Annotated in this window: 221 protein-coding genes, 12 tRNA genes, 1 pseudogene and 1 riboswitch (2 of these 235 only partly in view); of the genes and pseudogenes, 105 read left to right on the forward strand and 129 right to left on the reverse strand. The window is 41.5% G+C overall.

The window, feature by feature from the left end:
• From serS to QUD85_RS07510, 10 genes are all read left to right on the forward strand, one after another.
• Positions 1-760, forward strand: the 3' portion of a protein-coding gene (serS, locus tag QUD85_RS07465; RefSeq protein WP_093328809.1) for a serine--tRNA ligase. 527 nt of this gene lie to the left of the window's left edge; 760 of the gene's 1,287 nt are visible here — the last part of the coding sequence; the start codon falls outside the window, past its left edge; its stop codon occupies positions 758-760.
• Positions 761-865: 105 nt separating this feature from the next.
• Positions 866-1,360 carry a TlpA family protein disulfide reductase gene (locus QUD85_RS07470; RefSeq protein ID WP_093328808.1) on the forward strand — a complete coding sequence of 165 codons (495 nt, stop codon included), beginning with the start codon at positions 866-868 and terminating at the stop codon, positions 1,358-1,360.
• 75 nt (positions 1,361-1,435) lie between these two features.
• Positions 1,436-2,578 carry a M14 family metallopeptidase gene (locus QUD85_RS07475; RefSeq protein ID WP_093328806.1) on the forward strand — a complete coding sequence of 381 codons (1,143 nt, stop codon included), beginning with the start codon at positions 1,436-1,438 and terminating at the stop codon, positions 2,576-2,578.
• Positions 2,579-2,669: 91 nt separating this feature from the next.
• On the forward strand, positions 2,670-4,151 hold the full coding sequence (locus QUD85_RS07480) for an alanine/glycine:cation symporter family protein (RefSeq protein ID WP_093328805.1): 1,482 nt from the start codon (positions 2,670-2,672) through the stop codon (positions 4,149-4,151).
• Positions 4,152-4,251: 100 nt separating this feature from the next.
• Positions 4,252-4,581 (forward strand): zinc-ribbon domain-containing protein, encoded by a 330-nt coding sequence (locus tag QUD85_RS07485; protein WP_093328803.1) that lies wholly within the window; start codon positions 4,252-4,254, stop codon positions 4,579-4,581.
• 3 nt (positions 4,582-4,584) lie between these two features.
• Positions 4,585-4,875 carry a YeaC family protein gene (locus QUD85_RS07490; RefSeq protein WP_093328801.1) on the forward strand — a complete coding sequence of 97 codons (291 nt, stop codon included), beginning with the start codon at positions 4,585-4,587 and terminating at the stop codon, positions 4,873-4,875.
• Between the two features lie 482 nt (positions 4,876-5,357).
• Positions 5,358-5,762 (forward strand): hypothetical protein, encoded by a 405-nt coding sequence (locus tag QUD85_RS07495; protein WP_143047939.1) that lies wholly within the window; start codon positions 5,358-5,360, stop codon positions 5,760-5,762.
• Between the two features lie 105 nt (positions 5,763-5,867).
• Positions 5,868-6,401 (forward strand): Rieske (2Fe-2S) protein, encoded by a 534-nt coding sequence (locus tag QUD85_RS07500; RefSeq protein ID WP_093328798.1) that lies wholly within the window; start codon positions 5,868-5,870, stop codon positions 6,399-6,401.
• Between the two features lie 62 nt (positions 6,402-6,463).
• Positions 6,464-7,093, forward strand: a complete 630-nt coding sequence (locus QUD85_RS07505) for a hypothetical protein (protein ID WP_093328796.1) — start codon at positions 6,464-6,466, stop codon at positions 7,091-7,093.
• A gap of 2 nt (positions 7,094-7,095) precedes the next feature.
• Entirely contained in the window at positions 7,096-7,392 is a 297-nt protein-coding gene (locus QUD85_RS07510; RefSeq protein WP_093328795.1) for a hypothetical protein, read from the forward strand.
• A 51-nt stretch (positions 7,393-7,443) separates the two neighbouring features.
• Here the strand turns inward: QUD85_RS07510 and QUD85_RS07515 are convergent, their stop codons facing one another.
• On the reverse strand, positions 7,444-8,634 hold the full coding sequence (locus QUD85_RS07515) for a class I SAM-dependent methyltransferase (protein ID WP_093328793.1): 1,191 nt from the start codon (positions 8,632-8,634) through the stop codon (positions 7,444-7,446).
• 93 nt (positions 8,635-8,727) lie between these two features.
• On the opposite strand from QUD85_RS07515, the gene QUD85_RS07520 reads away from it, so the two are divergent.
• Positions 8,728-8,997: an acylphosphatase gene (locus tag QUD85_RS07520; protein ID WP_093328791.1), complete on the forward strand. Its 270-nt coding sequence runs from the start codon at positions 8,728-8,730 to the stop codon at positions 8,995-8,997.
• A gap of 26 nt (positions 8,998-9,023) precedes the next feature.
• Positions 9,024-9,989: an NAD(P)H-quinone oxidoreductase gene (locus tag QUD85_RS07525; protein WP_093328789.1), complete on the forward strand. Its 966-nt coding sequence runs from the start codon at positions 9,024-9,026 to the stop codon at positions 9,987-9,989.
• An 8-nt stretch (positions 9,990-9,997) separates the two neighbouring features.
• Here the strand turns inward: QUD85_RS07525 and QUD85_RS07530 are convergent, their stop codons facing one another.
• Positions 9,998-10,216 carry a DUF1653 domain-containing protein gene (locus QUD85_RS07530; RefSeq protein ID WP_093328788.1) on the reverse strand — a complete coding sequence of 73 codons (219 nt, stop codon included), beginning with the start codon at positions 10,214-10,216 and terminating at the stop codon, positions 9,998-10,000.
• Between the two features lie 122 nt (positions 10,217-10,338).
• Between QUD85_RS07530 and QUD85_RS07535 the strand changes: the two genes are divergently transcribed.
• Positions 10,339-11,274, forward strand: coding sequence for a carbon-nitrogen hydrolase family protein (locus QUD85_RS07535; protein WP_093328786.1), 936 nt, complete (start codon positions 10,339-10,341; stop codon positions 11,272-11,274).
• Positions 11,275-11,574: 300 nt separating this feature from the next.
• On the opposite strand, the gene QUD85_RS07540 is transcribed toward QUD85_RS07535, so the two are convergent.
• Positions 11,575-11,651, reverse strand: a tRNA-Met gene (locus tag QUD85_RS07540).
• A gap of 210 nt (positions 11,652-11,861) precedes the next feature.
• Positions 11,862-11,938: transfer RNA gene (locus QUD85_RS07545), tRNA-Met, on the reverse strand.
• A gap of 340 nt (positions 11,939-12,278) precedes the next feature.
• Between QUD85_RS07545 and rlmKL the strand changes: the two genes are divergently transcribed.
• From rlmKL to QUD85_RS07570, 5 genes are all read left to right on the forward strand, one after another.
• Positions 12,279-14,405, forward strand: coding sequence for a bifunctional 23S rRNA (guanine(2069)-N(7))-methyltransferase RlmK/23S rRNA (guanine(2445)-N(2))-methyltransferase RlmL (gene rlmKL, locus QUD85_RS07550; protein ID WP_093328785.1), 2,127 nt, complete (start codon positions 12,279-12,281; stop codon positions 14,403-14,405).
• A gap of 2 nt (positions 14,406-14,407) precedes the next feature.
• A complete protein-coding gene (locus tag QUD85_RS07555) occupies positions 14,408-14,635 on the forward strand; it encodes a glutaredoxin family protein (RefSeq protein WP_093328783.1) in 228 nt (75 codons plus the stop codon).
• A gap of 2 nt (positions 14,636-14,637) precedes the next feature.
• Positions 14,638-16,557, forward strand: coding sequence for an ATP-binding cassette ATPase Uup (uup, locus tag QUD85_RS07560; RefSeq protein WP_093328782.1), 1,920 nt, complete (start codon positions 14,638-14,640; stop codon positions 16,555-16,557).
• 16 nt (positions 16,558-16,573) lie between these two features.
• Positions 16,574-18,397: a DUF3466 family protein gene (locus QUD85_RS07565; protein ID WP_093328780.1), complete on the forward strand. Its 1,824-nt coding sequence runs from the start codon at positions 16,574-16,576 to the stop codon at positions 18,395-18,397.
• Positions 18,398-18,554: 157 nt separating this feature from the next.
• Positions 18,555-19,847: a ferredoxin reductase family protein gene (locus tag QUD85_RS07570; RefSeq protein ID WP_218139587.1), complete on the forward strand. Its 1,293-nt coding sequence runs from the start codon at positions 18,555-18,557 to the stop codon at positions 19,845-19,847.
• A 30-nt stretch (positions 19,848-19,877) separates the two neighbouring features.
• On the opposite strand, the gene QUD85_RS07575 is transcribed toward QUD85_RS07570, so the two are convergent.
• Positions 19,878-21,464 carry an AbgT family transporter gene (locus QUD85_RS07575; RefSeq protein ID WP_093328777.1) on the reverse strand — a complete coding sequence of 529 codons (1,587 nt, stop codon included), beginning with the start codon at positions 21,462-21,464 and terminating at the stop codon, positions 19,878-19,880.
• Positions 21,465-21,698: 234 nt separating this feature from the next.
• The gene (gene fabA, locus QUD85_RS07580) at positions 21,699-22,214 is read right to left on the reverse strand and encodes a bifunctional 3-hydroxydecanoyl-ACP dehydratase/trans-2-decenoyl-ACP isomerase (RefSeq protein WP_093328776.1); all 516 of its coding nucleotides are present in this window, start codon (positions 22,212-22,214) and stop codon (positions 21,699-21,701) included.
• A 170-nt stretch (positions 22,215-22,384) separates the two neighbouring features.
• Between fabA and QUD85_RS07585 the strand changes: the two genes are divergently transcribed.
• The 17 genes and pseudogenes from QUD85_RS07585 (at position 22,385) to QUD85_RS07665 (ending at position 36,233) form a co-directional block, all read left to right on the forward strand.
• Complete coding sequence (locus QUD85_RS07585) at positions 22,385-22,645, forward strand: hypothetical protein (RefSeq protein ID WP_093328774.1); 261 nt, start codon at positions 22,385-22,387, stop codon at positions 22,643-22,645.
• 52 nt (positions 22,646-22,697) lie between these two features.
• Positions 22,698-23,332: pseudogene (gene uvrY, locus QUD85_RS07590) on the forward strand (UvrY/SirA/GacA family response regulator transcription factor).
• 3 nt (positions 23,333-23,335) lie between these two features.
• A complete protein-coding gene (gene uvrC / locus QUD85_RS07595; protein WP_093328773.1) occupies positions 23,336-25,192 on the forward strand; it encodes an excinuclease ABC subunit UvrC in 1,857 nt (618 codons plus the stop codon).
• 96 nt (positions 25,193-25,288) lie between these two features.
• Complete coding sequence (gene pgsA, locus QUD85_RS07600; protein WP_093329094.1) at positions 25,289-25,873, forward strand: CDP-diacylglycerol--glycerol-3-phosphate 3-phosphatidyltransferase; 585 nt, start codon at positions 25,289-25,291, stop codon at positions 25,871-25,873.
• A gap of 154 nt (positions 25,874-26,027) precedes the next feature.
• A tRNA-Gly gene (locus QUD85_RS07605) sits at positions 26,028-26,103 on the forward strand.
• Between the two features lie 40 nt (positions 26,104-26,143).
• A tRNA-Cys gene (locus QUD85_RS07610) sits at positions 26,144-26,217 on the forward strand.
• Between the two features lie 4 nt (positions 26,218-26,221).
• A tRNA-Leu gene (locus QUD85_RS07615) sits at positions 26,222-26,308 on the forward strand.
• Between the two features lie 72 nt (positions 26,309-26,380).
• A tRNA-Gly gene (locus QUD85_RS07620) sits at positions 26,381-26,456 on the forward strand.
• A 21-nt stretch (positions 26,457-26,477) separates the two neighbouring features.
• Positions 26,478-26,553: transfer RNA gene (locus tag QUD85_RS07625), tRNA-Gly, on the forward strand.
• A gap of 53 nt (positions 26,554-26,606) precedes the next feature.
• A tRNA-Leu gene (locus QUD85_RS07630) sits at positions 26,607-26,693 on the forward strand.
• A gap of 691 nt (positions 26,694-27,384) precedes the next feature.
• Positions 27,385-27,852, forward strand: a complete 468-nt coding sequence (locus QUD85_RS07635; RefSeq protein WP_093329802.1) for a DUF4124 domain-containing protein — start codon at positions 27,385-27,387, stop codon at positions 27,850-27,852.
• Positions 27,853-28,032: 180 nt separating this feature from the next.
• Complete coding sequence (locus tag QUD85_RS07640; RefSeq protein WP_093329797.1) at positions 28,033-29,490, forward strand: efflux transporter outer membrane subunit; 1,458 nt, start codon at positions 28,033-28,035, stop codon at positions 29,488-29,490.
• Positions 29,483-30,739: an efflux RND transporter periplasmic adaptor subunit gene (locus QUD85_RS07645; protein WP_093329793.1), complete on the forward strand. Its 1,257-nt coding sequence runs from the start codon at positions 29,483-29,485 to the stop codon at positions 30,737-30,739. The genes QUD85_RS07640 and QUD85_RS07645 overlap by 8 nt, the downstream gene beginning before the upstream one ends.
• Positions 30,736-33,858: an efflux RND transporter permease subunit gene (locus QUD85_RS07650; RefSeq protein ID WP_093329790.1), complete on the forward strand. Its 3,123-nt coding sequence runs from the start codon at positions 30,736-30,738 to the stop codon at positions 33,856-33,858. Before QUD85_RS07645 ends, QUD85_RS07650 begins: the two co-directional genes overlap by 4 nt.
• A gap of 30 nt (positions 33,859-33,888) precedes the next feature.
• On the forward strand, positions 33,889-34,239 hold the full coding sequence (gene hinT, locus QUD85_RS07655; protein WP_093329788.1) for a purine nucleoside phosphoramidase: 351 nt from the start codon (positions 33,889-33,891) through the stop codon (positions 34,237-34,239).
• A gap of 96 nt (positions 34,240-34,335) precedes the next feature.
• Entirely contained in the window at positions 34,336-35,409 is a 1,074-nt protein-coding gene (locus QUD85_RS07660; protein WP_093329785.1) for a sensor histidine kinase, read from the forward strand.
• Positions 35,410-35,414: 5 nt separating this feature from the next.
• Positions 35,415-36,233 carry a LytR/AlgR family response regulator transcription factor gene (locus tag QUD85_RS07665; RefSeq protein ID WP_093329830.1) on the forward strand — a complete coding sequence of 273 codons (819 nt, stop codon included), beginning with the start codon at positions 35,415-35,417 and terminating at the stop codon, positions 36,231-36,233.
• Positions 36,234-36,236: 3 nt separating this feature from the next.
• On the opposite strand, the gene QUD85_RS07670 is transcribed toward QUD85_RS07665, so the two are convergent.
• From QUD85_RS07670 to bioA, 3 genes are all read right to left on the reverse strand, one after another.
• Positions 36,237-37,235 carry a 6-phosphofructokinase gene (locus tag QUD85_RS07670; RefSeq protein WP_093329782.1) on the reverse strand — a complete coding sequence of 333 codons (999 nt, stop codon included), beginning with the start codon at positions 37,233-37,235 and terminating at the stop codon, positions 36,237-36,239.
• Between the two features lie 126 nt (positions 37,236-37,361).
• Positions 37,362-38,762, reverse strand: coding sequence for an asparagine--tRNA ligase (gene asnS, locus QUD85_RS07675; protein WP_093329779.1), 1,401 nt, complete (start codon positions 38,760-38,762; stop codon positions 37,362-37,364).
• Positions 38,763-38,905: 143 nt separating this feature from the next.
• Positions 38,906-40,210, reverse strand: a complete 1,305-nt coding sequence (gene bioA / locus QUD85_RS07680; RefSeq protein ID WP_093329777.1) for an adenosylmethionine--8-amino-7-oxononanoate transaminase — start codon at positions 40,208-40,210, stop codon at positions 38,906-38,908.
• 96 nt (positions 40,211-40,306) lie between these two features.
• Between bioA and bioB the strand changes: the two genes are divergently transcribed.
• From bioB to bioD, 4 genes are read left to right on the forward strand one after another with little or no spacing between them, the layout of a single operon-like run.
• The gene (gene bioB, locus QUD85_RS07685) at positions 40,307-41,365 is read left to right on the forward strand and encodes a biotin synthase BioB (RefSeq protein ID WP_093329775.1); all 1,059 of its coding nucleotides are present in this window, start codon (positions 40,307-40,309) and stop codon (positions 41,363-41,365) included.
• Between the two features lies 1 nt (position 41,366).
• Positions 41,367-42,503, forward strand: a complete 1,137-nt coding sequence (gene bioF / locus QUD85_RS07690; RefSeq protein WP_093329773.1) for an 8-amino-7-oxononanoate synthase — start codon at positions 41,367-41,369, stop codon at positions 42,501-42,503.
• Positions 42,503-43,288, forward strand: a complete 786-nt coding sequence (bioC, locus tag QUD85_RS07695; RefSeq protein WP_093329771.1) for a malonyl-ACP O-methyltransferase BioC — start codon at positions 42,503-42,505, stop codon at positions 43,286-43,288. The genes bioF and bioC overlap by 1 nt, the downstream gene beginning before the upstream one ends.
• Positions 43,289-43,309: 21 nt before the next feature.
• Entirely contained in the window at positions 43,310-43,978 is a 669-nt protein-coding gene (gene bioD / locus QUD85_RS07700; RefSeq protein WP_093329769.1) for a dethiobiotin synthase, read from the forward strand.
• Between the two features lie 45 nt (positions 43,979-44,023).
• Here the strand turns inward: bioD and QUD85_RS07705 are convergent, their stop codons facing one another.
• The 5 genes from QUD85_RS07705 to QUD85_RS07725 all read right to left on the reverse strand — a co-directional run bounded on the left by QUD85_RS07705 (position 44,024) and on the right by QUD85_RS07725 (position 47,347).
• Entirely contained in the window at positions 44,024-44,434 is a 411-nt protein-coding gene (locus QUD85_RS07705) for a type II toxin-antitoxin system HicB family antitoxin (protein WP_093329767.1), read from the reverse strand.
• Between the two features lie 333 nt (positions 44,435-44,767).
• Positions 44,768-45,049, reverse strand: a complete 282-nt coding sequence (locus QUD85_RS07710; protein ID WP_093329766.1) for a hypothetical protein — start codon at positions 45,047-45,049, stop codon at positions 44,768-44,770.
• A gap of 170 nt (positions 45,050-45,219) precedes the next feature.
• Positions 45,220-45,296: transfer RNA gene (locus tag QUD85_RS07715), tRNA-Pro, on the reverse strand.
• A gap of 89 nt (positions 45,297-45,385) precedes the next feature.
• Positions 45,386-47,071: a DUF3413 domain-containing protein gene (locus tag QUD85_RS07720; RefSeq protein WP_093329764.1), complete on the reverse strand. Its 1,686-nt coding sequence runs from the start codon at positions 47,069-47,071 to the stop codon at positions 45,386-45,388.
• A 57-nt stretch (positions 47,072-47,128) separates the two neighbouring features.
• Positions 47,129-47,347, reverse strand: a complete 219-nt coding sequence (locus tag QUD85_RS07725; RefSeq protein WP_093329763.1) for a YejL family protein — start codon at positions 47,345-47,347, stop codon at positions 47,129-47,131.
• Between the two features lie 70 nt (positions 47,348-47,417).
• Between QUD85_RS07725 and yejK the strand changes: the two genes are divergently transcribed.
• From yejK to QUD85_RS07750, 5 genes are all read left to right on the forward strand, one after another.
• Positions 47,418-48,458, forward strand: coding sequence for a nucleoid-associated protein YejK (gene yejK, locus QUD85_RS07730; RefSeq protein WP_093329761.1), 1,041 nt, complete (start codon positions 47,418-47,420; stop codon positions 48,456-48,458).
• A gap of 62 nt (positions 48,459-48,520) precedes the next feature.
• Positions 48,521-49,555 carry a dihydroorotase gene (pyrC, locus tag QUD85_RS07735; RefSeq protein ID WP_093329759.1) on the forward strand — a complete coding sequence of 345 codons (1,035 nt, stop codon included), beginning with the start codon at positions 48,521-48,523 and terminating at the stop codon, positions 49,553-49,555.
• Between the two features lie 8 nt (positions 49,556-49,563).
• Positions 49,564-50,442: a 6-carboxytetrahydropterin synthase gene (locus QUD85_RS07740; protein WP_093329758.1), complete on the forward strand. Its 879-nt coding sequence runs from the start codon at positions 49,564-49,566 to the stop codon at positions 50,440-50,442.
• A complete protein-coding gene (locus tag QUD85_RS07745; RefSeq protein WP_093329756.1) occupies positions 50,405-51,253 on the forward strand; it encodes a M23 family metallopeptidase in 849 nt (282 codons plus the stop codon). The genes QUD85_RS07740 and QUD85_RS07745 overlap by 38 nt, the downstream gene beginning before the upstream one ends.
• 68 nt (positions 51,254-51,321) lie before the next feature.
• Entirely contained in the window at positions 51,322-51,960 is a 639-nt protein-coding gene (locus tag QUD85_RS07750) for a tetratricopeptide repeat protein (protein WP_093329755.1), read from the forward strand.
• On the opposite strand, the gene QUD85_RS07755 is transcribed toward QUD85_RS07750, so the two are convergent.
• The 9 genes from QUD85_RS07755 to QUD85_RS07795 all read right to left on the reverse strand — a co-directional run bounded on the left by QUD85_RS07755 (position 51,957) and on the right by QUD85_RS07795 (position 60,375).
• Positions 51,957-52,850, reverse strand: coding sequence for a tyrosine-type recombinase/integrase (locus QUD85_RS07755; protein ID WP_093329753.1), 894 nt, complete (start codon positions 52,848-52,850; stop codon positions 51,957-51,959). The two genes, QUD85_RS07750 and QUD85_RS07755, sit on opposite strands and share 4 nt — an antisense overlap.
• A gap of 547 nt (positions 52,851-53,397) precedes the next feature.
• Entirely contained in the window at positions 53,398-53,565 is a 168-nt protein-coding gene (locus tag QUD85_RS07760) for a hypothetical protein (protein ID WP_177168898.1), read from the reverse strand.
• 12 nt (positions 53,566-53,577) lie between these two features.
• Positions 53,578-54,120, reverse strand: coding sequence for a hypothetical protein (locus QUD85_RS07765; RefSeq protein WP_093329750.1), 543 nt, complete (start codon positions 54,118-54,120; stop codon positions 53,578-53,580).
• A gap of 60 nt (positions 54,121-54,180) precedes the next feature.
• Entirely contained in the window at positions 54,181-55,422 is a 1,242-nt protein-coding gene (locus QUD85_RS07770) for an alkaline phosphatase family protein (RefSeq protein ID WP_093329748.1), read from the reverse strand.
• A gap of 49 nt (positions 55,423-55,471) precedes the next feature.
• Positions 55,472-56,032: a phosphoribosyltransferase gene (locus QUD85_RS07775; protein WP_093329746.1), complete on the reverse strand. Its 561-nt coding sequence runs from the start codon at positions 56,030-56,032 to the stop codon at positions 55,472-55,474.
• 87 nt (positions 56,033-56,119) lie between these two features.
• Positions 56,120-57,301: a tetratricopeptide repeat protein gene (locus QUD85_RS07780; RefSeq protein WP_177168897.1), complete on the reverse strand. Its 1,182-nt coding sequence runs from the start codon at positions 57,299-57,301 to the stop codon at positions 56,120-56,122.
• Between the two features lie 402 nt (positions 57,302-57,703).
• Positions 57,704-57,794, reverse strand: a tRNA-Ser gene (locus QUD85_RS07785).
• A 99-nt stretch (positions 57,795-57,893) separates the two neighbouring features.
• The gene (locus QUD85_RS07790; RefSeq protein ID WP_093329743.1) at positions 57,894-59,045 is read right to left on the reverse strand and encodes a DUF1501 domain-containing protein; all 1,152 of its coding nucleotides are present in this window, start codon (positions 59,043-59,045) and stop codon (positions 57,894-57,896) included.
• A 4-nt stretch (positions 59,046-59,049) separates the two neighbouring features.
• Entirely contained in the window at positions 59,050-60,375 is a 1,326-nt protein-coding gene (locus tag QUD85_RS07795; protein ID WP_093329741.1) for a DUF1800 domain-containing protein, read from the reverse strand.
• A gap of 136 nt (positions 60,376-60,511) precedes the next feature.
• On the opposite strand from QUD85_RS07795, the gene QUD85_RS07800 reads away from it, so the two are divergent.
• Entirely contained in the window at positions 60,512-61,693 is a 1,182-nt protein-coding gene (locus QUD85_RS07800) for a DUF6786 family protein (RefSeq protein ID WP_093329740.1), read from the forward strand.
• Between the two features lie 47 nt (positions 61,694-61,740).
• Here the strand turns inward: QUD85_RS07800 and QUD85_RS07805 are convergent, their stop codons facing one another.
• Positions 61,741-62,169 carry a hypothetical protein gene (locus QUD85_RS07805; protein WP_093329738.1) on the reverse strand — a complete coding sequence of 143 codons (429 nt, stop codon included), beginning with the start codon at positions 62,167-62,169 and terminating at the stop codon, positions 61,741-61,743.
• Positions 62,170-62,367: 198 nt separating this feature from the next.
• Here QUD85_RS07805 and QUD85_RS07810 point away from each other — a divergent pair, with 198 nt between their 5' ends.
• From QUD85_RS07810 to QUD85_RS07855, 10 genes are all read left to right on the forward strand, one after another.
• Positions 62,368-63,231 (forward strand): universal stress protein, encoded by an 864-nt coding sequence (locus QUD85_RS07810; protein ID WP_093329736.1) that lies wholly within the window; start codon positions 62,368-62,370, stop codon positions 63,229-63,231.
• A 183-nt stretch (positions 63,232-63,414) separates the two neighbouring features.
• A complete protein-coding gene (locus tag QUD85_RS07815; RefSeq protein ID WP_093329735.1) occupies positions 63,415-63,906 on the forward strand; it encodes a Na+/H+ antiporter subunit E in 492 nt (163 codons plus the stop codon).
• Positions 63,906-64,181, forward strand: coding sequence for a monovalent cation/H+ antiporter complex subunit F (locus tag QUD85_RS07820; protein ID WP_093329733.1), 276 nt, complete (start codon positions 63,906-63,908; stop codon positions 64,179-64,181). The genes QUD85_RS07815 and QUD85_RS07820 overlap by 1 nt, the downstream gene beginning before the upstream one ends.
• Positions 64,178-64,504 carry a monovalent cation/H(+) antiporter subunit G gene (gene mnhG, locus QUD85_RS07825; RefSeq protein ID WP_093329731.1) on the forward strand — a complete coding sequence of 109 codons (327 nt, stop codon included), beginning with the start codon at positions 64,178-64,180 and terminating at the stop codon, positions 64,502-64,504. Before QUD85_RS07820 ends, mnhG begins: the two co-directional genes overlap by 4 nt.
• Positions 64,504-65,481: a DUF4040 domain-containing protein gene (locus tag QUD85_RS07830; protein ID WP_093329729.1), complete on the forward strand. Its 978-nt coding sequence runs from the start codon at positions 64,504-64,506 to the stop codon at positions 65,479-65,481. The genes mnhG and QUD85_RS07830 overlap by 1 nt, the downstream gene beginning before the upstream one ends.
• A complete protein-coding gene (locus tag QUD85_RS07835; protein ID WP_093329728.1) occupies positions 65,478-65,834 on the forward strand; it encodes a cation:proton antiporter subunit C in 357 nt (118 codons plus the stop codon). The genes QUD85_RS07830 and QUD85_RS07835 overlap by 4 nt, the downstream gene beginning before the upstream one ends.
• Complete coding sequence (locus QUD85_RS07840; RefSeq protein ID WP_093329726.1) at positions 65,834-67,330, forward strand: monovalent cation/H+ antiporter subunit D family protein; 1,497 nt, start codon at positions 65,834-65,836, stop codon at positions 67,328-67,330. The genes QUD85_RS07835 and QUD85_RS07840 overlap by 1 nt, the downstream gene beginning before the upstream one ends.
• Entirely contained in the window at positions 67,327-68,841 is a 1,515-nt protein-coding gene (locus tag QUD85_RS07845) for a monovalent cation/H+ antiporter subunit D family protein (RefSeq protein ID WP_093329725.1), read from the forward strand. The genes QUD85_RS07840 and QUD85_RS07845 overlap by 4 nt, the downstream gene beginning before the upstream one ends.
• Positions 68,842-69,096, forward strand: coding sequence for a hypothetical protein (locus tag QUD85_RS07850; RefSeq protein WP_093329723.1), 255 nt, complete (start codon positions 68,842-68,844; stop codon positions 69,094-69,096).
• Positions 69,086-70,810 carry a Na(+)/H(+) antiporter subunit D gene (locus QUD85_RS07855; protein WP_093329722.1) on the forward strand — a complete coding sequence of 575 codons (1,725 nt, stop codon included), beginning with the start codon at positions 69,086-69,088 and terminating at the stop codon, positions 70,808-70,810. Before QUD85_RS07850 ends, QUD85_RS07855 begins: the two co-directional genes overlap by 11 nt.
• Positions 70,811-71,427: 617 nt before the next feature.
• Here the strand turns inward: QUD85_RS07855 and QUD85_RS07860 are convergent.
• Positions 71,428-71,518: transfer RNA gene (locus tag QUD85_RS07860), tRNA-Ser, on the reverse strand.
• 505 nt (positions 71,519-72,023) lie between these two features.
• Here QUD85_RS07860 and QUD85_RS07865 point away from each other — a divergent pair.
• From QUD85_RS07865 to QUD85_RS07890, 6 genes are all read left to right on the forward strand, one after another.
• Complete coding sequence (locus tag QUD85_RS07865) at positions 72,024-72,623, forward strand: DNA-3-methyladenine glycosylase I (protein WP_093329720.1); 600 nt, start codon at positions 72,024-72,026, stop codon at positions 72,621-72,623.
• Positions 72,624-72,731: 108 nt separating this feature from the next.
• Positions 72,732-73,403 carry a Bax inhibitor-1/YccA family protein gene (locus QUD85_RS07870; RefSeq protein WP_093329718.1) on the forward strand — a complete coding sequence of 224 codons (672 nt, stop codon included), beginning with the start codon at positions 72,732-72,734 and terminating at the stop codon, positions 73,401-73,403.
• 69 nt (positions 73,404-73,472) lie between these two features.
• Positions 73,473-73,838, forward strand: a complete 366-nt coding sequence (gene tusD / locus QUD85_RS07875) for a sulfurtransferase complex subunit TusD (protein ID WP_093329716.1) — start codon at positions 73,473-73,475, stop codon at positions 73,836-73,838.
• Positions 73,839-73,846: 8 nt separating this feature from the next.
• Positions 73,847-74,212, forward strand: a complete 366-nt coding sequence (tusC, locus tag QUD85_RS07880; protein WP_093329715.1) for a sulfurtransferase complex subunit TusC — start codon at positions 73,847-73,849, stop codon at positions 74,210-74,212.
• A 3-nt stretch (positions 74,213-74,215) separates the two neighbouring features.
• Positions 74,216-74,488 carry a sulfurtransferase complex subunit TusB gene (gene tusB / locus QUD85_RS07885; RefSeq protein WP_093329714.1) on the forward strand — a complete coding sequence of 91 codons (273 nt, stop codon included), beginning with the start codon at positions 74,216-74,218 and terminating at the stop codon, positions 74,486-74,488.
• Positions 74,488-74,820, forward strand: coding sequence for a TusE/DsrC/DsvC family sulfur relay protein (locus tag QUD85_RS07890; RefSeq protein ID WP_093329713.1), 333 nt, complete (start codon positions 74,488-74,490; stop codon positions 74,818-74,820). Before tusB ends, QUD85_RS07890 begins: the two co-directional genes overlap by 1 nt.
• Before the next feature lie 32 nt (positions 74,821-74,852).
• Here QUD85_RS07890 and QUD85_RS07895 read toward each other — a convergent pair whose 3' ends face one another.
• From QUD85_RS07895 to gndA, 3 genes are all read right to left on the reverse strand, one after another.
• Positions 74,853-76,301, reverse strand: coding sequence for a glyceraldehyde-3-phosphate dehydrogenase (locus QUD85_RS07895; protein ID WP_093329712.1), 1,449 nt, complete (start codon positions 76,299-76,301; stop codon positions 74,853-74,855).
• Positions 76,302-76,561: 260 nt separating this feature from the next.
• Positions 76,562-76,930, reverse strand: a complete 369-nt coding sequence (msrB, locus tag QUD85_RS07900; protein ID WP_093329709.1) for a peptide-methionine (R)-S-oxide reductase MsrB — start codon at positions 76,928-76,930, stop codon at positions 76,562-76,564.
• Between the two features lie 8 nt (positions 76,931-76,938).
• On the reverse strand, positions 76,939-78,465 hold the full coding sequence (gene gndA, locus QUD85_RS07905; protein ID WP_093329828.1) for an NADP-dependent phosphogluconate dehydrogenase: 1,527 nt from the start codon (positions 78,463-78,465) through the stop codon (positions 76,939-76,941).
• 241 nt (positions 78,466-78,706) lie between these two features.
• On the opposite strand from gndA, the gene gap reads away from it, so the two are divergent.
• Positions 78,707-79,702 carry a type I glyceraldehyde-3-phosphate dehydrogenase gene (gene gap / locus QUD85_RS07910; protein ID WP_093329708.1) on the forward strand — a complete coding sequence of 332 codons (996 nt, stop codon included), beginning with the start codon at positions 78,707-78,709 and terminating at the stop codon, positions 79,700-79,702.
• 74 nt (positions 79,703-79,776) lie between these two features.
• On the opposite strand, the gene QUD85_RS07915 is transcribed toward gap, so the two are convergent.
• Genes QUD85_RS07915 through zwf form a run of 5 tightly spaced genes read right to left on the reverse strand, consistent with a single transcriptional unit; the run spans position 79,777 to position 85,374 of the window.
• Positions 79,777-80,421, reverse strand: coding sequence for a bifunctional 4-hydroxy-2-oxoglutarate aldolase/2-dehydro-3-deoxy-phosphogluconate aldolase (locus QUD85_RS07915; RefSeq protein ID WP_093329706.1), 645 nt, complete (start codon positions 80,419-80,421; stop codon positions 79,777-79,779).
• A gap of 2 nt (positions 80,422-80,423) precedes the next feature.
• Entirely contained in the window at positions 80,424-81,380 is a 957-nt protein-coding gene (locus QUD85_RS07920; RefSeq protein ID WP_093329705.1) for a glucokinase, read from the reverse strand.
• Complete coding sequence (edd, locus tag QUD85_RS07925) at positions 81,380-83,206, reverse strand: phosphogluconate dehydratase (RefSeq protein WP_093329703.1); 1,827 nt, start codon at positions 83,204-83,206, stop codon at positions 81,380-81,382. The genes QUD85_RS07920 and edd overlap by 1 nt, the downstream gene beginning before the upstream one ends.
• A 2-nt stretch (positions 83,207-83,208) precedes the next feature.
• Positions 83,209-83,901 (reverse strand): 6-phosphogluconolactonase, encoded by a 693-nt coding sequence (pgl, locus tag QUD85_RS07930; protein WP_093329701.1) that lies wholly within the window; start codon positions 83,899-83,901, stop codon positions 83,209-83,211.
• Between the two features lie 3 nt (positions 83,902-83,904).
• Positions 83,905-85,374 (reverse strand): glucose-6-phosphate dehydrogenase, encoded by a 1,470-nt coding sequence (zwf, locus tag QUD85_RS07935; RefSeq protein WP_093329700.1) that lies wholly within the window; start codon positions 85,372-85,374, stop codon positions 83,905-83,907.
• A gap of 296 nt (positions 85,375-85,670) precedes the next feature.
• Between zwf and QUD85_RS07940 the strand changes: the two genes are divergently transcribed.
• Together QUD85_RS07940 and pyk are read left to right on the forward strand one after the other, a co-directional pair.
• Positions 85,671-86,519, forward strand: coding sequence for a MurR/RpiR family transcriptional regulator (locus QUD85_RS07940; RefSeq protein WP_093329698.1), 849 nt, complete (start codon positions 85,671-85,673; stop codon positions 86,517-86,519).
• Positions 86,520-86,598: 79 nt separating this feature from the next.
• Positions 86,599-88,053, forward strand: coding sequence for a pyruvate kinase (gene pyk / locus QUD85_RS07945; protein WP_093329697.1), 1,455 nt, complete (start codon positions 86,599-86,601; stop codon positions 88,051-88,053).
• 68 nt (positions 88,054-88,121) lie between these two features.
• Here pyk and QUD85_RS07950 read toward each other — a convergent pair whose 3' ends face one another.
• Positions 88,122-88,670 (reverse strand): NAD(P)H nitroreductase, encoded by a 549-nt coding sequence (locus tag QUD85_RS07950; protein WP_093329695.1) that lies wholly within the window; start codon positions 88,668-88,670, stop codon positions 88,122-88,124.
• Between the two features lie 58 nt (positions 88,671-88,728).
• Positions 88,729-89,427, reverse strand: coding sequence for an HvfX family Cu-binding RiPP maturation protein (locus tag QUD85_RS07955; protein ID WP_093329694.1), 699 nt, complete (start codon positions 89,425-89,427; stop codon positions 88,729-88,731).
• Positions 89,428-89,550: 123 nt separating this feature from the next.
• On the opposite strand from QUD85_RS07955, the gene sppA reads away from it, so the two are divergent.
• A complete protein-coding gene (sppA, locus tag QUD85_RS07960) occupies positions 89,551-91,398 on the forward strand; it encodes a signal peptide peptidase SppA (RefSeq protein WP_177168896.1) in 1,848 nt (615 codons plus the stop codon).
• Positions 91,399-91,436: 38 nt separating this feature from the next.
• The gene (ansA, locus tag QUD85_RS07965) at positions 91,437-92,450 is read left to right on the forward strand and encodes an asparaginase (RefSeq protein WP_093329692.1); all 1,014 of its coding nucleotides are present in this window, start codon (positions 91,437-91,439) and stop codon (positions 92,448-92,450) included.
• Between the two features lie 18 nt (positions 92,451-92,468).
• Here the strand turns inward: ansA and QUD85_RS07970 are convergent, their stop codons facing one another.
• The 6 genes from QUD85_RS07970 to QUD85_RS07995 form a co-directional block, all read right to left on the reverse strand.
• Positions 92,469-92,786 carry an outer membrane protein assembly factor BamB family protein gene (locus tag QUD85_RS07970; protein WP_093329690.1) on the reverse strand — a complete coding sequence of 106 codons (318 nt, stop codon included), beginning with the start codon at positions 92,784-92,786 and terminating at the stop codon, positions 92,469-92,471.
• Positions 92,783-93,826, reverse strand: coding sequence for a M28 family metallopeptidase (locus tag QUD85_RS07975; RefSeq protein WP_093329689.1), 1,044 nt, complete (start codon positions 93,824-93,826; stop codon positions 92,783-92,785). Before QUD85_RS07975 ends, QUD85_RS07970 begins: the two co-directional genes overlap by 4 nt.
• A gap of 3 nt (positions 93,827-93,829) precedes the next feature.
• A complete protein-coding gene (locus QUD85_RS07980; protein WP_177168895.1) occupies positions 93,830-94,138 on the reverse strand; it encodes a PilZ domain-containing protein in 309 nt (102 codons plus the stop codon).
• 62 nt (positions 94,139-94,200) lie between these two features.
• Positions 94,201-98,076, reverse strand: coding sequence for an ATP-dependent RNA helicase HrpA (gene hrpA, locus QUD85_RS07985; RefSeq protein ID WP_093329822.1), 3,876 nt, complete (start codon positions 98,074-98,076; stop codon positions 94,201-94,203).
• 157 nt (positions 98,077-98,233) lie between these two features.
• Complete coding sequence (locus tag QUD85_RS07990; RefSeq protein ID WP_093329685.1) at positions 98,234-98,650, reverse strand: CBS domain-containing protein; 417 nt, start codon at positions 98,648-98,650, stop codon at positions 98,234-98,236.
• A gap of 90 nt (positions 98,651-98,740) precedes the next feature.
• Positions 98,741-99,754: an isoaspartyl peptidase/L-asparaginase family protein gene (locus QUD85_RS07995; RefSeq protein WP_093329683.1), complete on the reverse strand. Its 1,014-nt coding sequence runs from the start codon at positions 99,752-99,754 to the stop codon at positions 98,741-98,743.
• Positions 99,755-99,837: 83 nt separating this feature from the next.
• Between QUD85_RS07995 and QUD85_RS08000 the strand changes: the two genes are divergently transcribed.
• Complete coding sequence (locus QUD85_RS08000) at positions 99,838-100,638, forward strand: crotonase/enoyl-CoA hydratase family protein (protein ID WP_093329820.1); 801 nt, start codon at positions 99,838-99,840, stop codon at positions 100,636-100,638.
• A gap of 6 nt (positions 100,639-100,644) precedes the next feature.
• Here QUD85_RS08000 and QUD85_RS08005 read toward each other — a convergent pair whose 3' ends face one another.
• From QUD85_RS08005 to yceD, 40 genes are all read right to left on the reverse strand, one after another.
• Positions 100,645-101,064: a GFA family protein gene (locus QUD85_RS08005; protein ID WP_093329682.1), complete on the reverse strand. Its 420-nt coding sequence runs from the start codon at positions 101,062-101,064 to the stop codon at positions 100,645-100,647.
• A gap of 95 nt (positions 101,065-101,159) precedes the next feature.
• Positions 101,160-101,552, reverse strand: a complete 393-nt coding sequence (locus QUD85_RS08010) for a hypothetical protein (RefSeq protein ID WP_093329680.1) — start codon at positions 101,550-101,552, stop codon at positions 101,160-101,162.
• A gap of 63 nt (positions 101,553-101,615) precedes the next feature.
• A complete protein-coding gene (locus QUD85_RS08015; RefSeq protein ID WP_093329679.1) occupies positions 101,616-102,107 on the reverse strand; it encodes a hypothetical protein in 492 nt (163 codons plus the stop codon).
• A gap of 357 nt (positions 102,108-102,464) precedes the next feature.
• A complete protein-coding gene (locus QUD85_RS08020; protein ID WP_093329677.1) occupies positions 102,465-103,436 on the reverse strand; it encodes a transposase in 972 nt (323 codons plus the stop codon).
• Positions 103,437-103,552: 116 nt separating this feature from the next.
• The gene (locus QUD85_RS08025; protein WP_177168894.1) at positions 103,553-103,696 is read right to left on the reverse strand and encodes a hypothetical protein; all 144 of its coding nucleotides are present in this window, start codon (positions 103,694-103,696) and stop codon (positions 103,553-103,555) included.
• 88 nt (positions 103,697-103,784) lie between these two features.
• Positions 103,785-104,099: a hypothetical protein gene (locus QUD85_RS08030; protein WP_093329676.1), complete on the reverse strand. Its 315-nt coding sequence runs from the start codon at positions 104,097-104,099 to the stop codon at positions 103,785-103,787.
• Positions 104,100-105,039: 940 nt separating this feature from the next.
• Complete coding sequence (locus QUD85_RS08035; RefSeq protein ID WP_093329673.1) at positions 105,040-105,564, reverse strand: DUF3087 family protein; 525 nt, start codon at positions 105,562-105,564, stop codon at positions 105,040-105,042.
• A gap of 11 nt (positions 105,565-105,575) precedes the next feature.
• Positions 105,576-107,441 carry an exodeoxyribonuclease V subunit alpha gene (gene recD, locus QUD85_RS08040; RefSeq protein ID WP_093329672.1) on the reverse strand — a complete coding sequence of 622 codons (1,866 nt, stop codon included), beginning with the start codon at positions 107,439-107,441 and terminating at the stop codon, positions 105,576-105,578.
• Entirely contained in the window at positions 107,434-110,916 is a 3,483-nt protein-coding gene (gene recB / locus QUD85_RS08045) for an exodeoxyribonuclease V subunit beta (RefSeq protein WP_093329670.1), read from the reverse strand. Before recB ends, recD begins: the two co-directional genes overlap by 8 nt.
• A 2-nt stretch (positions 110,917-110,918) precedes the next feature.
• Positions 110,919-114,260 (reverse strand): exodeoxyribonuclease V subunit gamma, encoded by a 3,342-nt coding sequence (gene recC, locus QUD85_RS08050; protein ID WP_281241762.1) that lies wholly within the window; start codon positions 114,258-114,260, stop codon positions 110,919-110,921.
• Positions 114,261-114,333: 73 nt separating this feature from the next.
• A complete protein-coding gene (locus tag QUD85_RS08055; protein WP_093329667.1) occupies positions 114,334-114,663 on the reverse strand; it encodes a hypothetical protein in 330 nt (109 codons plus the stop codon).
• 62 nt (positions 114,664-114,725) lie between these two features.
• Entirely contained in the window at positions 114,726-116,750 is a 2,025-nt protein-coding gene (locus QUD85_RS08060; RefSeq protein WP_093329666.1) for a transglutaminase TgpA family protein, read from the reverse strand.
• Complete coding sequence (locus QUD85_RS08065) at positions 116,750-117,706, reverse strand: DUF58 domain-containing protein (RefSeq protein WP_093329665.1); 957 nt, start codon at positions 117,704-117,706, stop codon at positions 116,750-116,752. Before QUD85_RS08065 ends, QUD85_RS08060 begins: the two co-directional genes overlap by 1 nt.
• A 2-nt stretch (positions 117,707-117,708) precedes the next feature.
• Positions 117,709-118,623, reverse strand: coding sequence for an AAA family ATPase (locus QUD85_RS08070; protein ID WP_093329663.1), 915 nt, complete (start codon positions 118,621-118,623; stop codon positions 117,709-117,711).
• A 23-nt stretch (positions 118,624-118,646) separates the two neighbouring features.
• Entirely contained in the window at positions 118,647-119,186 is a 540-nt protein-coding gene (locus QUD85_RS08075) for a DUF924 family protein (RefSeq protein WP_093329662.1), read from the reverse strand.
• A gap of 8 nt (positions 119,187-119,194) precedes the next feature.
• Positions 119,195-119,608 (reverse strand): GFA family protein, encoded by a 414-nt coding sequence (locus tag QUD85_RS08080; RefSeq protein ID WP_286218275.1) that lies wholly within the window; start codon positions 119,606-119,608, stop codon positions 119,195-119,197.
• Positions 119,592-119,978 (reverse strand): hypothetical protein, encoded by a 387-nt coding sequence (locus QUD85_RS08085; RefSeq protein WP_286218277.1) that lies wholly within the window; start codon positions 119,976-119,978, stop codon positions 119,592-119,594. The genes QUD85_RS08080 and QUD85_RS08085 overlap by 17 nt, the downstream gene beginning before the upstream one ends.
• A gap of 33 nt (positions 119,979-120,011) precedes the next feature.
• Positions 120,012-120,671: a DsbA family oxidoreductase gene (locus QUD85_RS08090; protein ID WP_093329658.1), complete on the reverse strand. Its 660-nt coding sequence runs from the start codon at positions 120,669-120,671 to the stop codon at positions 120,012-120,014.
• Between the two features lie 15 nt (positions 120,672-120,686).
• Positions 120,687-121,283: a glutathione S-transferase family protein gene (locus QUD85_RS08095; protein WP_093329817.1), complete on the reverse strand. Its 597-nt coding sequence runs from the start codon at positions 121,281-121,283 to the stop codon at positions 120,687-120,689.
• The gene (locus QUD85_RS08100) at positions 121,283-122,473 is read right to left on the reverse strand and encodes a hypothetical protein (protein WP_093329657.1); all 1,191 of its coding nucleotides are present in this window, start codon (positions 122,471-122,473) and stop codon (positions 121,283-121,285) included. The genes QUD85_RS08095 and QUD85_RS08100 overlap by 1 nt, the downstream gene beginning before the upstream one ends.
• 13 nt (positions 122,474-122,486) lie before the next feature.
• Positions 122,487-123,059 (reverse strand): tRNA-(ms[2]io[6]A)-hydroxylase, encoded by a 573-nt coding sequence (miaE, locus tag QUD85_RS08105; protein WP_093329655.1) that lies wholly within the window; start codon positions 123,057-123,059, stop codon positions 122,487-122,489.
• Positions 123,060-123,171: 112 nt separating this feature from the next.
• Positions 123,172-124,026: a DMT family transporter gene (locus tag QUD85_RS08110; RefSeq protein WP_093329654.1), complete on the reverse strand. Its 855-nt coding sequence runs from the start codon at positions 124,024-124,026 to the stop codon at positions 123,172-123,174.
• A 149-nt stretch (positions 124,027-124,175) separates the two neighbouring features.
• Positions 124,176-125,351: a 2-methylaconitate cis-trans isomerase PrpF gene (prpF, locus tag QUD85_RS08115; protein WP_093329652.1), complete on the reverse strand. Its 1,176-nt coding sequence runs from the start codon at positions 125,349-125,351 to the stop codon at positions 124,176-124,178.
• 20 nt (positions 125,352-125,371) lie between these two features.
• On the reverse strand, positions 125,372-127,975 hold the full coding sequence (acnD, locus tag QUD85_RS08120; RefSeq protein WP_093329651.1) for a Fe/S-dependent 2-methylisocitrate dehydratase AcnD: 2,604 nt from the start codon (positions 127,973-127,975) through the stop codon (positions 125,372-125,374).
• Positions 127,976-128,025: 50 nt separating this feature from the next.
• Positions 128,026-129,150 carry a bifunctional 2-methylcitrate synthase/citrate synthase gene (gene prpC, locus QUD85_RS08125; protein WP_093329649.1) on the reverse strand — a complete coding sequence of 375 codons (1,125 nt, stop codon included), beginning with the start codon at positions 129,148-129,150 and terminating at the stop codon, positions 128,026-128,028.
• 22 nt (positions 129,151-129,172) lie between these two features.
• On the reverse strand, positions 129,173-130,069 hold the full coding sequence (gene prpB / locus QUD85_RS08130; RefSeq protein ID WP_093329647.1) for a methylisocitrate lyase: 897 nt from the start codon (positions 130,067-130,069) through the stop codon (positions 129,173-129,175).
• Between the two features lie 14 nt (positions 130,070-130,083).
• Positions 130,084-130,767, reverse strand: coding sequence for a GntR family transcriptional regulator (locus QUD85_RS08135; RefSeq protein WP_093329646.1), 684 nt, complete (start codon positions 130,765-130,767; stop codon positions 130,084-130,086).
• A 449-nt stretch (positions 130,768-131,216) separates the two neighbouring features.
• On the reverse strand, positions 131,217-131,987 hold the full coding sequence (locus tag QUD85_RS08140; RefSeq protein ID WP_093329644.1) for a TatD family hydrolase: 771 nt from the start codon (positions 131,985-131,987) through the stop codon (positions 131,217-131,219).
• A 12-nt stretch (positions 131,988-131,999) separates the two neighbouring features.
• Positions 132,000-132,326, reverse strand: a complete 327-nt coding sequence (locus QUD85_RS08145; protein ID WP_245732114.1) for a PilZ domain-containing protein — start codon at positions 132,324-132,326, stop codon at positions 132,000-132,002.
• A gap of 3 nt (positions 132,327-132,329) precedes the next feature.
• A complete protein-coding gene (locus QUD85_RS08150; RefSeq protein ID WP_093329642.1) occupies positions 132,330-133,259 on the reverse strand; it encodes a DNA polymerase III subunit in 930 nt (309 codons plus the stop codon).
• A complete protein-coding gene (gene tmk / locus QUD85_RS08155; RefSeq protein WP_093329641.1) occupies positions 133,252-133,884 on the reverse strand; it encodes a dTMP kinase in 633 nt (210 codons plus the stop codon). The genes QUD85_RS08150 and tmk overlap by 8 nt, the downstream gene beginning before the upstream one ends.
• A gap of 2 nt (positions 133,885-133,886) precedes the next feature.
• Positions 133,887-134,882, reverse strand: a complete 996-nt coding sequence (gene mltG, locus QUD85_RS08160; RefSeq protein ID WP_093329639.1) for an endolytic transglycosylase MltG — start codon at positions 134,880-134,882, stop codon at positions 133,887-133,889.
• The gene (gene pabC, locus QUD85_RS08165) at positions 134,875-135,687 is read right to left on the reverse strand and encodes an aminodeoxychorismate lyase (RefSeq protein ID WP_093329638.1); all 813 of its coding nucleotides are present in this window, start codon (positions 135,685-135,687) and stop codon (positions 134,875-134,877) included. The genes mltG and pabC overlap by 8 nt, the downstream gene beginning before the upstream one ends.
• Positions 135,688-135,782: 95 nt before the next feature.
• Positions 135,783-137,024, reverse strand: coding sequence for a beta-ketoacyl-ACP synthase II (gene fabF, locus QUD85_RS08170; RefSeq protein WP_093329636.1), 1,242 nt, complete (start codon positions 137,022-137,024; stop codon positions 135,783-135,785).
• A gap of 115 nt (positions 137,025-137,139) precedes the next feature.
• Positions 137,140-137,373: an acyl carrier protein gene (gene acpP, locus QUD85_RS08175; protein ID WP_093329635.1), complete on the reverse strand. Its 234-nt coding sequence runs from the start codon at positions 137,371-137,373 to the stop codon at positions 137,140-137,142.
• Positions 137,374-137,549: 176 nt separating this feature from the next.
• Positions 137,550-138,284 carry a 3-oxoacyl-ACP reductase FabG gene (gene fabG / locus QUD85_RS08180; RefSeq protein WP_093329633.1) on the reverse strand — a complete coding sequence of 245 codons (735 nt, stop codon included), beginning with the start codon at positions 138,282-138,284 and terminating at the stop codon, positions 137,550-137,552.
• An 8-nt stretch (positions 138,285-138,292) separates the two neighbouring features.
• Positions 138,293-139,228 (reverse strand): ACP S-malonyltransferase, encoded by a 936-nt coding sequence (gene fabD, locus QUD85_RS08185; protein ID WP_093329631.1) that lies wholly within the window; start codon positions 139,226-139,228, stop codon positions 138,293-138,295.
• Between the two features lie 62 nt (positions 139,229-139,290).
• Positions 139,291-140,307: a phosphate acyltransferase PlsX gene (gene plsX / locus QUD85_RS08190; protein WP_093329630.1), complete on the reverse strand. Its 1,017-nt coding sequence runs from the start codon at positions 140,305-140,307 to the stop codon at positions 139,291-139,293.
• 11 nt (positions 140,308-140,318) lie between these two features.
• On the reverse strand, positions 140,319-140,489 hold the full coding sequence (gene rpmF / locus QUD85_RS08195) for a 50S ribosomal protein L32 (protein ID WP_093329629.1): 171 nt from the start codon (positions 140,487-140,489) through the stop codon (positions 140,319-140,321).
• Positions 140,490-140,516: 27 nt separating this feature from the next.
• Positions 140,517-141,029, reverse strand: a complete 513-nt coding sequence (yceD, locus tag QUD85_RS08200; RefSeq protein WP_093329627.1) for a 23S rRNA accumulation protein YceD — start codon at positions 141,027-141,029, stop codon at positions 140,517-140,519.
• Positions 141,030-141,155: 126 nt separating this feature from the next.
• Here yceD and QUD85_RS08205 point away from each other — a divergent pair, with 126 nt between their 5' ends.
• A complete protein-coding gene (locus QUD85_RS08205; protein ID WP_093329626.1) occupies positions 141,156-141,749 on the forward strand; it encodes a Maf family protein in 594 nt (197 codons plus the stop codon).
• A 30-nt stretch (positions 141,750-141,779) separates the two neighbouring features.
• On the opposite strand, the gene rluC is transcribed toward QUD85_RS08205, so the two are convergent.
• A complete protein-coding gene (rluC, locus tag QUD85_RS08210) occupies positions 141,780-142,763 on the reverse strand; it encodes a 23S rRNA pseudouridine(955/2504/2580) synthase RluC (RefSeq protein WP_093329624.1) in 984 nt (327 codons plus the stop codon).
• Positions 142,764-143,308: 545 nt separating this feature from the next.
• Here rluC and rne point away from each other — a divergent pair.
• Positions 143,309-146,230 (forward strand): ribonuclease E, encoded by a 2,922-nt coding sequence (gene rne / locus QUD85_RS08215; protein ID WP_093329622.1) that lies wholly within the window; start codon positions 143,309-143,311, stop codon positions 146,228-146,230.
• A gap of 592 nt (positions 146,231-146,822) precedes the next feature.
• Here the strand turns inward: rne and QUD85_RS08220 are convergent.
• From QUD85_RS08220 to gltS, 7 genes are all read right to left on the reverse strand, one after another.
• Entirely contained in the window at positions 146,823-147,221 is a 399-nt protein-coding gene (locus tag QUD85_RS08220; protein ID WP_093329619.1) for a hypothetical protein, read from the reverse strand.
• A 148-nt stretch (positions 147,222-147,369) separates the two neighbouring features.
• Entirely contained in the window at positions 147,370-147,624 is a 255-nt protein-coding gene (locus QUD85_RS08225; protein ID WP_093329618.1) for a hypothetical protein, read from the reverse strand.
• A gap of 81 nt (positions 147,625-147,705) precedes the next feature.
• Positions 147,706-148,590: a glucosaminidase domain-containing protein gene (locus QUD85_RS08230; protein ID WP_093329616.1), complete on the reverse strand. Its 885-nt coding sequence runs from the start codon at positions 148,588-148,590 to the stop codon at positions 147,706-147,708.
• Between the two features lie 5 nt (positions 148,591-148,595).
• The gene (locus tag QUD85_RS08235) at positions 148,596-149,384 is read right to left on the reverse strand and encodes a DUF2189 domain-containing protein (RefSeq protein WP_093329615.1); all 789 of its coding nucleotides are present in this window, start codon (positions 149,382-149,384) and stop codon (positions 148,596-148,598) included.
• Positions 149,385-149,466: 82 nt separating this feature from the next.
• Positions 149,467-150,102 (reverse strand): LysE family translocator, encoded by a 636-nt coding sequence (locus QUD85_RS08240; protein ID WP_093329613.1) that lies wholly within the window; start codon positions 150,100-150,102, stop codon positions 149,467-149,469.
• Between the two features lies 1 nt (position 150,103).
• On the reverse strand, positions 150,104-150,628 hold the full coding sequence (locus tag QUD85_RS08245) for a DUF1415 domain-containing protein (RefSeq protein ID WP_093329612.1): 525 nt from the start codon (positions 150,626-150,628) through the stop codon (positions 150,104-150,106).
• 74 nt (positions 150,629-150,702) lie between these two features.
• Entirely contained in the window at positions 150,703-151,914 is a 1,212-nt protein-coding gene (gene gltS / locus QUD85_RS08250) for a sodium/glutamate symporter (protein WP_093329610.1), read from the reverse strand.
• 115 nt (positions 151,915-152,029) lie between these two features.
• Here gltS and QUD85_RS08255 point away from each other — a divergent pair, with 115 nt between their 5' ends.
• From QUD85_RS08255 to QUD85_RS08315, 13 genes are all read left to right on the forward strand, one after another.
• The gene (locus tag QUD85_RS08255) at positions 152,030-153,250 is read left to right on the forward strand and encodes a cation:proton antiporter (RefSeq protein ID WP_093329608.1); all 1,221 of its coding nucleotides are present in this window, start codon (positions 152,030-152,032) and stop codon (positions 153,248-153,250) included.
• A 161-nt stretch (positions 153,251-153,411) separates the two neighbouring features.
• Positions 153,412-154,953, forward strand: a complete 1,542-nt coding sequence (locus QUD85_RS08260; RefSeq protein ID WP_093329607.1) for an arylsulfatase — start codon at positions 153,412-153,414, stop codon at positions 154,951-154,953.
• Positions 154,954-155,045: 92 nt separating this feature from the next.
• The gene (locus tag QUD85_RS08265) at positions 155,046-157,277 is read left to right on the forward strand and encodes a tetratricopeptide repeat protein (RefSeq protein ID WP_093329605.1); all 2,232 of its coding nucleotides are present in this window, start codon (positions 155,046-155,048) and stop codon (positions 157,275-157,277) included.
• Between the two features lie 62 nt (positions 157,278-157,339).
• Positions 157,340-158,317 carry an AAA family ATPase gene (locus QUD85_RS08270; RefSeq protein ID WP_286218329.1) on the forward strand — a complete coding sequence of 326 codons (978 nt, stop codon included), beginning with the start codon at positions 157,340-157,342 and terminating at the stop codon, positions 158,315-158,317.
• Between the two features lie 8 nt (positions 158,318-158,325).
• Positions 158,326-159,249 carry a DUF58 domain-containing protein gene (locus QUD85_RS08275; protein ID WP_093329602.1) on the forward strand — a complete coding sequence of 308 codons (924 nt, stop codon included), beginning with the start codon at positions 158,326-158,328 and terminating at the stop codon, positions 159,247-159,249.
• Complete coding sequence (locus tag QUD85_RS08280) at positions 159,249-159,752, forward strand: DUF4381 domain-containing protein (protein ID WP_093329600.1); 504 nt, start codon at positions 159,249-159,251, stop codon at positions 159,750-159,752. Before QUD85_RS08275 ends, QUD85_RS08280 begins: the two co-directional genes overlap by 1 nt.
• Positions 159,749-160,741 (forward strand): vWA domain-containing protein, encoded by a 993-nt coding sequence (locus QUD85_RS08285; RefSeq protein WP_093329599.1) that lies wholly within the window; start codon positions 159,749-159,751, stop codon positions 160,739-160,741. The genes QUD85_RS08280 and QUD85_RS08285 overlap by 4 nt, the downstream gene beginning before the upstream one ends.
• Positions 160,741-161,688 (forward strand): vWA domain-containing protein, encoded by a 948-nt coding sequence (locus QUD85_RS08290; RefSeq protein WP_093329597.1) that lies wholly within the window; start codon positions 160,741-160,743, stop codon positions 161,686-161,688. The genes QUD85_RS08285 and QUD85_RS08290 overlap by 1 nt, the downstream gene beginning before the upstream one ends.
• Positions 161,682-162,395, forward strand: coding sequence for a hypothetical protein (locus QUD85_RS08295; RefSeq protein ID WP_093329595.1), 714 nt, complete (start codon positions 161,682-161,684; stop codon positions 162,393-162,395). The genes QUD85_RS08290 and QUD85_RS08295 overlap by 7 nt, the downstream gene beginning before the upstream one ends.
• Entirely contained in the window at positions 162,388-163,680 is a 1,293-nt protein-coding gene (locus QUD85_RS08300; RefSeq protein WP_093329594.1) for a BatD family protein, read from the forward strand. Before QUD85_RS08295 ends, QUD85_RS08300 begins: the two co-directional genes overlap by 8 nt.
• A 68-nt stretch (positions 163,681-163,748) precedes the next feature.
• Entirely contained in the window at positions 163,749-164,090 is a 342-nt protein-coding gene (locus QUD85_RS08305) for a DUF3302 domain-containing protein (RefSeq protein WP_093329592.1), read from the forward strand.
• A gap of 6 nt (positions 164,091-164,096) precedes the next feature.
• The gene (locus QUD85_RS08310) at positions 164,097-165,245 is read left to right on the forward strand and encodes an HlyD family secretion protein (protein ID WP_093329590.1); all 1,149 of its coding nucleotides are present in this window, start codon (positions 164,097-164,099) and stop codon (positions 165,243-165,245) included.
• 76 nt (positions 165,246-165,321) lie between these two features.
• Entirely contained in the window at positions 165,322-165,858 is a 537-nt protein-coding gene (locus tag QUD85_RS08315; RefSeq protein WP_093329589.1) for a DUF2937 family protein, read from the forward strand.
• Between the two features lie 33 nt (positions 165,859-165,891).
• Here the strand turns inward: QUD85_RS08315 and QUD85_RS08320 are convergent, their stop codons facing one another.
• The 10 genes from QUD85_RS08320 to thrS form a co-directional block, all read right to left on the reverse strand.
• A complete protein-coding gene (locus tag QUD85_RS08320) occupies positions 165,892-166,182 on the reverse strand; it encodes an integration host factor subunit alpha (RefSeq protein ID WP_093329587.1) in 291 nt (96 codons plus the stop codon).
• Between the two features lie 2 nt (positions 166,183-166,184).
• Positions 166,185-168,569: a phenylalanine--tRNA ligase subunit beta gene (pheT, locus tag QUD85_RS08325; protein ID WP_093329586.1), complete on the reverse strand. Its 2,385-nt coding sequence runs from the start codon at positions 168,567-168,569 to the stop codon at positions 166,185-166,187.
• Between the two features lie 12 nt (positions 168,570-168,581).
• The gene (gene pheS / locus QUD85_RS08330) at positions 168,582-169,562 is read right to left on the reverse strand and encodes a phenylalanine--tRNA ligase subunit alpha (protein ID WP_093329584.1); all 981 of its coding nucleotides are present in this window, start codon (positions 169,560-169,562) and stop codon (positions 168,582-168,584) included.
• Between the two features lie 183 nt (positions 169,563-169,745).
• The gene (locus tag QUD85_RS08335) at positions 169,746-170,132 is read right to left on the reverse strand and encodes a DUF6746 family protein (RefSeq protein WP_093329582.1); all 387 of its coding nucleotides are present in this window, start codon (positions 170,130-170,132) and stop codon (positions 169,746-169,748) included.
• Positions 170,133-170,155: 23 nt separating this feature from the next.
• Positions 170,156-170,410 carry a hypothetical protein gene (locus QUD85_RS08340; protein ID WP_093329580.1) on the reverse strand — a complete coding sequence of 85 codons (255 nt, stop codon included), beginning with the start codon at positions 170,408-170,410 and terminating at the stop codon, positions 170,156-170,158.
• A 197-nt stretch (positions 170,411-170,607) separates the two neighbouring features.
• Positions 170,608-171,714 (reverse strand): phosphoribosylaminoimidazolesuccinocarboxamide synthase, encoded by a 1,107-nt coding sequence (locus QUD85_RS08345; protein ID WP_093329578.1) that lies wholly within the window; start codon positions 171,712-171,714, stop codon positions 170,608-170,610.
• 122 nt (positions 171,715-171,836) lie between these two features.
• A complete protein-coding gene (gene rplT / locus QUD85_RS08350; RefSeq protein ID WP_093329577.1) occupies positions 171,837-172,190 on the reverse strand; it encodes a 50S ribosomal protein L20 in 354 nt (117 codons plus the stop codon).
• Positions 172,191-172,208: 18 nt separating this feature from the next.
• Positions 172,209-172,406: a 50S ribosomal protein L35 gene (gene rpmI, locus QUD85_RS08355; RefSeq protein ID WP_093329575.1), complete on the reverse strand. Its 198-nt coding sequence runs from the start codon at positions 172,404-172,406 to the stop codon at positions 172,209-172,211.
• A 167-nt stretch (positions 172,407-172,573) separates the two neighbouring features.
• On the reverse strand, positions 172,574-173,128 hold the full coding sequence (gene infC, locus QUD85_RS08360; protein ID WP_093329573.1) for a translation initiation factor IF-3: 555 nt from the start codon (positions 173,126-173,128) through the stop codon (positions 172,574-172,576).
• A 29-nt stretch (positions 173,129-173,157) separates the two neighbouring features.
• Positions 173,158-175,068 carry a threonine--tRNA ligase gene (thrS, locus tag QUD85_RS08365; protein WP_093329571.1) on the reverse strand — a complete coding sequence of 637 codons (1,911 nt, stop codon included), beginning with the start codon at positions 175,066-175,068 and terminating at the stop codon, positions 173,158-173,160.
• Positions 175,069-175,237: 169 nt separating this feature from the next.
• Between thrS and QUD85_RS08370 the strand changes: the two genes are divergently transcribed.
• The 3 genes from QUD85_RS08370 to QUD85_RS08380 all read left to right on the forward strand — a co-directional run bounded on the left by QUD85_RS08370 (position 175,238) and on the right by QUD85_RS08380 (position 177,154).
• Positions 175,238-175,921 carry an SRPBCC family protein gene (locus tag QUD85_RS08370; RefSeq protein ID WP_143047952.1) on the forward strand — a complete coding sequence of 228 codons (684 nt, stop codon included), beginning with the start codon at positions 175,238-175,240 and terminating at the stop codon, positions 175,919-175,921.
• 46 nt (positions 175,922-175,967) lie between these two features.
• Positions 175,968-176,834 (forward strand): fructosamine kinase family protein, encoded by an 867-nt coding sequence (locus tag QUD85_RS08375; protein WP_093329567.1) that lies wholly within the window; start codon positions 175,968-175,970, stop codon positions 176,832-176,834.
• Positions 176,835-176,944: 110 nt separating this feature from the next.
• A complete protein-coding gene (locus QUD85_RS08380; protein WP_093329566.1) occupies positions 176,945-177,154 on the forward strand; it encodes a CPXCG motif-containing cysteine-rich protein in 210 nt (69 codons plus the stop codon).
• Here the strand turns inward: QUD85_RS08380 and QUD85_RS08385 are convergent.
• On the reverse strand, positions 177,145-177,765 hold the full coding sequence (locus QUD85_RS08385; RefSeq protein ID WP_093329564.1) for a riboflavin synthase subunit alpha: 621 nt from the start codon (positions 177,763-177,765) through the stop codon (positions 177,145-177,147). The genes QUD85_RS08380 and QUD85_RS08385 overlap by 10 nt on opposite strands.
• Before the next feature lie 136 nt (positions 177,766-177,901).
• Between QUD85_RS08385 and QUD85_RS08390 the strand changes: the two genes are divergently transcribed.
• Together QUD85_RS08390 and QUD85_RS08395 are read left to right on the forward strand one after the other, a co-directional pair.
• Positions 177,902-179,281: an MATE family efflux transporter gene (locus QUD85_RS08390; RefSeq protein ID WP_093329563.1), complete on the forward strand. Its 1,380-nt coding sequence runs from the start codon at positions 177,902-177,904 to the stop codon at positions 179,279-179,281.
• 109 nt (positions 179,282-179,390) lie between these two features.
• Positions 179,391-179,467 (forward strand) — tRNA-Val (locus QUD85_RS08395).
• A 719-nt stretch (positions 179,468-180,186) separates the two neighbouring features.
• Here QUD85_RS08395 and QUD85_RS08400 read toward each other — a convergent pair.
• The gene (locus tag QUD85_RS08400) at positions 180,187-181,290 is read right to left on the reverse strand and encodes a DUF1214 domain-containing protein (protein WP_093329561.1); all 1,104 of its coding nucleotides are present in this window, start codon (positions 181,288-181,290) and stop codon (positions 180,187-180,189) included.
• A 106-nt stretch (positions 181,291-181,396) separates the two neighbouring features.
• The gene (locus tag QUD85_RS08405) at positions 181,397-182,581 is read right to left on the reverse strand and encodes a DUF1214 domain-containing protein (protein ID WP_245732113.1); all 1,185 of its coding nucleotides are present in this window, start codon (positions 182,579-182,581) and stop codon (positions 181,397-181,399) included.
• Positions 182,582-182,972: 391 nt separating this feature from the next.
• Here QUD85_RS08405 and QUD85_RS08410 point away from each other — a divergent pair, with 391 nt between their 5' ends.
• Positions 182,973-183,602, forward strand: a complete 630-nt coding sequence (locus QUD85_RS08410) for a PEP-CTERM sorting domain-containing protein (protein ID WP_093329559.1) — start codon at positions 182,973-182,975, stop codon at positions 183,600-183,602.
• Positions 183,603-183,676: 74 nt separating this feature from the next.
• Here QUD85_RS08410 and QUD85_RS08415 read toward each other — a convergent pair whose 3' ends face one another.
• The 4 genes from QUD85_RS08415 to QUD85_RS08430 are packed head-to-tail and all read right to left on the reverse strand — an operon-like array spanning position 183,677 to position 187,487.
• The gene (locus tag QUD85_RS08415; RefSeq protein WP_093329558.1) at positions 183,677-184,489 is read right to left on the reverse strand and encodes a phosphotransferase; all 813 of its coding nucleotides are present in this window, start codon (positions 184,487-184,489) and stop codon (positions 183,677-183,679) included.
• Positions 184,490-184,496: 7 nt separating this feature from the next.
• The gene (gene pnuC, locus QUD85_RS08420; RefSeq protein WP_093329556.1) at positions 184,497-185,114 is read right to left on the reverse strand and encodes a nicotinamide riboside transporter PnuC; all 618 of its coding nucleotides are present in this window, start codon (positions 185,112-185,114) and stop codon (positions 184,497-184,499) included.
• Positions 185,111-185,377: a hypothetical protein gene (locus QUD85_RS08425; protein WP_093329555.1), complete on the reverse strand. Its 267-nt coding sequence runs from the start codon at positions 185,375-185,377 to the stop codon at positions 185,111-185,113. Before QUD85_RS08425 ends, pnuC begins: the two co-directional genes overlap by 4 nt.
• 13 nt (positions 185,378-185,390) lie before the next feature.
• Positions 185,391-187,487 (reverse strand): TonB-dependent receptor, encoded by a 2,097-nt coding sequence (locus QUD85_RS08430; RefSeq protein ID WP_093329553.1) that lies wholly within the window; start codon positions 187,485-187,487, stop codon positions 185,391-185,393.
• Positions 187,488-187,552: 65 nt separating this feature from the next.
• Positions 187,553-187,645, reverse strand: a riboswitch (TPP riboswitch).
• Between the two features lie 263 nt (positions 187,646-187,908).
• Here QUD85_RS08430 and QUD85_RS08435 point away from each other — a divergent pair.
• Positions 187,909-189,951, forward strand: a complete 2,043-nt coding sequence (locus QUD85_RS08435; protein ID WP_093329552.1) for a TonB-dependent receptor plug domain-containing protein — start codon at positions 187,909-187,911, stop codon at positions 189,949-189,951.
• Positions 189,952-189,988: 37 nt separating this feature from the next.
• On the opposite strand, the gene QUD85_RS08440 is transcribed toward QUD85_RS08435, so the two are convergent.
• On the reverse strand, positions 189,989-190,408 hold the full coding sequence (locus QUD85_RS08440) for a hypothetical protein (protein ID WP_093329550.1): 420 nt from the start codon (positions 190,406-190,408) through the stop codon (positions 189,989-189,991).
• Between the two features lie 83 nt (positions 190,409-190,491).
• On the opposite strand from QUD85_RS08440, the gene QUD85_RS08445 reads away from it, so the two are divergent.
• A complete protein-coding gene (locus tag QUD85_RS08445) occupies positions 190,492-191,478 on the forward strand; it encodes a Solitary outer membrane autotransporter beta-barrel domain (protein ID WP_093329549.1) in 987 nt (328 codons plus the stop codon).
• On the opposite strand, the gene QUD85_RS08450 is transcribed toward QUD85_RS08445, so the two are convergent.
• Genes QUD85_RS08450 through QUD85_RS08465 form a run of 4 tightly spaced genes read right to left on the reverse strand, consistent with a single transcriptional unit; the run spans position 191,479 to position 197,988 of the window.
• Positions 191,479-193,344 (reverse strand): tetratricopeptide repeat-containing diguanylate cyclase, encoded by a 1,866-nt coding sequence (locus tag QUD85_RS08450; RefSeq protein ID WP_093329547.1) that lies wholly within the window; start codon positions 193,342-193,344, stop codon positions 191,479-191,481.
• A gap of 59 nt (positions 193,345-193,403) precedes the next feature.
• Positions 193,404-195,320, reverse strand: a complete 1,917-nt coding sequence (locus tag QUD85_RS08455) for an NERD domain-containing protein kinase family protein (RefSeq protein WP_093329546.1) — start codon at positions 195,318-195,320, stop codon at positions 193,404-193,406.
• Positions 195,321-195,325: 5 nt separating this feature from the next.
• Positions 195,326-195,760 carry a thermonuclease family protein gene (locus tag QUD85_RS08460; protein ID WP_093329544.1) on the reverse strand — a complete coding sequence of 145 codons (435 nt, stop codon included), beginning with the start codon at positions 195,758-195,760 and terminating at the stop codon, positions 195,326-195,328.
• Complete coding sequence (locus QUD85_RS08465) at positions 195,760-197,988, reverse strand: patatin-like phospholipase family protein (protein ID WP_093329543.1); 2,229 nt, start codon at positions 197,986-197,988, stop codon at positions 195,760-195,762. Before QUD85_RS08465 ends, QUD85_RS08460 begins: the two co-directional genes overlap by 1 nt.
• Positions 197,989-198,164: 176 nt before the next feature.
• Between QUD85_RS08465 and QUD85_RS08470 the strand changes: the two genes are divergently transcribed.
• The 7 genes from QUD85_RS08470 to QUD85_RS08500 all read left to right on the forward strand — a co-directional run bounded on the left by QUD85_RS08470 (position 198,165) and on the right by QUD85_RS08500 (position 203,208).
• Positions 198,165-198,992: a hypothetical protein gene (locus QUD85_RS08470; protein ID WP_286218372.1), complete on the forward strand. Its 828-nt coding sequence runs from the start codon at positions 198,165-198,167 to the stop codon at positions 198,990-198,992.
• Between the two features lie 393 nt (positions 198,993-199,385).
• The gene (locus QUD85_RS08475) at positions 199,386-199,787 is read left to right on the forward strand and encodes a hypothetical protein (protein ID WP_093329539.1); all 402 of its coding nucleotides are present in this window, start codon (positions 199,386-199,388) and stop codon (positions 199,785-199,787) included.
• 62 nt (positions 199,788-199,849) lie between these two features.
• Complete coding sequence (locus tag QUD85_RS08480; RefSeq protein ID WP_093329538.1) at positions 199,850-200,320, forward strand: YchJ family protein; 471 nt, start codon at positions 199,850-199,852, stop codon at positions 200,318-200,320.
• A gap of 134 nt (positions 200,321-200,454) precedes the next feature.
• Positions 200,455-201,204 (forward strand): hypothetical protein, encoded by a 750-nt coding sequence (locus QUD85_RS08485; protein WP_093329536.1) that lies wholly within the window; start codon positions 200,455-200,457, stop codon positions 201,202-201,204.
• A 129-nt stretch (positions 201,205-201,333) separates the two neighbouring features.
• Positions 201,334-202,134 carry a DUF4437 domain-containing protein gene (locus tag QUD85_RS08490; RefSeq protein ID WP_093329534.1) on the forward strand — a complete coding sequence of 267 codons (801 nt, stop codon included), beginning with the start codon at positions 201,334-201,336 and terminating at the stop codon, positions 202,132-202,134.
• Positions 202,135-202,204: 70 nt separating this feature from the next.
• Positions 202,205-202,570 (forward strand): DUF4345 family protein, encoded by a 366-nt coding sequence (locus QUD85_RS08495; protein WP_093329533.1) that lies wholly within the window; start codon positions 202,205-202,207, stop codon positions 202,568-202,570.
• Between the two features lie 17 nt (positions 202,571-202,587).
• On the forward strand, positions 202,588-203,208 hold the full coding sequence (locus QUD85_RS08500; protein WP_093329531.1) for a DsbA family protein: 621 nt from the start codon (positions 202,588-202,590) through the stop codon (positions 203,206-203,208).
• A 21-nt stretch (positions 203,209-203,229) separates the two neighbouring features.
• Here QUD85_RS08500 and QUD85_RS08505 read toward each other — a convergent pair whose 3' ends face one another.
• The 9 genes from QUD85_RS08505 to QUD85_RS08545 form a co-directional block, all read right to left on the reverse strand.
• The gene (locus QUD85_RS08505) at positions 203,230-204,210 is read right to left on the reverse strand and encodes a zinc-binding dehydrogenase (protein ID WP_093329530.1); all 981 of its coding nucleotides are present in this window, start codon (positions 204,208-204,210) and stop codon (positions 203,230-203,232) included.
• Between the two features lie 20 nt (positions 204,211-204,230).
• A complete protein-coding gene (locus tag QUD85_RS08510; RefSeq protein WP_177168892.1) occupies positions 204,231-204,401 on the reverse strand; it encodes a hypothetical protein in 171 nt (56 codons plus the stop codon).
• Positions 204,402-204,535: 134 nt separating this feature from the next.
• Positions 204,536-206,206, reverse strand: coding sequence for a glutamine--tRNA ligase (glnS, locus tag QUD85_RS08515; protein ID WP_093329528.1), 1,671 nt, complete (start codon positions 206,204-206,206; stop codon positions 204,536-204,538).
• A gap of 101 nt (positions 206,207-206,307) precedes the next feature.
• Positions 206,308-207,450 carry a ribonuclease D gene (gene rnd, locus QUD85_RS08520; protein WP_093329527.1) on the reverse strand — a complete coding sequence of 381 codons (1,143 nt, stop codon included), beginning with the start codon at positions 207,448-207,450 and terminating at the stop codon, positions 206,308-206,310.
• Between the two features lie 15 nt (positions 207,451-207,465).
• Complete coding sequence (gene rluB / locus QUD85_RS08525; RefSeq protein ID WP_093329525.1) at positions 207,466-208,326, reverse strand: 23S rRNA pseudouridine(2605) synthase RluB; 861 nt, start codon at positions 208,324-208,326, stop codon at positions 207,466-207,468.
• 97 nt (positions 208,327-208,423) lie between these two features.
• Complete coding sequence (gene scpB, locus QUD85_RS08530; protein ID WP_093329524.1) at positions 208,424-209,005, reverse strand: SMC-Scp complex subunit ScpB; 582 nt, start codon at positions 209,003-209,005, stop codon at positions 208,424-208,426.
• Entirely contained in the window at positions 208,986-209,846 is an 861-nt protein-coding gene (locus tag QUD85_RS08535) for a segregation and condensation protein A (RefSeq protein ID WP_093329522.1), read from the reverse strand. Before QUD85_RS08535 ends, scpB begins: the two co-directional genes overlap by 20 nt.
• A 29-nt stretch (positions 209,847-209,875) precedes the next feature.
• On the reverse strand, positions 209,876-210,496 hold the full coding sequence (locus tag QUD85_RS08540) for an L-threonylcarbamoyladenylate synthase (RefSeq protein ID WP_093329521.1): 621 nt from the start codon (positions 210,494-210,496) through the stop codon (positions 209,876-209,878).
• Between the two features lie 12 nt (positions 210,497-210,508).
• Complete coding sequence (locus QUD85_RS08545) at positions 210,509-211,339, reverse strand: PHP domain-containing protein (RefSeq protein WP_093329519.1); 831 nt, start codon at positions 211,337-211,339, stop codon at positions 210,509-210,511.
• Positions 211,340-211,723: 384 nt separating this feature from the next.
• On the opposite strand from QUD85_RS08545, the gene QUD85_RS08550 reads away from it, so the two are divergent.
• From QUD85_RS08550 to trpA, 6 genes are read left to right on the forward strand one after another with little or no spacing between them, the layout of a single operon-like run.
• Entirely contained in the window at positions 211,724-213,301 is a 1,578-nt protein-coding gene (locus tag QUD85_RS08550) for an anthranilate synthase component 1 (protein ID WP_093329518.1), read from the forward strand.
• Positions 213,301-213,912, forward strand: a complete 612-nt coding sequence (locus QUD85_RS08555; RefSeq protein WP_093329516.1) for an aminodeoxychorismate/anthranilate synthase component II — start codon at positions 213,301-213,303, stop codon at positions 213,910-213,912. Before QUD85_RS08550 ends, QUD85_RS08555 begins: the two co-directional genes overlap by 1 nt.
• Entirely contained in the window at positions 213,905-214,927 is a 1,023-nt protein-coding gene (gene trpD, locus QUD85_RS08560) for an anthranilate phosphoribosyltransferase (RefSeq protein WP_093329515.1), read from the forward strand. Before QUD85_RS08555 ends, trpD begins: the two co-directional genes overlap by 8 nt.
• Positions 214,920-216,308: a bifunctional indole-3-glycerol-phosphate synthase TrpC/phosphoribosylanthranilate isomerase TrpF gene (gene trpCF / locus QUD85_RS08565; protein ID WP_093329513.1), complete on the forward strand. Its 1,389-nt coding sequence runs from the start codon at positions 214,920-214,922 to the stop codon at positions 216,306-216,308. The genes trpD and trpCF overlap by 8 nt, the downstream gene beginning before the upstream one ends.
• 2 nt (positions 216,309-216,310) lie before the next feature.
• Positions 216,311-217,522: a tryptophan synthase subunit beta gene (trpB, locus tag QUD85_RS08570; protein WP_093329512.1), complete on the forward strand. Its 1,212-nt coding sequence runs from the start codon at positions 216,311-216,313 to the stop codon at positions 217,520-217,522.
• Positions 217,522-218,340 (forward strand): tryptophan synthase subunit alpha, encoded by an 819-nt coding sequence (gene trpA, locus QUD85_RS08575; protein ID WP_093329510.1) that lies wholly within the window; start codon positions 217,522-217,524, stop codon positions 218,338-218,340. Before trpB ends, trpA begins: the two co-directional genes overlap by 1 nt.
• Before the next feature lie 69 nt (positions 218,341-218,409).
• Here trpA and blaOXA read toward each other — a convergent pair whose 3' ends face one another.
• The 9 genes from blaOXA to QUD85_RS08620 form a co-directional block, all read right to left on the reverse strand.
• Complete coding sequence (gene blaOXA / locus QUD85_RS08580; protein ID WP_093329508.1) at positions 218,410-219,207, reverse strand: class D beta-lactamase; 798 nt, start codon at positions 219,205-219,207, stop codon at positions 218,410-218,412.
• Between the two features lie 44 nt (positions 219,208-219,251).
• On the reverse strand, positions 219,252-219,617 hold the full coding sequence (locus tag QUD85_RS08585) for a hypothetical protein (RefSeq protein ID WP_093329507.1): 366 nt from the start codon (positions 219,615-219,617) through the stop codon (positions 219,252-219,254).
• A gap of 520 nt (positions 219,618-220,137) precedes the next feature.
• Positions 220,138-220,416: a hypothetical protein gene (locus QUD85_RS08590; protein ID WP_286218399.1), complete on the reverse strand. Its 279-nt coding sequence runs from the start codon at positions 220,414-220,416 to the stop codon at positions 220,138-220,140.
• Between the two features lie 415 nt (positions 220,417-220,831).
• On the reverse strand, positions 220,832-221,803 hold the full coding sequence (locus QUD85_RS08595) for a transposase (protein WP_093329505.1): 972 nt from the start codon (positions 221,801-221,803) through the stop codon (positions 220,832-220,834).
• Positions 221,804-221,918: 115 nt separating this feature from the next.
• Positions 221,919-222,170, reverse strand: a complete 252-nt coding sequence (locus QUD85_RS08600) for a hypothetical protein (protein ID WP_093329504.1) — start codon at positions 222,168-222,170, stop codon at positions 221,919-221,921.
• A 120-nt stretch (positions 222,171-222,290) separates the two neighbouring features.
• Positions 222,291-222,620 carry a hypothetical protein gene (locus QUD85_RS08605; RefSeq protein WP_093329502.1) on the reverse strand — a complete coding sequence of 110 codons (330 nt, stop codon included), beginning with the start codon at positions 222,618-222,620 and terminating at the stop codon, positions 222,291-222,293.
• A gap of 65 nt (positions 222,621-222,685) precedes the next feature.
• Positions 222,686-222,985: a hypothetical protein gene (locus tag QUD85_RS08610; RefSeq protein WP_093329501.1), complete on the reverse strand. Its 300-nt coding sequence runs from the start codon at positions 222,983-222,985 to the stop codon at positions 222,686-222,688.
• A gap of 432 nt (positions 222,986-223,417) precedes the next feature.
• The gene (locus tag QUD85_RS08615; RefSeq protein ID WP_093329499.1) at positions 223,418-225,256 is read right to left on the reverse strand and encodes a DUF885 domain-containing protein; all 1,839 of its coding nucleotides are present in this window, start codon (positions 225,254-225,256) and stop codon (positions 223,418-223,420) included.
• Between the two features lie 179 nt (positions 225,257-225,435).
• On the reverse strand, positions 225,436-225,861 hold the full coding sequence (locus tag QUD85_RS08620) for a hypothetical protein (RefSeq protein WP_093329498.1): 426 nt from the start codon (positions 225,859-225,861) through the stop codon (positions 225,436-225,438).
• A 108-nt stretch (positions 225,862-225,969) separates the two neighbouring features.
• Between QUD85_RS08620 and mfd the strand changes: the two genes are divergently transcribed.
• Together mfd and QUD85_RS08630 are read left to right on the forward strand one after the other, a co-directional pair.
• Positions 225,970-229,488 (forward strand): transcription-repair coupling factor, encoded by a 3,519-nt coding sequence (gene mfd, locus QUD85_RS08625; protein WP_093329496.1) that lies wholly within the window; start codon positions 225,970-225,972, stop codon positions 229,486-229,488.
• 82 nt (positions 229,489-229,570) lie between these two features.
• Positions 229,571-230,686: the 5' portion of a CsiV family protein gene (locus QUD85_RS08630; RefSeq protein WP_143047949.1), read on the forward strand. The gene runs 396 nt beyond the window's last position; only the first 1,116 of its 1,512 coding nucleotides appear in the window; the start codon lies at positions 229,571-229,573; its stop codon lies beyond the right edge, outside the window.

Consider the following 230,686-nt stretch of genomic DNA (forward strand, 5'->3'; position numbering starts at 1 on the left):
ATTAGCGCAATTCATGCTTGATGTGCATTCACAAGAGCACGGCTACGAAGAAATGTACGTACCTTATCTTGTTAATCACGACTCTTTATACGGTACAGGTCAATTGCCTAAGTTTGGCGAAGATCTTTTCCATACCGATTTAGCGAATCGTAAATTTTCACTGATCCCAACAGCGGAAGTACCGTTAACCAACTTAGTACGTGATGAGATTGTTGAAGACAAAGCCCTTCCGATTAAAATGTGTGCGCACACGCCATGTTTTCGTAGCGAGGCAGGCTCTTCAGGCCGTGACATTAGAGGCTTGATTCGTCAGCACCAATTCGACAAGGTCGAAATGGTACAGTTAGTAAAACCAGAAGATTCATTTACAGCACTAGATGAACTAACGCGTCATGCCGAAGTGATTTTAGAAAAGCTGGAATTGCCATACAGAACCGTAGTGCTTTGTACTGGTGACATTGGTTTTAGTGCAACAAAAACCTTTGATATTGAAGTGTGGTTGCCAGCGCAAAACACCTATAGAGAAATTTCTTCTTGTTCAAACATGGGTGATTTCCAAGCGCGTCGTATGCAAGCACGTTTTAGAAATAGTGAAACAGGCAAACCTGAATTAATGCACACGCTAAATGGTTCTGGCCTTGCGGTAGGGCGCACACTTGTTGCTGTGCTAGAAAACTACCAACAAGCCGATGGTAGCATTCAGGTACCAGAAGTATTAGTGCCGTATATGCATGGCCTAACTGTGCTTAGCGCAAAGTAAGGTTAAACGGATAAAGAAAAAACCGGTGTTTTCACCGGTTTTTTTTTGAAAGTATTTAGTCAAAACATCTTTCTTAAATCCTAACGCTGTTTATTAAATGTCATCATGATCAAAAATCTTCTTATTCAAGCATTGTTTTTTGTCGGACTTTTCCTGCTTTTTAGCTGGTTTAAAGAGCTCGACATGCTTGAAATTAATCAAGACGTCAGTCAATCTGCCGAAACTATGACGTCACTTTCTGGCGAACAAATTAGCATTGCAACACCAGGTAAAGCAAAGCTCGTGTACTTCTTCGCGCCTTGGTGTCAGGTATGCAACTTTAGTATTGATAACTTAGAGAGCTTTCATCAGCAGGGCTTAGATATCGAAGTGTATGCAATCGCCTTAGACTACGAAAACGAGGATGCGGTAAAACAATTTGTTTCGCGCCATGAATTATCTTTTCCTATTTTGCTAGGCGACAATCAAATGAAGCATCGTTTCAAAATTAAGGGCTATCCAAGCTATTATTTAGTGGATAAACACAACAAGGTTGTTGCTAAGTCGATGGGTTATTCTACAGAAGTCGGTATGCTTGCTAGAACCTTACTAATTAAATAGTAAAAGCCACTGTCATCCTTTCTCAGTTTTGTATACACTTAGGTGCACTTTCATCAGCACATACGGAAACAGGTTATGTCTGTCACCTTGCCATATATTACCGACAATTTTGATAGTGGTAATATCCGCGTTTTAGACGCGTCTGATCCAGAAAATATTGCTCTGGAAATTAAACAAGATAAAGATTCTGATTTTTACCAGTGGTTTCATTTTAAACTGCATAATACCGCCCATATCAAACACGTTATGCATATTAAAAATGCAGGCCAAGCGGCTTATGTAGAAGGTTGGGACGATTATCAAGCGGTTGCCTCTTATGATCGTGAACATTGGTTCAGAGTACCCACTAGCTATGACGGTCAAACACTGACCATTACCTTTATTCCAGAGCATGACAGCGTATATTTCGCTTATTTTGCGCCATATAGCTATGAGCGTCACCAAGATCTTATTCATAGCGCACAACACCATTTAGATTGCCAAATGCAAGTCCTTGGCCAAACCATCGATGGTCGTGACATTACCTTGCTGCAAGTAGGCGAAGTAGCTGAAGGCAAAAAGTCTATTTGGCTAACGGCACGTCAACATCCAGGTGAAACCATGGCAGAGTGGTTTATGGAAGGTTTTATCGATAGATTGCTTGATGAAGACGACGGTGCAGCGCGTGCTTTACTGAACAAAGCAGTGTTTTATTTGGTGCCTAACATGAACCCAGACGGGAGCTACAGAGGGCACTTAAGAACCAATGCAAATGGTGTAAACCTCAACAGAGAATGGCAACAGCCTTCAATAGAGAACAGCCCTGAGGTCTATTACGTTAGGCAAAAAATGGTTGAGACTGGCGTTGATATGCACCTTGATATCCACGGAGATGAAGCGCTGCCGTACAACTTTGTTAGCGGTTGTGAAGGCGTGCCAGCGTGGGACGACAAGATGCATCAGTTGCAAGAACAATTCAAAGCAACCTTGTTGGCGATAACACCAGAGTTTCAAGATGACAAAGGTTATGACATTGACGAACCAGGTCAAGCAAACCTTACTGTGGCCTCTAACTGGGTAGGCAACAACTTTAACTGCCTAGCTTATACAGTAGAGATGCCATTTAAAGACAATATTCTTCTGCCCGATGAAATCGTCGGTTGGAATGACGGTCGCAGTGCTTTATTAGGTAGAGACACATTGTCTGCTATCTATCAAATCGTAGATGATTTACGATAAAACAATAACAGGTATGCCCGAAAGTGACCCTTTCGGGCTTTTATTTACCCGATCATAATAATAATGCTTAAACGCAGTTCAGGAGTTAAATGTGCAAGAGTTTGTCGATGCGCTAAATAGTGTAATTTGGAGCCCAGCGCTAATTTATTTGTGCTTAGGGGCAGGTTTATTTTTTACCATTGTGACGCGTTGCGTTCAGTTTCGCCATTTCGGTGAAATGTGGCGCTTGTTGTTAAACAATAAGAGTTCAGAGCAGGGGATTTCATCATTCCAAGCGCTCGCCGTATCGTTATCGGGCCGTGTTGGTACCGGTAATATCGCGGGTGTAGCAGCGGCTATCGGTTTTGGTGGCCCTGGTGCGGTATTTTGGATGTGGGTTGTAGCATTTTTCGGTGCAGCGACGGCTTACATTGAATCAACCAATGCTCAAATTTATAAAGAGCAGGAAGATGGCGTATACCGTGGTGGTCCAGCGTATTACATTGAAAAAGCCTTAGGTCAAAAATGGTACGCGTGGATGTTTGCATTAGCGACAATCCTTGCTTGTGGTTTGTTACTGCCAGCGGTTCAATCAAATGGTATCGGTGATTCATTAGTTAACGTATTTGGTACGGGTGGATCAATTGATTCTGTGTTTGGTGAACTTGCACTAACTAAAGTGTATGCCGCGGTATTTATCGTTTTACTACTTGGATTCATTATCTTTGGTGGTGTTAAACGTATCGCAAGCTTCACACAAATCGTAGTGCCATTTATGGCATTAGCTTACATCATTATTGCATGTTCAATGATTGCGCTTCACATCGATATGCTTCCAGGCATTATCGGTATGATTTTCGCCGATGCATTCACGCCAATGGCAGGCTTTGGTGCAGCAATTGGTTGGGGTGTAAAACGTGGTGTTTATTCTAACGAAGCAGGTCAAGGTACAGGCCCACATGCGGCAGCAGCAGCTGAAGTCTCGCACCCTGCGCAGCAAGGTTTAGTACAAGCGTTTTCTGTTTACATTGATACCTTGTTCGTATGTTCTGCAACAGCGTTTATGATTTTGATCACACAGTCTTATAACGTAATGCCAGACGGTGCGACAGAATTTGTTGTTCAAAACCTTAGTGCAGATACGGTAATTAACGGCCCAGCGTTTACCCAAATAGCGGTAGATAGTGTGTTATCAGGTTTTGGTAAACCATTTATTGCGGTAGCCTTGTTCTTCTTTGCGTTTACAACCGTATTGGCTTACTACTTTATTGCAGAAAACAATGTGTCATACATTAACCGTACCATTAAAATACCAGCGTTACGCTTCGTGTTAAAAGTTGTGCTTATGTCTGCTGTATTTTACGGCACAATAGCGCAACCTGGCGCTGCTTGGGGCATGGGCGATGTTGGTGTTGGTTTAATGGCATGGTTAAACATTATTGGTATTATCGCAATCTTCTTCGTTGCTAAACCAGCATTAAAAGCGCTGAAAGACTATGAAGCACAGCAAAAAGCGGGTGTTGAAGAGTTTAGTTTTGATCCAGAAAAACTCGGCATTAAAAATGCGGACCACTGGGTTAACAAAGATAAATAACCACTCTCTTTAAAAATATGAAAAAAGCGCCAGAACAGGGCGCTTTTTTTTTGGATTCTCGTTAAAATAGCAGGGTAATAACCTAGGAGTATTAAATTTTATGGCTGTTATTAACTGCCCAGCGTGCAACAAAAAGATTTCAGATAAAGCTAAAACCTGCTCTCATTGCGGTATCGACTTAGTTAATCTTGATAGTGAAAAATTAAAAGCGATAGAAAGCATTAATAAAGCTAGACGCGCAGCGCGTGTAACTAATTTATCCTTTATTGCGTTATTGCTGTTTTGTGGTGGTTTCCTTACGCTTTACTGGCAAAACTTTCAGCCAGGCTCTTGGCAGTACTTAGCGACGATTATTACCAGTGCGGCAGGTTTTTGTTTGTACATTTTAACGCGCGCATGGAACATCGTGCTTAAGAAGAAAAGAAAGTAACGTATGAACATTGAAACACTCGTCAATAATATGACACCAGAGCTTTATGAGCGCTTAAGTTTTTGTGCTGAAACAGGTAAATGGCCTGATGGTTCAGTTGCTAGTGAGGCGCAACGTGGTCATGCGGTGCAATTAGTAATGGCTTATCAAGCCAAGCATTTAGATTCCGATCAAATGATGACCGTTGGCTCTAACGGCGAACTTGTGACTAAGTCTAAATCTGAGATTAAGGCGCAATTTGTCTCGTCTGATAGTAACGATAGTATCGCTACTTTTAAGAATGACGAACTTTAGTTTTGAGCAAAAATTTTTTGCCTTAACAACTATGAAATTTCACCGAATATAGCGGTGTAGTTTCAAACTTTCTTGGGTTATTACTCCTAAAGGAGCAATAGCCCAGGGGTGTTGCGTGACACCCCTAGGGCATACCCCCACGCCCCAACTCGGTTTGACGACCCCGCTATTGTTTTTTAATGATGTCGACGCATCGTCTCAATAGCACATCCATGTCCTATTTCACCTTGTTCTTCGTCCATGAAGAACTCATGCGTGATCATCAAAAACCACTATCGGCAACCCTCAATGGGGATTAGGTTATGTTGCACTGCTCGTTGTGTTTGCTCTATTGATAAGTAGAATTCAAGTTAGTATTTTACTGTTTTAATTAATGATTTAGTGTGTGAATTTAAAGAATAACTAAGACACCCACCGTAACTGGTAAGGCGTTAAATGCTATGAGAGTATTCTACTTAACAATCTTAATTTTGCTTACGACGATGAAAGCTAAATCAGAGTCATTAGACTATTTGGTTTGGGGAAAATATTGCGGTGAATGTGTGGATAATTGCGCTACCATGCATAGAATAGATGCAGACACCTATAAGGTGGATACCACCGATAGCTTTTTTGCAGGTAAGCCATTTGATTATGTATTTAAAGGACAAAAGGCTACTAAAGAAGAGTGGACGAAACACTCTTGGGTTTTCTCAATAGTTTTTCCTAGCTTGAAGGAAAATGAGGTGGTTTATGGAGAACCTGATGCGTATGACCAATGTGGTGTTTATCTTAGTTATTCTTTAAATGGTAACCCATTCAAAGTTTTAATAGACCTAAACAATAAACCTGAAGAATTCAAAGAAATAATTAGTGCTCTATTCGAAGGTAGGCAACAGAGTAAATAAGACACCCTGAGAAACCAAATATAAAAAACAAAGATTGTTGTGCTGAATTGTCTTACATCAAAATCGAAAAAACATAATCTATTGTTTTAGGAACATACAGAAACCATGAATAAATTTTCTCTATTGATTGTCATTATCGGGTTTTGCTTTAAAAGTGTTGCTGTTGAATCTGACAAGATCAAAATAGAACTGTCCAACATAAAAGCAGGGGAACATGTATCCGTAGAATGGCGCGGGTATCCAGTTTTAGTCTTTAAACTAAACAAAACTCAACTAATATCCATTGCGAATAATAGAACTAGCGATTCAGTTAAAAGTTATAAGGCTCAAATTGCCAAATTTGAAGAGATATATGGGCAGCCGATAACAACTATTTTAGACGAGGCTACTTCATTATCCGATAGAGTTTCAAAAGAAGGTATAGTTGTTCTTTTTGCTGTCAGGAATGAAAGTGGTTGTATGATAATTGAAAATAAAAACGCAGGAACACTAGAGGACCCATGCTCGTTTCGCCAGTTTACATATGATGGCAGGCCTGTATCCGGTCAAACGGAAAAAAGTTGGAGTTTATTAATGCCTCCCTATGAGATAGTAAACGGAAATGTATTCATTTTAGATAATGATTCGTTTGGCAGTTAATGTCCGTATTGTTAAACGACGATTCTAAATGAACTCCTAAATTTATTTTAAAGATGTAGCTAATGCCCTTGAAAATGATTTTAACTTTAATGCTTTTTACATTATTTAGTCCTGAGAAGGAAGACGTGAATCATTATCCGTTTTTTACTAATTTAGAGCCATTTTTTAAAACAAACCTTTCTTCCGATATTTATCCAGGGGATAAATATTCAGATACTTGCCCAGATGGATCTGATTTTATGGCTTTAGCAAAACATTTTGAAGAAGGGAGTATTGTTTATACGGCTACATGTTTCTATGAAGACGAAAAGGTAATGATAGAACACGTATGGATTGACGAAGAAAAGCATGCGGAATATCTTGTAGATATAAATTTGGATAAAATAGGGTTATATAGAACAAGGCTTTCTGCTCAGCATATGGCCGTAGCTTATTTCTGTGATAATAAAACTTCTTATGTTGAAATATATAAAAACTCCGGTGAATTGTACGCAGTATTTTATGACTCTAAGAGGCGTTTTTCTGATATATCTTATTTAATTGAGAAAGCTGAGTTTTGGTTTTTTGCGAATAATAGTGAAAATGTTGTAAACAAAAACTATCCCATCGTACTAGATAAATGCACGAGTAATTTGTCAGACAAACGTTTAATTGAATATAACTCTTGGACTTGGAAGTATAAGGGTTCTTAACCATGGCAATCTTTTCAATAATGCTTGGCAGTATCTTCTTTGTAATCGCTATAGTTTGGTTTACCTTTGTCGCTTTGTTTTCAGATCCCAACAATGCAGGGGTTGGTTTTGGTTTTATCTTAGGCATTTTACCAGCGATTCTAAGTTTGCTACTTACCATACCCAGTACAGTGATTAGATCAATTCACGTTATTAAACATAAACCCCAGCAAACAGTAAAAGAGAAAGCTATTTTGTGTATAGGGTTGTTAATTTCCGTGGCTTATTGTTGCGCCTTTATTAAATTAAGTTTTGCTTAGCTGTTTAGTAAACAAAACCAGACACAAAAAAGGAGGCAAACGCCTCCTTTTTTAATTTACCTGTAGCACAAGGCCTTTTAGGTAATAGCCTTCTGGATAATTACTGGCAATAGGGTGGTCAGGTGCCTGTTGCAAGCGCTCAACGATAAAAGCTTCTCTTTTGGCATCCAACGCAGCATCAGCAACCACTTTTTGGAATAGATTCGCATCCATTAAACCTGAGCAAGAAAACGTCAGTAGTAAGCCGTTAGGTACCAACAGCTGCATGGCTAGCATGTTAATGTCTTTGTACCCGCGACAAGCGCGTGTTAGCTCTGCCTTTGAATGCACAAACTTTGGCGGATCTAATACGATCATGTCAAAGGTTACGTTGTCTTTTTTATATTTGCGCAGAAGGGCGAACACGTCGTCTTTAACAAAGTCTATTTTCGACAAATCGAGCGTATTTAATTCGGCATTTTGCTTAGCTAGATCAAGCGCTGTTTGCGATACGTCGACATTGGTTACTTTTGCTGCACCTTGTTTAACGCAATGCAGTGCGAAGGTGCCTGTGTAAGAAAAGCAGTTCAACACGTTTTTACCTTTGGCGTAGGTTCCAGCAACGCGTCTCGATTCGCGTTGGTCAAGATAGAAACCAGTTTTATGACCTTGTTCAACATCAACCAGAATGTTAACGCCGTATTCGCTAATTTGTGTTTGCGTAGTTTCTAGTGGCTTATGCAGCCAACCTGTGGTTAGTTCCAAACTTTCTTTCTTGCGCACATCGACGTCAGAACGTTCATAGATGCTGTGCTCAGGATAAAGCTCGGTTAAACAATTAACGACCGTATGTTTATGAAATTCAGCGCCTGCACTTAACATTTGGCAGACAATAATATTGTCATAAACATCAATGGTAATGCCAGGTAGGCCGTCCGACTCTGCTGCGATTAGTCGATATCCGGTTAAATTACCTTGTTCAATAAAAAATGTGCGTCGATTTTTCGCGTTTTCTAGTTTTCGATAGAAGAAGGAGCGATCTATTTCTTCTTGCATATCGAATGTCCAAACCCTGACTCGGATTTGAGATTGTGGTGAAAAAGCGCCTTTTGCTAACCAATTTCCCTTATTATCAAAAACATCTACAGTTTCGCCAAGTGACGGATTTCCTTTGATTTTTGAGATAGCTTTCGAAAAAATCCAAGGGTGTTTTCGCAATAAAGATTTTTCTCTACCAACATTTAAATAAATTCTTGCTGACATGTGCCTATACTTAGATAAGGATGTATGGCGCAAATTTTAAGTAATGCCGAATTAGGGTGCAAATTTATATTTAATAATAAGCGAGGTTAATCGATGAAAGTAAGCTACTTAGCAAACGTTTCCGGTCGCGTTCAAGGAGTTTATTTTAGAATGTCTGCCCAACAACAGGCAATAGATCATCAGTTAAGCGGCTATGCAAAAAATCTTGACGATGGAAGCGTGGAAGTTCTTATGTGCGGCGAAGAACAGCAAGTAAAAGACATGATTGAATGGTTACAGCATGGATCAGAGGAATCTGAAGTTTCTAATGTTGACGCTAAACAAGTAGAGTGGCAATCTGTTCCCTTCTTTTCAATAGGTTAGAGACTAGCTTAACTGCTGTTTATGTTGTGAAAGCATTAGAAGTAAGAAACAAACAACTTTCATTTACTCAAAGGCCAATGCCACTCGTTGGTGCAGGTCAACTGTTGGTAAAAATAAACGCGATTGGTATAAATAGAGCCGATTTGCTGCAAGTTGCAGGAAAATACCCACCGCCAAAAGGTGAATCTGATATTCCAGGCCTCGAAGTATCTGGAGAAGTAGTTGAACTTGGCGAAGGCGTGACTGATTTTTCCGTAGGCGAAAGTGTATTTGGTTTAGTCGCTGGAGGCGGCTATGCGGAGTATGTTGTTATTCATGCAGGACATGCCATCAAAAAGCCAAATCGTTTAAGTGATGAAGAGGCAGCCAGTATTGCAGAAACTTTTCTTACCGTATGCCAAGCCTTTTTTATTGTTGGTAATTTACAACAAGGCGGCAATGTATTTATACATGCTGGTGCCAGTGGCATTGGTAGCGCTGCCATTCAACTAGCCAAAGCGTTTAATTGCCAGGTAACTGTCTCCGTCTCAAGCCAAGCAAAAGCAGACTATTGCGCGCAATTGGGAGCAGATAATACCATTGTTTACACAAAGCAAGATGTGTTGGCGACCGCTTCAAGTTTTAGCAACACTGGCTATGATTTTGTATTAGATGTTGTGGCGGGGAATATGCTGAACACCAATGTCGAGCTGTTAGCTCGCGATGGAGAGATAGTCGTGCTTGCTATGCTGTCAGGGCGCTATTGTGAGCAATTCGATATCGCTAAGCTGTTGTTAAAGCGGGGCAGTGTTAAGGCGTCTACTTTGAGAAACCGTAGCGATCAATACAAAACTGAGTTAGTTAGTTTGTTTAAACAGCGCTGTTTACCTTTGTTTGAGCAACAAGTTCTTAAGCCAACAGTGCACCAAGTGGCTGCTTGGCAGGATATGAAACAGTTGCATGAGGTTATGGCGCATAACCAAAACCTCGGCAAATTAGTTGCTCACATTTAAATTCCTCGTCAATCCGATACGCGTATAAAGCGTTGCTGAACTTTGCCATCGCGCTCTACCGTGTCCATAAACATGGAAAGAGGGCGCGCCCAAATGCCTCGTTCACCATACTCTGGCTGATATATCACTAATTCTTCCTCTGTTTCACTGTGTGTTGCTAAATACAAAACACGGTAAAAGTTGCCCTTAAAATGTTGATATCTGCCAGGTGTGATGGGTTGTTGCACGAATAATCTCCGATTGCATAACTGATTGAGTTGTATTTTAAGGGAAGTTAGCTAGATTTATAAGGGTAATTTCAGCTAAGAGGACGGGCGTTATTATCTTGGCATACCAAGGAGACGTCACTATGACCAAGATAGCTGTTGTTCAACACACACCTACGTTTCTAAATAGCGTCGCAACCGTGAATTCAATGTGCGAAACGCTGATACAGTTAAGTGAAGAAAAAACAAAGCTCGCTATATTTCCCGAAGCCCACATTTGTGGCTATCCCGCTTGGATATGGCGACTAAGGCCAGGCGGCGATTGGGGCACATATACTAGTTTACATAAACAGTTACTTGAACAAGCAATTCATGCTCAGTCACCACTGTTGGAGCAGCTAAAACAATGCTGTTTACATCACAATATTGGCGTACTGTTTGGTTGTCATGATAAGGACAATGCATCAAGCGGCACCTTGTACAATACAACTTACCTTATTGACGATTCAGGCGTGGTAATCAATCGACACAGAAAACTTATGCCAACAAACCCAGAGCGAATGGTCTGGGGGTTTGGTGATGCAAGTGGCCTTAACGTGGTAAGTATGGCCAATGTTAACCTTGGTAGTTTAATTTGTTGGGAAAACTATATGCCGTTAGCGCGTTATGCATTGTACGCTCAGGACATTCAGCTTTATATTGCACCAACATATGATAGTGGCGAGGATTGGTTGAAATCAATGTCCCATATTGCCAGAGAGGGCAAGTGTTACGTGGTGACCTGCGGTGTTGCTATTAAAAAAGACGATATCTGCCATGACATTCCAGATATTGCGGGTCTTTACACAGAAGATAATGAGTGGATAAATGCGGGTGATTCTGCCGTGTTTTCACCGTCTGGTGAATGTATTGCGGGCCCAATATCAAATGAACATGGCATTCTGCCTTTTGAGCTTGATATAGATAGCATTGCAATAGCGAAAAGGGCACTAGATGTATGTGGCCATTATGCTCGCCCCGATATATTCAAGCTTACAGTAAATACTGCTAAGCAAGACCCCGTAGACTTTAAACGCTAATGCCTCGGTACAGGGGACGCGCAGCAGTGCTGCTAGGGACAAGGAACGTTGGCGAATTTTAAACACTTTGTTTGCAACATTTGCCATGCCTATATTTCAAATTTAATAGACTATTGGATACAAGAGCCCATATTTTGGGTATGAGTGAACTGACGACAGGTCGTCTTTATATCAATGTGCAAGGTATTGTGATGCTTGAAAAAAGAATTGGTTGCGGGAGCCCATGTTTTGGGTGTGAGCGAACTGACGATCGGTCGTCTGTAAATCAAAGTAAAAGTATTGGATTGATATAAAAAGAATTGGTTGCGGGAGCCAGATTTGAACTGACGACCTTCGGGTTATGAGCCCGACGAGCTACCAGGCTGCTCCATCCCGCGTCCGAATGGTGATTGATGTTGAATACATCGCTCACGAGCCGCTATTGTTGTTTTGATTCCCATAACTAGGAACAACGTTATTCTTATTTTGTTTCCTATAACTAGGAAATTGGTTGCGGGAGCCCCTAATTTTGAAAAGAGGGAACTGACGACCAAGGTCGTGCACTCCAAACCTGGCTATTCTTATTTTATTTCCCATAACTAGGAAAGTGGTTGCGGGAGCCAGATTTGAACTGACGACCTTCGGGTTATGAGCCCGACGAGCTACCAGGCTGCTCCATCCCGCGCCTGTATGTGCAATATTTATAGTCGCTACACTGACGACCTTCGGCATCTTCGTGGTATTTGCAGTCCGACTAACGATTTATCGTTCTGCTCCATCCCGCGCCTGTATGTTTGTTTAAAGGGTTATCCCTGAAAACGAGGCGTATCTTAATGACACCCGATTCAATTTGCAAGCGATTTTCTGAAAAAAAGTGTTAACTGCTCACTTGCTAGGCAGTTAGGTCTAATTGTAACCAAAATCTGTCAAATCTTCATTAATTTTGCACCAGAAACAGCAAACTTAGTAACGTTAAATCAATAAATAAGATATAATCGCGCGGTTATTCATAGTGAGGTAATTATATGTATCAGTTTTTGGCGCTAACATCCCCAGGTATCGAAATCTTGATGGCTCAAGAGTTAAAAGATTTAGGTGCTGAGCAGGTTGTTCAAAAGCCAGAAGGTGTTTATTTTGAGGCTAGCTTAGAACAGGCATACCATATTGTATTGTGGACACGCCTAGCTACACGTGTTTTAGCCAAAATAGGTGAGGGCCCAGCTCAAGATAAACAAGCATTATTTACCTCAGCGTTAGCGATTGATTGGCAATCGCATTTTGGCGCCCACAATACCTTTGCAATTGACTTTGTAGGTACCAACAGGGAATTACGCAACAGCCAGTTTGGCGCACTTACGGTTAAAGATGCGATCGTCGATTACTTTGTTGACCGTGGCGACAGTCGCCCGAATGTAGACAAGCATGAGCCAGAAATACGAATTCAAGCTCGTTTGCTCAAACAACAAGTTACTTTCTTTGTTGATTTCTCAGGCAGAAGCTTGTTTCAACGTGGCTATCGCTTTAAAACGGGTGCGGCACCGCTGAAAGAAAACTTGGCAGCCGCTATCATACTGCGCAGTGGTTGGTTGGAAGACACATCGTTACCATTGCTTGATCCAATGTGTGGTTCGGGCACTATTATTATCGAAGCTGCCTCAATGGCGTTAAGACAAGCACCAGGCTTAAACCGCATGTTCTGGGGGTTTGATAGTTGGAAGCACCATCAAGAAGATACTTGGGAAGCGGTACGTAACCAAGTTAAGCAACAAAGCCAAGATAATGGCGAAGAAAAGTCTTTCGCTGTTTATGGCAGTGATTCAGACTCGCGCGTTTTAAAAGAGGCAGAGCGCAATATTGCTAACGCAGGCTTAGCGCAATTCATCAAAGTGACTACCAGCGACGCTAGTAAACTTGTGAATAAGTATGGCGAGCGCGGCTTCATGGTGTTTAATCCGCCATATGGTGAACGTATTGGTGATTTACCTGAATTAGTAGATACCTTTTCATCACTAGGTACATTGTTTAAATCTCGATTTAAAGATTGGAATATCGCTATCTTTACCGCCAACGTCGAACTTTTAAATCTATTAAAATTAGCGAGTCATAAACGATACAAGTTTAAAAATGGCCCTCTTGATTGCCAACTTGCCACCTACAAACTAGACGAAAAGCAATTTGCTAAAGAAGCTGCTGCCCAAGAGCAAAACACCTCATTTGCAGAGTCCGCGTTTTCTAATCGTTTAAAGAAAAACTTAAAACAACTTAAAAGCTGGCTCAAGAAAGAACAAATTACTTGTTATCGAGCTTATGACGCCGATATTCCAGAATATAATGTTGCTGTCGATATATACAATGAATATGCGGTTGTATCAGAGTATCAAGCGCCAAGTAAAATAGCGCCAGAGAAAGTCGCGAAGCGTTTACAAGAAGTGTTGTTCTGGGTACCTAAAATACTAGATATACCCCCGAGCGATGTCGTTTTAAAAACGCGCGCCAAGCAAAAGGGACGCAACCAGTATCAACGTGTTGAGAAGAAAGAACGATTTATTACGGTTAATGAATACGGCGCAAAACTTAAAGTTAACCTTTGGGATTATTTAGACACAGGCCTGTTTTTAGATCACAGAAAAACGCGTCAAATAGTGGCCAGTATGGTGAAAGGTAAATCGGTGTTAAATCTGTTTTCATATACGGGCTCTGTCTCTGTACAAGCGGCATTACATGGCGCAGAAAGCGTTACAACAGTAGATATGTCTAATACCTACCTGTCATGGGCGCAGGACAACTTTGAACTGAATAAGTTAAGCGGTAGTCAGTATAGCTTTATACAAGCGGACTGTCTGACTTGGTTAAAAGAAAGCAAATATACCTTTGATTTTATTTTTATCGATCCACCCACGTTTTCAAATTCAAAACGCATGGACAACACCTTTGATGTGCAAAGAGACCACGTAGAACTACTAAAAGATGCGGTAACATGCCTCAATGACGGTGGCACGATCATGTTTACCAATAACAAACGTAATTTCAAAATGGATAGCGAAGCAGTAGAGCAGTTAGGCCTTAAAGTTAAAGCTATGTCTGAATTAACACGAGATAAAGACTTTGCGCGAAACAAACATATTCACAACAGCTGGCTATTAACCAAATAAAAATGAAAAAGTATCAATTGTATAGCAGCGATGGCTGCCATTTATGTGAACAAGCCCACGCACTTATCAGTGAATTGATTAGTGAAAATACACTCAACGTAATCGATATCGTTGAATCAGAACAGCTAGTCGCTCGTTTTGGCGTTCATATTCCCGTGTTTGAGAATACAGAGACACAAGAACTTGTGTATTGGCCGTTTGATAAAAGCATGATTGCCAAGGTGTTATAAGCGTGGAAATTATAAGAATTACGCAAGGTGAATTAGCCTACGGTGACGCTAAGATACTCGATAATGCTGACTTTCGAGTAAATACTAATGAGCGCTTGTGTTTAGTGGGTCGAAACGGTGCAGGTAAATCATCTTTACTAAAAATATTAAATAAAAATCAGGATCTTGATGACGGCGAACTTGTCTTTAGCAATGACGTAACTGTTGCTATGTTAGAGCAAGATCCGCCGCGTCATGTTGATATCACGGTATTTGATTTTGTTGCTCAAGGCGTCGCCGAAAACGCCGAACTCATTCAGCAATACCATAAATTAGTCACCTTGGTTGCCGAAAGTCCTGACGAAACAAACTTAAACAAACTTGCAACGCTGCAAGGAAAGCTTGAGCAAGCCAATGGTTGGCAAGATGAACAACGCGTTGAACAAGTGCTATCAAGGTTGTCTTTGCAGGCGGATGTTAAAGTATCGTCACTATCGGGTGGTTGGCTAAGAAAAGTTGCATTAGCAAAAGCATTGGTGACCAATCCAGACGTTTTATTACTTGATGAACCGACTAACCATCTTGATATAGACAGTGTGCTCTGGCTTGAGCAGTTTCTTAAAGAATTCAATGGCACTATCGTATTTATTAGCCACGATAGGGCATTTATTCGCAGTATGGCAACACGTATCGTCGATTTAGATCGCGGTATCTTGAAGAGTTACCCTGGTAACTACGACGATTACCTTGCTCAAAAAGAACACGACCTAAACGTTGAAGTAGAGCAAAACAAGCTGTTTGACAAACGTTTAGCAGAAGAAGAGGCGTGGATTAGGCAGGGCATAAAGGCTAGAAGAACGCGTAACGAAGGGCGTGTACGTGCGCTCGAAAAGTTACGTGTTGAGCGAAAGCAACGCCGCGATTTACAGCATCAAGGCGATATACAAGTCGCGCAAGGCGAGCGCTCAGGAAAGTTGGTATTCGAAGCGCAGGACTTATCGCTTAATTTTGGTGAAAAACACATATTAAAACATTTAAACCTTCTGATTAGTCGCGGCGATCGCATTGCGTTTATTGGTGGCAACGGTACAGGCAAATCAACGCTTATAAAATTAATGACCGAACAGGTTCAACCGTCAAGCGGTAAAATGCGTGTTGGTGTTAATTTAGATATAGCCTATTTTGATCAACACAGAGCGCAGCTCGATCCTGATAAAACGGTTCAAGATACAGTAGCCGACGGCAAACAAGATGTTAGCTTTAATGGTCGTACACGCCATGTACTAGGTTATTTACAGGATTTTCTGTTTAGCCCTAAACGTGCTCGCACACCTGTTAGAGCGCTTTCTGGTGGTGAAAAAAATCGATTATTACTGGCTAAATTGTTCTTAAAACCGTCTAATTTATTGATTTTAGATGAACCAACCAATGATCTAGACATAGAAACTTTAGAATTATTGGAAGAAGTCGTTGCAAATTATGCAGGAACCGTTATTTTAGTCAGCCATGATAGAGACTTTGTTAATAACAGTGTAAATTCTTGTCTTTATTTTGACGGCAGTGGCAACTTAGTCCAAGTGGTTGGTGGATATGATGATTTGTCGGCTTATCTGCAAGATAAAGCGGCAAAAGAAGCCGCGTTAAAATCTGTCGGTCAGACAAAAGAAAAGGCTGCTAAGAAAAACGATAAGGAACAAAGTCGTAACAGCAACCTTGTTAAGAAAAAGTTATCTTATAAAGATTCTCGAGAATTAGCGGCACTGCCGGAACTAATAGAAACGTTAGAATCTGAACTAGAACAGTTGCAGGAAGAGGTAAATACGCCAGAGTTTTTTGCTCAAAGTGCTGATATTACCAACGAAAAATTGAACCAGCTCGCCGAAACAGAGTCAAAGCTGGAAGCTGCCTATGAAAGATGGCAGGAATTAGACGAATTAAAGTAGTGAGAGTTAGTTGTAAATGAAGAAGTTTACCAAGTCAGTATTAGCCGCAAGTATTCTAAGTACCTTGTGTTTCTCAGCAGCTAATGCCGCAAAATATACGGTTGTCGATAAAGGCGAAGTTAATGGCGTTAAATTTACCTATGGTCAAGCGTCCAACAATGCGGGCGAAATGGCGATATCCGGAACCAACATTTTAAACTTTCCAGTGCAGTTCGAATATATCTCTGATGCCACGTTTGATTTGATATTTCTGTATGCGCAAAGCAACGCTATTTTAAGTCGCGATTTAGAGCCGATAGAAGACTTTGAAGCGTTAAAAGCAGGCAACCCAACAGCGAATGATTTAGCGTGGACTGTGCTATATCTAAACGCGAATGCTAGTAATCCACTTTTTCAAAAAGTCGGTGCCGTTGTAGCTATGTACAATGCAGGCGCGGGCAGTACAACAGAAGAAATAGCGGTTTTTGACAAAGTATTTGAAGGTACTGGTGATTTAACTCGCTCTACGACTGATTATGTCAATGGTATTTCAAATGGCAGCTGGTTATATGGCACAGCATCTTCTCCATATGTACCGATTGACCACACGACTGAAGTTTATGATGAAAATGGTGATGTTGTAGAATCTGTCACGCGTACCATGTTTGTTAAGGAATTCGCACTCGATGGTGAAGACGGTTTCATTACGCGTGGTTATTTATACTCACCATCAGGTGATTTAATTCCAGTAAGACCTTTTGATCAAACCTATGGTGGTATATCTGCAGTATCAGATTATAACGATGACGCTCAGATTGCGGTAGGTTACGCAAGTACTGAAATTAATGAAACCGTATTAGAAGTAATAGAATCTGACGATTTTGTTGAGATTAACGGTCAGTCGCAGATTGGCTGTAAAAACCCAGATAGCCTTAACCTGATCCCGTTTGAAGTTTGTGTTGAAACGATATTGCTAAGCACCGCTTATTCAACAGAAGCTACAAAGTGGACTATAGACCCTGTTAGTGGCACCACCGAAGTAGAGTTATTAGGTAAGCTTATTACCGAACAAGACGAAGATGACTTACGTTCGTTTGTTAGCTACGCACAAAAGGTAAACTCGTCGGGTGTAGCGGTAGGTTATGCTGAAGGTTGGTTTAACGACAACAGAACGGGCCCGCGTGATATTACGCAATTGTATGCTGTTGTGTATCGTGATGGTAAAGTGCTAGATTTTAACGAAAATAAGGCAGAGTACTTTAACTCGCGCGCGTATGACATTAACGACAATGGCATTGCTGTAGGGCATACGTCACATTGGGTTAATGGTTCAATTCGTACCAGCTTTTATTATGTTGATACCAACGAAGAACAACCAACACTTGTTATGCCAAAAGACTTTTTCGTCGGCTCTGCTAGTACAGCACGTGCTATTAACATTCACGGCCAAGTTGTCGGTGAAGGTGAAGTAGAATTTCATAATGACAGTGGTGGACAAAAACAACGTCGACGCAATGCGTTTTTATACGATATTGAGTCAGACACCTTTACTAATGTGAATGATTTATTGTCTTGTGAGCAGCGTTTAGACTACACCATAGTTGAAGCTCGAGATATCGACGATAACGGCGGTATTTCAGCAACAGCACTGATTAAAGCACCACGTTTAGATGCCAAAGGTGAGCCAGTTGAAGGTGTCTTTGATGACGTTTTACGCGCGGTATACCTGCAAACAACCGATGGTGAAATTGAAGACTGTGCCCAAGATGATGAAAAATATGAACGTCAAGGTGCCGGTATGGGCATTCTAGCAACGTTTATGTTGTCTTTATTTGCTATTAGACGCAGACTGTTCAAGTAACAACACGCTTAATTTCTTAAATAAAAGCCTTTCTTTTTAGAAAGGCTTTTTTGTTTGTTCGCAATTTTATTCGCTTCAACTAGGCTAATAGTATCAGGGGCAAACGTGAGCGAAACAAATGGGCAAGGTGTGGCTGATATGCGGGCTGTTTTTATTGTTGTCGATCCCACTTTTTTTATCGATTGATACCTTAGCGCCGCAGCCTTTTACTTTTTTTAGTTTTCGTAAAGTCTTTATTCAGTTCACAGGTATAGTCGCCATCTTAGCGATGAGCATCGCGATATTATTGTCGATTAGATTAGCCATTGCGGAAAAAGCACTCGGCGGACTCGATAAATCGTACAGATTGCATAAATGGATGGGAATAATTGCGCTTTCATTTTCAGTATTACACTGGTTAGCAGTTGAAGGTGCCAAATGGCTTGTTAAAGCAGGGGTTTTAGTAAAGCCTGCTCATCATCATTCGGAAGAGGCAATTTCTAGTGTAGAAGCTACGTTAAAGTCGTATAAGCATCTAGCCAAAGATCTAGGCGAATGGGGCTTTTACTTATCGGTAGCATTGATTGTGTTGGCGCTGGTTAAATGGTTTCCTTACCATCTGTTTAGAAAAAGCCACAAATGGTTAGCCATTCTTTTTCTTCCGCTGGTCTTTCACAGTATTGTGTTGTTTAAATTTGACTATTGGTCAACCTTTTTTGGCTGGCTTTGCTTGTTGGTTATGTTGTTAGCCACGCTTGGCTGCATTTTAGTCTTGTTCAACAAAGTAGGTAAGGCGCGCAAAGTTGAAGGAAAAATAATTAGTTTAACTGCGTATCCTGGTGTTAAGGCTATTCAAGGAACTGTATTGCTAGACACTGGATGGGCAGGGCACAAAGCAGGACAATTTGCATTTGTTACCTCTAATCAAAAAGAAGGCGCACATCCTTATACCATTGCGTCTGCCTGGAATGAGCAAGAACAAGAGTTATCCTTTGTAGTAAAAACGTTAGGTGATTGGACTAAGAAACTGCCTGATTATTTGACCGTAGGTATGCCCGTTACTATCGAAGGGCCGTATGGCTATTTTGACTTTGTAAGCCCCGCACCAAAGCAAATTTGGATAGCAGGTGGCATAGGTATAACCCCCTTTATAGCCAAAATGAAAGAGCGAGCGTTAAAACCCAGTGATTTACCCGTTACTTTGTTTTACGTGACTAAACAATATGATCAGCAAGCGGTAGAAAAACTAAAAGAAGACGCACTACAGGGGAACATTCGTTTAATTGTTTACGATAGCAGCGAAAAAGGGCGTTTTACTGCCGACTTTGTCACAGAGCACGTGGAAGACTGGCAGCAGGCTAGTGTTTGGTTTTGCGGCCCAGCATTGTTTGGTAAACAGATAAAAGATGCATTATCAAAACAAAGCGAGCGTAAGATAGAGTTTCATCAAGAACTATTTGATATGAGATAAAAAAGCCACCTAGCGGTGGCTTTATTGATATTAAGGCGTGTAGTAAGTGGCAGAGCCCGGTCCTACAGGTAATCCAAGAGCAAATACCCAGACGTAAAACAGAATCACCCAGCCAACAAAGAAGATCATACTATATGGCAACATGGTGGCAACAAGGGTACCTATGCCCATATCTTTTTTGTACTTACTTGCTACAGCTAGGATCAGGCCAAAATAACTCATCATCGGGGTTATCAGGTTGGTGACCGAGTCTCCAATACGATAAGCCGCTTGAATGGTTTCAGGTGCGTAGCCTACAAGCATTAACATAGGGACAAAAATAGGTGCAGTCGCTGCCCATTGAGCAGAGCTCGAGCCTAAGCTTAGGTTAATCACAGCACACATAAAGATAAAGAAGACAAATATTTCTGGCCCCGTTAGGCTCAGTGCTTGCAACAAATCCGCACCATTAACCGCTAAAATCGTGCCTAAGTTTGTCCACTTAAAAAAGGCAACAAATTGAGCAGCAAAAAACACTAAGACAATGTACATGCCCATAGAGCTCATGCTTTTAGACATTGCGTCAATCACATCTTTATCGTTTTTCATGGTGCCTACAACACGGCCATAGACAAATCCAGGAATAGAAAAGGTGATAAAGATAATAACAACAATACCTTTCAAGAAAGGAGAGCCAGTCACTTTGCCGGTTTCTGGGTGCCTTAAAATACCGTTTTCAGGCACAATCGTTAATGCAAGCACGGCGCAGGTAAGTAAAAATGCAATGCCGGCCCATTTTAAGCCCTTTTTCTCTAGTGCGGTTAAGTGTTCTACTTTGTTTCCTGACAAATCTTCAGACGCTTCACTGTCGTTGTATTTGCCTAAACGCGGCTCGACAATTTTTTCTGTAATTAGTGTGCCTAATATCGCGATCATAAACACAGAGGCAAACATGAAGTAATAGTTAGCCTCAGGGCCTACTTCATAGCTCGGATCTATCATTTGAGCCGCAGGCGTGGTGATACCAGCAAGGAGTGGGTCAATGGTGCCAAGTAATAGGTTGGCGCTATAACCCCCAGAAACACCGGCAAATGCAGCTGCAAGACCTGCTAACGGGTGTCTGCCTAAACTGTGGAATATCATGGCAGCTAGCGGGATTAACACCACATAACCTAATTCTGACGCTGTATTAGATAAAATCGCGGCAAAGACAACCGCAAAGGTAACTAAACGCTTAGAAGCGCCCATCACCATGCCTCGCATCGCAGCAGAAAGTAAACCAGAATGCTCAGCAACACTTACACCTAGCAAAGCTACTAACACAGTGCCCAATGGCGCGAAACCAGTGAAGTTAGTAACTAGCCCCGTCATAATGCGTTGAAGGCCTTCAGCACTAAGTAAGCTGACTACTTCGATTATGCCATCTTCTTCTCTACCTTTGGCGCCAACAGGTCTAGGATCTATAGCGGTTAAGCCAAAGTAATCTGCAATACCTGAAAATACAATGATAGCGACACAAAAAATGGCGAATAGTGTGATGGGGTGCGGAAGTAGGTTTCCAAAAAATTCTACCGTAGATAAGAAACGGTTAAACAAGCCTTTATTATTATTGGTATTGGGCATAGCCGTATTTGTCATAGCCAAATTCCTTCGTTTGGACTGCGATATGCAATAATGATGTTTTAATAAGGAAAGCAAGATACCATAGCAGCGCTTTTGGCACTAGGTTTACTCGCTGTTTTAGGTGATTCCTTTGCAAAAGGTTTGTAAAGATTTGCGAGCGAATATAAGCGCTCAATGACAATACGTTATTCATAAAAAAAGCCTCAAAAGTTGAGGCTTTTATAAAAATATTGAGCGTATTCAGCTGAGTTAGAAGCTGCTTGTATCAGTGAACAAGCCTACTTTTAAGTCAGTCGCTGCATATATCTCTTTGCCATCGACTGAAACCGTACCGTCAGCAATACCCATGAATAGCTTGCGTTTGATTACACGTTTCAAGTCGATTTTATAGGTAACTTTTTTAGCGGTAGGTAATATTTGGCCAGTGAACTTCACTTCGCCCACACCTAATGCACGACCTAAACCAGGTCCACCTGACCAAGCAAGGTAAAAACCAACAAGTTGCCACATAGCGTCTAAGCCAAGGCAGCCTGGCATTACAGGATCATCTGTAAAGTGGCATTCAAAGAACCAAAGGTCAGGGTTGATATCAAGTTCAGCGATAATTTCGCCTTTACCGTATTTACCACCTTCTTCCGTAATCGATATAATGCGATCCATCATAAGCATATTGCCTGAAGGCAAATGGCTATTGCCAGGTCCAAACATTTCACCTGTGCCAGCTTTAATGAGATCTTCTTTCGTAAATGACGATGCTTTAGTCATATTTATAGTCTTTATAGATGATTATTTTCGGGTCGCCATTTTAGTGTACACTTGTACGCTAAACAAGTCGGATGAGTGTGTTAAAGCGCATAAATATTGTGCAAACACGATTATATTTGCTTTAATTTTGGTTATGCGTAACCATATGCATGGCAGAAATGGAGGGATATATGACAGAAGAGAGCAAAAAACACGCATTAACTAACGCCGAAAAACAGCAACGCTACCGAGAGCGTCAAAAAGCTAAAGGCAAGAAGGAAATGCGAGGCTATTTAACTAAAGAAGCCTTAACCTGCTACGAACTCATTCAAGAGCAAACTGGCTGGTCCGATAGTATTATTCTGAGTAATGCTATTCGGCTAACCTATGCAGCTTATAAGAATGGTCAAATAGGGCTATTGAATAATTGGCTCAATGAAAACGACTTGTAGTAAGATAAACGAAAAAGCGATGTGGACAAATAAGAAGTAATAAGGAATTCGCGTGATTAAAGTATTGTTAGTGGATGACCATGAATTAGTCAGAACGGGCATTAGACGTATTTTACAAGATGTAAAAGGCTTTTCTGTCATAGGCGAAGTGTGTTCAGGTGAAGAAGCTGTGCAGTTTTGCCGTAAGGAAGAACCTGATGTAGTGCTTATGGACATTCAAATGCCTGGTATTGGCGGCTTAGAAGCAACAAAACGTATCATACGTTATTCACCAGATGTAAAAATTATTGTGTTAACCGTGCACAGCGAAGATCCAATTCCTACAAAAGTTATGCAAATTGGCGCAGCCGGCTATCTAACAAAAAGCGCGGGACCTGAAGAAATGATTAATGCGGTAAGAGCGGTAAACGCTACATAACGCCAGACGTAGCTCAGCAAATGGCGCTAAATCAATTCAAATCACCTGAAGAAAACCCATTTAATGCGCTGTCTGAACGTGAACTACAGATTATGTTTATGATCACGCGTGGTGAAAAGGTGCCTGATATTTCTGAGCAGCTGATGCTTAGTACTAAAACAATCAACAGTTACCGCTATAGAATGTTTGAAAAGCTTAATGTCAGTAACGATGTTGAGCTAACCCATCTAGCAATTAGACACGGCATGTTAAATACGGAAAAACTATAACTTGTGTCTAGTTTAACCCCTCAATTTGACGCCAAAGCCTTTCTAAAATCTGTGTCTGATCAGAGTGGTGTTTATCGTATGTACGATGAGCACCAACAAGTTATTTATGTAGGTAAAGCGAAGCAGTTAAAAAAACGCTTAGCCAGCTACTTTCGTAAAGATGTTGGCAGTGTAAAAACTCAGGCGCTTGTTGCTCAAATTCGGGCAATTGACGTGACGGTTACCCATACAGAAGGTGAAGCGTTGATACTCGAAAACAACTATATCAAGCGCTATAAACCTAAATATAACATCTTACTCCGCGATGATAAATCGTACCCTTATTTACTGATTACCGATCATCGCCACCCCAAATTGGGTCTGCACCGCGGTGGTAGAAAGATTAAAGGCGAGTATTTCGGGCCTTACCCAACGGTAGGCGCCGTCTGGGAAAGCTTACGCTTAATGCAAAAACTCTTTCCCATTCGCCAGTGTGAAGACAGTTACTATCGTGCTCGCAGCAGGCCATGTCTGCAGTACCAACTAGGGCGATGTAGTGCTCCATGTGTCAGTAAAATATCGGATAATGATTACACTGAGCAAGTAAAGCTAGCCAAGCTGTTCTTGAGAGGGAAAGATTCAGAGGTTATTGATCGACTCGTAGAAAAGATGGAAGTTGCTAGTACAGAATTACAGTTTGAACAGGCAGCAAAATATCGTGATCAAATCGCCACATTACGAAAAGTACAACAGCAGCAGTTTGTTAGTGGCATCGCCTCTGAACTCGATATTGTTGGTTTTTATCGCGAGAAATCTCAAATATGTATCCATTTATTGTTTATCCGCGACCAAAAAATCTTAGGTTCAAAAAGTTATTTTCCGAGCATTCCTGCTGAAACAAGCGATAGCCAAGTATTGCTTGCCTTTATCGGACAGCATTATTTAACAGGGGACTTAATTCAATCGAGTATTCCCAAGGAAATAGTGATTGGCGAAATAGATAGCAATGAAGCCGAAGATCTAGACACAATTAAAGGCTTGTTAGATAAAGCAGCAGGTAGAAAAGTAAAACTGTCACAGTCAGTAAAAACTGAGCGAGCGCAATATCTAAAACTTGCTAATACTAATGCCCAGCAAGCGTTAAAGAGCAAAAACAGCCACAAAGAATCGATGTTGGCACGCTTTGACGCATTAAATGAAGTCTTTGAGCTACCTCAAGGTATCAATCGCCTTGAATGTTTTGATATTAGCCATACCATGGGGCAACAAACGATTGCGTCATGTGTAGTATTCAATAAAGAAGGACCTCTCAAAAGTGACTATCGGCGATACAATGTCGTTGGCATTACTCCTGGCGATGATTACGCTGCTATGGCTTTTGCATTAAACAAACGTTACGGCAAAGCTAGCAAAACAAATGATGTAAATTTACCCGACATCGTGTTTATTGACGGCGGTAAAGGGCAGTTGGCTAAAGCAGAACAATTTTTTGCGCAGTTACCCATAGACGAAATACCATTGTTAATAGGTGTTGCCAAAGGTGAGTCCAGAAAGCCTGGGCTTGAAACCTTAATAATGGCAGGAAGCCATCAGCTGATTAATTTGCCTTCTACATCGCCGGCACTTCATCTTGTACAACATATAAGAGACGAGTCACATCGATTCGCTATAGCAGGGCATAGAGCTAAACGACAAAAGCAAGCAAACAAATCGTCACTTGAGAACATTCCAGGTATTGGCGCAAAGAAACGCCAAGCATTGCTTAAATACCTAGGTGGGCTTCAAGAAGTAAAACAAGCGGATATCATTACCTTGGAGAAGGTGCCTGGTATCAGTAAGCAACTTGCGCAAACGATTTACGACGCTTTACATGACAATTAGTGTCAAAAGCGTATAGAATATTTTCGCAATAATAAGTAGTACTTGCATTAAGCAAGTCACGCCTAACAGTCATTAATAATGAGCGTGTATAAAAATATGTGGACTATCCCAAATCAAATAACAGTTTTTAGAATAATTTTAATTCCCGTTTTCGTGGTTATATTTTATTTACCAATCAGTTGGAACCAATTTGGCGCATTCGCCGTGTTCTGGCTTGCTTCAGTTTCTGATGGCCTTGATGGCTATTTAGCTCGTCGACTTAATCAATCTTCACCTTTTGGTGCATTTATTGATCCAGTAGCAGATAAATTGATGGTGGTGTGCTCGCTGGTAATGATTTCAGAGCATTATGGGCAGTGGTATGTCACAGTGCCTGCCGCCATTATTATCTCTAGAGAAATTTTAGTGAGTGCATTGCGAGAATTTATGTCTTCACGTGGTGTACGTGACGTTATTGCTGTATCTAATATGGGTAAGTGGAAAACAGCGTGTCAGATGCTAGGTATTATGGGCCTAATTTGGTATCCAGATTACGACGTACCCTTAGTTCTATTTGATTTTCCTCATATTATTTTAAATGTTGCGGCATGGATTTTTTATGCAGTGGCAACCGTTTTAACTATTTGGTCATTAATCAGCTATTTAAAAGCAGCGTGGCCAGAATTAATGTCTAAAAAATAGGGGTTAAAAAAGCGACAAATTTAACGAAAAGCTGTTAAATTTTCAGCATATTTGTTACTTTTTAACCGAACAGAAAAAAATTAAACTTTTATTGTTGACTCAGAACTAATTCAATGTAGAATGCACCTCCGTTGACAGGGAGTCATCAATTAAAGCGGCTGTAGCTCAGTTGGTAGAGCACGACCTTGCCAAGGTCGATGTCACGAGTTCGAGCCTCGTCAGCCGCTCCAATTTTTCTAAGGAAACACCCTCAACTCGAGTTGATGAAACGGCGGGTTGGCAGAGTGGCTATGCAGCGGATTGCAAATCCGTGGACCTCGGTTCGACTCCGGGACCCGCCTCCATTTTGCCCGGGTGGTGGAATTGGTAGACACAAGGGATTTAAAATCCCTCGCTGGTAACAGCGTGCCGGTTCAAGTCCGGCCCCGGGTACCATTTCATCCGCTGATGTTGAACGGTGTTGAAATAGAAAATAGGATGCGCTAGAATGCGCGCCGGAAATATAAAGCGGCTGTAGCTCAGTTGGTAGAGCACGACCTTGCCAAGGTCGATGTCACGAGTTCGAGCCTCGTCAGCCGCTCCAATTTCCACAAGCCTTTACCAAGCGGCTGTAGCTCAGTTGGTAGAGCACGACCTTGCCAAGGTCGATGTCACGAGTTCGAGCCTCGTCAGCCGCTCCAACTTCTTTTAGAAGCACTAGATCACCAATTATCTAGTATAAAAATCTTCCCGTGCCCGGGTGGTGGAATTGGTAGACACAAGGGATTTAAAATCCCTCGCTGGTAACAGCGTGCCGGTTCAAGTCCGGCCCCGGGTACCATTTAATAATCTCTTATTAAATCCTTTGTTCCGAACTTTCACCGGTCCCCTTATCAAGTACAAAATACGTCCTATATTTTGCCTGTTAGGCCACAACTTGTGTTGGTAAATGTTCCATACATTTACATTCCGGCCCCGGGTACCATTTAATAATCTCTTATTAAATCCTTTGTCCAGACTTTCACCGGTCCCCTTATCAAGTACAAAATACATCCTATATTTAGCCTGTTAGGCCACAACTTGTGTTGGTAAATGTTCCATACATTTACATTCCGGCCCCGGGTACCATTTAATAATCTCTTATTAAATCCTTTGTCCAGACTTTCACCGGTCCCCTTATCAAGTACAAAATACATCCTATATTTAGCCTGTTAGGCCACAACTTGTGTTGGTAAATGTTCCATACATTTACATTCCGGCCCCGGGTACCATTTAATAATCTCTTATTAAATCCTTTGTCCGAACTTTCACCGGTTCCCTAATCAAGTACAAAATACATCCTATATTTTGCCTGTTAGGCCAAAACTTACTTTTCGCTTTAACTTAGCAGCGCATATCATTGATTTTAAACCAATAGCTACTAAAGTTTTCGTGCTTTAGGTTGACCGCAGATCTCGCATTCTTTATCCTTTAACAATCAATGAGCTATTATTAGCATGTTGACTAAAAATGATGTTTATTTGGAGTAGGCAATGGATATATACAAAGTGGTTGGCATGGTAGCTATATTGGTGAGCTCAGGTGCTTATGCGGAAAATGAACAAACGACCGTATATAAATGTGTAAAGCAGGGTGTTACAGCCTATAGTGATATTCCTTGTGCTAAGGACGCACAGCAGATTGTCTATAGCACAAAGTCGAGCGCAGTCAGTTCAGTAAGCACATCAGAAGACAATCAACAAACACTTGCTGACACTCAGGCTAAAGTAGCCGAACGCAAGAAAGCGCGTGAAACAGACAAAATAAACAAAAAGATTGTACGTCTACAGCAACAAATGCAGCAAGAGCTCGCTGATTTGGATAATACCACTAATTTTGCAATTGAGCGTCGCAATGGCAAGAGCTATGACGACATCATTGCCAAGCGTCAAAAAGAAGTTAGAAAGAAATACGAACGTTTAATTCAACAACAACGAAAGCAGTTAGAAAACATCCAATAAATGTCGAATTTTTGTCTACGCTTACATGTCATCTCAAAAAAGTGGTGAATCATCGCCACTTAATTCAATAATTTAACTAAATGTATACAATGTAAAACTATGTAAACCTTATTGTTGTGGCCTACGTACAACGGTACCATCACAAGGTTATTTGTATTTATTATTAGAAAATTTAGTTAAATGTCTAAAAACACATTGTTAACCATGAGCTTGTCGTTGTCGGCATTACTCGTTGCGTGTTCCTCCCCAAGCGGCATTACGACGCAGAGTAGGGACTTTAAATCGCCAACGCAGTGGTCCAACGTACATTTGAATGCCAAGGAAACAGAACAACTAGACAACAGCATTGTTGCTGTTGATGATTGGCTACGTAATTTCGAAGATATAAAACTCATTCGTTTAACAGAGAAGTCTTTAAGCAAAAACTTCCAACTTAAAGCGAGCGCGATTGATGTTGCAATCGCAGAGCAACGATTAAATATCTCTGAAAGCACTGATTGGCCAGCACTTGATCTTGCCTTTAGCGGTCAAAGACGAAAATCCATTGTATCCGGCAATGAGCTGTATACAACAGACTATGACCTTTCTTTAAATTTATCTTATGAGCTAGATTTGTGGGGCAAGCTTTCCGACCAACAGCAACAAGATCAACTTGATTATCTAGCGGCAAACCTGCGTTATGAAGACGACAAGAACAACTTGGTAGCGTCTGTTGCTAGTGCTTGGTTTAATTTGCAAGAAGCACAACAACTCGCGTTGTTGTTTGAAGAACGAGCACGTAATCTAGAGCATAATTTAGAGTTGATCCAAGCCAGTTATCGATTGGGCTTAAATCAAGCATTAGATATTTATTTATCGCAAAATGATGTGTCGCGTGAACTAGCGCGCGTTGAAGAGCAGCGTCAAAAAGTGCTAGAGAATAAACGGTCTTTAGAAATACTGCTTGGCGACTTTCCATCTTCAGCGATTACTGCGCCATCTGAGCTTCCTCGTATAAACAGTAAAATTGCCACTGGCTTACCGTCTGATTTACTGACCAGAAGAAAAGATATCCAAGCGCTTTGGTATGAGCTTTTAGCGCTAGACGCTGGCCTTGCTGTTGCACATAAGCAACGCTTTCCTAGAATAGCATTATCTGCTTCAACGGGTACAAGCGCGCCAGATTTATCTGATTTGCTTGATGCAGATGCACTAGCCTGGTCGTTGTTAGGTAATGTGACAACACCACTGTTTGATGCTGGTCGTCTTTCATCTTTGGAAGAAACCGCTAGACTTCAAGTGGTGAAGCAAGAACAAAACTATTTGTTGGCAGTACATAACGCCTTTGCAGAGGTCGAAAATGCTATCAGCAACAGAGCAGCGTTATTAAGCCGATACCATTATTTTGTGGATGCGCGAGAAAACGCATTAGAAGCTGAATCGCTGTCTTTCAACCAATATATGAAAGGGATTGTTAGCTATAGTGCAGTGTTAGAGTCTCAGCGTCGTGCCTTTGATGCTCAAACCAACGTTATACAGCTAACAAATCAATTACTTCAAAACAGAATTCAATTGCATATCGCACTAGGCGGCAGCTTCGAAGAAGTTGCAGAGCAATCAAATACCGCTGCGATTAATCAGAGTGATACCGATGCCTAAACAAAAAACGCTTTTTACCAAAATAATTTTACCTATTCTTATTTTGATTGGTTTTATCTTTGCAGCGCGAATTGTTATTAGTAATCCGCCGCAAACACCACGTTTTAAGCCTAGTGGCGCGCCACAGCTTAATGTGGAAGCTCGAACGCTTTCCAGTGAAAATATTGCAATTACCATCGATAGCTACGGTACTGTTAAGCCAAGAACACAATCGATATTGTTTCCTCAAGTATCAGGGCAAATAACAGATATTAGCCCTAAATTTAGAGAAGGTGGCTTCTTTGAAAAGGGTGAAATGTTGGTACAACTTGATGACAGAGATCATGTTTCTGAAGTTAAGATAGCTCAATCAACTTTATTCAACGCTAAACAATCATTAAGTGAAGAAGAAGCTCGAGTAGAACAAGCAAAACAGGACTGGGACCGTATCGGCAATGGCGGCGAAGCACCCGATCTTGTATTAAGAAAGCCGCAGTTAACCGCAGCACAAGCCAAAGTAAGCAGTGCAGAGGCAACATTAGCTAAAGCACAGCTAGCGCTTGAGCGCACACAAATTAAAGCGCCTTATGATGGTCGCATCTTGTTTAAATATGTTGATGTAGGTCAAGTTGTATCGTCAGGTACGCAGCTAGCACAAATTTACGCGACCGATTACGTCGAAATTAGGCTACCAATCAAAAACAAAGATCTACCTTACATGGTATTACCTGAGAGCAATCGCTTTAGAGAAGAGTCGGTTAATCAACAACCATTAGTTGCCGTACATTCAGATTTAATCGGTAAACAAACTTGGTACGGCAAAATCGTTCGTACAGAGGGTGCGTTTGATGCAAATTCGCAGCAGCTTTTTGTTGTCGCTCAAATAGACGATCCCTATGGTTACAATGACAACAATGCCTTACCGATTAAAATTGGTCAGTACGTGTCGGCGGAAATCAATGGGCGAGTGGTAAATGGCGCGATTACAGTGCCTAACAAAGCGATTTACCAAGGCAGTTATGTTTATATCGTTAAAGACGGAAAATTACTGCGTAAAGAAATCGATATCGCGTGGCAAAATGCTAACTTTGCCATCCTAGCTCAAGGTGTTAATGCCGGTGAAAAACTGGTTATTACACCGCTAGGGCAAGTTAACTCTGGTACACCCGTAGCAATAACTAAGTTAGATGACGTTGAAGTGAAAGCGGAAGTCGCCGCTAAAAAGAAAGGCCCTAAGGCGCCAGCTACAAGCCAAGGAGAAACTAAATGATCGCTTGGTTTGCGCGCAATCATGTAGCCGCTAATTTGTTAATGATCACCATAGTTATGCTAGGTGTCGTAACATTGCGTGGCAATATACCTATTGAAGTCTTTCCAAGCTTTGAATCTGAAACGATTCGTGTCAGTGTCTCGCTTCGTGGTGCTACGCCTGAAGATGTAGAGCAGGGCGTTTCTATTCGCATTGAAGAAGCGGTGCAGGATTTACAAGGCATAAAAAAGATCACGTCTCGTTCAAGTGAAGGCTCTTCGCGCGTCACTTTAGAAGTAGACAAAGGCTATGATCCAAGAGAATTACTTGCGGATGTAAAAAGTCGTGTCGATGCGATAAACACCTTTCCAGCAGAGGCAGAAAAACCTGTCGTTTCAAACAACCCATGGCTTAGAGACGTTATTACCGTCACTATAGCGTCAGAATATGGTGAAAAAGAAATTCGTGAATTTGCAGAGCAGGTGCGCGATGACTTGTTGCGTCTACCTAATGTTACACAGCTGCAACTTGACGCCGTTCGAAATTATGAAATTAGCATTGATGTTAAGCAGGCCAAATTAAGAGAGCACAATGTTTCGCTAGAAGATATCGCGCAAGCGGTTCGAAATAGCTCATTAGACATGTCGGCAGGTAACGTTAAAACCGATGGTGGTGATGTATTGGTGCGCTCAAAAGGGCAAGCCTATCGTAAAGATGAATTTGAAAGAATCGTTGTTAAAACTAATCCAGACGGCACCATGTTGCGTCTACGCGATGTAGCACAAGTAAACGATGGGTTTGAAGAAACACCGCTTAGAGCCCGTTTTAATGGTCAACAAGGCGCCATGATTGAGGTTCAGCGTATCGGCAATCAAAGTGCTATCGACGTTGCCGATGAGGTAAAAGCGTATATAGACAAGCGCCAAGCTACCTTGCCTGATGGCTTTACACTAAGCTATTGGGATGACGATTCACAAGTCGTTAAGAATCGTTTAAACACATTGATTAGTAATGCCTTACAAGGTGGTTTCTTAGTCCTATTGTTACTTACGCTATTCCTGAGACCTTCAATCGCATTTTGGGTATTTATAGGCATACCTGTGTGTTTCTTAGGCGCGTTTATGGCTATGCCGTTACTTGGCGTGACGATAAACATAATGAGCTTGTTCGGGTTTATCGTGGTGCTTGGTATTGTTGTAGATGACGCCATCGTTACCGGCGAAAACATATACAGGCACAGCCAAATGCCTGGATACAAAACAGGCCTAGAAGCTGCAATTAAAGGCACGCAAGAAGTTGCGACACCAGTAACCTTTGGTGTGTTAACAACAGTCGCTGCATTTATGCCACTGCTGTTTATTGAAGGGCGCAGAGGCGATTTCTTTTCTCAAATTGCGTTAATTGTAATTCCAGTACTTCTTTTCTCATTGATAGAGTCAAAGTTTGTATTACCAGCCCATTTAAAGAACTTAAAGTTACGCCATGAAAAAACGAAAGTGTCAAAACTCAGTGAGTGGCAACAGAAGTTTGCTGATGGTTTTGAAGCGGCGATTCTAAAATACTATAAACCCGCGCTTGGTTTTGCTACGCGCAACCGATTTGCCACGCTAATGACCTTTATCGGTGTTTTTGTGCTGATTTTGTCCTTTATCATGTCGGGTTGGACAAGGTTTACCTTTTTCCCTCGTATTCCATCTGAGACCGTTAGAGCAACTATAACGATGCCAGTGGGTACAAGTTTTGAAGTGGTTGATGGTTATGTGGCTAAAATTTCTGACGCGGCGAAACAACTGCAAGAAAAGTATCGCGACGTAAATGGTCAAAGTGTTATTTTAAACACGTTAGCGACCACTGGTGGTTGGCGTGGCGATAATCAGGGACAGGTTCGTTTTGAAATCTTACCTGCTGAGAAAAACTACTTTGGTATCGGCTCAAGAGAGCTGGTCAATGAATGGCGAGATTTAATTGGCCCGCTGCCTGGCGCTGAAAGCGTTACCTTTAGAGCTGAGTTTGGCCGAGGTGGCGACCCTATTGATGTGCAATTGTCAGCAACTAGTATGTCTTTGCTCGAAACAGTAGCAGAAGAGGTTAAAGCCTATATTGCCACCTATCCAACAGCGTTTGATATTGCCGATTCAATGTCTGATGGTAAAGAAGAAATTCAAATTGAACTGACTGACCAAGGTTATGCGATGGGTATGTCGATTTCATCGATTACCAGCCAAGTTAGAAATGCTTTTTTTGGTTCTCAAATTCAACGTATTCAACGTGGTAGGGACGATGTCCGTGTAATGCTTAGATTCCCGCGTGAAGAGCGTGGTTCGATATCTAGCTTGAAAGACATGTTAATCAACACGCCTAACGGCGGCAAAGTGCCGCTATCCCATGTTGCGAAACTTAAGCCTGGTAAGAGCCCGTCGAGCATTATTCGTATCGATCGTTACCGTACGTTAAATATCACGGCAGACGTAGATAAAAAGTCGACTAACATGACGGCGCTTAACGCTGATCTTAATCAGTACTTGCAGCAGTTGATGCAGAAATATCCGGGCGTAAGCTACGAATTAGAGGGCGAGGCGAAGGAACAACAAGAGTCGTTTGGCAGTTTATCTGTAGGCTTAGTACTCGTGTTCTTTGTGATTTATTGTTTATTGGCAATACCGTTCAAGTCATATATCCAGCCGTTGATTGTTATGTCTGTAATACCTTTTGGCGCAATTGGCGCCGTGGTTGGCCATTGGATAATGGGAATGGATCTAACGATATTCAGTATCTTAGGTATTATGGCGTTGATTGGTGTTGTTGTTAACGACAGTCTAGTCTTAGTTGATTTCGTTAATAAAATGCGAGAAAAGGGCCATAACGTGATGGACGCTGTATTGTCAGCAGGTCAAGCGAGATTCAGGCCGGTTATGTTAACTTCATTAACAACCTTTATCGGTTTAATGCCGCTCTTGTTTGAAAAATCAACACAGGCTCAGTTCTTGATCCCTATGGCGGTATCACTTGGTTTTGGTATTATTTTTGCCACACTAATTACCTTAGTATTAGTTCCTGTGAATTATTTACTTGTTGAAGATGGTAAAAACGGATTAAATAAGCTTAAACAACACTTATTTTCTGACAAAGCACACGTTTAACGTGTGTTTTGTCATAACAAGGACACTGTGATGGCTGAAGAAACCATATTTTCTAAGATAATCCGACAAGAGATCCCAACTCCCTTATTGTATCAAGATGAACTAGTAACAGCGTTTAGAGACATTTCTCCGCGCAAGAGTACTCATATCCTGATTATTCCGAACAAACTAATCCCAACTGTTAATGACGTTGAACAAGAAGACGAATTAACTCTGGGGCGTATGATTACCGTTGCCAAGCAATTGGCAAAAGAAGAGGGTATTGCAGAAGATGGTTATCGTTTGATCATGAACTGCAACGACCACGGAGGGCAAGAGGTGTACCACATTCATATGCACTTGCTCGGTGGGGAACCTGTAGGTCCAATGGTTGCGGGCTAAAATCGATAAGTCGCTGTAAACGTGGGATTAGTTGCCATGACGGTACAAAAGTTATGGCACATACTAGTATATAGATAAAACTTTCGAGACAACTCGTTGAATTGGAATTCTTTAATAGAAGATAGAAATCGATTTTTCTGGATTCTACACACCGCCGGTTGGTTGGGCTTTGCCTTTATCCATTTCCTTGGGTCATTATTACATGATCTGCGGGATATCTTTGTCATCATCATTTTCTTAAACGCCTACGCTGGATGGCTGCTAACCATTCCTCTACGTTACGTTTACCGCAAAGCCTGGAATCTAACTCCAGGTAAAATTGTCATTGTTATTATCGTCTGTTCTTATGTTGTTGGTGTTTTATGGCGTGTGGTCGCTAATATAAACTATTGGGAAATATACAAACATGGCTTTAGGCCAGACTTTTGGCTGATGTATACCCAAAATAGTATTTGGTTTTTCTATATCATCCTTAGTTGGAGTGTGTTGTATTTTGGTATTAAGTACTACCAGATGCTGCAAAAAGAAAAGCAAAATGTATTACAGGCCAATACTGTTGCGCATCAGGCGCAGCTGAAAATGCTTAGATATCAACTTAACCCGCACTTTTTGTTTAATACCTTAAACGCCATTTCGACGTTAATCATGGTTAAAGACAACAAAACAGCCAATGGTATGGTCACCAAGCTAAGTGAGTTTTTGCGCTACACGCTAGACAAAGATCCGATGAAAAAGGTTAATCTAGCGACCGAATTTAAAGCGTTGCAGTTGTATCTAGATATCGAAAAAGTCAGGTTTGAAGAGCGTTTACAAGTGAATTTCGTGCTTGATGATGATTGTAAAGAAGCCTTGGTACCTAGCATGATTTTACAGCCTATTGTAGAAAACGCGATCAAGTATGCTATTGCCGTACAAGAGGATGGCGGTACCATTGATATACACTGTAAGCACTTTGGCAACGATCTACTTTTAGAGGTTGCAGATAATGGTCCCGGCGCCGAAATAAAAAATGGTAATCTACATCGTGAGAATGGTGTTGGATTAGCAAATACCCGTGAACGTCTTCAGGCATTATATGGTGAAAACTTTGCTTTAGTTGTGTCGAATAATCGACCGCAAGGTGTTAAGGTAAATATGCGCATGCCATACGAAGTATCTGAGGAATCCTAAACGTGATGTTAAAAACACTGATTGTTGATGACGAACCACTTGCAAGAAAAGGGCTTAGAATACGCTTATATGAGCTCAACAATATCGACATTGTTGGTGAAGCGAATAATGGTCAGGCAGCAATAGATTTTGTGTTAGAAAATGATGTTGATTTGGTCTTTATAGATATCCAAATGCCAGGCATCACCGGTATTGAAGCAGTAGAACAGTTACTAAACAAAGCCGAAAACTTGCCACATTTTATTTTTGTGACTGCGTTTGACGAATATGCGTTGAAAGCATTTGAAATGCACGCGATAGATTATTTGTTAAAGCCTGTTGATGAAGACAGACTAGCAGAAGCCGTAGAGAAGGTTACTCAACGCATAGCCGAACAACAAAAAGCGCAACAAACCAACAAATTAGTTGCTTTAGTCAGCCAATTAAGTGGCCAAGAAGCAGAGGTGATATACGAATCTCTCGCCAATCAAGAAGACATTAGCTTAAAAACATATTCAGATATTTTACCAATCAAGGATTCGGGTGAAGTAAGTCGCGTACCGGTGAATTCAATTTTATGGATTGATGCGGCGGGCGATTATATGTGCGTTCACACCGAAAATGACGGTACACACATACTGCGCAAAACGATGAAACAGTTAGAAGAAATTCTAGATCCTAAGATATTTGTGCGTAGTCACCGTTCTTCTATTGTTAATATTAATTTTATTCAAAAGTTTTGTAGTCAGCTAAACGGCGAATACTACTTAGTGATGAAAAACGGTAAAGAATTAAAGGTGAGCAGAAGCTATAAAGATAAAGTTAAGCAGCTCGTTACTGTTTAATGATCATCCTTTTAAAATAGTCGATTGCATTTCAACTAAGTGGCTATTTACCGCTTTTGTTTGTTGTATAGCCGTTTTTAATGGCACAAGTACCATTTCCTGATTTACTTCTCCAACCATTTTGTCTGTTTCACCCAATAAAACAGCTTGTACCGCTGCAACTCCCATCCTAGTTGCCATTACGCGATCTTTCGCATCAGGATTGCCACCGCGTTGAATATGGCCAAGCACACAAACAGTGCAATCAATGTTATGTGATTGTTTTAGTTGCGTAGCTAATGTTTGAACGCCGCCAGGCCAGAGGTTTTCTGCAACTACAATTACGTAGCTACGATTTCGCTTTTGTTTTATTACGTTTATCTCTTGAGCTAACTCAGAGAGCGTTTTGTCAGTATCAGAAACATTAGTGTTTTCAAATGACATAATATGTTCAGCGCCACTGGCGATACCGGTGTTAAAAGTAAGGTGTCCGCTGTGTCTACCCATGAGCTCGATTGCAAAAACGCGATCGAAAGCTTGTGCCGTGTCACGTATTTTGTCTATCGCATCAAGCGCCGTATTTATGGCCGTTGAGAAGCCAATTGTATAGTCAGTGTTATCTAAATCATTGTCTATAGTGCCAGGCAACCCAAGCATTTGCCCAGGCCAAAAGCGCTTTAACGCAAGTAGGCCATTAAAAGAGCCATCGCCACCGATCACAATTAATGCATCTATTTTTGATTTCATTAAGTTTGTGGCTGCTTGTTTTAAACCGTCGTCATCACACATTTGCGGACAACGGGCGCTTTTTAAAATGGTGCCACCTAAATGGACGATTTGAGCAACATCGTCACTGGTAAGTAAACAATAGTTGTCGTCTATGAGGCCATTGTAACCTTGCAAGTAACCATAGACCTGCACGTCATGTTTCTCACAGGCGAGCACTACGCCGCGAATTGCAGCATTCATGCCCGGTGCATCACCACCACTTGTCAATAAAGCTATTCGTTTTGATTTTGTCATCTATGCTCAGAGATAAAGTAAAACCTGTGTTAAGCATAGAGGATAATGGAAATGAGTTAATCAGTTTTTTTGATTTAAATGATGTAGGTCAAATAAAAAAGCCTCCAGATGGAGGCTTTTAGAATCTTAGTAAGCAGCTGTTTTAGGTGCTCTTGGGAATGGAATGACATCCCTTACATTGCCAACGCCTGTTGCGTAGGCAACTAAGCGTTCAAAACCTAAACCAAAACCAGCATGTGGCACTGTGCCGTAGCGACGTAAGTCTCTGTACCAACTGTAGTCAGCTGGATCTAAATCCATCTCGGCAAGGCGAGCATCTAATACATCTAGACGTTCCTCACGTTGTGAACCACCGATGATTTCACCGATGCCTGGCGCTAATACGTCCATCGCTGCTACTGTTTTACCGTCATCATTCAAACGCATGTAAAATGCTTTGATATCTTTCGGGTAGTTTTGTAAAACGACAGGGCCGCCTACATGTTCTTCGGCTAGATATCTTTCGTGCTCTGAGTTTAAATCAATGCCCCAAGACACTGGGTTTTCAAACTTCTTGCCACAGTTAAGTAGGATATCTATTGCGTCAGTGTAATCCATACGTGTAAATTCGCTGTCGATAACACTGTTTAAGCGGTCGATAACCGTTTTGTCTACACGTTGTTGGAAAAACGCCATGTCATCTGCGCGCTCTTCAAGTACTGCTTTAAACACGTACTTAAGCATATCTTCTGCTAGATCTGCGGCAATAGATAGATCGGCAAACGCAATTTCAGGTTCTACCATCCAAAACTCGGCCAAATGTCTTGACGTATTTGAGTTTTCAGCACGGAACGTAGGGCCAAAGGTGTATACCTTAGACAATGCACTCGCGTAAGTTTCAACGTTTAACTGACCCGAAACCGTTAGGAACGTTTCTTTACCAAAGAAATCTTCGCTGTAATCGATATCGCCTTGCTCTGTACGAGGCAAGTTTTCCATATCAAGCGTTGATACTCTAAACATTTCGCCAGCACCTTCACAGTCGCTGCCTGTTACAATTGGTGTTGCAATCCACATATAACCACGTTCGTGGAAAAAACGATGGATAGCTTGAGCCAACGTGTTACGTACGCGCGTTACGGCACCACCAATATTAGTGCGAGGGCGCAAATGCGCATGCTCACGTAAAAATTCAATACTATGACGCTTGGCTGCCATAGGGTAGGTGTCAGGATCTTCAACTAGACCGTATATTTCAACGCCTGTTGCTTGAATTTCAAATGCTTGTCCTGAACCTTGCGACTCAACCAGCTTACCAGTCACTTTTACAGAGCTACCTGTTGTTAGCTTTAATACTTCAGACTCGTAATTTTCGAGGTCATTGGGAACTACCGCCTGAATCGGATCAAAACATGAACCATCATGAATCGCTAAAAATGAAATACCGGCTTTAGAATCGCGACGTGTGCGAATCCAGCCATGAACTGTGATTTCTTGATCTACTGGATATTTTCCAGATAGTACATCGGTAATCGCTATTACTGACATTGATTGACCTCTTTTCTCTCTGTCATTGTTCGCTTTGAATTAAGGGATGCTATGTTACCTTGCTTGGCAAGAGAAACAAGAAAAACTTGTTCTTTTTACAAGGAAATAACGCTTTTATTGATATATGGCTTAGTCGTTAAAATTCAACTCGCACTAAAACAATTATCCTGATCTAGTGCGCTAGCAATGGCAGAGGTTAGTGCATTTAGATCTGCGCTCGTAGCCACGTAGGGCGGCATAATATAAATCAACTTACCAAAAGGTCTAATCCATACGCCTTGGCTAACGAAATGTGCTTGAATATTTGCCATATTGACCGGCTGATGTGTTTCGACAACGCCGATTGCACCTAACACGCGAGTATCAGCAACTCTAGGGTGCGATTTAAGTGGCAGAATGTTGTTCTTTAGTTGTGACTCTATTGCTGCAATTTTGCTTAGGTAGTCGTCTTGTTCAAACAAAGATAAACTGGCATTGGCAACCGCACATGCTAAAGGGTTGCCCATAAACGTCGGCCCATGCATAAAACAACCCGCTTCACTTTCACTAATCGTATCAGCTACTTGTTGCGTTGTAATTGTTGCTGCCAATGTCATATAACCACCGGTTAATGCTTTACCTAAACACATGATATCGGGTGTAATGTCAGCCCATTGGCAAGCAAACATTTTACCTGTGCGTCCAAATCCGGTAGCTATTTCATCGCAAATCAACAACACATCATATTTGTCGCACAGTGCTCTACAGGCTTTTAAATAGTCTTTGTGGTAAATACGCATACCACCGGCACCTTGCACAATCGGCTCAATAATAAGGGCGGCCATTGATTGATGGTGCTGTTCAAACAGGGCGGTAAGTGATGTTAGTTCTGATTCGTCAAAATCTTGTTCGAAACGTGTTTGCGGCGCAGGGGCAAATAAATGTTGCTGCATTACGTTTTCAAACATGTGATGCATACCGTTAACGGGATCGCAAACGCTCATCGCGGCAAAAGTATCGCCATGGTAACCATTTTTTACCGTCAATAAGCGCGTTTTTTTGTGCTGACCTTTTGCTTGCCAGAATTGATATGCCATCTTTATGGCGACTTCAACCGAAACAGAGCCACTGTCGGCAAGAAACACTTTATCTAGTCCAGCAGGCGTTAGATTTACTAAACGCTGTGCTAAATCCACCGCAGGCTTATGGGTTAAACCGCCAAACATGACATGCGCCATCTTTTTTGTTTGTTCAACAACGGCGTTGTTTAAAGTAGGGTGGTTATAGCCGTGAATAACTGACCACCAAGAAGACATACCATCTATCAAGGATTCACCGCTGGCTAAATTAATATGCACACCAGACGCACTCTCTACACAATAAACAGGTAAAGGATTGGTCATAGACGTGTACGGATGCCAAAGATGTTTTTTATCAAAAGAGAGAATATCTGTATAATTATTAATCATTAGTTAATTTTGGTGGTTTAAATTCGTTGACAGCAAGTTAATGCAGGCTAGACTACCTATATTTTTATACTTTCGCAATCAATCACAGGTTTAAACATGAGTGCAACGCAACATTTAGGCGAAGTCCGTCACAATTGGACAGTAAAAGAAGTAAACGCCTTATTCGAATTACCTTTTAACGATTTAATGTTTTATGCGCAATCTGTGCACAGACAACATTTCAATGCCAATGAAGTCCAGGTAAGCACCTTGTTATCAATTAAAACGGGCGCGTGTCCAGAAGACTGTAAGTATTGCTCACAAAGCGCGCGTTACAAAACCGATATTGAAAAGGAAAAATTGCTTGAAGTAGAAAAAGTGTTGGAAGCAGCAAAAGCCGCTAAAGCACAAGGTTCTACGCGTTTTTGTATGGGCGCGGCTTGGCGTAATCCAAAAGAGCGTGATATGCCGTATGTCACAAAAATGGTGAAAGAAGTTAAAGCACTAGGCCTAGAAACTTGTATGACTCTTGGTATGTTAGACAACGATCAGGCGCACCAGTTAAAAGAAGCGGGCTTAGATTACTACAACCATAATTTAGATACGTCACCTGAACATTATAACCAGATTATAACTACGCGAAGCTATCAAGATAGATTAGATACGTTAACTAACGTGCGCGATGCCGGTATGAAAGTATGTAGCGGTGGTATTTTAGGTTTAGGTGAAAAAGCGACTGATCGTTCATCATTATTGGCGCAGCTAGCTAACTTGTCGCCACAACCAGAAAGTGTACCAATTAACATGTTGGTTAAAATTGAAGGTACGCCATTGTCTAACGTTGATGATTTAGACAACTTTGATTTTATTCGTAGCATTGCTGTAGCACGTATTATGATGCCTAAGTCGCACGTAAGATTGTCTGCAGGACGCGATGCCATGAACGAACAAATGCAGTCGCTTTGTTTCCTAGCAGGTGCCAACTCGATTTTCTTCGGTTGCAAACTATTAACTGCAGGCAACCCTGAAACCAACCAAGATGTTATTTTGTTCAAAAAGCTGGGCATAAATACCGAAACGGTTGACAGTATTGAAGACGAAGCTACGCAAGCTAAGTTAAAAACAGCTATCGTCGACCAAGAAAACAAAGATTTATTCTACAACGCAGCGCAGTAGTATGCCGTTCAGCTTTATAGAAGAAGCGCTTAAACAGCAAAAAGATAAACATCGTTACCGTACACGTATTGTCACTTCGACCGATGCGCTTAGCGTAATGTGGCAAGGTAGCGATGATTTTATCAATTTTTCTTCTAATGATTATCTAGGACTCAGCCACGACAGCCGTGTTATCAATGCGCTGCAAACAGCAGCCGAAAAGTACGGCGTTGGATCTGCATCGTCAAGTTTGGTCACTGGTTATCATGATTCTCATAAACAGTTGGAAGACAAGCTATGTGAGTGGCTAGGGTATCCATCGGCACTATTGTTTAATAGCGGATTTACTGCCAATTGTGCTGTGCTCGATGCGATCGGTAAAAAGGGTAGCTGTTTGTTTTTAGATAAATTAAGCCATGCCTCTATTATCGATGGTGCGCGCAGTAGCGAAGCGGACTTTAAACGGTTTGCTCACAATAATATCGAACATGCTGAATCACTATTAACCGCCTCTGAGCACAAACATAAACTTATAGTGTCTGAAGGGGTGTTTAGCATGGATGGCGACTGTGCGCCGCTAAATGAATTAGCGCGTTTATCAAAGCAATTCGATGCGCCGTTATACATTGATGATGCGCATGCAGTAGGGGTGATAGGTGAGCAAGGCACAGGAAGCAGTGTAGTTAAACCCGATATACTAATGGTTACTTTCGGTAAAGCCTTAGGTACAAGTGGCGCTGCAATTCTGTGTAGCGAAGCTATTAAAGAGTATTTAGTTAATGTCAGTCGCCATTACATATATTCCACGGCAATAAGCCCTGCAATCGCTACAGCAACTTGTGCTGCAATTGATATTGCTCAAACTGAAGAATGGCGCCGTGAACGTATTGTAGAAAACGTTCAATTGCTAAAACAGGGATTACGTGACGATATTAAAACAACGGATAGTAACTCTTCTATACTAGGTATTATGTTAGGAGATGAACAGTCCACGATTGAGGCTTCTCAATCGCTTAAATCAAAAGGTATTTGGCTGTCTGCAATAAGGCCACCTACTGTACCTGTTGGTCAAAGTAGGTTACGCGTTACCATAAACTCCAATCATAATACTAATCAAATCAATAAGTTAGTCAGTTGTTTAAACGAGGTTATAGTTTAATGTCTAATTTCCAAGAACGAGTAAAAATTGCTAAGTCTTTTGGTGGCGCTAGCGATAGTTACGACGTAAGTGCGAGGCTGCAAAGGTTTAGTGGCAAACATTTAATGCCATGGTTACCGAATCGCCATGATCTCACCGTACTTGATTTAGGCTGTGGCACCGGCTTTTTTACCGATATTTTAGCTAGCCAATATGAGCAAGTGATTGGTTTAGATATTTCCACCAAAATGCTTAATTTTGCAAAGCAAAAACGAAACAAAGCAATCACCTGGGTAGAAGCGGACGCATTTAAATTGCCTTTTGCAGACAATAGTCTTGATTTTATCTATACCAATTTAGTGATCCAATGGTGTGAACCGTTGCAAGATAGCCTCAATGAAATGATGCGCGTGCTTAAACCTGGTGGTTTAGTTGCCTTTAGCACATTGATTGATGGCACCTTGTTTGAATTGAAATCTGCTTGGAAACAAGTAGATGACGATCAACACGTCATCGATTTTAGAACACTTGAATCACTAGAAAGCGCTGTAAACCAAGGCGCGTTTAGGTTACTGGAAAGCAAACAACAAGACGTAATTTTAGAGTATGAAAACGTTATTCATCTCGCTAGAGAATTGAAAGGCCTGGGTGCTAACCATGTGCCGAAGAAAAGAAATAAAGGTCTAGCCGGTAAAGATAAGTGGCAAAAAATGGAAACCAGTTATTCAGATTTCCAAGAGCCCGGTGGCGTATATCCAGCGACTTATAAAGTATATTCTGGGCTATTAGTAAAACTTTCTGATTAATCTATAAGAACACACAATATTATGACGAGACGGTTATTTGTCACTGCAACTGATACCGATGCAGGAAAAACACATTTTACTGAAGCATTAATTTACGCTTTGGTAAAAAAACAATATAACGTAGCAGCATTTAAACCCATTTCTGCGGGTTGTGAAAATGTAGACGGGCAGTTGCTAAATGAAGATGCTCAGCGCTTACATGGTAGAGCGAATCTAGGCCAAACGATTGAAAATGTAAATCCATTTGCATTTGAACCACCGATAGCACCGCATATCGCTGCCAAAGAAGCCAATCAAACATTATCGTTGCCATTGCTTACGTCAGCTTATCAGCGCCTGCCATTAGCGATGTCGGATTATGTCATTACTGAAGGTGCAGGGGGCTGGCAACTACCAATTAATGAAACAGAATACCTATCTGAATTCGCGATTAGTGAATCAATGGATATTATTCTTGTCGTTAATATGAAACTAGGCTGCCTTAACCACGCGCTACTCACATTAGCGGCAATTAAAGCAACAGGACTAAACCTTGTTGGTTGGGTTGCTAATTGTTACCAAGGCATGTCACGTTTAGAAGATAATATAGCGACGCTAACTGCCAAAGTAGATGCGCCGCTACTTGCTGTATTACCTTATGAATCAAATATAGAGTCGTTATCAGCGAAGATAGATCTCAGTCATTTATAAAACGCTAATCAACCATCATCCATCCAACACTTAAACAGCTTACGTTTAATCGTATGTTTTCTTCGTTAACTCATTTATGCACGCTTGGGCAATAAAGCCTGAGCGCGTAGTGTAGTTCGAGTTGCGACTCACGCAGTCATCAATCTTTTTAATCAATAATTCTGGTAGCGTCACATTAATCTTATGGCTCTTGCCTAAAAATGGTGTGATATCAATGTCGATAACCGCCCAAACAATAGCGGGAGAAGGGTGGTTTACCCTTTGCGTATCGATATTGCTTGCACGTGGAATAGACTCTCCGTACTCCGCCAATATTTGAAGATGTTCTTCTACGGCAATTTCTAACTTATCAAGACCAGATTCAATCCCAGATGCTAGCACCATGCATCCAACGATATCAGGGGCAGAGCATTCGTAACCGTCGCTTACTGTTTTGATCATTACCGGGTATTTCATCGCGTTCTCCGTACATTTTAAGTAAAAATACAATAACCCTTATAACTCCGCATGTAAATAACTAAATAACCCTGATACCTCCAATGTAATTTACTATGATAACCCTAGTAACTCTATACATAGCCAATATGATAACCCTAATAACTCTACAGGAGTAAAATGTAAACACTTACTGTGGTCAGAGTACCCTTTATAGATGGAGTGGTAGTATTTGAGTAGATCGACAAAGGATCGCTATTGATCCTCTACTTTATTAGGGGTTGTAAGGGTTATTTGTCAGAAAAAGAAAACGCCGTGTAATACGGCGTTTGAAAGGCAAGTACTATGGATGTTTTACTTGCTATGTCTTGATTCACACATCGACAGGTGTGGGTCACTCGCGGTTGAATCGCAATTTAATGCACATTCAAACTCGCCAACATAATCGACATTCATATTGTGTAAGGTGAATTTTGCAGCTGTTTTGCAATTTTCTAAAGAATCGTATGTACCCACAGGAACGAAAGTTTCTGGGTTGTCTCGCTCTAAATAGATAAAGCCCGTCCAGGTATCTTCCTTAACTGGCATGGCATAAGCAAAATAAGCGACCGCTGCAACAATAAATAGGTATCTCATAGTGTTTAAGCTTTGTTAAAAAATAGTATTAATCGGAGTATAAAAAAATACAAAGTACGAAACTGTTATTAGATTGTAACACCCTTTGATGTAATACGAAAGCTTTAGTAGTTAATAAGCGATAATAGCGGGTTGTTTGTTAAAAGTAAGAATGGGGAGGGGATAAGAATTGGTCGGGATAGCAGGACTTGAACCTGCGACCTCACGTCCCCCAGACGCACGCGCTACCAGACTGCGCTATATCCCGAATCAATGTAAAGCGAGGCTAGTTTAACCTGTTAGCCTCGCAATGCAATCAAATTTAAAGGTGTGTACGTTTGATTGATTGAAAATTAATCACTTCTTTGGTTGTTCAATCGTATTAGCAACCGCAAAACGTTTAATGTAGTTAACGCCGTCAATCATTAACGGAAAATCTTCTTTTAGCGTAATAGGGGCTTGTTGCTGCCTTGAATAGCTATTGAAATTACCCGATTGATCAATAAATACGGATTTATCTTTATTAAAGACCAATATGCCTTGTTCATTGGTGTTAGCAATGACGCGATTTTCTTTAAGGGTAAATATGTCTTGGCCTACGCTATATCGTGTCGTTGCAAGTCCACAATTTAACCAGTTCTTCATTAATGTCGGCGCAATATCCATATGACTGGTTAATGTTCTTACTTTTTGAAAATTATCGCTGTTAAATGCTAACAAACTCGGTTTTTCAATCAGCTCTGTTTGGGTAAGCTCATTGCCTAGTGTTGAAACATAGACGTTGTCTTTAATTGCTTTGTTTTGCTGCGCTAACATAAGCGCATCTAAAAACAGGGTAAGTTGATAATCATCTTGTTGATCAAAAAAGACGATATGAAGGCCAGGTTTAACTTTCTTAAACTCATCTTCTAACACTAAGCCCGAAATATCGGGTTCGTTTCTAAACACGTCAAAGGCGTCTATTAACCATGTTGGTAATGCCGCTTTGTTCTCATCGCCAACTAAGGTAAATGTGGATACCAGCTGTTGATTAGCAATTGCATCTAACAATACTGGTTTGGCATTTTGTGCAAGCACGTCATCCTGATAGATGTTTGGCAGGCTATAAAGCAGGTTAAACCATGCTTGCGCACTATCCGAAGTATCTATATGTCGTTTAAGCATCAAGCTTTGAAGTGCAGACCTGTCGAGAAGTCGTTCAATTTGAGACTGTTCAAATATCTTTTTAGACAACACAATAAAGGTAGAATGATCAATCGCTTCGCTCGCGTGGCACTGCGCAGAGTCTATTGAATAGGCTGGAATAGTACCAACCAAACTAAGCGGCGCATTCTTACGCTCTAAATAGTCTTCTTTATTAAACAAATCATATTTTGTCAGCAAGGTTTTTGCAGTTGCAGGGTAAGAAAGTGGTAAAACGGTATCTTGTCTTAGTATATCGTACTCTAAGTTTGCATCAGCCCAAATATGCAGAATATGGCTGAAGAAGAACGAAACCACCAGGCCAGCAACGATGAAACGTGCAAACACCGTTTTTTGTAACTGTCTTAAATGACGCCAAGCATAGTTACTGACCAGCAATTGAAACACTAAGATAACAATGGCTAACACAATGGTAGTAAACCAAAATTCGCGAGGGCGTATTTCTATTTGCGCGGCAATAACATCAAGTATTTGCGAGCTAGCAGAGGCATTAATGTGGTAACCCAATCGAGAATAGATAAAAGCATCAAGTGCCAACAACATTAACACCACGGTAAATACAAGCGAGGCTACGCCTCTAATGACGCGAGTTTTAGGATAAACCAAAATTAGTGGGAAAATGAGCAGTACAAAGCTACCAAAAATCAAAAACGCTATATGGCTAAGCCAGTTGGTAATTAAATATGTGGTACCTAATGTGGTGTCTGGCATACCTTCAATAACAATATATGCGCTTGAAAGCACAATGGCTGCGATGATATTGAAAAACGTAAACCAATGGCTCCAACTAACTAGATGGAGCAACCGTTTACTATAGGATGCGGATTCATTACTAACCATTCAAATATAGTCTCTTATAGATAGTTATTATTATAAGTGTAAGGTTAAATTACTAAGTTACTGTTTTATGATAGATTGTTGCAAGGCTTGCGTAAAATTATTTACGATGCTTTCTTGCAATTCAGCCGGTACTTGCTGAGATATAACTTCTGTAATGGTGTTTCCAAGGCACATTAAGCTTAAATCAGCTTCTGCTTTTTCGTCGATTAAGACATCCATCAATTGTTTGATAATTTTTTCTACACGTTCTGTAGGATATTTAGATACAATAGGCATAATAAATTAGTTGTTAAATTAGCATTCGCTAAGTTTATCAAATGCCCACTCGAATAAACATACACAATATATGAGCATTATTATTTCAAACATAGCTATCCACTATGTACAACGCAATATTGAATCCAATGAAGTTGAACTAACATTCGGCCCACAAGACATTGATATTAATAGCAAGATCGAAACATTCGTAGATGCATTACACCATATCTATAATGGTAAAGGCGCGAAGGCTTATGGCAGCTTTAGCCTGCATCCAAGTGAATCAGAACATGTGCCTTTTAAACATTTAATGCAGGATTACCTTGATTCCAACGAGTCGTTTAACGAGTTTAGCGTAAAAGCAGCTAATGCGCTGTCAGCTGAAATTGCAAAATATGACATTGAAGAACAAGGTTATTTAGTGCTTTGCCATTATGAATATATGGGTGGTCGATTCTTGTTAGTGTGCGTATTGCCGCAATCTGAACACTACAGTGTAGATGGCGAACTTAATTTATCAGCAAACAAGCATCTAGATACAGCAAAGCTGCAGTTAGCTGCCAGAATCGATTTATTTGACTATGAAAGCAATCAAGATAGTCAAAAATACATTTCTTTTATTAAAGGACGCGCAGGGCGCAAAGTATCAGACTTCTTTCTAGAGTTTTTAGGTTGTGAAGAAGGCTTAGATGCTAAGTCTCAAACACAAACCTTAGTGCAAGCAGTGGAAGACTTTGTTTCGGTAAACCAATTAGAAGCGCAAGAAAAGCAATCAGCACGTAAGGAATTACTCGATTACTGTAAGGAAAAGAAAGCTAGCGCACAAGAGGTGAATGTAAAAGAAGTGGGCGAAATGCTTGCGCAAGAGGGCGGGAAAGACTTTTATGAGTTTGTCCAAGAGCAATCTTATCCAATGGAAGAGTCATTTCCACACGAACAGGCTGTCGTCAATAAGGTCACTAAGTACTCTGGCTATGGAGCAGGTATAAGTATTAGTTTTGAAAGAAGCCATTTTGGTGAAGAAGTGGTGTATAATGCAGCTAATGACAGTTTAACAATTTATAAAGTACCGCCTAACTTAAAGGCACAGTTACAAGCATTGCTTCAAGAGAGCAATGAAAGCGAATAAATACTGTAACGCGTAACCAATAAATGCTTTATATATCAATACATTATCAATTTGAGGTAAATATGACAGAATTAACGATTAAGCGCCCAGACGATTGGCATGTTCACTTAAGAGATGGCGAATCACTTGCCACTACAGTGCCTGACATCAGTCGATATTTTGGTCGCGCAATTGTTATGCCTAATCTTGTTCCGCCTGTGATGAACGCAGAGCAAGCAGCTGAATATCATAGCCGCATTATGGCTGCCAATCCTGCAGCACATTTTACGCCATTGATGGTGCTTTACCTTACAGACAACACCACAGCACAAGATATTAGAGATGCAAAAGCGAGCGGCATTGTTTATGCCTGCAAGCTTTATCCGGCAGGTGCTACGACTAATAGCTCTTCGGGTGTTACTGATATCAACAACATCGAACAAGTGGTTGCGGCGATGCAAGAAGTTGGAATGCCGCTGCTTATTCATGGTGAAGTAACACATAGTGATATCGATATTTTCGACAGAGAAGCAGTGTTTATTGACACCATATTAAAACCGCTCGTTGCAAAATACCCTGATTTAAAAGTTGTGTTAGAGCACATTACCACCAAAAATGCTGTTGATTTTGTCAAAAGTGCTTCGGATAACATTGCAGCTACAATAACTGCGCATCATTTGTTGTACAACAGAAATCACATGTTAGTTGGTGGTATACGCCCACATTACTTCTGTTTACCGGTGTTAAAACGTAACACACACCAAGCCGCACTTGTTGCTGCGGCCACAAGTGGCAGCAAAAAGTTCTTCTTAGGTACTGACTCAGCGCCACATCCAAAACATGCTAAAGAATCAGCCTGTGGCTGCGCAGGTTCATATACAGCGCATGCTGCCATTGAATTGTATGCTGAAGTATTTGAAGCTGAAGATGCACTTGATAAGTTAGAAGCGTTTGCTAGCTTAAATGGTCCGGCATTCTATGGCTTACCTGTAAACAATGACGAAATAACATTAGAAAAATCAACTTGGGATGTACCAGAAACGATGGCATTCGGCTCTGACGTTGTGGTACCGATTCGCGCAGGTGAACAAATTGCCTGGAAAGTAAAAGGCGAGTAAGTTAAATCATGCAATTATTTGTAGATGACCTAACGGTAATAGACTTTTCATACCTATGCCAACAACGTGGTGTTGTTGGCGAAAGCTGGATTGTTGACGTAGTGTTGGACGGTGATTTAAATGATCAAAGTATGATTTTAGATTTTGGTGTTGTTAAGAAGCAGATCAAGGCTATTATCGATGACGCAGTTGACCATAAGTTATTGTTACCAATCCATTCTTCAGCGTTGAAAGTATCTGATTCAACGCATCAGGTTGATCACGAATATGTCGATTTCATGGCAACTCGTGGTAGTTTGTTTTTACAGTCACCAAAACAAGCCTTTGCCAAAATAGAAAGCAAATCTATTGATATTGATTCCGTTACTTCTCATTTAACGCAGGTGATTGCCGAACAATTACCGAATAATGTGCAAGGTTTAACCTTAACCTTGCGTCCAGAAGTCATTAACAGTGATTACTACCACTATACGCATGGTTTGAAACTCCATGACGGTAACTGTCAGCGAATTGCCCATGGCCATCGGTCAAAAATTGGCATTTACTTGAATGGTCAGCGCAGCATTGACGCTGAGCATGCTTGGTGTGAGCGTTGGCGCGATATCTATATTGCGAGTGAAGAAGATCAGGTTGATATCGACCAAATAGAATTGTCCAGTTATGCCATGGATAATGTGTCCGATCAGCATAAATACTTTTCATACAGAGCACCGCAAGGACGTTTTGATATAGCGGTAATGAAAAACCAACTCGAGATTGTTGATTGTGATTCAACCGTTGAACTTTTAGCTGACTTCATTGCCAGAACACTTAACAAGCAATATAAACAAGAAGTAAAGGTTGTTGCCTATGAAGGTGTTGCCAAAGGTGCTATCGCCACTGTTTAAATCATTTCTTACATTACTTGCCTGTTTACCTTTGTTGTCGAGCGGCAATGAAGCCAACATGTTTACCTTATCTGGTGAAATAAAGCAGGGCGGTTACGTGCTTGGCAAAGTGCAGCCTGGTGCTCGTGTAATGCTTGATGGAAAGCCGCTGCAGGTGAGTCCTACAGGCGACTTTGCTTTTGGTATAGGTCGAGATGAGACAGAGGCAAAACAGCTAACTATCGAGGAAAATGGTAAAAAAATAGACCGTTTTTTGCCTGTTCAAACCAGAGAATACAAGCTGCAGAAAATAAACGGTATCTCGCCACGCTTAATGAACCCGTCTGAGCAAGATCTTGAACGTATTGCGCTAGACAGCAAACAAGTAAAAGCGGCACGTTCAGGATTGTCAGATTATTCATACTTCGCTAGAGGGTTTATAAAGCCAACAAAAGGGCGCATCACTGGCGTTTACGGCAGTCAGCGTATCTACAACGATAAACCTGGGAATCCACATTTTGGCATTGATTATGCGAACAAAACAGGTACGCCTGTGCTCGCTCCAGCTGCCGGTAAAGTCGTTTTGTGGGTGCCTGACATGTTCTTTTCTGGCGGTACCATGATTATTGATCACGGACACGGCATCTTTAGCACTTTTATCCATTTAAGTGACGCATATGTAAGCGTTGGAACGGACGTTAAACAAGGAGAAAAAGTGGCGGCAATTGGTTCGACAGGGCGTTCAACTGGCCCACATTTGGATTGGCGCGTAAATTGGTTTGACGTGCGTATCGACCCACAATTGGTTTTAGATACACCCGCAATCCCTTAAAATGTAGAAGCTCATATCTAATCTGACCCTAATAATTGACAGGATTAGATGCGATCTGACAGACTGCAATGAGCGAACAGCAGTCAGTCATAATAAGAACAATGCGTACAATATTTTTCTTCACATTATTCATCTTTTCTTGTCATTTATTAGCAAATGATAAGCTACCATCAACGATTCCTGAGCTAGAAAAAGCGGCTCTAGATGGGGATTCTAAAGCGCTCGTACAACTTGGCTATAAATACTTCACAGGCGATGGGGTCGATAAAGATGTTGTGAAAGCCAGAGAGTATTACTTAGAAGCTACAAAATACGGTGAAAGTTATGCGTTTAACAATCTTTGTAATATATATCTTTATGGTGAAGGCGTTGAAGTTGATTATGTAGTAGCATTCCAATATTGCAGAGAGGGTGCAAAGCTCGGCAACCCAAGTTCTATGGTGATGCTTGGGGAAATGACTGCAAACGAAAATGGACTATTCAAAGATAAGCGTGATATAGGCATGGATTTATCCTATCAGTTCTATGAAATGGCTGCCAAACGAGAACATCCTCATGGGCAATACATGCTTGGTTACTATTATGAGAATGGTATCGTTACAGAGAAAGATTTAAAAGTAGCTAAAGACTGGTATACGAAAGCGGCAGAGCAAAACCACATATCAGCGAAGCAAGCAATAAACAGACTTAAACAGCTTAATCACTAGAAAGGTAGCGCTCTTGCTGCCTTTTTCTTCGCTTTATCGGCACGTCTGTCGTAATTTTTAGTCGTTTCTACCGAAGAATGGCCCATTAAATCTTGTACAACAAATACGTCTTCACCACCTTCTAGTAGCTTAGTAGCAAAGGTTCTGCGCAAATCATGCGGCGTAAGTCGTTTTAAACCAGCTTCTTTATATCGCCTAATAATGATGTCATAAATGGTTTGCCCAGAGATAGGCTGGTCAATTAATTTGTTGCCTTTACGGGCACGCAAAAACAGTGGACCAGGCTCTAATCCGCGCTCATCTAGCCATACATCGAGTATTTCCATAATACGTTGATGCAGTGCATTGATTCTTTCTTTATTACCTTTACCAATCACACGCAAAGTGCCTTCGGCTGCGTCAAAATCCGATAACATTAGGTTTGCCGCTTCAAGACGTCGCAGACCTGCGCCATATACAAGCGCAATTACAGCAGCATCTCTCATCGCAATAACGCCTTCGAGCGTCATGCAGTGATCAATCAATGCATTGAGCTCTTCAAGATCTAGCGCGCGTCCTTTAATAGAGCGAGAACCTCTAACACGTTTTATTTCTTTAATATGTTGATAGGTTTCAACATCGATGTCGCCATTGCGCCATGCTTCTTTAGCAACGCCTTTTAACGCAGACAGATAAACATTTTGAGTGGCAGGTGATTTGCCTGCTTGTGATAAATCAGACATAACCGAAAGAACTGTACGATAATTTAATGTCGACCAGTCCACTTGTTGATGATGCTTTTTCTTTGCCATCAATCTTGCAAGCACATTTAGCATTGATGTCATGGTGACACGACTTTGTGCTGACTGAAGTGATAAAAGGTAAATATCCGAAGCTGATTGCACACTCATAGATTAATCATCATTTTTTATGGTGACGCTACGTAAAAAATAGACAAGTTTTGGCTATCATGGGACTCAGATTTTACGTACGTGCACGCTATTGTTATTTAATAATCGCCAAATAGCATTGTAAAACACTGATATTTATACGATTTAATGAAAGCCCCGTATAATAAGGGCTACAAAACGCGTCAATTATTACTTATTAAAATACAGATTTTAAACGATAATGCAAATGATTTAGCTAAAAAAGGTTTAACTAGCGTTATTTTGTTTTAAAGCCTTTTTGTTTACATGCGAATTTGTTTTTATGCAGCTTGTGTAGCTTTTCTTTTATCTTTTCACTTTTCTTATTGCTAACGCCTGCTTTTAGTTTGCTGTTTTGCTTTTCAATTTTTTGATCTAACTTTTCGCAGGATTTTTTAGTTACGTCGTTGTTAGCTTGCGCAAAGAAACTAGTTAAGCTAATCGTCAACACACTGAGAAGAAAAAAACGTTTAAACATAGTTTTTACTATTCTTTTTATTACTGTGTTTTCACTATATCAAAAACAAACTTATTCAACAGCCTCTATTAGTGGCACGATTAAACAAGCACTAAAGTTACTGTCAAAAATGATCACGACATCCTCATCTGCTGTTTGCGGATCAAAATTATCAGTAATCACGTTACATGTATCACCGTCTAGTGTTATTGAAACAACTTGAGTGTTTGCCTTTTCCAACGCTATTTCACTCTATAATGTTTTATTCATTAGCGTTTGGTCTACAACATTTCCATCTACTGATAGCACGGCTTGCGTGCCTGTTGTAATGACACGTGTATCAACCACCCAAGCAGATATTTCATTGCCCGATGTAGTACTTTTAGGTAAATCAGCTACAACTAATTCAAAATAATTGTCACTATTACTGCCTAAAGCAAAAATAAGTTGGTTTGGCGTGATATCGAGCTCTTTTTCTAACATAGCTAAGCTCGTTTGGCTGTTGTCGTCTATTAGGTTGAATGTGGTATCAAAGTCATCGTCATCATCGCTAATAAAGGTGATTAGATTTGATGAAGAACCGCCTAAAATTGACAAGTCATATATAGTACTTGTTTGGTCTTCTACTTCGGCTGTTACTGTTATATCAGACGTTGCACCTGTATCAAGGTTAACTAAATTGAACGTTTGAACCTTAATCGCATAAGGTTGCGGCACCTCTACATCAGTATCAGAATCTGAACCACAGCCAATTAAAGCGACAAATAACCCAAGATATATCAGTGATTTATACATACTTAACTCCTCGAACAGATGATTAACTTAACTATGGTACAAATTGTGATTTAATCAAATTTATTGCGCCAGGATAACATCAACTATTTCGCTTTGTTCTGTGTTCATTTTTAAGTCTAACAAATGCCCTACTAACTCAAAAATTGTCGTAACTTCAAATTTGTCGACTTTATGACGCGCTTTGAAATCTGGGCCATAGCCAATAAAGATAGCGTCCAAACCTATATACTGATTACCATCATATCCGTGTGTCGCTAATTGCACATAACCATTTGTGTTGATAAAGGTATAAGGTGGTCTGGCATCAACAATTAAATCTGGCCGTTGCGGGGTCTCTTTTTCCATGTGCCAATGCTTTGGAAATTCACGCGCAAGATAAACGTCATATAAGGTTTTGTTTTCTCTTTCGCTCGCTCTTAATAATTGTGATCGGGCGTCTAAAATAGTTTTTGAATCGCCATATAACAAGAGTTGTGTTTGACCATTTGTTACATTGGTAAGACGCTCGAGCGTCTCCGCAGAAATGATATCTTGCCAATAAACAGCGCTTGGTTCCCCAGCACTGACCATTCCGTGATCAGATACAATAATCAAGTTAACTTCATTATTAAACTCTTGGTCTAAAGCATCAACAAAGTCGCCTAACAGATTATCTAGTTTTTCTATTTCTAGTTTAACCTCTTCACTTTCAGGGCCATATAAGTGCCCCGCTGTATCTACTGACGAAAAATATGTCGCCATAAATCCTGGCTTTTGATCTGCAGGCATTCTCAACCAAAATAGTATTTGATCTAGCCTCTTTTTGTTGTCGACACCACTGTCGTAATAGAAATTATAGCTGGGTACAGCGACACGTGTTGCAAACGACTCAGGCCAAAAGTAAACACCTGTTTTTATGTTTTGCTTTTCTGCTATAGACCAAATAGGTTCTGCGGTTAACCATGCAGGTTCTTTTTCCGCGGCGCCTTTGTAGTATTGTGCATTAAGTTCACGATGGTAAAACGTATTATGGACGATGCCATGCTCGTTTGGATATTTACCGGTTATCATCGAAATGTGATTAGGAAATGTTTTGCTAGGATAAACTGGTTGCAGGCCACTATTGGTAGTGCCTCTATCGATTAGTTTTAGTAGCGTTTTAGGTTTGAATTTTTGAAGATAATAAAAAGCAAAGCCATCTATAGATATCAATACAACAGGCGTTTGTTGTTCGACAATGTCTACTTGCACTTCTTCTTGCTGCGCCGAGGCGGCAATAGAAACAGAGACTAATATGGCAATTATTATTGTTTTAAACGTCATTACTTACACAAGAAAAAGCGGTTACTTAATAGTAACCGCTATTATTTGATTAGTCTAAAAGCAAATCCGTAATATTTTTAAGGTCCTGTTTACCGCTTTTAAGCTCTTCATCCGTTAATCCCGACAACTCATGCGGAAATACCAGCCATTCTTCTGAAGAATGAACGTAGTAATCAGGTTTAATATCTACCTTTGAATTCTTTGGTTTATACCAAGGACACGCTATACGTACATCTTTTGGCATGTTGTTACGCATTAGTTTCTTTAACTGTTTGATTAGTGCATCGATACTACGACCAGAATCAAACACGTCATCAACAATAAGCAAACCATCTTCTGCGTTGGCGTTTTCGATGATGTAGTGTAATCCGTGTACTTTGATTTCCTTACTTTGTTGGTTGATACCATAGTATGAGGACGTACGTACGGCGATATGGTCAGTTTCTACTTTTTTGTAATCAAAAAACTCTTGCACGGCAATACCAATAGGTGCACCTCCGCGCCAAATACCCACGATGAATTCTGGGCGGAATCCATCTTTATACACTTGGTGCGCTACGCGAAAAGAGTCCTCAAGTAATTCTTGAGCAGTAATATATTTTTTGTCCATGAATGAACCATAGTAAGCGAGTAATGGCTACAATTATAAACGCTCACAATACAAATGGTTAGTCCATAATTGTTATTTTTGTTTTAACTATTGGGTGTAACTGTTTAAAAGATCTAACTTAGCAGTATATTTTTGGTCAATGTCAGATACTTTGTTGTAACGAAGCGCTTTTTTCATTGCAGATTCTGCTTTTTCATACTCACCCATTTGGCTATAAACTTGAGCTAATTTGTAGTGACTAGAGTGGATTTTATCATCTAATTTAAGTGACTTTTTAAGGTAAGAAATCGCAAGTTTATAGTTACCTTTGTAGAAATGCTCGTCTCCAATCATGGCATAGTAGTATGGGTTGTCTTTTCTTTTGCGATGCAGGATTTGGTTGATCTCATGAGCGTCGTCGTATTTACCTTGCTTAAACAGTAGCATCGCTTTGTTATTGAGCGTGTTAAGGTTGTTGTCATTTATTGCTAACACAACGTCATACACCTGCATAGCCTCGTTTTCATAGTCGTTTAAGCGATATAACACACCTAAATTGCCCCAACTTGAGTCGAAACTAGGTTTCACATCAATAGCAGCTTTAAGATAACTATATGCTACGCGATACTTGCCTTTAACCATGGCTTCCGCACCTTTGTTGTTATAAAACATAGCTACAATGGTATCTTGGTCAACCGCTTTTCTATGGAAATTTTGTTTGCCCACATAAGGATCGAAGTCTACTTCGTAACCTATTTTTCCTTCAAAATAGACAGTTGATATATTACGTTTTGCGGTAGGATACAGCTTAACGTTTACATGCCCTACTAGCGCTGAATAGTCGCCATGGCGTTCCCAATATTCAGGCACTCGCACATCCTGAAACACAACATCAAAGCCCGCATATTTAGATAAGCTATAGGCTAATATCGTTAAGGACATGCAATTTGCTGTATTTGAATTGTAGGTTTCAATAGCGGTTAAGGTGCTATTATTTTGATATTTAAGGTTTAGTTCTTTTTCTTGGAAAAGGTGGTCGATTAACCGGTTGGTTTTGTTTCTAAACTTCTCACTACGTCTTAACTGGCTATCGACAAACTGTTTCATTTCATCATTTAAGGCGAATATTTGTTCAGGTGTTTCAATCTTAAGTGGTTCTCGCAGGATAAATTCATCATCTAGAAACAATTCTGGTTGGTTTACCATTGCCTGTTCAGCTTGTTTATCTGCAATTGATACGCTGCAAGCACTAGTAAACAGCATTAGAAAAAAGATAGTTAAAAAACGCATTAGCACCTCCAATCTACCATTCTGCGAGGTTTCTAATAGATGCGCTTTCATTTGTACTTTTTATTTATCGCGCGATCGTACAACCACACAAAAAGTTGAGTTACTTTAAGTTTAGTACAAATAGAAGGATTCGCTTTGTTAGACAATCCTAACGCAGATAAGGATATCTAGTTAGATGAGATGGACTATCGAACACAGCCCATAAAAAAAGCCTGCTAAAAAGCAGGCTTTCTATGTATGGCGGTGAGATAGGGATTTAATGAAATACGTCCTTGTATTTCACCCTCACGGGCGAACAAGTTCGTTCAAATTTATTCCCGATAAATTTGTGAACCCTTTTACGGGTCCCATCCCTACTCTGCAGATACAAAAAAGCCCGCAAAAAGCGGGCTCTTCTTTATATGGCGGTGAGATAGGGATTTGAACCCTAGAGGGGCTACAAACCCCTGCCGGTTTTCAAGACCGGTGCTTTCGACCACTCAGCCATCTCACCAATTTACGGAGCGCATATTAATGAGTGTCGTATCATTTGTAAAGCACAAATTTTAATAAATCCGTAATTTTGTGTTTGTTTGTCCAATAAGTGTTCAATTTAGCCGAATAAGTTTGGAATTGCACGATCAAGCAGTGGAAAAACTTGCTTTGTTTGCCCAGCTGATAACTGCCAATGGCTAGCGATGGCATTACCTATCCAATCGAACTGGTTAGACGTTGGCATTAAATCTCTACCTTGAAACAAATCGGGTTCTTTAAGGCCTGGCCAAGTACCTAATACTCGTCCCCCCTTTAAACGCCCTCCAGCTAAAAACATACAACTCGCTGTGCCATGGTCGGTACCAGCTGTACCATTTTCTTTTACTGTTCTGCCAAATTCAGTGCTGACAATCACCAATGTATCATTCCAATGCTGATCTAAGCCTGCTTTTAACGCGGCAATACCATTATCTAGTTGTTCAAATTGAGTCGCTAACCTTTGCTTTTGGCGGTTATGAGTATCCCATCCATTCATTTCGAGCATAGCAACATCAGGACCATTATCAGCTAGCATTAATTTCGCTGTGTTTTTTGCCAAATTTACAAAGCTACCTGCTCGTTTTTTCTGTTCACTTTTATCAACTAAGTTATTCGCAGCAACACCCTCTTTCAAGCTAGATAAAAGTCTTTCGTCATTTTGATACATTTTTTGTAATGCACTATATAAGTCGTCACTTGCTGATTTTAATGAACTTGGATACCAGGTTGCCGCTTTCTCTTTTCCTCTCAGTGCAATGGGCATAGTTTTACTCACGCCAAGAGCAGATTTGTGGCTAGATTCAATTAAACGATTAATCCAACCGCTATCATAAGCAAACTTGACTTGCCCTGATTCTAGGTAGTCTTGCCCGTCAAAATGTGAACGCCCCTTATAGCCAGAACTAACCGCGACAACCGGTGCCAATTGTCCTTGCTGATACAACTGCGATAGCGATGTTAATTTAGGGTGTAGTGCAAATTGTTTATCTAATTTGTGTGCGTGCGCTAGCAATTCTTTATCAACAATCGTTGGACGATACTTGGACAAACAAGAATCTGAATATGGTATTACGGTATGCAGTGAATCCTGTGCGCCTCGCAGTACAACCCAAACAATACGTTTTTTCTGTTTGTTTGCGCCCTTAGCTATCGCAGGAAGCGAAAGATAAGTAGCACTTGCAAGTGAGGCTTGTAAAAAATGTCTGCGAGTAATTTTTGGATGAGTATTCATGGGGTTACCTCCTTTGAAACGTTGGGCTCATTAACAGCAAAGCCAGCGCTTCTTCCCTGCTACCTGCTCTCACTACTTGATCGTACTCTTGCATTGGGTATTGTTTAGCGTAAAGTCTATCAATCAGCTGTTCCGGTTTAGCCTTACGACTAAATCGTTTACTTACTTGTGTAGACCATTCAATCCTTCTTACCAAAGCATTACCATTGTTCCAAAAGGCCTCTTCGTCTTCATAGCCAGCGGGAGAACCAGCATTAAATGGTGTTTGCCCTAATTGACTCAAACTGCCAATTAATTTTCGTCCGTCAATTTTTTTAAGCCCCATAGCCCGCATGGAAGAGAAAACAAAATCTCTGGGTGTTTTAAATTTTTGCGCCGTTAACTGCCAACTTTGTTCATGCATAAGCATGACTTTTACCACTTCTCGCATGTTTCCTTTTGAGTTTAACCATGCTTTTTCCATTGATAACACCAACTGTTCATTTGGTTTATCACTGACAAAATGTTTCGCTAACTTGTAGCTTACGTAATGCGCAGTGCTGGGGTGATTAGCAAGCATTTTGATCATTTGTTCGCCCTGCTCTATACCTGGCTGAGCGAAGGTATATCCTAGAAGAACTTGTTTTCCGGGTTGATGGCCAAATTCGCGATACTTAAACGGTGAACCATTTTCTTTAGGGTTAGATACGCTCCACCCTGAAATGCCGTTAGCCAAAGCTATAACGTCTTGCTGACTATACGGTCCATTAACGCCTAATGTATGTAGTTCTAGAATCTCTCGCGCTAAGTTTTCATTGAGCCCCATTTTCCTGCGCATACCAATCTTTGAATCTTTACCAAATGACTTCTCATTATTAAGGTAGATAAGCATTGCAGGATGCTTATAAACCGCCAATAACATATCTTCAAAGTTACCAAAATAGTTTGGTGCTATAGCTTCCCGTTCAAGCAGAGGCGCTAGAGCCTGCATGACTCTGCCATTAGTTGATACGCTAAAATGATTGGAAAAGAAGTCTAGTAAACGCCATTGAAACGTAAAGTCATCGTTAAGCACTGCTCGAGCAACCTCTTCTGAATGCTTAACCTTAATGGCACGAATTTCCTTCTGTAATGCCTTAAGTTCGGTGTCTTTTTGCTGTTTGTTTGCTTTGCGAGACTTTTTTAACAACAGCTGCACGTTTGCTACATTTAACGAAGAAGAATTAAACGTAATTTGTTGTGAGGCTAGTTGTTGTTCTACCCACTGTTTATGGCTTTGCTCTGCGTAATCTATACCCGCATTAATGCCGTATCCAAATCGATTCTCAGCTAGAGAGATACTAAAGTTCATATACTGCGTCCTACTAATAACTTCCTTCACTATACCCTAACTAATGACATCTGTGCTCGCTAGGTGATTTACGTTTCTTTACTCTTTCAATCTAAACATATATAAACGTTATAAAAAAAATAACGGCTCGTTTCAGATGAAAATCATATCTATAGCAACCTTATTTGCCTTAACATTATTCAATAATAATAGTGCGCTGGCAGTAGAATCAGATACAACTTTTACACAACAACTGAACACTCTAAAACATCACTATCGGCCGATAGTTTTACAAAAAGGGACGACTAAACTTGTAGCACTTGCTGAACTACAAGGCCGAGTTATGGTTGCTAGTGCAGGTGAGCCAAACAGTATGCCAATAGGTTGGATAAACGAAAGTTATCTAGCCGGACAACATACAAATAAAGAAGCCATCATGGGCGGTGCGTCAAGACTTTGGTTTGGTCCAGACGCAGGCCCTTACTCGTTGTTTACAGAGAAAGGCAAGGAAGGTTTTTTTGTACCAGCGGCTGTTTCATTGCAGCCATTTAACGTTACCTCAACAACAACTAGATCAGTGCGTTTTCAGCAGACGGTAGAGTTTACAAACCATCTAGGTACCAAGTTTAAAGCTGCTGTAGATAGAAATGTAGTAATAAACGACGCGTCAGATATTGAAAAAGCACTAAACATCGCTATTCCTCAAAATATTAAAAGTGTTGGCTATCAAGTTGAAACTAAAGTAACCAACGCAAGCAACAGCCCTTGGGAAAAAAAGACTGGGTTATTTTCGATTTGGGAATTAGGCTCGTTTAATCCATCAGCAGATACAACAATTGTGCTACCTCTTTCAGCGCCTATTAATTCCGCAACGACCTATTTTAATGAAAACAAAACTTCCCATATACAACTTACAGATAGTCATATGTACTATCGCGCAGACGCGCAATATATGAATAAGACAGGCATTCCAGTAGCACACTCCGCACCAGTATTTGGCAGCTACAATGCTAAACGACAATTGCTCACGATAATTAAATACAAACTTAATAAAAACCAAAAAGAAGACTATGTTAACGCCTCACAAAGTCAGCAATCCCCCTACGGTGGCGAAGCAATTAATATTTTTAATGATGGACCAGACGCAGAAGGTAAGTATTTTGGGCCATTTTTTGAACTAGAAACAAGTTCACCAGGATTGGCATTAAATCCCAATGAGAGTTACCAACATTTCCATAATACCTATCACTTCATAGGCAATGAAGCAGTATTAAATGAAATCGCTGAAAAGATGCTTGGTGTGTCGATATTGGATATAAAAGACGTTTTCAAAAAATAAAAAAGGTAGCCTTGTAGCTACCTTTCCAATACTTATTCTATAAACGGCTAATGGCCGCTCAAATCATTTGTATAGTACGCTGCATATGCAAGCGTTGCTAATACATAGTAGATTGCGATTAACATCAATATGGCGATGAACACGATATGAATAGACTGTTGTATCGCAAATACGGTCAAGCCGGTAAAAAGCAGTGCGAAAGGCGCTGAAAATAAGGCTTTAGACAAGTTAATATTTTTAAACAAACGCTGTGCTTTACCGCTAAGCCTTTCGTCCGTGTAATAAGCAGCGTAGGCTAACGTATACAAGGCAAAATACATTGCAATTAAAACAAATAAAACCTGAAAAATGACAATACCTGATGTGGCAATACTATCAACAGCAAGCGCAACAAATAGCAGTGCTACAGGCGCGCATACAAGTGCTCGAAATAGATTTTCATTCTCTACAACTAGCGAACTACTAGCCTTCCCCATGTGTTAATCCTCTTCTTTTTATTAATTTTTTTAGTTATCCATACTAGGAATATCACATTGTTTAATAATTAGCCACTGTTGTTTTATTGAACAGTAAAACGAGTAATTGATCATTGTTTGTATAAGAAATAGCCATGGCTTGACGCGCTTATTTTTTGTCGATAAGTTAATTTTCTACGCAACATTAAAAGGAAAAAAATGGTTAGATCTATCTTAGTGATTACAAATGCACACGAAACGGATAACTGCTCGCTAAATAAAGCACGTGAACTTGCAACCCCTTTTGGGGCAAACATAGAAGCGGTGAGTTTTATAAAAGCCAATGAATCAGCTCAGGTTAGCCCAGAGCAAATAAAGCAAAAAGCGGACGCATTAGACCAAGATATATCCACCATATTTGGTAATGAATTACCAAAGCAAACGATAAAAAGCCAAGTGATCGTAACTGACAACATTGTTGATTGGGTAGACGATTATTGTAAATCAAACGCGTTTGATTTGATTATTAAGGCAGGCAATAGAACTGAATCGTTGTTCCATACTCCTTGTGACTGGGAACTTATTAGACGACTACAAGTACCGGTGTTAATAGCAAGTCAGCAGCAGTGGCGCCAAAAACCCGCTATTTTAGCTGCAGTCGATCCTGCGACAACCGACGATGTGCAGATAGCGATAAACAATGAAATTTTGAATTGGACTAAACTTTGGGGACAAACGTTTGATTGTGATATCCACATTGTTTATTGCCTACCTGTTTCAAACATATTAAAAGAACTCGATATTATCGATGTAGAAGAATACGCCCAAACGCATCGAGTAGAAGCAGAAGAAAAACTTAATCATTTAATGTCAGGACATGATCTACCAAACGTTACTACCCATGTGACAGCAGGTACTCCAGAGCGTGCTATCCCCCATTGTGCCAATCAGTTAAAGGCGGAACTAGTGGTGATGGGCAGCACGGGCAAAACGGGTATAAAAGGCATGTTGTTTGGCAATATTGCTGAAAAAGTGATGCATAATTTGCGCACAAACTCGCTTATTATAGAAAGCGTTAAATAACTTTCGCCAATAATCTGAATTCGACAAATATTAAATTAATTTAATTAATTTTTCCTAATAAAAAACAGTATTTATCGGCTTGAACATAGGGCTAATTAAAGCCACAGTGGGCTACGATAATGATTGATATTTAGTTGAATTCTCGCTATAAATTTAACTAACAAATGTCTCGTATCTCCGACAATGAATATAAAAACAGTACGTTATTTGCTTACTTGGTCGCTCGTTCTCGCCGCATTCTGGCTGTTGTTATCAGGCTTCTTAAAAACGCTTTTACTCGCTTTAGGGCTAGTTTCCGTTGCTATTGTTGTATTTTTACTGCATCGCATGGACAAAACAGACAATCAAGTACACCGACTCGGCATAAACCTTCCTTTTCTTCGTTACGTGTTCTGGTTATTAGGACAAATTGTTATTTCAAGTGTAGAAGTAGCCAAATTAGTGTGGTTTAAGCAATCTTCAATCTCCCCTGCTATGGGTAAATTACCTGTTGAGGGCATGACTGATAAAGCAAAAGTCCTCTACGCCAATTCTATTACCTTAACGCCTGGCACGTTAAGTGTTGATATTGATGACAACTTCATTACTGTTCACGCGTTGGATAAAACCTCAATTTCAGCGTTAGCATCAGGTGATATGGCTGAGCGCGCTAAAAAAGCGGTAGGAGTTAAATAATGGTAGTTTTAGCAGCCGCCAGTATTGCGATATTGTTTGTTATGGCTATGGCGTTAGCACGAGCACTCAAAGCCGATACCGTTTACGACAGAATACTTGGTGTCAATATGTTTGGCACTAAAACCGTACTATTTATCGCGGTAATTGGTTTTCTCAGTGGACGCCCCGATTTTCTTGATATTGCCATCGTTTATGCACTCATAAACTTCCTCGGCATGATTGCGGTACTACGCTTCTTTGAATACACCTCAACAGAAGAGGATGCAAACAAGTGATTATTGACATTCTAAGTGCAATTCTTTTGGCTTTAGGCGCATTTTTTAGTCTTACCGGTGCTATTGGGTTGTTTAAATTTCCAGATTTTTTCACGCGTGTGCACGCTGCCAGTGTAACCGACTCAGTGGCATCGATATTAATTATTAGCGGCTTAATGCTGCGCACAGAAACCGGGCTTGTCGCCGTCAAACTACTGTTTATTTTGATCTTTTTACTGTTAACAAGCCCTACAGCATCGCATGCTTTAGCTAAATCAGCACGCCATGGCGGTTTATTATCGCTGGCGGAATCTCACAACAGCGATAAAAAGGACAAAAGCTAATGGCATTGTTTATTGATTTAGTGCTACTTGGCATGTTGGCTATCGTTGCTCTACGAGTTATTTTTCTAAAAGATCTGTTCGCAGTGGTCATGCTTTTTGGTATCTACAGCTTTTTATCTGCACTGATTTTTGTCAACTTAGACGCAGTGGACGTAGCATTTACAGAGGCTGCCGTAGGCGCAGGTATTTCTACGGTGTTAATGTTAGGCACCCTAGCGCTTACTGGACGCGAAGAAAAGAAAAACAATCATAAGAAGCTTTTACCACTAATTGTTGTTATTGTGACCGGCGCCGCCCTTATATACGGCACGCTCGATATGCCGCCGTTTGGCCATGCAGATAATCCTGCTCATCAGCATGTTGCACCGCGTTACATTGAAGAATCGCCAAAAGAAATAGGCTTACCCAACATGGTAACGTCTGTATTAGCGAGTTATCGAGGCTTTGATACGCTTGGAGAAACCGTTGTTGTCTTTGCAGCTGCAATTGGTGTTTTAAGTTTGTTAGGTGGCCCTAGACGCAGAAAAGATTCAGTAGAGTCTGGTTTAACTTCTCACCTCGTTCTTAGAGTTGTAGCAAAAATGCTGATCCCACTGACCATTCTATTTGCACTCTATGTTCAGTTTCACGGTGACTATGGACCTGGTGGTGGTTTCCAAGCGGGCGTAATAGCGGCAGCGGCCATTATTCTCTATGCCTTAGTGTTTGGACTACCTTTAGCGACACATGTCATTTCACCAGTCGTGCTTAAAATATTGGCAGCCCTTGGCGTGCTTATTTATGCTGGTACTGGCGTAGCTAGTTTATTCTTGGGTGGCAACTTCCTTGATTACAATGTGTTAGCCAGTGATCCTATTGCAGGTCAGCATATTGGCATTATCCTTATTGAGTTAGGGGTTGGTATCACCGTATTTGCCGTAATGTTGTCTATTTTTTATGCCTTTGCTGAACAATCTGAAAGGACCAATATTCAATGAGTTTTATCATAGATTACTACAACTACTGGATTGTTGTGTTTTTGATGATGGCCGGTTTTTACATCGTTATTTCAGCAAACAATTTAGTTAAGAAAATTGTTGGTTTAAATATCTTTCAAACCTCGGTCTTCATGATGTATATATCGATAGGTAAAGTATCTGACGGCAGCGCCCCTATTGTCGCTGACGGCATAACCACCTACTCTAACCCTTTACCACATGTACTGATACTAACAGCGATTGTTGTAGGTGTGGCCACAACATCTGTTGGCCTTGCGCTTATTGTAAGAATTAAAAAAGCTTACGGTACGGTTGAAGAAAACGAATTTAAAGACAAGGAAGATCTCATCTAATGTTTGAGTTGCACGCTCCTGTTTTACCTATTATTTTGCCGTTAATGGCGGCGCCACTATGTATTATTTTGGCAAAAAGACAGCTTGCTTGGTTGTTTGCCACCCTTGTTAGTGCGTTAAGTTTTTGTGTATCGGTATCGTTATTACTAACTACATTAGATCAAGGTGTGGTGAGTTATGCTTTAGGGGGCTGGCAGCCACCTTGGGGTATTGAAATAAGAATTGATGTAGCAAGCGCACTGGTACTTACAGTCGTTACTGCTATTTCATCTCTTGTTTTAGTGTACGCCAAAGAAAGCATAGAAAAAGAAATTAGCCAAGACAGACACACCCTATTCTATACCGCTCATTTGTTATGTTTAGCAGGACTTTCTGGCATTTTGAGTACTGGTGATGCCTTTAATTTGTTTGTCTTCTTAGAAATTTCTTCGTTAGCAACATATACACTAATCAGCCTTGCTTCAGATAAACGAGCCCTTATTGCTGCATTTCGTTATCTGATCATGGGTACAATTGGGGCAACCTTTATCCTCATTGGTGTTGGCATGATGTACATGAAAACCGGCACCTTGAATATGATGGACTTAGCGGCTCGAATTGCTGAATTTGACGGCAATAGAACGCTAAACACTGGACTTGCCTTTATTATGGTTGGTGTAAGCATTAAGCTTGCACTGTTTCCACTACATATGTGGTTACCACCTGCCTATACTCATGCACCGAGCGCTGTTACCGCATTTTTGGCCAGTACAGCGACCAAAGTGGCGGTTTATGTCATGGTTCGCTTTATCTTTACCATTTATGGCGCAGACTATGTATTTAACACCATGAGTATGGACATTATTTTGCTGGTGCTTGCGGTTGTTGCCATTTTTAAATGTTCTTACGTCGCCATTGTACAAAATAACGTTAAAACCGTGCTTGCCTACAGTAGTGTTGCACAGATTGGCTATATGGTGCTTGGTATTAGTTTAGTGAGCGCCGCAGGCTTAATGGCTGGCCTCCTCCACATCTTTAACCATGCATTAATGAAAGGCGCCTTGTTTATGGCTGTTGGTGCCGTCCTACTTAGAACAGGTTCAGTTGATATCAGAGCATTTAAAGGCTTAGGCAGGCAAATGCCATTTACCATGGCAGCATTTACTATTGCTGGGTTAAGTATTATTGGTGTACCGCTAACGGCTGGCTTTATTAGCAAATGGTTTTTGGTGTCAGCTGCATTAGAGCAACAGCAATGGCTCGTGGCATTCTTTGTATTGGTTGGTTCGCTATTTGCCATTGTCTATATCGGGCGAATTATTGAAGCCGCCTATTTTAAAAAGGCAGAGCAAGGTGTCGATATAAAAGAAGCGCCAATGCTTATGCTGATCCCTATGTGGATACTGGTTATAGCAAACATCTATTTCGGCATTGATACGTCATTAAGTGTAGGCGCAGCTGAAGCAGCCGCTCAGTGGCTTACAAATAGCGCAGCAGTTGTGGAGGCGACACCATGAATATATGGACTTCATTAGCGCCAGAGAATTTAATCAACTTAGCCATCGCGTTGCCGTTAATCGGTGCATGCCTCGTTGTTGCTTTAAGACGCTTTCCTAACATACGTGAAGGAGCATCTATTACGACAGGGATAGTGTTATTTACGGTAGTATTGGCTATTACCGACAACACCTTCAATCAAGTCAACATGTCGACCCAATGGGCAACGATATTACCTGGTTTAGATATTGCCTTCGATGTTGAACCGCTTGGTGTCGTGTTTGCTTTGGTCGCTAGCTTTTTATGGGTAATAACCACCATATATGCTATTGGCTATATGAGAGGTCACAACGAAAGCAATCAAACGCGATTTTTCTGCTGTTTTGCTTTAGCAATAAGCACGGTAATGGCAATTTGTTTCTCATCTAACTTGCTGACTTTATTCATATTTTATGAACTACTCACCTTATCTACTTATCCGCTGGTTACTCACGCAGGAACCGAAGAGGCTAAACGAGGCGGCCGAGTTTATTTAGGTATATTGTTAACCACCTCTATTGCCTTTTTGTTGTTTGCTATTTTGGGCACCTGGATGGCAACAGGCAATTTAGATTTTACGCCAGGTGGAATCTTTACCGCAGAGCAACCGAAAGAGTTAGTAGCGATTCTTCTAGTACTGTTTTGTTATGGTATATGTAAAGCAGCGTTAATGCCTTTTCACCGCTGGTTGCCAGCGGCAATGGTTGCCCCTACCCCTGTCAGTGCGCTATTGCACGCAGTGGCGGTAGTAAAAGCTGGTGTATTTAGCATCTTAAAAATAGCGATTTATATATTCGGCATCGACAATTTGAAAGATATTGCGACAACCGACATCATGCTATATATCGCCGCAGCCACAGTGCTATTGTCGTCACTCGTTGCCATGACCAAAGACAATCTTAAAGCACGTTTGGCTTATTCTACTGTAAGCCAATTAAGCTATATCATAGTGGGTGCTTTGCTCGCATCATCTATTGCAGCAGCAGGCGCGACCTTGCATATTGTGACTCATGCGGTGGGTAAAATAACCTTGTTCTTTTGTGCTGGCGCAATCATGGTTGCAGCCCATAAGAAGAATGTCAGCGAATTAGTCGGTATTGGTAGAAAAATGCCAATCACTATGATTGCTTTTGCTATTGGCGCAATGAGCATCATTGGGTTACCACCAATGGCAGGAACATGGAGCAAATGGTACCTGATAATTGGCGCGCTAGAATCTGAAAAGATGATTATTATGATTGTACTTACCATTAGTACTTTGCTTAATGTCGCCTATTTGTTGCCTATTCCTATTAAAGCTTTCTTTTACCCAACGGAAGATAAACCTGAGCCTTGGCGGTGGGATCAAGTTAAAGAAGCACCTTTATCTAGCTTAATTGCCATGATTGTTACTGCCTCACTGTGCATAGTGTTGTTCTTCTTTGGGCAAGGCATTATAGATTTAATTAATTTGATACCTGACGTGTCTACGCAAATAAAAGGACAGTCATAAATGAATAACGAACAAGAAAAGCCGGACTTTTTTGATAAGCCCGACAATATAAAAAAGATACTACGAGTTTTCTACGCCATTTGTATCTTGTTGGTTGTCGCTGATTTTATCGTTCACCGACATATTTACCATAGTTGGGAAAATATCCCTGCGTTCTACGCTATATACGGTTTTGTTGGCTGCGTACTATTAGTATTGTTAGCAAAGGTCATGCGTAAGCTACTGATGCGAGAGGAAGACTACTATGATAAGTAGCCTACCCCTACTTCCACCATTTGTACCTCTGCTTATTGGTGCACTTGCCGCTATTTTCCTGCGTGGCCACTTGCGCAGTGCCATAATGCTACTGGCGCCAATTTGGGGTGCCTTGCAGTTAGCTGGATTTAATGACGGTGTATTTTTAGCTATTGAATTTATGGGCTACGAGCTAGAACCCGTGCGCGTAGATAAGCTAAGCATTATGTTTGGTTATCTTTTCCATTTGGCAGCCTTTATTGCTGTGGTATATGCCCTGCATGTAAAAGATACGTTGCAGCATGTCATGGGGCTTAGCTATGCAGCTGCCGCCGTTGGCGCTGTATTTGCAGGTGACCTACTAACCTTATTCGTGTTTTGGGAATTGCTTGCGCTAACGTCTGTATTTCTTATTTGGGCTAGACGTACCAAACGTGCCTATAGCGCGGGTATGCGTTACCTCATCTTAAAAGTGCTTTCTGGTGTGCTTTTATTAGCAGGTGCAATAATCTTTATCTATCACACAGGTAGCGCTAAGTTTAGTGAAATTGGTTTAGAACATGACGGAATGTTGCAACTTGGTGCTTGGTTAATTTTCATTGCCTTTGGTATTAAATGTGCGTTCCCTTTCGTTCACAATTGGTTGACAGATGCTTACCCCGAAGCAACGCCAACAGGAACAATATTTTTGGCGTCTTTCACAACAAAAGTCGCTGTGTACGCCCTTGCTCGAGGCTACCCTGGTACGGAACTTCTAGTTTGGATTGGCGTAACCATGGCTTGTTTTCCAATATTCTACGCCGTAATAGAAAACGATTTACGCCGCGTTCTAGCGTACAGCATGATCAACCAAGTAGGCTTTATGGTTGTAGGTATTGGTATTGGCACATCTTTAGCGTTAAATGGCGCTGTTGCACATGCGTTTAATGATGTTGTTTTTAAAGGCTTATTGATGATGAGTATGGGCGCTGTGCTTCACATGACCGGTAAAATCAATGGCTCAGAACTCGGCGGTTTATACAAGAGCATGCCAAAGACAACCATTTTGTGTATTGTCGGTGCCGCGTCAATTTCAGCATTCCCATTGTTTAGCGGTTTTGTCTCAAAGTCGATGATTATGAGCGCGGCTATCGCAGAAAGTTATGATGTCGTGTGGTTATTGTTGTTATTCGCTGCCGCGGGTGTATTCCATCATGCCGGTATCAAAATCCCTTACTTCGCGTTTTTCGCACATGATTCGGGTATCCGCACCACTGAACCACCTAAAAACATGCTGCTAGCCATGGCTATAGCCGCTACCTTGTGTATCTTGATTGGTAGCTTCCCTGCCCATACAGTTTATGCATTGCTGCCGTGGGAAGCAGATTATCAGCCATACGATATAACGCATGTGCTAACACAGCTTCAACTTTTGTTTTTCTCGGCGCTAGCGTTTGTTTGGTTGAACTTAAGACATATGTATCCGCCAGAATTGCCGTCGACTAACTTAGATTCTGATTGGCTCTATCGTAAGCTCATGCCAAATATCGCAGTACCTGTGTTTAATCGCATCTCTGCTGCATTGACTTCAGTGGAAGAAAAGGCAAAAGGCAGTATCGACAAGCTGATCAATAGTTCTTACGACAAAGAAAAAGATCAGCCTAAAGGTTTTCTGGCACAGCTTTGGCCAACAGAAACCATGGTACTTTGGGTAGCCGTATTGCTTGCCGGTATGTTGCTGTTTAATTACTTGTAGTTTAGGAAGCTCAGTGATAAAGCCCACGTTATGCGGGCTTTTTTGTGCATGGCGGGTATATACATGGATGTATGGTGTGTCGAATGTTCACAAGGATGTGTTGTTCGACGATGCACATGGATGTGCGGTATGCCTAACACAGATAGGGAAATCATGTTAGGCGAGATAGTTTATCGAACAAAGCCCATAAAAAAAGCCTGCTAACTTAGCGGGCTTCTCTTATGTGGCGGTTATGTACATGGATGTACTGTATGTCTAACGCAGATAAGGATATCTTGTTAGATGAGATAGGGATTTAATGAAATACGTCCTTGTAATTCACCCTACTGGGCGAACAAGTTCGTTCAAATTTACTCGACGTGAAGGGATTCACTAATGTCGCTTTGATACATGGATGTATTGCTGCGACGCGATAAATTTGTGAACCCTTTTACGGGTTCCATCCCTACTCTGCAGATACAAAAAAGCCTGCTAAAAAGCAGGCTTTCTATGTATGGCGGTTATGCACATGGATGTGCGGTATGCCTAACACAGATAAGGAGATCACGTTAGGCGAGATAGACTATCGAACAAAGCCCATAAAAAAAGCCCGCTAAGCTTAGCGGGCTTCTCTTATATGGCGGTGAGATAGGGATTTGAACCCTAGAGGGGCTACAAACCCCTGCCGGTTTTCAAGACCGGTGCTTTCGACCACTCAGCCATCTCACCATAAAAATTGTCGTATCATCGATCGGTATAAACACATCCCTGATGATCGGCACCCAATCCTTTCGTCCATGAAAGTCTGCCATAATCTGAAAAAGCAGTGCTTTTTCCGAGCGATTCTGGCCCACTCAGCCATCTCACCATACAAATTGTCGTATCAAAGATCGGTTTAAACACATCCCTGATGATCGGCACCCAATCCTTTCGTCCATGAAAGTCTGCCATAATCTGAAAAAGCAGTGCTTTTTCCGGGCGATTCTGGCCCACTCAGCCATCTCACCATAAAAATTGTTGTATCAACGATTGGTATAAACTCAAATCATACAGCTGATAGCATAAAGCCTTAAGCTAATGACTATTCTTCGCTTTCAATCGTTGAAAGCACGCGCATATTAAAACGCTATAATTGCCTTGTAAAGTCCTAATATGTAAAACTAAAACTGTTTGCACTAAAAGTAAGCAAATTGGTTAAAGTTTATTAACTTAGCAATGTAACACAAGGAATAACATGTCCGATCAACAAAAATGTCGTTGTCCGTGGGCTGACCCATCGAAACTTGATTATGTGGCTTATCACGATGAAGAATGGGGCGTGCCAGTATATGATGATAAAAAGTTATTTGAGTTTTTAATCCTTGAATCTGCGCAAGCAGGATTAAGTTGGTACACCATATTAAAACGTCGCGATGGCTACAGACAGGCATTTGCAGACTTTGATGTTGAAGAGGTTGCTAGCTATACCGCAGCGGATGTTGAGCGCTTGGTACAAGATACGCGTATTATTCGTAATCGTGCAAAAATAGAGGCGGCAATAAATAACGCTAAGTGTTTCATCGCCATTCAAAAAGAATTTGGCTCTTTTAGCCACTACATGTGGTCTTTTGTTGATCATAAGCCTATCGTTAATCGTATAGAAGGTATGGGCGACTACCCTGCTACTAGTGAAATTTCAGACAAGTGGTCTAAAGATTTAAAGAAACGTGGTTTTAAATTTGTCGGTTCGACGATTTGTTACGCTCACATGCAAGCTTGCGGCATGGTAAATGACCATATTTTGACCTGTTATCGCAGACAACAGATAATTGACAGTTATTCACTTGTAAATTAGAAATTTAGCGTGCAATAATAACGTTACTTTTTATTTAAAAAGGTTGAACTTTTTAAGTTTGGCCCCATCTATAATTACAAGCAAACAAATATATTTTAAGGAATATGTATGCAACCTAATATGAGTTATCAATCAGCGAGTCAAAGTACTACGCTAGAAATCAATAAAGTGTTGAAGAACACTTATATGATGCTAGCTATGACACTAGCATTTAGTGCCTTAACGGCGTTTATCTCTATGGCTGTTGGCGTTGGATTTGGTGCTTCTCAACTAATGGGCCTTGGCGCTATCGCTATGGTTTGGTTTGTTATCCCACGTGTTGTAAACAAACCATCAGGCATTATTTGGGTGTTCGCATTTACAGGCCTTCTAGGTGCCTCATTAGGCCCACTTATCGCTTACTACACAGCATCAACGGCAGGGACTGAAATCTTAATCCAAGCACTTGGTGGCACAGCGTTAATCTTCTTCGCACTATCTGGTTATGCATTAACGTCTAAGAAAGACTTCTCTTTCATGGGAGGCATGCTAGCAGTAGGTGCAGTTGTATTAATCATCGGTGTTATTGCGAATATCTTCTTAGCTATTCCTGCTTTAAGCCTAGCAATTAGCGCATTATTCATGTTCTTCAGCTCAGCAATCATCTTGTACCAAACAAGTGAGATTATCCACGGTGGTGAGCGCAACTACTTGAATGCAACTGTGACGCTTTACTTAAGTATCTACAACATTTTTGTTAGCTTGTTACACTTGTTATCTGCTTTTGGTGGCGATGAGTAATTTGTATTAAATTCATGTTATTATAAAGCCTCGCATAGTCGAGGCTTTTTTATTTCTGACGGAGACACAATGGCAAACTTTGTTGTTATGGTGACAACGCCCCCCTATTCTCATTTAACTGCTACGGCATTGGAATTTTGTCGTTCGCTTGTCGCATCTGAACATACCTTAACCGGCGTGTTTTTTTATCAAGACGGTGTGCTTAATGCTGCGCAAAATCAATTGGTCGCTAGTGACGAATTTAATGCATTGTCTCAATGGCAAACATTGCATCAACAGCATCAAATACCACTGCATCTATGCATCACAGCTGCAGAGAAAAGAGGTTTAAGTGACGAAAACGCGTTGTCATTGGCTAACAGCGATTTTGTTATTTCTGGTCTTGGGCAGTTTGCGGAAATGAGTATTGACGCAGATCGTGTGATTCAACTATAGGCGCCACTATGCACAAAGTTAAACAAGTAGCCATTTTAAACGCCGTCGCCCCATTGGCATTACATGACAGCAAAGACGCGTTAGACTTAGCCTTAATTTTTGGTACCTATGAGCAGCAAACCGCCATGTTTTTTCAAGGTGATGGCGTTTATCAGGTAATGGCCAATCAGCAACCAGAAACCTTAGGTATAAAAAATCATTTAAAAACGTACGCTGCACTGCCATTTTATGATGTTGAGACCTTCTATGTTTGCGAAGAGTCGTTAAATAAACGTCAGCTAGAACCTAACTTCACCGTACCAGGAGCAAAGGTATTAAACAAAACAGACTTTGCTCAGGCGTTAACGCAGTATGATTTACTTTTTAGGTTTTAACTCATGATTCATTTACTTAGAACCTCACCATTTAGCGGCGACAATATTGGTCAATTGAATGCAAACATTAGTAATGGCGACATAATCGTACTCGTCGACGACGGTGTCTACCTTTTGCAACATGAAAGCATAAATAACTTAGCTGGCATAACAGACATATACGCGCTAGCACCCCACAGAGTGGCAAGATCTGTTGAAACGCATGCGCAGGTAAAAGATATTGACTATGCCGCCTGGGTGGCATTGGCAGCGCAACACACTTCGGTAACCTATTAATGGCAATTACATTAAACAATCAAACCTTTGAAACCGACAAAGAAGGTTATTTAACAGATTACACTCAATGGAGCGAAGAACTCGCACCGGCGTTAGCTGCGCAAGACGACTTGCAGCTAGAAGAAGGTCATTGGGAAGTTATTCGCTTCGTGCGCGAATTTTATTTAACTTACAATACCTCACCTGCTATTAGGGCGTTAACCAAAGCGTTAAAAGCAGAGTTTGGCGAAGAAAAAGCAAACTCAAGGTATTTGTATCGTCTCTTTCCTGAAGGTCCAGCAAAGCAAGCAACAAAATGTGCGGGACTGCCAAAACCCAAACGCTGCATATAAAAAAGCCCACATAATGTGGGCTCTTTTAACTTCTATGCCTTAACAGGCAAGGTTGGGATATCGATACCGGCCATCTTGTACATTACGCTAACTACCTGGCAGCTATAGCCAAATTCGTTGTCGTACCATACGTACAGAACAGCTCTGTCTTCATCAACGATTGTCGCTTGTGAATCAACAACACCGGCGTAACGAGAGCCGACTAAGTCTGTCGAAACAATTTCAGTAGACGCTGTGTAATCTACTTGATTTTGTAGCGGCGAATTAAGCGAAATTTGGCGAAGGTAGTCGTTTAAGCCCTCAGTCGTTGTCGCTTGCTTAAGGTTTAAGTTCATAATCGCCATAGAAACGTTTGGCGTAGGAACGCGAATCGCGTTACCTGTTAGTAAACCTTTTAACTCTGGTAAGGCTTTAGCAACTGCCTTTGCAGCGCCTGTAGAGGTAATAACCATGTTTAGTGGCGCGCTACGTCCACGACGTGGCGACTTGTGATAGTTATCAATTAGGTTTTGGTCGTTGGTGTAACTATGTACTGTTTCAACATGACCATTTTTAATACCAAACTGATCATTAATCGCTTTTAACACTGGTGTAATTGCATTCGTTGTACAGCTTGCAGCAGAAATGATGTTATCTTCAGCAAGGATCATGTCATCGTTTACACCATAGACGATATTTTTGATGTCGCCTTTAGCAGGTGCTGTAAGCAACACTTTATCTACACCTTTAGATTGAAGATGTTGGCCTAAACCTTCCTCATCACTCCAAATACCTGTGTTGTCTACAACTAACGCGTTCTCTATGCCGTATTGCGTGTAATCAATATCGCTCGGCGACTTGGCGTAAATCACTTTGATGAATGCGCCATTGGCTTTGATTACATTGTTCTCTTCATCAATAGTAATGCTGCCGTTAAAGGCACCATGCACTGAATCACGGCGCAGTAAACTTGCACGTTTAGCTAAATCACCTGCTTTACCCGGGCGAATAACGATAGCGCGTAAGTTTAGTTTTGAAGAAGGACCTGCTTTTTCAATGAGTAAACGAGCTAAAATTCGACCGATACGGCCAAAACCGTATAAAACAACGTCTTTTGCGTCGCTACCGTTGTGGTGTTGAATAGAAGCTAGTTCTTTCGCTAAATATTCTTTTTCGGTTAACCCTTCACCCTTACCTTTAAATAAAAAGTCATAGGCCAGCATACCAATATCGATTTTGCTTGGCTCAATGTCCATTTCGTTCAGCGCTTCAATAAATGGATAGCTCTCGCGTAGACGAAGTTTTGATTCTTCGTGCAAAGCAACCGATTTATGGGCTTTGATCACATCAATAGCAGATGCGTTTACTAGTGGGCGACCATAAACGGTAATTTCTATACCTTTGTTACGATACAACTGACCAATAATAGGTAGCATGTTTTCTGCATAAGTTTGGCGTTCCTGCCAACTCTTTTGATATTCGTGTTCTGATTGAACTGTCATGTGTTTACCTTTTAAGGAAAAGAGTGGTTTACGTGCTTGTTGTGAGGGTTTACCCCTTCAAATTTGCGCGCATTGTAATGCATTATGAAAGTTTTAACCAGCACTTTCACATATAATTACAATAATACAAAATAATGGTAAAAACACGAGGAATTTATGATAGTTAGCCGATAGTCGCTAACCATGATAACAAAGGCTAATGCATCAAAAAACGCACCATTAGGAGAGTTATGTTGCTAGATTATGAAAGTATTAGTCTATTAAGCATCAAAGACTAAGCTAAGTGAGTTAACACAGTAGCGTTTGCCTGTTGGCTTAGGTCCGTCATCAAACACATGCCCTAAATGGCTATTGCATTGCTTGCATTGGATTTCAATGCGATTCATATTGTGGGAATGATCAGGTAAATAAACGATAGCATCATCAAGCCCTTGGTAGAAACTAGGCCAACCGCATCCTGATTCAAATTTATGTTCAGAGCTGAACAGAGGAGTGTCGCAGCAGGCACATAGATATGTCCCCTGCTGCCAATGATCATTATATTTACCAGAAAATGGCATTTCTGTTGCGCCTAATCGGCAAACGCGATAGGCGTCCTCAGACAATTTATCTTTATAATGATCGGTCATTAATATCCTTACAATTTAATAAGCGGCCTTCCAGGCTCAGCCCACTCTACGTGATATTTTTCGCCAGCTGGCTTATCAACACGTTCAAATGTGTGAGCGCCAAAGAAGTCTCGTTGCCCTTGTAATAGATTAGCAGGCAATGTACCTAAACGCATAGAGTCAAAGTAGGATAATGACGACGCTATTGCACCAGCGGGTATACCCATCATAGTGACATCTGCCACAGCTTTACGCCAATTTGCTTGGTTATTATTAAGCTGCTCAACAAAAAACTCATCCATCATTAGATTGTCTAGGTCTGGATCACGGGTAAACGCATCAGTAATCGATTGTAGAAATACTGCACGAATAATACAGCCAGCGCGCCAAATCTTAGCAATACTTGCAAAATCAAGCGTCCAACCGTGCTCTTTTGCTGCAAGTTTCATTAACTGAAACCCTTGTGCATAAGCACAAATTTTTGCGCAGTAAATGGCGTCATGTAAGTTTTCAATAAAACTTTCTTTGTCGCTTTCAGCAATGTCGTATGGCGCAGGACCATTTAACAACGCTTGTGACGCTACACGATTTTCTTTGAATGACGAAATAGAACGAGCAAACACTGCTTGTGCAATGGTTGGTGCTGGGCACCCTACTTCTAAACTTGAAATAGCAGTCCAAAGCCCGGTACCTTTTTGGCCGGCCTTATCTAAAATAACATCAACGAGTGGTTTCTGTGTTTCTTGATCTTGCTGTCTTAGTACTTCAACCGATATCTCTGTTAAGTATGAGTCTAACGGCCCTTTGTTCCACTGCTCAAATATGTCAGCGATTTCATTTGGTGATAACCCTAGACCTTCACGTAAGATGTGGTAAGCCTCACAGATAATTTGCATATCTGCGTATTCAATACCATTGTGCACCATCTTAACAAAGTGACCTGCGCCCGCTGGACCGATATAAGCAGCACACGGTTCGCCATGGTTTACTACTTGACCAGGCTTTGTACGTTCAATTGGTTTGCCTGTTTGCTCATCTACTTTAGCAGAAATGGCTTCCCAGATTGGTTTTACGCGTGTCCACGCATAAGGCGAACCACTAGGCATAAGTGAAGGACCAAATCTTGCGCCAACTTCGCCACCAGAAACAGCTGAAGAGAATAGGATAAATTTATTCTTATACTTTTGTTCACGTTCAACCGTATCAACCCACAAGCTATTACCTGTGTCGATTACAATATCATCTGGTTGAATACCGGCGCCTACTAAGCTTTCACATACTTGATCAACAGGTTCTCCTGCAGGTACAGAAAGTACAATAAGATGAGGCGGCTTTAATTTTGATAACAACTCAGTATATGAGAAGCATCCGTGTACTCTTGCTTGCTCAGAGCCTGATTCAGCCTTGTCTTGCGCTACTGCATCACTCACTTTTTCATTACTTAAATCAAAAGCTGCAATACTGTAGCCATTATCTGCTAAATTAAGTACTAGGTTTTTACCCATTACTCCTAAACCGATAAAGCCAATATCGCAAAGTACGTTGTCTTGGGACATATAAAATTCCGATGGTTTGACGTAAAAACGTCGACTAGCAAAAATTGCGCGCATTTTATCACGGAGGCCGCGATGGCGACTAGCGTTAAACACAAAATATTAACGTTAAATGTGTTGTTTTACTTACATGTGTAATAAAACAACTTAAACTCAAGTAAATCGACTAGTTGAACCAGTTTTTACTTGTTTTTTTCTCAAAATGATGTAATTTTACTACAAAATAAATCTTTGAGGTTTGATTATGACAATTAAAGTAGGTATTAACGGTTTTGGCCGTATTGGACGCTTCGTATTTCGCGCGTCAATTGAACGAAATGACATTGAAGTTGTAGGTATTAACGATCTAATTGATGTTGATTACATGGCTTACATGCTTAAGTATGATTCAACACATGGTCGTTTTAACGGCACAGTGAACGTTGTAGACGGTAACCTAGTCGTTAATGGCAAAACTGTTCGTATCACGGCAGAGCGTAACCCTGCTGACTTAAAATGGTCAGATATTGGCGCAGAAGTTGTCGTTGAATCTACAGGTTTATTCCTAACTGACGAAACTGCACGTAAGCACATTGAAGCTGGCGCTAAGAAAGTTGTTATGTCTGCTCCTTCTAAAGATGCTACACCTATGTTTGTAATGGGTGTTAACCACGACACTTATGCAGGACAAGATGTTGTTTCTAACGCGTCATGTACAACAAACTGTTTAGCGCCAATTGCTAAGGTATTAAACGACAACTGGGGTATTGCTGACGGTCTTATGACAACAGTTCACGCTACAACAGCAACGCAAAAGACTGTTGACGGCCCATCGGTTAAAGATTGGCGCGGTGGTCGTGGCGCAGGTCAAAACATCATTCCTTCGTCTACAGGCGCTGCAAAAGCTGTAGGTAAAGTTATTCCTGAATTAAACGGTAAGTTAACAGGTATGGCATTCCGCGTACCTACTCCAGACGTATCTGTTGTTGATTTAACCGTGAACTTAAAAACAGCCGCTTCATATGAAGAAATTTGTTCAGCAATGAAGGCAGCAAGTGAAGGCGCTTTAAAAGGTGTGCTTGGTTACACTGAAGACGCTGTTGTATCAAATGATTTTGTAGGTGAAGTATGTACTTCTGTGTTTGATGCAGGCGCTGGTATTGCTTTAACTGACACTTTTGTAAAAGTTGTTTCTTGGTACGACAACGAAATCGGTTATTCAAACAAAGTGCTTGATTTAGTTGCTCATATTAGCGAGTAATAAAATTATCCACTTTTACACGAATATAAAAAAACCCGCTTAATGCGGGTTTTTTATTGGATAACTTATTTTGATTAACCTTTAGCAGCAGCTACCGCTTCTTTTGCTAATGTTTCAATTGCCTTCCAATCTTTATTTTGTACAGCTGATTCTGGTACTAACCAAGAACCACCACAACAAGACACATTAGGCAGTGCTAGATAGTTTTTAATGTTATCTAAGTTAATGCCGCCTGTAGGACAAAAACGAATGTCTGGGAATGGACCACTAATTGATTTTATCGCCTTAACGCCACCTGCTGCTTCTGCAGGGAAGAATTTAAAGTGATCATAACCATAGTCAATACCATCCATTAGTTCAGAAATAGATGATAGTCCAGGCACTAATGCAATATTGCCCTCGTTACCTGCTTGTAATAAATCTTTAGTTAAGCCTGGGCTCAACGCAAATTTAGCACCTACATCTTCACATTGTTTAAGCATTTCACGGTTTGTTACCGTACCAGCACCTACAACCGCTTCTGGTAGTTCTTTAGCGATTTTTTCAATCACTTGTAAAGCAGAAGGCGTACGCAATGTGATTTCTAACACTTTAACATCAGCATTAAGTAATGATTCAGCGATAGGTAAAGCATCTTCAACTTTATTAATCACAAGTACAGGAACAACAGGTCCCATTCCAAATAATTCTTTCGGCGTAATTTGCCAATTTTTAACCACAGTTACATTCCTTCTGAGATTTGTTGATTGATATAAGACGACGCACCAATAAGCCCTGGTTGTGATTCAGTGATCACGTAAGTAGGAATGTTTTGGTTAAAACTAGATAAACGTCCTTTTGCTTCAAAGCGTTGTCTAAAATCACTTGATTCTATGTATTCGACAAAACGAGGGGCAATACCGCCAGCGATATATACGCCACCAAAACTGCCAACAGTTAACGCTAAATTGCCGGCAAAGCTGCCGAGCGTACGACAAAACTGTGCTAGTGTTTCTTCAGCAACTTCATCGTCTTTTGCAAGTGCACTAGCGGTTATTTCACTAGCACTTCTTTGCGCATTATCTGGATGAATAGCTTGGTAAATTTGCTCCAAACCTAAACCAGACAATAGTTGTTCATATGACACATGTTCATATTTTTTTAGTAAAAATGACAAAATATTGATTTCGGTTTCATCAACTGGTGCGAAATCAGTATGACCACCTTCACATGCTATGTGATGCCAATGACCAAATTGTGGCTGTATGTGTGCCACACCTAAACCGGTACCAGGACCACAAATAGAAATCGGTTTGTTCGGCACAGAAGTGCCTTCGCCAATTTGTACTTTTTGTTTTGAATTGAGTAGCGGTACAGAAAAAGCTATCGCTGTATAGTCATTAATAACAAATAGCTTGCGTAGATTAAGCTCTTGCTTTAATTCTGTTTTTGAAAACTGCCAAGGTAGATTTGTCATCACGACTAAATCATTTTCAACGGGGCAAGCTATCGCTAAACACATGTTAATGCGCTTTTCAGTTAACCCTTTTTCCTCAATATACTCAGCTAAAACAGCTTGCAAAGAGGGATATTCTGCGCATTTTTTCTTTTCGATACGCGTGACAATGCCCGAACCGGTAGAAATACCGATTCGAATATTTGTGCCGCCAATGTCTGCTACAACATTCGCTAAACTCATTAGACAATGTCCTCATCATCAAACAAAGAACAAGCACCTGTATTTGCAGTACTTAAGTTACGACGCATAAATCCGAAGATTTCGCGGCCCATACCTTGATGATGGCCATTCACTTGGAACTTAGCTGCTTCACGTTGATTTAACTCTTCTTCGCTAACTTCTAATGTAAGTTCGCCGGTTAAACCATCTACGGTAATCATGTCACCTGTTTGTACTTTAGCGATCAAACCACCATCTAACGCTTCTGGACATAAGTGAATTGCACCAGGTACTTTACCTGAAGCACCAGACATACGACCGTCTGTTACCAATGCCACTTTGAAGCCTTTATCTTGCAGAACAGCAAGTGGTGGCGTTAATTTGTGTAATTCAGGCATACCGCGCGCTTTAGGCCCTTGGAAACGAACAACAGCAACCATGTCTTTTTCTAGCTCGCCCGCTTGGAACGCATCTTGAAGTTCAGACTGATCTTCAAATACTACCGCTGGCGCTCTCACAACTTCACTACCTTCACGCAAAGAGGATGTTTTAAGTACTGACGTACCCAAGTTACCTTTAAGCACTTTTAAACCGCCGTCTGGTTTAAACGGCGTGCTAGTCGTTGCAATAACGTCTGCATCGCCTGATTCTGTTGGACCATCAACCCAAACCACTTCACCGTCTTTTAATACAGGTGTTTGTGTGTATTTTTCTAAACCAGTACCACAAATCGTTTCAACATCATCGTGCAACAAGCCTGCTGCTAATAATTCTTTGAACAACAGCGCCATACCACCAGCATGTTGGAAGTGGTTGATATCAGCTGAACCATTCGGATAAATGCGAGTAAGCAATGGTACGTTGTCTGATAAGTCATTGAAGTCTTGGAAGTCAATGATAATACCGGCAGCACGCGCAAACGCGATGATGTGCATGGTTAAGTTAGTTGAACCACCCGTTGCCAATAACGCTACGATCGCATTAACGATAGAACGCTCGTCTATCATTTTACCCACTGGCATATAGTTGCCCGATTGTTGCGTAAGGCGAGTCGCTTGTTTTGCTGCTGCACGCGTTAATGCTTCTCTTAGCGGCGTGTTTGGCGGAACAAATGAAGCGCCAGGTAAATGTAAACCCATCACCTCAACAACTAGTTGGTTCGAGTTAGCTGTACCATAAAACGTACAAGTACCAGCAGAGTGATACGAAGCTGATTCTGCTTCTAGTAGCTCTTCATCCCCTACTTCACCCTTAGCATGCTGTTGACGTACACGGGCTTTTTCTTTGTTTGGAATACCTGAAGGCATTGGGCCTGCAGGAACAAATACCGTTGGTAGGTGACCAAAAGTCATGCTTGCAATTAATAAACCTGGGACGATTTTATCGCAAATACCTAGCATTAACGCGCCGTCAAACATGTTATGAGATAAACCAATAGCCGTTGACATAGCAATAACGTCACGACTCATTAAGCTTAAGTCCATGCCTGGTTGGCCTTGTGTAACACCGTCACACATTGCAGGTACACCACCAGCAAACTGCGCTACACCGCCAGTTTCTTTGATAGCATCTTTGATAATCGCAGGATACTTTTCGTATGGCTGATGCGCTGAAAGCATATCGTTATATGCTGACACAATGGCAATGTCAGAGTGGTTAATACCACGTAAAATTTGTTTTTCGCTACTGCCACATGCAGCAAAGCCGTGTGCAAGGTTGCCACAAGAAAGGCCTGCACGATGTACAGTGTCTGATTTCGCGGCTTCAATTTTTGCTAAGTACGCTTCTCGCGTTGCTTTACTGCGCGTTTTAATACGTTCAGTAATTGCTAATATTTTTTCATTCATCTTTATTTTGCCCAGTAAATTTGCGTATCGATGTTGTCATCAAACAAAAACGCTCTGATCGGCATTTCTAGTACGTCTTGATTAGACAAAGCTTTGTCTAATACTGTTTTTTTGTTGTCGCCACAGATATGTAAAATTGTATTTTTTGATTGTGCTAGATAGGCAAAACTAAAGGAGATTCTCAAATGAGGTGCTGTCGTAGGTTGCACTTTCAATAGAGGCCCTGTCGTTTTAGCTAAGCCTTCATGTATTTCTTGACTGCACGGGAACAAAGACGCCGTATGACCGTCTTCGCCCATACCTAAAATTAGTACATCAAAAGGTAATAATGTAGCTTTCGCGGCTAAATTTAGATCTGATAAGGTTTCTGCAGACAGCGTTTCACCTTGCTTAAGATGAAAAAACTTAGCTTTAGCTGCTTTACCAACAAGTAAATTTTCATGAACAAGCTTGGTATTACTTGCGTCATCCGTCATTGGCACCCAACGCTCGTCTGCAAGCGTGACATGGATTTTATCCCACGCTAGATCTTTCTCTGATAGCGCTTTAAAAAAGCCTTTTGGTGTTGAACCACCTGATACTGCAATACTTGCACTGCCGTTTTGCGCAATAGCATCACTTAGTGCACTAGCTACTTTATCAGCCAATTGCACATCAAGTGCTTCTCTTGATTCAAATTCATTTAAATTATACATAGGTTATTCTACCCACTGTCTGTCATCACGAGCGATTAATGAAATAGAAGCAACTGGTCCCCAAGAGCCCGCAGCATATGGCTTCGGCTTATCGTTTGTAGACGCCCATGCATCAATAATACTATCAGCCCAAACCCAAGCGGCTTCTACTTCGTCTCGGCGTACGAATAAAGACTGATTACCATTTAAAATTTCTAGGAACAAACGCTCGTAGGCATCAGCAACACGCTCATCTTTATACGTTTCAGAGAAACTCAAATCTAACGCGTTTTCTTGAACGTCCATTTGGCTTAGCAAACCTGGAATTTTATTCATTACTTGCAGCTCAACGCCTTCGTCTGGTTGCAATCTGATAGTTAATTTATTGGCAGGCAAATCAGAATAACTATCTTTAAAAATGTTATGTGGCTGCTTCTTAAAGTGAATAACGATTTCACTATGCTTAGCTGGCATACGCTTACCCGTTCTTAAATAGAACGGCACACCACTCCAACGCCAGTTATCGATTTCAGCTTTTATCGCTACAAACGTTTCAGTTGTTGATTCTTGGTTAGCGCCTTCTTCGTTTAAATAGCCAGGTACTGGACTACCATCTAAGAATCCGTCGCTATATTGGCCACGTACTGTTTTTTCATGAATGTTTTGACGAGTAATTGGCACAAGTGCTTTTATTACTTTTAGTTTTTCATCACGAATGCTATCAGCACTTAAATCAGCTGGTGGTTCCATTGCTAATAAAGACAAGACTTGTAACAAGTGGTTTTGCACCATGTCACGCATTTGTCCTGCTTCATCGTAAAACCCCCAACGACCTTCAATACCGACACTTTCTGCTACCGTAATTTGCACATGGTCGATACAGTTTCGGTCCCAGTTAGTAGTAAATAGAGAGTTTGCGAAACGTAGCGCTAATAAGTTAAGTACTGTTTCTTTACCTAAATAGTGGTCAATACGATAGATTTGATTTTCTTTGAAGTACTTAGAAACATGATCATTGATCACTTTTGAAGACTCTAAGCAATGCCCGATTGGTTTTTCCATAACGACGCGGTCGCCCGCATGGATAAGTTTGGCTTGATGCAACCCTTCGCCGATATCACCGTAGATAGCAGGCGGCGTGGAGAAGTAATAAACGCGTGTTTTGTTACCGCCTTTTAACGTAGCAGCTAGGTTTTTGTAGCTGTCTGTTTCCTTAAAGTCGAGCTTTTGATAAATCACACGGTCTAGAAATGACGCGAGCTTTTCATCATCAATAGCTTCTTTAACAAAATTTCTAATATTCTCTTCTACAAACGCTTTGAAATCTTTTTCTGACATATCTTGGCGGGCTACGCCAACAATACGGCTGTCTTTATTAACTAACCCTACAAGGTCTAATTGATATAGCGCTGGTAATAGTTTGCGACGAGATAAGTCGCCTACAGCACCAAATATTACGATTTCACTAGCTGATTGACTCTCGATATTATTCATTTGAATTCTCTAGCATTGGCCAAGTGTAAAATAACTACATTATGACATAATTTATCGTTACTTGCTTAACTCGTAAAGCATTTTTTGTAATTTAATTACAGTTTTTGCTCGCTGTACAAAAAGTTAGCAAAATCATCACTATTGACTCTAAAGCCTATGTATATTGATTTATTTAACATTTGCATAAAAAGTAGGTTTTGTTTTATATTAGAGCAATATGAAATTTTATTTCAGTTTTTGTTGTAGTATCGAAAGAAATTTTATTACATCAATAAAGAGCTTTGGGAAGCAAACCTATGAACATATTAGAAAAAATAGCAAACGAGCTAGACACGTTTAGCAAATCAGAGCGTAAAGTAGCTGAAGTTATTTTGGCAAACCCTGCCACAGTGATTCATGCATCTATAGCCGCGTTGGCAAAACAAGCAAACATCAGTGAGCCAACAGTAAACCGTTTTTGTCGCCGTTTAGATACAAAGGGCTACCCTGACTTTAAATTGCATTTGGCGCAAAGCCTAGCGAACGGTACACCATATGTTAACCGTCATGTTGATGAAGATGACAGTGCAGATGAATACACGCAGAAAATCTTTGAATCTACAATGGCTAACCTTGAAATGGCGCGTAAAAGTTTAGACCCAAGTCTGATCAATCGTGCTGTTGATATCTTGACACAAGCCAGACAAATTTCATTTTTCGGCTTGGGTGCTTCTGCGGTTGTTGCGCATGACGCACAAAACAAGTTTTTCCGTTTTAACGTACCGGTTGTTTATTTTGATGACATTCTAATGCAGCGAATGAGCGCGATTAATAGTCAACAAGGCGATGTTGTGGTTGTTATTTCACACACGGGACGTACTAAATCTTTGGTTGATATAGCCTCAGTTGCTAGAGAAAACGATGCAACAGTTATCGGCATAACAACAGCAGGAACACCGTTAGCAAAAGAATGTAACATCGTGCTTTCAGTGGATGTGGCCGAAGATACAGATCTTTATATGCCAATGTCTTCGCGTATCGCACAGCTAGCGCTAGTCGATATTTTAGCAACAGGCTTTACCCTGCGCCGCGGAAGCAAGTTTAGAGATAACTTGAAGAAAGTGAAAGACAGCTTACGTAGCTCTCGATTCGAACGTAAAGATTAAATTTTATTTATATTTGTACAAATAGGAGCCTAGCTCCTATTTTTAGTTTATTAAGACACCTTAAAAGGTAATAGAAAGCATGCCAAGACGCACCAAGATCGTTGCTACCCTAGGGCCAGCAACAGACAATAGAGATACCCTTAAAGAAGTATTAGCCGCAGGCGTAAACGTAGTTCGCCTTAACTTTTCACACGGAACACCGGAAGATCATATCAATCGCGCTAACTTAGTGCGTGAAGTATCAAAAGAGTTAGGCACTTACGTAGCTATTTTAGGCGACCTTCAAGGCCCTAAAATTCGTGTTTCTACCTTCAAAGATGGCCCAATTACGTTAAACGTTGGCGACAAGTTTGAATTAGACGCTACCCTGCCTAAAGGTGAAGGTAATCAAGATAAAGTCGGTATCGACTATAAAGAGTTACCACAAGATGTAACAGCTGGCGATATTCTATTGTTAGATGACGGTCGTGTGCAGTTAGAAGTAGAAAGCACGTCGGCAACTTCAGTATTCACTGAGGTAACGATTGGTGGTCCATTATCAAACAATAAAGGTATCAACCGTAAAGGTGGCGGTTTATCTGCCGCGGCGCTTACCGATAAAGATAAAGAAGACATTAAGCTTGCTGCAAAACTAGAAGCTGACTTCTTAGCCGTTTCATTCCCTCGTGACGCAGAAGACATGAAACTTGCGCGCTCTTTAGCTGAAGCTGCTGGTTGTCATGCTCGCCTTGTATCTAAAATTGAACGTGCAGAAGCAGTTAATGACGATCAAGTGTTAGACGATATTATTAAAGCGTCAGACGTAGTTATGGTAGCGCGTGGTGATTTAGGTGTTGAAATTGGCGATCCTGAGTTAGTTGGTAAGCAAAAACACATCATTGCTCGTTCTCGTCAATTAAACCGTGTTGTTATTACAGCTACACAAATGATGGAAACGATGATCAGCCAACCAATGCCTACACGTGCAGAAGTTATGGATGTGTCTAATGCAGTATTAGATGGTACGGACGCAGTAATGCTATCTGCAGAAACAGCCGCTGGTAAATACCCTGTTGAAACAGTAACAGCCATGGCGAATGTTTGTATCGGCGCGGAGCGTCACCGCAGCGTTAACATTTCTAAGCACCGTATTGACCTAATGTTTGAAGACGTTTACGAAGCGCTACCACTAGCAGCTATGTATGCGGCAAACCATTTAGAAGGTGTAAAAGCCATTGTTGCGTTAACTGAGTCTGGCTTCACAGCTAAGATCATGTCACGTATTACTTCTGGTTTACCGATTTTCTCGCTTTCTCCGCATGACAGAACCCTAAACAACGCAGCGATTTATCGTGGTGTTTATCCAGTTCATTTTGATACAGCTGGCACTGATATTAATGCTTGTGTTAAAAAAGCGATTGCTGCGGTTAAAGATCAAGCCGGTTTAGTTGAAGGCGACCGCGTTATTCTTACCCATGGTGACCTTATGGAAACCGTTGGTTCGACTAACACCATGAAGATTTTAACTGTTACTGCTGACCACTTAGCTAGCTAAGTTTGACTCAATACTAAAAAAGCACCTTTTAAGGTGCTTTTTTTATGCCTAGATTTTTGTAATGAAACTTATCTAAAGTAAGTGACCTTCCCTGCTAACGATTTTTCCGGCTTTTGGGGTAAGGTTTTGCTTGGGGTGCCGATATAAAGAAAGCCAACAATTTCTTCGTTGGTATCAATAGACAGCTTTTGTTTGACGATATCAGAAAAAGCAAAATCACCAGTACGCCACATAGCGCCGTACCCTAACGCGGTTGCCATCATTTGCATGGCATGAACGGCACAACCAGCCGATATAACTTGCTCGACATTAGGTACTTTCGGATGTGGTGTCGTTTTACTTGATACCGCAATAATCATCGGCGCCCTAAAAGGCATCTTTTCAGTCTTGTCTCGTTTGGCTTGTTCAGTATCTGCAGGTAATGCCGACAAAAACACCTCAGAAAGCTTATTAAGCCCTTGCCCAGTAAATACGTGGAAATGCCAAGGCAAGAGCGCCGCATGGTCTGGTACGCGGTTTCCTGCCTTTAATATGTTAAGTAAATCGTCATTAGACGGTGCTGGAGCGCCAAGGTGTGGGTTAGATTGGCGAGTGAGTAAAAAGTCTACAACATCCATAATATATGCTTGCTATCATGCTAATACTCGCCAGTTTAATTAATCCCTGTAAAAATTGCTATGCTGATGTGTCGGCAAAGCGTCTACGAGCATAATTTAGCGCATAGTGATCTACACTAGTAAACCGTCCTGCGCCAATAAAAAACAGCGCTAGCAGCATAATGAAATACGTTGCGGCAAACTCGATACCATTATTAAGCACAACGATATTACCTGTTTCATAAATCCAATCGGTATTCGCATTGTCTTCAATAATGTCTCGCATACGGCTCAGTCGTTTTGAGGCTTCCATACTATTTTCCAACGATGCTTCTGCGCTATCAAAGCCAACCCATGCAGGCACATTGGCAGGGCTTATGTCAGCATTCGTCGGCGTTATTGCAAACCAACCATTTTCTGCATGCACAGACGTGGCAGCCACTATCATGGTAAACATTAAAGGAATACTGATCAGGCGGGTGAACGCGCCAAACAGGAGCAGGAAGCCGCCAAAGAATTCCGTCCAAGCGGCCAAATTTGCCATTAAGGTTGGCAACGGCAAACCAAGGCCCCATTCTTCATTGCCAAACCAATTTACAATATTTTCGTTAGCAAATATTACAGAAAAACCGGTAATACTAGGGTCAACAAACCCCATTTTAGAGTAGCCAGCCATAATGAAAATTGGCGCCAAGTACAATCGTAATAGCAGTGCTGGCAGGCCATCCAGGCAAGATAAGCTTGATTTAAACTGTTCATATTTTGCTAAATAATTCATTGTTTCACTTCCCCTATCTCTTTTTGTTATAAGAACGTTTATTACAGAAAAACTTTCAAAAACATTGATTAACTGCCTTAATTAAGTAGCATAGTTTTAATTTCATAAAAAAGGTAACTAACGTTGAAACAACTATTAAAAGGATTCTTAATTACCCTTTGGCGGGTTATTAACAACACAAGAAAATTAATTTTAAATGTCTTAGTGTTTGGTCTTCTATTTGCGCTATTAACCATGGGTGGCGAAGAAGAAATTATCATTGAAGATTCAACAGCGCTTATTCTCAATATTCGCGGAAATGTTGTAGAACAAAAACAATATGTGTCCCCTATTGACCAAATGCTGTCTGATTCATTAGGTCAACAGCAACAACCACCTGAAGTGTTACTTTCAGACATCGTTAAAGTGATCAAAGCCGCTGCTAAAGACAACAAGATCTTAACGCTAGTGCTTGATTTACAATCTACCGGTAGTTTGAGCTTAACTAAAGCACAGGAAATTACTACAGCGCTAGAATACTTCAAAGCGCAAGGTAAAGAAGTTATCGCTTATGGCGCCAACTATTCACAAGACCAGTATTACCTTGCTTCACATGCTGACAAGGTGTGGTTAGATCCTGACGGTTACTTCATGATCGAAGGTTATGGTCGTTATCAATTGTATTTCAAATCAGCGTTAGAAAAGCTAGGCATCAAGCAGCATATCTTCCGCGTTGGTACGTTTAAATCAGCCGTTGAGCCATTTATGCTTGATAACATGTCAGAGGAAGCGAAAAAAGCTAACGAAGCGTGGTTAGGCGACTTATGGGCTGATTACAAAGAAGGTGTAGCAACGGCACGTAATTTTGAAACCAGCAATTTTGATGAGTCAGCAGACGTTTTTGCAAGCAAATTAAAAGCCGCTAATGGTAGCTTTGCTGAATATGCGCTTAACAACCAATGGGTTGACGAGTTAAAGACGCGTGAACAAATGGTGAACGCTATGATAGAGCGTGTTGGTGAAAACAAAAAAGGCACTTACTACAAAAACATTGGTTTCGATAGCTATTTAAAAAGCATCACTAAGCCATATGACGTAGAAAACCCACTTGCAGATAAAATCGCTGTTATTGTCGCAAAAGGCACCATTTTAGATGGCACCCAAAAGCCAGGCACTATTGGTGGCGTAAGTACAGCTGCCCTACTTCGTAAAGCTCGCCAAGACGAAAATGTTAAAGCGGTTGTGTTACGTGTTGATAGCCCTGGTGGCAGTAAATATGCATCTGAACTAATTCAACGTGAAGTAGACCTACTGCGCGCTGAAGGTAAACCTGTTGTTGCCTCGATGGGTACATATGCAGCGTCAGGCGGTTACTGGATATCAGCTGCTGCTAACAAAATATACGCAGCGCCTACAACCATTACGGGCTCTATCGGTATTTTTGGCATGTTCATGACCTTTGAAGATACCTTAGCGACAGTTGGCGTATATGCAGATGGTGTAGGTACTACCGAATTTGCTGGCTTTGGCCCTTATCGCCCGCTGCCAGAAGGCATTGGTAATGTTATCCAGCAAAATATTGAAAGAGGTTATCAAGACTTCCTATCACTAGTTGCTGAAAATCGTGAAATGACACTAGAAGATGTTGATGCAATTGCGCAAGGCCGTGTGTGGTCGGGTAAACAAGCACACGCATTAGGCTTAGTTGACGAGCTGGGTTCTATTAACGATGCAATTGAAGCCGCAGCACAACTAGCGGGCGTTGAACAATATGACACCAAGCTAATCGAGCAAGAACTATCACCAACAGATAAGTTCTTACAAGACATGTTTGGTCAAGCGTTCGTTTACTTAGCGGGTGAACAAACTGTTGCTAATACAAGCGATATTGACTTTATGTTGAACGCCTTGATGCAACAAGCAAATGAGCTTAAACAACTCAATGATCCGCAAGGCGCATATACAATATGTTTGACTTGTAAAATTAATTAGTTACATTAGCCCCGATTTCGGGGCTTTTTTTTTAAACTATGACTAAAAAACGCATCTACATTGCCTACACTGGCGGTACCATAGGTATGAAAACCAGTGAGCACGGCTATATTCCAGTTAAAGGCCATTTAACTGAAGCTATCAACAGCATGCCTGAGTTTTTCAGAGATGAAATGCCAGACTTTGAGATTAATGAATACTTTCCATTAATTGACTCGTCAAATATGAGTCCTACTGATTGGCAATGCATTGCTGATGATATTGCTAGCCACTATGACGATTATGACGGTTTTGTCGTGCTTCATGGCACGGATACCATGGCTTATACCAGTTCTGCGCTGTCATTCATGTTTGAGGGCTTATCTAAGCCGATTATAGTAACTGGATCGCAAATCCCTTTTAGCCAATTACGTTCGGACGGTAAAGATAATTTACTTAATGCGCTTTATATAGCTGCCAACCACCCTATAAACGAAGTGACGCTGTTCTTTAACAATCGTCTATTTCGTGGAAACCGTGCAATTAAAGCCTATGCAGATGGTTTTAACGCATTCGATTCACCTAATTTATCGCCGCTACTTGAAGCGGGTATTTCAATTAAAACAAGAAAAGAGCTGTTGTTAACGTCAAAAGGCGATTCTCTGAAGTTAAATGCGATCACGCCACAGCCAATTGGCGTCGTGCACTTGTATCCCGGTATTGATGCTACAGTGGTTGCCAATGTTATTCAGCAGCCCGTTAAGGCGTTAATATTAAGAAGCTACGGCGTTGGTAATGCGCCTCAGGACGAAGCGCTTTTGAGCATTATTAAAGCAGCGACAGAGAATAACATTGTGGTGGTTAATTGCAGTCAGTGCATTAAAGGCATGGTTAATATGGAAGGCTATGCTACCGGCAATGCGCTTAGCCAGTGTGGCGTAGTAAGTGGCGGCGACATGACGTTAGAAGCAACGTTAACAAAGCTTCACTTTTTGCTAAGTCAACAATTTGACTACAACACCATATGCGCGTTGATGGAAACTAACATTAGCGGTGAACTTACCGTGTTGTAAAGACTGTGCTGCAGCGGTTTACGTTGCAGCATTAGCACCTGAAGAAGCGTTGGCGGCATTAGCTTGTTGCGTTGCATAAACCGCCTGCCCTTGTCCTGGCACAGCAAACAAACAACTGCCATAGCCCAAACCCGATAATTTATTGGTCCACAATATACTGCCTAGTGCGGCGTCTAAACAAAATAAATGACCACCAGCATGAGCAAAGATTTTATCTTGCTCTATGCACACATTAGTAATGGACGAGGTTTTAAGCTTCGTTTGCCATACAATTTGGCCAGTGCTTTTATTAATTGCTACAACTTGCCCTTTGATACCTAAATATAGATGATTCATTGCGCCTCCTTGACTAAAAATTGAGTTAACAATTGATAGTGCTGTTGTAATTGTGCAGTTATCCTGCCTGGTAATTGCTGCTCAAGCGTTTTTACATTGTCATTTTCTGTATGCCAAATTTCGCCCCATTTGCTCTCGCTTTCTTTATCGCAAGGCCCTACAGCCTTGTCGTCAAAGCATTGCCAAAAGTGTTGGTGCGTGGTTTGAGAATAGCCATCTTGGCCTTGACGGCCATGAATATTAAAGTTAGTTGCTTCAATGTATGCTATTGGGATGCCGGCACACGCAAATGGGCGATGATCTGACCAACCACCGGTTCTGCCCGCACCAAAACCTTTTTCAATGGGATGCTTTTGATGGGATAGCTTATTTGCCTCAGCTGTCGACAATAACTGATCTCTTAATGTGCTGTCGTTGCTATAGCTCGGGTTAGCTAGAAATTCACAGTTGTATGCGGTGTTACTTGCACTATGCACGTACAAAGTATCTCCACCTGCCACCGTATCAAGATTGATCATGCCAGAAAAGCGCTTGAGTTGGTTGTCTGTCAAAGATTGCACATAGGCTTTTGACCCTTGTAATCCTACTTCCTCAGCGCCAAATGCTATAAAAACCACGTTATATTTGAGTTTCTGCTTATGCTGATGGGCAAATTCAGCGACTGACAGCAGCAAAGCACTACCTGACGCATTGTCGGTTGCTCCATTTGCATTGGGCACAGTGTCGTAATGCGCCCCTATAACAATCGTTGGTAGCGCTTCATCTACATTAATTTGAGCAACAATGTTTTGCGACTCAAAACGTTTGTCTTTCAGAGAATAGGTAAAAGGTTGCACCTGTGCGTTAAAATCAAAGCCATCGAAGATTTTTGCAATAACGCCTGCGGCCTCAGCTTCTTGCTTTGTGCTAGCGGGACGTTTGCCGAAGTTTAAGTTAGCTGAAGTCAGCTCTTTGAAGTAACGCGTAACCGAAGAGTCTTGCGCAAACGTAGGAAAAACAAATGCTGCAGCAATTAAGCTGCCTATGAATAATTTAAACACGAATTAATCCTCGGCGGTATCGTCGCTAAGTACAATACCAATGAGAAAAGCATCAGAAGCTTCCTCAATGACTCTTACTACACTACCCTGACAGTCGATTGCGCTTAAACCAGCATCAAAATGTCGATTGGTTATGTTTACCTGTGTACCTAGAGCTAACGGATGGTTTAACTCGATTGAGATCCCGGTAGCACTGTAGTCTCGGCAAACAGCGTCGATTTGTGTATTTCCTTCTTGGTCGATTATCGTAACGCTCACTTCCGTATTAATTAGATTACGATAATCACATCTTTGATCACTAAAATTGGGCATGGCCATGTCTTTTTAACTTCCGCATACTACATAGTTATATAAACCATACCTAAATACGTCAATTAAGAAAATGATTTTAAATGATTTAAAATACGTTTCGTTGAAATTGGGTAGGCTGTTTTTAGATTTTGGGCAAACAATGAAACGCGTAGCTCTTGTATCATCCAAAACGTATCAGCAAGTGCATTGTCCAACGGTAAATCTTTACGTTGCTTACCCACTACATCGTTAAATTGTTCGGTTACTTTGTCTATTTCCAATAGTTTCAAGCGATCTTGGTTTGGATCTATCGGCAGTTTTTCAAATCTTCTTAACGTAGCATTTAAGTAGCGAATAATGTCGTCTAAGCGCTTGTAACCCGCTTTTGTAACAAATCCCTTGTATACCAGTGACTCAACATTCTGCTTGATATCGCCTTGTGATTGTATCATGTTCAACTGTGCTTTGCCTTTTAACTTTTTGCGAATGTCATGGCTTAACGACAATATTTGTTCAACCTTAATCGCGCCATCAAGCACAATATCGGCGATTTCACCGCGTACATGTTCTTTTAACGCAACAAAGTTTTGTTCGTCTCTGGGCAATTCTGGTGCCTGTTCAACCAAATACAAGCAAGCGGCTTCAATGCAGTCGCTAATTAGCTCCTGTATCGATCCAAACGGGTTAAAATACATGCCGAGTTTGGTTCTATTAGGCAGTTTTTCATGCAAATACTTAACCGGTGACGGAATATTTAGCAAAATAAGTCGCGCCACGCCAAGCTTCATCGCATTGTCGGCAATAGCTTGCTGTTCAAAAAGCTCAATAGCAACAGTCGTCTTTTTATCGACAAGCGCTGGAAATGCTTGCATTTCAATGTTGGCTATTTTCTTACTGTATTGCTCGGGTATTGCATCAAAATCCCATTGGGTTATCTCGGTTTTTTCAATGCCTTTTTCTGCTACTTGCTTAATGGTGTGTTTAACCGCGCCTTTTAGCTCTGTTTTTAACGCGATTAAATCTCGCCCTTGCTTTAGTAACTTATTGCGCTCATTAAATACCTTAAAATTCATGTTTAGGTGATCGGGCAGCGCTATTGCATCAAACAAACTGCGTTCGATACGCATGCCAGACATACGCAGTAGCTGTTTTGCCAAGGCATCCTTAATATCGCCCTGATCTGGCGACATATTAGCGAGCGCCGCACTTGCGTAGTTAGGTGCTGGAACAAAGTTCTTTCTTACATGTTTAGGCAAGCCTTTTATTAAACTAACCGTAAGCTCTTCATACAGGGCTGGCACTAGCCAATCAAAACCTTCTGGCTGTATTTGATTAAGCAAAGCGATGGGAATATGAACGCTAACGCCATCGTCAGGTTCGCCTGGTTCAAACTTGTAACTTAGCGGCAATGCCATAGCGCCTTGCTGCCATGTTGTTGGATAAGCATTGGCAGATAGTGCTTTAGCGTCATCTTTAAGCAGCAGTTCTCGCGTAAACGATAACAAATTAGGTGTTTTGTGCTTGGCTTTTTTCCACCAGGCAAGAAAGCTCTTTAAGCAAACCACTGAAGTAGGAATATGTTGGTCGTAGAAATCAAATTGCACATCTTCTTCTGCTAAAAAGTCTTTTCTACGCGCTTTTTGTTCGTTTTCTTCTATATCTTTAACCAACGCTTGGTTTTTCTGATAAAACGACTCTTGCAAATTAACCTGTGCACGTACCAAACCATCCATAATGAACAAGTGGCGACTCGCCTCTGGATCTATTTGTTTATAAATGACTGGTCGTTTAGCCACAATAACTAAGCCATATAACGTGATTTGTTCATAGGCTACGGCAACGCCTTTTTTCTTGCTCCAATGGGGTTCGCTATAACTGTACTTTAATAAATGCTTTGCATAGGGTTCTATCCAATTTGCATCTATTTTAGCAACCATACGGGCGAACAAACGGCTTGTCTCAACAAGCTCAGCGGCCATTAACCATTTTGGCGATTTTTTTGCTAATGATGAGCCTGGGAAAATCACGAACTTGCTGTTACGTGCCCCTTTGTATTCGCGTTTATCATCGAGTTGGCCAAGGTGGCTTAGTAGGCCCGACAAAATAGATTGATGGACAAGGTCAGCTCCTGATTGTTGTTCTACATCCACAGAATCAAGCGATGCTTTTACCTCGCGTAGCGTTAACCGCAATTGGCTGAAGATATCTTGCCACTCCCTAATACGTAAATACGACAAGAACTCTTTTTGGCAAAGCTTTCTAAATTGGTTGTTGGACAGTGCTTTTTGCTGCTCCTGAATGTACATCCAAAGTTTAATTAAACTTAAGAAATCAGACGTTTCATCTTTAAATCGAGCATGATGCTGATCGGCATTAGTACGCTTTTCATGTGGACGTTCACGCGGGTCTTGAATGCTTAACGCACTAACAACAATGGCCACCTGTTCACTACAACCCAATTTAATGGCGGTTAGCATCATCTTTGCAAGCCGAGGGTCTATTGGAAACTTGGCTAAGGTTTGGCCATCTTTAGTCAAAGAGACTTTTTGCCCACCTTTTTTAACTGCGTCGAGTTCTTCCAACAAACGTACGCCGTCAGAAATATTGCGATTTTCTGGCGGTTGTACAAAGGGGAATTTTTCGATCTCACCTAAGCCCAAGGTGAGCATTTGCAATATAACTGTCGCGAGATTTGTACGCAAAATTTCGGGATCAGTAAACTCACTGCGGCTGTTAAAGTCGTCTTCATCGTATAGACGAATACACACACCCGCAGACACACGCCCACAGCGCCCTGCACGCTGATTTGCGCTTGCTTGCGACACTTTCTCTATCGGCAGGCGTTGTACCTTAGTACGGCTGCTATAGCGCGATATACGAGCAGTACCTGGGTCAATAACGTATTTGATACCTGGCACAGTCAAACTGGTTTCAGCAACATTGGTTGCAAGCACAATATTACGACCTGCATGAGGTTTAAAGATGCGATTTTGTTCTTCTACCGATAAACGCGCATACAAGGGTAAAATTGTAGTCGACTTAAATTGCTCGCGCTCAAGTGCGTGAGCGGTATCGCGAATCTCGCGTTCACCATTTAAGAAAATCAGTATGTCGCCTAAACCAAGTTCGCTTAGCTCTTCTACCGCGCCAATAATGCCTTCTATAACATCGACATCGCTTTCTTCAGATGACAACGGGCGATAGCGCACTTCAACCGGATAAGTACGCCCGGATACTTCAACAATTGGTGCATCGTTAAAATGTTTTGAAAAACGTTCAGGGTCTATTGTTGCCGAGGTAATGATTACCTTTAAATCTGGACGCTTAGGCAGAATTTGTTTGATATAGCCAAGGATAAAATCAATGTTTAGGCTGCGCTCATGCGCTTCATCAATAATAATAGTGTCATATTGGCGCAATAGACGATCGGTTTGCATTTCAGCCAGCAAAATACCATCAGTCATCAACTTCACGTAGCTATTGTCACTAACGTGGTCTGAAAAGCGCACCTTATAACCAACGATATCGCCTAAGGTTGACTGTAATTCTTCTGCAATGCGGTTAGCTACAGTACGCGCTGCAATTCTTCGTGGTTGAGTATGCCCTATTAAGCCATCTACACCACGGCCAAGTTCCATACAAATTTTAGGGATTTGTGTGGTTTTACCTGAGCCTGTTTCACCGGCAATAATCGTCACTTGATGCGACTCTATCGCCTTTTTAATATCTTCTACACGCTCACTAACAGGCAATCCATCTGGATAAATAATGCGAGGCGGGTTCGATAGTTTGGCTTGTTTTTGTGCAATAGACTCCTCTATCGCTTGCTCAATAGTTGCGCGTGCTTTTTGCTGTTTATGCTCGTCCTTTATTTTTGCTAACCCCTTTAAACGAGCAATAAAGCGACCTTTATCACTAAGTTTTACCTGTTGAAGGCGCTCGTTTAAGGCGTCAGGAATGCGAGATGACGATGATTTTTGATTAGACAAAGCATTTTAAGATGAACGAATATTTGACGCTTATTTTAATACACTTTTACCGCTAAATTCACCAAAGATTGTATGCTCAACATAAAAAAAGGCGCTTGCGCGCCTTTCGTTCATACAAAACGCACCTTTATGGCTGAAAATTGTTTTGTCTCATATGTTTATCTATTGCCATTAACACGTCATTTCGCGATATCGTGCCGACCAACAAACCAGCATCATCCACAACAGGATAAACTTTTGGTTTGTTTTCCAACATAGATTGCGCCAGTTCAACAATCGAGTCATAGGGTTTCACAGACAGCGCTTCGCTAAACATTACATCGGCTACAGTTGCCGTATGTTCATTGTGATATATCGTGGCTAACATTGCCTTTAACACATCACTTTCAGATAAAAAGCCAACGAGTTTGTTGTCACTGTCGATAACAGGACCACCAATTTGTTTTGTTTTTAAAAATCGCAACGATGCCTCCGCTACACCCATTTCTGGTGTAAAGGTTACAGGGTATTGATTTAAATAGTCTTTTACCTGAATTGATTCCATATAATGTTCCCTAACTTACCTTTTCTTTAAATGTAGACGGTTTTAGCCTAAATGGAAAAATAACCGCATAAAAAATTGTTTGTTAACGCATTATTCTTTAAAAATAGCAACGTAGCGCGGTTGCACATTGCTTTTACTGGCGCGATACATGCCTGATGTATTAAATGGCATCGCTATATTGCCCTTAGCATCTACAATGATCACACCACCGGTGCCACCCGCTTTAAACATTGGTCCAAATATTACTTCGCTACCTGCTTGCTCCACGCTTTTTTGTTGGTATTGCACACGTGCACAGATATCTGCGGCGACATGGTAACGGATAAAATATTCACCGTGACCGGTGGCTGAAACCGCGCAGCTTTCATTGTTAGCATAAGTGCCGGCACCAATAATTGGGGCATCGCCTATGCGGCCATAGCGCTTAGCCGTCATACCGCCGGTTGAGGTGCCAGCGTAGAGGTTACCATCGCTATCTAAAGCTACCGCGCCCACTGTACCCATTTTAAAAGCTGGTGCTAATTGTTCGTGGGCAACAATATAATCTTCCTGAGTTGATACCTTACCTAACTTTTGTTTCGCGCGTTTTAAAGAATCCAAACGGCGCTGAGTATTAAAATGACTGTTATCCACCATCTCAAGCCCCTGCTCTTTTGCAAACTGCGCTGCGCCATCGCCACTTAACATGACATGAACAGAGTTATGCATAATTTCACTTGCTAGCGCTATAGGGCTTTTTACGGTTTTTACACCAGCAACCGCGCCTGCATTAAGTGTTTTACCGTCCATAACGGACGCGTCTAGCTCGTGGGTTTCATCGTAGGTATATACCGAACCTACACCGGCATTAAACAGTGGAGAATCTTCAAGAATTTGGATAGTAGCAATCACTGCCTCTTCACTTGATTTTCCCTCGGCTAACAAGGCATAGCCTCTATCAACGGCCTGTGCGAGCTTTGCTTCATATTGCGCCTGAACTTCTGGTGTCATCTTTGCCTTAGATATCGTGCCAGCACCGCCATGAATGGCAATGGCAATAGGTTTATCGTTGGCGGCTGAAACAAAGCTCAGCGTTAATGCAATTGCGGCTAACGTTTTTATCATCTACAACTCTTTTTGTTTTTACGCTTTAAACTATGGGTTTGGTTTGTTATCTTACTGGTCAAACCACTAAAAATTATGACCTTATGCAAGATAGAATAAAACTTACCATAAAAGATGACATTGCGTTTGTCACACTTAATCGTCCAGAAAAACTCAATGCACTTGATATGGCGATGTTTAATGCCCTTGATAAGTGTCAAAAGTCATTAAGAAAAAACCGCACCATTCGCGCCGTTATATTGCAAGGTGCTGAACATAATTTTTGTTCTGGTCTTGATGTAAAATCAGTAGCATTAAATCCGCTTAATGCTTTTAAACTTTTGTTTAAATGGCTCCCTGGCAATGCAAATCTGGCGCAACGTGTCAGTGTTGGCTGGCAAAAGCTACCTGTGCCGGTATTCGCCGTTGTTGAAGGTGTTTGCTATGGCGGCGGCACACAAATAGCCATAGGGGCAGATTTTGTTATTGCCCATCCTGATAGTGAATTTAGCATCATGGAAGGCAAATGGGGCATCATTCCTGATATGGGTGGCAGCTTAGTGTTTAAGCATTTAAATCAAGCGCAGGCTAAATGGCATATCTTCAGTGCAGATATCATCCCTGCACCAAAAGCTCATGATATGGGATTGATTTATGAGGTTTCTGAACAGCCAGAGCAAACTGCCCTTGCCCTTATTGAGCAGCTGAAAGAAATGAACCCAGATGCTATCGCTGCTAACAAAAAGCTAATCCGCAAAGGTTGGACAGGCTCTTCAAGAAAATCGTTATGGCTAGAAAGCTATTATCAAACCTTTGTCCTGTTTGGTAAGAACCAAACTGTTAAAAGCCACAATCAACGAAAACCCGATCAGAAAAAGCCGTATAAACCAAGACAAAACTGGTAATTAACCTTAGCCGCCCATGCTAGGCGGTATCGTATCGAATATGGGCACATCCTTAGGAAACGTTGCCCATTTCGCTGCAGAACGCGCATAAATAGACATTTGCGGCGAAAACCTTTCACTGTCTTCTAGCGTTGAAACAGATACCGTGTAAAAATTTCCAGCTTCTGAGAAGACCGCTACGGTATTTCCACATTTGCCACAAAAATAATGCACCATGTTCTTTCCTGAACTTCCTTTACGAGCAAATGTAAGGGGCTTTCCCTGAGTAAATGAAAATGCTGGCTCACGTACCCAAATACCAAACCACTTGTCTGAATTGGTTCTTTGCTGACAGGACGTACAATAACAAAACACTGAATTGATCGGTTCTTCACTGCATTCATAGGTGATTTCACCGCAATCACATTTACCTGTATAAGTGTTCAAGTAACTACCCCTTCAACTAAAGTCATCAACTATTTGGCTTGCTTAAATGTTGGAACAAGCCAGTTACGCTAATCCTAGTTCAGGCTAATGAATTTTCAATTTTTGTTAGTTTCGGTGAGTGTCTTATTTTTTGAATCAAGATACTTAGAAAATGTGTAGCGATGCTTTTCTAACCACAACGTTTCCACCTGATTTAACTCAACCTTTGCGTCTTTTTTAATCGGTTGGTTTGTAGGTAGTTTTACCTTTACTAGAGAGGTTCTGTTGGGAATTTTAACCATGATATAAAGGGTATGGCCCTCATCATGCATTCTGGTATGGGTTGAGATGACTTCTCCAACTACCTTTTGGGAATCTGTTCCTATTGAACCAAGTGAAACGTAGCCAATAACCAACAAAATTAGACCAACGAAGATCCAACCCGGTACATTTCGATATTTTTCGTCAAGCATTAGATCATCTAATGCTCTTTTTGTATCTTTATTCATAGATAGGTAATCATGATTTGAAGCAACTAGTATCACCTGGGTTACAATGGGTGGCTAATTTAGTTATTCTAGTTGTTTGTATTTTTGTTTTAATTCGGATAGACATTGAAGACCTAACGATTCAACAATCACTTTAGGGCTTCCTGAAATTTCATAAAAATTATTTTCTACTATTACAAATACTGTTACATGCATTCTGTCGTATGTTGGCAATTCGACATCAACTCCCTTATCTATTATGGTAACGTCGATAAAGCACGTATGCGTGTTTCTTACAATTGATTCAAGCTTTTCACGTTTCTTCATACTTTTTAGCTTATCTTCAAACAATGTAACTTCTAAAAATTGTCTGATACCAATAACATTTTCAACCCGTCCTTTTAATGGACCATCTGTATGTCTAGAAACTAATGCGAAATATACAACATTGTCTTCTATTGAGCCGCCTTGTACTAATTTATATTTCGCCGGAACTAATATATTTAAAGGGAAGTCATTATTAATCGTTTCGTTTCCGTCAAAGTTTAGTAGAAACAGTAAAAGCAAAAACCTCATTTTCAATCTCCTTTGACCTGCCTATACACTGTATTCATCTGTTTTTATGAGGAAAATCTTTGCAATATTCATCATATCTTAACTGATATGCATGGTTTAATGTTTCCTGAATACTTTGTTTATACTCATCGCTAACTTCTTGCTTATTCATAGAACTAACTTAGCCACCCATAGTTTTAATGATTTAAAGATTGCCACAAATGTTGGTTTAGCTCCACAAGAAAAAATGAAACTTTCAAGGTCATTTTGATGATGTTTGGTTACTTTGCGATGAATTTGACGTGTTTGGGTTTAATTAAGGTATAACAATGCCTTAGCTAGCGCTAATAATGCTTTGTGTCACTGTAAATTGCTTATCTAGCCAAAAAAGCGCTTACTGTTACCTATATTCTGTCGTCGCCTTTGTTGAAGTTCACTAAACTGCTCTATTGATGCTTCTTGACCGACTGCGCCTTTAAATTGTTTTTCAAACTCGGTGGTTAGGCGAATCCAACTATTGGTAGATATGTTTAACCTGTTGATGATAGTCGGTAAGGTGTTTTCTATATGACCTGCTTTGTCATCTCGAATCACTCTACCGGTTAAATCAACAAGCTGTATGTACTCATCTAGTTTAAATGGAAGACCATTAGGCATGTCTTTTCTGGGGTTACCCACAAAAGGCATAAGTGCTTTAGGTTGCTCTCCTTTAATCGCGGCTTTAACGCGAAGCTTTATACTGGTGTGCGCTGATTTTTCGGGAGTTTTAGCGATACCCGCTCTAACGGGATTTAAATCAACATAGGCCATACAAGCAGCTAGTGCTGCTTCATCAAGTAACGCCTGGCTAGTAAAGCGACCTTCCCAAAACCTGCCTGTGCAGTTATCTTCTGCATTGGCTTGTCTTGCTATAGGTTCGTTTAACAGACGCATAAACCAGCTAATATCGAACAGGCGTTGTCTGTAGATTTCTATAGTGGATGTTAGCGTTGGTAGTAGGCTTTGATGAATATCATCGCCTTTAGCAAATTGCTGGGTAAGCAAGGTACCTTTACACACCTTATGCCAGCGATTGATAACCTCACTATCGGTTAGACTTTTTACTTTGTCATGGTTTATATGCAATACCACATGCACATGATTGCTCATTACCGCATAGGCACAAATATCAATACAAAAGATGTTGGCTAGAAACAGCAAACGCTGCTCTATCCAGCCTCGTCTGTGCTCATAACAGGTATTAGTTACTTTATCTTTACCACATAAAAACGCGCGTCTTACGCAACGACTGACACAGTGATAATACGGCGTGGCTTGCAAACAGATTTGTTTGCTTCTAGGTGTCGGCATCATTCCCTCCTTGGAATTTACTTGCTCAACTTAAGCCTAGATTAGCTTTTTGATTTTTCCAGTTACTGTGGGTGTCTTAATTATTGTAATTATTTCTGTTACGCTGGGTGTCTTAATTATTCAATGTAAAAGTCAGAACCGTAAACATCGACGATCGTGCCAACGTCACCAACTAATGGTGCTCTCGTACCTAAATCGCTTTCAGAGAGAGTAAACTCTTTGTTAAGTTCTATGATTTTAACAACTGAGAATTGCTTCATTCGGGATTATGTACATATAACAGGCGAGAGATAGCGAGTCTGAGCCAGCGTTTTTTTACTGGGGTTTTTGTTAAGCGGCTTGTTAGCATTACTTTGTCACCGCAACTATTTTTTTGTTTTTACAAAAGTAGAGATGAACCCCAAACCCTACTGGAAGAAAAATAAAAGCTGGCAATAACATGCCTAACCAACTCCCAGTAAACTTTATGCCCAACCACCCAATTGCGAGAAAAACTAAAAACGCTAATAGATTTAGCCACAATGGAGCTTTGCCACCTTTAAACTCGGAAAAGCTACCACAATTTCCACATTGAAAGCGGTTGAGACGAACTTGCTTGGCCCACATAAAAAAAGGATTAAACGGCTGATTGCAGTTTGGGCAATTAACTTTACTTGATTCCATTCTCTAGCCTCCCTGCGGTGCTTACGCTTAATATCGGGAATTCCTGTTAAAACCCCACGATGAAATTGTGGTTGTGTAAAGCGATTCCCAATAACTTACTAATTTACATATATTCTCTGTTTTCTTATTTTCTAAACAAAAGAGATCAAATATAGAAAATGAGAATCTATATAACGAGTTTCCTATTAAAACCTATCATCAAACATAAATCTACTATAAAACAACAGGTTAAAAAGTTGTTAACCGAGTGAACACTTATTTGTTCGGCTACTTTCAAAGCGAGAGGTGCAACATAACCAATTCCCCATTGAGGGTTGCCGATAGTGTTTTTTGATGATCACGTATAAGTTCTTAACGGACTAAGAACAAGGTTAAATAGCACAGGGACGTGCTATTGAGATGGTACGTCGACATCATCAAAAAACAATAGCGGGGTTGTCAAACCGAATTGGGGCGTGGGGGTATGCCCTAGGGGTGTCACGTTACACCCCTGGGCTATTACTCCTTTAGGAGCGATATATTTAACATAGATCATTAAGTTTTAAGCATTTCTACGATTCGCTTTCTCATAGCTGAATCTCAAAAAGTTACTGAGGGTATATTTAATTACTTCCTAATACTTCGCTATTCTGAATTCTTTTTTACATCTACTAAATCGAAATAAAAGACTAAAAACAAGAAGATAAACGAAGCAGGTACTACGATCAAAATAGATATAGTTACCCTTTTAAGCAACACGATTAACTCAATTTCTTCTGGCGATAAAGCAACTTTAAAAAAAACAATGATAGCTATTGCTGATAGGAACCAAGGAATATAGTACTTTGTAGACTTTAAAGATTCTTTCACTTTGGTATTCATAAGGTATAACTTCGATTTTATTGCGTTTTAATTAAGAATTATTAGGTTAAAAGCCACAAGGCTTTTGTACACTAACAACTTAAAACTTATCCACCATCCCCACATCAAAATCATCCACACTGATCTCAACATTCAACTGCTCAATATCACCCTTAACCTTAGCCAAATCCTTACTAACAGACGACATAGTCAAGGTATTATCATCAAGGTTATAAACCAGCGACAAACTCTCGTAATAAAACAGTAAGATGGTTAGCGCATCAAGATTGCTCTCTTTCTGCGCTTTTTGCAGCTTCTTAAGTCGGCGATAAATACGATTTTGTAACTGCTTCAACTGCCACACGTATAACAAATCGCTAAACAGCGGTTTGTTTTTAATGCTACTGACTATGGCAGCGCAACATAACAGCGCCAAAATCACGCCAAGTAAGTTAAATCGAAAGTTGTTAGGCGTTTCACTGCCAGTGATGGGGGTATCTACAAAGATATTGATGAGAATCGTGCCAAATGTTATCGATAAAACGGCAAACAAAATAACAAAGCCGATGACAGCCTTATTCAACGTTTTTTTATAGTTATCTTTATTAATTTGAATAAGTTTCATTGTGTATTTTTTCACTCATTTAAAGGTAAAGTTGCCAGTCGTTTATCTAAATTAGAATAACGCACTACCCTGTTACCTACTGCATGCTGCCAAGTGGTTTGGTCGGCATAAACGCTGATTTGCTGCTTGGCGCGAGTAATTGCTGTATACAATAACTCTCTTGACAATAATTTACTATCATTATTATTGGGCAACACCATCACCACATGATTAAATTCACTGCCTTGTGATTTGTGTATGGTCATCGCATAAACGGGTTTGTTCTGCGGTAATTTTGCCGTTACATACCATTTTATGGTGTTGGTTAGGCTGTCTTCAAAACCACAATACAATTTGCCATTCTCTCGCTGCCAAATAATACCGATATCACCATTAAACAACCCAAGTGCTTGATTATTCTCTTGGATCATAACCGGCATACCATGAAAATATGGCTGTTGATTATCTATCGATGCAGGCGAAAGTGCTTGTATTACAAGTTGATTGATGGCGTTAACGCCAGTTTCACCTTCATTAGTGGCACTTAAAATAGAGAACTGTTTCAGCGCTTCAAACGCTGCTTCTATCGTGTCGCTTTGAGCTAACGGCTTATAATAACGATTGATGAGTTTAGGTAACCAGCTTGTAATCTCACCAGATAGCAAGGAGACGTCTTGTTGCTGACCTTGCAAACATTGCCAGCTTTGCTCTGTATCACTACTAATGACAGCTTTTGCTAGCACGCCAATACCGCCCTCGCCGTCAAAACGTCGGCTTTTTTGTAAAAAGGTTAAATGGTTTTGATTGCCTGTTTTGATAAGCGCAGAAACATCGTCAAACACCTTGCATTGGTCAAGGTATGCAAGGTTGTCTTGGCTATAGCCACTAAATGGCCGCTGCGCAATATCCGCTAATACATTACCTACCGCAACTGACGGCAATTGATCTGCATCTCCTAGCAAAATCACCTGGCAATGCTCTGGTAATGCTCTGAAAAGGCGGGTCATTAGCGGTAAATCAACCATAGAGACTTCGTCTACAAGCAATACATCTAGCGCCAACTTGTTTTCACTATCGTTCTTAAAGTGATGTTTTCCGGGGATTACGCCTAGTAAGCGATGAATAGTGTTGGCGGTTTCAGGTATTGTTTGTAACACCGTCCGTGTGACTTGTTTGCTTAACGATTTTTTAGCGCCAGCAATAGACTCACTGAGCCGCTGTGCGGCCTTTCCTGTTGGTGCCACCAGCGATATGGTAGTGCTAAGGTTCGCATTCTCACGCAAAGCAGCAATAACAGCTAGCAGCCTTGCCACTGTGTAGGTTTTTCCGGTTCCAGGCCCGCCAGCGATAACAGATAACCCTTTGTTTAAGGTATTGGCGACTGCTGCAACCTGCCAATCAATATGTTGGTTATCGTAGTCAAACAAGCTGGCAATTAATGGCCCTGCAGCGCTAACATCGACGGGTAAGCGCGAATACATACGCTGACTAAAGTATTCACTTAATTCAACTTCAAACTGTCTATTTTTGCGTAAATACAAGGCATCATAATCGTGTACGATTAAACTATCTTCGCCTTGGCATACCAAAGAAACAAGCTTATCTAATCCGCCACATTTAGACATATCGTAAACTAAGGTGTATGTATCGTCCTGCACGCGCCCAAAGGTTAAGGTTTTTAATATGTTTATGGGTAAACAGCTATGTCCCTGCTCAAAATGCTGCACTGTGGCTAATGTGACGTAAAACAGTGTAGTTGCTTCATTTTGTTGCAACTGATACTTAAGTGCATACTTAGCCACAACTTCTTTTGCTAAAAAATAGGCAATGGCAGAAACATCGTCTAGCGCATCTTTACAATGACGATATTGAGAGAATGGTAGACTGACATTAGACATATTTCTCTCCTTGTCGCTCTTCTGTGTACTCACCTTCAAATAACCGATCTAACGCCTCGATATGACGATAGGCAATGTCGCGATAAAACACGCCGGAATCTGTAGGTGCTTGTGTACTCATGCCGCGAAGATAAAAGTAGAATGCGCCGCCAAAATGTTGTTCATAACGATAATTAGGCAAAGTCGTTTTCAAATAACGATGTAGCGCAACGCTATAAATCAAATATTGCAGGTCGTAGTTATGTAGCGCGATATCGTCGGCTAATGCTTGTGGCGCATAATGCGTAAAATCATTACCTAAATGGGTCGACTTATAGTCACACACATAATACTTACCCTGATGTTCAAAAATAAGGTCGATAAAGCCATGCATCATCCCTTTTAATGAATGAAAGCTAGGCAAGCTCGCTAATACCGACTGGGTTCTATGTTCGTTTAATACATTGGTTAAGGTATGCCCTTTAGCGCGATGCATCGGGAAGTAAAACTCACTTTCTCGTAGTGTTTGATGCCAAGGCAGCTCGGCCAAAGACAAGCTCTCACCGCCAGGTAAGGTAAATTTGGTCGCGATAACATCGTCAAACCATTTTGTTAAATCAACTTCGCTAAAAGCGCTAGGTAATTTGCCGTAACGTGCTAGTGGCTTTTCTATCGCTTGAGGCCATTGTGGTTGGGTAAAATCAACATGTTCAAATACATCATGCAGTAAGTTACCGGTATGAGCGCCCTTGGCAATATCAAACCGAAGCTTTGGCGCGATGTTGGTTGTATCTTCAAGCGTTAATAGCGCGTCTCTGTCTGGCAATGAAACACCATGGTTACGTACATTGCGAGATAACGCGGAAAATGAACTAAGCCACCAATCACGTTCTATCTTAGCGTTAAAACTTGGTAATTTAATTACGGTAGCTGTATTTTCTTCGTCGGTGCTACGCGGCGCGGGTATAGCCACAGCAGGCGCCTGCATAAAACTGATGTCCTGCGGCATCTCTTCAGCCAAAGCTTTCACACTGGCGATTAATGCCTCTGGTGTTGACGCTCCTAGGGTTTTACCCAGCGGAGATAAATGCGCATCTTTGAGCTCAGCCACCGGGATATAACAACACTGTTCGGCGCGCGTTATCGCAACATAAAGTAAACGGATTGCTTCTGCGTAACCTTCTTGTGCCACCCACTCTTTAATCTGCTCATTAGCGCCTAAGGTTAAATGTGGCGCTAACTTGTCATCGTGATAGGCATAAGTGGTAATGTCTTGTGTGCCAAATTTTATTGGGCTTTTATGTCGGCAACTAAACGGAATAAAAACAATAGGATACTCTAGCCCTTTTGAGCCATGTTGCGTGATGATTTTAACTAAATTGTCTTCGCTCTCTAGACGTAGTTCATTTTCTTGGCTCGTTTGTGGCGCATGCACCGACCTATGTAAAAACTGCACTAGAGCTTGCGGCGTATTGTGCTCGTTACTTGCATGCTGCAATACTTCTATTAAATGTAAGATATTGGTGAGCGCCCTATCTTGTTCAAACTGTTTCACTCGAATCAGTTGATGCAAAAGGTTAAACGCCATCGCAATAAACCCTTGCTCAAGCCAAAGGTTTCTCAAATCAGCAAATTGTAATTTAATTTCCTGCCATGCAAGCTCATCATGTTGCACATGGGAAAGCTTAGCGGCGTCATAGTTAATAAACTCACAGGCTAAGGCTGCATTAAAATAGCGATCGTTTTCGACAAATAATACGCCTTTTAACACGGTCAACAGCGCCTTAGCATGGGAAGATTGAAACAAGTCTTGGCGGTTACTTAAATACACCGCGCCAATATTAAAACGCTTTAAGCTTTCGCTAATAAGATCAGCTTCTTTACCATCACGCACTAACACAGCAATATGCTTTGCTTTAACCTTGCCATTGCTAAGAATGTCAGACGCTAGTTGGCCGCACCACAACGCAATTTGCTCAAGTTTTTGCCCTTCGGTGCTTTCTTCTTCAAGTTCACAAGCGACAAACTTTAATGCCCCTTGCGATAGCCCTAGTTCCGATAATTCACTTGTTGAAGTATCTGGCGATTTAATCTGAGGATATGGGATATCATAACCAAACACATCTCGTGCTTGTTCATTTAAAGGCGCTCCCCAAAACAAACGGTTGTAGCCGTTGATCATATGACGACTTGAACGATAGTTTGTATCCATCACCCATTGATGATCACATACCGTACGCGCTTTTAGATAAGTAAATATGTCGCCACCCCTAAAACCATATATGGCTTGCTTTGGGTCGCCAATCAAATACATCGCAGTATTTTGTTGCCCTAAATACAACGCTTTTAGAATCTGAAATTGCAAAGGATCCGTGTCTTGAAACTCATCTACTAAAGCAACAGGAAACTGTGAGCGCAAGGTGCTAGCAAGCACATGATTAAAGTCTTTGTCATCAAATTGCTTCGCAAGCGAACGAATAAGATCGTCAAAGCTCAACTGGTTAAGCTTAAGCTTTTGCTCAACCATGTTTAGTCTTATCTCTTCAATCAGTGTTTTAGCCGTTGTGAACGACGTGATTTTACTCAACCAGGTTGGCAATTTGTCTTGTAGCTTAGCTAAGTCTTTTAAAGGCTCAAAAACCGCTTTAAACGTATCTTTATGCTGCGAACGGCTAAATCGAGTTCCACTGCCAAATTTTGAAGTAACTTTTAACGCATCCTCGGGTGTTTGAACAATAGCGTTTAGCTCTGTTTTCAACTGCGCTAGCTCTTCAATTCGTTTTTCTTTGTCTTTGCCTGACTTTTTATCAATTAATTCTCTGGTGATCAGATCAAGCTCTGAATCAATTGCCTGAAGTACGCCATTTGCTTTATGGCTTATGGCATCAACAAAGGCTTGTTTATCAACAACAGACAATGCTTTATCGCTATAAATCGCGTTAGCAAATTGCGCTAAGAATTTATCTGGCGTCGGCCAAAATTCACTAAGCGCGACAAAACCTTGCTTGTCTTGTTTAGCAAACAAGCGATAACGGTCTTCAACCGCTTGTATGGCTACGTCGCGATCATCACTTTCCATGTTGGCATCAAACAATAACCCACTTGCAAATGCATGCTCTGTTAACACCCGTTTGCAGAAACCATGAATGGTGTAGATACTGGCTTGATCTAAATTAACTAGCGCCTTTTGCAATAACAATTTTGCTGAGTTGGCATCTATTCGCTGGGCCAACAACACTTTATATTTATCATCGCTCTCTATCCAAGTGTCCCATTGTTCGATGCTTTCTCGCAAGAAGCCATCAATACGGCCTTTAATTTCTTCGGTGGCGTCTTTAGTGAAGGTCATCACCAATATTTGCTCAACATCAAGCTGCTTTTCTAACAACAGACGTAAGTAAATGCGCGTAATATTGTACGTTTTGCCAGTACCTGCACTGGCTTCGATAAGATGTATTTTTTCTAACGGTATACTTGCTGCATTTAACAATTCCATGTTTAAGCCCCCGCCTTAGCATCAAGGCTTACCGCCTTTTCTTTTTTGACTAAGTGATACATGCATTCAAAATGTTTTATTACGTCTAATTCTAATGCTTGCCAATCGATATCCTGCCCTTTAAAAAAGTATTGCCAGTACGGATCGTGCTCTGGCGAACCTATGGCATCTTTATGCCAAAATTTTGACAAGTTTTCTGCATCTCTCGTCCGCCTCGTAAAATAATCATCCACAAGCGGTAAACTGGTCATTTGAAGCCTTGTTAAACCTGCTAGGTACAAAGCAACAAAGTGCTGCAGCATGGCAATAGCATCGGTAATTTCATCAGATATGGTTAGGGTGTCGATTTTCTTGTTTTGGCTGTTGAAGTAATGCCCTATTGCAGAGGTTACGTCTTTAATGGTGCTAGATACACCTTCCGTTTGTTGCGGGTTTTGCTGCGCCGCTTTTACACACAGTAGCGCCATTAACAACAGAAACTTATCCTTTCCTTTAGGTGATGAAGTGCGAAAATGATACACACGCTGTTCAGCTAGCATAATGTTAGCCTGCAAGGTTACGGTTATACTTGCGCCATTAAACGGCACCTTAACAGGCACAGACAGCGCAATATGCTCAATATTGTCGGTATATTGTTTAATAAAGTCTGCAAACTCACAGCTTTGCTCTTTGTATTGCGCAATAAGCACCTCGGTGGTTGGCAAATCAGGTAAGTCACCTTCTAATTTCATTTGCTCAGATAATGTGTCTAACAGCACCTGCCTGTCGTCAACCTGTTGCTGCGTTAGCGCTGAAACAAATGCCTCTCGAAGTTGATAGCCTGCTAAAAAATCAACCGCAAAGGGTTCGTTATCCTCAAGCATGACACTTGTTTGCTCTAATGACAGCCCTAAGTTTTGTTTAGCAAAAGACTTCGCTGGATGCTGAAAGAAAGCGGCAAGTTGCTCCAACGTTAGTGATATTTCATTCGCTTCTACGCTCGGTGTTACATGCAGCGCATTATCGGTTTGCTGATGGCTGCGGCCTAGCATGTCATGCCATTTACCATCAAAGGAAGGATAACGCCCTTGATAATTACTCTCTCTGTATGGCTGCATTGGCATCTGCCTAACATCAGCTCCTTGGCCATCTTTAAACTCATAACCAAACGCTTTTTCTAAGTAATGGACAAACTCGGTTAACACTAAGGAAGGCTGTTTTACTTTATTGTTTTTAATGTTTCTGCCTTGATAACTTAAATACAGGTTTTTACGCGCAGAAATAATCGCTTCTAGAAACAGGTATCTATCATCTCCGCGCCTGCTTCTATCGCCCATTTTCGCTGTTGTTTGCGCCATTAAGTCGAAACTACTAGCGATCGTTTGCCGGGGAAACTCACCATCATTTAAGCCCAAAATAGCTATCACCTTAAATGGAATACTGCGCATTGGGATCATCGAACAAAAGGTGACTTGCCCAACCATGAACTGCCTGCCGGGATCCGGTTGATTAAACGACAAGTCTAGATACGCTTTGACAACATTCAGTATCACAGGCATATCCGCTTGTGACTGTGTGGCATGCTCGCCTAAGTTTTCCAATACTGTTTGTAAAACAAGCGTTTGTTCGTCATCTTGCGCAAAAAACGCGTCAATTAAGGTGGTAAAATAAGCTTTCCATTCTAGCAAGGTTCGAGGCGTCGATAGCGTGTATTGAAATTGCTGTAATTCTTCAATAAACCAGCATAGCTTACCAAGGAGCAACGCGTCGGTACCCTCGACGGCAGCGGATAAAAACAAATCATCTACTATTGCTTCGCTGTCACTGTATGCAAAACCTTGTAATAGCCTTGATAAACCTTGTTGCCAACTGTATTGGTTACTTGCTTCTTTTGCAGATAGCACGGTCGCTTTATGCTGCTGATCTAAGCCCCAATGTACGTTCACTTGTTCAAGCCACAGGCTTAACTTATCTATTTCCTCTTCATTTAGGCCAAACTTTTGTTGGATTGGTTGCAGCCTTAATAGCGCTATGATGTCGTTAACCTTAAATCGGTTATCAGGCAAGGATATTAATTGATTAAAGCCAATAACCACTGCATCAGAGGCTTTTGACGTTCTATCGGCAATAGAACATGGCAGTGGCGGCAGCGCCGCGTCTAAATCTTGCCAACCACGTGCAAACACGGCATTAATGTATGGCGCATAGGCTTCTATTTGCGGACACATCACTAACACGTCTTTTGGCGTCAATGAACTGTCTTGATTAAACTGATGCAATAACCAATCATGTAGCCCTTGTATTTCGCGCAGAGCGTTATGGGCTGAGGTTATGATAATAGAGTCATCGACCAAACTTTGTGGTGACAATCGCCCGTCTTGTAAACTCAAAATATCTTGGTTCACCTGTTGTAACGCATTAAGAGGTGATCTTTCGCCTTCTTCTATTTGTTCGTAAGCACTGATATCTAACGTTGAATATTGTTGCAACAACGCTAAGAATTCTTTGCCTTGTTGTCCTAAGTTAGCAAGTAAAGGATTACCTATATCTAACGCTAATGCTGATTCATCGGTCCACGCAGAGAGCTTACTGAGCGCTTGTTTCTCACTTTGAATATCGCCCCAATAGTCAAAACATGGGTTTAAGTGAAAGAAATGTACTTGAGTATAATCGCTGACAGCATTAACCAGCTCTAGCCACATGGGTGCCATCGCATTAATACCAAAAAAAGCAATCCGCTTAGGGAGTTTATGCTGATATTGTTCTAAATTTTCTATTGCCAGTTTAATTAAGGCGATCGGGTCATAGTTTTGATCTTTAGTTAACAGATACCAAAGTTTTCCTTGCCAGGTAAAGGCATCTTGTATTTGAGGAGGTTGTGCTTCATCAAAAGTAAAATTTTGTGCTTGCCACTGATGTATCCACTGTGGCCTGAACACCAGATACTGCTCAAATAAATCGGCAAGTTGACGCGCTAGTTGAAAACGCTTTAGCGGATCTTCTACAGCGCCGATATAAGAGAAAATAGGTGCAAACGCAGGATCAGATTTAACGCTTTTTTCGCCAAAAAGTTGATAAATACGCCAGCCAAGCACATCTCGAGAGAATAACACTGGGTCAGCCATGTTTTCTTCGCCAACCATTGTTCTTACTAGCTTCCAGAGGAATTGCGCCGGTAACGCGTAACCAGTATTCATCGCAATACCACGGCTATTGGCAATAGACATACTCAACCAATGCTGCATGCCTTGGTTTTGTACAATTATGGTTTCTTTATCAAAGACACTCAGTGGAGAAACTTGGTGTATCTTGTTGTACAGTGCTAACAAGTTTTCCATTTTGTTAGCCGGATATAAGTGAATCAAAGAAACGCTCGTCCTTTATTATTTTTTAATAATTTATCCTAAACGTTTCTCAGACTCTATCGAAAAATAACCTTTAGCGAATAAAATCTAGATGTTCTTGAAAAAACTCGCCCAATAGCGGTGTTAGCACTTGTTGGCCATTTAAGGTGTGAAAGATAGCCACTAACCACATGACAAACACAGGGATCATTAAAATCCAGCCGACAAGCGGTATAAAGCAACAGATTAAAGAGGTAAGAATGAGCCCTAGCGATTGGCGTAAATGAAAACGAGCGAACTCGCTTCGGTTGTTACCATGCACAAGCACGGCGATTAACCAACCAAATATCGTTAAATAACCTACCACCGCTACAAACTTTTCCATGTCATAGTGGTGTTTTGACTCAATGGGATACGGCGACATAAACATTGCTCCTTGCAATACAACTTCGTCTACCCTTAAGGCTAGCAAATTTTAAGTTAAATTCAACTACTAACAGCGCCAATACTTTGTTTTAATTTGTTAAAATTAGCCTCTAGTTCACGCTCTACATCCTTTTGCCGACTTTCTGATAAATCTCTATATTTCAATTGGTTATAATGAGATGCAAAGGTAGTAACAGATTCTGCCAACGGCGGATACCGCTGCGCAATATGAGCGCAAAACGCACTTACTGTTTGTGATGTTTCTTTGCTATCGCCATGTTTAGCGAGCAGATCTTGCAGTTGTTCAAACCTAACATCTTCCTTGGATTTCGCTACAAATCGCGTACGTTTGTCGTACAATCGCCACAAAAAGACAGACAATATCACGAACAACACTACCACCAAGACATATAAATAGGTTTGCCAACTAGACAAAGCATTCATAAATCCCTGCAATAGGTTGTTTTGTCGTTTATTGTCAAAACTCACCACCCATTTAGACCATTGATAATCAAGCGATTCAAAAAAGTGCTTCAGTTTTAAAAACACCAAGGCATCAGAAACACCCCACTGTGCAAGAAAATCATTGTTTAAGTTGTTTTGCTCTGAGGTAAGTTGCTCACTAAAACCGGATAATACGCGCTCTGGCGCTACGAAACCTGTAGGGTCGACGCGCTGCCAACCTTGCCCTTCTATCCATATTTCTGACCAAGCGTGTGCATCACGTTGCAGTACGCGATAAAACTGACCTTGTTCATTGAGCTCTGCGCCTAAGTAACCAGTAACAAGGCGGGCTGGCACACCGGCAGCGCGCATAATAAAGGTAAACGTAGACGCGTAATGTTCACAAAAACCTTCTTTTGTCTCAAAGTAGAATTGATCTAAGCTGTTATTGGCAAGAGTTTGCGGCGTTAGCGTGTAAAAGTAATCATTGCTAGAAAAATGCTGTTGTAGCCATTCAACTTTAGCCATCGGTTGAGTATAGCGCTGCGATAATTCTTGTCCTAGTTGACGTAATCTCGGGTTAATGTCACTAGCTTGTGGCAGTGCCAAATACTTGGCACGTGCTCGCTCTGAAAGGTTAACATCGAGCTTAGCACCAATATCACTTGCCACACCATAACTTACCCGCTGCACAATTGGCTTTGTTGCTCTCACACTAGCGTCGCTAAGTACCTTAACTTGTGCAGATTGGGTAAAAATATTTGGGTAATCAAGTGAAAATAACCACGTTTGAAAGCTAGGCTGTGCGATAACCTGATATTCAACTGGCGGTAGCTGTGACCAAGTAATTGAAGGTTGCCGTACCGTTTGCATTTTTCGCCTAGCACTTTCCTTGCGCCAACTGCTACCATCAAATTGATCAAGCGTCATCGCGCGCCAATAAAGTGGCTGTTGTGACGCTGGCGGCGTTTTAAACTCAACCCTAAAAGCTAGTTCATTCGACAAAGCTAAATTTGCTATATCACCTACTTTTACCGAGTCAGACAAGCCTGTTTTTGCGGATTTTGCTAGTGGCACCTGCCAAAACGGAGATAACTTGGGAAATAGAAAGAATAAAGCAAACGCGAGCGGTAAACTGTAGGCAAATAAACGTCCATGCTTTTTCAACACGGTAATAAAGGATTCGGTGCGATACAGCGCCACCGTAACTATGGTTGTGTTTAACACAAACAACAGTAGTGTTAATCCAAAGATCCAAAGTGATTGATAAAAAATAAAGCAGGCAGCAAGCACAAAAAAACCAAGCAGTAAAAACTGATATAAATCTTTGTTTTTGTTGAGCTCCCCTAATTTTAAACAGTAAGCACAGGTTAACAATTGCACCATGGATATCAGAATGCCCTGCTGATAGCCCGTAGCAATAATAAGTATGATGGCCAACCAGGAAAACAGTTTATTAACGCGCGCTTGCTTCGAAAATGCATGTAATGTGCCGTAAAACTGATAGCTTACAATAGTGATGGTAAGTAGCAATATAGACCAATGGATTTGCGGCAAAACCAACAAAATATTGGCTAGCGCTACCAACACTAACCATTGCTTTTGTTTTACATTAACGAGTAATAGTCGATCGGCCATCATTAATACCTCGCAATAGCCGTTAAGCACGCCTGTAGGTGCTGCTCGCCTGATTGCACCGCCAAGATTGTTTCGCCTAAACGAAAGCCAAAAGCGTGTCCCTTCCGCGTTTTATCAATCACTAAATAGGTCATTTTGGCCAGCTTAGCTTCAATGTGCCCTGCTTCGACACTATCCAACGTAATCCAATCGTCATTACCAGATAATGATTGGTTTTCTCTTACTTGCCAATCTCCGCCTTTAGCCACTTGCTTCCAAGCAACATGTGTAAGCGGCATGCCTTGTTCATAGGCTTTAAACTGATAAAACTCATCACTTTGTTTTACTTGCCGGCCTTTACCCTGCTCGGCTTCTTCCAAACTATTGGAAAAATTTGCCATGCTCGGCTCTATTGGCTCTGGAAAAACAATGAGTTGAATGGGGTAAGCTAAATAGCTCCAACAGTTAAACAAGCCTAAAGGATACCGGGAGTACAACTTTACCCGCTGTGCAATATGTTCCCCGCGCTCATTTACTTCTACTGGGATCTCTATTGTCGTGTGTTCTTGGTCATGCAAATCAAAGGCAATACTTTGAGATTGTTCTCTAAAACTTGCGCGAATGCCCTGTTTAGCGTTTGCTGACAACGCCTTAAAGGTAACATTACCTTTTTTATTTGCTTCTAATAGCGGCGCATTAACAAATTCAAGTGACAATTTTGCCATATTGTTAAACGTTGCAAACATGCAGGTTAAAAAAAGACTCAACATTAGGTAAGAAAACAACACAATAATATTGTTTTGGTAATTGGTGCCGAGTAAAAAAATCAAGATCACTAATGCTAAGTAACTAAAACCAAAGCCACTTGGGAAAATAAAAATGTTCTTACTCGACAATTGATGACGACTGGACTGCGGTACCCTGCGCTTTAACCAGGATTCGAAACGACCATCAATTGTTTTCTTTAATGAGGTCAGCATAATTAGCTCGCCGACGGGTCAACACTTTTTAATACCTGCAGCGCATAGGACTGTTCATGCTCGCCTAATGACTGGCTGTCCATGCGATGCTGACATACAGGTACAAATACCGCTTGTACGTCTTCTGGAAGTGCGTAATCACGCCCATGAATAAATGCCCACGCTTTGCTCGATGCTACAAGTGCTTGCAAGGCACGAGGCGACAATGCATTAAATTTAGACTGCTCACGCGTTGCACTGCCTAGTGCAATAACATAATCAAGCAAGCTGTCAGAAACCGTTACCTCACGCACTAAAGCTTGTAGCGACAATAATTGCTCCGCATCTATTTGTGGCGGCAAAGCTTGGTGTTGAACGCGTTTATTTTGACCATTAAGGATCATCTTTTCGGCATCTTTGGTTGGAAAGCCTAAGCTCAACCGCATGGTAAAACGGTCCATTTGTGATTCAGGTAACGGGTATGTGCCTAGGTGGTGTTGCGGATTTTGTGTAGCGATTACAAAAAACGGATCAGGCAAGGTGTAGGTTTTGCCATCAATACTCACTTGTCCTTCTTCCATAGACTCCAACAGCGCACTTTGTGTCTTCGGACTGGCTCGGTTGATCTCATCAGCTAGAATAAGTTGATTGAATATTGGACCCTTATGTAGGCTAAACGCCTGTTTTTGATTGTCAAAAACGTTAATGCCGGTGATGTCAGCGGGTAACATATCACTGGTAAATTGAACACGCTGATAACTAAGCCCTAGCGTATCCGCTAAGGTATGCGCTAAGGTCGTTTTACCCATTCCTGGTAGGTCTTCAAGCAATAAGTGCCCTTTAGCCAACATACAGGCTAAAGCCAATTTCACTTGTTTTTCTTTGCCAAGAACGTATCGGTTAATTTGTGCGAGTATATTATTAATATTGTTGTCCATATCACTACTACTTTTCGGTGATGTTAAAAAGAAGAACCTGGTTGTGCTAAAAATGCGCGCTCTTCTGCCGTCGACTCTCTTGAGAGTATGTTATTTCTGTGGGGGTAACGCCCAAACTGTTCAATAATAACCTTATGTTTTAGTTCAAACGCTAAGTTATGTTCTAGACCGGGTTGCGCAAACAAAGTTTCCGCTATTTTATGTATCGCCAAAGATTCACTGTGCATAAAAGGCATGTACATAAAACTTTTTTGTGGTGGCGTTAACTGCTGATCTAGCCCTAATTCTATCGCTCTTTGCGCTAACACTAGCGCTTGTCCGTCATAAGCAAATGCGGCGGGTCTATCGCGAAAGATATTGCGAGAAAACTGATCTAAAACAATGATTTCAGCTAGTGCCCCGAGTGCATGTTGCCGCCATTGCTCACTTTCGCCAGCGACAACGTATGCGTGAGTTTGGCTAAAAGTCGCCGTAATTTCTTTATCTAGGGTATCGCTTTTTGCAAACCATTGATTAGGTTTTAACGTGTCAAACCAAAACGCGATCACTTTTTCATATTGCATGTATTTGTTCACTGCCTGTAGTTTGGAAAATGAGGTAATTCATGAATATCATGCAGCCAAGTGACTTGAGAAGATACATAAATATTCGCATTTGGTTTAAACAAGTGCTGGCCAGAATCAAGTGCCGCAAGCGCTACTTCTATGGTTTGGTCTGCGCGATTATAGACTGACTCAAAAAACAAGCTACTACCACAACTATTACAAAAAGATCGTTTAGCGCCATTATCGCTGACATAATGCGTTAAATGCGCTTTGCCGTTTAAATGAAACCCTTGTAACTTAACTTCGATAAAGGTTGAAAAAGCGCTGCCGTGAAACTTCTGACACATGCGACAATGACAATGCGCTACAAGCGGCGTGACCTGCTCTGTTTCAACAGCAAAGTTCACCTTTTGACATAGGCAACTACCGCTGATGCGCATTGTGTCCCTCATAATATGAGCTCAGATAGGCTTCTGTGTCAGGGTTATCTGTATATATATACCGAATGTATAATTCACGTTCAGCGTGCATTACAGTCATATCGTAAACGCAAAACGAATAAAGGTTGCTGTCTTCTATCCAGCCTTGTGCTGATTGCACAAAAACGCGAGTAAATAGCTCGTTGTCATTGCCCCACTCACAAAGTACCAAATAGTTTGATTGAGCACCTTGATGAAAAATAACAAAACCTAGCGTATCTGCGCGTTTTTCAATGTGTGACCATTGCTCAATAAACGTATCACATGATAGCGCTTTGTCTTCGGCGACAATGCCATACACTTTATAGCCATTTAACGATTGCTTTGGCATTGGAAAAGTTTTTCTAGCTTTATACATAAAGCGCTAGCACCAACTTGCTTCATTCTCAGGGTTATGCAGCAACTGTTCGACATTTGCATGCAACACTCTGTAGCCGACATTACCAAACAGGGTTTGACGACCACCATCGAGCACATAGGTCGGGCTACCTTTAAGCTGCTCTTTTTTTGCTTGCTGATAATCTGACATAAGTGCGGCAATTGCGGTGCCGTTTTCTACCGCATAAACTAGCAGCTGACTATCTAAGCCAATTGTTGAGGCGATTTCAGCGAGTACCTTGTATTGGCTAATATCTAATCCTTCTACAAAAAATGCATTACGAATAGCAAAGGCATACTCTGCTGACTTTCTTTGGCCGATTTGCAGTTGTGCTGCCTTAATAAACAAATGGGCATTAGTCGAGGTTGTAGGTTTTACTTGCTGCCAAATATCGGCTTTTACCGGCGCTTCATCATAGGGTTTAGATGCGGTAACAACATGTTCGGCAAAGCCTGCATAACCGCCACGAGTCGCCCACGTTGTTTCCATTTTCGCAGCAACATCTCCGAAGATGTCTACATACTTATGCTTAATCACTATTTTATCGAAAAACTGTTTTTCTAACTCGTCGACTCGTCTTTGCGCGATCCAAGCCCATACACATAGCACATCTGAATAATAATCTACCACCAAAGGTTGTGACATAATGATGCTCCCTATTTAGCCAATAGCTATATAATTTGATTGTCTTTCAATGCGTTTGATCCATTGTTTGATATTAGGGTATTTATCTAGATCAAAGCCACCTTCGTCTGCAACATGAGTATAGGCAAACAACGATATATCTGCTGTCGAAAGTTGATCATTCACCAGGTAGACTTGTTTTGCTAATGTTTTCTCAATGACAGTCAACGCTTTGTGACCGCCCTCTTGCTTTGAGGCGAAATCCTGCTCTTTATCTTTTGGTAGACCTAAATATTTTTTAATGAATCTGGCTACCGCAATATAAGGCTCATGACTGTATTGCTCAAAAAATTGCCATTGTTGTATATACGCTTGGGTCAATGGATCGTTGGGATACAACGAAGAGTCTTTTGCTAGATAATTAATAATGGCGTTAGATTCGGCTAAACAGTCCCCTGAGGTGAGCACTAAACAAGGAATTTTGCCATTAGGATTCTTCGCTAAAAAAGCCTGAGATTGCGTTTCTCGATTTAAAATATCTACATGTATCCACTTATATGGTATGCCAAGTAGCTCTGCGGTTAATTTAACCTTGTAACAATTGCCAGAATTTACATCACCATAGATTGTGATCATAGATTATTTGTTTTGGTTGCCTCGAATGGACAATCAGGATAACCGTTATCTCGTAAAAAGTGTATATATTTTAACGTTTTAAACGCATCGAACCAATGCACTAATTGCTTATCAAATTGAGATTGGGAGACATTGAGATTAGCGCTGACAAAGCGATGGATATTGAGCGCTTGTAACGCTTGCCGACTCACTTCGGTAAGCCCTTTAAACCATGAATCGAGATCATGCCTTTTAGCAAAGAGTAACGGAAAAGATTCAAGTAAAAGGCGTAATTGCTTAAATACGTCAGGGTGGTAATACAAATAGTCTTGCTGTTGCTGTTTTAACGCGAGAATCTTTTGTACGGCTGGTCCAGTGCCAAAAGGTACTCGATTAGAAGGTCTTGCCTCTAGCTCAATATGAACCTTTGTTAGCGACTTAACCTCGCCTATTTTTGCCAATTTGTTAATAAGATAGAAGTCTTCCCCTGCACTGCGTTTGGGAAAACCGCGTACTTTGGCATACGCAGACATCTCAAAAAACAAAATAGAGCCAATGGTAAAAAACGCATAGTGGCTTTTTGCCTCTATTAACCCATTAACGTAATAGCGCAGTGCTTGTTCATAGAGTTCATTGGCTACATGTACCGCTGTGTTTGCGCTGTAATGATAAAACTCGCAATAACCAACAGACACGTTACTAGAGACTGTTTTTAGTTCGTTTACATAGTTGTTTGGTAGGCTTGCGTCAGCATCTGTTGAAATAATAAAGCGAGAATCTACAAGGCCTTGAGCATATAATGCGAGCGAAATATCACATGCGATTTTCCTTGCTAAACCGACACCTTGTTTGTGTGGAATAGGCCTTGTAAACCTATCTACAACTAAAATGTCACCATGGCGCGAAGATATCAACGTTAAGTTATTTTGTTGCCAAACTATTGGCCCTACAGCACATACAAACGATGCTAACTGTTCTTGCGCCTTTGAATCTGTAGCGTTATCTGGTTGATTGATAACAAGCACAAGTAACAGCCGGTTAGTTGTCCAGAGCGAAGAAGACAACAGCTGTTCAATAAATTGCGGCGTTTCTTCGTATGCGGGAATACAAACGGCTTGATGGTATGACTCTGCTGGAAAATTATCTAGCGAGGCAACTTCACTCTCAGCATAGTGCTGCAGATACTTAGCAATAACTCGTTTATCCACAACACCATCCTGATTAATGTAGGGCCGCCCTAAAAGGAAGTTTCCTACAGATTTCTGCTTCAGCGTTCAGTATTTCCTCAAGACGAGTATATACTGTATTTTCGTCAAAGTACTCTAGAGCTAATTCAACGAACAAATTGGCATGTTTTTCTTCAGAGCGCGCTATTTGCCAATATAATTCCTTTTCTTTACCTGGCTCTAGCGCATGGGCGATCAAAGAAAAACGTTCGTAGCCTCTTGCTTCGATAACACCTGCGATAAGCAAGCGATCTAGAAAAAATACGTCGGTACCACGGCGAAACAAGGCTCTTAGTTCATGAATATACGGATCTTTTTGATCACGGCCTAACTGCTGTCCACGCGCTGTGATCAGTTTCAATACCTGTTTAAAGTGAATAAGCTCTTCAATCGCTAAATCTGTCATGGCTTTAACCACTGACTTGCGATCTGGGTAATGAGATAACATAGACATTGCCATACCTGAGGCTTTTTTCTCGGCGGCTGCATGGTCACTTAAGAACGCGTCAAAGTCGTTCATAACAGTTTCCGCCCACTCTGGCGGAGTTTGATACTTCAATTCAATCATTGTACTAACTAGTTTGGCTAACACTCTGTAGATAATTGGCGCGTATTCTACCCCATTAACGGTGTTAATTTAACTGTTGATGGTAATTTCCTTGTGCTCAATACTGGCTAGTTTATTGCTGCTTTTTGTGAGCAACTATCGCAATGATATTGGCAGCAATAATGATGCAACCACCGGCAATGGTGTTAAGTGACAAAACTTCTTGCTCAAAGATAACGCTCAGCGCCATAGCAAATGGAATATAAAGGTAATAAATGACACTGGTAAAAGTACCTGGTAGCTCGGCACTAGCATGTACCCATAAGGTGTGCGCGAGTAACGTAGCAAACACCCCTAAAAACAATAGTCCCGTCCAATCAAAGTTGGTTAGTTGCCAACCTTCAAACGTTGACAACACAGCAAATGGAATCAAGGCAAAAGCAAACTGCCCCCAAGCGCGAACATTGCCTGAGATAGCTTTAAACTTGGTATTTACAATGGGTAAACACGCGTAAAGTAATCCACTAACCACACTCGAGACTAAACCAAGAAAATAATCAGACTGCCAATCAATTTTAGGACTTAGCAAAAATATACCAAGTAACGCTAACACCAGCGCCACAGCGTCTGCAGCTCGCAGAGGTTGGCGCAAAAAGATGGCGCTCAAAACCACTAAATGTATGCCAAAAGTAGCCACACCCAATGCCGCAACGGATGGAGTGGATAGTTTAATTCCAAGAAAATAAGTATACCAATGGGCTGCAAATATCAGGCCTAAAGCGAGTAGCGCAAACCAATGTTGTTTTGGGAGCTGCCACCTAAAACCTCGAAAATAAAGCAAGAGCGTCAATCCAGCAAATGCTATAGCAAGGCGTACCGCGCCAATTTCAACAACCGAGGCAGAAATCATTTTGACAGTAACGGGTACAGTGCTCATCAATATGACAGCGACAGCTGCCATTAACGCGACTTGTGGTTTAATCGACATATTTGTTGTTATTCAGCTTTTTCCTTCATTCTATCTAAATTGGCTTTGTATACCAATGCGTTGAATCGTTTAATTGCGCATAAACAGTCCAAACAAAAACGCCCTAGCACGTAATCATGTTAGGGCGTTTTTCATCGTTTTATTATCGGTTAGTCGTCTTGAGGTACACGCACATGCCCTTCCATAAGCACGCGTGCACTGCGACTCATGGTGACATGTTCAATAAACCAATTGTCATCAAGTTTAGTTGCCAGCGCTCCTACTTTTAACGTACCTGATGGGTGCCCAAAGACAACACTACCAACATCATCTTTTTTGATTAACTGATTAACAAGTGTGCCTTCAATTGCTGCAGCTGAGGCTATTGCAACAGCGGCTGTTCCCATCATTGCATGATGCAACTGCCCCATTGAAAGCGCTCGAACATTCAAATCAATGTCGCTCTCTTCAACAACACGACCACTTGATGAAACATATTGTTTAGGCGGCGACACAAACGCGATTTTAGGGGTATGTTGCCTAGTTTCAGCATCTTCTATTCGATTGATAAGTCCCATACGAAGCGCACCATATGCTCGAATAGTTTCAAACATCGCCAATTTTTCCGCAACGCTATTCACTTCACCTTGCAGTTCTGCGCCATGACATTGCACATCAGCCGCGTTAACAAATACGGTTGGAATGCCAGCATTAATCATGGTTACTTCAAATTCACCTACGTCGGGTACATTTAAGGTATCAACGACATTTCCAGTTGGAAAAAGTGGTTCAGTAGGTTCTACCGGCGCAACAAAAGACACTTCAACTTCGGCCGCAGGAAAGGCAACACCATCGAGAATAAAGTCGCCCGTTTCTTGCACTTGACCTTCATGCATAGGCACTTTAGCAATGATGGTTTTACTGATGTTCTTTTGCCAAATTTTTACAGTCGCTATGCCATTTTGCGGCACTTTATCACTGCTTACTAGACCATTTTCAATGGCAAAAGCGCCTACCGCTGCGGTTAAATTGCCACAGTTACCACTCCAATCAACAAACGGCTTGTCGATAGACACCTGACCAAACAAATAGTCAACATCGTGACCTGGTTGTTCACTCTTATCTAAGATAACCGTTTTACTTGTACTAGAGGTAGCTCCCCCCATACCGTCGGTTTGTTTTCCATAAGGATCTGGACTACCGATAATGCGCAAAAGCAACGCGTCTCTTACATCTCCTGCAACTTGTGCCGCCATAGGCAAGTCAGACAACTTAAAAAATACGCCTTTGCTAGTGCCTCCGCGCATATACGTTGCCGGGATTTTAATTTGAGGTTTAAATGTCATCTCGCGATTCCTTTACACATTTATGCGTTAGCTTCTAAAAAGTCTTGTGCAAAACGCTGTAAAACGCCACCTGCATTGTAAACCGATACTTCTTCTGCAGTGTCTAAGCGACATTTCACATTAAAGGTTAAGCTATCGCCATTGCTGCGATACATGATCACTGTTAGTTGACCACCCGGAGATTTATCCCCGATAACATCAAAGGTCTCTGTGCCGTCAATATTGTAGGTATGACGAGTATCGCCACCAACAAATTCTAGCGGTAAAACGCCCATGCCAATAAGGTTAGTACGATGAATACGTTCAAAACCCTCAGCGATGATAGCTTCAACACCCGCCAAACGCACACCCTTTGCTGCCCAATCACGTGAAGAGCCCTGACCATAATCAGCACCTGCAACGATCACCAGCGGCTGTTTACGCTGCATATAGGTTTCAATTGCCTCCCACATGCGAGTGACTTTGCCTTCTGGCTCGATACGGGCAAAAGAACCTTGTTTTATCTCGCCATTTTCAAGCACCATTTCATTTAAAAGCTTAGGGTTAGCAAATGTTGCGCGTTGCGCAGTTAAATGGTCGCCACGATGGGTTGCATATGAGTTAAAGTCTTCTTCTGCCAAACCCATTTTAGCCAAGTATTCGCCTGCGGCACTGCTCGCTAGAATAGCATTTGAAGGTGAAAGGTGATCGGTCGTAATATTGTCACCAAGTACAGCCAAAGGACGCATTCCTGTTAACGTGCGTTCGCCTGCTAGCGCGCCCTCCCAATAAGGAGGTCGGCGAATATAGGTGCTCATTTCACGCCAATCGTAAAGTGGATCTGTTTTCTCTCCAAAGTCTACTTTAAGATCAAACATTGGCTCGTAAACTTGCTTGAATTGCTCTGGTTTTACCGCTCTGCTTACTATTTCATCAATGGCTTCATCACTAGGCCAAATATCTTTTAGTCGTACTTCATTGCCGTCTTTATCAAGACCTAACACATCTTGTTCAATATCAAAGCGCACAGTACCAGCAATTGCGTATGCCACTACTAATGGTGGTGACGCTAAGAAAGCTTGTTTTGCATGAGGATGGATACGTCCATCAAAATTACGGTTGCCCGATAGTACGGCTGTTGAATATAAGTCTCGATCGATTATTTCTTGCTGAATGGCAGGATCAAGTGCACCAGACATACCATTACACGTGGTACAAGCGTATGCGACGATGCCAAAGCCCATGGCTTCTAGCTCAGGTAGCAAATTCGACTCTTCTAAGTATAACTTCGCAACTTTAGAACCCGGTGCAAACGACGTTTTAACCCAAGGCTTGCGCGTGAGTCCAAGTTCATTTGCTTTTTTAGCAACCAAACCTGCTGCTACCACATTGCGCGGGTTTGACGTATTAGTACAACTGGTAATTGCCGCAATAATACAAGCACCATCTGGCATGTTACCTTGCCAATTGTTGGAGTCGACTTCATCAACTTTACCCGCTACACCTCGCTCAGCAAGCTGCGCTGTAGGTAAACGACGATGAGGGTTAGACGGACCTGCTAAATTACGTTCAACCGTTGATAAGTCAAATGTTAATACGCGCTCATAGCGCGCTTCTTTCATATCATCTGCCCATAAACCAACGGTTTTTGCATATTGTTCGACTAATGCAATTTGCTCTGGTTCACGGCCAGTTATTTTTAAATAGTCAATGGTTTGCTGATCAATGTAAAACATAGCCGCTGAGGCGCCATATTCTGGCGTCATGTTAGAGATAGTAGCGCGATCGCCTATTGATAGCTTGTCAGCACCCTCGCCGAAAAATTCTAGGTAGGTAGAAACGACTTTTTGCTGGCGCAAAAACTCTGTAATCGCTAATACAATGTCGGTGGCGGTAATACCCGCTTTACGTTGGCCGATTAGTTTTACACCAACAATTTCCGGTAAACGCATCATTGATGCGCGGCCAAGCATAACGTTTTCCGCTTCTAGACCACCAACGCCAATAGCAATCACACCTAATGCATCAACATGAGGTGTATGACTATCAGTACCAACACAGGTATCAGGAAAAGCAACGCCATCTCGCGCCTGAATAACTGGCGACATTTTCTCGAGATTAATCTGGTGCATAATGCCGTTACCTGCTGGTATTACATCGACATTATCAAACGCTGTTTTAGTCCACTCGATAAAGTGAAATCTATCTTCGTTGCGTCTATCTTCAATTGCCCTATTCTTTTCAAATGCGTCAGCTTCAAACCCAGCATGTTCAACAGCCAACGAATGGTCAACAATCAATTGAGTAGGAACCACAGGGTTTACCTTAGCAGGATCTCCCCCTTTGTCTGCGATGGCATCTCGCAAACCTGCCAAATCAACTAATGCTGTTTGACCCAGTATGTCATGGCAGACCACGCGAGCAGGATACCAAGGAAAGTCACTGTCTTGTTTACCAAAAGCAATTTGAGATAGCGCGGTATTGAGTTGTTCTGGTGCGCAGCGTCTTACTAATTGTTCAGCAAGCACTTTAGCAGTATAAGGTAATGTTTTATATGTATCTGGAGAGATATCATTGATGGCTTGTTCTACGTCAAAATAGTCTAGTGACGTGCCATCTAGCGATTTACGATATTGAGTATTCATAATAGTGTCGTGCAATTAAGAGTGCTGGCCACAAGGACCAGCATAGTGGTTTATCGTTGTGCGATTGGCGTTACTTTGCGCGGTTCTGCGCCAATGTAATCTGCACTTGGGCGAATAATACGGTTGTTGTCACGTTGCTCCATGACATGTGCAGCCCAGCCTGTTAAGCGTGAACACACGAAAATAGGCGTAAACAATTTCGTAGGGATACCCATAAAGTGATAAGCCGAAGCGTGGAAGAAGTCGGCATTACAGAACAATTTCTTAGTGTCCCACATGTATTCTTCACATGCGACAGAGATATCATAAAGCAAGGTATCACCAAATTCGTGACCGAGCTTTTCTGACCACTTTTTAATGATATCGTTACGAGGATCAGACGTGCGATATACCGCGTGACCAAAACCCATAATTTTTTCTTTGCGTGCTAACATACCTGCCATCTGCTCTTTTGCATCTTCAGGTGATTTAAAACCTTCAATCATGTCCATTGCTGCTTCATTTGCACCGCCATGTAACGGGCCACGAAGAGAACCTATCGCCCCTGTAATACAGCTGTACATGTCAGACAACGTAGAAGCACATACACGTGCAGTAAAAGTTGACGCGTTAAACTCATGCTCTGCATATAAAATAAGCGATACGTCAATAACGCGGCGATGCAAATCTGAAGGCGTTTTGCCGGTTAACAACTTCAAAAAGTGTCCACCAATGGTGTCTTCATCAGTCACACAGTCAATATCTTCGCCATGATGAGAAAAACGATACCAATATGTCATGATCGCAGGAAACGCTGCTAATAAGCGATTAGCTGCTTGATTTTGTTGTGAAAAATCAACTTCCGGTTCGATATTACCTAAAAATGAACAACCGGTGCGCATGACATCCATTGGATGTGCATCAGCTGGAATACGTTGTAAAACTTCTTTAAGCGCCTGCGGTAAATCACGTAGTGGCTTTAATTCAGCTTTATATGCGTCTAATTGCGCTTGGTTTGGTAATTCGCCGTTAAACAGCAGGTATGCTACTTCTTCAAACGTCGCGTTTTCCGCTAAGTCGGTAATGTCATAACCACAATAAGTTAAGCCAGTCCCTGATTTACCCACTGTACAAAGTTTCGTTTCACCAGCACTTTGTCCGCGAAGGCCTGCTCCACCAAGTTTCTTGTCTACCATGTTTCTCTCCTCAATATTCGTATTATTTATTCTTGCCTTGTGCGAACAGGCTATCTAATTTTTGTTCGTAATCGTGGTAACCTAAGTAGTCGTATAGATCCATGCGTGTTTGCATGTTATCTACAACCGCTTTTTGGTCACCATCTTTTAATATCGTCTGATAAACCAGCTCTGCAGCTTTATTCATTGCTCTAAAGGCAGATAGTGGATAAAGCACCATTGCACAGCCCCACTCTCCTAATTGCTTTGCATTCCAAAGCTCTGTTTTACCAAATTCTGTAATATTGGCTAAGATTGGCACGTCTAACGCCTCAGCGAACGCGCGATAATGCTCTTCTGTTTGTACGGCTTCAGCAAAAATACCGTCTGCACCAGCTGCTACATACGCCTTAGCACGTTCTAATGCTTTTTCTAGACCTTCTTGCGCAAACGCATCTGTTCTTGCCATGATAAAAAAGTCTTTATCTGTGCGAGCATCAACCGCTGCTTTAATGCGATCTACCATTTCGCCTTGCGACACAATTTCTTTGTTCGGGCGATGACCACAACGCTTTTGCGCCACTTGATCTTCTATATGCACAGCAGCAGCACCTGCTTTTTCCATATCGCGAATGGTTTTTGCAATATTAAAAGCACCGCCCCAACCCGTGTCGATATCTACCATTAAAGGTAGGTCACACGCTGCAGTAATACGTTGAACATCTGCAACTACATCGTTAAGTGAGGTCATACCTAAATCAGGTAAGCCATAAGATGCATTTGCTACACCGCCGCCTGACAGGTAAATAGCTTGGTGGCCCAATTGCTTTGCCATCATCGCGCAATAGGCGTTAATCGTACCGACAATTTGCAGTGGTTGATTTGCTGTTAGCGCCGCTCTAAATTTTGCGCCTGGGGATAAGTGGTTTGTTTCTGACATAATTGCTCCAACGCTTACGCGCTTACTTGTTGTATCTTGTTTTCTATATTTTTGCGCGACGCTGCGATATGGCGTCGCATGAGAATTTCGGCAAGCTCACCGTCACGATCTGCAATCGCTTGCACTATAGCGGCATGTTCGGTAAATGCTTTACTTGCACGCGGACTATTCATACCAAACTGGCAACGGTACATGCGAATAACGTGATAAAGTTGTCCAAGAAGTAGCTCAGTTAATTGAATATTGTGAGCGCCTTGAATAACACGATAATGGAAATCAAGATCGCCCTCTTCTTGGTAATAACCGACACCGTCTTTTAAATCTTGCTTTTCGCCATGTGCTTTCAACATGTTTTGCATGTCGACAATCTCTTCATCTGACATGTTTTGTGCCGCTAGGCGACATGCCATACCTTCAAGCGCTTCTCTCACCAGATAAATGTCGAGTAAATGTTCGACAGAACAATCTATGACTCTAGCGCCAACGTTTGGTTTTTTTTCAATAAGATGGCACTTTTCTAGTCTAGATAAGGCTTCACGCAGTGTTGCGCGAGATACGTCATATTTTTTAGCCAGTTCTGGCTCACTAATTTTGGTACCTGCGGCGATATTTCCTTCAACGATATCGGACTGAAGTGTAGTAAAAATCTTATCTGCTGTTGTAACAATAGGTTGTTGTGTAGGATTGAGTAGAGGCATTAAGATTGTCGACAATTTTAAAGTAAGTAGTAATATAGACAGTTACATCGGCTTGGTCAAGCCAACATTGTCGACAATTGCAATATTCTGCTTAGATCATGTTACTTTTGCCTGCTTAGCTGTAGATAACTTGTGCAAAAGCCGTTTAAAACTTATACATAAGCTGTTAAGTAGTACGGCAAAGCAAACAAGATTTTATCGAATTTATGTGTTAATTCAGGTGGATAGGATTTTTTAAAAAATAAACTAGCAAAGTGCAAAGATTACACTACACTTAAAAGTATTAAAGTATTTAGATGTTCATCTAGTCGTAATACTTTCGAGAGATTTAATGACAGAATTAGCGCACGGCTCAACCCCTTTGAGCCTTTTCCCTGAGCCCGGAACTGGATTTGTTCTGGGCTATTTTTTTGTGCAAAAGAAATTTATGCAGTAAAGATCAACACGCCCTAGGAAATGTTAAATAAACGTTTGAAATTCGCTTTGGTAATTTGTGCTATATGTTCAACCGATTGTCCGCGTACACTGGCGATAAATCTTGCTACATCGGCAACATAAGCGGGCTGATTCTGCTTGCCACGATGTGGTACGGGCGCTAAATAAGGTGAATCAGTTTCGATGAGTAAACGATCATCGGGTATCTTCTTTGCAACATCGCGCAATGCATCGGCATTTTTAAAGGTAACAATGCCTGACAATGAAATATAAAAACCCATTGCTATTGCCTGCTCTGCCATTTCCCATGTTTCGGTAAAACAGTGCAGTACACCGCCTGCTTGTTGAGCACCCTCTTCTCGCATAATATCCAAGGTATCTTGCTGTGCATCTCGGGTATGGATAATCAGTGGCTTGTTTAGTTTGTTAGCAACACGAATATGTTGTCTAAATGCGTCTCTTTGTAATTGAGCGGTTTCTGGCGCGTAATGATAGTCTAGTCCGGTTTCACCAACAGCAACTACTCGTTCATTAGATGCTAGTTCGCATAAAGTATCTTCATCTGTGACATCCTCTTGGTTAAGTGGATGCACGCCACAACTGATCCAAACGTTACTATAAGGCTCAGTGACCTGCGCCATTTTTGGAAATTCTTTTAGCGTAACACTTACGCAAAGCATACCTTCAACATTGGCATCCTTTGCATTGGCTAGCACTGTATCTAGCCCATTTTCATATTCAGATAATTTGAGTCTGTCTAAATGACAGTGAGAATCTATAAACACTACTATCTCTATTTACATAGTCATCGTAGGCTCAGAGGAATTAAGCATACGAGCAATTGATTTTTCAATGGTATTGCGCACGTCGTTTTTATCTTCAACAAACGCTATACCTATGCCCGCTGGTGTACCACTTTGTGCGCCTGGCGGCGTTAACCAGCATATTTTGCCGGCAATTGTATGTTCAATTGCTTCGTTAGGCAAATGTACTTTAAGTGTTACCTCTTCACCAAGTTCAAAACGTTCACCTGTTTTGAAAAATAGTCCACCTTGTTTTAAAAATGGCATATATGCTTGATACAAGTCTCTTTCAGTTGCAAATTGCATATAGATGTCTTGCAAGGTTTACTCCTCGTGATTTGTTATTGTTTTTATTTGGGTTAAGTATTTTTCCATCTCAAACTGATCATTGCTTTGAATAAACGTTTTTTGATGTTGTATACATGATACTGTTAATTGATATAGTTGCCAAAGCTTATCTTTGCCTAACGTCTCGCAGGCTTGTTTAGTGATTAATTGCGCATCGCTGGCAGTTTCCCAGCCATTAATGGCGCGCTGCCAATCACTGCTAATTTTTTCAAGCCAGCGCCAATTATGTGGCGTTGCAAGCAGTATTGGCAGCACTTTATTAATTGGTTTCTGTTCAAATACAAACGCAGAAAACGCAGCAATAAATGCCTGATATTCTGTTGCTATCTCTTCATCTGACAATTCTGGTAAATGTGAACTATTCAGCGCGCTTGGCTTGTTTTGATCTGTTCTTTGTTCATCATGTATGGGCGCTTTAATGAAAACTTGTTGGCATCGGCTAACGATTGTCGGTAGCAGTGCATTAATATCTTGCGCCACTAAGATAAGAAAACTGTCGTCCGTTGGCTCTTCTAAGGTTTTCAGTAGCGCGTTAGATGCAGCAACCGTCATTTTATCAGCATCTTCAATGACAACCGACTTGTAGGCCGATAGCAGTGGTGTTTTCTCGATAAAATTAGATACTTGCCTTATCTCATCGACCCCTATATTACGGCCATTTGGCGCAATATGTTTGATATCTGGAAAGGTTGATTGCGCCACTAGCAAACAATGTTTGCATTGGCCACAGGCATTGTGCTCTTTTGTAGGCGTTAAACACGCAAGCAAAGATACCAACCAATTGGCTAAAGCTAATTTGCCAACATGTTGATGCCCCACCAATAACAACGCATGCGGTAGCTTTTGTTGCGCTATTTGGCTAACAAATTGCTGTTGATATTGGCTTATATTGGGCGTGTTAGTCATGGCGTGCTATGAACGCCTCTACAACGTCGATTATTTGCTCGTGCACAGCTTCAATAGACTGGGTTGCATCGATCAAATGAATACTGTCATCTTGTTCAGCAATCGCTTGGTAACGCGCTCTAACACGTTCAAAGAAGGATAGATCTTCTTGTTCAATACGGTCAAGTTCGCCTCTACCGCGCGCTCTGGCTAGGCCAATTTCTGGGGTAACATCTAAATACAAGGTTAAATCAGGCTTAAATCCCTTAAGTGTAATGTCAGCCATGGTGTTCATAATATCTGCAGAAATTTGTCTACCACCGCCTTGATAAGCTTGCGATGAAAGATCATGACGATCGCCCAACACCCAGCGCCCCTGCGCTAAACTCGGTTTAATTTTATTAGCCAGCAATTGGCTTCGACTGGCGTACATAAGCATAAGCTCTGTTTCTTGGGTAACGGTTTCACTAATATCGACAGATTTAACCAGTTCACGCATAGATTCAGCCATTGGCGTGCCACCTGGCTCTCGGGTTTTATCGAATGTGATGCCATGTTTGTTTAACTGTGCTTCAACAACAGCAATAGCGGTTGATTTTCCTGCGCCTTCCATGCCTTCAATGACAATGAATTTTCCTTGGGTCATGCTTATTTACCTAAAATATACTTACGCACCGCTTTATTGTGCTCGGCTAATGTTTTTGAAAAATAGTGTTGGCCGCCACCCTGGGCGACAAAATATAGATAATCGCTCTGCTCAGGGTGCAAAGTTGCTTCAATAGCTGTCAGCCCTGGCATGGCAATTGGTGTCGGCGGTAAACCATTAATACGATAAGTATTATAAGCGGTTTTTTCACGCAAGTGTTTACGCTTTATATCACCTTGATATCTGTCGCCAAGACCATAGATAACCGTTGGATCCGTTTGCAAGCGCATCCCTTTATTTAATCGATTGACGAAAACTGAAGAAATACGTGGCATTTCCTTAGTATACGCGCTTTCTTTTTCCACGATTGACGCCATGATAAGGGCTTCATAAGGCGATTTGTACGGCAAATCCTTTGCTTTGTTGTTCCAGGCTTGCTCGAGTACGGTTTTCATTTTTACATGAGCACGTTTTAGCAATGCTAAATCTGTAGTGCCTTTAGTAAATGCATAGGTTTCAGGGTAAAACCAACCTTCAGGGTTTGGGTTATCTATCGCCAATTTTTGTGCTATTTGCGCTACCGACATATCGCTTAGCGTTTGTTTTACTTCCTCGTGCTGCGCTAACACGTTTAACATGTCTTTAAACGTTGAACCTTCTATAAAGGTGATCGACCAGTGAAATTCCTTACCTTCTACTAGTTGCTCAAGTAATTGTTTTGCACTTGTGTTGGGCGTTACCATATAGCTGCCCGCCTTTAAGCGAGTAAGTTGTGGATGTTTCTTTGCATATATACGCAGCCATAAACGATTATCAACCCAGCCTTTCTCTACCAAGGTTTTAGAAAATCTATAAAAGCTTGTGCCCTTTTCAACATCTAACATGGTTTCACTCGCTAAGTTCATCGGCTTAGTCATGTGTTGTTCTGTTAAGTAGTTGATACTAAGCACTGCTGTGACAAAAAGCAGTATCAATACAATGATGATTTTCTTAATCATGTAACACTATGTCCTTTTCTAATTCCTGCTGTAGCGGCACAACCCAGGAGGTATCCAATATTTTATCATTAAGCTGCTTTATTGGCACGATACCTAAAAGACAATTGCACACCATTGCGCCTTCAATTGTCTGAATATCTTCAAGCGTTAATTCAACCTCTTCAATGTTTTCGTTTAAGGCTAATAAACGCTGCCTAACGAGTCCATTAACGCCACTTTGATTCAACTTAGGTGTTACCACCTTATCTTTGCGCTTAAAGAATACATTAGCCATTGTTGTTTCAATGATGTGTCCCGATATATTGGTTACCAACAAGTCATCAAACGCAGAGCTTTGCGCTTCTTTTTTAACCAGCACTTGTTCCAATCGATTTAAGTGCTTAATTCCTGCTAACGTTGGATTTATGCCTAGCTGCGCAGTAGCAATACCTACAGATAAGGCTAAATTATCGGAGTTTATATATTGCTTTGGGAATTCGCTGATGGTGACAATAACCGTTGGTTTAGCGCTGTCATCTCGCGCATAGCCTCGTTCGCTTTCACCGGCAGTTATGATGATTTTTAACGTCGCTAGCGGGTATTGCTTGGCCTGCTGGCATACAGATTCGGCCAAGGTATTAAAGTTGACGCCTTTTATATGCAATTGCTGGCAGCCACTGATTAATCTATCAAGATGATAACGCAATAGTTGTATCTTGCCGTCGACGATTTTAGCCGTTGTGAACAAACCATCGCCAAAAGCGAGGCCTCTATCAGAAACCTTGATAACGTCTTGTTGTTGACCATTAACAGCGCAAAAAAGCATATAAAATAAAAAAGCTTGAATTCTGTTGCCAGTATTCAAGCTTTGTCATGTTAATTCAAGTGTTTAATTACAAGATGTGCTTGGATGCACACTAATTAATCAGTCACTTTCTTAAGTAGCAAAGAACCATTGGTTCCGCCGAAGCCAAACGAGTTACATAATGCATATTCAAGCGATACGTCACGCGCGCCGTCGCGGATAAAATCTAGATCACATCCTTCATCCGGGTTATCAACATTTATCGTCGGTGGTACTTTACCGTTTGCTATTGCTTGCGTGGTAAAAATTGCTTCTACAGCACCGGCAGCGCCAAGTAAATGACCTGTCATTGATTTAGTTGAGCCCATCACAAGATTATAAGCATGGTCACCGAATACTTTTTTTACTGCTGCTACTTCAGCAATATCGCCTGCTGGTGTCGATGTACCATGTGCGTTGATATAACCGATTTTACTGCGATCTATACCTGCATCATTAATCGCATTCTCCATAGCTTGTGCAGCACCTTCACCATTTTCTGGTGGTGATGTCATATGATGCGCGTCGCCACTCATACCAAAGCCAACAATTTCAGCAAAGATATTCGCGCCACGTGCTTTTGCGTGCTCGTATTCTTCAACTACCACAACACCTGCACCATCACTCAATACAAAACCGTCTCGGTCTTTATCCCAAGGGCGTGATGCTTTAGTAGGTTCGTCATTACGCGTTGATAAGGCGCGTGCTGAGCAAAAACCGCCAATACCAAGCTCGGTCGATGCTTTTTCAGCACCACCTGCTAACATGGCATCTGCATCGCCATACGCAATCATACGAGCCGCATGACCAATATTATGCACGCCTGATGTACAAGCAGTAACGATGGCAATATTAGGTCCTTTCAAGCCCAGGCGAATCGATAGATTACCCGAGATCATGTTTAAAATGGTAGAAGGACAAAAGAAAGGTGATAATTTTCTAACGCCACCTTTTAGGTATTTGTTGTGGCCATCTTCAATTAAGGTTAAACCGCCAATACCTGAACCAATAGCAACCCCTATTCTACTCGCGTTTTGTTCTGTTACTTCAAGACCAGAATGTTCCATTGCTTGAAGACCTGCCGCGATACCATATTGAATAAATAAATCCATTTTCTTAGTATCTTTTTTAGTAATGCCGTAGGCCTCACTATCAAAGTCTTTAACCAAACCCGCAAAGCGCGTTGGAAAGCTACTAATATCAAAATGTTCTACTTCACCTATACCACTTTTGCCTGCTAATAGGTTTTGCCAAGTTGTTTCGGCATCATTACCAAGGGGTGAAAGCATGCCATAACCGGTGATCACTACGCGACGCATGTAGAGGTATCCTCCTGAATATATTTATTGAATATGGATGTTTTAGAAAGTGTTTTAAAAAGAAGAAATGTGGGTATAAAAAAACAGGCGGTTAATACCGCCTGATTTCTTGTTTTTACTGGTTAGCTGTAATGTAGTCGATAGCAGCTTGAACCGTAGTGATTTTCTCAGCTTCCTCATCAGGAATCTCAGTATCGAATTCTTCTTCTAACGCCATTACTAGCTCAACAGTGTCTAGTGAGTCAGCACCAAGGTCGTCAACAAATGAAGCTTCTGTTGTTACTTCATCTTCACTTACACCTAACTGCTCAACAGTAATTTTTTTTACGCGTTCTTCAATAGTACTCATTTTTTTTCCTTTAATAGAAAATGCAATTTTTAAAAAATTGCGTGTAGTTTATTCGTCAACAGCCACGCCCGCAAGCTTTTAATTTTAGTTTTAGCCGTGGTCTAACCTGTTGCTGTGTATAGTTTTAATCTAAATTCATTAAAATTCAAGTAGCAAATGCTGATATATAGTGGCTTTTAAACCATATACATACCGCCATTTACGTGAACTGTTTCACCGGTAATATAAGCAGCAGCATCTGATGCAAGAAACGCAACCGTTTGCGCAATCTCTTCTGGCTTACCTAGACGGTTGGCTGGTACTTGTGCAAATATGCCGGCTTTTTGTTCATCAGTTAACGTTTGTGTCATATCTGTGTCGATAAAACCTGGTGCAACCGTATTAACCGTGATACCGCGAGAAGCAACTTCTCTTGCTAAAGACTTAGTGAAACCAATTAGACCTGCTTTCGCCGTCGCATAGTTAACTTGTCCTGCGTTACCCATAGTGCCAACAACGGAACCAATATTGATAATACGACCGTTGCGCGCTTTCATCATTGGGCGCAAAACTTGCTTGCTGATTTTAAAAACAGAAGAAAGATTGGTTTCGATGATATCTTCCCATTCTGCATCTTTCATTCGCATAAACAGATTGTCGCGGGTGATACCTGCATTATTAACAAGAATATCTACACCACCAAATGCACTTTTAATTTGTTCAAATAGGTTGGCAATTGACTCGTCTTCAGTCACGTTAAGCACCATACCGCGACCTTCACCTAAATATCCGCTGATATTAGCTGCGCCGCCTTCTGATGTCGCTGTACCTACAACAGTTGCACCAAGTGCTTGTAGTTGCTCTGCAATAGCCTTACCGATACCACGGCTAGCGCCAGTGACAAGAGCGACCTTACCTTCTAAAGAAAACATATAATTCCTTACTCTACCAATGAAAGTGATTTCTCTAACGAACCATTGTCGTTCAGAGAGACGCTCACTATCGATTTGTTTATTCTTTTAATTAATCCAGCTAATACTTTACCTGGACCTGCTTCAACAACGTTTTCTATTGATAACGCGCCAAAGCTTTCAATTGTTTCTGTCCAGCGTACCGGACTATATAGCTGCTTGATTAAAGCCTGTTTAATCGCCAAGCCATCTTTCTCAGCCTTAACATCAACATTGTTTACCACAGGAATAACCGGTGTATTAAAACTAATGCTTGCTAATTCATCGGCTAATTTATCTGCCGCTGGCTTCATTAATGCACAATGCGATGGCACGCTAACCGGTAATGGTAATACACGCTTTGCGCCTGCTTCTTTACACAGTTCACCGGCTCTTTCTACTGCTGCTTTATGCCCTGCGATAACCACTTGACCTGGTGAGTTAAGGTTAACGGCAGAAACCACTTCGCCCTGCTCAGCTTGCGCGCATGCGTCAATAATTTGCTGATCGCCTAAACCGATAATTGCTGCCATTGCACCAACACCCGCTGGTACTGCTTCTTGCATATACTCGCCGCGTTTTTCAACGAGTTTTACTGCGTCTGCTAATGAAAGAACTTCAGCACATACAAGCGCCGAGTATTCACCTAAACTATGACCTGCTAATACAGACGGTTTTACGTCCGTTTGACTTGCCCACAGTCGCCACATAGCGACACTGGCTGTCAATAAAGCAGGTTGTGTGTAATTTGTTTGATTTAATTTATCTGCTGGTCCTTGTGACACAAGTTCCCACACGTCATAACCAAGCGCATCAGACGCTTCTTTAAACGTATTTTGTACAATGTCATTGTCAGCAAAATCTGCCAACATACCAACTGTTTGAGATCCTTGACCTGGAAAAACAAATGCGAGATTTTTTTGCATTTTAAACCCTGTTTTTTATGATTTAGCCAGCAACAAGTCCACTTTTAGCTTGAATAAACCGTTTAAACGCTTTGCTCTAGCTTTTCTTGTATTTTTTCTGGTACTTGTCTTTCTACTTCTTTTACGGCTTCCATGATAGCCGCAAAAAATGCGTTTTCATTCGCATTACCGTGGCTCTTCACCACAATGCCGCGTAATCCTATCAAACTTGCACCGTTATACTGGTCGGGGTTCAGTGATTTGAACAGTTTTTTTATGGATGGAGCTAACAGTTTGCCTACTATTCGAGCAAAAACATGCTTTGAAAGGAATAACTGTAACTTTTTGAATAACATGCGAGCTACACCTTCACATGTTTTTAATGCAACATTACCTACAAATCCATCGCATACAATAACGTCGGCTTTGTTTGTCAAAATATCATTACCTTCGACAAACCCCACATAATTAACCACTTGGCTTTCTTTTAACAAGTTGCCAGTTAATTTGATGTGGTCACTTCCCTTAATATCTTCTTCGCCCATATTCAAAAGCGCAACACGCGGATTGCTGATACCGTCGACTTCTTCTGCTAACACCGCACCCATAATGGCAAATTGGTACAACACACTAGCATCACAAAAGACATTAGCGCCAAGGTCCAACATAAACACATTACGCCCGTCTTCATTTGTTGGTAAAGCAGAAATAAGCGCTGGCCTTTCAACGCCGGGAATTGTTTTTAGAACAAAGTGTGCGGTAGCGAATAATGCGCCTGTATTGCCAGCACTCACGCAAGCATCAGCTTGGCCATCAGATACTAGATCTAACATCTTACGCATAGAACTATCTTTCTTGGTTCTAAGTGCAATAGCGGGTTTTTCATCCATTGAAACAGATTCACTGCAATGGAAAATAGAAAGTTGGGGGTGCGAAGCGCTGTTGTGTGTTTCCAGGTGTTTTGTGATTACGTCCTGATCACCACACAGAATAAGATTTAAATGAGGCAAATACTCTACTGCTTTAATTGCAGCAGGGATTGTTATAAGGGGGCCTTTATCGCCCCCCATAACATCTAACGCCAGGGTTAGATTAGTCAAAGCAAGAAAGCTTACTTATTAACTACTTTTACGCCTTTGTAAAAGCCGTCTGCTGTCACGTGGTGACGACGGTGAGTTTCACCAGATACTGGATCTACTGATAAGTTTTCTGCTGTTAAAGCGTCATGTGAACGGCGCATGCCACGTCTTGAACGAGACTTTTTGCTCTTTTGAACTGCCATTGCCTAACTCCTAATTTAATCAATTAATTACTTAAGTTGTTTTAAAACATCAAATGGATTGGGCTTATCAAGCTCTTCAGGCAGTTCACCCCAAACACTGTCAGCTTCCGCTTCACAGTCTTCTGGAGCATGCCTAGGTATTAATGGAATCGCGAGCATTAACTCGTCTTCCACTAACTCTCGCAAGTGCACTTCACCATTCTCATCTAATTCTATTCCGTCATAATATGACGGCAAATCAGCCTCGTCTTGTGCTTTCTTCAATGGCGTAAATGCAAACTTTGCATTTAAGTCATAGGGTAAAAGCCCATTACAACGCTGACACGTCAGGTCAACATTTAGTGTTGCCGAGCCGGTAATAACTACCAAGCCTAATTCGTCAACATTAAAGTTTACCTTAACAAAAACTTGCTGACTATCTGTACTACAGACAGACAGTAATCTTTCCATTGCCGATACGTCAAAGTATCCTTCGCACTCCAACCTGCGTTGAGCACTTTTATAAGGGTCTATCGTAATCGGTAGCTTAAGGTTTTGCATAAGGCGCGCATGATAAAGCCCCGATGTCCTTGTGTCAAAAGAAAAATCATAGTTTTTGGCTAAAAATTACGTATTATTACGATATCACCGCCAATTTGTGCAATTTTATAACAATCAAGCGAGTTTATGAACAAATTAACGCTAATTTTAGCATCTACTTCAATCTATCGCCGAGGCTTATTAGAAAAGCTTGGTATCCCTTTTATTTGTGAAAAACCGAATATAGATGAGACACCATTGGACAACGAATCACCAACCGATCTCGTCACCCGATTAGCTCAACAAAAAGCAGAGGCTGTATCGGCGCCTTTTGATCAGGCGTTAATTATAGGTAGCGACCAAATTGCTCTGCATAACGATGCCATATTAGGTAAACCGCATACGCGAGAAAACGCGATAGCGCAGCTAGCTTCATTTAGTGGACAATCCGTCACCTTTCTTACCAGTTTATGCCTATACAACACAGCAACAAAAACGGCAGAAACAATTGTCGATGAAACCGTTGTCCATTTTCGTCAATTAACCGACGAGCAAATAAGCCACTATGTCGACGTAGAGCTACCACTTGATTGCGCCGGGAGTTTTAAAAGTGAAGGATTTGGTATTAGCCTATTTGAAAAAATCACCAGTAGTGACCCAAATAGCCTCATTGGATTACCCTTAATACAATTAGTACGCTTGTTAAGCAAACAAGGTGTTGATGTATTGTCAAAGCAATAAAATCAACACCTAGCGCTCAGATACATACAGTTACGCGTTACTATTTTCTTTTGGGAAATTGCTTAAAACTTTAGATAATGCGTCGTCTAACGGCGCTTCTATTGTGATCATGTCACCTGACAATGGGTGTTCAAATGTGATACTTGCTGCATGCAAAAACAATCGATTTAATCCAGCAGATTTTGCCGCTTTATCAAAGTCTTCATGGCCATATTTTGCATCACAAGCAATAGGATGCCCTTGGCATTGACAGTGCACTCGTATTTGATGTGTTCTACCAGTCACCGGAAATGCGCGAACAAGCGTTGCACCTTTGAATCGTTTTAGCACTTTGTAACGTGTTTCTGATGCCTTGCCGTCGATATTATCAACCACAACGACACGTTCGCCAGATTTTAGATCGTTCTTACGCAGCCCTTCTGACACCTTGGTCAATTTATTAGGCCAGTGCCCTTTAACAAATGCATGATAGAACTTCTTCACACGTTTATTTCTTAATTGCTCGTGTAAATGCCTTAATGCTGAGCGCTTCTTAGCAACGACCAAGCACCCCGAGGTGTCTCTGTCTAAACGGTGCACCAATTCAAGCATTCGAGCATCAGGACGCAAAGCTCTTAACGCTTCAATCACCCCAAAACTTAAACCACTACCACCATGCACTGCCATACCAGAAGGCTTGTTTATTACGAGCAAGCGTTCATCTTCAAAAAGAATGTGCTTTTCTAGTTCAGCCACGACATTAAGTTTGGTTGAAATCTTATTGTTATCGTTTTCTGATATACGAATAGGTGCTACGCGAATTACGTCACCATCATTAAGTTTGTACTCAGGCTTAGTCCGTTTTTTATTGACTCGAATCTCGCCCTTTCTTAACAGGCGATAAATCATACTTTTTGGCACACCTTTTAGCGTTTTAAGCAGATAGTTATCAATACGCTGACCTTGATCTTCACTATCAATTTCATAAAACCTTACTTTAGGTCTGTCTGTTTTTTGTTCGTTTTTTGCGTTCATGCCAATAATTTTACCATGTGAATCACTTTTTTCGGTATTAAAACTTTAATTTTATTGCCTTATTGCTCATTTTAGTGGGATAATATAAAAACGCCTGAGTATAGAACCAAGGCGAATAAAAACCAGTTTTTACGAATTGTAAGAGGCCCATAGCGAACACATTTGCAAAGTACATAAAGATTGCACTTAGTGAAACGCTCTGCATTCAAGGTGAAACACCAGAAAAAGAATGCATACAACAAAGTCCAGCGTGAATAACTGATGAATTTAACAGAACACCCGTTGTAGTTTCAGATAATCATCTAGGCAGTAGACTGTCTTAAACAGTGGGTGCAACGTGCAACACAAATGTTTGCACATAAAGAATTTACGTATACTAATGCCCGCTGCATTAGTAACAATTTGGTGAGATAAAAACAGATCATTGCAAGTGGCAATGACATTGACATCCGTGAGGCTGACAAGTGCTGTTATCGACAAGATAAATTGCTTTGTGTCCAAGCAATAGTGTGTTGTGACGTATAAAAAATAGAGTCACATTACCTATGAAGCGTATGTTAATTAATGCTACACAGTCGGAAGAATTACGTGTAGCGCTGGTAGACGGCCAGCAACTATATGACCTAGACATCGAAAGTCCTGGTCATGAACAAAAAAAAGCAAATATTTATAAAGCAAAAATCACTCGTATAGAGCCTTCTTTAGAAGCGGCATTTGTAGACTATGGTGCCGAAAGACACGGTTTCCTGCCGTTAAAAGAAATCGCTCGCGAATACTTCCCTTCTGGTTATAACTTTAAAGGTCGCCCTAACATCAAAGACGTGTTAGTTGAAGGCCAAGAAGTTATTGTTCAAATCGATAAAGAAGAGCGCGGCCAAAAAGGCGCCGCGTTAACCACGTTTATCAGCCTTGCAGGTAGTTACTTGGTATTAATGCCAAACAACCCACGCGCTGGCGGCATTTCTCGTCGAATTGAAGGTGAAGAGCGTACCGAATTAAAAGCATCGTTAAGTAAATTAAATCTACCTAAAGGTATGGGTTTAATTGTGCGTACAGCTGGTGTTGGCAAAGACTACGATGAGTTAGAATGGGATTTAAACGTTCTACTACATCACTGGAAAGCGATTGAAAACGCTGCATCTGAGCGCCCTGCTCCTTTCCTAATTCACCAAGAATCAAATGTTATCCAACGTGCGTTAAGAGATTACTTGCGCAGAGACATTGGTGAAGTGCTTGTTGATCGTCCTAAGACGTTTGAAAGCGTGAAAAAGCATATCGAAATTATTCGCCCTGATTTTGCGAGTAAGGTTAAGCTTTACACCAACGATGCGCCGTTATTTACTCACTTCCAAATTGAAACGCAAATTGAATCAGCGTTTCAACGTGAAGTAAGACTACCGTCTGGTGGATCGATTGTTATTGATCCTACGGAAGCAATGACGTCTATCGATATCAACTCAGCTCGCGCAACGAAAGGCGGTGATATTGAAGAGACAGCGTTTAATACTAACCTAGAAGCTGCTGACGAAATTGCTCGTCAATTACGCTTACGCGATTTGGGTGGTCTAGTGGTTATCGATTACATCGATATGACACCAGTAAGACACCAACGTGAAGTTGAAAATCGCATGCGTGAAGCGGTTAAACAAGATCGCGCCCGAATACAATTAGGCAGAATTTCTCGTTTTGGTTTACTTGAAATGTCGCGCCAACGTTTACGTCCATCAATTGGCGAAACAAGCCAAAATGTATGTCCACGTTGTAATGGTACTGGCCAAATTAGAGGTATTGAGTCATTAGCGCTTTCTGTTCTTCGCTTAATGGAAGAAGAAGCAATTAAAGACAATACCGCACAAGTACAAGCACAAGTACCTGTACCTGTTGCGACCTACCTACTAAATGAAAAACGCCGTAGTGTTTTCCATATTGAACGTCATCATAATGTTCATGTACTTATCATCCCTAATCCACATATGGATACGCCACAATATGAAGTATTGCGTATACGTAAAGATGAAACGGTTGATGATGCAAGTTACGATCTACAAATAACACAACCTACGGTTGAAGAAGCCGTTATGCCTAAGTTTGACAAAACGGCAGTGAAGAAAGACGAGCCAGCATTGTCAGGTATGAGCGCTCCTAGCGTTAAGGCGCCTGTTGTTAAGAAAGAAACACAAGCGAAAAAAGCGGGTTTATTTGCCGGTCTATTCTCTTGGTTAGGCAACTTGTTTAAAGAAGAGGAACAAGAAAAGCCTAAACCGAAAGGTAAAGGTAAGCGTAATTATCGCAATGATCGTCGTCGTAAGAATCAAAACCGCAATCGTCGCAATCAGCAACAAGATAAAGCGAAGGATTCAACGCGTTCAACGAAAGAGCCGCAAAAACAGTCTAAAGACAAAAAGTCGAACGAGAAGCCGCAAAATCGTAAGCCTAAGCAGCAAGACCGTAACCAAAAGCCTAAAGAGGAAAAGGTAGCGGAACGCAGGCAACGTCGTACCAATCGTAAAAAAGTACGTGTAGCGGATCAAAACGCCGACAATGCGCAACAAACGCAGCAAAAAGCTAAAGCACCAGCTAAGAAAAAACCTGCGCAAAAACACGACGCTAAAGACAAGAAAGTTGAAAGCCAAGTGAATGAAGCTACAGAAACAGCTGTTGAAAACGAACAGGCAACGTCTGCGCCGGTTGAGAAGAAAGAAGAGCAACGCACACGCAGTCGCCGCTCTCCTCGCCATCTTCGCACGTCTGGCCAACGCCGTCGCAAGCAAGAAGGTAATGAGTCTACTCAGGCAAAAGATGATGCTGTTGAAAGCAGATACCCTGCAGAAAAAGAAGCAGCGCCAGTAATCGCTGAAGTGCAACCTGAATTACCGTTTGAATCTAACGAACAAGTATTAGATACAGCAGAGGTTCAAAGCGAAGCGCCACAGCAACAAACACCATCGGTAGATGAAACTGTAGCTACCGAGCAAGCGCAAGCAGCAGTTGTCGAGCCAACACCAGAAGTTCCTGTAGAAGAAAGCAACGAAGTTGCTACACCTGCAGCAGAAGTTGAAACTGTAGAAGCAGAAACGTCTGAATCAGTGCAAGCAAGCGTAGAAAGCGAAACTGCGTCAGAAGCACCGGCAGAAGTTGCAGATGTTGAGCCTGCGCCAGTTGTTGAAGAGCCCGCAAACGTTGAGGTAGCGCCTGTAGAAGAAACACCTGTGAAAGCAGATGTAGCAGAAGCTGAAAGCGTAACTGAAACTGCGCCAGAGCAACAAGATAGTGCTTACGTGCGCGTTGCGTTCACTGGCCACGCTAGCTCACCAATGACCAAAGCAGCTGCCATCGGTGAAATAGGTGAACTACCGACTCAAGCTAAAGCAGACGAGCAACGTGCTGATGTTGCTAAGTCGCAAAAGCAAGCAAAAGTAGCTGACGCTACAGAGCATAGTAAAGCTGACGCTCACAAAGCTTTGTAAACACTCGCGATAACAAAAAAGCCGCTCTTTGTAGCGGCTTTTTTTATGGGCGTAAAATATATGTTCAAATCTATTTAGTTATAAGAGCTTGGACTTGAATTGTCTGTTTTAAATAATAGCCCTAAATCACAATTGGCAATCAAATTGATCGCATATTTAAAAAGAGGCTATTACAGTTTTGTACCATTAGATAACCACTAGCAACCTCTAATATAATGGAAGTTTGATAAAGTATTCGGGAATGCTGTTGGTTAAACTTTTACCTTTGCCTACGAAGTTAAAACAATGCCTACGATGAAGTAAAAAAGAATGCAGTTTAATGCTAAAACTAGCTTCAAGCTTACAATATTTATTTTTGGAAAGGTCTTTATTAAATTCAATGGATTGTAATAAAAAAAGAATACTTTCTTCGTGTGGTTGATTTCTGACTTTGCAAAAGATCCATCAAATACATCTTTGTACAAATTAGGTAACTTATTCTTTAAGGTGAAATAAACATACATTTGTAATACAACCGAGAAGAGTATTAAACCTAATAAGTATTCAGTCATCTTAATCCGTTAAATTATGAGTTGATTATCGCTCAAAGCGGTTATTGAACTTCGCTAATCGCTTGATATAACTCTCCTAAAGTTAAATCATCATACCATAAACTTCCAAAGTCAATTCCAAATTTTTGATACAAGTCATCAGCCAGCGTCTCAAATTCCATAGCATCCGCCTGCCATTTGTGAGGATATAGCTCACGATAAATTACTAATAGCTTGTCATTAGGTTCGAATTGCAATTTGTCTTTTCTATCGAAGGCAAAGGCATCCACAAAGAATATTAAAAATGAGCGAATGTCACTTGCGGAGTGTTCCGAAAACTCGGCTTTCCAGTGCTTTCCCATACAGTAGCGTTGGCGAAATATTTTAGGGAGTGTATCTTCCAGATAGAATGACCATACTAGATAAGTTGCCGCCATTGCTATAATGATAAATCCTGTCATTAATTACCACCTCCTGACCGTCAGTTACTCGCTCCCTGCAGTCTGTCACGTCGCAAGCAACCCAGTCAATCATAGATACGAGTTACAACAACTTAGTATACTCGACTATCTACTCACTCAAATTAGCTGGCTTTGGGTAACCTAAACTCTATTTTTCTGTCGTATCAGCATCACTCAAACAGATTCTAAGCAACCCTATCGCTAACCAAAAAAGCAATAAAACAACAAACAATTTAATCGACATGCTTATCCAATAAATCACTGGATCTTCTTGTAAGCTAACTGTTCTTCCAAAACGTAATCTCGACACACCATTTATGTAACTATAGATAAGGCTTTTAATAATAAATGAGGCAAAAATTAAACTACTAGCGATGATTAAAATTACTTTAGAATTGGTCACAAAACTTCCCTTTTATAACTTACCTTATACTTTAGGCCTAACTAATCAAATCAATCATATTTTTTGTGGGCTATTAGCTATCTATTGGGTTACACCCTTTTGAATCACTATTACTTTAGTCTCTGGTTCGAAATAAGCGGCATTGTGACGCAACATTTCATTGAGCTCTATCACATAGTCTGTGCCACGCTGTGAATAAGGAATTAAGCCCGCGGTTAATACTTCTGGTCTTAATGTGTCTTCATGCGCGCGCAAATCAGCTCGAATGGCACGAAACACATTGTAAGGTCCATGCGTGTTGATATTGCGAATATACTTAACAACGGCTTCATCGACAGATTGAAAAGCAGCAACTTCGTGCTTAGCGCCACGATTTCTGCCATTTGGCACCATGCCACACCCTGGTTTGTAACACCACAAACCGAAAAAATTCAAACCTATTTTAGCAAAACGAGATGTCCCCCAAGCCGATTCATTTGCCGCCTGTACAAGCACGAGTTCTGTAGGAATGATATCGACTTTAAGTAATAATTCATCCAATTGTTGTAGTAATGAATACGAGGTATTGACTCGATACTGTTTCGCTAGCTTTGCAATAAACGCCAACTCATTGTCGGACACAGACTCTTCTAATACTACTTTCGACTTTATTGTAACGATCTCGGCTCTTTGCGATAACAAGCGCTCGTTTTCTCGCTCAATTGCCGGCTTTAGGAAATTAAAGAAAGCGCGCTTTTTCTGCTTAACGTCTGTTATGGCAGCGAAATCTGGTAAATTAACAGAATGTAATGGTTGTTCAACGGTTTTTTGTTCAACCTTTTCTTCTTTGACTTTGACTGGCTCTGCAACAATCTCTTCTTCGCCCTGCTCTGGCGTTAAAAAAGTAAAAGGCGCGATCACACCAACTGCTATTGCCACAAGGAGTAATAGTCTGAACAGTTTAGATTTTAACGTTCTTTTTCTCATTGCAATTACGCCGAAAATATATCGTCAGGTCTAATGTTGTCTTGTGGTGTCGCAAGCAGTTTTAAACCAAATATTTCGCGATACAACACGCCTTTTACGTTGTAGTAAAAAGGAATAAGGAAACTGAGCGCTATAATAAACAACGCCATACCAACCACGTGCATATCGGATTGAGCAAATAATGAAAGCGGCAAAGACGCCAAAACTAATAAACCAACTAAAATGGCGTAGATGGCAAAGAGTCTAAACCACTGATGAATAGTCGCTCTAAATGAGGTTACTATCGCTTCAATAGGTGACATTTTCTTTTCAATGACAAGTGGTACCGTCAAACTCAAGCTAACGCCAACGAAAATGCCTGGAATGATGAAAAGAGAAAAGCCTATATTTGTGAGTAAAGACACTAGCAGCGCGCAAATCGCCACCCAACTGCCACGGCGTAAAAACGCAAACACAAAACTTGGACGGGTTTTTATTTTGATGGCATGAAACACCCCCATCATTTCGACACCACCTAAGAAAGGCCAAGCTATTAAGGTGATTACAAGCGATATAAGACTCAGTGACTGCGGGTCTTGTTGGATTTGCTCATATCCGCCAAAATACTCTACTAAATACATGCCTATACTTCCGGCAAGTATCATCACAAACAATACGCCAAGGTTAATAGATAAGCGAGATTGCTTAGTATAGTGCCAAGCTTCCTGTAATATGCTTTTTACATCTAGCTGGTACTCGCCTCTTATTGCTTTTTCGACATTACCGCCGATCTGGACGATTTTTTGATTTTCCAAAATACACCTTTTTAGATAAACAAAAGGCGCTTTCGCGCCTTTACATAACTTGCCATTATACAGAATTATACGACAATTGGGATCACTTTAGGTCGCCAAAAATAAGCTCTAAAGCAAGGAGAAGCAATACCACGCCCATCAGCCTGTCTAGCCAATATCCTTTTTTAACTAGCGCACTTCTTATACGGTTATGGGTTAGCAATAGCGATAAAAAGCAAAACCAAATACCCGTTGCTACCGCCATATAAAGACCATAGCCTAGCCTTACATCAAACGGCGTTGTTGTGGCAATTACGCCAGAAAAAACACTAACAAAGAACAACGTCGCTTTAACGTTGAGACCATTGATTAAAAAGCCGCCTCGAAATGCTTTGAAGGGTGAAGGCGTATCACTTTGATGATGATACTGTTGACTAATATCTTGTTCTGGCGCCTTTGCGCGAATCGCGTAAAACGCAATGTATAGAAAATAGGCTGCTGCGACGTATTTCAGTATCAGTAAATAATTTGGGTTACTTTGAATGACCAAACCAATGCCGATTAATGAGTACGTAACGTGAAGCAAAATACCTGTTGCTATCCCCAAGCTGCTATAAATAGCCGTCGCTCGTCCGTATCGGATGCTCTGTTTCAACACCAAAGCAAAATCTGGCCCTGGACTTGCTACCGCAATTAAATGTAAGGAAGCCACGAGTATAAATTCTTGTAAATACATCATATTATTTTAAGTATGCCTCAAAAAATGCCGCGCCTTTGCGCCTTGCATTTGCAATATTATCGATAGGGATTTGTTCAGGTGACTTGTACGACTTTAACACTCGTTCCATTGATTCTTCGCGAATCAAATGCAACATTGGATACGGTGATCGGTTAGTGTAATGGCTGGTGTCGCTGCTTTCCTCTCCTTCAAACAAATAGTCAGGATGGAAACTCGCAATTTGATACACCCCACTGTAGCCCTCTTGTTCAATAAAACCATTGGCCAAATCAACCAAGTCTAAATATTGTTCAAAAGACTTAAAGCCAGTGTCAAAAATAAGTAGCGTTGTTTCACATTCGTTATGTTCGTCTAAATGTTTAAGCTCGAACGCCAATTGTACAAGCGCATTTTTTAGTTTTTTATGCTCACAAACACTGTAACGGATGGTGTCATTCACAAACTCTTTTTTGGCAAATGGGCATAAGTTTAATCCAATGATCACGTCTAAAAGCCATGCCTTTGTTTTTTTAACTACATCTGACATATCACTGCCTAACACCTGAAAAGAGCAAAATTATACCTAGGTTCGCTATCGTAAAGCGAGCGTTTTAAATAGTTTTAGGCTGCAATCAACTGTATAAATAGTGGGATCAGTGCAGCATTCACCAAATCAATAAAAAATGCACACACTAGCGGCACAATAATAAAACACATATGCGCAGGACCGTACTGTTTTGCCACAGCTGACATGTTTGCCATTGCTGTTGGAGTAGCGCCTAATCCATATCCACAAAAGCCTGCAGAAATAACGGCAGCTTCATAGTTTCTGCCCATAATGGGAAACACAACATATTTAACCAAAAGCAAAATCAACAGTACCTGCCCTGATAGAATAGCTAATAAACTGCCAGCAAGGTCGAACAAGGTCCATAGTTGCATACTCATTAAAGACATAGCTAAAAACGTACCTAACGATATCTCCGCTACTAATGCCATTGAAGGAGACTTGCTTGGCCAGCCCCCTGAGAATATTTTAAAGAAGTGTTTTGGAAAGGCATTTGTAAAGATAATCCCCGCCATTAAACAGGTAACAAAAAGCGGTAATGCTAAACCAAGCTCCAGCAAGACATTATTTAAAACATACCCCAGAATAATGCACATATGTATCGCAAACACGGCTTCTAAGAAATCATAAGCATTTATTTGTTGATCGGCGGCGATAACATCGCCTTTACTTTCTTCAGATGCTTGTTGCGGCAACGTTAGTTTGTTTGCATTAATTAAATGTTTAGCCATTGGGCCACCAACAACACTGGCTAGAATCAAACCAAACGTTGCACAAGCGACACCAACTTCCATGGCATTGTCTAAGTTAAATTGTGTGGCAATATTAGGTGCCCAAGCTATCGCAGTACCGTGACCACCGATAAGCGATACACTGCCCCCCAACAGCCCGATGGCTGGCGAAAGATCTAACCCCTTAGCAATAGCAATACTGACTAGGTTTTGGCAAATCATAAATACTACGGTTATCGCTAATAACACCAGTAGTGGTTTGCCACCTTTAAATAAGTCTTGAATGCTTGCGTTAATGCCAATGGTAGTAAAGAAGTAGACAAGGAATAAATCACGTGCAGCTAAATCAAACGTTACTTCTACGTTAAACACGAAATACAACAAAGTAAGCAATATACAGCATAGCAAACCACCCGATACCGGCTCTGGAATACTATACTCATTGAGTAACTTAAACTTTTGCGTTAATCGGCGACCCACGAACAACACCAAAATACCAATTGTCACCGACATAAAGCCGCTAAATTCAACCATAGTTTCTACACTTATATACAAAACTTGATTTACTTTATTATAACTTCTGCTAAAAATTAACTAGAAGATGTTGATATTTCGCGATTATTTCACCGGTTTGTTATGAGAAAAACACATGCATGAACATTCTTACTTGGTTTTAGCTTGCTTACTTATATTAATTTTTGGCCTTGTTTCCAAAAAAGCTGAAAACTCGCCCGTATCCGCTCCCATGTTTTTCTTAACTGTTGGTCTTATTCTAGGGCCTGTTGGCTTTGATATCATCGACGTCGACATCGAAGCAAGCGAAGTAAGGTTAATTGCCGAACTTACCTTGATTATTTTACTGTTTGTTGACGCGACCTTTATTAAAATTTCTGATATTTCCAGTAAAGTACGCGGCCTACCCGCCAGGTTACTCTTTGTCGGCTTACCACTGACTATGATCTTTGGCTTTGTCATAGCCTACTTTATGTTCCCACAATGGAATTTTTGGCTCATAGCCTTACTAGCCCTTATTTTATCACCAACTGATGCCGCACTTGGCCAAGCTGTTATAAAAAGCCCAAAAGTGCCTGAACGTATTCGCGAATCTATTTCTATTGAAAGTGGATTAAACGATGGCATTGCTCTACCACCAATACTTATTTGTTTAGCGGTACTGTTATCCGGCGATGCTGCCTTGTCGGGAGAGCGAGACTGGACATTATATGTAGTGACTCAACTCACCTTAGGTCCGGTAATGGGCTTGTTAATTGGTTATATTGGCGGAAGCCTGATTAATGTAAGCGTGCAAAACGGTTGGATGAGCCATGTTTTTCAACGCCTTTCATGTATAGCGTTAGCAATAGTTGCTTATTCCTTTGCAGAAGCAGTGGAAGGTAATGGCTTTATTGCTGCCTTTTGCGCTGGCGCCATGCTAACCGTTAACCAACAAGACGTACAAGAACGTATTCAAGACTATGGTGAAGCAGAAGGACAAATGTTAGCGCTATTCGTGTTTCTTATTATGGGGCTGGTTGCAGTACCAAAATTTGCTGTGTATTGGACGTGGGAATATTTACTATACGCAGTATTAAGCCTCACGGTGATTCGCATAGTACCTGTATTTATTTGCTTAATGGGCAGTAAATTAGATAACTATACCAAGCTATTTATTGCTTGGTTTGGGCCACGCGGCATTGCTTCGATTCTTTACTTCATTATGGCGATTAACTATCTAGGGCCTACAGGGTATGAAGAAGTCTATTCGATCATAGTGCTAACTATTTTAATCAGTGTGTTTTTACATGGCGCTTCTGCGGTATTTATGAGTAATAAATTTGAACAAAAACAACACCAAGTTATTGATAAATAGTCGAACACGAAACTGAACAATCGCATTTAAAAAAACGTTAATGTTTTGTGTTGAATATTTAACATTTGCACTATAAGCTTAATTTACTTACTTTTTTTGTTTGAACGGTCTTGCAAAAAATTGATTGAGTGAGTGAGTGAGTCAACAAGAAGGATTTAATAATGTTAAAAACTAATGTATTACGCAATCTTGCGCTGGGTTTAGGCTTTATGGCCGCCTCAAGTGCGATTGCGGCAGATAAACCAAACATCCTTGTATTTTGGGGAGATGATATTGGCGTAACAAACATTAGTGCATACAGTGACGGTATTATGGGTTATCACACACCTAATATTGATCGTATCGCTAACGAAGGTATGCGCTTTACAGACTACTATGGCGATCAAAGTTGTACTGCGGGCCGCTCCACATTTATCACCGGACAAGCTGGTCTAAGAACAGGTATGACAAAAGTAGGTCTACCTGGTGCTAAAGAAGGTATTCAAGACAGAGACGTAACCATTGCAGAAGTATTGCGTGATATGGGTTATGCAACAGGTCAATTCGGTAAAAACCATTTAGGTGATCGTGACGAACATCTACCGACTAATCACGGTTTCGATGAATTTTTAGGTAACTTATACCACTTAAATGCAGAGGAAGAACCAGAAGATCCGGATTATCCAAAAGATCCTGCGTTTAAGAAACAATTCGGTCCACGTGGTGTTATCCACTCTTATGCTGATGGAAAAATTGAAGATACAGGTCCATTAACCATTAAGCGTATGGAAACAGCTGATGAAGAATTTGCTGCTGCAGCGATGAAGTTCATCGATAAATCAGTAAAAGCAAACAAACCATTTTTCGTTTGGATGAATACCACAGGTATGCATTTTAGAACGCATATTGCGAAGAAACACATTGGTAAATCTGGCCAAGGTTTTTACAACGATGTTATGGTTGCGCACGATGAGCTAGTAGGTCAACTTCTTGACCAACTAGACCAATTAAACGTTGCCGACAATACTATCGTTTTCTACTCTACTGACAACGGCGTTCATTTTAATACATGGCCTGATGCGGGTATTACACCATTTAGAGGCGAGAAGAACTCTACTTATGAAGGTGCTTATCGTGTTCCGGCAGTGGTGCGTTGGCCTGGCAAAATTAAGCCTGGCACGATTTCAAATGAAATCATGGCGCACTTGGACTGGATGCCAACACTTGTAGCCGCTGCAGGTAACCCTAACCTTAAGCAAGAGCTATTAAAAGGTAAGCGTGTTGGTAACAAGCAAGTTAAAATCCATTTAGATGGTTACAACTTTGTGCCTTACTTAACAGGCGAAGTAGAAGATAGTCCACGTAACATTTATCACTACCTAGATGACACAGCACTACCTGTTGCTATTCGTATTGGCGATTGGAAAATCATGTACGCTGAAAACGTTGGTCGTCGCATGGGTGTTTGGGCAGAGCCTATCCGCTGGTTAAGACTTCCTAAAGTGTTTAATTTGCGCCGTGACCCATGGGGCCGCGCGGAAGAAAACTCAAATGTTTACTGGGATTGGATGATTGGTAAAGCACCATACGTATACTTAGGTCTGTCTGAAACAGCTAAATTCTTGCAAACCTTTGTAGAGTATCCACCAAGTCAACGTTCTGGTTCTTGGTCTGTTGAAGCAATAACAGAGCAAATACTATCGCGTATACCTGAAGGTGAATAAAATACCATTTAAAAAAGGCCTAAGCATTGCTTAGGCCTTTTTTATTTCATACACTAAATTCACAATGATTATAATGTTTTAGGCGCCTTGTTTTGTTAATCCGCTGTATTTTCCTTTGTTTGTTATTACCCGCCCTAACTTCTTACGCATCTAACCCACACAGCGCCGAATTTGTTGGTAGCGAGGCTTGCCAAAGTTGCCACCAAGCTGAGTTTAAGCAATGGCAAAACTCTCACCACAAACAAGCTATGCAGCATGCAAATGATGATTCTGTGCTTGGTGACTTTAGTGGTAAAGCAATAGAAATGCACGGTCAGAAAGTCAACTTCTATAAAAAAGATAAACAGTTCTTTGCCGCATTTACAGAAAAAAATCAGCCGTTGGCGCACTACAAAATTAAATACACCTTTGGTTATTATCCCCTGCAACAATACATGGTCGAGTTTGACGATGGTCGCGTTCAATTAATTCCTTACGCTTGGGATAGCAGGCCAAAACAAGCAGGCGGGCAACGTTGGTTTAATCTATACCCGAATTTTGGCCCTAAAGACGAATTCTATTGGAAAAATGTTGGTCAAAATTGGAACTATATGTGCGCTGATTGTCATTCAACAAATGTTAAGAAAAACTATGACGTCGACACCAATACCTATAACACCAGCTATAACGAGATAACGGTTGGCTGTGAGGCCTGCCATGGGCCTGCGAGTGATCATATCGAGTGGGCGAAAAAGCCAGATAGTAATGCTTTAAAAGGTTTTCAGTTACAACTTCATAAAGCCGTCACGCAGTGGCATGAAGTCGACGGTAACAATACGCTACAACCGAAGGAAACTGTAGAAACAGATCAAATGATGGTGTGCGCGCAATGTCACTCTCGACGCATGCAAATTTCTGAACAGCCAATGGCCGATATTGGGCATTTCGGCGAACGATACATGCTCAGCCAAATTACTGGCGATTTGTATTATCCTGACGGCCAAATATATGAAGAGGTCTATGTTTATGGATCTTATTTACAAAGTAAAATGGCAGCAAAAGGTGTTTCTTGTACTAACTGCCACAACCCTCATACAGCTGAGTTAGCGATACCTGTTGAGGCCGTCTGCCAGCAGTGCCATGACGCCACAGCATACAATCAAGAAAATCATTCTAGGCATGACCCTACTTTGCCAGGGGGACAATGCGTGGATTGTCACATGCCTGAAACAACCTATATGGAAGTTGATGACAGACGCGATCATTTTTGGCATAAACCCAACCCGCAAATAAGCAAAAGTAGCAACTCTCCCGACGTATGCCTGTCTTGTCACGAAGATAAAGACTCAAGCTGGTCAATTAAACAAACCAAGTTATGGTTTAACCAAACCCTTAATAACAAGCCATTTGCGCCGGTATTTGCCATCCACGATTCGGGATTGCAACCAATGGGCGATCAGCTAGCTCATATCGCACAAAACTATAAGCATAATGACATCACAAGAGCGGCCGCTTTAACCCGCATTGGTGACACTCAACCTAATCAAAATACCGTAATTGCAGCGGCGCGAGGTGCAAAGCACAAGAGTGCACAGATTCGCTTAGCTGCCATTGAGGCAAGTAGCAATCTACCGCCGCAAGATCAATGGCGAATCATCTCTCCTTTATTGACCGATAAAGTTAAAGCGGTGCGAATAGAAGCGGCAAGTAACCTGTCACAGCATTGGCAATCGCTAAGCTTTGAGCAACAAAATAAACTTGCTAAAGCGTTAGACGAATACCAAGCCTTTTTAGCCTTCAATTTTGACAGAGCATATGCACATGTAAATATGGCTAATGTGTATGTTAATCAGGGCCAGTACGATAAAGCTGAACAAGCATATAAACAGGCAATGACATTGGAGCCCTACTTTAGCAATGCCTATCAAAACTACGCTGAATTACATCGCTTGCAAGGCAATGAAAAAGCCGCAATAGACACTTTAAAACAAGGGATTAAACAAGTTAAAGAAAACGCCTCATTGCATTACAGCTTAGGATTAGCGTATGTCAGAAACAAAAATATGCCTTTAGCCGCTCAATCGCTATTAAAAGCGGCAGAAAGCGCAAAAACAAATCCTCAATATTATTATGTCTATGCCCTTTCAATTGAAAATACTGACATGCGCAAGGCGCAACAAGCGCTCTTTAAAGCCTACGAAATGTCGCAACAAGCCCAGTATTTATATACCTTGTGTGAATTTAAGCTAAAAGCAAAAGATGGTGACGCAGAGGCTTGTCTCAATAGTTTAGCCAGCTATGTTGATGCTGCTGTGATCAACAATTTACGCATGAGGTATAAATAGCGTAAAAAAATTGTTAAAAACAATCGAAAACTATGCCATGCTTAAAGCGTTGTTAAAATAAAGTGAGTAATATAATGAGCGAAACATTACAAGCAATTCAACAGCTTAAAGAACAAATGGCGAGTGCCGTAATTGGCCAAGAGCATGTGGTAGATACTTTGATCATTGCCCTGCTTTCCAACGGTAACGTGTTGCTTGAAGGTTTGCCTGGAACGGCAAAAACCCGCTCTATTAAGAGTTTAGCTCGCAGTTTAAAAGTAGACCTTGGTCGGGTGCAGTTTACGCCAGACTTACTTCCTTCAGATGTAACAGGTACTGAGGTTTATCAAGAAATCGATGGCAAGCCTACGTTAACCTTTCAACAAGGCCCTGTATTTAACAACTTATTGTTAGCCGATGAAATTAATCGCTCTCCGGCAAAAGTACAGGCGGCGCTACTAGAAGCAATGGAAGAAAGGCAAGTAACTGTGGCGGGTAAAACCTACAAACTGCCAGAGTTGTTCATGGTTATGGCTACGCAAAACCCGGTAGAGCAAGAAGGTACCTATCCCTTACCTGAAGCCCAAATGGATAGGTTTTTGATGAAGATTAATGTCGACTATCCTGACGATGAAGCAGAAGCCAAAATTATTTCTTTGGTAAGATCTGAAGAGAAAGCACAACAGAAAGTTGAAGCCATTGATCCTAATTTTATCTTCCAAGCACGAGAGCAAATTCAGCAAGTTCATGTTAGTGAAGCCATGGTTGATTACTTGGTCGCTATCATTATGGCGACACGCGACCCTGCTCGCTATCAAGAGTCACAGTTGAAAGAATGGATCATGGTTGGCTCTAGCCCTCGTGCTAGTATCGCGATGGATAAATGCGCGCGCGCGCATGCATGGTTAAATGGTAAAGATTTTGTTGACCCAGAAGACATACGCGCCATTGTGCATTCAGTATTAAGACACAGGCTAATGCTGAGCTATGATGCACTTGCGGATGGAATCTCGGCCGACCAAGTTGTCGATGAAATTTTAAAACAAGTTGCCGTGGCTTAGGTGCTCATATGGCAACGCCGTCTGCTAATATCTACGTTGAATTAAAAGCGTTACAGCAGCTTCAATTTCAAGCACGAGGCTTCTCGCTTAAGCCCGCTCAACCTGTCAATAGCGTGCTTACCGGAAAAAATGTCTCTAAATTAAGGGGACGTGGCTTAAACTTTGAAGAATTGCGCCACTACCGCCCTGGCGATGATATTCGTTCAATGGATTGGAAAGTTACGCAGCGCACGGGCAAGCCTCATATCAAGGTATATACCGAAGAGCGAGAACGCAATATTATTCTAGCGATTGACCAACGCTCTAGCATGTTCTTTGGTAGTCAAAACAAAATGAAATCAGTCATTGCTGCAGAGCTTAGTGCCCTGTTTGCTTGGCAAGTGTCGGCAAGTGGAGACCGTATTGGTGCAGTTATCTTTTCTAATGACAAAGTGAATGTCATTCCTGCAAAACGCGGCAACAACCATGTTACACAGCTACTATCAGAAGTCGCTAAATGTAATCACAAACTCAAAGTCGGTGAATCCGATCCAGATGCATCGCAATCGTTTAATCGCATGCTCAATAAGCTTAATAGAGTGTGTAAACATAACGCGCTAGTCATATTAATTAGCGACGGTTATGGTTGGAATGAACAAAGCAGTGACGCAATAAAACAATTGCGACAGCATAACGAACTTATCAATTGTCTAGTATTTGACCCGATTGAACGCGACTTACCAGAAATGACACAAATGGTGGTTAGTGACGGCAAATGGCAAATACAGTTTTCGTCAGAAGAACAAACAACACAGGACAAGTATAAAGACGCATTAGAACAACAATTGCATCAATTTGAATCCGCGAGCAAAAAGTATCGAATACCGCTCATTGGCATCAATACACTTGAAGATGTTACCCATCAGGTAAGACATGCATTGGGAGGCCGCTAATGGAAGGTTTTCCTATGCCTTGGGGCAATTATGTTCTAAAGCAGTTTATCGAAACAAATGCACCTGATGCTGTATCTATGCTACCGCAAACTATGGGGTGGCTGTATTTATCTGTCGCCATTTTAGCCTTTATTACCTACAAACTGTATAAACGCTGGAAGATGTATAAAATCAACGTCTATCGCAGAGAAGCAATTAGTTGGCTGAACACGCTATCTGTCGATAGTGACGAACATAAACGCATAAAAGCCAAAGAATTACCGGCGCTATTAAAGAAAGTCGCAACACATGCTTACCCTCAAAGTCAGGTGCAAAGTCTACACCTGCAAACATGGGAAAAATGGTTAGATGAACATGTAGAAAACTGCCGGTTCTCTTCCACCTATACGGGCATGTTGGGGCAATTGGCTTATCAATCAACTTCACTTTCAACAGAGCAGATTAGCGAGCTAATTAAACAAATTGCGCTATGGGTGAAGCAACACAAAGGTGAACTAGTATGATTGAGTTTGCCTTTCCATGGATGTTTTTATTATTGCCATTGCCTGTTTTAGTGGTGTGGCTCGCACCTGAACACAAAGAAAAGAAACATTCGGTACAGGTCCCCTATTTTAATCGTCTTGTGCAAGTGACAGGTGAAGCGCCTAAACAAGGTGCCGTATTAATTTCACGTAATAATATACAGCGCATTTTAATTTCTATTGCTTGGATCTGTTTAGTGACATCCATGGCAAAACCAGAATTGATAGGCCCACCCAATTCACAAGAAAAGTCAGCTAGAGACTTAATGATAGCGGTAGATCTATCAGGCAGTATGCAAATAGAAGATTTTACCGACAGTCAAGGTAACAAAGTGTCTAGACTTACAGCGGTTAAGCAGGTTTTGACGTCTTTTGTTGAAAGCCGTGGCAAAGATAGATTAGGGCTAATTCTTTTTGGTGATGCGCCCTATTTACAAGCGCCATTTACCGAGGATACCAATACTTGGTTAACTTTGTTGCGTGAAAGCGAAATTGGCATGGCAGGTCAAAGCACAGCTTTTGGTGATGCCATAGGGTTAGCAATTAGTGTATTTGAAAACTCTGAAACGCAAAACCGAGTGCTAATTGTTTTGACCGATGGTAATGATACTGGCTCGCGTGTTCCCCCTGTGGACGCTGCGAAAGTAGCCGCCGCTTACAACATAAAAATATACTCTATTGCAATTGGTGACCCTACCGCCGCAGGCGAAGAAAAAGTTGATGTAGAGGTATTAGAAGACATAGCGAAGGCAACTAATGGTCAACATTATTTAGCCATAGACAACCAAGCCCTTAGCGATGTTTACCAACAAATCAATGACTTAGAACCAGAAAAGTTTGATAGCATTTCCTATCGTCCAAGAACAAGTGCTCATCACTACCCTATCGTCGTTTTTATGCTGATTTACCTAGTGTCGCTTACCTTGGTCAACATACGCTTTTACTTTAAGCAAAGAAAGCAGGAGGCGTAATGGATTTTTCTCAGCTATTACACTTCCATTTAATGCGCCCTTATTGGCTCATTGCGATCGTGCTAACGTTTTTGATACTTAAAGCCTTTAAGAAACGTGACGATACACTAGATAAGTGGCGAAAAATCATGTCGGTGGAGATGCTAGATGCGGTCACCGTAAAAGGCAATTCTAATGCTTGGTTTTCACCTCAGAAATTGTCATGGGTGATGGTTATCTTGCTAACGATTATTTTAGTTGGCCCTACATGGAAACAACAACCGTCTCCTTTTACGCAAGACCAATCTGCGCTCATTATCGCGCTTGATGTATCTTCATCGATGGAACAAAGCGATATCATGCCGTCTCGATTGCTGCAGGCAAAACAGAAAATACTAAAACTATTAGCATTACGCGGGGATGCAAACACAGCCTTAGTTGCCTATGCAGGCAGCGCTCATGTGGTTATGCCGATTACCAACGATAGAGAAATGATACGTCACTTTCTTGATGTTTTAGATGAAAGCATTATGCCAGTAAAAGGTAAATCGCCCGAAGCGGTCATCCCGATTGCAAACAAGCTGCTTACACCGACCAATGTCCCAGGAACACTTTTAGTGATTACAGACGGCGCGCCAGACGACGCTGCTATAGCCTATGATGACTATTTTAGCGAAGCGAACCACCAATTAATTGTATGGGGTATTGGCAAAGAGAATGCTCCCGAAGGGTCAGTGTTAAGCCCTCTGCAAGTAGATAATCTAGAAGATATGGCAAATGAGGGGCGCCTTGTGTTGATTACACCGGATCAAAGCGATGTTGATAAGGTAAACCGCTATATTGAAAACAACCTTGTAGTGTTAGACGACGGCACAAGACCTTGGCATGACTCTGGTTACCCTGTTGTATTTATTGCTGCTGCGCTGTGGTTGCTTTGGTTTAGAAAAGGCTGGACATTACAATGGTAGCATTTAATTTCGTTAAGCCAATTAAACAATTTGCCACAAAATACAATGTGTCAACACGCAAGGTAGTTATAACCGGTATAGCCGCTATTTTGCTGTTCGTGGTGTTAAAACCACAAGCATTTCTCGACTTATGGTTAACCCGCGATCAACAAGGCGCATTACTGTTTAAGTATGGCTATTATGAAAAAGCTGCCAATCGATTTAACGATGTACATTGGAAAGCATACAGCAATTATGGCGCCGAGAAATTTAAGGATAGCGCGCTGTTATATGCTCAGTTTAATAACGACGATGACAAAGTAGCTCAGGCCAATGCATACGCGCATGGCAGAGATTATGTTAAGGCCCGTAACCTCTACAAACAGGTGTTAAAGAATAATCCTGACCACGAAGCAGCAAATAATAACCTAGCTATAGTTCAAGCATTGATAGATGAAGCCAATCAACTGGCTGAGAATCAACAGCAAGAATCGTCTGACGGAAACAAGGAGCTTGGTGACGAGCCACAAAGCAGTGACGGTGCAGAGCGAAAGCAACTCGAGCCGCAGCAGGTTGAGCAGCTTAGCGCCGAACAATTGTTACTTGATCCTAGTCTCAATGAAATGTGGCTGAGACAAGTGCAAAAGAATCCTTCAAGGTTCTTAGCGCAAAAATTTTATATTCAGCAAAACTATCAAGCGCAGTCACAGGAGACTGACGATGAATAAGTTGCTCACTACCCTATTGATGCTATGCACTTCGTTTGCACTCAATGCTAATACTATTGAAACGCTTATCAAAAACAATGAACTCTCAGTTGAATTTAGTATTTCTTCTAAGCCTCCATACATGGTCAAAGAGCCGCTAATACTTGAGGTTACTATTGCTACTAATCGCTGGTTTGCAAAGGGAACAGATGTACGATTGCCGTCGATGCCAAATATTGTTTTTATGCCAGTGTCTGGACTTGCCGTAAACGGTACAAAACAAGTCAATTATGAAACTTGGGCGACGCAAACCCGTTATATTACTATTTTCCCGATGAGGGACGGCAACTATCAACTGCCTGCTTTTCGCATTTTCGTATCAGTAAATCATGACGAATTAGGCGTGGTCGAAGGTGAATATCAAACCCAGTCACTTGCATTTAGCACTGAGTTGCCAGAAGGCTTAACGGAAAACGATGCCTATTTTGTTAGTTCAAACGCGCGCATTAGTATTAAAGATGACTACCAAGCGGATAAAGAGTACAAAATTGGCGAAGCGGTTCAAAAGACCTTAACAGTGACTGCCACCGGCATACCCGCCATGATGCTACCAGAATTTACAGTAAAACAAGTGGATGGCATTAGTATCTATCAGAAGCCTGCCGAACTATCAGATAAAAGTAATCGTGGCGATATCATTGGCGCTCGCACGGAGCAGATCACCTACATATTCGAACGACCTGGTAACTACACTATTCCAGCACAAGAGATCGTATGGTTTAACAATGAATTAAACATGGTTCAAACGCTCACTATTCCAGAAGAAACGTGGGAAATTTCCGGCGGTACGTTGTTAGACAGATTACGAGCTTACAAAGCTGCACCTTTAAGTCAGGTGCCTAAACAAGTAATTTTGACGGCGATTATCGCCATTTTATTTGTATTACTTCTCATTTATGCGTTTATAAAACGTAAACAGCTGGCGCAATTTTACAAGAAAATTACCCACTACGAACGCAGGCAACAAAAATCGACGTATCTTAGCGCGATAAAAAGCAACAACTATCAAGGCGCGCTTTGGGCGCTTTATAGATACTATGGTAGCAGTCAAACGGCCACGTTAACCCATCTATTTGCATCCGATACAAATAAAGCGGTGGTTTTCAAACAGCTACTAATCCTAGCTTATGGGAAAAGTGAAGAAACGCCTTTAAGTTTACAACAAGCAAAATTACTGATTGAAAAAACGCGGGCTAATATTAAGCACATCGGTTTTGCACAATATGAACAAAAAATTAAGTTATAAAAAAATTAAGGCTCGTTACAACATTAACCATATGTAACGTGCAAACCCCAAGGGACATAGGAGGTGACATGTTAGATTACTTCGCACTATTTATGGTGTTTTTCGTCATTATCGTGCTGTTTTACGGCATTATAGTGGTGCACGACATACCTTATGAAATTGCACTTAAACGCAACCATCCACAAGCAGATGCCATTCATGTGGCTGGGTGGATAAGTTTGTTCACCTTAGGTGCTATTTGGCCATTTTTGTGGATTTGGGCAACCTTGTACAAACCAGGCAAAGGATGGGGCTTTGTTCAAGAAGAGGTAGACGAGCTCAAACATGATGAACAAGAATTAAAACAACAACTTACAGCGCTTCAAGAAGAAGTAGCGGCGCTCAAAGCTGCGATAGCAGCGAAGGAGTAATTAGCCATGGATTTGCTCATCATACTAACCTACACCGCTCTTTGCGTGGGTATCTTTAAGTTATTTAAAATTCCTTTAAACAAATGGAGCGTACCGACCGCTGTACTAGGTGGCGTGGTAATAATTACCGCAATTATGCTGGTGATGAATTACAACCATCCTTATGCCAAATTCGGCAAAGATGCATTTACCACTATACCTATTGTGCCCCAAATTACCGGCACGGTAGCAACAGTTAATGTCGTACCTAATCAACTCGTCAAGCAAGGCGATATATTGTTTACGCTCGATTCGACGGAACAACGCATTGCGCTAGCCAAAGCCAAAGCAGCGCTTGAAGAAGCAAAACAAGGTTCACTGGACGACTACGCAGCATTACAGGTTGCGACCTCAAAAGTTAAACAAGCCGAAGCGGAAGTGAACTCTAGAAGAGATGAATACGAGCGCTATGCCAGAGCCAGAGAACTTGGTGGCGAGAATTCACCTGTAACTGAAGCTGAAGTAGAAAACAGATTAAATCGCTTGCTAGCGGGAGAAGCCTCATTAGCCAGCGCGATTGCCGACGAAGAACGCATACGCATTAATACCGAAACCAAGTTTAATGGCGTTGACGTTAATGTCGCACAATTACTTGCGGCGGTGGAAAAGGCCGAACTCGATTTAGAGCGCACAATTATTAGAGCGCCCGTAGATGGTCAACCTACCATTGTTGCCTTGCGCCCTGGCTACCGAGCAACTAATTTACCGTTACGTCCGTCGATGACATTCGTGCCTAAGGAAAAGCGTCGTTTTGGCGCAGTGTTTTTTCAAAACTCACTTGGTCGAATGAAAAAAGGACTTCCGGCGGAGGTGATATTTGATGCTGTACCTGGCCACGTGTTTAAGGGCACTTTAGTGGATATTTTACCCGCGATGGCTGAAGGTGAATATCAAGCAGATGGTTCGCTAGTTAGTGCGCAACGACTGATGACCCATGGTTTTGCTATTGGCGTAATCGAACTTGAAGAAGATTTAGATGATTATAATCTACCACTTGGTGTGCAAGGACAAGCGGTAGTATTTAATTACGATCACGACTATGTTCATGTTTCTATGGTACGGCGAATATTACTACGCATGATGGCGTGGCTAAAATACGTATACCCTATCAAATAAACAAACAGCGGCGATTTTCGCCGCTTTCTTTTATAACTTACTATACCTGTTCGTTTTTTTTTGGCAGACTGAAGGCATGTTAGCTTTTATCGCCACTTTACTCGATCGCGTATTGTTCACCATTGCATTTATCGCTGGTGTGCAATTGCCTGCCTTTATTCAACAATATATCCAACGCTTAGCGGGGAGACTGGATGAGGCGCAATACAATTTGGCGCAATATCAACACATTGCCGATATTCATTACCAAGGGAGTTTAGATACGCTGGCACAGCGTTATTTAGCCAATAGCGACATTACAGTGGTTAAAGTAGGAGAAATCGTACAATCGCTTATACTGCGCGTCGATTACTTAAGTAGTCACCTTGACACATTGCAGCAAGCCAACCATGTTGAAAAGCTTTGGTTATTTGTCACGCAAGTAGACACCACCATTGCCCAAAACACACTGCACGACTACAGTTTGTCTATCCCGATTGAATTAAACGCGTTAATCGCCGGCGGCAGCCTTGCTTTTTTATACATGGCAACAAAGTCGAGCTGCGCGTATTGTGGGCGTAAGGCAGTCTCAGCGGTAAAGCAAAGATCTTTAGCAAGAAAAAAGGCGGCCTAAAGGCCGCCTTTTTCGTAGCAACTGCAAAGTCAATTAGCCGTTTCCATCTTCAACGCGACTTTTTAACTTTTGACCTGGTCGGAAAGTAACTACCCTTCGTGCAGAAATTGGAATATCTTCACCTGTTTTTGGGTTACGGCCAGGACGTTCACTCTTCTCACGAAGGTCAAAATTTCCAAAACCAGACAGCTTGACTTGTTCGCCACTTTCCAAGGTGTGTCGAATCTCCTCAAAAAAGATCTCTACCATGTCTTTGGCGTCGCGCTTATTTAGCCCGACTTTTTCATACAAGTGTTCTGCTACTTCTGCTTTGGTTAGCGCCATGCTTAGTCCCTCAGTGTTGCATTAAACTCTGATTTCAATGTTGCCACAACTCGATCAACGACATCATTAATGTCTTTTTCTTCGAGCGTTTTCTCTATGTCTTGCAAGGTTAACGCAATTGCGAGGCTCTTATAGCCCTCTTCAATTCCTTGACCTTGGTACACATCGAACAATTTTAGACCAATTAAATAATTTCCGCCAACATTTTCAATAAGTTGTAACACTTTTATTGCGTTTACGTCGTCTTTTACGATAACAGCAATGTCACGTCTATTGGCTGGGAATTTAGAAATATCCTGCGCAAGCGGTAATTCACGTTCAGTTAATGCACTTACCGACAGCTCAAAGACAAAGGCTTTACCATTTAAGCCAAGTTTTCTTTCAAGTTCTGGATGAACCGCGCCAACATAACCAACTAGCTGGTCACCACGTTTAACGGCAGCTGTTTGCCCTGGATGTAACGCATCAATTTCTGCTTTCTCAAACGTAAAGTCGTTACTACAAGACAACGATAGCAGTGCTTCAACATCACCTTTGATATCGTAAAAATCTGCCGCAGCTTTTTCCATCGTCCAGTGCTCTTCTTCGCGGCTACCACAAATAACACCCGCTATCATGGCTTCTTGCTTAACACCGTTTTCGGCAGAATCATCTTGAATAAAGCGTAATCCCGTTTCGAATAAACGAATACGGTTTTGCTGACGATTTTGATTGTAAGATACCGCTTGCAATAAACCCGTGAACAAACTCACACGCATTGCCGACATATCTGCTGAAATTGGGTGAGGTAGAATTAATGCTTCTTGATTCGGATGCAGCTGAGATTGTACTTTAGGGTCAACAAAGCTATACGTAATTGCTTCCTGATAGCCACGGCTAACAAGCGCTTCACGTAATTTGTTAACAGAAAACTTAGCTTCAGGCTGAGCGTTCATAGCCAAGGTAGCTTTTGGCGATACATTCGGAATATTGTTATATCCGAAAATACGTGCAACTTCTTCAATCAAGTCAACTTCGATAGAAATATCAAAACGATATGGCGGAACAACAACAGTCCATACGTTGTCGGCAAAGCTTACATCAAAGCCTAAACGTGTAAGAATTTCTGTTACTTTAGCATCTTCGATATGAAAGCCGATACGGCCATCAAGTTTTTCACGACGCAATGTTACCGTTGTCGATTGTGGTAAATGCGCTTGCGCACTTGCTTCGACGATTGGACCGGCTTCACCACCAACAATCTCTAATAACAAGGCTGTTGCACGTTCCATAGCATCACGTTGAAGCTCTGGATCAACTCCACGTTCATAACGATGAGACGCGTCTGTGTGCAAGCCGTATTGACGTGCTTTACCTAGAATAGCTAATGGCGCAAAGAATGCTGACTCTAAGAAAATATCTTTAGTCTCTGCGGTAACGCCAGTATGAAGACCACCAAAAATACCTGCCATTGCAACCGCTTTTTCAGCATCAGCAATCACTAAAGTATCTTCATTTAACTTTACTTCGTTTTCATCAAGTAAAACCAAAGTTTCATCTTTATGTGCAAAACGTACTTCAATGTCGCCTGACAATTTGGCTAAATCAAACGCATGCATTGGATGCCCCTGCTCTAGCAATACGTAGTTTGTTACGTCTACCACAGGGTCTATTGCACGTACGCCACATCGTCTTAGTTTTTCAACCATCCAAAGCGGCGTGGTTGCTTGCGCGTCGATGTTCTTGATAACACGACCCAAGTAACGCGGACAAGCTTGCTCAGCGGTTAACGTAATACCACGAGTCTCTTCAATGGTAACTGGTGCAACTTCGATTACAGGCGCGTTAACTTCTAGACTGTTAAGAACCCCTACTTCTCTAGCAAGGCCTTTGATACCAAGACAATCACCGCGGTTAGAAGTTAAATCAACGTCAATGGTAACGTCGTTAAGGTCTAGATATTCACGGATATCTGTGCCAATAGGCGCATCTTGCGGTAGTTCAATAATACCGTCTGAGCTGTCTGCTAATCCAAGTTCAGATTCTGAGCACAACATGCCAAATGATGGCTGGCCACGTAACTTAGCTTTTTTAATTTTAAAGTTGCCTGGCAAAACAGCGCCAACAGTAGCAACCGCGACCTTCAACCCTAAACTGCAATTTTTTGCACCGCAGACGATATCAAGTAGCTCTTCACCGCCAACGTTGATTTTTGTTACTTGTAGTTTGTCAGCATCTGGATGTTGGCCACATTCAACTACTTCACCAACTACAACACCAGTAAATTCACCCGCAACTGGATCGACACCATCAACCTCAAGGCCTGCCATGGTGATTTGGTGTGCTAACTCTTCAGACGTATTGGCTGGGCTTACCCATTCACGTAACCAAGATTCACTAAATTTCATTTGTTGGCATTCCTACTTAAATTGTTTCAAGAAACGAAGGTCGTTTTCAAAAAAGGCACGTAAATCATTTACGCCATAACGGAGCATAGTTAAACGCTCTACCCCCATACCAAAAGCAAACCCTGTGTATTCTTCTGGATCTATACCGACAGACTTAAGGACATTTGGGTGAACCATGCCACAACCTAGTACTTCTAGCCATTTGCCATTTTTACCTTTTACATCCACTTCAGCTGATGGTTCTGTAAACGGAAAATATGAAGGACGGAAACGAATTTCCAAGTCTTCTTCGAAGAAATGATGTAGGAAATCATGCAAAATACCTTTAAGTTGAGTAAAGCTAACATCTTTATCAACCATTAGGCCTTCTACTTGATGGAACATTGGCGTGTGCGTTTGATCGTAGTCGTTACGATATACTTTACCCGGCGAAATAATTCTTAGTGGTGGCTTTTCAGCTTCCATAGTTCGGATTTGTACGCCAGATGTTTGCGTTCTCAGTACTAACTTCGGGTTAAAGTAAAAGGTATCATGATCTGCACGTGCTGGGTGATGCTCTGGAATATTCAATGCATCGAAATTATGGAAATCATCTTCGACTTCTGGGCCAGACTTAACTGCAAAACCTAAGTCACCAAAGAAACTTTCGATACGGCTTATCGTGCGTGTAACCGGATGTAAACCACCAAGCTCGTTAGTACGACCTGGTAAAGTGACATCAATCGATTCTGCGGCTAGTTTCGCCTTGATTTGCTCTGCACGTAAAAATTCACCACGCGTATTGATAAGCTTCATCACCTGCTGCTTAGCTTGGTTGATCACTTGTCCCGCTTTTGGTTTTTCTTCTTTAGGTAAGTTTGCTAAGCCTTTCATTTGCTCAGTAAACAACCCCTTCTTACCCATGTAGTTAACACGCACTTGATCTAGCGCGTTAACGTCACTTGCAGCAGCAACGTCTTTTTCTGCTTGCAAAATAATTTCGTCTAAATTCATGATTTCCTCGTACACGCCTAGGTGCGATAGGTAGACTAATTTTACTACTTAAAAATGGAGATAGATTCTACACAATATTTATAACGAAATGTAGATAAACAATGGAATTATTTGTATTTTCTGTGGCTTTAATTCAGATGCTGGAAAAAAGGTAGCAAAATCGCTACCTATTTCTGAATGATGTTATTTACAGCTCGCTGGAGAGGTCAGCAATGAAAGCGCTGTCAAATAGGTTTTACCTTGCTGCTGAACGGTATTTTTGTCGAGTTTTTCAGAAGCTAAATGAACTTCTTCTAGATCTGTTGCAGCCGCAGTTAAATCTTTTTGAATTCGCTGAATTGCGTTTTCTAAGGTGTAGGTTAATTCGTGTACCTTCACCATATCTTCTGCAGTCAATGTATCTTTAGTTAATAGTACTTGTAACTTTGCATTATATTCGGCCAGATTGCATAACGCCTGAGTCGTATTGTCAGCAGCTAACGCAGGAAAATGGTCATATCTCTCATCTGCATAGCTTGCGCTTGTATATGCGATTAGAGTACCAGCCAATAATGAAACGATTTTTACCATAATAGAATTCTCCTGAGCATAGCTTACGTTGTTTTTTTAGTTCTTAATGGCAACCAATGACCAAATCCATAGAGCAGCGTTGGTATCATATGTTGCTTAGGTTTTTCTCGTAATACTGGCAATAACAAAAATTCTATCAAGTGAATGGTTATAAGTACCATAACGGCGAGTTGTAACCACGACGCATAAGGTTGCAAAGGCGTCCAAAATGGCGCTACAGAGGTTACGGCGTATAGGGAAAGAAGAAAGGCTTTAACTAATTTACAAAATCTAATCATCAATACAGTCCATCTAAATTATCTGATATTGTCCTTCGACGAGAATCGTGAGGATATAAAACTAATGATTAACATTCAAGCAGGAAATTTATTACACCACTTTTACTTTTTATCACCAAATTTGTTGTTTACGAGTTTTCTGTTTCGTATTTTTTAAGCATAAAAAAACGCCCCGTAGGGCGTTTTACAAGTGATGATTAGTCGGCAATCAAATCATACTGCTCTCGCAGTATTTCAATAATTTCTGCTTTTGGATTTTCACTCAGCGTAATTGTTTCGCCGGTGATCTTCTCTGCAATATCGGTATACGTTTTAGAAACAGCCATTAACACGTCTACAGGCAGCGCATTGTCTCTAGCTAACGCTTCGCGCTCATCCATACGTTCTTTGTTTAATAAAATGTCTGGATCAGGGAAATGATTAAGCAGAAGCTGTCTAAAACCTTCTTTTGAATTTTCTACAACCTTACCACCACGGTAAGATTCTCCATCCCATATGCGGGAAGAATCTGGCGTACCAACTTCATCCATATAGATAAGTTTGTCGTTGCCATCAACGTCTTTGACGTAGCCAAATTCAAATTTTGTGTCGACAAAGATTTGATCAAGCGCAGCTAAAGCATCACTAATGACCGCAAAGCCGTCTTTTAAAAGTTTTTCGTATAAGTCGATGTCTTGTTCTGACTTAAAGTTAAACGCTTCAAAATTATCTTCTATGTTCTTACGTGTAATATTGACGTCATCAGCTTCTGGCACGCCATCAATACCTTTTAAAATACCTTTGGTAGACGGCGTTAATAATAATTCTGGTAACTTACTATCTCTAGATAAACCCTCTGGTAATTCAATACCACAAAAGTCTCTTTCGCCTTTTTCATAAGCACGCCACATAGAGCCTGTAATATAGCTGCGGCAAATGGCTTCAATCATCACAGGTTTTGCTTTTTGGACAATCCAAACAAAAGGATGTGGAATATCTAGAATGTGGCTGTCCGCTAATTGATTGTCTTTAAACAGCTTGAACCAATGGTTAGCGATAGCATTAAGTGCGGCACCTTTACCAGGTACACCTTTTAAACCGCCCTCTCCATGCCAAATACAATCAAAAGCTGAAATTCTATCGCTAATGACCATGATAGCTAGCGGCGTATCCTTTGGTACTTGATAGCCTTTTTCTTCAATTAAACGCGCACTATCTTCTGCCGTTAGCCAATATACACTGCGCACTTTACCGCTATGAACAGGAAGGTCTGTTTTAATAGGTAAATCATTGTTTACTGCTAAAACTTGATCGTTAAGACTCATGAATAAATCCGAATGTCGTTTTTGTAAAAATTAAATCAAAACATAGCTCTTAGCTACATTGTGATTTAATCTCTAGAAAAAGAAAAGGACGCTAATGCGTCCTTTTCATATATCTCTACGTATTATAAAGAAGCTTGCGCTTTTTCAACTAATACAGAGAAAGCTGCTTTATCGTATACTGCGATGTCAGCTAGGATCTTACGATCAATTTCAATAGACGCCTTTTTCAAGCCGTTGATGAACTTGCTGTAAGATAAACCGTTTTGACGAGCTGCTGCATTAATACGAGCAATCCATAATTGACGGAACTGACGCTTACGTTGACGACGGTCACGGTATGCGTATTGACCCGCTTTAGTAACTGCTTGGAAAGCAACGCGATATACGCGACTACGTGCACCGTAGTAACCTTTCGCTTGCTTAAGAACTTTCTTATGACGTGCGCGTGCTACAACACCGCGTTTTACTCTTGCCATTATCTAATCTCCTCTTAATTAAGCGTTAGGCAGTAGACGATCTACTGATTTCACATCAGAAGCGGCAACCATGCTCTTAGCACGTAGATGACGCTTAACCTTAGTACGACGCTTAGTCAAGATATGACGAAGACCAGCTTGTTTGCATTTGTAACCGCCAGAAGCAGTTTTCTTAAAGCGCTTTGCAGCACCTTTATTGGTTTTCATTTTAGGCATTTGAACTTACTCCATTCACTTGCATCGCTTGCGCCATGCAATTGCCATTTAAATTGAGTAATACAGGCGAGTTCGTACAAAGACCAACTACTTGTCAAGCCTACATTACCAGCGTAAAGATAATAGTGGTGAATAACGTTAAACGTTATTACTTGCTATACCAGTTATTATCGTTTTGTAGGGGCTAGCACCATAACCATTTGGCGACCTTCCGCTCTTTTAGGGAAAGACTCCACTTGGGCAAGATCTTCTAAATCACCTTTAACGCGCGTTAAAAGTTCAATACCAAGCTCTTGGTGCGCCATTTCACGACCACGAAAACGCAGTGTTACTTTGACTTTATCGCCACCTTCGAGAAAGCGTCTTAGGTTACGTAATTTAACCTGATAGTCGCCTTCATCAGTACCAGGACGGAATTTAATTTCCTTAACCTGAATCTGTTTTTGTTTTTTACGTTGCTCTTTCTGCTCTTTAGCTTTTTCATAAAGAAACTTGCCGTAGTCCATGGCTTTACATACAGGAGGCTTTGCCGTTGGGCTAATTTCAACTAAATCAACGCCCGCGTCATCTGCCACATCCATTGCTTCGTTTAATGAAACAACCCCTAGTGCTTCGCCGTCAACGCCGATTAAACGCACTTCCTGCGCTGTAATTGCGCCATTTAAACGATGTGCTGGCTCTTTTTGCCCGCCTCTTTGACCTTTAATAGTCTGCTCCTCCAAAGAACGTAAAAAACATAAATGTCTGTTGTTTAACTACGGCTTGCAACTTCTTCCGTTAGTTTCTCAATAAATGCATCAACTGACATTTTTCCTAAATCTTCACCACCGCGTGTGCGAATTGCAATTTCGCCCGCTTCCATTTCTTTGTCACCCACGACTAAAAGATATGGAACACGCTTTAAAGTGTGCTCGCGGATTTTAAAGCCTATTTTCTCATTTCTCAAGTCTACTTTGGCTCTAAACCCATTTTGTTTCAATTTTTTTACAACTTGTTGACAATATTCGCCCTGTTTGTCGGTAATATTCATCACAGTTGCTTGAATTGGTGATAACCAAGTCGGTAGCTTGCCAGCATATTCTTCAATTAAAATACCGATAAAACGCTCTAATGAACCCAAAATTGCGCGGTGAATCATCACCGGCGTATAACGTTCGTTATCTTCACCAACATAGGTTGCGCCTAATCGCTCAGGTAATGCAAAATCTAATTGCACTGTACCGCACTGCCATGCACGACCTAAACAATCCATTAAGGTGAATTCAATTTTAGGACCATAAAACGCACCTTCACCTGGTAAGTATTCAAAATCAATACCTGCTTCTGTCATTGCGTCCGCTAAACCTTTTTCGGCTTTGTCCCAAATCTCATCACTACCGATACGCTTTTCTGGTCGAGTCGATAATTTGACGACAACATTGTCAAAACCAAATGCACTATATACATCGTATACCATATCAATACATTTGCTTACTTCAGACTGCACTTGATCTTCGGTACAGAAAATATGCGCATCATCTTGAGTGAAGCCACGCACACGCATTAAGCCATGAAGCGCACCAGATGGTTCGTTACGGTGACAACAACCAAACTCTGCCATGCGTAGTGGTAAATCACGATATGATTTTAAACCTTGGTTAAATATCTGCACATGTCCAGGGCAGTTCATTGGTTTAATCGCGTACTCACGTTTTTCAGACTCTGTGGTAAACATGTTTTCAGCATATTTATCCCAATGGCCAGATTTTTCCCAAAGTACACGATCCATCATCAATGGACCTTTCACTTCATCGTAGTCATATTCGTGCAGTTTTTGGCGAACAAATTGTTCTAATTCAGTGTAAATCGTCCAGCCGTCATTGTGCCAAAACACCATACCTGGCGCTTCTTCTTGCCAATGGAATAAGTCTAACGCTTTACCAATTTTACGATGGTCACGTTTTTCAGCCTCAGCTAGTCGTTGAATATAAGCTTTTAACTGCTTTTTATCTGACCATGCTGTGCCGTAGATACGCTGTAACATTTTGTTTTCAGCATTACCACGCCAATAAGCACCCGCCACTTTCATTAATTTAAAATGGTGACAGTGGCGCATATTTGGTACGTGTGGGCCACGACACATGTCGACGTACTCTTCGTGATGGTACAAACCTGGACGATCTGATTTCTCAATATTTTCGTCCAAAATTTCCATTTTGTATGTTTCGCCGCGTGCTTCAAACGTGTCACGCGCTTCTTGCCAAGAAACCGTTTTCTTAACAACGTCATAATTTGTTTTTGCTAGTTCAAGCATACGCTTTTCAAGCGCTTGCAGATCATCTTCACTTAGTGAGTGCTCTAGATCTACGTCATAGTAAAAACCATTGTCAATTACAGGACCAATAGCCATTTTGGTATTCGGCCACAGTTGCTTAATTGCATGACCTAACAAATGCGCACAAGAATGGCGAATAATTTCAACACCTTCTTGGTCTTTATTGGTAATAAGTTGGAGAGACGCGTCTTTTTCGATCAATTCACAAGCATCGACAAGTTCACCGTCAATACGACCAGCGATTGTAGCTTTTGCTAATCCAGGGCCGATATCTAATGCAACATCCATTACAGATACTGCGTTGTCGAAAGAACGTTGACTACCGTCGGGGAGCGTAATTATAGGCATGATTTTTCCTTTTCACAGTGGCGGCGCATACGAAACGTCGCTTGCTTTATTAAGTGCAAAAATTTTGTTTATAAAATGTGATGACAATCACACTAAAACATATAAAGTAAATTAGGTTCGGCAATATAGGGGAAAATCAATTGTAATGCAATGTTTGCGTAGTGTTTTCATGATAAAAATCATAGTGATTTGTTTCGCTTTGTGTCCTTTTATTGCCGCAGGTGAGCAAAGTGAGCGCGACTGGGAAATTCACAAAAAAAACAAACATGCAAGCGTCGCTTTTAGACCGTCTGAATTCGATAAACTTATTGAAGTGCAAGCGCAATTTACTATTGATTCCACGTTGTCGGGTTTTTTATTGTTTTTGCAAGACACCGACCATATTCCCAATTGGGTTGCTTCGGCGCGCAAAAGCCACTTGGTTGAACAGCACACGCCAACTAAAAACAGCTTTTTAACGACCTTTGATACCTTGTGGCCATTTAGTAACCGTTATATGTATGTCGATTCAGACATTGTCCAAAACCAAGATTTATCGATAGAAATCAATGTACGCAATAGCAAGCACCCTATTCCAAAGCATATAGATGTTGAATCGCTTACGGCAATCGATGTAAAACGTGCAAAGTGGATCGTAAAACCAACGTCCGACAAAAAATTAGCGATAACCTATCAAATCGTTGCAGACCCTGGAGGTGTTGTGCCTTATTGGCTGAGTAACAAATTTGCACTTAACAACATGTGGCGTTCAATTGTAAGTATCCAACAACAGTTACCGCAGAGTCGTTGGCAACAACATAGGCATAGCGCCCTTATTGAAAAAAAATTGATAAACGCTACAGTCCCATACTAATTGACTATACTTAGACTATTCCAAAGTCAAAGGATTGAACACATCCATGTGGCATGCAATTGAGCAAGCGATTTCTGAGGCGACAAACACCTCATTCACGATACAGCAAAAAACACCTGTACATGGCGGTGATATCAATCTAGCGTTTGAAATTTCAGACGGTAAACAGCCCTACTTCCTAAAACTTAATCACAAAGACAACAAAAAGCTGCTAAGTGCAGAAACCTTTGCTCTAAAGCAACTAAGCACATTTAAATGCATTGCCACGCCCAAAGTAATTTGTAGCGGAGAAACGCTAGACAAAGGGTTTTTGGTATTAGAGTTCATCGAATTTAGAAAAGGCAGCCCAGAATTTTGGCGAGCATTAGGTGAGCAGCTGGCTAACCTGCATGTTGACTCTGTTCACGGTCAGTTTGGCTGGCAAGAAGACAATTATATTGGTTCAACGTTGCAACCGAACCAGTGGAGTAGCAACTGGCGACAATTTTTTTCAGAACAGCGCATTGGTTGGCAACTACAACTTCTTCGAGAAAAAGGTATTTCATTTGGCGATATCGATGCCATTGTGCAAAAAACACATGATTTGATTAACCACAAAGCAACGCCATCATTGGTACATGGTGATTTATGGCAAGGAAATATTGGTTTTAGTAGCAACGGACCGATAATCTTCGATCCAGCCTGTTACTACGGCGATAGAGAAGTCGACATCGCAATGACAGAGCTCTTTGGTAATCTCCCCAAAGAGTTTTATGATGGATACGAGAAAGTTGCCCCGCTAGATAATGGCTACAAAATCAGAAAACACGTCTATAACTTCTACCACTTACTTAATCACACTAACTTGTTTGGCGGCCTCTATCAGGCACAAGCGCTTGATTGTTGGGAAAAACTTCAACGCTTCGATATATAGGCTATTGGCGAAACATTTGTTCCGCGTTTTTAACGGCTAGAAAGATGGAAAATACAGTAAAACGATCCATACTTAAAAGACAGCTGATGACTTCTTAAATAGGTAGCGGTATGTCCAACTCCCTCGTCAATAAACGTATAAAATGTCCCCATTGCGGTCATCACCTTCATTTGGCCATCGATTTTTCAGCCGGTGACCAAGACTACTACGATGAATGCCCAGCTTGTTGCAAAGATATCCACTTAAATTTGCATGTTGATGAGTATCATCAAAAACTACAGCTATTTGTCGACGCCGACGACGAACAATTTTATAACTGATCCTTCATTCGTTTGATTGTTTCAACGATAGTCATTGTTTGCTGATCAAACTCAATATTGACCTGATCGCCTATCTTTAGCGTGCTTAAATTAGTAATAGAAAGCGTTTCAGGAATAAGATGTACGCTGAACACGCCACCATCAACCTTACCTAAGGTTAGGCTTGCGCCATTGATGGCAATAAAGCCCTTTTCAAAAATGTACTCTTGCCACTTTTCGTCAACGCTAAAGACTAATTCACAGTTTTCAGAACTTTCGTGCTTTTTGTCTAATGTCGCCGTAGCATGAATATGACCACTCACCAAATGCCCACCAAGTTCATCTCCTGCTTTTAAGGAACGCTCGATATTGACAATGTCGCCTTGTTGCAACTGCCCTAAATTGGTCACGCGCAGCGTTTCATCGATTACATCAAACTCAATAAAACCCGTCGTTTCATTTCGCTGGCCAAAGTCCACCGCTGTTAAACAAACACCATTGTTTGCTACGCTTGCTCCTTTAGCTAACTGCGCTATATAGGCAATCGGTAATTCAACTTGGTAACTCATCGACGCCGATTTTTTTGTTAGGCTAGCAATAGTGGCTTTTGTTTGTACGATTCCTGTAAACATGCATATTCTCATCAAACTGAATTACTAGCATGATGGCGACTGGACATAAGTTTTTCAAGATAAACGCCAGTAAAATCTAACGTTATTGCGATGATTAGGTTACAATTTTAGCTAGCGAGCACTCTAGAACATAACCATGACAGCGCAGAAAATTTTCAACGATATTAAAAGTTTATCCAAATTAGCTTATCCGATATTAATCGCACAGTTAGTACAGAACTTAATGGGTTTTGCCGATACTGTCATGGCGGGTCGAGTAAGCGCCACAGATATGGCTGCCGTAGCTGTGGCAAGTAGCGTTTGGTTGCCACTGATTCTACTGATATATGGTATTGTCATGGCGCTTGCAGCAATTGTGTCGCAACTTGCTGGCGCGCAAAAATATGACGCTATAGCCAAGCCCGTAGCACAAGCAGGTTGGATTGCGCTTATTCTATCCCTGTCTCTCATTCTATTGTTTTATGGTCTTATCCCGAACTTGCATGACATTGTGAAGTTGGAAGATGGTCTTGAAGTATTGATGTTTGACTACTTGCTATATGTTGTGTGGGGCGCGCCTGGGTTTTGTTTATATTTGGTATTGAGAAATTATGCTGAAGGCATGTCACATACCAAGCCAACCATGATTATTTCATTAATAGGCTTAGCTATTAACGTGCCCGCCAACTACATATTTATCTACGGTGAATTTGGTGCACCTGCGTTAGGCGGCGCTGGCTGCGGTATAGCTACTGCGATCGTCTATTGGGTGATGTTTATTGGCATGCTGATTTACGTGTTAATCAGTAAAAAACTGCAACAAGCGGAGCTTTTTAAACAATTTTATTGGCCTAATTGGGACGAAATGATGAGTATTCTTCGCATTGGTGTGCCAATAGCGCTGAGTTTATTGTTTGAAGTCACCTTGTTTGCTGTAGCAGCATTATTCCTAGCGCCCTTTGGCTCGCAAGTGGTTGCCAGTCATCAAATCGCGATTAACTTTTCATCGTTAGTCTTTATGGTACCGCTCAGTATTGCCATGGCAGTTACGATTAAAGTAGGATTTTCGGTAGGTAAACGAGAATTCGAACAAGCAAAACAAATGTGTGTGAGTGCATTAGTACTGGGCTTTTTAATCGCCTGTTTCACCGCGTCGCTATCTGTTTTGTTTCGCCATCAAATCGCGGCCATCTACACCCATGAAGTACCCGTGATCGAACTTGCTGCAAGTTTGATGTTTTTAGCTGCCCTATTTCAGTTTTCTGATTTTATTCAAGTTATTTGCGCCGGCGCTCTCAGAGGCTACAAGGATACTAAAGCAATCCTGTACATTACGTTTGTCAGCTATTGGCCTATCGGATTAGCAATAGGATGTATCTTAGGGCTTACCGATTATATCGTACCAAGCATGGGACCATCTGGATTTTGGATCGGCTTTATTGTTGGATTGACCGTTGCGGCGATACTGCTTTCTATTAGGCTTCGCTATATCCAAAAACAAATTGAGACAGGCAAATTAGTTGTGTCAATGACCTAGTGGCGATAATTTGGTCAGTTGAACAAAGTTCTTCACTTTTTATCGCAAATAGACTTGCAAGCTAAACGGCAGATCGCTAATATAGCGCTCCGTTAACACATAGTGTTTTACGTTCGTAGCTCAGTTGGTTAGAGCACCACCTTGACATGGTGGGGGTCGGTGGTTCAAATCCACTCGAACGTACCAAATTCTAAAAGCTCGCCGATATGCGGGCTTTTTTCGTTTTGGGGCGTTTAAACAGATTTGAACAAACCGAAGGTGGTTCAACTAATTTGTATGGAACAAATTAGAACGCTAACAGCGGCCCTTTAGGGGCAAAATACATGGACGTATTTTGTAATCCACTCGAACGTACCAAATTCCAAAAGCCTGCAGAAATGCGGGCTTTTTTCGTTTTGGGGCGTTTAAACAGATTTGAACAAACCGAAGGTGGTTTAACAAAATTGCCGGGAACTTAATACCAACTTACATCTAAGTTTAACTTCTTAGCGAATATTAAACGATTTATAGATAAGGCTTTGGCTGCAGGTAATGGTTTTCCATTATCAAGGTCAGTAACGCAATATATAAATTGTTTAATTTCACCCTTTGGGAACAAAATATCAAAACAATAACTGCATAATATTTACTCGATGTAGAACACTATATCTTCGGAAATATTATTTGCTCTAATTCTGATATTGTAGTTCTAAGAAACTAAACTTAGATGTAAGTTGGTATCATGAACGCTAACAGCGGCCCTGTAAGGGCAAAATACATGGACGTATTTTGTATTCCACTCGAACGTACCAAATTCCAAAAGCCTGCAGAAATGCAGGCTTTTTTCGTTTTGGGCAACAAAAAAGCCAGTCACTTCACTATGTACTGGCTTTTATCATGTTAGCTAGTAATATATTAACAATACTTTACTTAACCTCTTCAAGCGCTAGTAGATTGAATTTCTTGTCTACAACTTCCTGGCTTGCACCGTAATTACGGGTGGCAAAGTTAAACGGTTGGTTACCCGTAATCAAATTATTGATTGCATCTTCGCCGCAGTTGAAGTGAATTGTTACTGTGCCGTCTTCATTCTTTTCCCATTCGTACGAATTAATTGAAAATCTATCCGTATCAACCATATAACCATCTAAGTCATAAACAGTAATCGAGGTGAAGTATTTATTGTTCGGCTCTTCAAATGTTACAACATAACACTTATCTGCAGGAAAGTTTGCCGAGTTACGATAAACGTTAGACACACCAACTTCCACTGGCATACCGCCCCAACCATTTGCATTTGACGCATTGATCAATGTTTGAGAAAGCGTTGTTTCTGGGCTTGCTGGATATGAATAATCTTGCCCTGCAAACTTGTCTTTGTAGTAAGCGGTGATTTCATCACGTTGCTGTGCATTAAAGTTTTTTGCTTGGTAACGTTTATTGGTGTCGCTATAGTCAGCATAAAAGCGATGCTGATTACCCAAAGCGTCAGTAAGATCTGTTTTATCTTCAACACCAGAGCGGAAAATAACAAAGGCCCATTCGCTAAAGATTTTCACTTTATGTGTCCCTACGCCTACTTTGTAAGCTGGCGCGTAGGCATATTCATCAAGCACATGTACCGACAAATAAATATCGTCTCGCACATCTTTATTTTCTTCGGTGCGTACAAATTCATTAATACCTACGGTGACATAGCCTTCTTCATCTGCGCGAATAACCGCCACGGAGTATACAGCATCTTGGTTCATTCTAACGACAGGTGCTTTTTTACCTTTCGGCGCTAGCACAGGTAAATGTACCATTTTTTGATCTGCACCTCTGTCAGTCCAGCGCTTGATCATTTTAGCTGTTTCAGCTTCAGTGTAGTTCTCTTCCGTGACAGGAATGACATTATTTTCTACGACTGTTTCCGCTGCAGGCTGGGCAGGTACAACGTCAGATTGCTCTGCAGTGCGATTATCCTCAGTCATTAAAAAAGCTGCGATTGCAACAACGAGAACAGCTATTACTAACATCACTTTTTTCATTGCTTGTTACTCCATTGGTTTGGTTAATCTCTAATCTGGAAAAGATGCAACTAACTATCAAGTTAAAAATCAATTACTTAAGTATTTAGTTGCTTCACTTTAGTTGCTACTCAGCGTGGTTACTATTGTTTGCGTGCTTTGATAGGCGCATTGTTTTTACATCCGCCACACCCAATGTAGGTACTAGTCGATAACCGTCGATGACTTGCTGTGATGGTTGATAATGACGCATTGCTAAGTTGAATACCCCAGTATTGTTATCAATTGGAATATTGTTAATCGCATCTTCACCACAACCAAACGATACCGTGTATGAACCATTTTTATTTTGTTCAGCCGTCAAACTGTTGATGTTTGCTTTGTCGTTAAACATGAAGCCAAATTTGTCATAAACGGTGACAGACCAAAACGCTTTGTTTTTAGGGTCAGCAAAGGTCATTTGATAACACTGATCGTCTGCGTAGGTTGGTGATAGCTCATAAATATTATCAACTAACTGCGCACCACCCCAGCCAATTGCAGAACCCACTTGATATTTTTCTTCATCAAACATTGGGTCATTGTTATCGGTAAACATACCGTAGGTTACGGTGCCCCCCATTTCAGCGATCATTTGCGGTGCTTTTGCTTTAAGTTGCTTACCGATATTTTCAAGTGACTCGCCATTTATCGGTTTTGCTTGATACGGTTGATCTGAGCCCGCCTCAATGATCATAGCATCTTGAAGCGCATGGACTTCATCTTGGCTAAAGGTTGAATCAAAACGAATGATAAGTACTAAGTGTGTACCTGTATGCGTTTTCAAATCAAAGGTGCCAGCGCCGTATTTCATCGCTTGAATTCTATGATCTTCTGTTACAGCCATCACAGACATGTATTTGCCTTCTGGAATTTCAGGCATAGTAATCGATGCACCTTTAGAGACATTAACCGTCGCCATAGAGTAATAAGTATCTCGATTCATACGTACTACTGGTTGGTTGTCTGTCGGTGTTAACACCCTTCTGTGGGCGAACTTATTGATACCTGCTTCATCCTGGTACTTTAATAACTGGCGAGACGTTTCATAAACTGGGTAGGTCTCGACAGTTACTTTCGTTGTACCAGCTAAGTAAGCTTTTTCATTTGCAACAGGGACAACTTGTTGCTGCTCACTGTGAGAAAGCTTTTGTGATTGCTCAGGTGCAGCTGTATTAACGTTTGCATCAGGTAAGTAGTTTGCAGCCATCGCAATGCCGAAAGTAGCAAGGATAGCTGAGCTAAGTAGTGTAAGTTTAACTGACTGTTTCATATTACCATTCTCCAAAAATTGCCGCTAAAACGACAAAGAGTAAGACCGCGCAAAGTAGTACTGCGCCCATGACATGCATAATTGTGAACATCATTATTAACCACCTCGCTATTGATTGAGGCCATTATCAACTATCAAGAAATGCATTTGAAACAACTTACAGTCATGCGAGATATGCACATAGGTAATATTTAACCAGTCGAAATTGTCATACTTATGATAGGTGTCAGCTTAATTTACACCTTCAAGCAGACACGCAAAGTGGAAACCATTAATCCATTGAATAATAGGAATATTTTTATATAGGCACTATTTATGCATTAAACGCCATATAAAAGTAAAAAATAAATACCCAAGGTTTAATGAAGTAACTTAGGTTAAGGACCATAAAATGGAAATTATTAAACGCATGGTTAAAAGCGTGATGTTTGCAATATTTGTAGTAGCATCTTTTTCGTCACATGCCGACCTTATACTTGGGGACGAATTATGTGACGTAAGCAACTTTGTTATTGCAGGCAATAATGCAGATCAATGTTTAGGTAGATTCGTCCATGACTCGCCTCCTGGCAACGATACTGTTTTGTCGCCAGGTGATGTCAATATAGCCTACCCTGATGCTTGGGATGCCGATGGCGCATTCGGGTTTAACGATTGGGTTCATGTAGGCATATGGGAAGATGATGCACCAGGAAGCTGGGGCAACTTAAATTTTGCTAGCAACGACGGGCCTGGTGGCACATTTAACGTGCTTAACGACCTTGTTGCAAATGGCCAATATTTGGTTTCTCTAAAGCAAGCGCAATGGGTTGAATTGTGGCTTTTTAATGATATCGAAAATGCGAATTCAGGTGCTTATGTTACTGATTGGTCGCATATCAATATTTGGACTCGAGGCGACGAACCATGCACTTTCTGTGAACCTAGAACGTCGAACAGACCTGTGCCAGAGCCCAGCACTTTGCTTATTTTTGCGTTAAGCATCATCAGTTTATTGCTGGTTAGAAAAAAAGCGAATTAATGTAAATCCAAATCAACTTGGAACACCTCAAAGGCCTATAGTTTCTATAGGCCTTTTTTTGTAATGGTGCATACTTAAACAATCAGCCTCTCAATGAGATGCCATTGGCTTTTTATTTGTTGCTTATAGTTTTTATCTGACTTTTGAAATTGCAGATACCATAAATAGTTTATCACTGCGCAGATTGGTAGATAAGCTTCTAGCAAATCGGTGTCAATTGGGGCGGCGTAACCTTTAAGAATACTTTCAATGGCATTGCGGCTAATGCAGCCATTGACGGTTAAACACATGGCCAATTCATATTCAATGGGTGCTAAACACGCAAATTCAAAGTCAATCGCTTTAGCTTGACCAAACTTATCTAAAATAACATTGTTGAAATTCAAATCACCATGACAGTTGGCTAATCCTTGGTCGCTATCACTAATGCGCTGTGCATCCAAAATATGTTTAATTAACTTGTACTCACGCTCAATAGGGTTTACCGCTATGAGTAAAGAATTGGCAATATCAACTGCCGAAACTGGCATCAAATGTTCTGATATCTTTGAGCGGTGAATAGTCGAAGCAAGTTGCCCAACCAAGGTTAGTTTTTCTTGTATCGATAGATGGGCAGTTGCCAACTGAACCCCCTCGATAAACTCAACAACTAACCAATGACTATCATGATAAACGACGCTGGATGTCACGTTTTCAAACAAGCGGTATATTGCCTTGAAGGCTATGCTTTCACTGCCAAACTTTGCAATGTAACTAGGTTGTTTGTGACCTTGAAGAGTCACAGTAAAACACGTGTTGTTTGATTCTTGATTTATTTTAGCAATGCAAACCTGTTGCCCTGCAAAACAGGGCAAGCGAATAAGAGAATGCGCTAGCATGTCAGTCATACATATATCAGGCAGTAGTAGCTATGGCTTGTGATTGAGTATAGCGTTGTCGCCAATGGATGTAACCGTAAATGGCAATAATCACATAAACCACAAATAAAAACGCCGTTGGTATCAACCCTTTCTCAATATAGATATAGATAGACACTGAGTTGATCACTATCCAGTAAAGCCAGTTTTCAAGCACTTTCCTTGCAACAAGAAACGTTGTGAATACGGCAAACACCGTCGTCGCTGAATCAATATAAGGAAAATCAGCAGGCGTATAGTTGGCCATGAAAAAGCCTAGGCCAAAAGAAAGCAGCGTTAATACAGCTATCGCCTTTACATGCGTAGACATAGACCATTGATGTATCTGTACTTCGCGGTCTTGTTGCTTTCCTTTTTTAGACCAAGCCCACCACCCGTAAATTGCCATAGCAAAGTAGTACACCTGTAAAAGGCCATCCATCCAAAGATATACATCATAAAAAATAGCTGTATATATTGCAGTGCTCACCAAGGCAGCTGGCCAACACCAAATATTTTCCCTTGCGGCAAAAACGACGTAAATGATCGCCGTAAATACGGCGATTAACTCCCACATAGGTAACGTCGCAAAATAAGCATAAATTTCGTTTATCATGCCTTTGCTTCTACCTGTGAGCGGTCACCGCCAATAAATTTACAAACAAATACGGCGCTATTGGTCGTCTGATGCACTTTTTTGATTTGCTGTGTCACTGTCGACATCGCCAAATCATATTCGCCAAACACCTGAGTGCTCATGCCATTAGTTACAACAGTTAAACCTTCAACAGCATTCAAGGTGTCTATAAACGCCCAAATTTCATCTTTAAACGCTTCTTTTGCTAGCGGGTAAAAGCTAATTTCTATAGATATATCCACTTATCCTCCGCTCTTAGAAGTTATAGTCGAATGTAATACCAAAGCGCGCTGGTTCACCATATTGATAGTAAGCTTTAGGTGTATAACCATCTCTTGGGTCATTACCAAAATAGAAACCACGTGTAGCGTATAGCTCATCGGTTACATTACGCGTCCAAACTTTTACTTGCCAATCGTCGGCTAAATAGCTAAACGACGCCGATAAAATGGTGACGCTATCAGATTGTTCTTGATGGCTGTCCGAAAAGTAAAAACCATCTTTACTATCAAGGTTTACGTTTACAAGCCACTGCTCTGTCACAAAGTAATTCGCACCTAGGTTTGCTTGGTAAGACGGCGCATGCGCTTGATCTCTACCTGTTTCTCGAGAGCCGTCAGCGTATGTAAAGCCGCTAAAGTCCGTGTCTAGTAATCCAAGGCTAGAATAGATATTTACGCTATCGTTAATGTCCCATAAAAATTCGATTTCTGCGCCAGCATTGCTACCTTTGGCAGCATTGTCCCAGTAACTGATAAACTCAGAAGAACCATCTGGGCGCTCATTTAAATGATAACTACTAATTTGAATATCTTCACGGCTCATGTAAAACACGGCAGCTCGAAGCACCGCACTGTTGTTTAGTAGCGAAGCTTTATAGCCTAACTCATAGTTCCAAAGATATTCAGGATCGAATACGCGCAATTCATCAGGTAAGCTACCGTTACTGTTAACACTGCCGGCTTTAAAGCCGCGGTTAACTGACGCATAGGTCATGCTGCTCTCTGATAATTGATAGGAAAGCACAAGCTTGCCACCAAACATGGTATCGTCTGGCGTGAATGATAAACCATCTGTGTTGTCGTAGTCTGTATTACGCTGCTCTGCTCTAACACCCGTGGTTAACGTCAATTTATCAGTTAAATGCGTATCCAATTGACCAAAAACGGCGATATTAGTGGCGCTAAATTCAGACGAAAAATCGCTATCTAAATAGGTATATTGGCGCGTTAAATCTTCACTATCATTTTTTACAAATACGCCCACAACCCAATCAGTAGTGTCAGCAAAAATTCTATGTTCAGGTTCAGAAACTAGACGGATTTCAGCGGTTGTATTGTCTTTATCACGTAAATAGTAGTCTGTAGAAGAATACTCCCATGGGTGTAAACCAACATAACTCCAATCTTCGTCATAACCGTAGGTCAAATCAGACGTTGCATGACTTAAGATTGAAATAAGCTGGAAGCTGTCAAAGCCAGTATAAGTAAATTTAGCGCTCGCTGCTGTCGTTTGCTGTTGATCAACACCTGGTTGGTCAGACAGGGTTTCACGAGTATTGTCTAGGCTAAACGCGTCATAACCATTGTCAAAATCTGCGTATATCACATTAAGATCAATGGTTAGATCATTGCTTGCCTCTATCGCCACACTACCCTTTAACGTTGTTTCGTCACGATTGTTGGTATCACTCACGCCTAAATAGGTGTTGTCGATAAAACCATCACTGACATTTTTCTCTGCAACAATACGGTAGTTAACTGCATCGCTAGCTGGGCCAGATAACACTACGCCAGCATCATAGCTGTTGTAATTGGCAGCAGTTAGTCGCACTGCGCCTTCAAAATCATCACTTGGGCGGTTAGACGACATATAAATCAAACCAGCCAAGGCATTGGCACCAAAACGTGTACCTTGAGGGCCTCGGAAGAATTCTATTTGTTCAATATCAAACGTCGACGCAACGCTACCGATACCTGAGAAATCGATGTCATCAATAATCAAACCAACTGATGGGTTAATCGGTTCTTGAAACTGACTTCTTTCACCAATTCCGCGTACCTGAAAGTAACGAGCACGTTGAGAACCACTAGAAAAATTAATGTTGGCGACACCACCAAGCACTTCCTCTAAGTTAATGGCATTGCGCGTATCAATGTCTTGGCTTGATAACACCGCGATAGATGCGGTTGAAGATTGAAGAGAATTTTGGCGGTAACTAGACTGAACGGTAATCACTTCAATATCTTGTTCAAGCTGCTCTTTCTCTGTGTCAGCATCTTGTGCGTAACTAGTAACGGGTTGAAGCGCTAGTGCAATAGCAAGCGAAAGTGATGATTTTAAATGTTTCATTATGCTCTCTTTAAAAGATGCCAATAAAGAGAGGCTAGGATAAATGGCGTCAGGGAAATACCTGCTATTTATCACTTAACCATCCCTACGTCGGCATTATCCGAATCAGGTAATAAGGGTTTTATCTCAGCATCTACGATGCACCCCTTGGTTTTGCACGCATATTACCAAGCAAGCGGCGAATGTACAGTATAACCTAATAAAATAATTAACTAAGCCATAACTCTTCTTTGCCAAAAGGCATATTTACGTCGTCTTCTATCGGCTCTCCTTACCGAACTTTTTGCTTTGTTTTTGAGGCTTTCTTTGCTTTAGCGTGTTTTTTTAGGAATTTGTCTTGTTTTTGAAGAATTACGTTAGTTTTTAACACCACATTGCGCTACATTAGCGCAAAATAAAAGAGACAAAATCTGCAACAAATATGACAATAAAACAGGTGCTTAATGCATCCTTTTCATTATCAATATCAGCTTTGTTTTGTGCAACAGTAAGCGCTACTAATATTGACGAAACAATACAAACTAATACACCAGAACAAACACACGCCGATGAGCACCATGATGAACATCATGACGAGCATCACCATGAAGAAGATTCGATTGAAAAAATACAAGTAAGAGCTAACCGTTTAGGCCGTATCGTTAGCCACTCGCCAACACGCATAGAAATTATTAACGGCGAAGAAATTCAGGAAAAGGCGCTTATGCGCCCAGGCAATATCTCTATGCTAGTTGCTGAAACAGGTGGCGTAAGAGTACAAACCACCTCACCCGCCATGGGCAATGCAAACATTAGACTACAAAGTATGTATGGTCGCTATACGCAATTGCTAAGTGATGGTTTGCCTCTATATGGCGGACAAACACCGTCTATTGGGCTAATGCAAATTCCGCCAACTGATTTAGCAACGGTAGAGATCATCAAAGGTTCTGCTTCCTCTATGTATGGTGGCTCAGCACTAGGCGGCGTGATCAATTTGATATCACGACAACCAAAAGACGAATTTGAAGGTGAAGTGCTGCTAAATTTAACCTCGAAACAGGGACAAGATTTAACGGCATACTTTGCTAGTCCGCTAACGGATAGCATTAGCGCCTCAGTCACGGCTGGCGTTCACCATCAGCAAACACAAGATTTAGACAAAGACGGCTGGATAGATATCGCAGGTTATGAACGTGTTGTTGCACGCCCACGTTTTTATTGGAGTGGGGATAACGGTGAGAATCTCTATCTAACAATTGGCACAATGTATGAAGACAGAACGGGCGGTACCCTGCCGGGGCAATTATTACCCGACGGTACTAGCTATGAACAGTTACTTCAAACACAAAGAAATGATGTAGGTTTTGTGTTCGATAAAGCCTTTATGGACAACTATACCTTTAGCTTGCGCGGTTCAGCGATGAGACAAGATGACGATCACAGCTACGGCACAACAATCGAGATAGACAGCCATCAAAGCTCACTGATTGAAGCAAGTGTTTCAGGCTATAGTGACAATATCGATTGGGTTATAGGTACGGCAATACAAAGTGATTCATTTACCTCCGAAACGTTTTCTGAATTCGATTATCAATATGATGTGCCCGGTATTTTTGCAAAGGTAGACTATGCCCTGACAGACGAGATTTCTTCGTCGGTTAGTGCTCGAAGAGATTGGCACAGTGAATATGGCAACCAATTAAGTCCTAGAATTTCACTTTTATACCATCCAGAAAACTGGAGTATTCGTGGCGCATTTGGTAAAGGTTTTTTTGCACCAACACCTTTTATTGAAGATATTGATGCCGCGGGGTTATCAAAGCTCGAACCTCTAACAAACGTTGAAGAAGAACGTGCAACCACGGCAGCCATTGACGCCACGTACATTGTTGGTAGCTTGGAAACTGGCCTAACTTTGTTTGAATCAAATATTGAAAAAGCAACCGAATTACAAACATTGCCGCCAGCACTTACTTCTGACAAAGGCGTGCGTATCGTAAACTCACCGGCTGAAACTACCATAAAAGGCTCTGAACTGCTGGTTAGATATCGTTGGCATGATGTTAAATTTACCGGCAGTTATCTTTATACAGATACCAGCAAACTAGATTTAACCAGTATAGAGCAACGACCTATCGCACTGACACCAGAGCATTCAGCTGGCGCTATCATTATGTGGGAACAGCATGGTAAAGGGTTATTGGGTTTTGAAGCTTACTACACCGGCACGCAACTGCTAGAAAACAACCCATATAGAAGCAAAAGTAAAGCCTACTGGCACCTCGGATTATTAGGCCAAATTACATTGGGGAATGTAAGCTGGTTCATTAACGCTGAAAATTTGTTAAACGTGCGCCAAACCAAAATTGATCCGCTTGTTCTGCCAGCGCAAGCACCTAGCGGCGTTTGGACGACTGATATATGGTCAAGAAATGATGGCTTTACCGTAAACGCTGGCGTTCGCGTTCAATTTGGGCACTAACAAAACTCTGTAAGCACCAGCGTTCTGCGTTAGGTGCTTACACCCCCATCGACAAAAAGAAGCTATAAAGCGATACATAGTTGGCTATCGCGAGCCCTATAATAATCAATGCACGCTTTGTGAACGCGCCGTATCTTTTATGGGTAGCCAATTTAGTCATGACAAACGCTGTGATGGGAATTAACGCCAGCAACACGTAAAACCATCCAGCTAGTTGTTCATATAAATTGGTGGCAACGACCTTTACCAGCGAAAAGCTAATAAAAATAAACACAAAAATGCCGAATACCCAATAGAACAGCAAAAACGGTGTTGTCATTAGTATTTGCCAGACACTGTCGAAATGTTCTTTGCCGTAGCTGAACATAAGCGGAGTGAAGCGAATAAAGGCCATTCCCAATGCAACGTTAAACAAAAACAATAAAGCTAACTGACGATTGGAAAACAAACTTCTCATAAACTAACTCACACCTTATTTAGACTTGAAACCTGACTATTGAAAAAGTAATCTGACTAAAACATATCAAACTTGTTGGACTGATGAAATTAAAACAATGGCAACAAAAAGCAAGGTTAACCACCTACTTTTTATGCAGCACCGTTTGCCTGCCTAGTGTCGCGAGCACCATTGCGCAGAAGCAATTTGAAGAAGTGTTCGCGACCGCAGTCGTCATCAGTAACTCCGAAACCATAACCTTGGGTTTCGCCAACTTCGACCCAGATGAATTTATTCCTGAGCTTGATACAGGCACCACACCGGATAGTTTAAGCGTCAGAAACAATCTGTCCGTGTTTTCGATACCTTACACTGTGGAATTGCCTAATATTAACGATGATTGGCAATCATATTTATCGTTAAGTGCTTCCTATGTAAAAGATAAGGGCCAGCAAATAACCTTTACCGAACAGCAAAATCCTGACAGCTTTACCGACAAAATCGGATCTATCTATGTAGGCTATGGCGCTAAAACACCTATTACAGAGCAGTGGACTTTAACACTGCGATTAGGCGGATATTTGATGCACCACCACAACGAATATGACTATCAAGACCCTGTCAGCATATCGCAGCGTTCTTCACTTGATGATGTTTACTTCAACACCTCTGCTAATGCCTTTGTCATTGAGCCAAATGTTAAAATGTCTTACCTAGAAGAAACCCGTTGGGGCCACTGGCAATATGACGCCGATCTATATGTATTCTACGGTAAAACCTTTGCTGGCGATGATGCGACACAAGGTGCTAGTCCATCAGGTTTGCGCTTAAACAATAGATTAACGAGCCATATTTCGCTGCATGACGGTAAATTTGACGCGGAGTCCTTATACCTCAAATTTCAACGTGTAGACGTGCAAGGTGATATGGAATCTTCACTCAAAACCAACCATTTTTACGAAGTTGGTTTTGGCTTTTTGTTTGATACAACGCGCTACACTTCATGGGTTGATAACATAGGTATTGGCATCAACATCCATAAAGGTAGCGTACTTAGCGGCGGTAGTGTTGTGCTTTACATTAACGAATAGTTAATCGCGCTGCACTTGGTTACGACCGCCCTCTTTTGCTTTGTATAATGCTTTATCGGTAGCATGAAGCAGCTGGTCAAAGTTTTCATAACCTGGCTTAATACAGCCAACGCCAAGTGATACAGTGACCTCGATAAGCGCATTGTCGGCGCTTACCGTCATTGACTCAATGTTTTGACGCAAACGTTCAGCAACCGTTTGGGCCACTGCCAAATGAGTATCTGGCAATACAACCAAAAATTCTTCTCCGCCATAGCGACCAAACAGCTCTGTTTTACGCAAAAACGTTTGGCAAAGGTCTGTGACCGCTTTTAACACTAAATCACCAGTTTGATGGCCGTAGCTGTCGTTAATCGATTTAAAGTGATCGACATCAAACAAAATAACCGACAACGGTGCGTTGTCTTTTTTAGCTTGTGTGAATAGGGTTTCGCTTTCGCTAAGAATATAGCCACGATTAAAAATGTTAGTTAGCGCATCTTTTTGCGCCTGTTTTTGAAATACATCACGCGATTTACGCACATTGATAACAACCGCTATCAAGCCAATCACCACAATCACAAGCAAAGATAGTAACAATATATCTGCTTTTGTTTCTTGCGCGCTCTTTTGCAAACGCGCTTCTTTTAGCGCAAGCTCTGCCGCCATTGCTTGATTTTGATATGTTGCCATAGTCACATCGTGGTCAAGCGCCTTATGAATCGCTTCGTTTCGAATAAAATCGAGCTTTTGTTTGCGCTCCATTTCAATACGATGGATCAAGTGTTCAATCACTTGCTGGTAATCTTTTTCGCCATAAGCTTTTATCGCCAAAGCGTCTACATCATTGCTGTTATTTACCGTGATGCTATCTTTTCCGCCAAGATAAAGCACCGCGTGCATATACGCTTTTTCATAGTTTTTACTACGCGCATACGCTTTCGCTAATGTCACATGAAGCACCTTCACAAAGTACACTTCTTCAGTGGTATGACGTTCAGCTAACGCTTTAGTTAATAATGCGATAGCTTGATCGTATTCATTTTTAAAATAGGCAGTACGTCCACTGTTGTAATGGGCAAAAAACAAATAATCGTGAGAGGTTTTTGCCGTTGTTTTTGCTTTGTCATACATGTACTGATTGTATTTATCAGCAACGTCCCAGCGCGCTAGTTCAGTGGCTATCATCGAAATGGAATGCGCCATGTTAAACGCATCGGTTTCATCATTTATTTGTTCAAAGGCTGCAAATGCTTTTTCGTAATAATCGATCGCTTTGTAGAATATATTGCTTTGTGAGTACACATGCCCCGTTGCATTGTAAACCATGGCTCTTGAAGCAAAGTCATCGTCGTATTGTTCTGCCAATTGCGTTGCCTCTTCAAGCAACGCCAATGCATCTTGCAATTGTTCTGGCTTTTCATAGCAAAACGAATTGAAAATTAGGGTTTCCATAAGCACGAGTGAGTCGTTTAGCTCTCTCGCTAATGCCAGTGCTTTTACTCGGTCAGGACAGTATTCAGACACGTCTTTAGACTGCAAATATATCATGTAAGAACGATCTTGATGGGACTTAACCAAGTCAGCTGTAGGCGCAATTGCAGATAAAATATCGACAGCTCTGTCATAAGCGTTAAACGCTGCTTTTATATCGTTCTTCTCTTCAAGCAATGCGCCTAACTGACGGTAGTATACGCCGCGACTGTGCAGATCATCACGCGCCAATTGTGATTCGATAGATAGCCAATAGCTGTGTTTTTCAGCAATGGTTTGCTTTGCTTCAAGCTCAACGAGCATGGGCGCAATCGCCTCTGGAGCTTCTATTGCACCTACAACTGTAGCAAGTGTTAGACAACAGCTAACAAGGATGTTACGAATGAAACGCATGGACTACTAACCTATATAATTATTGTTGGTTAACTCATGGTAAAAACCTTTCGTAGTTACTATACCTTAATTATACGCAAGGCGTCTTCTATTATTTGGCCACGTGTTTCAGTTAAAAAAGTAGGGTCTAACCCTTGCTTCATTTGCTCGAGTGATTCAAGCGTCAGCGTTTCCGGGATAGCTTGCTCGCTTAACGCGATAATAAAGCTTGCTGCTAGAGAAAAAATATCGCGAATACCTTCGTCTTCAACCGACCAAATTTCCTCGTCAACATCTACCTTTTGACGCACATCTTTTTTGGCAATTGCATCTAACCCTAAACCAAAATTAACAAACGTCGCTTTTTCATGATGCGCTACAATATTGGCTAGCGAGATACCGCCATGAAAGATATCGAACTGATGCAGATAACCAAGCGCCTGATGCAGTTGGTCAAACCAAAGGCCAGCTTGCTCTGGCGATAGTGTACCTTTTAAATCGCGCAGGGTTTCTCCTGTTACCCACTCTTTGCTTAAAAACAATTCATTGCGATCTGGGCAGCGACCAAATTCAATGATGCGTTCTATATTAGGGTGATACAAACTTTTAATACGGCGGTAGCTGTCGCTCAAACCTAGCCAAGATTCAGACACGTTCTTATAAAGCACCACACTGCAGTCAAAATTGCCCAATAAATGTCGGGCTTGCCAAATTTCGCTATTGTCCCCTTCGCGAATGCGTTCAACCAATTTGTAACGGCCATTCAAAATATCATCACTGCTAGATTGAGCGTTTTTACTGAGTTTGTGTTGCATCAAGGTTGTAGAAAGCTCTGCACGAAGCTCGTCGAGTGAAATCCATTCGCCTTTTATAGCCTTCGCAAACCATAGTGTTACCAGTGGACTGTCGATGTGCTGAGCAAACTTTTCAAAGCTTTGTGCAAAGGACTGTAAATCCTCTTGCATGGTTTTGGTGTTTTCAATATCAATGAATTCAACATCACCCTGCTCTGAAATAAATACCTGATTGTCAGCCCAGTTACTGACGCTATAACCGGAACCATGGATTTGTTGAAGCGATGTAGCTGCTCTGCGCAAAATGCTAACGCGTTGATTATGATCAACCGATAGTGGGTCAAAAAACTGTATAGGACGCCCCTGAGGGATTTTGATGGGTAATACCATCTGCTCACCATCATCGATAATCGACGAGCAAAGTGGTACTCCGCTGCAACCAGATAAGGCTTGTAAACGCTTTAGTTGCTCGGTCAGCATATTACATTGTTGGCGATAGCTTGCTTCATCTTCAAAATCAGCTGCGATTAAAATTTTCAACAACCAATCGGTTTTCCAACCACCGAGGTTATATTCTGCTTGCCAGATTTCAATGCCATTGCGCTGGTATAAACACAAGGTTTTTTGAAAATCTTGTACTTTCTTAGCGCGTTTTTCCATTAGTGCCACTTGGCCAATGGTATCTAATACAACTTTCTTTTGCTGTTCCGATACATTGAATTTACGATCAGCAGTTGAGCCCCATTCCTGAGTTAGTGCAGAGACTATGTTTTGTGGTGTATAGATACTTAGATCACCCGCATCCTTGTGCAGATCGATAGCGTCGCCCTCTCTGCCGGTAACAAAGACCATGCCCTGGCACCAAGGTGGAAACACGCCATAAGGTGCTTTTTTACGGATATTGCCAGCCAAAACACGGGCAACATAGTTTGCTTTTGACAGGCTATTCTCCACTTGATGCCCATCGAGCGTCCAAGCATGCAGACCAGCTTCAAGTTGACCCATGTAACCTTTTACATCAACAACGTATACGCCCCACTCGCCAACGACCAAAGCATCAACTTCCATTGCTTGACCAGACTTTTTCGGGATCTCAACATTAGTTAACAGCACATAATTATCTGGCAACTGCTTTTTAAGTAAATTAAATGCCCAAGACTCGGCATGATTAACCGGATCGCCAAAGGGAATGTGCTTTGCCATGTTGTTTACTCCGTTTGTTGATTACACCAAGATTGCCTTTTCCCGCCTTGATAAGGCCGCGCTAAATTGTGCTCTATTAATAAATTCGCTAGGTTTTTACCATCAATGTAGACGTCGGCAATAAAGCGAAAATACTTACCCCGTTGCATGTTTTTAAGCTCAATTTCTTTAGCATTGAGCAGTAAGGCTTGTGCAAAGGCTTTCGCTTTTTTAGCTAGCGCTTTCTCGTAAGTGCATTTACCTCTAATTTCAGGTGCATCGACGCCATTGACTCGAATCGGCATGTTTTTTCCTGCAATATCAGGAAAGTTTTGTAGATTCACACGAAAGGTATCCGCGTCATACACGCTGACCACTTGACTGACATAGACATTACCAAACTGCTTAGCGTTAACTGAACACGCTAAACACAGCAGTACACCATATAAAAACTGTCTCATTACCAATTCTTACCTAAAGAAATAAACACGGTAACATTGCCATCATCAGCAACGCCTACACCAAGGGCCGCTGGGCCTACCGGTGTATCTGTACCTAAATACAAACTGCCACTGTATATCAAGTCTTTTATATCGACTCGCATATTAATTGGCCACACATTACCCGCTTCTACACTGCCCCCTAAATACAAAGGTAAACCAGAAGAGCCGGGTACTTCTCTAGCTAGATCGTATTGATACAACAGCGCGGATAAAAAGCGATATGGACCAACGAGAGAGTCTTTTGCGTAACCCGAAAGGTTTAAAAAACCACCTAATTCTTTAACATGAACGGTGAAGTCAGAGTCATTCTCTATTTTGTCGTACATCATGATGCCAACAAGACTTGAGTTACCAACGCTTATTGCGCCACGCCAATTAATTGAGTATTGAACAGAGGTATCGTCTGGCATGGTAGTTAAGCGCGGATCGTAACTATCTTCCAGATACTTAACGTCGAACGTTATGCGATTGCCTTGCGTAGGAAAGTTAATGTTATCAAGCGTGTCGTAGGCAAAACGAAAGTAACCACCGTAAGAAGTGAAATCCGGTTTGTCAGAGCTAATAGATTGATTTTCCAAATAACCACGCTCGCCCAAAGCGCCAATTTCTACAATACCAAAATCGGTATGCTTATAACCAAAGCCAAAACCTGCTTCAACATAGCGTTTTAATAGTTCTTGCTGCGCACCTGTGTCGGTTGACAGGCGCCATTTATCATTAATAAATGCGGCTCTGCTACGTGTAAAAAAGTGCTGTTCGTCATCCATTGGCAAGAACAACTCTGTACCAATAGAACGCTCCCAACCTAATGACACTTCATTTTTCCATACGCCGCCATTGTCGGTAATGTCGGTCATCACATAAGCTAAATCGACACTAAGAACAGCGCTATCGTCAAAGTCATCTTCAATGCTTAAGCCCAAGTGGAAAAAATTAGGGCCCCAAGATTTAGCTTTGGTGATCAACTGTAAAACACGACCGTCTTCGGTATCATCGAATTCAACGTCAACGCGTTCAAATACATTAAGGGAATAAACACGGTCTATACCGGCTTTAATCTCTGGCCAAGTAACTACCTGCCCCGTAGCAATATCAAATTTTTCAAGGATAATGTCATCATCTACTTTTGATGCATTATTGACCACGATTTTAGTCACAACATTTTCTAGCGGGTTTAACCAAGCCTTGCGCTCTTCTTTTTTGTTTTCTTGATATTGAGTAAAGGCAGTATCTGAAACAGAAAGCTGTTTTAAACGAGGCTCAGCAGAACTTGCTGCAAGTAGACCCATTTTATAGGCGTCTGGCATGATTTCGAAATCTGTGGTGCTCATTTCACCAACATCAGGCCTAATCAGAATATCGCGCGGGGTTAGTAAGGTTTTTTGGTATTCGGTGGTCTTGGCGGTAAGAATAGTCGATAACTGCCCCATAACAGCTAAGGTACCGTTAATGTCTTCCTTTTTCGCCAATGACGCGCCAATATCAACCGCAATAATAATGTCTGCACCCATCGCTTTGACAATATCTACAGGCATATTATTAGCAACACCACCGTCGACCAAAATTTTGCCATTCAATGAAACCGGATCGAGCGCTCCTGGCACACTTGCAGACGCCTTCATAGCGGTTACTATGCTGCCTTTATCAAGTACAACCGCATTGCCGGTTTCTAGATCTGCCGCAATGGCGCGATACGGAATAGCGAGTTCATCAAAGGAATCAAATTCTCTGACTAAGTTGGTATTACTCTTAAGCAACATCGCCATCGTTTGACCGATTAACACGCCACCAGGAGTTACTACCTTGTTATCTTTGTAGCCTGCTTTTATTGGTAGGTTGTACTTGTCGCGCAGCTCTTTGTCTTCAAAACTTAAATCTTTGCGCGGAATAATATCTGAGTAGCCAAGTGCCCAATCGGTAGAAAACATCAATGTTTTAATTTCTTGCGCATCATAGCCAAGTGCATACATACCAGCCACATAAGCACCTATGCTTGTACCGGCAATATAATCTACAGGAATATTGTTTTTTTCTAGCGTTTCAAGCACACCAATGTGAGCCGCGCCCTTTGCGCCACCACCACTAAGTACAAGCCCTATCTTAGGTCGCTCGGCTTCTTGTGCTAACGCCATTGGGACATTAGTAGCAAGCAGTAAACAGAAGTAAAAAACAGCTTTGTTAATCATGAAATTGCGTAATGTTATTTTTATCCTTTTCTATAGCTTACTTCGCTTTGCTAGCTAGGATCTACCTATTGTAAAAAAATTGTTGTTTTTAGCCGACTTAATATACATTAGATAACATCTACTTATGTATTAATGGCGCCTCTCACATCATGGTTCACGCTGTTAGATTTTTGCTCATGTTTGTCTGCTGCTTTATCGCTTTACCAATAAAAGGTGAAGAAGTAAGAAGTGTGCACTATGCATTTGCCAATTATTTAGGTGGCGGTTTTTATACCACTGGCGGCGAACAACAAGCGAATATTTTTAACATGCCGTTTTCGTTTGATGTAAAAGATGAAGGCAAAAACACCTATGGTATTCGTCTGCCTGTCTCGGTAGGTTTCTTTAATTTCTCGCTAGTTGATTTGCCCGATCTAGATTTACCTGATGAAATCGGCACATTATCCTTTACTCCAGGTATATTTCTTAGGCATCAGCTTGAACAAGACTTTGCCTTGGAATTCTATTTAGATTTTGGCTTTGCTGCTAACCTAACCACCAACGAAAATGTGCTTGTCCACTCTGCCGGTGTATCCGCTATTTCTGATTACAGGATAGACGACTATGACCTTATTCTTGCCAATCGCCTCTATTATGCCGCGTACGAAGGTAAGTTTGATGCTGACCAAGACGCCTACGCTGCCTATCAACTAGGACTTGATGTAGGTATTCCTCACTGGTACGCCTTAGGCAATAACTACTTCCAACCTCGCTTTTTCGTTTCAGCGCATTGGTACTTCAAAGAAGTTAACTTTTACGAGCCCGTCAATGACATGCAACGCTTTGGTTCGCTCGATTTTCAATTGGGTGAAATTAGCATTAATTCGCGCTTCGAGGCAGGTATTACTTTTAAGTTTCGTGAAAACCTAATGTACGACTGGATGGGCTGGGATCGCATCGGAATCAGTTATCAATATGCCGATAACATTAGTGCTATTCGTTTGCTGTTTAGTATGCCGATTTAGGGTTTTTGTCTACTTCGTTGCAGGGACTTAATACTCAGAACGATATTACAGCTCGCGCCCTGTTGTACTAAAGGTGCATGGTGCAAGAAGAATGGAGCAAGTGAATACCGTCATCCCGCACTTTGATGCGGGACCTCTTTTTTAGAGACTAGGAACTTTTTATTTTCAACATTCAATGCTTGTCGATTAATTAATAGCCCTTATTTCTTTGCCCTTACTTCTTAGCCCTTAGTCCTTACACCCACAGCTCGCAGCTCTCAGCACGCAACTTGTTTTTCTCCCAAGTAAACCAATAACCCTTTCAACATTTACTAATTTTTGTTCAAAAAACACTTGATTTATGTTCAATTTAAATATACTGTTTATTCATACAGTGTTTATTTATACAGTATTATGAATTTACAAAAACAACCTACAGCAACACGTTTTAATGCACCGTTTATTGAGCATATGGAGACACGTTCTAAAGAAGAATTGTCTATGCAATACCAACGTATTTACCAACGATATGGCCATCGTAAAAAGTGGATATTGGTTATTGGCGAACAATGCGCAGACGTGCTATCTAGACATAAAGGAATGAGTAATGAAAACAAAAACATTTTATGCATCCACAGCAACAAAGTTAAAGTCGACATTGAAAACATTAAAGCAGCGTTATGCAAAGGCAATTGCAGTGCTATTGTTCTAGACCAAGGGTTGGTAGAACAGTCTCAAGCAACCGAACTATCTGCGTGTGCTGCCATTGGCAATACTCGCTGTATTGTGGTCGATAATACAAATACCTTGCACTAACCTATTATTCATCTGCAGAGCAATTTATAATCTGGGCAATTAAACCCAACTAAGTGAAGATTATGCGTTGTCCTTGCGGTTCAGGTGAAACTTTTGAACAGTGTTGCCAGCCCATCATTATAGGTAACATTATCGCGCAAAGCCCCGAAGCATTAATGCGCTCGCGTTATTCCGCCTATGCTACACAGGCTGTGGAATATATTTACGACACCTATGCAAGTGTCTCTCAGCAAGGTTTAACACTAACGTCACTGCGAGAGTGGGCAGAGCAAGCGAATTGGGTCAAGCTTGAAGTTGTAAATGCAAAGTCAACAAACGATACCTCCCTATACCCTACCGTCGAATTTAAAGCCTATTTCCTGTTAGGTGACCAATTACATCTTATGCACGAAGTGTCGAATTTCATCCAAGAACAAGATCAATGGAAATACCTAGACGGAAAAATCATTCAAGACGCAATGCTCAAACGCATTAAACGAAACGATCCTTGCCCTTGTGGTAGCGGTAAGAAATTTAAGAAATGTCATGGATAAGACAGTGCTTACATGACATCAGTCTTAATCAACCATCTCTTATTTACCTTATTGAAAAAAATAGACTTTTTGTAAAATTGCTTAATACTAGTTTATAAGGCTAATGTTTGGTGATCTAAAAAAGGTGGTTATTCATGTTTACATCACGTTCAATGTACAAATCTTGGAAGCAAATATCGCTTGTTTTATTGGGCTGCATGCTACTCGCGGGCTGTCCTCAAGATGGAAAAGATGGCGTAGATGGGGTCGACGGTGTTGACGGCATAGACGGTATCGATGGCGTTGACGGCATTAACTGTTGGGATACCAACGAAAACGGGGCAAACGATCCGGAAGAAGACGCTAACAATGATGGCAATTGGAACGTTGCAGATTGCCGTGTATCTAATGCCGGAGAACAACATCCTGATGCACAGTATAATTTCCAACACTTTTGTGAGGCTTTCGCTAACTTAGGTGAGTTTCCGCAAGGGTGCCCTTCTGATACACACGTAACACCAACAGGCACATTAACCGCGATGATTCCTGCAGAGTTCGACAGCACCTACGCTACCTGTAGTGACTTATCAATTGTTGTAGAAGACAATCTTGCTTATTGGTCGTTAGACAATGGATTTATTGCTAACTCTCAAGTCATACAAATTTCAGAGAATGACAAATGCAGAAGCATGTGTGAAAGCGATCCCAAATGTGTAGCTTCAGAATGGCACTTACGTGCGGGCGTTGGAGCTGGCGACTGCCAAATTTATTACCATTCAGACTCTTTAACGCAACCATACAGAAGAGAATGTGGTATCGATGTACCTGACGCAGGTTTAACAGCAGCAGAAGCGTGTATTTTGGCATTAGGAAGTGACACTGTTTGGCATGCTCAATGTCCTTAACAATTGGTGATGGTTACATAGATAGTAAACTCATTAAAAAGGCACGGAATTATCTAATTCAATGGGTTTACAAACAACTTGAGGAAGGTCTATTCAATCCAGAATAGTCGTTTCATCGAAGGAAAATAAATGAATAAACTCGCCTCTATTATCGCTTTGGTGTTCATATGTCCGCTGTTTTCTGCGCAGGCCAACGACCACACGATTATCGCCACTAAAGATATTAAGTGGGGATTACTCAATCCTCTACGTGGTGATGCCAGCCCGCGCGCCGCCGATCTGTGGGGCGACCGAACTAAAAATAGTGCAACAGGCATGTTAGTTAAGTTTAATCCCGGATTTTCATCCCCGCCTCACATTCACAATATTAGCTACCGCGGCGTTGTTATCAATGGACTGATGCATAATGATGATCCAAACGCAGAAAAAACATGGCTAGGCACAGGATCATATTGGACTCAACCTGCTGGTGATGTGCATATTACTGCGGCAAATGGCAAAACCAACTTAATCTATTTAGAAATTGACAGTGGCCCCTACCTTGTAAAGCCCGCTGATCAGGCCTTTGATAATGGCGAAAGCGCGATCAATGTCGACAACCGAAACCTTGTGTGGCTTAGCGCAAAAGATATTATGTGGCTTAATCGATTTCACGTGAAAATAGCTTACTTATGGGGTAAGACTGGCGCACCACATGGCAGTTTTGTCAAACTTCCCGCAGGTTTTACTGGCACGATTAAAGGGCTAGATGGTTTAAAAGCTGTGGTGATAAAAGGAAAAGGCACGCACAGTTGGCAGCAAGAAAAACAGGCGACAGCACTGTCACCCGCCAGCTTTTTTAGTTCAACTAACAATGGCGAACATCATTTAGATGTTGAGCAAGAGATGACGCTATACATCAATGCAACAAGCTACTTTGCCGTTGAATAATTGGCGATATGTACAAAGCCATTAGCAGTATTTACTAAATGCAGTATTAACAGGACAACCGGAGATTTTTATGGACTGTGCGATATTACTTCGAGGACTAGGTACAGTGCTGATACTTGTTGGGCTAGTACTGGTTTACAACCCAGAGCTAGTGAGCAACAAAGCTGTTCCAGCATCCACTTTTGAAGCCACTGAGCGACGCATTTGGTGGGGGTTGTTTATAGGTATAGGAACACTATTGATGTTTCATCATCAATGGCATCCTTGGCAACAAACGGTCGCTGCTACCTTTGCTTCGTTGCTATTTGGTTTACTGGTCGCTCGCCTTGTTGGCATTGCTCTAGATGGCTCCGTGCTAAAACAGTGGATTAATGTAGGTATTGAACTTGTGATAATGGCACCATTTATTTGGTGGTATTTTCATGCTCGCAGTTGATAGATGGTAACTAATCGATGCAGTTGTTGTATGCAATGGATCCTATGTGTGCCTGGTGCTATGGCTTTCAACCAGAATTAGATGCATTTGTTGCAGAGTTCCCTAGCGCGCAAGTTTCTTGGGTGATGGGCGGATTAGCCCCCGATTCAAACCAGCCAATGGCGGAAGATTTAAGAACAACTATTGCTAGCTACTGGCATCAGATAGAACAAGTTTCACAGGTTAGCTTTAACCACAACTATTGGCAGTTAAACACGCCCTACCGCTCAACTTATATCGCATGCCGAGCTGTTATTATTGCTGATAAGTATGTAGCGGATGGCGCGCAGCGCATGGTAAAAGCAATTCAATCTGCTTATTACCAAGCAGCTAAAAATCCGTCACTTGAATCAACACTAGCTGATTGCGCAAACACAATTGGTTTAGATAGAGAAATATTTATTAAAGCGCTTTCGTCGCAAGAGATAGAACAACAATTGCAGCAACATTTAGCCATTAGTCGGCAGTTGAACGTCACAGGCTTTCCTGCATTGTTTTTTCTTGATGACGAGCAGCGTGCCCACCCTATCACCCTCGGATTTAGCAGTGCTGCACAGTTATCGCAGCGATTTTCACTTATTTTGGATAGCGTAAACTAGTTGACTAGCCAGCTAGCCCACCTACGCTTTAAAGACTATCTTACCAACCGTGCGCTGGTTTCTCATTTCTACTAATGCGCTTGGCACATCATCAAGTGGTATTGTTTGCAATTTATCTACTGTGACATCGCCGTGTGCGATGAGTGAAGAAAACGCCTGCCCTGCTTGAACCAGGGTTTGTCTACCCAAGACGCCATTTCGATGGCCTGCACCCAAACTTAACTGATGAAAGCTTAAACCTCGCATAAAAGCATCTTGATAATTTGCAGGGGTAACAGTATCAACTAATGCGACCATCTGCCCTTCAAAGCGCAGCGCATTGGCAACAAACTCATCATTGTTCGGCCCTACGGTATCTAATCCAATATCAACTCCTAACCCATTGGTGATATCGAGCGTGCATTGCACAATATCCTGTTGATGATAATCAAGCACGTGAGTTGCTCCGAGGCCTTTTACATAATCCGCGTTTTTACTCGAACAAGTAGCGATGATCTGCTTTAAACCAACATGACGAGCTAGTTGCACAGCAAACCCGCCAACACCACCAGAGCCGCCGGTGATCAATATAGTGTCATGCGCTGTTATATTAAGTTTGTCATACAAAGCACGCCACGCTGTCCAACCGGCACATGGCGTTGCGGCTGCCGTTGCTTCATCAACCTTTGGGTAAGCAATTAAAGTATCGGCATTTTGAACGGTAAACTCAGCGAACCCGCCATGTGGGCGCATCATATCGCCATGGCAAAGCACTTTATCGCCGACACGCCAGGTATCGACTTTTGCTCCTATGTCGACCACCTCACCGGAGACATCTAAGCCAACAACCCATTGCTCATTCATCTGTGGCGCCATTGTGTGCCACAAGTGAATTTTTGCATCAACCGGATTTAAACCACAGGCCTTTACCGCAATTAATACGTCATTATCGCCAATAGTTGGTATAGCAAGCTCTGATAGATTAAAGCGATCGGCTTTTGGGTCATATGTAACGGCCTTCATGTAAGTTGAGCCTGTACAGTCTAGGATTTACGTTGAAAAATATGATCTTTGCCCGTTTTTAAACAATACAATCGATTTGCAGCCATAAGCACAACAATAAGGCCAATCACAAATTCAAACCAACTTGCATCTCGCAAACTGATGAACATGAGGTAAGCACCGACAAAAACTAGAAAAGCTTGAGCTATCATTGAATTATCCTTTTTATAAAAAATTGAATGCACACCAATAGTTTATAGCACAGAATTTGAATGTAAGAAGTGAGAAATGAGCATAAAAAAACCAGCACTAGGCTGGTTTTTTAAATCTTAAATTGGTTGGGCGATTAGGCGTTTATTTTGGCCCAGGTATCACGCAATCCTACAGTACGGTTAAACACTAAGTTGTCTTTACTGCCGTCTTTGCTGTCCAAACAGAAATAACCTTGGCGTTCAAACTGATAAGATTTTTCTGCTTCAGCGTTAACAAGCGCTGGTTCAACTTTTGCGCCAGAGATAGTCACTAATGAATCTGCGTTAATCACCTTATGAAAATCGTCTTCTGCGCCTGGGTTAGGCACATTGAACAAACGATCGTATAGGCGTACTTCAGCATCCAACGCGTGTTCAGCACTTACCCAATGAATAACGCCCTTTGGCTTGGTTCCATCTTCTGGGTTTTTACCTAAGGTGTTCTCGTTGTACTGACAATATACCGTTGTTACATTGCCCTGCTCGTCTTTGTCACAGCGCGTTGCTGTTACTACGTATGCACCACGCAGGCGTACCGCTTTGTCTAAAACAAGGCGTTTGTATTTCTTGTTTGCTTCTTCTCTAAAGTCTTCTGCTTCAATAAACAACTCTTTAGAAAACGGCACTACACGCGAGCCCATCTCTTCAATGTTTGGATGATTTTTAACGTTAAGCTCTTCTACTTGGCCTTCTGGGTAGTTTTCAATCACGAGTTTAATCGGATCTAACACAGCCATAGCACGCGGCGCATTCTCGTTAAGGTCATCTCGAATACACGATTCAAGTACGCTCATTTCTACCGTATTGTCCATCTTGGTTACACCGATGCGCTTAGCAAACTCACGCATTGACGCGGGTGTATAGCCACGACGACGAAATGCCGCAATCGTTGGCATACGAGGGTCATCCCAACCCGAAACAAGCTTTTCTTCAACCAGCGCATTCAACTTACGCTTACTCATTACCGTGTATTCAAGGTTTAGACGAGAAAATTCATATTGATGAGGTGTCGATTCAATCGAAATATTCTCGATAACCCAGTCGTACAAACGACGGTTATCTTGGAATTCAAGGGTACATAACGAATGTGTAATATCTTCAATCGCATCTGAAATACAATGCGTAAAATCGTACATTGGATAGATGCACCACTTGTCACCCGTTTGATGGTGGTGGGCAAATTTAATGCGATAAATCACAGGATCACGCATACACATGAAGCTTGAAGACATATCGATTTTAGCACGAAGACAGCATTCACCCTCTTTGTACTCACCGTTCTTCATCTTTTCAAAATGCGCTAAGTTTTCCTCTACCGCGGTATCACGGTATGGGCTGTTCTTGCCTGGCGCTTTCAACGTACCACGATATTCTCTGATTTCTTCCGGATTTAAAAAGTCTACGTAAGCAAGACCTTTCTCGATTAGTTCAACAGCATAGCCATGTAAACGGTCAAAGTAGTCCGATGAATAACGCACATCACCGTTCCACTCGAAGCCTAACCAGCGTACGTCTGCCATAATCGAATTAACGTAGTCGATGTCTTCTTTTTCTGGGTTGGTGTCGTCAAAACGTAAGTTACACGTACCTTGATAATCTTGGGCAATACCAAAATTTAAGCAAATAGATTTTGCGTGGCCAATGTGTAAATAACCATTTGGCTCAGGCGGGAAACGAGTATGTATCTCCGTATGCTTGCCATCAGCAAGATCGGTATCAATAATTTGACGAATAAAATTAGTTGGACGAGTTTCTGTATCCGACATCCAATAAAACCTCTAAAAAAGTGCGCGTTACGCTAAATTGACGCGATTATAACAAGTGTTTAGTAGGAAAAATAGCGCCTACCAGCGCGTATTTGCAGGTATTAACCTGGTAATTGTTCAAAATTATCAGCACTCATGGCTTCAAGCTTTTCACCGGCTAATCTTCTGCGCCATCCTGACAACAAATCTATTTGTTCCGGCGGACGATCGCTTATCTGATAATGGCGCTTTAAAAACTGATTTATTTGCTTTTTAGACGCAAGCAATTCCACTTGAATACCTGCCTCTTCTGCCGCCTTCGCTAGAAAGTTCTTCACCCGTTTGTATACCTGCTTATAGCCCGGTTGTTCGTCGAGGCGTTGAACTCTTTGAGGATAATCCTGCGCAGGTAACTCATTAGCTTTTCGCAATTCAGCTAAAAGGGCTTTCCCTTTATATTTAACATCGTTTGCCTCAACCCCTTCTAACTGCGATAACGCATAAAAGTGTTTTGGGTTTTTCTGAGCGACTGTAAATAAGGTGTGGTCTTTAACCACAAAACTCAAGGGCACATTCTTCTTAATCGCATGCTGATAGCGCCACTTACACAGCGCCTTTAAGCGATTCAGTTGCTCTGGGTTTAACCGCCAAGCCAGCTTCACGTTTTTATATAGATTTTCTTGGTCAACCTGCTGACACTTTTTCTCTATTAAACGTTCGCTTTCTTCTATCGCCGCATTTAACCACGTGGTTTCGCTAATTTCCTGTTGGATTTTAGGGAAAATTTCATGCAAATGAATCACATCAGCAATGGCATATTGCTTTTGTTTTTCGGTCAATGGGCGCTTTGTCCAATCAGTACGTGACTCGGACTTATCGAGCTCAATCGCCAAATAATGCTTCACCGTAGCTGCGTAGCCCAAACTTAAGCCATGACCCAGAAATGTCATCATAATTTGACTATCAAGCACATTGACCGGCCTGCAGCCCTCTTGCAAGAACACTTCAATGTCCTCGGAACAGGCGTGAAGTACCTTCAGTATTTTGCTATCACTCATCAGCGCCCAAAAAGGCGCTAGATCGTTCACTTCAATCGGGTCGATTAATGCGCAATGTTGGCCGTTACTGACTTGAATTAAGCCCAATTTAGGAAAATAGGTACGGGTGCGAACAAACTCAGTATCTACCGCTAAAAATTCACTGTTTTCCAGCTTTAGACAAAAGTCTGCCAGCTCAGCGTTTGTCGCTATGTATTGATACGTCACGTGATTTTCTCTTTATTATTTGCGTCTTCTTCGTGCTGTGGTTTGACGTTGTTGATGCTTTTTAACACTACGACGTATGCGTCTGTGCTTGGCATTATCAATAGATTTTTCATCAACTTTAACTTTACTTTGCGTTTCAGGTTTTAAGCCTACCAAGCGACGGTAATAATTTACATCTTTTAGTGGCAGTTCCGCCCAACCACCTAACGGTAAGCGGCGATTTAGCTCCATGTCACCGTAACGCACGCGAATCAAGCGAGAGACCTGAACTTCTTGGCTTTCCCATAGGCGTCTAACTTCGCGGTTACGCCCTTCTGAAAGCACAACATGATACCAGTGGTTTCGGCCTTCACCACCTTTGTAAATAATCTTTTGAAACTTGGCTGGGCCATCTTCTAGATTTACGCCATTGCGCAATCGTTGCAGCATAGCATCGTCTACTTCACCAAACACACGCACAGCGTATTCACGCTCTACATTGTGTGAAGGATGCATTAATCGGTTTGCTAACTCACCATCTGTGGTAAATAGCAACATCCCTTGCGTGTTAATATCTAACCGCCCAACTGCTACCCAACGGCCACCCTCAAGTGGTGGCAGGCGATCGAATATTGTCGGTCTTCCTTCCGGATCTTTGCGCGTTGACATTTCCCCTTCCGGTTTGTTGTACATTAACACGCGACAAATATCTTCATCGGCAGATTTAAGTTTGACGGCGTGGCCATCTACACGAACCTGCTCGGTACCTTCGATACGATCGCCCAAATAGGCAACTTTACCGTCAACACTAACGCGACCTTCGCTGATGAGTTTTTCCATTTCGCGGCGAGAGCCCTTACCTGCACGTGCAAGGACCTTTTGTAGTTTTTCAGACATGTATCTTCTCCCGTCAGTAATCTAGGTTGCTGACATCATTACTGGATAAAGCGCTATTGTAGCAGGCTAGCGCTGGTTTTACTCTATTTAAATCGGCTTAATGAACCGGTTGGCCTTCCGACACTAACTCTAATTCAGGCACATCAATCGGTTCAATATCTTCTAGCACTGGCAACTGTTCAAGCGAGGTTAAATTGAAATAATCTAAAAACGCCTTAGTAGTGCCATACAGAGCTGGTCTACCCGGTACCTCTTTGTGACCAATCACGCGAATCCACTCTCGCTCTAGTAGCGTTTTAATAATATAACTGCTTACCGACACGCCACGGACATCTTCTATTTCACCACGCGTAATAGGCTGTTTATATGCTATTAGCGATAATGTTTCGAGCAAAGCTCTTGAATATTTAGGCGCTCTTTCTTTGAATAAATAAGATAAATCGTCACTTAAGCTAGCTACCGCTTGAAAACGATAGCCAGAGGCCACTTCGACAAGCTCAATGCCTTTGTCTTGATAGTCGTTTTGTAACTCTTCAAGCAGTAATTTGATTTGTTTTGTTGTTGTATCAATGTCAGACAACGTTGTTTCTTTCATCTTTACAACACTAATCGGATGCGGGCTGACAAATATTGTTGCTTCAATTAGCTTTTTCAGCTCTTTATGATTCAACTTTTTCATGTTTCAACCTCACTTGTATAGGGCCATAGACCTGCGCTTGCACGCACTCAACTAAAGACTCTTTTACTAATTCTAAAATAGCCAAAAAGGTGACCACTACCCCTTGTTTACCCTCACTTGGCGTAAACAATTGGCCAAACTCCAAAAACGATTCTTTACCATCTTTTAAACGCGCAAGCACGTTAGTCATGCGTTCACGGGTTGATAACGTTTCTCTGTGAATTTGATGGTGTTCAAAGGCTTCACTGCGTTTCATCACGCCGCGCAGTGCGTCGAGTAGTTCCGCCATCTCGACAGTTGCTTGCGGCGTTTTAGCCACGTAATCTGGATGGATAGGTAAATCAATATGATGATTGTCACGCTCTAGTCGAGGTAACTCGTCCATATTTTCTGCCGCTTTCTTTATAATTTCGTATTCTTGCAAGCGACGAACTAACTCGGCTCTTGGGTCAACTTCATCTTCGTCAACCTGTTGCTTGGGCAGCAATAAACGGGATTTTATTTCAGCCAAAATAGCGGCCATCACTAAATATTCAGCGGCGAGTTCAAGCTTAAATTCTTTCATCAAGTCGACATATTCCATGTACTGCGCGGTAATTGGCGCGATGGGTAGATCTAAAATGTCGAATTTTTGTTTTCGAATTAAATAAAGCAGTAAATCGAGCGGGCCTTCAAACGTTTCTAGGATAACTTCCAGCGCATCAGGTGGAATGAACAAATCTTGCGGCTTTTCGACCATAGCTTCGCCACGGATCATGGCCAAAGGCAATACCTGTTGTACCATTTCCCCTTTTGACTGAGCAGACTTTTTGTCTGGGCCTAGCGCTTTATTTGTCGTCATTGTTATCTTTTCTAATAAACTATCGCCACTTATTCAAATGGCGTTGGGTCTCCTTCACCCACCCTTATAATGTCACCGTCGCTGTCGGCAAAATCGATCACGGTGGTGGGCTTCTCTCCAAGATACCCGCCATGGATTATCAAATCAACTCGATGCTCTAAAATATCGCGAATATGCTCTGGGTCAAATTCCGCTCTTTCTTCCCCCGGCATAATCAAGGTTGTCGACATAATTGGCTCACGCAGCTCGTCTAGCAATGCTTGCGTTATATTATTGTCAGGAATTCGAATACCAATGGTGCGCTTTTTCTCGTTAAGTAAACGTTTTGGAACCTCTTTGGTTCCTTTAAAAACAAAGGTATAAGCACCTGGCGTATTGTTCTTTATTAAGCGAAAGGCGTTGTTCTCTACTCTCGCGTAGGTTGAAAGCTCCGATAAGTCTTTACACACTAAAGTGAAATTATGGTTTCTGTCGATATCACGAATGGCGCAAATTCTATCTAGCGCTTTTTTATCACCTATGTGGCAACCCAAGGCATAACCTGAATCGGTTGGGTATACGATTACCGCACCTTGATGAATTAATGCCGCCGCTTGCTTCATTAAGCGCCCTTGCGGGTTATCTGGATGCACATAAAAAAATTGACTCATTGCTTTATTCCTTTATTGCCACAGTTGCCATATCGGTTTGCAGTTTTCAGGCAGAGTTAGATTACGTCCTAAATCGCTCCACTTTGACGGAAAATGAAAGTCCGAACCCATCGATGCGTAAAAGTCATAGTCCTGACAGTACGATAACATGGTTTCTCGTTGCTGCTTATTCATTTGCGGTAAGACAATTTCTAAGCCTTTGCCACCGGCATGTTTAAAGTCTTCTATTAAACGCCTACGCCACTTTGCCGATAGATCGTAACGAATAGGATGCGCCAGAACCGCATGGCCGCCCGCTTGCTCAATTGCAGCTACCGCTTGTTCAATCGTGCTCCACATCGGTTTAACATAAGCACGTTTCCCTTTACCTAAGTACTTATCAAAGGCAGCTTGCATAGTATTGACACTACCTTGTTGGTGTAGCACCCGCGCAAAGTGTGCGCGGGTAATAGAGCCATCGCCTGCTAGTGCCTTAGCCTTTTCATAGATACCTTCAAAACCACACTTAGTTAGCTTTTCCGCCATCATCACCGCACGCTTTTCACGTATTGCCTGATGCTTATCAACAATGTCACTAATTGCTTGATGGCGATGATCTATGTCTAAACCCACCACATGAATTTCAAAACCATGCCAGCCAGTAGAAATCTCAATGCCACGAACTAGCTCAAGCGGTAATTGCTTGTCTTCAATATAATTTTTCGCAATATCTAATGCCGTAACCGTGTCGTGATCTGTAATCGCAAGCATGTCGATTTGAAAGTTCGTTGCCCTATCTACAAGGGCTTGCGGGGAAAGTTGACCATCTGAACAATGGGTGTGGCTGTGCAGATCTATTTGCATTTTTATCGGTGACCCTTTTTTATGCCATTGGCAACGATATTTAGTCGTTGACAAGCACGTTAAAATACGGTTTTCTATATGCATCAATTAATGTTAAGTGTACAGCGATATACAACGCAATGAAACTAGCGCAACAAACTATTTCAACGATTTGGTGGTGGCATAACTCAAATTAACGGGTTGTGACGATAGCTAGTGTTTAATTGAAAACATATTCTCGATAACCCGCTTTGTAAGCGGGTTTTTTATTTTAAAAAAGGCAAATTATGCTTAAGCAAAAAGTTAAAAGTTGGTTTATCTGGTGGCTTCAGCCGCTTTACGCAGGATAGCAACACCGAAGACGGTGTGCTTTACATGTAACTATCAGCATTATATGGATTAACGATGAGCACAGATAAACAAACACAGGGCACGGTAGAAACCATTGTCCGTAAAACAACCTATCAAAAAGAACCGTTAGCGGTTTATAACCAGCTATGTGCTGGGCAAGCAAATACCCTGCTGCTAGAGTCAGCAGAAATCGATAAAAAGCATCAACTAAAAAGTTTGTTGCTGACCAAAGCAGCAGTCAAATTGGTATGCCAGCAAAACAGCGTTGAACTATACCCACTTACCGAAAACGGTAAAGCAGCTGTTGATGAAGTAACCTCGGCATTAGAAGGTACCTGCCAAATCAACGCATCAGCTGATAAAACAACACTAAGCTTTGCCAAACCCGACGCCAATTTAGACGAACATCAACGATTAAAGTCTGCCAATGTATTTCAGGCGCTAAGACAATTTACGACCTTTGAAAACTTAACCAATCACCCTTTTGGTGTATTCCTCGCAGGCACGTTCGCGTTTGATTTAATCGCCTGTGCAGAGGAATTACCTGCAGTTGCCGAGGGGGCAAACACTTGTCCTGACTACGCCTTTTATCTTGCTGAGCATATGGTGCTGATTGACCATGAAACGCAAAGCTGTGAAGTATTAGGCAATGTATTTTCCAAAGAAACAGACATCAAGGCAGCAATTACACAGGGCGTTGAACAACTTGCTAATGCTTTAGAGCGCCCTATAGCCAGTATTCAAACGCAAGAAAATGTAGCTGCCACCGCAGTTGAAGCTAGTGTGGATATTTCCGATCAGGCGTTTTGCGATATCGTTGAGCAGTTAAAACAAAACATTGTTGCCGGTGATATATTTCAGGTAGTGCCGTCGCGCACCTTTTCACTGCCATGCAGCAACGCCCTACTTGCTTACAACGCGTTAAAGCAATCTAATCCAAGCCCATACATGTTTTACGTGCAAGATGAAGACTTTACCATTTTTGGCGCATCGCCAGAGTCAGCACTAAAATATCAACACCAAAGCAGACAAGTAGAAATTTACCCGATTGCAGGTACTAGACCGCGCGGGTTTGATCAACACGGTAACATTAGTCTTGACCTAGACAGTCGCATTGAACTGGATTTACGCCTTAACGAAAAGGAATTAGCAGAACACATCATGCTAGTAGATTTAGCACGCAACGATATTGCCCGTGTTAGCAAACCGGGGACTCGTCACATTGCTGATTTGCTAAAAGTTGACCGTTATTCGCATGTCATGCACTTAGTTTCGCGAGTGTGCGGCGAATTACAGGATGACTTAGATGCCTTGCAGGCATATCAGGCGTGCATGAATATGGGCACGCTATCTGGCGCGCCAAAAGTAAAAGCTACTCAGTTGATTCGCGATCAAGAACAACACCGCAGAGGCAGTTATGGTGGCGCGGTTGGCTATCTGACAGGCGAAGGTGAAATGGATACCTGTATTGTGATTCGAAGTGCTTTTGTCAAAGATGATATGGCGCATATTCAAGCAGGTGCAGGTGTGGTGTTTGATTCAGTAGCACAAGCTGAAGCTGATGAAACCCGTCAAAAAGCACAAGCGGTGATAAACGCGATAAAAACAGCTAGTCAGTTGGAGGCGATCTAATGGAAAACGTAAAGATTTTTATGTTAGATAATTTAGACTCGTTTACCTACAACCTAGTAGACGAATTTAAAGCGCTGGGCTATGACATTGTTGTGTATCGCAATACCCTCTCGGCTGATTTTATCTATCAACAAATGCAACAGTCGGACAAACAACCGGTATTGGTTTTATCGCCAGGTCCGGGAGCGCCGCATAACGCAGGTTGCCTATTGGCGCTGATTAAACTTGCAGCAGGTAAGATACCCATGTTTGGTATTTGTTTGGGCCATCAAGCCATTGTTGAAGCCTTTGGCGGCAAAGTTGACCGAGCGCCCGAGATAGTGCACGGCAAAGCTTCTAACGTTAGCCACAGCGCTACTGGCGTGTTTGAAGGCATTGCTAATCCATTGCCGGTCGCCCGTTATCATTCGCTGGTAGCAACCAAAGTACCGAGCTGTTTAAACGTTATCGCAAAATATCAATCGCTTTGTATGGCGGTAACACATCAAAGCCATGCGATTATTGGTTATCAGTTTCACCCTGAATCTATATTAACCACGTATGGCAGCAATTTAATCGAACAAACTTTAACGCATTTGCTTGCATTAACGAAAGAGAACGAAAATGTCTGAAGTATTACAACAACTTGTAGAAGGTAACGCGTTATCTCAAGCGCAATCACATCAGTTTTTTGAGCAAATGATCACAGGTAATGTCGAGCCAGCGCTGCTTGCTGCAGTGTTAACGGCGTTGAAACTTAAAGGTGAATCGTCAGAAGAAATCGCTGGTGCAGCAACCGCGATTCGTGAACATGCAACAGCATTTCCAAGCACCGGTTACCCTGTCACCGATTGCGTAGGAACAGGAGGAGACGGCGCAAACACGATTAACATTTCAACGACATCAGCCATTGTTGCTGCCAGCTGTGGCATAAAGATGGCAAAGCACGGAAATCGCAGCGTATCGAGTATGTCGGGTAGCGCTGATTTACTTGAAGCCTTTGGCGTCAATTTATCAATGTCGCCAGAAGTAGCAAAGCAGTGTTTAGATGAAACCAATCTATGTTTTCTCTTTGCGCCAGCTTACCACGCAGGGTTTAGACATGCTGGTCCAGTAAGACAAGCAATGGGAATTCGCACCCTATTCAATATCCTTGGCCCTTTAGTTAATCCTGCAAAACCTAGCACCATGCTGTTAGGCGTTTATACGCCAACTTTACTCCCTATTATTGCCCAAAGCTTGAAATTAACTGGCGTAAGCGCAGCGTGGGTTGTACACGGCGCGGGGCTTGATGAATTAGCCTTACACGGCGAATCAACAGTCTATGAATTAAAAGATAGCAACATAACCACCAAATCCATTTCGCCTGCTGACTTTGGATTACCAGAGTACCCTTTAGAAGCGCTTAAAGGTGGCACGCCAGAGCAAAATGCCGACATCATTAAGGCGATACTGCAAGGTAAAGGCGAAGCGGCTCATAATGCTGCAGTAGCTATTAACACGGCAGCATTACTATATTTGCATGGTAAAGCAGCGACCTTGATTGAAGCAGGCGAACTCGCTCAACAAGCAATTGCTTCTGGCCAAGCTTGGGATACGTTAACGGCATTTGCAACGCTTTCACAACAAGGAGCGGTAAATGGCTAATGTATTAGAAAAAATCGTCGCCGATAAACGCATTGAAATAGCGCAACTACAGCAAACTATGCCGTTGAGCGAGTTTGTTGATGGTTTAACGCCGACACAAAAAGACTTTTACGGCGCGCTAAGCAGAAAATCCGGCGCTAGCCATGCAGGCTTTATTCTCGAATGTAAAAAAGCCTCTCCGTCAAAGGGCTTAATAAGAGAAGACTTTGATATTGGCGCTATAAGTCAGGTCTACCAGAACTACGCGGCCTGTATTTCGGTGCTAACCGATGAAAAATATTTCCAAGGTAAGTTTGAGTACCTGCAAACGGTAACAAGCACGGTTACATGCCCGGTATTAAATAAAGACTTTTTTGTCGATACTTACCAAGTGCATTTGGCAAGATACTATGGCGCTGACGCTATATTGTTGATGCTAAGCGTGCTTAACGACGAAGAATATCAAGCATTAGCTGATGTTGCTCAAGCATACAACATGGCGATTTTAACCGAAGTATCAAATGAAGAAGAAACCGCTCGAGCAATCGCGCTAGGCGCCAAACTTATTGGCATTAACAACCGAAATTTGAGAGATCTGTCTACCGATATTTCGCGTACATTAGACATAGCACCTACAATTCCAGAAGATCGCATTATTATTTCCGAATCAGGTATTTACACCAATGATCAGGTGCGTGAAATTGCGCCGAGCGTCGATGGTTTTTTAGTGGGGTCGTCGCTTATGGCTGAAGACGATCTTGACCTTGCCTGTCGCCAATTAATCTTTGGACAAAACAAAGTGTGCGGTATTACAGCTGCGCAGCAAACACAGTTGCTTATTGAAGCCGGTGCAGTCTACGCAGGCCTTATTTTCGCGGAAAAATCGCCGCGTTGTGTTGATTTGGATACGGCGCAGAAAATCGTACAAAGCTGTTCTTCACTGCGTTATGTTGGCGTATTTGTTGATCACGACGAAAACACCGTCATCGAGTATGCCAAGACATTAGGCTTGTCTGCGGTGCAGCTACATGGCCAAGAGAGTGACAGTTACATCGCTAGTTTAAAAGCGCAACTGCCAGCACATGTAGAAATTTGGCAAGCGGTGTCGGTGCAAGATGAAGTACCACCACTAAACACCGATTGCGCTCATTATGTTCTAGATGGAAAGGCGCCAGGCAGTGGCCAGCCATTTCGATGGCAAACGTTAGCCGAAAGCGAGCAAATATTATCACGCTGCTTTCTTGCTGGTGGACTGTCCGCAAGCAATATTAAGCAAGCAATCAACCTATTAAACGAACAAGAACTGTTTGGTTTGGATATCAACTCTGGTGTTGAAACATCGCCAGGACAAAAAGACCAAACATTATTGAACACTGTATTTAACGAAATACGGAATTATTAAAAATGAAAGCATCAGAATTATCATCATTACCCGCCTATTTTGGCGAATTTGGCGGCATGTTTGTCGGCGAATTACTTGTACCTGCGCTAGAGCAACTCGAGCAGGCATTTTTGGACGCACAGCAAGATAAGGCGTTTTTAGACGAATTTAATCATTTATTGTCCAGCTATGCTGGTCGCCCTACACCACTTACGCTATGTCGAAATTTAGTGAAAAACCCACTCGCTAAGGTGTATTTAAAACGTGAAGATTTACTCCACGGTGGCGCACATAAAACCAACCAAGTTTTGGGACAAGCCTTACTTGCAAAACGTATGGGTAAAACCGAAATTATTGCCGAAACGGGCGCAGGACAGCACGGCGTAGCAACTGCTATCGCTTGTTCATTGTTAGGACTAAAGTGTCGCGTATATATGGGCGCTGTAGACTGTGAACGTCAGCAACCTAATGTATTTCGAATGAAGCTTATGGGTGCAGAAGTTATTCCTGTAACCGCAGGCAGTGGCACGCTAAAAGACGCGGTAAATGAAGCGCTTCGCGATTGGTCAGCAAGTTACGACAAAGCACATTACTTGTTAGGAACAGCCGCTGGTCCTCACCCTTTCCCAACGATTGTGCGCGAATTCCAAAAAATGATAGGCATTGAAGCTAAACAACAATTATTAGCAGAAGAAGGTAGATTACCTGACTATGTGATCGCATGTGTTGGCGGTGGTTCAAATGCTATTGGCATGTTTCAAGATTTTATTAAAGAAGATGGCGTTAAACTCATTGGTGTGGAAGCTGGTGGTAAAGGCGTTGATACTGAAGAGCATGGTGCAACATTGTCGGCAGGTACTAAAGGTATGCTACATGGCAATTACACCTACATTATGCAAGACAAGTTTGGCCAAATTGAAGAATCTTATTCAATTTCAGCTGGTTTAGATTATCCAGGTGTTGGGCCGCAGCACGCATTTTTAAAGGAGACAGGCCGCGCGCAGTATGTACCAATCAACGACGATGAAGCACTTGCAGCTTTTCAAGCGATGGCTAAAAGTGAAGGTATTATTCCTGCATTAGAATCGTCTCATGCGCTTGCACAAGCGTTAAAAATGGCTGAAGACGTTACCGAAGAAACGATTATTTTGGTGAATTTATCGGGTCGCGGAGACAAGGATTTAGCACACGTACATACGGTGTTAGCCGCGCAAGATGCAGAGGAGGCAAAGTAATGGCTCAGCAAAATCGATACGAAAAGATGTTTAACGCTGTAGAGGCACGCATGGAAACTGGCGCTTTTGTTCCTTTTGTCACCATCGGCGATCCTAGCCCTGCACTGTCTTTTGAAATCATAAAAACCTTAATCGACAACGGCGCAGATGGTCTTGAGCTGGGTATTCCGTTCTCAGATCCCAGTGCAGACGGTATTGTGATTCAAAAAGCAGGTATACGAGCATTAAGTGCTGGTGTGAATACGGACGGTTGTTTCGATATTTTGAAACAAGTCAGGGGTTATGCACCCGACGTACCTATTGGCTTGCTACTCTATGGCAACTTAGTATTCGCCTATGGCATAGACCGTTTTTATCAGCAGCTGGCTAGCATTGGCGTAGACTCCATACTGATTGCCGATTTGCCAATTCGTGAAAGTCAGCCATTTAGAGAAGCAGCAGAAAAACATGGCATTGCACAAATCTTTATCGCGCCACCAAATGCCAATGAGAAAACGCTAAGCGACATAGCTCAGTTTAGTAAAGGCTATACGTACGTATTGAGTCGCGCTGGCGTTACTGGCACGCACTCTGATGCACAAGTACCGAAACTTGAGCTTATCGACAAGCTACAAGCGCTTAATGCGCCACCAGCTGTGATTGGCTTTGGTATTTCAACACCGGAACATGTAAAAGCAGCGCTTGATTCAGGCGCTCGTGGTGCCATTAGTGGTTCAGCAACGGTCAAGTTAATCGAAGAGCATCTCGACAGCCCTGAGCAAATGCTGGCTGCATTAGCGAGCTTTGTTAGCGGGATGAAAGCGGCTACGAAAGCTTAAATAGAGTAAAAATAGAAGAAGAAACGCCTGATACTTTTAATAAAAGTAATCAGGCGTTTTTGTTTGTGTTTACTGAGGTGCTGGTATCGCGCCAAGGGAAATTAATGCTTCTTTGGCTAACTGTTTTCTTAACGCTAAATGCTGGCGCTGTTTAAGCGCTAAGTTAAGCGCAAACACCCAAGTACCATTTTCACTTTCAACATACCCCACATACCAGCCAACCGGCGCTTCACCTTGTGGTGCCCACCCTGTTTTACCATACAGCTTATATGTTGCTGTTTGTTCGGCAAGCATGATGGTTTTAAACAAGGCAAAATGTTTCTGCTCAAACGGTAATGTTTTCCCCTGTAGTTTTTTTAGAAAGTTTACCTGCGCTTCTGCGCTTAACTTTAACGTACCGTCTAACCAAAAATTTTCAACATCAAAGGCATCAGGCAATGTGCCGTAGTCCATTGATTTGATATAAGCTTTGTAGCGCTCAGCGCCAACTTGCTGAGCGATTTGCTGATAACACCACACACAAGACACTTGAAATGCTGAGGCTAACGTTTGATCTTTATTCCAACTTTTCAGCCAATAATCGGTGCCATTCCACTTAAATCTAGTTTCTGCATTGGTTGCCACCCCTGCTTGCAGCGCAATCAAGGTATTGGGAATTTTAAAGGTAGAAGCTACAGTAAACGGCTGTTTAGCTCTCGCAGGGTTGTAAACATACCTTTTTTTTGATTCTAGATGCTCAACAACCATGGAGCCCGCAACTGGCGATTTGGCAAACACTTCTGCAAGCTTTTCATCCTCTGCAAAGGAAGTGTGCGCGATAATAACAAACAAGAAAATAATGCGACTTATGTAATTTTTTCTTCTCATAAATTGAATATCGTGTCTTTGAAAAACAAAGGATAAACTTCTCTTTAATCATTTACACTAAAATTAATCAGTTTATCTCTTAACAAGGCTAAAAACTGCCTTAATTGTTGCTCGTCTGCATGTATGAATTGATGAATGTCTGACATTCTTTGCTTAGGATTTGTTAATTCGTTTGAGATATGGTCAATCAAAAGCTCTACAAATTTAGCGCCTTTTCGGCGCATATCTGCCGTAACTTTTTCAAGATTTTTGCGTGGTTCTTTTTCATAAATAACACCATAGAGCGCTAGGGTTATAGGCATAAGCCAGCGATCGTGCAATCTCCCCTCACCATTTTCTGTGTAGCGACTGCTACAAGATTTACACGACCAAAATCTGACACTTTCGACTTCTTCAGATGTTTCCGCCATTAATGATTGGTCGCATCTCAAACACAGAAAACTTTTCCCCATTTTTCAATTTCCTTACTTATCTCTTTTCTACTTATTTATACGTCTTCACATAATAAGCCGTAGCCAACACCAAAGCAGTTAAACACCACAAGTAACCCCCTATTTCTAATTGTACAGGTGTAATACTTTTACCATTACCCACAATCAGCTCGGGAAGGACTACAAATGCTAAAACACAAACAATACTGCAGGAAGAAATTGAGGAGAAATTGAGCCACCCATCGTTTTAATGATTTAACAGAAATTGAGCCACCCATCATTTTAAGAAGAAATAGAAATTGAGCCACCCATCGTTTTAATGATTTAAAGATTGTCACAAATGTTGGTTTGGCTCCACAAGAAAAAATGAAACTTTCAAGGTCATTTTGATGATGTTTGGTTATTTAGCGATGAATTTAACGTGTTTAGGCTTATTTTAGCTATAACAATGCCTTAGCTAAGGCTAATGGTGTTTTTATGATGGTATTTTGTTGCTTCACTAGCCAAAGAGTTGTCGGCTGCTTGTTATGTTTTGTCGTCGCTTTTGCTGAAGTTCACTAAACTGCTCAAGTGATACTTGTTGACCAACTGCGCCTTTGAATTGTTTTTCAAACTCGGTGGTTAGGCGAAGCCAACTATCGGTAGATATGTTTAACCTGTTGATGATAGTCGGTAAGGTGCTTTCTATATACCCTGCTTTGTCATCGCGAATCACCCTACCTGTTAAATCAACGAGCTGTATGTACTCATCTAGTTTAAATGGAAGACCATTAGGCATATCTTTTCTGGGATCACCTACAAAAGGCATAAGTGCTTTAGGTTGCTCTCCTTTAATCGCGGCTTTAACGCGAAGCTTTATACTGGTGTGCGCTGATTTTTAGAAATTGAGCCACCCATCGTTTTGATGATTTAAAGATTGCCACAAATGTTGGTTTGGCTCCACAAGAAAAAATGAAACTTTCAAGGTCATTTTGATGATGTTTGGTGGAGAAATTGAGCCACCCATCGTTTTAATGATTTAAAGATTGTCACAAATGTTGGTTTGGCTCCACAAGAAAAAATGAAACTTTCAAGGTCATTTTGATGATGTTTGGTTATTTAGCGATGAATTTAACGTGTTTAGGCTTATTTTAGCTATAACAATGCCTTAGCTCAGGCTAATGGTGTTTTTATGAAGGTATTTTGTTGCTTCGCTAGCCAAAGATTTGTTGGCTACTGGTTAAGTTTTGTCGTCGCCTTTGCTGAAGTTCACTAAACTGCTCTATTGATGCTTGTTGACCAACTGCGCCTTTGAATTGTTTTTCAAACTCTGTGGTTAGGCGAAGCCAGCTTTCTGGGGATATGTTTAACCTGTTAATGATAGTCGGCAAGGTGTTTTCTATATGACCTGCTTTGTCATCGCGAATTACTCTACCTGTTAAATCAACGAGCTGTATGTACTCATCTAGTTTAAACGGTAAACCATTTGGCATATCTTTTCTGGGATCACCTACAAAAGGCATAAGTGCTTTAGGTTGCTCTCCTTTAATCGCGGCTTTAACACGAAGCCTTATACTGGTGTGCATTGATTGTTCGGGAGTTTTAGCGATACCGGCTCTAACGGGATTTAAATCAACATAGGCCATACAAGCAGCAAGTGCTGCTTCATCAAGTAATGCCTGGCTGGTAAAGCGACCTTCCCAAAATCTTCCTGTGCAGTTATCTTCTGCATTGGCTTGTCTTGCTATAGGTTCGTTTAACAGACGCATAAACCAGCTAATATCGAACAGGCGTTGTCTATAGATTTCTATAGTGGATGTTAGCGTTGGTATTAGGCTTTGATGAATATCATCGCCTTTAGCAAATTGCTGGGTAAGCAAGGTACCTTTACATACCTTGTGCCAGCGATTGATAACCTCACTATCGGTTAAACTTTTTACTTTGTCATGGTTTATATGCAATACCACATGCACATGATTGCTCATTACCGCATAGGCACAAATATCAATACAAAAGACATTAGCTAGAAACAGCAAACGCTGCTCTATCCAGCCCCGTCTGTGCTCATAGCAGGTATTAGTTACTTTATCTTTACCACATAAGAATGCGCGTCTAACGCAACGGCTTACACAATGGTAATACGGGGTGGCTTGCAAACAGATTTGTTTGCTTCTTGGTGTCGGCATCATTCCCTCCTTGGAATTTACTTGCTCAACTTAAGCCTAGATTAGCTTTTTGATTTGTCCAGTTACAGTGGGTGGCTTAGTTATTTTCCCTATGTGACTGGGCCAAATGTACAGATTATTTTAATGATTCTTGCCAAACAGTTTCAAACTCTTGTTTGGTAATTGTATTGGAATCTGACAAATCTAGTTCTTTGATATGCCCATCATAAAGTCCAGGGCCAACATCATCATGGTATTCCTCTCGAGATGAAAACCATTTATTTCCATATTTCTCAACTTGACGGACTGCATAGCCGTTTTCATCAAATTCTGTCCAAATAGTGCCAATCCCTAGAAGGGACTCTGAGGGGCCTTTCCAATATTCCACAAATCTCTCCTAGAGGCATAACGCTTCACTAATAAGTAAAACAGTAAGTTGGCCATTTTGTTGCGTCGTTTGCAAGAAATTGGACAACACTGTTTATCTTTTTAAGTGACTTGTTATGTTTCATTTTAAACCGAACCAAAGTCCAATGATCGCAACAAATAAAGAAAGGACAGCTATTCTATTAGGAAACGAGTGATACCACTTTGATTGTTTGGTATGCGACTCCAAATACTCGACACCAGACAAGGTTATTCTGGGCTCCATAAAGCCAACCCCAGACTTTGAAGATATGTCTATAGCTTGGAGAAAGCCATAGTCAATCAAGTCTTTAACACAATCCAAATCCAATTCAGAGTTTGAATCTAAATGCTCGGGTAAATCTTTTTGTTGAGCTAATTTTAAGATTTTTATCGCATCTTCTTGCTTCAACTCAGTTTCTCCATGAAACATAACGCCTCGTTAAGAGGCAAATAAAGCTTGGCTATAATTTTGAGCGCAGCGACAAAAGCCAAGCTTTATTTGTCGCGCTTTAACGACTTGTTAGTTTGAATTTTACTGTAATCAATAGGCTTTTCTGCTGCAACGATAAAAGCGACAATAAATGCTGGTATAAATTGATAAATCCATTCTGCAACATTTTGTGCAAAAAGAAATGCAATTGATGCACTAGATAATGACGTAATAATTACACAAGTTAGAGATTGAAATTTATACGCCCAACCAACATGACTAGAAGAAACCTCTTTTCTAGATGCAAACCTTATAGCAAGCGCATAAATAATTAAAAAGAAGTATAAAAATACAAATGCACCCATGATTTCCTTTTCAAACTAACAGCTTATTAGTGGGAATTCCTTATAAGTCCAAACGAATTTGAACCTTATCTTAAAAACTTCCACACTAAATCATTAATTAAAACAGCAAGATAACACCAAATATTGCGACCAGCAAGATTCTCGGTTTCTGCAGAAAACGAGAATTGGACTTAGCGAGAATTAACTTGGCTCGCTAAGTCCAAAAGCTACTTAGTTAACTATCTGTTTTTTAACGTGTAAAAAATATGATTTGGAAAAAACGAGCCAAATTTACGATTTGTATTGCGAGCCAAATAAGTCAAATTAGTCGATATTCCATTTATACCTGTATAAACAGCCATGCAATGACAAAATATTTTTTACACAAAAAAGCCTAGCATTTGCTAGGCTTTCAACTCGTAGCTCGAAGCACACAGCCCGAGGCTTTTTTAACTATTTGCTGGCAATATACTCATCAACACGATCAGCCAACACATTCAACGGTAATGGACCATTTTGAAGAATGATGTCGTGGTATTCACGAATATCAAACTTGTCACCCATTTGCTGACGTGCATTTTCACGAAGCTCAAGGATTTTGATCATACCAATCTTATATGCTGTTGCTTGCGAAGGCATAACGACGTGACGTTCTACCATTTTAACCGCGTCTGATTCCGCATTTGGCGTGTTTTCAACGTAGTAAGCAATACCTTGCTCACGTGTCCATTTTTTAGCATGGATACCTGTATCAACAACTAGGCGACATGCACGCCATAATTCCATCGCTAAGCGACCAAAGTCAGAGTAAGGGTCTTGGTATAAGCCAATTTCTTTTGGAATGAACTCAGAATATAAGCCCCAACCTTCTGTATGCGCAGTGTAACGACCAAACTTACGGAACATTGGAATACCTTCTAGCTCTTGGTTAATCGCCAATTGCATGTGGTGTCCTGGAATACCTTCGTGGTAAGCCAAAGCAGCCATTTGGTAAGTCGGCATTGCTTCCATTTTGTATAGGTTGGCATAGTAAACACCTGGGCGTGAACCGTCTGGCGCTGGCGCTTGGTAGAATGCTTTACCGGCAGACTTTTCTCTAAATGCTTCTACAGCCTTAACTTTTAACTCTGCTTTTGGCTTAGTTAAGAATAACGTGTCTAAACGGCCTTTCATGTCGTCGATAAGCGCTACTGCTTCAGCGATATAACGGTCGCGACCTTCTTGTGTATCTGGGTAGTAGAATTGCGGGTCATGACGCATAAATTCAAAGAATGCCGCTAGGTCGCCGTCAAAATTTACTTTAACCATGATTTCACGCATTTCTTGATGAATGCGATCCACTTCACTTAAACCAATTTCGTGAATTTGTTCGGCGGTTAAATCAGTCGTTGTGGTTCTATTAAGCGCGTTGTTGTAGAAAGCTTCACCTTCTGGGAATTTCCAGGCACCGTCGCGGTTATCAGCACGTTGCTCTAAACCTTCTAAATACGTCACTAAACCATCGTAAGCTGGTTTTAATTGCGACGTTAGCGCTGCAGTTAGTTGCTGCATTAGCGCTTTTTGTTCTGCTTCTGTTGCATCAATTTTTGCTAACTTCTTCTTAAAATCGGCAAGAATAGTGCTGTCTTCACCTTCACTAAATGGAGCGCCGGTGATGATGTTCTTTGAATCACGAATCACGTGTTCGTAGACAAACTTAGGTGCGACAATGCCCTTTTCTTCTCTAATTTTAAGCTGTTCGATCAACTGTTCAATTAAAGGTTTAGCGTTGATAACACGTGAAATATAGTCTTTTGCTTCCTGTACATTAGTAATTAAATGCTGGTTAATTAAAAAGGCAGGAATTTGCGAATGCGTACCAAACATTTGATTTACAGGGTACGAATGATAACGCCATTTAAAATCGGCAATTTGTTGTTCGATTTGCTGAATAAATAAGGTGCGGCTTAATTTAGTTTGAGCGTCAAGATTGCTAGGATCAATTGCTTTGATTGTTGCAAGCGATTGTTTAGCGTATTCGATTTCTTTTACCGCATTTTCTTCGCTTAAATCGTTCCACTTGTCGTAGTCGTCTTTAATGCCTAAATACGTTTGGCTTACCGGGTTGCGTTTAACCGCATCCATAAAAATTTTGTCAAACACAGCATTTGCTTGCTTTGACGCTTCTTCAACACTTACTTGAGCAACTTCTGCTTGAGCGGGTGCTTGTGGTGTATTATTTACTTGTGGTTCGCTACATCCAACGAGCGCCATAGAAGACATGGCGATAGCAACAAGAGATTTTTTAAACATCTATCAACATCCTGACATTGAAAAATAAGGTGTACGGAAACGGTACAATATATCTCATTATTCTTGCAGGTCACACAGCAATCTCAATGGTTGTAGACAATTTAGTAACATTTGCGACAAAGCGCTAAATTCTGTAGATGGATAACAAAAAAAGGCTCGAAAAATCGAGCCTTTTCCTCTTAAGAAGTGAGCCAACCCCTTTCTTTGGCCTGCCTTGATAGTCGAAACAATATAATTGCGACAATAAGTATCATCACAGGTAATACAAATTGTGACGTTTCTAAAAATTCAGTGGCACCACTTAACACAAAGGTATGAAACATTTGCACCACGACACCCAACAGTGAAATACCGAAAAACGTAACCGCTACCTGTTTTTGCCTAAACAGCGCGACACTGCCAATTGCGCCGCCAAATACTGCAGCAGCAAAAGCTAACGTGACCCACATAGGCATATTTTGATAGTAGGCTTGATGCTGCTCTGGCATCGCTGCTAACGTTTCTGGTGTCATCGCCATTTGCATAGTAAAGGCTAATACGCCCAGCACATTCCAAATAATCGCGGTAATAGCAACAGGCTTGAACCACTTAGGTAAAGTTTCCATAAGTCCCCCATTTCATTATTTTTTTGCTGTCATTTTTCAGTTAACCATTGGCTGATATTCAGTTAAAATGACAGCAATTTCTTATACTCTTTAAAACACTAGTGCCAGATGAGCAAAACTACAACTCTTTTCTCTCCTATCCTTGCTAAATCAGACGGTGGTAATCCCGATAAGAAAAGCTGGCATCAGCTTTATGGCAGTAGTAGCAGTGTCGCTTTATTAGAAGCCGCACAAAGCGCGCAGTCACCTATCGTACTCATTACACACGATACGCCGTCGGCACTTAAATACGTGCAAGAGCTAGAAAGCATTAACCAAAACAAATTAGATATTTGTTTATTCCCCGATTGGGAAACCTTGCCATACGACACTTTTTCGCCGCATCAAGATATTATCTCGGAACGTTTAGCAACGCTGCACAAGCTGTCGCAAATACAGCAAGGTATTGTGATAGTGCCAGTAAATACTTCGCTGCAGCGCTTGGCGCCTAAGCAGTACTTAGACGGCAATGTGCTGATTATTTCCCAAGGCGATAAAAAAGATTTACATGCGATGCGTCAATCGCTTGAAGCCAGTGGCTACAGAGCGGTAGATCAAGTTATGGAGCACGGCGAATTTAGTGCTCGCGGCGCCATTTTAGATTTATTCCCGATGGGCAGTAATACGCCCTATCGTCTCGACTTTTTCGACGACGAAATTGACGAAATTCGTCTATTCGATCCAGACAATCAGCGCAGTAAAGACAAAGTATCGTCTATCAACTTATTACCTGCTCATGAGTTTCCAACAGACAAAGCCGGCATAAACCTATTTAGAAGCCAGTATCGCGACGCATTTAGCGCAACCACGGCAAAAGAGTCGATTTATCATCAGGTAAGTAGCGGTATTATGCCCGCTGGTATCGAATATTACTTGCCGCTTTTCTTTGAGCAAACCAACACCCTATTCGATTATTTACCAGCCAATGCCTGCGTTGTGTTAAGTGGCGATGTGGAAAAGGCAATTGGACAATATTGGGGCGATATTAATTATCGCTATGAAGACAGACGCTACGACCCGCTGCGTCCATTGCTTGAACCACAAAAACTGTTTCTCGACGAGGTCGCATTTTTTACCGCGATAAAACCGTTTGATCGCATCACAATTACACTGAACCAAGAACAAGCCGGCTTAACAAAAGCCGGGCAAGTGTTATTCAGTGTCAATCCATTGCCAGACTTGGCGGTAAACCATCAACTGAAGCAGCCGTTTGATAAGTTAAATCAGTATATTGGCGATGAACATGCTGCACATCGGTTTATCTTTGTAGCCGAAAGCCAAGGTCGTAGAGAAACCTTACTTGAGCTGTTAAACAACAATAAAATTAAGCCAACAGAATATGCGTCGATAGCAGAATTTACTGAAGACAATGAACCCTACGGTATTTGTGTTAACCATTTAAACCAAGGTTTTAGTTTTCAAACCACTGGCCGCGCAGCAAAGCATGCAATAGCGGTTATTACCGAAAATGAATTACTTGGTGAGCGCGTCAAGCAAGCAAAACGCCGTGGTAAGCAGCATGAAGTACAAACAGATGCCATCTTTAAGAATTTGGCAGAATTGTCTATTGGCCAACCTGTGGTGCACATTGACCATGGTATTGGTCGTTATCAAGGGCTACAAACACTGGATACTGGCGGCATGACAACCGAATTTTTAGTGTTGGAATACGCTAAATCTTCAAAGCTTTATGTTCCTGTTGCCTCGCTACACTTAATCAGTCGCTATAGTGGTACCGATGCAGAGCAAGCGCCACTGCATTCGTTGGGTAAAGACACCTGGAGTAAAGCCAAGCAAAAAGCCGCGGAAAAAATTCGCGACGTTGCCGCTGATTTACTCGATATTTATGCCAAACGAGAAACCAGCAGTGGTTTTGCGTTTAAATACGACAAACATGAAGCACGGGCTTTTGCGGAAAGCTTTGGCTTTGAACCCACCGTGGATCAGGAAATTGCTATCAACGCGGTGACGAACGATATGATTTCGCCGCGCACGATGGATAGGCTTGTGTGTGGTGACGTAGGCTTTGGTAAAACCGAAGTGGCGATGCGCGCTGCCTTTATCGCCGTACACAACAGTAAACAAGTTGCCTTGCTTGTACCCACCACATTGCTAGCGCAGCAGCACTACGAAAACTTTAAAGATCGATTCGCTAATTTGCCGGTTAACATTGAAGTGCTTAGTCGCTTTAAAACGGCGAAACAACAAGCCGAGATTGTAAGCAAAGTAGAAAATGGTCAAATCGATATATTAGTTGGTACCCATAAACTGCTGCAAGACACCATTAAATATAATGATCTTGGCCTGCTGATTGTGGACGAGGAACATAGATTTGGCGTTAAGCAAAAGGAAAAGATTAAGAAGCTTCGCGCCAATGTCGACATTTTAACGCTGACTGCTACACCGATTCCACGAACGCTTAATATGGCGATGGGTGGCATGCGCGATTTATCTATTATTGCGACGCCACCGGCTAAACGCCTAGCTGTTAAAACCTTTGTTCGTCAAAAAGACGACGCGCTTACCCGCGAGGCAATTTTGCGTGAAATTCTGCGTGGCGGTCAGGTGTACTTTTTACACAACAATGTTGACACCATTGAACGTACCGCTCGTGATATCGAAGCATTGGTGCCAGAGGCGCGCGTGGTTATAGCACATGGTCAAATGCGTGAACGTGAATTAGAGCGCATTATGAGCGACTTTTATCATCAAAAGTTTAACGTGTTAGTGTGTACCACAATAATTGAAACCGGTATCGACGTACCTACAGCCAATACCATTATTATGGATAGAGCCGATCATTTAGGGCTTGCGCAGTTGCACCAATTAAGAGGCCGCGTCGGTCGCTCCCACCATCAAGCCTATGCCTATTTGTTGACACCACATGAAAAGGTAATGACAAAAGATGCACGTAAACGCCTAGAAGCCATCGCCTCGCTTGAAGATTTAGGGGCTGGCTTTACACTTGCCACGCACGATCTAGAAATTCGTGGTGCGGGCGAATTGCTCGGTGAAGATCAAAGCGGTCAAATGAGTCAGATTGGTTTTAGCCTGTATATGGAAATGTTAGATGAAGCGGTTGCGGCATTAAAAGAAGGTAAGCAACCTACCCTAGAAAACTTGCAATCTAGACAAGCTGAAGTAGAACTCAGAGTACCTGCGCTTATTCCTGACGACTATATTTTTGATGTGAGCTTGCGTTTAAGCATTTACAAACGTATTGCCAGTTGTAAGTCAAAAGATGATTTAGATGAAATCCAAGTGGAGCTTATAGACCGTTTCGGCCTGTTGCCACAAGCCACTAAAAACCTTGTGCATGTCGCCAAGTTAAAACTTAAAGCGCAGCAACTTGGCATTGAAGGGTTAGATTTAGGCCCAGCTGGTGGCGCCATAGAATTTAGCCAGGAAACGCCTGTAGACCCTATGTTTATACTCGGATTAATTCAAGCACAGCCGACTGTGTATAGTATGGATGGCGCAACTAAACTTAAAATTAAACACAGTACTGATAGCGCGGAGGCTCGCTTTAGTTTTGTTGCCGCGCTATTAAGTGACTTGGACAAGTCGGTAAAAGCAACAAAGAAATAATGTGCGAATCCACATTTTGCGCTTTTTAAGCGAGTAATTTTTGTTATTATCAACACGTAAAATAAAAAAAGTAGGATATTCAATGAAGATAAAGCCTATTGTGGCACTCCTTTCAATGCTGAGCGTTAGCACCATTGCTAACGAGCAGGAAAAGGACGAACTTGCACTTCAAGATCGCTGGTTTGAAGTAGAAGTTATCTTGTTTAGCCAACTACAAGTTGACACCAAAGAACACTTTCCAAACGAGCAAGAGCTACCACCGCTGCCTAGCTACGACGATACACAAGATCTGTTGAGCGAATTCATCATAGCGCACAACAACTATGAACAAGCCAAGCTTGCTGCAGAAGAAAGCACAGAGCAATCACTTGATGCGACAGCAGTACCACAAGCTTTCGTTAATGTTTGCGTAACAGAGCAAGATAGTGAGCTTGAAACGCCTGATGAAAGCGCAATAACCACCGCGGATAAAACTGAGGTTATAGCGAGCAATGGTGACACCATGCAAGGCTCAATTGTTAGCGGTCCATCTGACATCAGCGCTGCGCAGCAAGGTGATGAATCAGCAGACACGCCTTTAGAAAAAGATGAAACGCTAGATCAGCAAGAAACCGTTGAAGTGGTTAAAACAGAAGAAGAACTTGCCTTTGACGCACTTGCAGAGTCACTGCAACAAAGCCCTGAAAACATGCCATTAACCCTTGGTTTTGACGGCGAGACTAGCGTGCATTGTCAGCAGCCTTATATCGTTGCCAAGGCAGAATTACAGCTAAATGACGTAGTAACAAAGCTTAAAAATAGTAAAAACTTTAAACCGCTATTACACGTTGCTTGGCGAGAAAAACCTCAATTACCTGAACTTGCAACGGCGTTTCGTTTGTACGCAGGCGACAATCAAGTAGCGCAGTATCAAAAAGTTCATGACGCTGTTTTTGGTGTAGAAGAAAGCGACGATGAAAATGTTGATGGAAGCGAACTAAACGCTGAAGACACTAACCAGCAAACAACTGAATTAGCTGATGCTGAGCAGGCACAAATGGCCGATCCTTTTGGCGACTTTGTTACCGTTGAACCCACAACGAGTGCTGCAATCGACGAAACTTACGAAGAGCCTAACCCTTTAGCGCAGCAAATTGCTTATATAGTAGATCAAATTGATGAGATTGATGAATCGTCAAAAACGCTATTACTCAATCAA

Origin of the sequence: Thalassotalea agarivorans, from assembly GCF_030295955.1 — a bacterium.
Classification (GTDB): domain Bacteria; phylum Pseudomonadota; class Gammaproteobacteria; order Enterobacterales; family Alteromonadaceae; genus Thalassotalea_D; species Thalassotalea_D agarivorans.

Excerpts from the sequence above, each read along its gene's own strand:
- QUD85_RS07470 (WP_093328808.1), top strand. The coding sequence starts at position 866 with ATGATCAAAAATCTTCTTATTCAAGCATTGTTTTTTGTCGGACTTTTC.
- QUD85_RS07475 (WP_093328806.1), top strand. The coding sequence starts at position 1,436 with ATGTCTGTCACCTTGCCATATATTACCGACAATTTTGATAGTGGTAAT.
- QUD85_RS07485 (WP_093328803.1), top strand. The coding sequence starts at position 4,252 with ATGGCTGTTATTAACTGCCCAGCGTGCAACAAAAAGATTTCAGATAAA.
- QUD85_RS07490 (WP_093328801.1), top strand. The coding sequence starts at position 4,585 with ATGAACATTGAAACACTCGTCAATAATATGACACCAGAGCTTTATGAG.
- QUD85_RS07495 (WP_143047939.1), top strand. The coding sequence starts at position 5,358 with ATGAAAGCTAAATCAGAGTCATTAGACTATTTGGTTTGGGGAAAATAT.
- QUD85_RS07500 (WP_093328798.1), top strand. The coding sequence starts at position 5,868 with ATGAATAAATTTTCTCTATTGATTGTCATTATCGGGTTTTGCTTTAAA.
- QUD85_RS07505 (WP_093328796.1), top strand. The coding sequence starts at position 6,464 with ATGCCCTTGAAAATGATTTTAACTTTAATGCTTTTTACATTATTTAGT.
- QUD85_RS07510 (WP_093328795.1), top strand. The coding sequence starts at position 7,096 with ATGGCAATCTTTTCAATAATGCTTGGCAGTATCTTCTTTGTAATCGCT.
- QUD85_RS07515 (WP_093328793.1), bottom strand. The coding sequence starts at position 8,634 with ATGTCAGCAAGAATTTATTTAAATGTTGGTAGAGAAAAATCTTTATTG.
- QUD85_RS07520 (WP_093328791.1), top strand. The coding sequence starts at position 8,728 with ATGAAAGTAAGCTACTTAGCAAACGTTTCCGGTCGCGTTCAAGGAGTT.
- QUD85_RS07535 (WP_093328786.1), top strand. The coding sequence starts at position 10,339 with ATGACCAAGATAGCTGTTGTTCAACACACACCTACGTTTCTAAATAGC.
- rlmKL (WP_093328785.1), top strand. The coding sequence starts at position 12,279 with ATGTATCAGTTTTTGGCGCTAACATCCCCAGGTATCGAAATCTTGATG.
- QUD85_RS07555 (WP_093328783.1), top strand. The coding sequence starts at position 14,408 with ATGAAAAAGTATCAATTGTATAGCAGCGATGGCTGCCATTTATGTGAA.
- QUD85_RS07565 (WP_093328780.1), top strand. The coding sequence starts at position 16,574 with ATGAAGAAGTTTACCAAGTCAGTATTAGCCGCAAGTATTCTAAGTACC.
- QUD85_RS07575 (WP_093328777.1), bottom strand. The coding sequence starts at position 21,464 with ATGACAAATACGGCTATGCCCAATACCAATAATAATAAAGGCTTGTTT.
- fabA (WP_093328776.1), bottom strand. The coding sequence starts at position 22,214 with ATGACTAAAGCATCGTCATTTACGAAAGAAGATCTCATTAAAGCTGGC.
- QUD85_RS07585 (WP_093328774.1), top strand. The coding sequence starts at position 22,385 with ATGACAGAAGAGAGCAAAAAACACGCATTAACTAACGCCGAAAAACAG.
- pgsA (WP_093329094.1), top strand. The coding sequence starts at position 25,289 with ATGTGGACTATCCCAAATCAAATAACAGTTTTTAGAATAATTTTAATT.
- QUD85_RS07635 (WP_093329802.1), top strand. The coding sequence starts at position 27,385 with ATGGATATATACAAAGTGGTTGGCATGGTAGCTATATTGGTGAGCTCA.
- QUD85_RS07640 (WP_093329797.1), top strand. The coding sequence starts at position 28,033 with ATGTCTAAAAACACATTGTTAACCATGAGCTTGTCGTTGTCGGCATTA.
- QUD85_RS07645 (WP_093329793.1), top strand. The coding sequence starts at position 29,483 with ATGCCTAAACAAAAAACGCTTTTTACCAAAATAATTTTACCTATTCTT.
- QUD85_RS07650 (WP_093329790.1), top strand. The coding sequence starts at position 30,736 with ATGATCGCTTGGTTTGCGCGCAATCATGTAGCCGCTAATTTGTTAATG.
- hinT (WP_093329788.1), top strand. The coding sequence starts at position 33,889 with ATGGCTGAAGAAACCATATTTTCTAAGATAATCCGACAAGAGATCCCA.
- QUD85_RS07665 (WP_093329830.1), top strand. The coding sequence starts at position 35,415 with ATGTTAAAAACACTGATTGTTGATGACGAACCACTTGCAAGAAAAGGG.
- QUD85_RS07670 (WP_093329782.1), bottom strand. The coding sequence starts at position 37,235 with ATGACAAAATCAAAACGAATAGCTTTATTGACAAGTGGTGGTGATGCA.
- asnS (WP_093329779.1), bottom strand. The coding sequence starts at position 38,762 with ATGTCAGTAATAGCGATTACCGATGTACTATCTGGAAAATATCCAGTA.
- bioA (WP_093329777.1), bottom strand. The coding sequence starts at position 40,210 with ATGATTAATAATTATACAGATATTCTCTCTTTTGATAAAAAACATCTT.
- bioB (WP_093329775.1), top strand. The coding sequence starts at position 40,307 with ATGAGTGCAACGCAACATTTAGGCGAAGTCCGTCACAATTGGACAGTA.
- bioF (WP_093329773.1), top strand. The coding sequence starts at position 41,367 with ATGCCGTTCAGCTTTATAGAAGAAGCGCTTAAACAGCAAAAAGATAAA.
- bioC (WP_093329771.1), top strand. The coding sequence starts at position 42,503 with ATGTCTAATTTCCAAGAACGAGTAAAAATTGCTAAGTCTTTTGGTGGC.
- bioD (WP_093329769.1), top strand. The coding sequence starts at position 43,310 with ATGACGAGACGGTTATTTGTCACTGCAACTGATACCGATGCAGGAAAA.
- QUD85_RS07705 (WP_093329767.1), bottom strand. The coding sequence starts at position 44,434 with ATGAAATACCCGGTAATGATCAAAACAGTAAGCGACGGTTACGAATGC.
- QUD85_RS07710 (WP_093329766.1), bottom strand. The coding sequence starts at position 45,049 with ATGAGATACCTATTTATTGTTGCAGCGGTCGCTTATTTTGCTTATGCC.
- QUD85_RS07720 (WP_093329764.1), bottom strand. The coding sequence starts at position 47,071 with ATGGTTAGTAATGAATCCGCATCCTATAGTAAACGGTTGCTCCATCTA.
- QUD85_RS07725 (WP_093329763.1), bottom strand. The coding sequence starts at position 47,347 with ATGCCTATTGTATCTAAATATCCTACAGAACGTGTAGAAAAAATTATC.
- yejK (WP_093329761.1), top strand. The coding sequence starts at position 47,418 with ATGAGCATTATTATTTCAAACATAGCTATCCACTATGTACAACGCAAT.
- pyrC (WP_093329759.1), top strand. The coding sequence starts at position 48,521 with ATGACAGAATTAACGATTAAGCGCCCAGACGATTGGCATGTTCACTTA.
- QUD85_RS07740 (WP_093329758.1), top strand. The coding sequence starts at position 49,564 with ATGCAATTATTTGTAGATGACCTAACGGTAATAGACTTTTCATACCTA.
- QUD85_RS07745 (WP_093329756.1), top strand. The coding sequence starts at position 50,405 with ATGAAGGTGTTGCCAAAGGTGCTATCGCCACTGTTTAAATCATTTCTT.
- QUD85_RS07750 (WP_093329755.1), top strand. The coding sequence starts at position 51,322 with ATGAGCGAACAGCAGTCAGTCATAATAAGAACAATGCGTACAATATTT.
- QUD85_RS07755 (WP_093329753.1), bottom strand. The coding sequence starts at position 52,850 with ATGAGTGTGCAATCAGCTTCGGATATTTACCTTTTATCACTTCAGTCA.
- QUD85_RS07765 (WP_093329750.1), bottom strand. The coding sequence starts at position 54,120 with ATGTATAAATCACTGATATATCTTGGGTTATTTGTCGCTTTAATTGGC.
- QUD85_RS07770 (WP_093329748.1), bottom strand. The coding sequence starts at position 55,422 with ATGACGTTTAAAACAATAATAATTGCCATATTAGTCTCTGTTTCTATT.
- QUD85_RS07775 (WP_093329746.1), bottom strand. The coding sequence starts at position 56,032 with ATGGACAAAAAATATATTACTGCTCAAGAATTACTTGAGGACTCTTTT.
- QUD85_RS07780 (WP_177168897.1), bottom strand. The coding sequence starts at position 57,301 with ATGCGTTTTTTAACTATCTTTTTTCTAATGCTGTTTACTAGTGCTTGC.
- QUD85_RS07790 (WP_093329743.1), bottom strand. The coding sequence starts at position 59,045 with ATGAATACTCATCCAAAAATTACTCGCAGACATTTTTTACAAGCCTCA.
- QUD85_RS07795 (WP_093329741.1), bottom strand. The coding sequence starts at position 60,375 with ATGAACTTTAGTATCTCTCTAGCTGAGAATCGATTTGGATACGGCATT.
- QUD85_RS07800 (WP_093329740.1), top strand. The coding sequence starts at position 60,512 with ATGAAAATCATATCTATAGCAACCTTATTTGCCTTAACATTATTCAAT.
- QUD85_RS07805 (WP_093329738.1), bottom strand. The coding sequence starts at position 62,169 with ATGGGGAAGGCTAGTAGTTCGCTAGTTGTAGAGAATGAAAATCTATTT.
- QUD85_RS07810 (WP_093329736.1), top strand. The coding sequence starts at position 62,368 with ATGGTTAGATCTATCTTAGTGATTACAAATGCACACGAAACGGATAAC.
- QUD85_RS07815 (WP_093329735.1), top strand. The coding sequence starts at position 63,415 with ATGAATATAAAAACAGTACGTTATTTGCTTACTTGGTCGCTCGTTCTC.
- QUD85_RS07820 (WP_093329733.1), top strand. The coding sequence starts at position 63,906 with ATGGTAGTTTTAGCAGCCGCCAGTATTGCGATATTGTTTGTTATGGCT.
- QUD85_RS07830 (WP_093329729.1), top strand. The coding sequence starts at position 64,504 with ATGGCATTGTTTATTGATTTAGTGCTACTTGGCATGTTGGCTATCGTT.
- QUD85_RS07835 (WP_093329728.1), top strand. The coding sequence starts at position 65,478 with ATGAGTTTTATCATAGATTACTACAACTACTGGATTGTTGTGTTTTTG.
- QUD85_RS07840 (WP_093329726.1), top strand. The coding sequence starts at position 65,834 with ATGTTTGAGTTGCACGCTCCTGTTTTACCTATTATTTTGCCGTTAATG.
- QUD85_RS07845 (WP_093329725.1), top strand. The coding sequence starts at position 67,327 with ATGAATATATGGACTTCATTAGCGCCAGAGAATTTAATCAACTTAGCC.
- QUD85_RS07850 (WP_093329723.1), top strand. The coding sequence starts at position 68,842 with ATGAATAACGAACAAGAAAAGCCGGACTTTTTTGATAAGCCCGACAAT.
- QUD85_RS07855 (WP_093329722.1), top strand. The coding sequence starts at position 69,086 with ATGATAAGTAGCCTACCCCTACTTCCACCATTTGTACCTCTGCTTATT.
- QUD85_RS07865 (WP_093329720.1), top strand. The coding sequence starts at position 72,024 with ATGTCCGATCAACAAAAATGTCGTTGTCCGTGGGCTGACCCATCGAAA.
- QUD85_RS07870 (WP_093329718.1), top strand. The coding sequence starts at position 72,732 with ATGCAACCTAATATGAGTTATCAATCAGCGAGTCAAAGTACTACGCTA.
- tusD (WP_093329716.1), top strand. The coding sequence starts at position 73,473 with ATGGCAAACTTTGTTGTTATGGTGACAACGCCCCCCTATTCTCATTTA.
- tusC (WP_093329715.1), top strand. The coding sequence starts at position 73,847 with ATGCACAAAGTTAAACAAGTAGCCATTTTAAACGCCGTCGCCCCATTG.
- tusB (WP_093329714.1), top strand. The coding sequence starts at position 74,216 with ATGATTCATTTACTTAGAACCTCACCATTTAGCGGCGACAATATTGGT.
- QUD85_RS07890 (WP_093329713.1), top strand. The coding sequence starts at position 74,488 with ATGGCAATTACATTAAACAATCAAACCTTTGAAACCGACAAAGAAGGT.
- QUD85_RS07895 (WP_093329712.1), bottom strand. The coding sequence starts at position 76,301 with ATGACAGTTCAATCAGAACACGAATATCAAAAGAGTTGGCAGGAACGC.
- msrB (WP_093329709.1), bottom strand. The coding sequence starts at position 76,930 with ATGACCGATCATTATAAAGATAAATTGTCTGAGGACGCCTATCGCGTT.
- gndA (WP_093329828.1), bottom strand. The coding sequence starts at position 78,465 with ATGTCCCAAGACAACGTACTTTGCGATATTGGCTTTATCGGTTTAGGA.
- gap (WP_093329708.1), top strand. The coding sequence starts at position 78,707 with ATGACAATTAAAGTAGGTATTAACGGTTTTGGCCGTATTGGACGCTTC.
- QUD85_RS07920 (WP_093329705.1), bottom strand. The coding sequence starts at position 81,380 with ATGAGTTTAGCGAATGTTGTAGCAGACATTGGCGGCACAAATATTCGA.
- edd (WP_093329703.1), bottom strand. The coding sequence starts at position 83,206 with ATGAATGAAAAAATATTAGCAATTACTGAACGTATTAAAACGCGCAGT.
- pgl (WP_093329701.1), bottom strand. The coding sequence starts at position 83,901 with ATGTATAATTTAAATGAATTTGAATCAAGAGAAGCACTTGATGTGCAA.
- zwf (WP_093329700.1), bottom strand. The coding sequence starts at position 85,374 with ATGAATAATATCGAGAGTCAATCAGCTAGTGAAATCGTAATATTTGGT.
- QUD85_RS07940 (WP_093329698.1), top strand. The coding sequence starts at position 85,671 with ATGAACATATTAGAAAAAATAGCAAACGAGCTAGACACGTTTAGCAAA.
- pyk (WP_093329697.1), top strand. The coding sequence starts at position 86,599 with ATGCCAAGACGCACCAAGATCGTTGCTACCCTAGGGCCAGCAACAGAC.
- QUD85_RS07950 (WP_093329695.1), bottom strand. The coding sequence starts at position 88,670 with ATGGATGTTGTAGACTTTTTACTCACTCGCCAATCTAACCCACACCTT.
- QUD85_RS07955 (WP_093329694.1), bottom strand. The coding sequence starts at position 89,427 with ATGAATTATTTAGCAAAATATGAACAGTTTAAATCAAGCTTATCTTGC.
- ansA (WP_093329692.1), top strand. The coding sequence starts at position 91,437 with ATGACTAAAAAACGCATCTACATTGCCTACACTGGCGGTACCATAGGT.
- QUD85_RS07970 (WP_093329690.1), bottom strand. The coding sequence starts at position 92,786 with ATGAATCATCTATATTTAGGTATCAAAGGGCAAGTTGTAGCAATTAAT.
- QUD85_RS07980 (WP_177168895.1), bottom strand. The coding sequence starts at position 94,138 with ATGCCCAATTTTAGTGATCAAAGATGTGATTATCGTAATCTAATTAAT.
- QUD85_RS07990 (WP_093329685.1), bottom strand. The coding sequence starts at position 98,650 with ATGGAATCAATTCAGGTAAAAGACTATTTAAATCAATACCCTGTAACC.
- QUD85_RS07995 (WP_093329683.1), bottom strand. The coding sequence starts at position 99,754 with ATGATAAAAACGTTAGCCGCAATTGCATTAACGCTGAGCTTTGTTTCA.
- QUD85_RS08000 (WP_093329820.1), top strand. The coding sequence starts at position 99,838 with ATGCAAGATAGAATAAAACTTACCATAAAAGATGACATTGCGTTTGTC.
- QUD85_RS08010 (WP_093329680.1), bottom strand. The coding sequence starts at position 101,552 with ATGAATAAAGATACAAAAAGAGCATTAGATGATCTAATGCTTGACGAA.
- QUD85_RS08015 (WP_093329679.1), bottom strand. The coding sequence starts at position 102,107 with ATGAGGTTTTTGCTTTTACTGTTTCTACTAAACTTTGACGGAAACGAA.
- QUD85_RS08020 (WP_093329677.1), bottom strand. The coding sequence starts at position 103,436 with ATGCCGACACCTAGAAGCAAACAAATCTGTTTGCAAGCCACGCCGTAT.
- QUD85_RS08025 (WP_177168894.1), bottom strand. The coding sequence starts at position 103,696 with ATGAAGCAATTCTCAGTTGTTAAAATCATAGAACTTAACAAAGAGTTT.
- QUD85_RS08030 (WP_093329676.1), bottom strand. The coding sequence starts at position 104,099 with ATGGAATCAAGTAAAGTTAATTGCCCAAACTGCAATCAGCCGTTTAAT.
- QUD85_RS08035 (WP_093329673.1), bottom strand. The coding sequence starts at position 105,564 with ATGAAACTTATTCAAATTAATAAAGATAACTATAAAAAAACGTTGAAT.
- recD (WP_093329672.1), bottom strand. The coding sequence starts at position 107,441 with ATGTCTAATGTCAGTCTACCATTCTCTCAATATCGTCATTGTAAAGAT.
- recB (WP_093329670.1), bottom strand. The coding sequence starts at position 110,916 with ATGGAATTGTTAAATGCAGCAAGTATACCGTTAGAAAAAATACATCTT.
- QUD85_RS08055 (WP_093329667.1), bottom strand. The coding sequence starts at position 114,663 with ATGTCGCCGTATCCCATTGAGTCAAAACACCACTATGACATGGAAAAG.
- QUD85_RS08060 (WP_093329666.1), bottom strand. The coding sequence starts at position 116,750 with ATGATGGCCGATCGACTATTACTCGTTAATGTAAAACAAAAGCAATGG.
- QUD85_RS08065 (WP_093329665.1), bottom strand. The coding sequence starts at position 117,706 with ATGCTGACCTCATTAAAGAAAACAATTGATGGTCGTTTCGAATCCTGG.
- QUD85_RS08070 (WP_093329663.1), bottom strand. The coding sequence starts at position 118,623 with ATGGACAACAATATTAATAATATACTCGCACAAATTAACCGATACGTT.
- QUD85_RS08075 (WP_093329662.1), bottom strand. The coding sequence starts at position 119,186 with ATGCAATATGAAAAAGTGATCGCGTTTTGGTTTGACACGTTAAAACCT.
- QUD85_RS08080 (WP_286218275.1), bottom strand. The coding sequence starts at position 119,608 with ATGCGCATCAGCGGTAGTTGCCTATGTCAAAAGGTGAACTTTGCTGTT.
- QUD85_RS08085 (WP_286218277.1), bottom strand. The coding sequence starts at position 119,978 with ATGCCAAAGCAATCGTTAAATGGCTATAAAGTGTATGGCATTGTCGCC.
- QUD85_RS08090 (WP_093329658.1), bottom strand. The coding sequence starts at position 120,671 with ATGTCACAACCTTTGGTGGTAGATTATTATTCAGATGTGCTATGTGTA.
- miaE (WP_093329655.1), bottom strand. The coding sequence starts at position 123,059 with ATGATTGAATTGAAGTATCAAACTCCGCCAGAGTGGGCGGAAACTGTT.
- QUD85_RS08110 (WP_093329654.1), bottom strand. The coding sequence starts at position 124,026 with ATGTCGATTAAACCACAAGTCGCGTTAATGGCAGCTGTCGCTGTCATA.
- prpF (WP_093329652.1), bottom strand. The coding sequence starts at position 125,351 with ATGACATTTAAACCTCAAATTAAAATCCCGGCAACGTATATGCGCGGA.
- acnD (WP_093329651.1), bottom strand. The coding sequence starts at position 127,975 with ATGAATACTCAATATCGTAAATCGCTAGATGGCACGTCACTAGACTAT.
- prpC (WP_093329649.1), bottom strand. The coding sequence starts at position 129,150 with ATGGTAGACAAGAAACTTGGTGGAGCAGGCCTTCGCGGACAAAGTGCT.
- prpB (WP_093329647.1), bottom strand. The coding sequence starts at position 130,069 with ATGTCAGAAACAAACCACTTATCCCCAGGCGCAAAATTTAGAGCGGCG.
- QUD85_RS08135 (WP_093329646.1), bottom strand. The coding sequence starts at position 130,767 with ATGCCTCTACTCAATCCTACACAACAACCTATTGTTACAACAGCAGAT.
- QUD85_RS08150 (WP_093329642.1), bottom strand. The coding sequence starts at position 133,259 with ATGACTAACACGCCCAATATAAGCCAATATCAACAGCAATTTGTTAGC.
- tmk (WP_093329641.1), bottom strand. The coding sequence starts at position 133,884 with ATGACCCAAGGAAAATTCATTGTCATTGAAGGCATGGAAGGCGCAGGA.
- mltG (WP_093329639.1), bottom strand. The coding sequence starts at position 134,882 with ATGATTAAGAAAATCATCATTGTATTGATACTGCTTTTTGTCACAGCA.
- pabC (WP_093329638.1), bottom strand. The coding sequence starts at position 135,687 with ATGCTTTTTTGCGCTGTTAATGGTCAACAACAAGACGTTATCAAGGTT.
- fabF (WP_093329636.1), bottom strand. The coding sequence starts at position 137,024 with ATGCGTCGCGTAGTGATCACCGGTTATGGCATGCTTTCACCCCTTGGT.
- acpP (WP_093329635.1), bottom strand. The coding sequence starts at position 137,373 with ATGAGTACTATTGAAGAACGCGTAAAAAAAATTACTGTTGAGCAGTTA.
- fabG (WP_093329633.1), bottom strand. The coding sequence starts at position 138,284 with ATGTTTTCTTTAGAAGGTAAGGTCGCTCTTGTCACTGGCGCTAGCCGT.
- fabD (WP_093329631.1), bottom strand. The coding sequence starts at position 139,228 with ATGCAAAAAAATCTCGCATTTGTTTTTCCAGGTCAAGGATCTCAAACA.
- rpmF (WP_093329629.1), bottom strand. The coding sequence starts at position 140,489 with ATGGCAGTTCAAAAGAGCAAAAAGTCTCGTTCAAGACGTGGCATGCGC.
- yceD (WP_093329627.1), bottom strand. The coding sequence starts at position 141,029 with ATGCAAAACCTTAAGCTACCGATTACGATAGACCCTTATAAAAGTGCT.
- QUD85_RS08205 (WP_093329626.1), top strand. The coding sequence starts at position 141,156 with ATGAACAAATTAACGCTAATTTTAGCATCTACTTCAATCTATCGCCGA.
- rluC (WP_093329624.1), bottom strand. The coding sequence starts at position 142,763 with ATGAACGCAAAAAACGAACAAAAAACAGACAGACCTAAAGTAAGGTTT.
- rne (WP_093329622.1), top strand. The coding sequence starts at position 143,309 with ATGAAGCGTATGTTAATTAATGCTACACAGTCGGAAGAATTACGTGTA.
- QUD85_RS08220 (WP_093329619.1), bottom strand. The coding sequence starts at position 147,221 with ATGACAGGATTTATCATTATAGCAATGGCGGCAACTTATCTAGTATGG.
- QUD85_RS08230 (WP_093329616.1), bottom strand. The coding sequence starts at position 148,590 with ATGAGAAAAAGAACGTTAAAATCTAAACTGTTCAGACTATTACTCCTT.
- QUD85_RS08240 (WP_093329613.1), bottom strand. The coding sequence starts at position 150,102 with ATGATGTATTTACAAGAATTTATACTCGTGGCTTCCTTACATTTAATT.
- QUD85_RS08245 (WP_093329612.1), bottom strand. The coding sequence starts at position 150,628 with ATGTCAGATGTAGTTAAAAAAACAAAGGCATGGCTTTTAGACGTGATC.
- gltS (WP_093329610.1), bottom strand. The coding sequence starts at position 151,914 with ATGGTTGAATTTAGCGGCTTTATGTCGGTGACAATTGGTATTTTGGTG.
- QUD85_RS08255 (WP_093329608.1), top strand. The coding sequence starts at position 152,030 with ATGCATGAACATTCTTACTTGGTTTTAGCTTGCTTACTTATATTAATT.
- QUD85_RS08260 (WP_093329607.1), top strand. The coding sequence starts at position 153,412 with ATGTTAAAAACTAATGTATTACGCAATCTTGCGCTGGGTTTAGGCTTT.
- QUD85_RS08275 (WP_093329602.1), top strand. The coding sequence starts at position 158,326 with ATGGCAACGCCGTCTGCTAATATCTACGTTGAATTAAAAGCGTTACAG.
- QUD85_RS08280 (WP_093329600.1), top strand. The coding sequence starts at position 159,249 with ATGGAAGGTTTTCCTATGCCTTGGGGCAATTATGTTCTAAAGCAGTTT.
- QUD85_RS08285 (WP_093329599.1), top strand. The coding sequence starts at position 159,749 with ATGATTGAGTTTGCCTTTCCATGGATGTTTTTATTATTGCCATTGCCT.
- QUD85_RS08290 (WP_093329597.1), top strand. The coding sequence starts at position 160,741 with ATGGATTTTTCTCAGCTATTACACTTCCATTTAATGCGCCCTTATTGG.
- QUD85_RS08295 (WP_093329595.1), top strand. The coding sequence starts at position 161,682 with ATGGTAGCATTTAATTTCGTTAAGCCAATTAAACAATTTGCCACAAAA.
- QUD85_RS08300 (WP_093329594.1), top strand. The coding sequence starts at position 162,388 with ATGAATAAGTTGCTCACTACCCTATTGATGCTATGCACTTCGTTTGCA.
- QUD85_RS08305 (WP_093329592.1), top strand. The coding sequence starts at position 163,749 with ATGTTAGATTACTTCGCACTATTTATGGTGTTTTTCGTCATTATCGTG.
- QUD85_RS08310 (WP_093329590.1), top strand. The coding sequence starts at position 164,097 with ATGGATTTGCTCATCATACTAACCTACACCGCTCTTTGCGTGGGTATC.
- QUD85_RS08315 (WP_093329589.1), top strand. The coding sequence starts at position 165,322 with ATGTTAGCTTTTATCGCCACTTTACTCGATCGCGTATTGTTCACCATT.
- QUD85_RS08320 (WP_093329587.1), bottom strand. The coding sequence starts at position 166,182 with ATGGCGCTAACCAAAGCAGAAGTAGCAGAACACTTGTATGAAAAAGTC.
- pheT (WP_093329586.1), bottom strand. The coding sequence starts at position 168,569 with ATGAAATTTAGTGAATCTTGGTTACGTGAATGGGTAAGCCCAGCCAAT.
- pheS (WP_093329584.1), bottom strand. The coding sequence starts at position 169,562 with ATGAATTTAGACGAAATTATTTTGCAAGCAGAAAAAGACGTTGCTGCT.
- QUD85_RS08335 (WP_093329582.1), bottom strand. The coding sequence starts at position 170,132 with ATGGTAAAAATCGTTTCATTATTGGCTGGTACTCTAATCGCATATACA.
- QUD85_RS08340 (WP_093329580.1), bottom strand. The coding sequence starts at position 170,410 with ATGATTAGATTTTGTAAATTAGTTAAAGCCTTTCTTCTTTCCCTATAC.
- QUD85_RS08345 (WP_093329578.1), bottom strand. The coding sequence starts at position 171,714 with ATGAGTCTTAACGATCAAGTTTTAGCAGTAAACAATGATTTACCTATT.
- rplT (WP_093329577.1), bottom strand. The coding sequence starts at position 172,190 with ATGGCAAGAGTAAAACGCGGTGTTGTAGCACGCGCACGTCATAAGAAA.
- rpmI (WP_093329575.1), bottom strand. The coding sequence starts at position 172,406 with ATGCCTAAAATGAAAACCAATAAAGGTGCTGCAAAGCGCTTTAAGAAA.
- thrS (WP_093329571.1), bottom strand. The coding sequence starts at position 175,068 with ATGCCTATAATTACGCTCCCCGACGGTAGTCAACGTTCTTTCGACAAC.
- QUD85_RS08370 (WP_143047952.1), top strand. The coding sequence starts at position 175,238 with ATGATAAAAATCATAGTGATTTGTTTCGCTTTGTGTCCTTTTATTGCC.
- QUD85_RS08375 (WP_093329567.1), top strand. The coding sequence starts at position 175,968 with ATGTGGCATGCAATTGAGCAAGCGATTTCTGAGGCGACAAACACCTCA.
- QUD85_RS08380 (WP_093329566.1), top strand. The coding sequence starts at position 176,945 with ATGTCCAACTCCCTCGTCAATAAACGTATAAAATGTCCCCATTGCGGT.
- QUD85_RS08385 (WP_093329564.1), bottom strand. The coding sequence starts at position 177,765 with ATGTTTACAGGAATCGTACAAACAAAAGCCACTATTGCTAGCCTAACA.
- QUD85_RS08390 (WP_093329563.1), top strand. The coding sequence starts at position 177,902 with ATGACAGCGCAGAAAATTTTCAACGATATTAAAAGTTTATCCAAATTA.
- QUD85_RS08400 (WP_093329561.1), bottom strand. The coding sequence starts at position 181,290 with ATGAAAAAAGTGATGTTAGTAATAGCTGTTCTCGTTGTTGCAATCGCA.
- QUD85_RS08405 (WP_245732113.1), bottom strand. The coding sequence starts at position 182,581 with ATGAAACAGTCAGTTAAACTTACACTACTTAGCTCAGCTATCCTTGCT.
- QUD85_RS08410 (WP_093329559.1), top strand. The coding sequence starts at position 182,973 with ATGGAAATTATTAAACGCATGGTTAAAAGCGTGATGTTTGCAATATTT.
- QUD85_RS08415 (WP_093329558.1), bottom strand. The coding sequence starts at position 184,489 with ATGACTGACATGCTAGCGCATTCTCTTATTCGCTTGCCCTGTTTTGCA.
- pnuC (WP_093329556.1), bottom strand. The coding sequence starts at position 185,114 with ATGATAAACGAAATTTATGCTTATTTTGCGACGTTACCTATGTGGGAG.
- QUD85_RS08430 (WP_093329553.1), bottom strand. The coding sequence starts at position 187,487 with ATGAAACATTTAAAATCATCACTTTCGCTTGCTATTGCACTAGCGCTT.
- QUD85_RS08435 (WP_093329552.1), top strand. The coding sequence starts at position 187,909 with ATGACAATAAAACAGGTGCTTAATGCATCCTTTTCATTATCAATATCA.
- QUD85_RS08440 (WP_093329550.1), bottom strand. The coding sequence starts at position 190,408 with ATGAGAAGTTTGTTTTCCAATCGTCAGTTAGCTTTATTGTTTTTGTTT.
- QUD85_RS08445 (WP_093329549.1), top strand. The coding sequence starts at position 190,492 with ATGAAATTAAAACAATGGCAACAAAAAGCAAGGTTAACCACCTACTTT.
- QUD85_RS08450 (WP_093329547.1), bottom strand. The coding sequence starts at position 193,344 with ATGCGTTTCATTCGTAACATCCTTGTTAGCTGTTGTCTAACACTTGCT.
- QUD85_RS08455 (WP_093329546.1), bottom strand. The coding sequence starts at position 195,320 with ATGGCAAAGCACATTCCCTTTGGCGATCCGGTTAATCATGCCGAGTCT.
- QUD85_RS08460 (WP_093329544.1), bottom strand. The coding sequence starts at position 195,760 with ATGAGACAGTTTTTATATGGTGTACTGCTGTGTTTAGCGTGTTCAGTT.
- QUD85_RS08465 (WP_093329543.1), bottom strand. The coding sequence starts at position 197,988 with ATGATTAACAAAGCTGTTTTTTACTTCTGTTTACTGCTTGCTACTAAT.
- QUD85_RS08470 (WP_286218372.1), top strand. The coding sequence starts at position 198,165 with ATGTTTGTCTGCTGCTTTATCGCTTTACCAATAAAAGGTGAAGAAGTA.
- QUD85_RS08475 (WP_093329539.1), top strand. The coding sequence starts at position 199,386 with ATGAATTTACAAAAACAACCTACAGCAACACGTTTTAATGCACCGTTT.
- QUD85_RS08480 (WP_093329538.1), top strand. The coding sequence starts at position 199,850 with ATGCGTTGTCCTTGCGGTTCAGGTGAAACTTTTGAACAGTGTTGCCAG.
- QUD85_RS08485 (WP_093329536.1), top strand. The coding sequence starts at position 200,455 with ATGTTTACATCACGTTCAATGTACAAATCTTGGAAGCAAATATCGCTT.
- QUD85_RS08490 (WP_093329534.1), top strand. The coding sequence starts at position 201,334 with ATGAATAAACTCGCCTCTATTATCGCTTTGGTGTTCATATGTCCGCTG.
- QUD85_RS08495 (WP_093329533.1), top strand. The coding sequence starts at position 202,205 with ATGGACTGTGCGATATTACTTCGAGGACTAGGTACAGTGCTGATACTT.
- QUD85_RS08500 (WP_093329531.1), top strand. The coding sequence starts at position 202,588 with ATGCAGTTGTTGTATGCAATGGATCCTATGTGTGCCTGGTGCTATGGC.
- QUD85_RS08505 (WP_093329530.1), bottom strand. The coding sequence starts at position 204,210 with ATGAAGGCCGTTACATATGACCCAAAAGCCGATCGCTTTAATCTATCA.
- QUD85_RS08510 (WP_177168892.1), bottom strand. The coding sequence starts at position 204,401 with ATGATAGCTCAAGCTTTTCTAGTTTTTGTCGGTGCTTACCTCATGTTC.
- glnS (WP_093329528.1), bottom strand. The coding sequence starts at position 206,206 with ATGTCGGATACAGAAACTCGTCCAACTAATTTTATTCGTCAAATTATT.
- rluB (WP_093329525.1), bottom strand. The coding sequence starts at position 208,326 with ATGTCTGAAAAACTACAAAAGGTCCTTGCACGTGCAGGTAAGGGCTCT.
- scpB (WP_093329524.1), bottom strand. The coding sequence starts at position 209,005 with ATGAAAAAGTTGAATCATAAAGAGCTGAAAAAGCTAATTGAAGCAACA.
- QUD85_RS08535 (WP_093329522.1), bottom strand. The coding sequence starts at position 209,846 with ATGACGACAAATAAAGCGCTAGGCCCAGACAAAAAGTCTGCTCAGTCA.
- QUD85_RS08540 (WP_093329521.1), bottom strand. The coding sequence starts at position 210,496 with ATGAGTCAATTTTTTTATGTGCATCCAGATAACCCGCAAGGGCGCTTA.
- QUD85_RS08545 (WP_093329519.1), bottom strand. The coding sequence starts at position 211,339 with ATGCAAATAGATCTGCACAGCCACACCCATTGTTCAGATGGTCAACTT.
- QUD85_RS08550 (WP_093329518.1), top strand. The coding sequence starts at position 211,724 with ATGAGCACAGATAAACAAACACAGGGCACGGTAGAAACCATTGTCCGT.
- QUD85_RS08555 (WP_093329516.1), top strand. The coding sequence starts at position 213,301 with ATGGAAAACGTAAAGATTTTTATGTTAGATAATTTAGACTCGTTTACC.
- trpD (WP_093329515.1), top strand. The coding sequence starts at position 213,905 with ATGTCTGAAGTATTACAACAACTTGTAGAAGGTAACGCGTTATCTCAA.
- trpCF (WP_093329513.1), top strand. The coding sequence starts at position 214,920 with ATGGCTAATGTATTAGAAAAAATCGTCGCCGATAAACGCATTGAAATA.
- trpB (WP_093329512.1), top strand. The coding sequence starts at position 216,311 with ATGAAAGCATCAGAATTATCATCATTACCCGCCTATTTTGGCGAATTT.
- trpA (WP_093329510.1), top strand. The coding sequence starts at position 217,522 with ATGGCTCAGCAAAATCGATACGAAAAGATGTTTAACGCTGTAGAGGCA.
- blaOXA (WP_093329508.1), bottom strand. The coding sequence starts at position 219,207 with ATGAGAAGAAAAAATTACATAAGTCGCATTATTTTCTTGTTTGTTATT.
- QUD85_RS08585 (WP_093329507.1), bottom strand. The coding sequence starts at position 219,617 with ATGGCGGAAACATCTGAAGAAGTCGAAAGTGTCAGATTTTGGTCGTGT.
- QUD85_RS08590 (WP_286218399.1), bottom strand. The coding sequence starts at position 220,416 with ATGCCTAATGGTCTTCCATTTAAACTAGATGAGTACATACAGCTCGTT.
- QUD85_RS08595 (WP_093329505.1), bottom strand. The coding sequence starts at position 221,803 with ATGCCGACACCAAGAAGCAAACAAATCTGTTTGCAAGCCACCCCGTAT.
- QUD85_RS08605 (WP_093329502.1), bottom strand. The coding sequence starts at position 222,620 with ATGTTTCATGGAGAAACTGAGTTGAAGCAAGAAGATGCGATAAAAATC.
- QUD85_RS08610 (WP_093329501.1), bottom strand. The coding sequence starts at position 222,985 with ATGGGTGCATTTGTATTTTTATACTTCTTTTTAATTATTTATGCGCTT.
- QUD85_RS08615 (WP_093329499.1), bottom strand. The coding sequence starts at position 225,256 with ATGTTTAAAAAATCTCTTGTTGCTATCGCCATGTCTTCTATGGCGCTC.
- QUD85_RS08620 (WP_093329498.1), bottom strand. The coding sequence starts at position 225,861 with ATGGAAACTTTACCTAAGTGGTTCAAGCCTGTTGCTATTACCGCGATT.
- mfd (WP_093329496.1), top strand. The coding sequence starts at position 225,970 with ATGAGCAAAACTACAACTCTTTTCTCTCCTATCCTTGCTAAATCAGAC.